Source organism: Burkholderia sp. BCC0419 (assembly GCF_902830285.1).
Lineage (GTDB): Bacteria > Pseudomonadota > Gammaproteobacteria > Burkholderiales > Burkholderiaceae > Burkholderia.
Map to the genome: position 1 here is coordinate 1,309,809 of NZ_CADESR010000001.1, position 225,162 is coordinate 1,534,970.

At 67.3% G+C, this 225,162-nt stretch carries 211 protein-coding genes, 3 tRNA genes and 4 pseudogenes (2 of these 218 running past the window's edge); 124 read left to right on the plus strand and 94 right to left on the minus strand.

Going from position 1 to position 225,162, the window contains the following annotated elements; all coding sequences use genetic code 11:
* A protein-coding gene (locus tag HWW87_RS05805) for an ATP-binding cassette domain-containing protein (RefSeq protein ID WP_175819579.1) crosses the window boundary here: on the minus strand, positions 1-992 show its 5' portion. It extends 940 nt beyond the left edge of the window; the window shows 992 of its 1,932 coding nt (coding positions 1-992); its start codon is at positions 990-992; its stop codon lies off the left edge, out of view.
* A 136-nt stretch (positions 993-1,128) separates the two neighbouring features.
* Here HWW87_RS05805 and HWW87_RS05810 point away from each other — a divergent pair, with 136 nt between their 5' ends.
* Positions 1,129-1,608 (plus strand): glutathione peroxidase, encoded by a 480-nt coding sequence (locus HWW87_RS05810; RefSeq protein ID WP_011549528.1) that lies wholly within the window; start codon positions 1,129-1,131, stop codon positions 1,606-1,608.
* Between the two features lie 63 nt (positions 1,609-1,671).
* On the opposite strand, the gene cls is transcribed toward HWW87_RS05810, so the two are convergent.
* From cls to dapC, 6 genes are all read right to left on the minus strand, one after another.
* Complete coding sequence (gene cls / locus HWW87_RS05815; RefSeq protein WP_175819580.1) at positions 1,672-3,111, minus strand: cardiolipin synthase; 1,440 nt, start codon at positions 3,109-3,111, stop codon at positions 1,672-1,674.
* A 132-nt stretch (positions 3,112-3,243) separates the two neighbouring features.
* Positions 3,244-4,152, minus strand: a complete 909-nt coding sequence (gene prmB, locus HWW87_RS05820) for a 50S ribosomal protein L3 N(5)-glutamine methyltransferase (protein WP_059780841.1) — start codon at positions 4,150-4,152, stop codon at positions 3,244-3,246.
* Between the two features lie 11 nt (positions 4,153-4,163).
* The gene (dapE, locus tag HWW87_RS05825) at positions 4,164-5,303 is read right to left on the minus strand and encodes a succinyl-diaminopimelate desuccinylase (RefSeq protein ID WP_175819581.1); all 1,140 of its coding nucleotides are present in this window, start codon (positions 5,301-5,303) and stop codon (positions 4,164-4,166) included.
* 90 nt (positions 5,304-5,393) lie between these two features.
* Entirely contained in the window at positions 5,394-5,762 is a 369-nt protein-coding gene (locus tag HWW87_RS05830) for an ArsC family reductase (protein WP_175819582.1), read from the minus strand.
* Positions 5,762-6,589 (minus strand): 2,3,4,5-tetrahydropyridine-2,6-dicarboxylate N-succinyltransferase, encoded by an 828-nt coding sequence (dapD, locus tag HWW87_RS05835; RefSeq protein ID WP_006478479.1) that lies wholly within the window; start codon positions 6,587-6,589, stop codon positions 5,762-5,764. The genes HWW87_RS05830 and dapD overlap by 1 nt, the downstream gene beginning before the upstream one ends.
* Positions 6,590-6,634: 45 nt before the next feature.
* Entirely contained in the window at positions 6,635-7,867 is a 1,233-nt protein-coding gene (dapC, locus tag HWW87_RS05840) for a succinyldiaminopimelate transaminase (protein ID WP_175819583.1), read from the minus strand.
* Between the two features lie 157 nt (positions 7,868-8,024).
* Between dapC and HWW87_RS05845 the strand changes: the two genes are divergently transcribed.
* The 5 genes from HWW87_RS05845 (at position 8,025) to def (ending at position 16,762) form a co-directional block, all read left to right on the plus strand.
* Positions 8,025-8,966, plus strand: coding sequence for a DMT family transporter (locus tag HWW87_RS05845; protein ID WP_175819584.1), 942 nt, complete (start codon positions 8,025-8,027; stop codon positions 8,964-8,966).
* Positions 8,967-9,105: 139 nt separating this feature from the next.
* Positions 9,106-12,618 carry a chromosome segregation protein SMC gene (gene smc, locus HWW87_RS05850; RefSeq protein ID WP_175819585.1) on the plus strand — a complete coding sequence of 1,171 codons (3,513 nt, stop codon included), beginning with the start codon at positions 9,106-9,108 and terminating at the stop codon, positions 12,616-12,618.
* A gap of 85 nt (positions 12,619-12,703) precedes the next feature.
* Complete coding sequence (locus HWW87_RS05855) at positions 12,704-13,990, plus strand: cell division protein ZipA C-terminal FtsZ-binding domain-containing protein (protein ID WP_175819586.1); 1,287 nt, start codon at positions 12,704-12,706, stop codon at positions 13,988-13,990.
* Positions 13,991-14,156: 166 nt separating this feature from the next.
* A complete protein-coding gene (gene ligA / locus HWW87_RS05860) occupies positions 14,157-16,232 on the plus strand; it encodes an NAD-dependent DNA ligase LigA (RefSeq protein ID WP_175819587.1) in 2,076 nt (691 codons plus the stop codon).
* A complete protein-coding gene (gene def, locus HWW87_RS05865; protein ID WP_175819588.1) occupies positions 16,229-16,762 on the plus strand; it encodes a peptide deformylase in 534 nt (177 codons plus the stop codon). Before ligA ends, def begins: the two co-directional genes overlap by 4 nt.
* Positions 16,763-16,841: 79 nt before the next feature.
* Here def and HWW87_RS05870 read toward each other — a convergent pair whose 3' ends face one another.
* The 3 genes from HWW87_RS05870 to map are packed head-to-tail and all read right to left on the minus strand — an operon-like array spanning position 16,842 to position 22,312.
* Positions 16,842-18,860, minus strand: coding sequence for a pseudouridine synthase (locus tag HWW87_RS05870; protein WP_175819589.1), 2,019 nt, complete (start codon positions 18,858-18,860; stop codon positions 16,842-16,844).
* A gap of 16 nt (positions 18,861-18,876) precedes the next feature.
* Positions 18,877-21,453, minus strand: a complete 2,577-nt coding sequence (locus HWW87_RS05875) for a [protein-PII] uridylyltransferase (RefSeq protein ID WP_175819590.1) — start codon at positions 21,451-21,453, stop codon at positions 18,877-18,879.
* Positions 21,454-21,496: 43 nt separating this feature from the next.
* Positions 21,497-22,312 carry a type I methionyl aminopeptidase gene (map, locus tag HWW87_RS05880; RefSeq protein ID WP_046545985.1) on the minus strand — a complete coding sequence of 272 codons (816 nt, stop codon included), beginning with the start codon at positions 22,310-22,312 and terminating at the stop codon, positions 21,497-21,499.
* A gap of 378 nt (positions 22,313-22,690) precedes the next feature.
* On the opposite strand from map, the gene rpsB reads away from it, so the two are divergent.
* The 16 genes from rpsB (at position 22,691) to HWW87_RS05960 (ending at position 38,313) form a co-directional block, all read left to right on the plus strand.
* Positions 22,691-23,431 carry a 30S ribosomal protein S2 gene (gene rpsB, locus HWW87_RS05885; RefSeq protein ID WP_006758564.1) on the plus strand — a complete coding sequence of 247 codons (741 nt, stop codon included), beginning with the start codon at positions 22,691-22,693 and terminating at the stop codon, positions 23,429-23,431.
* Between the two features lie 162 nt (positions 23,432-23,593).
* Positions 23,594-24,475: a translation elongation factor Ts gene (gene tsf / locus HWW87_RS05890; protein ID WP_175819591.1), complete on the plus strand. Its 882-nt coding sequence runs from the start codon at positions 23,594-23,596 to the stop codon at positions 24,473-24,475.
* Between the two features lie 156 nt (positions 24,476-24,631).
* Positions 24,632-25,345: a UMP kinase gene (gene pyrH / locus HWW87_RS05895; protein WP_006402648.1), complete on the plus strand. Its 714-nt coding sequence runs from the start codon at positions 24,632-24,634 to the stop codon at positions 25,343-25,345.
* 91 nt (positions 25,346-25,436) lie between these two features.
* A complete protein-coding gene (gene frr / locus HWW87_RS05900; protein WP_047901007.1) occupies positions 25,437-25,997 on the plus strand; it encodes a ribosome recycling factor in 561 nt (186 codons plus the stop codon).
* Between the two features lie 49 nt (positions 25,998-26,046).
* Positions 26,047-26,829 carry a polyprenyl diphosphate synthase gene (gene uppS, locus HWW87_RS05905; RefSeq protein WP_006478494.1) on the plus strand — a complete coding sequence of 261 codons (783 nt, stop codon included), beginning with the start codon at positions 26,047-26,049 and terminating at the stop codon, positions 26,827-26,829.
* Positions 26,823-27,644: a phosphatidate cytidylyltransferase gene (locus HWW87_RS05910; RefSeq protein ID WP_174431408.1), complete on the plus strand. Its 822-nt coding sequence runs from the start codon at positions 26,823-26,825 to the stop codon at positions 27,642-27,644. Before uppS ends, HWW87_RS05910 begins: the two co-directional genes overlap by 7 nt.
* Positions 27,645-27,659: 15 nt before the next feature.
* On the plus strand, positions 27,660-28,856 hold the full coding sequence (locus HWW87_RS05915; RefSeq protein WP_175819592.1) for a 1-deoxy-D-xylulose-5-phosphate reductoisomerase: 1,197 nt from the start codon (positions 27,660-27,662) through the stop codon (positions 28,854-28,856).
* 11 nt (positions 28,857-28,867) lie between these two features.
* Complete coding sequence (rseP, locus tag HWW87_RS05920; protein ID WP_175819593.1) at positions 28,868-30,238, plus strand: RIP metalloprotease RseP; 1,371 nt, start codon at positions 28,868-28,870, stop codon at positions 30,236-30,238.
* Between the two features lie 61 nt (positions 30,239-30,299).
* Positions 30,300-32,609: an outer membrane protein assembly factor BamA gene (bamA, locus tag HWW87_RS05925; protein WP_174431411.1), complete on the plus strand. Its 2,310-nt coding sequence runs from the start codon at positions 30,300-30,302 to the stop codon at positions 32,607-32,609.
* A 64-nt stretch (positions 32,610-32,673) separates the two neighbouring features.
* On the plus strand, positions 32,674-33,171 hold the full coding sequence (locus HWW87_RS05930) for an OmpH family outer membrane protein (protein WP_048248617.1): 498 nt from the start codon (positions 32,674-32,676) through the stop codon (positions 33,169-33,171).
* Positions 33,172-33,187: 16 nt separating this feature from the next.
* The gene (lpxD, locus tag HWW87_RS05935; RefSeq protein WP_175819594.1) at positions 33,188-34,267 is read left to right on the plus strand and encodes a UDP-3-O-(3-hydroxymyristoyl)glucosamine N-acyltransferase; all 1,080 of its coding nucleotides are present in this window, start codon (positions 33,188-33,190) and stop codon (positions 34,265-34,267) included.
* Positions 34,268-34,396: 129 nt separating this feature from the next.
* A complete protein-coding gene (fabZ, locus tag HWW87_RS05940; protein ID WP_174390161.1) occupies positions 34,397-34,864 on the plus strand; it encodes a 3-hydroxyacyl-ACP dehydratase FabZ in 468 nt (155 codons plus the stop codon).
* A gap of 67 nt (positions 34,865-34,931) precedes the next feature.
* On the plus strand, positions 34,932-35,720 hold the full coding sequence (gene lpxA, locus HWW87_RS05945; protein ID WP_175819595.1) for an acyl-ACP--UDP-N-acetylglucosamine O-acyltransferase: 789 nt from the start codon (positions 34,932-34,934) through the stop codon (positions 35,718-35,720).
* A 3-nt stretch (positions 35,721-35,723) separates the two neighbouring features.
* Positions 35,724-36,893 carry a lipid-A-disaccharide synthase gene (gene lpxB, locus HWW87_RS05950; protein ID WP_175819596.1) on the plus strand — a complete coding sequence of 390 codons (1,170 nt, stop codon included), beginning with the start codon at positions 35,724-35,726 and terminating at the stop codon, positions 36,891-36,893.
* Entirely contained in the window at positions 36,890-37,534 is a 645-nt protein-coding gene (gene rnhB, locus HWW87_RS05955; RefSeq protein WP_175819597.1) for a ribonuclease HII, read from the plus strand. Before lpxB ends, rnhB begins: the two co-directional genes overlap by 4 nt.
* A complete protein-coding gene (locus HWW87_RS05960) occupies positions 37,531-38,313 on the plus strand; it encodes an RNA methyltransferase (protein WP_175819598.1) in 783 nt (260 codons plus the stop codon). Before rnhB ends, HWW87_RS05960 begins: the two co-directional genes overlap by 4 nt.
* Before the next feature lie 100 nt (positions 38,314-38,413).
* Here HWW87_RS05960 and HWW87_RS05965 read toward each other — a convergent pair whose 3' ends face one another.
* Positions 38,414-39,229: a pyruvate, water dikinase regulatory protein gene (locus HWW87_RS05965; RefSeq protein WP_034207652.1), complete on the minus strand. Its 816-nt coding sequence runs from the start codon at positions 39,227-39,229 to the stop codon at positions 38,414-38,416.
* Between the two features lie 376 nt (positions 39,230-39,605).
* Between HWW87_RS05965 and ppsA the strand changes: the two genes are divergently transcribed.
* The 3 genes from ppsA (at position 39,606) to HWW87_RS05980 (ending at position 43,639) form a co-directional block, all read left to right on the plus strand.
* On the plus strand, positions 39,606-42,008 hold the full coding sequence (gene ppsA / locus HWW87_RS05970) for a phosphoenolpyruvate synthase (RefSeq protein ID WP_175819599.1): 2,403 nt from the start codon (positions 39,606-39,608) through the stop codon (positions 42,006-42,008).
* A 228-nt stretch (positions 42,009-42,236) separates the two neighbouring features.
* Complete coding sequence (locus HWW87_RS05975) at positions 42,237-42,671, plus strand: NfeD family protein (RefSeq protein ID WP_174431418.1); 435 nt, start codon at positions 42,237-42,239, stop codon at positions 42,669-42,671.
* A gap of 32 nt (positions 42,672-42,703) precedes the next feature.
* The gene (locus HWW87_RS05980) at positions 42,704-43,639 is read left to right on the plus strand and encodes an SPFH domain-containing protein (RefSeq protein ID WP_175819600.1); all 936 of its coding nucleotides are present in this window, start codon (positions 42,704-42,706) and stop codon (positions 43,637-43,639) included.
* A 155-nt stretch (positions 43,640-43,794) separates the two neighbouring features.
* On the opposite strand, the gene smpB is transcribed toward HWW87_RS05980, so the two are convergent.
* Complete coding sequence (gene smpB / locus HWW87_RS05985) at positions 43,795-44,241, minus strand: SsrA-binding protein SmpB (protein ID WP_027784754.1); 447 nt, start codon at positions 44,239-44,241, stop codon at positions 43,795-43,797.
* 99 nt (positions 44,242-44,340) lie between these two features.
* Between smpB and HWW87_RS05990 the strand changes: the two genes are divergently transcribed.
* Entirely contained in the window at positions 44,341-44,778 is a 438-nt protein-coding gene (locus HWW87_RS05990) for a type II toxin-antitoxin system RatA family toxin (RefSeq protein WP_021159121.1), read from the plus strand.
* A gap of 4 nt (positions 44,779-44,782) precedes the next feature.
* Entirely contained in the window at positions 44,783-45,106 is a 324-nt protein-coding gene (locus HWW87_RS05995) for an RnfH family protein (RefSeq protein WP_174431420.1), read from the plus strand.
* Between the two features lie 42 nt (positions 45,107-45,148).
* On the opposite strand, the gene HWW87_RS06000 is transcribed toward HWW87_RS05995, so the two are convergent.
* The 3 genes from HWW87_RS06000 to HWW87_RS06010 all read right to left on the minus strand — a co-directional run bounded on the left by HWW87_RS06000 (position 45,149) and on the right by HWW87_RS06010 (position 48,184).
* On the minus strand, positions 45,149-46,123 hold the full coding sequence (locus HWW87_RS06000) for a DMT family transporter (protein WP_175819601.1): 975 nt from the start codon (positions 46,121-46,123) through the stop codon (positions 45,149-45,151).
* Positions 46,124-46,245: 122 nt separating this feature from the next.
* Positions 46,246-46,932 (minus strand): glutamine cyclotransferase, encoded by a 687-nt coding sequence (locus HWW87_RS06005; RefSeq protein ID WP_175819602.1) that lies wholly within the window; start codon positions 46,930-46,932, stop codon positions 46,246-46,248.
* 31 nt (positions 46,933-46,963) lie between these two features.
* A complete protein-coding gene (locus HWW87_RS06010; protein ID WP_175819603.1) occupies positions 46,964-48,184 on the minus strand; it encodes a helix-turn-helix domain-containing protein in 1,221 nt (406 codons plus the stop codon).
* Between the two features lie 114 nt (positions 48,185-48,298).
* Here HWW87_RS06010 and HWW87_RS06015 point away from each other — a divergent pair, with 114 nt between their 5' ends.
* From HWW87_RS06015 to guaA, 5 genes are all read left to right on the plus strand, one after another.
* The gene (locus HWW87_RS06015; RefSeq protein ID WP_175819604.1) at positions 48,299-49,063 is read left to right on the plus strand and encodes a DUF899 domain-containing protein; all 765 of its coding nucleotides are present in this window, start codon (positions 48,299-48,301) and stop codon (positions 49,061-49,063) included.
* A 28-nt stretch (positions 49,064-49,091) separates the two neighbouring features.
* Positions 49,092-49,895, plus strand: a complete 804-nt coding sequence (locus HWW87_RS06020) for a DUF2182 domain-containing protein (protein WP_175819605.1) — start codon at positions 49,092-49,094, stop codon at positions 49,893-49,895.
* Positions 49,896-50,176: 281 nt separating this feature from the next.
* The gene (gene guaB / locus HWW87_RS06025) at positions 50,177-51,637 is read left to right on the plus strand and encodes an IMP dehydrogenase (protein ID WP_174431426.1); all 1,461 of its coding nucleotides are present in this window, start codon (positions 50,177-50,179) and stop codon (positions 51,635-51,637) included.
* Positions 51,638-51,643: 6 nt separating this feature from the next.
* Positions 51,644-52,243, plus strand: a complete 600-nt coding sequence (locus HWW87_RS06030) for a hypothetical protein (RefSeq protein WP_174431427.1) — start codon at positions 51,644-51,646, stop codon at positions 52,241-52,243.
* Positions 52,244-52,350: 107 nt separating this feature from the next.
* Positions 52,351-53,970 carry a glutamine-hydrolyzing GMP synthase gene (gene guaA, locus HWW87_RS06035; protein WP_175819606.1) on the plus strand — a complete coding sequence of 540 codons (1,620 nt, stop codon included), beginning with the start codon at positions 52,351-52,353 and terminating at the stop codon, positions 53,968-53,970.
* 344 nt (positions 53,971-54,314) lie between these two features.
* On the opposite strand, the gene HWW87_RS06040 is transcribed toward guaA, so the two are convergent.
* The 4 genes from HWW87_RS06040 to HWW87_RS06055 all read right to left on the minus strand — a co-directional run bounded on the left by HWW87_RS06040 (position 54,315) and on the right by HWW87_RS06055 (position 57,034).
* Complete coding sequence (locus HWW87_RS06040) at positions 54,315-54,890, minus strand: DinB family protein (RefSeq protein WP_175819607.1); 576 nt, start codon at positions 54,888-54,890, stop codon at positions 54,315-54,317.
* A gap of 174 nt (positions 54,891-55,064) precedes the next feature.
* Positions 55,065-55,910 carry a PhzF family phenazine biosynthesis protein gene (locus HWW87_RS06045; RefSeq protein ID WP_175819608.1) on the minus strand — a complete coding sequence of 282 codons (846 nt, stop codon included), beginning with the start codon at positions 55,908-55,910 and terminating at the stop codon, positions 55,065-55,067.
* Positions 55,911-55,964: 54 nt separating this feature from the next.
* On the minus strand, positions 55,965-56,594 hold the full coding sequence (locus tag HWW87_RS06050) for a LysE family translocator (protein ID WP_175819609.1): 630 nt from the start codon (positions 56,592-56,594) through the stop codon (positions 55,965-55,967).
* A 35-nt stretch (positions 56,595-56,629) separates the two neighbouring features.
* Entirely contained in the window at positions 56,630-57,034 is a 405-nt protein-coding gene (locus tag HWW87_RS06055) for a VOC family protein (protein ID WP_175819610.1), read from the minus strand.
* A gap of 108 nt (positions 57,035-57,142) precedes the next feature.
* Between HWW87_RS06055 and HWW87_RS06060 the strand changes: the two genes are divergently transcribed.
* Positions 57,143-58,489 (plus strand): PLP-dependent aminotransferase family protein, encoded by a 1,347-nt coding sequence (locus HWW87_RS06060; RefSeq protein WP_175819611.1) that lies wholly within the window; start codon positions 57,143-57,145, stop codon positions 58,487-58,489.
* A 196-nt stretch (positions 58,490-58,685) separates the two neighbouring features.
* Here the strand turns inward: HWW87_RS06060 and HWW87_RS06065 are convergent, their stop codons facing one another.
* Entirely contained in the window at positions 58,686-59,303 is a 618-nt protein-coding gene (locus HWW87_RS06065; protein WP_175819612.1) for a 3'-5' exonuclease, read from the minus strand.
* A gap of 154 nt (positions 59,304-59,457) precedes the next feature.
* Here HWW87_RS06065 and HWW87_RS06070 point away from each other — a divergent pair, with 154 nt between their 5' ends.
* Complete coding sequence (locus tag HWW87_RS06070; RefSeq protein WP_175819613.1) at positions 59,458-60,048, plus strand: 2'-5' RNA ligase family protein; 591 nt, start codon at positions 59,458-59,460, stop codon at positions 60,046-60,048.
* 82 nt (positions 60,049-60,130) lie between these two features.
* On the opposite strand, the gene HWW87_RS06075 is transcribed toward HWW87_RS06070, so the two are convergent.
* The 9 genes and pseudogenes from HWW87_RS06075 to HWW87_RS06115 all read right to left on the minus strand — a co-directional run bounded on the left by HWW87_RS06075 (position 60,131) and on the right by HWW87_RS06115 (position 66,606).
* On the minus strand, positions 60,131-60,580 hold the full coding sequence (locus HWW87_RS06075; RefSeq protein ID WP_175819614.1) for an acetyltransferase: 450 nt from the start codon (positions 60,578-60,580) through the stop codon (positions 60,131-60,133).
* Between the two features lie 91 nt (positions 60,581-60,671).
* Positions 60,672-61,147, minus strand: a pseudogene (locus tag HWW87_RS06080) (NUDIX hydrolase).
* Between the two features lie 49 nt (positions 61,148-61,196).
* Positions 61,197-62,081, minus strand: coding sequence for an NAD(P)-dependent oxidoreductase (locus HWW87_RS06085; protein WP_175819615.1), 885 nt, complete (start codon positions 62,079-62,081; stop codon positions 61,197-61,199).
* A 113-nt stretch (positions 62,082-62,194) separates the two neighbouring features.
* Positions 62,195-62,473 (minus strand): gamma-butyrobetaine hydroxylase-like domain-containing protein, encoded by a 279-nt coding sequence (locus HWW87_RS06090; RefSeq protein ID WP_174389317.1) that lies wholly within the window; start codon positions 62,471-62,473, stop codon positions 62,195-62,197.
* The gene (locus tag HWW87_RS06095) at positions 62,470-63,465 is read right to left on the minus strand and encodes a HEAT repeat domain-containing protein (RefSeq protein ID WP_175819616.1); all 996 of its coding nucleotides are present in this window, start codon (positions 63,463-63,465) and stop codon (positions 62,470-62,472) included. The genes HWW87_RS06090 and HWW87_RS06095 overlap by 4 nt, the downstream gene beginning before the upstream one ends.
* Positions 63,466-63,503: 38 nt before the next feature.
* A pseudogene (locus HWW87_RS06100) lies at positions 63,504-63,800 on the minus strand (hypothetical protein); the annotation flags it as partial.
* Positions 63,801-63,842: 42 nt separating this feature from the next.
* Entirely contained in the window at positions 63,843-64,088 is a 246-nt protein-coding gene (locus tag HWW87_RS06105) for a ferredoxin family protein (protein ID WP_174431441.1), read from the minus strand.
* Between the two features lie 11 nt (positions 64,089-64,099).
* Positions 64,100-65,839: a fumarate reductase/succinate dehydrogenase flavoprotein subunit gene (locus tag HWW87_RS06110; RefSeq protein ID WP_175819617.1), complete on the minus strand. Its 1,740-nt coding sequence runs from the start codon at positions 65,837-65,839 to the stop codon at positions 64,100-64,102.
* A complete protein-coding gene (locus HWW87_RS06115; RefSeq protein WP_126362084.1) occupies positions 65,836-66,606 on the minus strand; it encodes a GntR family transcriptional regulator in 771 nt (256 codons plus the stop codon). Before HWW87_RS06115 ends, HWW87_RS06110 begins: the two co-directional genes overlap by 4 nt.
* 315 nt (positions 66,607-66,921) lie before the next feature.
* On the opposite strand from HWW87_RS06115, the gene HWW87_RS06120 reads away from it, so the two are divergent.
* The 11 genes from HWW87_RS06120 to HWW87_RS06170 all read left to right on the plus strand — a co-directional run bounded on the left by HWW87_RS06120 (position 66,922) and on the right by HWW87_RS06170 (position 77,139).
* Complete coding sequence (locus HWW87_RS06120; RefSeq protein WP_175820680.1) at positions 66,922-68,145, plus strand: MFS transporter; 1,224 nt, start codon at positions 66,922-66,924, stop codon at positions 68,143-68,145.
* Positions 68,146-68,424: 279 nt separating this feature from the next.
* Positions 68,425-68,826, plus strand: coding sequence for a DnaJ family domain-containing protein (locus HWW87_RS06125; RefSeq protein WP_027784729.1), 402 nt, complete (start codon positions 68,425-68,427; stop codon positions 68,824-68,826).
* Positions 68,823-69,419, plus strand: a complete 597-nt coding sequence (gene tadA, locus HWW87_RS06130; protein ID WP_175819618.1) for a tRNA adenosine(34) deaminase TadA — start codon at positions 68,823-68,825, stop codon at positions 69,417-69,419. The genes HWW87_RS06125 and tadA overlap by 4 nt, the downstream gene beginning before the upstream one ends.
* 101 nt (positions 69,420-69,520) lie before the next feature.
* Complete coding sequence (gene ldcA, locus HWW87_RS06135; RefSeq protein WP_175819619.1) at positions 69,521-70,459, plus strand: muramoyltetrapeptide carboxypeptidase; 939 nt, start codon at positions 69,521-69,523, stop codon at positions 70,457-70,459.
* A 308-nt stretch (positions 70,460-70,767) separates the two neighbouring features.
* Positions 70,768-71,472, plus strand: coding sequence for a GntR family transcriptional regulator (locus tag HWW87_RS06140; RefSeq protein ID WP_175819620.1), 705 nt, complete (start codon positions 70,768-70,770; stop codon positions 71,470-71,472).
* Between the two features lie 149 nt (positions 71,473-71,621).
* A complete protein-coding gene (locus HWW87_RS06145) occupies positions 71,622-73,106 on the plus strand; it encodes an NCS1 family nucleobase:cation symporter-1 (protein WP_175819621.1) in 1,485 nt (494 codons plus the stop codon).
* Between the two features lie 10 nt (positions 73,107-73,116).
* Complete coding sequence (locus HWW87_RS06150) at positions 73,117-73,908, plus strand: aspartate/glutamate racemase family protein (protein ID WP_175819622.1); 792 nt, start codon at positions 73,117-73,119, stop codon at positions 73,906-73,908.
* Between the two features lie 161 nt (positions 73,909-74,069).
* Entirely contained in the window at positions 74,070-75,023 is a 954-nt protein-coding gene (gene puuE, locus HWW87_RS06155; RefSeq protein ID WP_175819623.1) for an allantoinase PuuE, read from the plus strand.
* Complete coding sequence (gene uraD, locus HWW87_RS06160; RefSeq protein WP_174389327.1) at positions 75,020-75,541, plus strand: 2-oxo-4-hydroxy-4-carboxy-5-ureidoimidazoline decarboxylase; 522 nt, start codon at positions 75,020-75,022, stop codon at positions 75,539-75,541. Before puuE ends, uraD begins: the two co-directional genes overlap by 4 nt.
* Positions 75,542-75,616: 75 nt before the next feature.
* Positions 75,617-76,630: an allantoicase gene (gene alc, locus HWW87_RS06165; RefSeq protein ID WP_175819624.1), complete on the plus strand. Its 1,014-nt coding sequence runs from the start codon at positions 75,617-75,619 to the stop codon at positions 76,628-76,630.
* Positions 76,627-77,139: an ureidoglycolate lyase gene (locus HWW87_RS06170; protein ID WP_175819625.1), complete on the plus strand. Its 513-nt coding sequence runs from the start codon at positions 76,627-76,629 to the stop codon at positions 77,137-77,139. Before alc ends, HWW87_RS06170 begins: the two co-directional genes overlap by 4 nt.
* 76 nt (positions 77,140-77,215) lie before the next feature.
* Here HWW87_RS06170 and HWW87_RS06175 read toward each other — a convergent pair whose 3' ends face one another.
* Positions 77,216-78,181 carry a LysR family transcriptional regulator gene (locus HWW87_RS06175; protein WP_175819626.1) on the minus strand — a complete coding sequence of 322 codons (966 nt, stop codon included), beginning with the start codon at positions 78,179-78,181 and terminating at the stop codon, positions 77,216-77,218.
* Positions 78,182-78,332: 151 nt separating this feature from the next.
* Between HWW87_RS06175 and HWW87_RS06180 the strand changes: the two genes are divergently transcribed.
* The 3 genes from HWW87_RS06180 to HWW87_RS06190 all read left to right on the plus strand — a co-directional run bounded on the left by HWW87_RS06180 (position 78,333) and on the right by HWW87_RS06190 (position 79,426).
* Positions 78,333-78,737: a RidA family protein gene (locus tag HWW87_RS06180; RefSeq protein ID WP_175819627.1), complete on the plus strand. Its 405-nt coding sequence runs from the start codon at positions 78,333-78,335 to the stop codon at positions 78,735-78,737.
* A gap of 77 nt (positions 78,738-78,814) precedes the next feature.
* Positions 78,815-78,955, plus strand: a complete 141-nt coding sequence (locus tag HWW87_RS06185; RefSeq protein WP_244107143.1) for a hypothetical protein — start codon at positions 78,815-78,817, stop codon at positions 78,953-78,955.
* Positions 78,956-79,015: 60 nt separating this feature from the next.
* Positions 79,016-79,426, plus strand: coding sequence for an ACT domain-containing protein (locus HWW87_RS06190; protein WP_175819628.1), 411 nt, complete (start codon positions 79,016-79,018; stop codon positions 79,424-79,426).
* 118 nt (positions 79,427-79,544) lie between these two features.
* On the opposite strand, the gene HWW87_RS06195 is transcribed toward HWW87_RS06190, so the two are convergent.
* Together HWW87_RS06195 and uraH are read right to left on the minus strand one after the other, a co-directional pair.
* Positions 79,545-80,738: a urate hydroxylase PuuD gene (locus tag HWW87_RS06195; RefSeq protein WP_174431454.1), complete on the minus strand. Its 1,194-nt coding sequence runs from the start codon at positions 80,736-80,738 to the stop codon at positions 79,545-79,547.
* 53 nt (positions 80,739-80,791) lie between these two features.
* Entirely contained in the window at positions 80,792-81,145 is a 354-nt protein-coding gene (gene uraH, locus HWW87_RS06200; RefSeq protein ID WP_011549584.1) for a hydroxyisourate hydrolase, read from the minus strand.
* Positions 81,146-81,653: 508 nt separating this feature from the next.
* On the opposite strand from uraH, the gene HWW87_RS06205 reads away from it, so the two are divergent.
* Positions 81,654-83,066 (plus strand): 8-oxoguanine deaminase, encoded by a 1,413-nt coding sequence (locus tag HWW87_RS06205; RefSeq protein ID WP_175819629.1) that lies wholly within the window; start codon positions 81,654-81,656, stop codon positions 83,064-83,066.
* 87 nt (positions 83,067-83,153) lie between these two features.
* On the opposite strand, the gene HWW87_RS06210 is transcribed toward HWW87_RS06205, so the two are convergent.
* Together HWW87_RS06210 and HWW87_RS06215 are read right to left on the minus strand one after the other, a co-directional pair.
* On the minus strand, positions 83,154-84,083 hold the full coding sequence (locus HWW87_RS06210) for a LysR substrate-binding domain-containing protein (protein WP_006478550.1): 930 nt from the start codon (positions 84,081-84,083) through the stop codon (positions 83,154-83,156).
* Positions 84,084-84,306: 223 nt separating this feature from the next.
* The gene (locus HWW87_RS06215; protein WP_174389336.1) at positions 84,307-84,516 is read right to left on the minus strand and encodes a dodecin; all 210 of its coding nucleotides are present in this window, start codon (positions 84,514-84,516) and stop codon (positions 84,307-84,309) included.
* 146 nt (positions 84,517-84,662) lie between these two features.
* Here HWW87_RS06215 and HWW87_RS06220 point away from each other — a divergent pair, with 146 nt between their 5' ends.
* The gene (locus tag HWW87_RS06220) at positions 84,663-85,556 is read left to right on the plus strand and encodes an NAD(P)-dependent oxidoreductase (protein WP_175819630.1); all 894 of its coding nucleotides are present in this window, start codon (positions 84,663-84,665) and stop codon (positions 85,554-85,556) included.
* Between the two features lie 66 nt (positions 85,557-85,622).
* On the opposite strand, the gene HWW87_RS06225 is transcribed toward HWW87_RS06220, so the two are convergent.
* The 4 genes from HWW87_RS06225 to HWW87_RS06240 form a co-directional block, all read right to left on the minus strand.
* Positions 85,623-86,069: a hypothetical protein gene (locus HWW87_RS06225; RefSeq protein ID WP_006488003.1), complete on the minus strand. Its 447-nt coding sequence runs from the start codon at positions 86,067-86,069 to the stop codon at positions 85,623-85,625.
* Positions 86,070-86,402: 333 nt separating this feature from the next.
* The gene (gene mscL / locus HWW87_RS06230; protein ID WP_175819631.1) at positions 86,403-86,834 is read right to left on the minus strand and encodes a large conductance mechanosensitive channel protein MscL; all 432 of its coding nucleotides are present in this window, start codon (positions 86,832-86,834) and stop codon (positions 86,403-86,405) included.
* Between the two features lie 237 nt (positions 86,835-87,071).
* Positions 87,072-88,250 (minus strand): tetratricopeptide repeat protein, encoded by a 1,179-nt coding sequence (locus HWW87_RS06235; RefSeq protein WP_175819632.1) that lies wholly within the window; start codon positions 88,248-88,250, stop codon positions 87,072-87,074.
* A gap of 89 nt (positions 88,251-88,339) precedes the next feature.
* Positions 88,340-89,020, minus strand: a complete 681-nt coding sequence (locus HWW87_RS06240) for a PspA/IM30 family protein (RefSeq protein ID WP_175819633.1) — start codon at positions 89,018-89,020, stop codon at positions 88,340-88,342.
* Between the two features lie 443 nt (positions 89,021-89,463).
* Between HWW87_RS06240 and HWW87_RS06245 the strand changes: the two genes are divergently transcribed.
* Positions 89,464-91,986, plus strand: a complete 2,523-nt coding sequence (locus HWW87_RS06245; RefSeq protein WP_175819634.1) for a penicillin-binding protein 1A — start codon at positions 89,464-89,466, stop codon at positions 91,984-91,986.
* An 83-nt stretch (positions 91,987-92,069) separates the two neighbouring features.
* Here HWW87_RS06245 and HWW87_RS06250 read toward each other — a convergent pair whose 3' ends face one another.
* From HWW87_RS06250 to mfd, 4 genes are all read right to left on the minus strand, one after another.
* On the minus strand, positions 92,070-92,504 hold the full coding sequence (locus tag HWW87_RS06250; protein WP_175819635.1) for a DUF3574 domain-containing protein: 435 nt from the start codon (positions 92,502-92,504) through the stop codon (positions 92,070-92,072).
* Between the two features lie 454 nt (positions 92,505-92,958).
* Positions 92,959-93,978, minus strand: a complete 1,020-nt coding sequence (locus tag HWW87_RS06255) for a threonine/serine dehydratase (protein WP_174431462.1) — start codon at positions 93,976-93,978, stop codon at positions 92,959-92,961.
* A gap of 60 nt (positions 93,979-94,038) precedes the next feature.
* A complete protein-coding gene (gene argE, locus HWW87_RS06260) occupies positions 94,039-95,259 on the minus strand; it encodes an acetylornithine deacetylase (protein ID WP_175819636.1) in 1,221 nt (406 codons plus the stop codon).
* 104 nt (positions 95,260-95,363) lie between these two features.
* Entirely contained in the window at positions 95,364-98,921 is a 3,558-nt protein-coding gene (gene mfd / locus HWW87_RS06265) for a transcription-repair coupling factor (RefSeq protein WP_175819637.1), read from the minus strand.
* A gap of 20 nt (positions 98,922-98,941) precedes the next feature.
* On the opposite strand from mfd, the gene ispD reads away from it, so the two are divergent.
* Positions 98,942-99,652 (plus strand): 2-C-methyl-D-erythritol 4-phosphate cytidylyltransferase, encoded by a 711-nt coding sequence (gene ispD, locus HWW87_RS06270; RefSeq protein ID WP_174431465.1) that lies wholly within the window; start codon positions 98,942-98,944, stop codon positions 99,650-99,652.
* A 29-nt stretch (positions 99,653-99,681) separates the two neighbouring features.
* A complete protein-coding gene (gene ispF, locus HWW87_RS06275; RefSeq protein WP_175819638.1) occupies positions 99,682-100,167 on the plus strand; it encodes a 2-C-methyl-D-erythritol 2,4-cyclodiphosphate synthase in 486 nt (161 codons plus the stop codon).
* 123 nt (positions 100,168-100,290) lie between these two features.
* On the opposite strand, the gene HWW87_RS06280 is transcribed toward ispF, so the two are convergent.
* From HWW87_RS06280 to ompR, 4 genes are all read right to left on the minus strand, one after another.
* Positions 100,291-100,818 (minus strand): carboxymuconolactone decarboxylase family protein, encoded by a 528-nt coding sequence (locus tag HWW87_RS06280; RefSeq protein ID WP_050013297.1) that lies wholly within the window; start codon positions 100,816-100,818, stop codon positions 100,291-100,293.
* A 75-nt stretch (positions 100,819-100,893) separates the two neighbouring features.
* On the minus strand, positions 100,894-101,442 hold the full coding sequence (locus HWW87_RS06285) for a peroxiredoxin (protein ID WP_006478563.1): 549 nt from the start codon (positions 101,440-101,442) through the stop codon (positions 100,894-100,896).
* A gap of 189 nt (positions 101,443-101,631) precedes the next feature.
* Positions 101,632-102,993: an ATP-binding protein gene (locus HWW87_RS06290; protein ID WP_174390394.1), complete on the minus strand. Its 1,362-nt coding sequence runs from the start codon at positions 102,991-102,993 to the stop codon at positions 101,632-101,634.
* A gap of 41 nt (positions 102,994-103,034) precedes the next feature.
* Positions 103,035-103,760, minus strand: a complete 726-nt coding sequence (ompR, locus tag HWW87_RS06295) for a two-component system response regulator OmpR (protein ID WP_004199523.1) — start codon at positions 103,758-103,760, stop codon at positions 103,035-103,037.
* A gap of 267 nt (positions 103,761-104,027) precedes the next feature.
* Between ompR and HWW87_RS06300 the strand changes: the two genes are divergently transcribed.
* The 3 genes from HWW87_RS06300 (at position 104,028) to HWW87_RS06310 (ending at position 107,231) form a co-directional block, all read left to right on the plus strand.
* Positions 104,028-104,306, plus strand: a complete 279-nt coding sequence (locus HWW87_RS06300; RefSeq protein WP_174390393.1) for a hypothetical protein — start codon at positions 104,028-104,030, stop codon at positions 104,304-104,306.
* Positions 104,307-104,440: 134 nt separating this feature from the next.
* On the plus strand, positions 104,441-105,943 hold the full coding sequence (locus HWW87_RS06305; RefSeq protein WP_175819639.1) for a DUF1800 domain-containing protein: 1,503 nt from the start codon (positions 104,441-104,443) through the stop codon (positions 105,941-105,943).
* Positions 105,944-106,010: 67 nt separating this feature from the next.
* Positions 106,011-107,231 carry a DUF1501 domain-containing protein gene (locus HWW87_RS06310; RefSeq protein WP_175819640.1) on the plus strand — a complete coding sequence of 407 codons (1,221 nt, stop codon included), beginning with the start codon at positions 106,011-106,013 and terminating at the stop codon, positions 107,229-107,231.
* Between the two features lie 10 nt (positions 107,232-107,241).
* On the opposite strand, the gene hpnD is transcribed toward HWW87_RS06310, so the two are convergent.
* Entirely contained in the window at positions 107,242-108,075 is an 834-nt protein-coding gene (hpnD, locus tag HWW87_RS06315; protein ID WP_175819641.1) for a presqualene diphosphate synthase HpnD, read from the minus strand.
* Positions 108,076-108,309: 234 nt separating this feature from the next.
* On the opposite strand from hpnD, the gene HWW87_RS06320 reads away from it, so the two are divergent.
* Both HWW87_RS06320 and HWW87_RS06325 read left to right on the plus strand, forming a co-directional pair.
* Positions 108,310-108,396, plus strand: a tRNA-Leu gene (locus HWW87_RS06320).
* 184 nt (positions 108,397-108,580) lie between these two features.
* Positions 108,581-108,877, plus strand: a complete 297-nt coding sequence (locus tag HWW87_RS06325) for a hypothetical protein (protein ID WP_175819642.1) — start codon at positions 108,581-108,583, stop codon at positions 108,875-108,877.
* Between the two features lie 104 nt (positions 108,878-108,981).
* Here HWW87_RS06325 and HWW87_RS06330 read toward each other — a convergent pair whose 3' ends face one another.
* From HWW87_RS06330 to HWW87_RS06345, 4 genes are all read right to left on the minus strand, one after another.
* The gene (locus HWW87_RS06330; protein WP_050013292.1) at positions 108,982-109,212 is read right to left on the minus strand and encodes a hypothetical protein; all 231 of its coding nucleotides are present in this window, start codon (positions 109,210-109,212) and stop codon (positions 108,982-108,984) included.
* Positions 109,213-109,323: 111 nt separating this feature from the next.
* Complete coding sequence (locus HWW87_RS06335) at positions 109,324-110,433, minus strand: class II histone deacetylase (protein WP_175819643.1); 1,110 nt, start codon at positions 110,431-110,433, stop codon at positions 109,324-109,326.
* Between the two features lie 14 nt (positions 110,434-110,447).
* Positions 110,448-111,650 (minus strand): MFS transporter, encoded by a 1,203-nt coding sequence (locus HWW87_RS06340; protein WP_175819644.1) that lies wholly within the window; start codon positions 111,648-111,650, stop codon positions 110,448-110,450.
* Between the two features lie 21 nt (positions 111,651-111,671).
* Complete coding sequence (locus HWW87_RS06345; RefSeq protein ID WP_175819645.1) at positions 111,672-112,718, minus strand: porin; 1,047 nt, start codon at positions 112,716-112,718, stop codon at positions 111,672-111,674.
* A gap of 302 nt (positions 112,719-113,020) precedes the next feature.
* Between HWW87_RS06345 and HWW87_RS06350 the strand changes: the two genes are divergently transcribed.
* Both HWW87_RS06350 and HWW87_RS06355 read left to right on the plus strand, forming a co-directional pair.
* Positions 113,021-114,166, plus strand: coding sequence for a helix-turn-helix transcriptional regulator (locus tag HWW87_RS06350; RefSeq protein WP_175819646.1), 1,146 nt, complete (start codon positions 113,021-113,023; stop codon positions 114,164-114,166).
* 105 nt (positions 114,167-114,271) lie between these two features.
* Positions 114,272-115,270 carry a 2-dehydropantoate 2-reductase gene (locus HWW87_RS06355; RefSeq protein ID WP_175819647.1) on the plus strand — a complete coding sequence of 333 codons (999 nt, stop codon included), beginning with the start codon at positions 114,272-114,274 and terminating at the stop codon, positions 115,268-115,270.
* 206 nt (positions 115,271-115,476) lie between these two features.
* Here the strand turns inward: HWW87_RS06355 and HWW87_RS06360 are convergent, their stop codons facing one another.
* Complete coding sequence (locus HWW87_RS06360) at positions 115,477-115,926, minus strand: MarR family transcriptional regulator (protein WP_174434688.1); 450 nt, start codon at positions 115,924-115,926, stop codon at positions 115,477-115,479.
* Between the two features lie 62 nt (positions 115,927-115,988).
* Positions 115,989-117,134 (minus strand): glycerate kinase, encoded by a 1,146-nt coding sequence (locus HWW87_RS06365; RefSeq protein WP_175819648.1) that lies wholly within the window; start codon positions 117,132-117,134, stop codon positions 115,989-115,991.
* Positions 117,135-117,539: 405 nt separating this feature from the next.
* On the opposite strand from HWW87_RS06365, the gene tig reads away from it, so the two are divergent.
* From tig to HWW87_RS06400, 7 genes are all read left to right on the plus strand, one after another.
* Positions 117,540-118,886, plus strand: coding sequence for a trigger factor (gene tig, locus HWW87_RS06370; protein WP_174434690.1), 1,347 nt, complete (start codon positions 117,540-117,542; stop codon positions 118,884-118,886).
* A gap of 140 nt (positions 118,887-119,026) precedes the next feature.
* Entirely contained in the window at positions 119,027-119,680 is a 654-nt protein-coding gene (gene clpP / locus HWW87_RS06375; protein WP_006496351.1) for an ATP-dependent Clp endopeptidase proteolytic subunit ClpP, read from the plus strand.
* Positions 119,681-119,844: 164 nt separating this feature from the next.
* Positions 119,845-121,116, plus strand: a complete 1,272-nt coding sequence (clpX, locus tag HWW87_RS06380; RefSeq protein ID WP_031399287.1) for an ATP-dependent Clp protease ATP-binding subunit ClpX — start codon at positions 119,845-119,847, stop codon at positions 121,114-121,116.
* Positions 121,117-121,314: 198 nt separating this feature from the next.
* On the plus strand, positions 121,315-123,738 hold the full coding sequence (lon, locus tag HWW87_RS06385; protein ID WP_006489349.1) for an endopeptidase La: 2,424 nt from the start codon (positions 121,315-121,317) through the stop codon (positions 123,736-123,738).
* A 213-nt stretch (positions 123,739-123,951) separates the two neighbouring features.
* Positions 123,952-124,027 (plus strand) — tRNA-Val (locus HWW87_RS06390).
* A gap of 23 nt (positions 124,028-124,050) precedes the next feature.
* Positions 124,051-124,127 (plus strand) — tRNA-Asp (locus HWW87_RS06395).
* 319 nt (positions 124,128-124,446) lie between these two features.
* Positions 124,447-126,384, plus strand: a complete 1,938-nt coding sequence (locus tag HWW87_RS06400) for a SurA N-terminal domain-containing protein (protein WP_175819649.1) — start codon at positions 124,447-124,449, stop codon at positions 126,382-126,384.
* Positions 126,385-126,455: 71 nt separating this feature from the next.
* Here the strand turns inward: HWW87_RS06400 and HWW87_RS06405 are convergent, their stop codons facing one another.
* Positions 126,456-127,124 carry an arylesterase gene (locus HWW87_RS06405; protein WP_175819650.1) on the minus strand — a complete coding sequence of 223 codons (669 nt, stop codon included), beginning with the start codon at positions 127,122-127,124 and terminating at the stop codon, positions 126,456-126,458.
* Here HWW87_RS06405 and HWW87_RS06410 point away from each other — a divergent pair.
* Positions 127,123-127,836 (plus strand): ABC transporter ATP-binding protein, encoded by a 714-nt coding sequence (locus tag HWW87_RS06410; RefSeq protein ID WP_174388798.1) that lies wholly within the window; start codon positions 127,123-127,125, stop codon positions 127,834-127,836. The genes HWW87_RS06405 and HWW87_RS06410 overlap by 2 nt on opposite strands.
* A gap of 68 nt (positions 127,837-127,904) precedes the next feature.
* Here HWW87_RS06410 and pgi read toward each other — a convergent pair whose 3' ends face one another.
* From pgi to HWW87_RS06425, 3 genes are all read right to left on the minus strand, one after another.
* The gene (gene pgi / locus HWW87_RS06415) at positions 127,905-129,527 is read right to left on the minus strand and encodes a glucose-6-phosphate isomerase (protein WP_175819651.1); all 1,623 of its coding nucleotides are present in this window, start codon (positions 129,525-129,527) and stop codon (positions 127,905-127,907) included.
* 111 nt (positions 129,528-129,638) lie between these two features.
* Positions 129,639-131,183 carry an NAD(P)H-hydrate dehydratase gene (locus HWW87_RS06420; RefSeq protein ID WP_175819652.1) on the minus strand — a complete coding sequence of 515 codons (1,545 nt, stop codon included), beginning with the start codon at positions 131,181-131,183 and terminating at the stop codon, positions 129,639-129,641.
* A gap of 52 nt (positions 131,184-131,235) precedes the next feature.
* Entirely contained in the window at positions 131,236-132,537 is a 1,302-nt protein-coding gene (locus tag HWW87_RS06425) for an FAD-dependent oxidoreductase (protein ID WP_175819653.1), read from the minus strand.
* Between the two features lie 329 nt (positions 132,538-132,866).
* On the opposite strand from HWW87_RS06425, the gene purL reads away from it, so the two are divergent.
* Both purL and HWW87_RS06435 read left to right on the plus strand, forming a co-directional pair.
* Positions 132,867-136,931 (plus strand): phosphoribosylformylglycinamidine synthase, encoded by a 4,065-nt coding sequence (purL, locus tag HWW87_RS06430; protein WP_175819654.1) that lies wholly within the window; start codon positions 132,867-132,869, stop codon positions 136,929-136,931.
* Between the two features lie 5 nt (positions 136,932-136,936).
* Positions 136,937-137,482, plus strand: coding sequence for an N-acetyltransferase (locus HWW87_RS06435; RefSeq protein ID WP_175820681.1), 546 nt, complete (start codon positions 136,937-136,939; stop codon positions 137,480-137,482).
* A gap of 170 nt (positions 137,483-137,652) precedes the next feature.
* Here the strand turns inward: HWW87_RS06435 and HWW87_RS06440 are convergent, their stop codons facing one another.
* From HWW87_RS06440 to HWW87_RS06460, 5 genes are all read right to left on the minus strand, one after another.
* Positions 137,653-138,435 (minus strand): peptidylprolyl isomerase, encoded by a 783-nt coding sequence (locus HWW87_RS06440; RefSeq protein ID WP_059832565.1) that lies wholly within the window; start codon positions 138,433-138,435, stop codon positions 137,653-137,655.
* A gap of 18 nt (positions 138,436-138,453) precedes the next feature.
* Positions 138,454-138,762, minus strand: a complete 309-nt coding sequence (locus HWW87_RS06445; protein ID WP_174388159.1) for a BolA family protein — start codon at positions 138,760-138,762, stop codon at positions 138,454-138,456.
* Between the two features lies 1 nt (position 138,763).
* The gene (locus HWW87_RS06450) at positions 138,764-139,294 is read right to left on the minus strand and encodes a septation protein A (RefSeq protein WP_006483893.1); all 531 of its coding nucleotides are present in this window, start codon (positions 139,292-139,294) and stop codon (positions 138,764-138,766) included.
* A 129-nt stretch (positions 139,295-139,423) separates the two neighbouring features.
* Entirely contained in the window at positions 139,424-139,855 is a 432-nt protein-coding gene (gene msrB, locus HWW87_RS06455) for a peptide-methionine (R)-S-oxide reductase MsrB (RefSeq protein ID WP_027784676.1), read from the minus strand.
* Positions 139,856-139,899: 44 nt separating this feature from the next.
* Positions 139,900-141,468 (minus strand): protein adenylyltransferase SelO, encoded by a 1,569-nt coding sequence (locus HWW87_RS06460; protein WP_175819655.1) that lies wholly within the window; start codon positions 141,466-141,468, stop codon positions 139,900-139,902.
* Positions 141,469-141,646: 178 nt separating this feature from the next.
* Between HWW87_RS06460 and HWW87_RS06465 the strand changes: the two genes are divergently transcribed.
* The 5 genes from HWW87_RS06465 (at position 141,647) to HWW87_RS06485 (ending at position 149,157) form a co-directional block, all read left to right on the plus strand.
* The gene (locus tag HWW87_RS06465; protein WP_175819656.1) at positions 141,647-143,290 is read left to right on the plus strand and encodes a 3-(methylthio)propionyl-CoA ligase; all 1,644 of its coding nucleotides are present in this window, start codon (positions 141,647-141,649) and stop codon (positions 143,288-143,290) included.
* A gap of 212 nt (positions 143,291-143,502) precedes the next feature.
* A complete protein-coding gene (locus HWW87_RS06470; protein WP_175819657.1) occupies positions 143,503-145,587 on the plus strand; it encodes a 3-hydroxyacyl-CoA dehydrogenase NAD-binding domain-containing protein in 2,085 nt (694 codons plus the stop codon).
* Positions 145,588-145,631: 44 nt separating this feature from the next.
* Positions 145,632-146,264 carry a bifunctional nicotinamidase/pyrazinamidase gene (gene pncA, locus HWW87_RS06475; RefSeq protein ID WP_046545910.1) on the plus strand — a complete coding sequence of 211 codons (633 nt, stop codon included), beginning with the start codon at positions 145,632-145,634 and terminating at the stop codon, positions 146,262-146,264.
* A 50-nt stretch (positions 146,265-146,314) separates the two neighbouring features.
* Positions 146,315-147,493, plus strand: a complete 1,179-nt coding sequence (locus HWW87_RS06480; RefSeq protein ID WP_175819658.1) for an acetyl-CoA C-acyltransferase — start codon at positions 146,315-146,317, stop codon at positions 147,491-147,493.
* Positions 147,494-147,756: 263 nt separating this feature from the next.
* Positions 147,757-149,157: a sensor domain-containing diguanylate cyclase gene (locus HWW87_RS06485; RefSeq protein ID WP_174388153.1), complete on the plus strand. Its 1,401-nt coding sequence runs from the start codon at positions 147,757-147,759 to the stop codon at positions 149,155-149,157.
* A 96-nt stretch (positions 149,158-149,253) separates the two neighbouring features.
* Here HWW87_RS06485 and HWW87_RS06490 read toward each other — a convergent pair whose 3' ends face one another.
* Positions 149,254-151,395: a hypothetical protein gene (locus tag HWW87_RS06490; protein WP_175819659.1), complete on the minus strand. Its 2,142-nt coding sequence runs from the start codon at positions 151,393-151,395 to the stop codon at positions 149,254-149,256.
* 631 nt (positions 151,396-152,026) lie between these two features.
* On the opposite strand from HWW87_RS06490, the pseudogene HWW87_RS06495 reads away from it, so the two are divergent.
* Positions 152,027-152,420 (plus strand): annotated as a pseudogene (locus HWW87_RS06495) (IS3 family transposase); the annotation flags it as partial.
* Between the two features lie 161 nt (positions 152,421-152,581).
* Positions 152,582-154,060: a sensor domain-containing diguanylate cyclase gene (locus HWW87_RS06500; protein ID WP_175819660.1), complete on the plus strand. Its 1,479-nt coding sequence runs from the start codon at positions 152,582-152,584 to the stop codon at positions 154,058-154,060.
* On the opposite strand, the gene HWW87_RS37525 is transcribed toward HWW87_RS06500, so the two are convergent.
* Positions 153,981-154,325, minus strand: a complete 345-nt coding sequence (locus HWW87_RS37525) for an Arm DNA-binding domain-containing protein (protein ID WP_347879288.1) — start codon at positions 154,323-154,325, stop codon at positions 153,981-153,983. The two genes, HWW87_RS06500 and HWW87_RS37525, sit on opposite strands and share 80 nt — an antisense overlap.
* Before the next feature lie 225 nt (positions 154,326-154,550).
* On the opposite strand from HWW87_RS37525, the gene HWW87_RS06505 reads away from it, so the two are divergent.
* From HWW87_RS06505 to arsH, 4 genes are all read left to right on the plus strand, one after another.
* The gene (locus tag HWW87_RS06505) at positions 154,551-154,886 is read left to right on the plus strand and encodes a metalloregulator ArsR/SmtB family transcription factor (protein ID WP_175820682.1); all 336 of its coding nucleotides are present in this window, start codon (positions 154,551-154,553) and stop codon (positions 154,884-154,886) included.
* 22 nt (positions 154,887-154,908) lie between these two features.
* Positions 154,909-155,403, plus strand: coding sequence for an arsenate reductase ArsC (locus tag HWW87_RS06510; protein WP_175819661.1), 495 nt, complete (start codon positions 154,909-154,911; stop codon positions 155,401-155,403).
* A gap of 63 nt (positions 155,404-155,466) precedes the next feature.
* Positions 155,467-156,540: an ACR3 family arsenite efflux transporter gene (arsB, locus tag HWW87_RS06515; protein WP_175819662.1), complete on the plus strand. Its 1,074-nt coding sequence runs from the start codon at positions 155,467-155,469 to the stop codon at positions 156,538-156,540.
* A gap of 20 nt (positions 156,541-156,560) precedes the next feature.
* Positions 156,561-157,283 (plus strand): arsenical resistance protein ArsH, encoded by a 723-nt coding sequence (arsH, locus tag HWW87_RS06520; RefSeq protein WP_279608014.1) that lies wholly within the window; start codon positions 156,561-156,563, stop codon positions 157,281-157,283.
* A 194-nt stretch (positions 157,284-157,477) separates the two neighbouring features.
* Here arsH and HWW87_RS37085 read toward each other — a convergent pair whose 3' ends face one another.
* Both HWW87_RS37085 and HWW87_RS06525 read right to left on the minus strand, forming a co-directional pair.
* Positions 157,478-157,693 carry a hypothetical protein gene (locus HWW87_RS37085; protein WP_244107196.1) on the minus strand — a complete coding sequence of 72 codons (216 nt, stop codon included), beginning with the start codon at positions 157,691-157,693 and terminating at the stop codon, positions 157,478-157,480.
* A gap of 211 nt (positions 157,694-157,904) precedes the next feature.
* On the minus strand, positions 157,905-158,222 hold the full coding sequence (locus tag HWW87_RS06525) for a hypothetical protein (protein ID WP_175819663.1): 318 nt from the start codon (positions 158,220-158,222) through the stop codon (positions 157,905-157,907).
* A gap of 876 nt (positions 158,223-159,098) precedes the next feature.
* Between HWW87_RS06525 and HWW87_RS06530 the strand changes: the two genes are divergently transcribed.
* Both HWW87_RS06530 and HWW87_RS06535 read left to right on the plus strand, forming a co-directional pair.
* On the plus strand, positions 159,099-159,386 hold the full coding sequence (locus HWW87_RS06530) for a hypothetical protein (RefSeq protein ID WP_174388148.1): 288 nt from the start codon (positions 159,099-159,101) through the stop codon (positions 159,384-159,386).
* Positions 159,387-159,680: 294 nt separating this feature from the next.
* Positions 159,681-159,938, plus strand: a complete 258-nt coding sequence (locus HWW87_RS06535; protein WP_174388147.1) for a hypothetical protein — start codon at positions 159,681-159,683, stop codon at positions 159,936-159,938.
* Between the two features lie 12 nt (positions 159,939-159,950).
* On the opposite strand, the gene HWW87_RS37530 is transcribed toward HWW87_RS06535, so the two are convergent.
* On the minus strand, positions 159,951-160,373 hold the full coding sequence (locus HWW87_RS37530) for an Arm DNA-binding domain-containing protein (protein ID WP_347879277.1): 423 nt from the start codon (positions 160,371-160,373) through the stop codon (positions 159,951-159,953).
* Between the two features lie 17 nt (positions 160,374-160,390).
* Between HWW87_RS37530 and HWW87_RS06540 the strand changes: the two genes are divergently transcribed.
* From HWW87_RS06540 to HWW87_RS06555, 4 genes are all read left to right on the plus strand, one after another.
* Positions 160,391-160,705 carry a Dabb family protein gene (locus tag HWW87_RS06540; protein ID WP_006483902.1) on the plus strand — a complete coding sequence of 105 codons (315 nt, stop codon included), beginning with the start codon at positions 160,391-160,393 and terminating at the stop codon, positions 160,703-160,705.
* A complete protein-coding gene (locus HWW87_RS06545; protein ID WP_006483907.1) occupies positions 160,702-161,181 on the plus strand; it encodes a PaaI family thioesterase in 480 nt (159 codons plus the stop codon). Before HWW87_RS06540 ends, HWW87_RS06545 begins: the two co-directional genes overlap by 4 nt.
* A gap of 157 nt (positions 161,182-161,338) precedes the next feature.
* Positions 161,339-162,298 (plus strand): alpha/beta hydrolase, encoded by a 960-nt coding sequence (locus HWW87_RS06550; protein ID WP_175820684.1) that lies wholly within the window; start codon positions 161,339-161,341, stop codon positions 162,296-162,298.
* 41 nt (positions 162,299-162,339) lie between these two features.
* Complete coding sequence (locus tag HWW87_RS06555; RefSeq protein WP_174431641.1) at positions 162,340-162,786, plus strand: GNAT family N-acetyltransferase; 447 nt, start codon at positions 162,340-162,342, stop codon at positions 162,784-162,786.
* Positions 162,787-162,802: 16 nt separating this feature from the next.
* Here HWW87_RS06555 and HWW87_RS06560 read toward each other — a convergent pair whose 3' ends face one another.
* Positions 162,803-163,648: an NRDE family protein gene (locus HWW87_RS06560; protein WP_175819664.1), complete on the minus strand. Its 846-nt coding sequence runs from the start codon at positions 163,646-163,648 to the stop codon at positions 162,803-162,805.
* A gap of 76 nt (positions 163,649-163,724) precedes the next feature.
* Positions 163,725-164,759 carry a folate-binding protein YgfZ gene (locus tag HWW87_RS06565; RefSeq protein WP_175819665.1) on the minus strand — a complete coding sequence of 345 codons (1,035 nt, stop codon included), beginning with the start codon at positions 164,757-164,759 and terminating at the stop codon, positions 163,725-163,727.
* Positions 164,760-164,836: 77 nt separating this feature from the next.
* Here HWW87_RS06565 and mltG point away from each other — a divergent pair, with 77 nt between their 5' ends.
* The 9 genes from mltG to HWW87_RS06610 all read left to right on the plus strand — a co-directional run bounded on the left by mltG (position 164,837) and on the right by HWW87_RS06610 (position 173,513).
* Positions 164,837-165,856 carry an endolytic transglycosylase MltG gene (gene mltG, locus HWW87_RS06570; protein WP_175819666.1) on the plus strand — a complete coding sequence of 340 codons (1,020 nt, stop codon included), beginning with the start codon at positions 164,837-164,839 and terminating at the stop codon, positions 165,854-165,856.
* On the plus strand, positions 165,856-166,476 hold the full coding sequence (gene tmk, locus HWW87_RS06575; protein ID WP_027784654.1) for a dTMP kinase: 621 nt from the start codon (positions 165,856-165,858) through the stop codon (positions 166,474-166,476). Before mltG ends, tmk begins: the two co-directional genes overlap by 1 nt.
* 19 nt (positions 166,477-166,495) lie before the next feature.
* Complete coding sequence (locus HWW87_RS06580) at positions 166,496-167,524, plus strand: DNA polymerase III subunit delta' (protein ID WP_175819667.1); 1,029 nt, start codon at positions 166,496-166,498, stop codon at positions 167,522-167,524.
* A 141-nt stretch (positions 167,525-167,665) separates the two neighbouring features.
* Complete coding sequence (locus tag HWW87_RS06585; RefSeq protein WP_175819668.1) at positions 167,666-168,445, plus strand: TatD family hydrolase; 780 nt, start codon at positions 167,666-167,668, stop codon at positions 168,443-168,445.
* A gap of 43 nt (positions 168,446-168,488) precedes the next feature.
* On the plus strand, positions 168,489-169,199 hold the full coding sequence (locus HWW87_RS06590; RefSeq protein WP_175819669.1) for an ankyrin repeat domain-containing protein: 711 nt from the start codon (positions 168,489-168,491) through the stop codon (positions 169,197-169,199).
* Positions 169,200-169,317: 118 nt separating this feature from the next.
* Positions 169,318-169,674 (plus strand): Rap1a/Tai family immunity protein, encoded by a 357-nt coding sequence (locus tag HWW87_RS06595; RefSeq protein ID WP_006485939.1) that lies wholly within the window; start codon positions 169,318-169,320, stop codon positions 169,672-169,674.
* A gap of 89 nt (positions 169,675-169,763) precedes the next feature.
* Positions 169,764-170,936: a mechanosensitive ion channel domain-containing protein gene (locus tag HWW87_RS06600; protein WP_175819670.1), complete on the plus strand. Its 1,173-nt coding sequence runs from the start codon at positions 169,764-169,766 to the stop codon at positions 170,934-170,936.
* A gap of 50 nt (positions 170,937-170,986) precedes the next feature.
* On the plus strand, positions 170,987-172,162 hold the full coding sequence (locus HWW87_RS06605) for an AAA family ATPase (RefSeq protein ID WP_175819671.1): 1,176 nt from the start codon (positions 170,987-170,989) through the stop codon (positions 172,160-172,162).
* Between the two features lie 286 nt (positions 172,163-172,448).
* Complete coding sequence (locus tag HWW87_RS06610; protein WP_175819672.1) at positions 172,449-173,513, plus strand: glycosyltransferase family 4 protein; 1,065 nt, start codon at positions 172,449-172,451, stop codon at positions 173,511-173,513.
* A 121-nt stretch (positions 173,514-173,634) separates the two neighbouring features.
* On the opposite strand, the gene HWW87_RS06615 is transcribed toward HWW87_RS06610, so the two are convergent.
* From HWW87_RS06615 to HWW87_RS06625, 3 genes are all read right to left on the minus strand, one after another.
* Entirely contained in the window at positions 173,635-174,222 is a 588-nt protein-coding gene (locus tag HWW87_RS06615) for a YSC84-related protein (protein ID WP_006478613.1), read from the minus strand.
* A gap of 249 nt (positions 174,223-174,471) precedes the next feature.
* Complete coding sequence (locus tag HWW87_RS06620) at positions 174,472-174,921, minus strand: hypothetical protein (RefSeq protein WP_174431652.1); 450 nt, start codon at positions 174,919-174,921, stop codon at positions 174,472-174,474.
* Between the two features lie 256 nt (positions 174,922-175,177).
* Positions 175,178-175,468: a PsiF family protein gene (locus tag HWW87_RS06625; RefSeq protein WP_174388134.1), complete on the minus strand. Its 291-nt coding sequence runs from the start codon at positions 175,466-175,468 to the stop codon at positions 175,178-175,180.
* Between the two features lie 272 nt (positions 175,469-175,740).
* Here HWW87_RS06625 and HWW87_RS06630 point away from each other — a divergent pair, with 272 nt between their 5' ends.
* The gene (locus HWW87_RS06630) at positions 175,741-176,763 is read left to right on the plus strand and encodes an asparaginase (protein WP_175819673.1); all 1,023 of its coding nucleotides are present in this window, start codon (positions 175,741-175,743) and stop codon (positions 176,761-176,763) included.
* An 89-nt stretch (positions 176,764-176,852) separates the two neighbouring features.
* Here HWW87_RS06630 and lysM read toward each other — a convergent pair whose 3' ends face one another.
* The 5 genes from lysM to gcl all read right to left on the minus strand — a co-directional run bounded on the left by lysM (position 176,853) and on the right by gcl (position 181,347).
* On the minus strand, positions 176,853-177,323 hold the full coding sequence (gene lysM / locus HWW87_RS06635) for a peptidoglycan-binding protein LysM (RefSeq protein WP_174431654.1): 471 nt from the start codon (positions 177,321-177,323) through the stop codon (positions 176,853-176,855).
* 11 nt (positions 177,324-177,334) lie between these two features.
* Entirely contained in the window at positions 177,335-177,460 is a 126-nt protein-coding gene (locus HWW87_RS37405; RefSeq protein WP_279608004.1) for a hypothetical protein, read from the minus strand.
* Between the two features lie 323 nt (positions 177,461-177,783).
* Positions 177,784-178,677 (minus strand): 2-hydroxy-3-oxopropionate reductase, encoded by an 894-nt coding sequence (locus HWW87_RS06640; RefSeq protein ID WP_027813618.1) that lies wholly within the window; start codon positions 178,675-178,677, stop codon positions 177,784-177,786.
* Between the two features lie 41 nt (positions 178,678-178,718).
* On the minus strand, positions 178,719-179,528 hold the full coding sequence (gene hyi / locus HWW87_RS06645; protein WP_175819674.1) for a hydroxypyruvate isomerase: 810 nt from the start codon (positions 179,526-179,528) through the stop codon (positions 178,719-178,721).
* A 43-nt stretch (positions 179,529-179,571) separates the two neighbouring features.
* Positions 179,572-181,347 carry a glyoxylate carboligase gene (gene gcl / locus HWW87_RS06650; RefSeq protein WP_175819675.1) on the minus strand — a complete coding sequence of 592 codons (1,776 nt, stop codon included), beginning with the start codon at positions 181,345-181,347 and terminating at the stop codon, positions 179,572-179,574.
* Positions 181,348-181,518: 171 nt separating this feature from the next.
* On the opposite strand from gcl, the gene HWW87_RS06655 reads away from it, so the two are divergent.
* The 10 genes from HWW87_RS06655 (at position 181,519) to HWW87_RS06700 (ending at position 189,137) form a co-directional block, all read left to right on the plus strand.
* Positions 181,519-182,430: a LysR family transcriptional regulator gene (locus tag HWW87_RS06655; RefSeq protein WP_175819676.1), complete on the plus strand. Its 912-nt coding sequence runs from the start codon at positions 181,519-181,521 to the stop codon at positions 182,428-182,430.
* A 166-nt stretch (positions 182,431-182,596) separates the two neighbouring features.
* Entirely contained in the window at positions 182,597-183,238 is a 642-nt protein-coding gene (locus tag HWW87_RS06660) for an RNA polymerase sigma factor (protein WP_175819677.1), read from the plus strand.
* Positions 183,228-184,124, plus strand: coding sequence for a zf-HC2 domain-containing protein (locus tag HWW87_RS06665; protein ID WP_175819678.1), 897 nt, complete (start codon positions 183,228-183,230; stop codon positions 184,122-184,124). The genes HWW87_RS06660 and HWW87_RS06665 overlap by 11 nt, the downstream gene beginning before the upstream one ends.
* Positions 184,125-184,353: 229 nt before the next feature.
* On the plus strand, positions 184,354-184,728 hold the full coding sequence (rpsF, locus tag HWW87_RS06670) for a 30S ribosomal protein S6 (protein ID WP_006402295.1): 375 nt from the start codon (positions 184,354-184,356) through the stop codon (positions 184,726-184,728).
* Between the two features lie 40 nt (positions 184,729-184,768).
* Entirely contained in the window at positions 184,769-185,068 is a 300-nt protein-coding gene (gene priB, locus HWW87_RS06675) for a primosomal replication protein N (protein WP_174431661.1), read from the plus strand.
* Positions 185,069-185,072: 4 nt separating this feature from the next.
* Positions 185,073-185,348 (plus strand): 30S ribosomal protein S18, encoded by a 276-nt coding sequence (rpsR, locus tag HWW87_RS06680; protein ID WP_096503057.1) that lies wholly within the window; start codon positions 185,073-185,075, stop codon positions 185,346-185,348.
* Between the two features lie 27 nt (positions 185,349-185,375).
* A complete protein-coding gene (rplI, locus tag HWW87_RS06685) occupies positions 185,376-185,828 on the plus strand; it encodes a 50S ribosomal protein L9 (protein WP_174431662.1) in 453 nt (150 codons plus the stop codon).
* A 140-nt stretch (positions 185,829-185,968) separates the two neighbouring features.
* Complete coding sequence (locus tag HWW87_RS06690; protein WP_174388122.1) at positions 185,969-187,351, plus strand: replicative DNA helicase; 1,383 nt, start codon at positions 185,969-185,971, stop codon at positions 187,349-187,351.
* 138 nt (positions 187,352-187,489) lie between these two features.
* Positions 187,490-188,116, plus strand: coding sequence for a DUF47 domain-containing protein (locus HWW87_RS06695; RefSeq protein ID WP_174388121.1), 627 nt, complete (start codon positions 187,490-187,492; stop codon positions 188,114-188,116).
* A gap of 10 nt (positions 188,117-188,126) precedes the next feature.
* Positions 188,127-189,137, plus strand: a complete 1,011-nt coding sequence (locus HWW87_RS06700; RefSeq protein ID WP_034207486.1) for an inorganic phosphate transporter — start codon at positions 188,127-188,129, stop codon at positions 189,135-189,137.
* Positions 189,138-189,274: 137 nt separating this feature from the next.
* Here HWW87_RS06700 and HWW87_RS06705 read toward each other — a convergent pair whose 3' ends face one another.
* A complete protein-coding gene (locus HWW87_RS06705) occupies positions 189,275-190,366 on the minus strand; it encodes a C40 family peptidase (protein WP_175819679.1) in 1,092 nt (363 codons plus the stop codon).
* Between the two features lie 236 nt (positions 190,367-190,602).
* On the minus strand, positions 190,603-192,405 hold the full coding sequence (locus HWW87_RS06710) for a PhoH family protein (protein ID WP_174431666.1): 1,803 nt from the start codon (positions 192,403-192,405) through the stop codon (positions 190,603-190,605).
* Here HWW87_RS06710 and HWW87_RS37535 point away from each other — a divergent pair.
* Positions 192,301-192,527: pseudogene (locus HWW87_RS37535) on the plus strand (hypothetical protein); the annotation flags it as partial. The gene HWW87_RS06710 and the pseudogene HWW87_RS37535 overlap by 105 nt on opposite strands.
* 213 nt (positions 192,528-192,740) lie before the next feature.
* Here HWW87_RS37535 and HWW87_RS06715 read toward each other — a convergent pair.
* From HWW87_RS06715 to HWW87_RS06755, 9 genes are all read right to left on the minus strand, one after another.
* Entirely contained in the window at positions 192,741-193,202 is a 462-nt protein-coding gene (locus HWW87_RS06715) for a peroxiredoxin (RefSeq protein WP_174388118.1), read from the minus strand.
* Positions 193,203-193,300: 98 nt separating this feature from the next.
* The gene (locus tag HWW87_RS06720; protein WP_175819680.1) at positions 193,301-194,197 is read right to left on the minus strand and encodes a polysaccharide deacetylase family protein; all 897 of its coding nucleotides are present in this window, start codon (positions 194,195-194,197) and stop codon (positions 193,301-193,303) included.
* Positions 194,198-194,210: 13 nt separating this feature from the next.
* A complete protein-coding gene (locus tag HWW87_RS06725) occupies positions 194,211-195,266 on the minus strand; it encodes a bifunctional UDP-4-keto-pentose/UDP-xylose synthase (RefSeq protein ID WP_011352307.1) in 1,056 nt (351 codons plus the stop codon).
* Positions 195,263-196,210 (minus strand): formyltransferase, encoded by a 948-nt coding sequence (locus HWW87_RS06730; RefSeq protein WP_175819681.1) that lies wholly within the window; start codon positions 196,208-196,210, stop codon positions 195,263-195,265. Before HWW87_RS06730 ends, HWW87_RS06725 begins: the two co-directional genes overlap by 4 nt.
* The gene (locus HWW87_RS06735; RefSeq protein ID WP_175819682.1) at positions 196,207-197,259 is read right to left on the minus strand and encodes a glycosyltransferase; all 1,053 of its coding nucleotides are present in this window, start codon (positions 197,257-197,259) and stop codon (positions 196,207-196,209) included. The genes HWW87_RS06730 and HWW87_RS06735 overlap by 4 nt, the downstream gene beginning before the upstream one ends.
* 6 nt (positions 197,260-197,265) lie before the next feature.
* Positions 197,266-198,417, minus strand: a complete 1,152-nt coding sequence (locus HWW87_RS06740) for a DegT/DnrJ/EryC1/StrS aminotransferase family protein (RefSeq protein ID WP_175819683.1) — start codon at positions 198,415-198,417, stop codon at positions 197,266-197,268.
* Between the two features lie 130 nt (positions 198,418-198,547).
* Positions 198,548-198,919, minus strand: coding sequence for an EamA family transporter (locus HWW87_RS06745; protein ID WP_027784623.1), 372 nt, complete (start codon positions 198,917-198,919; stop codon positions 198,548-198,550).
* Positions 198,920-198,932: 13 nt separating this feature from the next.
* A complete protein-coding gene (locus HWW87_RS06750) occupies positions 198,933-200,609 on the minus strand; it encodes a glycosyltransferase family 39 protein (protein WP_175819684.1) in 1,677 nt (558 codons plus the stop codon).
* A gap of 123 nt (positions 200,610-200,732) precedes the next feature.
* Positions 200,733-201,107: an Mth938-like domain-containing protein gene (locus HWW87_RS06755; RefSeq protein ID WP_012328660.1), complete on the minus strand. Its 375-nt coding sequence runs from the start codon at positions 201,105-201,107 to the stop codon at positions 200,733-200,735.
* Positions 201,108-201,423: 316 nt separating this feature from the next.
* Here HWW87_RS06755 and HWW87_RS06760 point away from each other — a divergent pair, with 316 nt between their 5' ends.
* From HWW87_RS06760 to HWW87_RS06785, 6 genes are all read left to right on the plus strand, one after another.
* Entirely contained in the window at positions 201,424-202,662 is a 1,239-nt protein-coding gene (locus HWW87_RS06760) for a pyridoxal phosphate-dependent aminotransferase (RefSeq protein ID WP_059233980.1), read from the plus strand.
* Positions 202,663-202,715: 53 nt separating this feature from the next.
* Positions 202,716-204,044 (plus strand): homoserine dehydrogenase, encoded by a 1,329-nt coding sequence (locus tag HWW87_RS06765; protein WP_174388110.1) that lies wholly within the window; start codon positions 202,716-202,718, stop codon positions 204,042-204,044.
* Positions 204,045-204,056: 12 nt separating this feature from the next.
* Positions 204,057-205,508 (plus strand): threonine synthase, encoded by a 1,452-nt coding sequence (thrC, locus tag HWW87_RS06770; protein ID WP_175819685.1) that lies wholly within the window; start codon positions 204,057-204,059, stop codon positions 205,506-205,508.
* 281 nt (positions 205,509-205,789) lie between these two features.
* A complete protein-coding gene (glp, locus tag HWW87_RS06775; protein ID WP_175819686.1) occupies positions 205,790-207,037 on the plus strand; it encodes a gephyrin-like molybdotransferase Glp in 1,248 nt (415 codons plus the stop codon).
* A 19-nt stretch (positions 207,038-207,056) separates the two neighbouring features.
* Positions 207,057-207,314 carry a molybdopterin converting factor subunit 1 gene (gene moaD, locus HWW87_RS06780; protein WP_006478642.1) on the plus strand — a complete coding sequence of 86 codons (258 nt, stop codon included), beginning with the start codon at positions 207,057-207,059 and terminating at the stop codon, positions 207,312-207,314.
* A gap of 10 nt (positions 207,315-207,324) precedes the next feature.
* The gene (locus HWW87_RS06785) at positions 207,325-207,801 is read left to right on the plus strand and encodes a molybdenum cofactor biosynthesis protein MoaE (RefSeq protein ID WP_174388107.1); all 477 of its coding nucleotides are present in this window, start codon (positions 207,325-207,327) and stop codon (positions 207,799-207,801) included.
* A gap of 62 nt (positions 207,802-207,863) precedes the next feature.
* Here the strand turns inward: HWW87_RS06785 and HWW87_RS06790 are convergent, their stop codons facing one another.
* Positions 207,864-208,424 (minus strand): group III truncated hemoglobin, encoded by a 561-nt coding sequence (locus HWW87_RS06790; RefSeq protein WP_175819687.1) that lies wholly within the window; start codon positions 208,422-208,424, stop codon positions 207,864-207,866.
* Between the two features lie 242 nt (positions 208,425-208,666).
* On the opposite strand from HWW87_RS06790, the gene HWW87_RS06795 reads away from it, so the two are divergent.
* Both HWW87_RS06795 and clpB read left to right on the plus strand, forming a co-directional pair.
* A complete protein-coding gene (locus tag HWW87_RS06795; protein ID WP_174388105.1) occupies positions 208,667-209,185 on the plus strand; it encodes an Rrf2 family transcriptional regulator in 519 nt (172 codons plus the stop codon).
* A 157-nt stretch (positions 209,186-209,342) separates the two neighbouring features.
* On the plus strand, positions 209,343-211,940 hold the full coding sequence (clpB, locus tag HWW87_RS06800) for an ATP-dependent chaperone ClpB (RefSeq protein ID WP_175819688.1): 2,598 nt from the start codon (positions 209,343-209,345) through the stop codon (positions 211,938-211,940).
* 127 nt (positions 211,941-212,067) lie between these two features.
* Here the strand turns inward: clpB and HWW87_RS06805 are convergent, their stop codons facing one another.
* Positions 212,068-212,499, minus strand: a complete 432-nt coding sequence (locus HWW87_RS06805; protein WP_175819689.1) for a YidB family protein — start codon at positions 212,497-212,499, stop codon at positions 212,068-212,070.
* A gap of 88 nt (positions 212,500-212,587) precedes the next feature.
* Complete coding sequence (locus tag HWW87_RS06810; RefSeq protein ID WP_175819690.1) at positions 212,588-213,199, minus strand: helix-hairpin-helix domain-containing protein; 612 nt, start codon at positions 213,197-213,199, stop codon at positions 212,588-212,590.
* Positions 213,200-213,484: 285 nt separating this feature from the next.
* Between HWW87_RS06810 and HWW87_RS06815 the strand changes: the two genes are divergently transcribed.
* Positions 213,485-213,946: a MerR family transcriptional regulator gene (locus HWW87_RS06815; RefSeq protein WP_175819691.1), complete on the plus strand. Its 462-nt coding sequence runs from the start codon at positions 213,485-213,487 to the stop codon at positions 213,944-213,946.
* Positions 213,930-214,364 carry a carboxymuconolactone decarboxylase family protein gene (locus tag HWW87_RS06820; protein WP_175819692.1) on the plus strand — a complete coding sequence of 145 codons (435 nt, stop codon included), beginning with the start codon at positions 213,930-213,932 and terminating at the stop codon, positions 214,362-214,364. Before HWW87_RS06815 ends, HWW87_RS06820 begins: the two co-directional genes overlap by 17 nt.
* 19 nt (positions 214,365-214,383) lie before the next feature.
* On the opposite strand, the gene HWW87_RS06825 is transcribed toward HWW87_RS06820, so the two are convergent.
* A complete protein-coding gene (locus HWW87_RS06825; RefSeq protein ID WP_175819693.1) occupies positions 214,384-216,303 on the minus strand; it encodes a sigma-54-dependent Fis family transcriptional regulator in 1,920 nt (639 codons plus the stop codon).
* 535 nt (positions 216,304-216,838) lie between these two features.
* Here HWW87_RS06825 and HWW87_RS06830 point away from each other — a divergent pair.
* The 6 genes from HWW87_RS06830 (at position 216,839) to lipA (ending at position 222,941) form a co-directional block, all read left to right on the plus strand.
* Positions 216,839-217,897, plus strand: coding sequence for an NAD(+)/NADH kinase (locus tag HWW87_RS06830; protein WP_175819694.1), 1,059 nt, complete (start codon positions 216,839-216,841; stop codon positions 217,895-217,897).
* 59 nt (positions 217,898-217,956) lie between these two features.
* Positions 217,957-218,733, plus strand: a complete 777-nt coding sequence (locus HWW87_RS06835; RefSeq protein WP_175819695.1) for an SDR family NAD(P)-dependent oxidoreductase — start codon at positions 217,957-217,959, stop codon at positions 218,731-218,733.
* A gap of 77 nt (positions 218,734-218,810) precedes the next feature.
* Complete coding sequence (locus HWW87_RS06840) at positions 218,811-219,794, plus strand: thiamine pyrophosphate-dependent dehydrogenase E1 component subunit alpha (protein WP_175819696.1); 984 nt, start codon at positions 218,811-218,813, stop codon at positions 219,792-219,794.
* Positions 219,795-219,848: 54 nt separating this feature from the next.
* Positions 219,849-220,853, plus strand: coding sequence for an alpha-ketoacid dehydrogenase subunit beta (locus tag HWW87_RS06845; RefSeq protein ID WP_175819697.1), 1,005 nt, complete (start codon positions 219,849-219,851; stop codon positions 220,851-220,853).
* Between the two features lie 4 nt (positions 220,854-220,857).
* Positions 220,858-221,973 (plus strand): acetoin dehydrogenase dihydrolipoyllysine-residue acetyltransferase subunit, encoded by a 1,116-nt coding sequence (locus HWW87_RS06850; protein ID WP_175819698.1) that lies wholly within the window; start codon positions 220,858-220,860, stop codon positions 221,971-221,973.
* A 2-nt stretch (positions 221,974-221,975) separates the two neighbouring features.
* Positions 221,976-222,941, plus strand: a complete 966-nt coding sequence (gene lipA / locus HWW87_RS06855; protein WP_175819699.1) for a lipoyl synthase — start codon at positions 221,976-221,978, stop codon at positions 222,939-222,941.
* An 11-nt stretch (positions 222,942-222,952) separates the two neighbouring features.
* Here lipA and HWW87_RS06860 read toward each other — a convergent pair whose 3' ends face one another.
* Together HWW87_RS06860 and HWW87_RS06865 are read right to left on the minus strand one after the other, a co-directional pair.
* Entirely contained in the window at positions 222,953-224,320 is a 1,368-nt protein-coding gene (locus HWW87_RS06860; protein ID WP_175819700.1) for an MATE family efflux transporter, read from the minus strand.
* A 2-nt stretch (positions 224,321-224,322) separates the two neighbouring features.
* On the minus strand, positions 224,323-225,162 hold the final stretch of the coding sequence (locus tag HWW87_RS06865; protein ID WP_175819701.1) for a glycosyltransferase family 39 protein. 993 nt of this gene lie beyond the right edge of the window; 840 of the gene's 1,833 nt are visible here — the last part of the coding sequence; its start codon lies off the right edge, out of view — the gene reads right to left on this strand; the stop codon is at positions 224,323-224,325.

A 225,162-nucleotide genomic window follows, 5' to 3' on the forward strand; every position in this document is an offset into this window, starting at 1 on the left:
GGGATCTCCGCTCCGTCGTCGGCGTGGTAGCCGCAGCGGACGTCTTCCATCACCATCATCGGGTTCGGCGCGGCATCGGGCGTGCGGAATTCGAACGTGAACGGCGACGCGATGTGCGCGGGCGCGATCAGCTCCATCTTCTCGAGCGCCTTCATCCGGCTTTGCGCCTGCTTGGCCTTGGTCGCCTTGGCCTTGAAGCGGTCGACGAAGCTCTGCAGGTGCTCGATCGTCTTCTGCTGCTTTTCGTACGCGTTTTGCTGCAGCGCCAGTTGCTGCGCGCGCAGCACTTCGAACTGCGAGTAGTTGCCGCCGTAGCGCTTCACCTGGCGGTTTTCCAGATGCAGCGTGACGTTGCAGATCGAATCGAGGAATTCGCGGTCGTGCGAGATCACGACGAGCGTGCCGGGGTAGCGGTGCAGCCAGTCCTCGAGCCAGACGATCGCATCGAGGTCGAGGTGGTTCGTCGGTTCGTCGAGCAGCAGCAGGTCGGAGCGGCACATCAGCGCCTGCGCGAGGTTCAGGCGCATGCGCCAGCCGCCGGAGAAGCTCGCGACGGATTCGCGCGTTTGCGCGAGCGTGAAGCCGAGGCCGAGCAGCAGCGCTTCGGCGCGGGCCGGCGCGGTGTAGCCGTCGGCATCGGCGAACGCCGCGTGCGCGTCGGCTTCGGCGGCGCCGTCATGCGCGGCCGAAGCGGCGGCGATGCGGGCCTCGATCTCGCGCAGCGCGGCGTCGCCGTCGAGCGTGTAGTCGAGCGCCGAGCGGTCGACCGCCGGCGTTTCCTGCGACACGTGGGCGATCCGCCACGACGGCGGCATCGAGAAATCGCCTCCGTCGGAATGCAGCTCGCCGCGCAGGACGGAAAACAGCGTCGACTTGCCGGCGCCGTTCGCGCCGATCAGGCCGGCTTTCTCGCCGGGATTGAGCACGAACGAGGTCGACTCGAACAGCGGCTTGGTGCCGCGCGCAAGGCTGAACTGATTGAAACGGATCACGGCGGAAATGACTGGCCAAAACCGCTATTCTAGACTGCGCGCCGCTCGCGCCGGGCATCGGCCGTTCGGCGGGTGCCGCAACGGCGCAATTTCGCCTAGACTCCACGTCGATCCGGTTTCGTAAAAGGAGTGCCCGATGTCCACCCTGTATTCGTTCAGCGCAGAGACGCTCGCCGGTGCGCCGGTATCGCTCGATGCGTATCGCGGCAAGGTGCTGCTGATCGTCAATACCGCGAGCGAGTGTGGTTTCACGCCGCAGTACGCGGGTCTGCAGAAGCTGTACGACCAGTACGCGGCGCGCGGCTTCTTCGTGCTCGGCTTCCCGTGCAACCAGTTCGGCAAGCAGGAGCCGGGCGATGCCGCGCAGATCGGTGCGTTCTGCGAGCGCAACTACGGCGTCACGTTCCCGATGTTCGCGAAGATCGACGTGAAGGGCGACCATGCGCATCCGCTGTATCGCTACCTGACCGACGAGGCGCCCGGCATTCTCGGCCTCAAGGCGATCAAGTGGAATTTCACGAAATTCCTGATCGACCGCGAAGGGCGCATCGTCAAGCGCTACGCGCCGTCCACCAAGCCCGACGAAATCGCCGCGGACATCGACAAGCTGCTGTGACGGCGCAGCGCGGCGTGCGCCGTGCCGGTGCGGATCGCGCGGGCGCGGCGGTCGTCAGCGCCGTTACAGGATCGGCGCGAACAGCCGCGCGACGTGCATCGCGATGCGCCGCCAGGCGGGCGACTGCCGGTATTCGTCCGCATCCACCTCGTACGCCTGCGCGAAGTCGGCGTCGAGCATCGTCTCGACCTCGTCGGCGAACGCCGGGTCGACGGTCAGCACCATGACCTCGAAATTGAGGCGGAACGAGCGGTTGTCGAGATTCGCGCTGCCGATCGCCGCCGCGACGCGGTCGATCAGCACGACCTTCTGGTGCAGGAAGCCCGGCCGGTAGCGGAACACCTTCACGCCCGCATCGACGAGGTCGCGCGCGTAAAGCTTCGACGCCTCGAACACGACGTAGTGGTCGCGCCGGCTCGGGATCAGGATGCGCACGTCGACGCCGCGCATCACGGCGAGCTTCAGCGCGCAGAGCACGGCTTCGTCGGGAACCAGGTACGGCGTGGTGATCCAGACCCGCTCGCGGGCGGCATTGATCGACTCGACGAAGAACAGCGAGCCGGTTTCCTGCTTGTCCGCCGGCCCCATCGGCACCGCGAGGCAATGCATGCCGTCGCCGGGCTGCGCGGGCGGCGGCAGCGCGATGGGCGGCAGCTTCTGCGTCGCCCAGTGCCAGTCTTCGGCGAATACGTACTGGATGCTCGCCACCACGGGGCCGCGTATCTCGATGTGGGTATCGCGCCATGGCGACAGGCGCGACTTCGCGCCGAGATATTCGACGCCGACGTTGTGGCCGCCGACGAACGCGCGATTGCCGTCGACGACGACGATCTTGCGATGGTTGCGGAAGTTCAGCTGGAAGCGGTTGACGAATTTCCGGTTGGTCGCGAACGGACGGACTTCGACGCCGCCCCGGCGCAGCGTGTCGACGTAGCTGTGCGGCAGGTCGAAGCTGCCGATGCTGTCGTACAGCAGGCAGCAGCGCACGCCGGCCGCCGCGCGCGCGAGCAGCGAGTCGCGCAGCATCCGGCCGAGCGCATCGTCGCGCACGATGAAGAACTGGACGAGCACGTAGTCGCGCGCGGCGTCGATCGCCGACAGGATGGCCGAGAACGTCGCGTCGCCGTTCACGAGCGTGCGCACCGAATTGCCGCCGAGGAACGGCATGCCGCCGAGCCGCGTGAGCGCGAGCACGGCGGCCTGGCCCAGCGCGTCGGCGGCCGGCCCGTCGGTCGCGTCGGTGGTGCGCCACGGCGAACGCGGTGTGTGCGTGCGCAACATTTCCAGTTCGTGGCGCCGGGCGTCGACGTAGCCGGAGAATTTGCTGCGGCCGAGGAACAGGTACGGAACGAGCGTCAGGTACGGCATGGCCGTGAGCGAGACGGCCCACGCGATCGCGCCTTGCGACGTGCGCGTGTTCATGATTGCGTGGCACGCCGCGAGGATCCCGAGCACGTGGATGGTCAGGATCAGGGTGCCGAGATGTAGCCAGTCGAGGGTCATGGGCGCGTAAAGGACTCCCGAGCGGACTCCCCGAGGGATTCCGGCGGTCGTGCGGCCGGGCGGCCGCCTACGCGCATCTTACCCAACCGTGCGGCGCAATGGTGCGCCGCACGGCGGGCGGGCCGGAACCGCTCAGGCCTTGCGCGGCAGGTCCGACGCCTGGATCAGGAACACGGCGTCGTCGCCCGCGCTGGTCGGCAGCCACGTGAGCTCGAGGCCGCCGAACGCCGCTTCGACGTGCTCGCGCTCGTTGCCGATCTCGACGACGAGCACGCCGTCGTCATGCAGCCAGCGGTGCGCTTCGGCGACGATGCGTCGCACGATGTCCATCCCGTCGTCGCCGCCGGCGAGCGCCATTTCCGGCTCGTGCCGGTATTCGGGCGGCAGCGCGGCCATCGACGCGGCGTTCACGTACGGTGGGTTCGTCAGGATCACGTCGTAGCGTGAGTCGGGATCGGTGCGGAATGCGGGCAGCGGCGCGTAGAGGTCGCCGCGGTGCAGCCCGATGCGGTCTTCGAGGCCGTAGTCGCGCACGTTGATTTCCGCGACCTCGAGCGCCTTGTCCGACAGGTCGACCGCGTCGATCTCGGCGTTCGGGAACGCGCTCGCCGCGAGGATCGCGAGGCAGCCGGAGCCGGTGCACAGTTCGAGCACCGCGCCGACCTGCTCGGGATCGGCGACATACGGCTGCAGCCCGTCGTCGAGCAGTTCGCCGATGAACGAGCGCGGCACGATCACGCGTTCGTCGACGTAGAAGCGGTGGCCGTGCATCCACGCTTCATGCGTGAGGTAGGCGGCCGGCACGCGGTCGGTCGCGCGTCGTTCGATCACCGCCAGCACGGCCGCGATTTCGTCGGGCAAGAGGCGCGCGTCGAGGAACGGCTCGAGCGTGTCGAGCGGCAGGTCGAGCGTATGCAGCACGAGGTAGGCCGCTTCGTCGTACGCGTTGTCGGAACCGTGGCCGAACGCGAGCTTCGCTTTCGAGAAGCGCGTGACCGCGTAGCGCAGCAGGTCGCGGATGGTGGCAAAAGGTGTCGTCATGCGAGGCTCCGTCAGGCAATCAGTTGTTCGAGCACGCGTCGGTACACGTTCTTCAGCGGGTCGACGAAGCGCACCTCGATGTGCTCGTCGATCTTGTGGATGCTGCCGTTCGGCGGGCCGAACTCGATCACCTGCGGGCAGATGCGCGCGATGAAGCGTCCGTCCGACGTGCCGCCCGTCGTCGACAGCTCGGTCGTGATGCCGGTCTCGGCGCGGATTGCGTTTTCCAGCGCGCCCGACAGGTCGCCGCGCGGCGTGAGGAACGGCAGGCCGCTCACCGACCATTTCAGCGTGTATTCGAGGCCGTGCTTGTCGAGGATCGCGTGCACGCGGGCCTGCAGGCCTTCGACCGTGCTCGCGGTCGAGAAGCGGAAGTTGAACAGCAGGTCGGCGTGGCCGGGGATCACGTTGGTCGCGCCGGTGCCGGCGTGCAGGTTCGACACCTGCCAGGTGGTCGGCGGGAAGTATTCGTTGCCTTCGTCCCACTGTTCGGTCGCGAGCTCGGCGAGCGCCGGCGCGAGCAGGTGGATCGGGTTCTTCGCGAGGTGCGGATACGCAATGTGGCCCTGCACGCCCTTGACGACGAGCTCGCCGGACATCGATCCGCGGCGGCCGTTCTTGACGACGTCGCCGAGCTCGGCGCTCGACGTCGGCTCGCCGACGATGCAGTAGTCGAGCCGCTCGCCGCGTTCCTGCAGCAGTTCGACGACCTTCACGGTGCCGTCGGTGGCCGGGCCTTCCTCGTCGCTCGTGATCAGGAACGCGATCGCGCCGCGGTGGCCGGGATGGGCCGCGACGAATTCCTCGGACGCGACGACGAACGCCGCGAGCGACGTCTTCATGTCGGCCGCGCCGCGGCCGTACAGCTTGTCGTCGCGATGGGCGGGGATGAACGGCGGCGAGGTCCACTGCTCGAGCGGGCCGGTCGGCACGACATCGGTGTGGCCCGCGAACGCGAGCAGCTTGCCGTCGCGGCCGTCGGTGCCGCGCTTGACGGCCCACAGGTTGGTCACGCCATGCGAAGCGATGGTCTCGCATTCGAAGCCGAGCGCGGCGAGGCGCTCGGTCATGATCTGCTGGCAGTGCTGGTCGTCGGGCGTCACGGACGCGCGTGCGATCAGTTGTTCGGTAAGGGCTAGGGTGGCGGACATGGTTCGGACCACTTTCGATAAAAAATGCCGGCGCGGTGGCCGGCAGCGACAGGGCGTCGGGCTACGCCCGCAGGCGCAGCGCGGGCGGCCCTATGCGGCAAACAGTGCCGCGTATTGATCGGCCACGAAGCCGAGCGATTTCACGCGGCCGTTGACGACGAGCACGGGGCGCTTGATGACCGACGGCTTGTGGATCATCAGCGCGACCGCGCCGGTCTTCGTTTCGGCGGCCGCCTTCATCGCGTCGTCCAGGCCGCGCCACGTGGTGCCGCGCTTGTTCACGAGCGCGTCGAGCGACACGTCCTTCAGCCAGTCTTCGACCAGCGGCGCGCTGACGCCGAGCTTCTTGAAATCGTGGAACTCGAATTCGACGCCGTGCTCGTCGAGCCACACGCGGGCCTTCTTCACGGTGTCGCAGTTCGGAATGCCGTAGACGACCACGGTGTGCGGCTTCGCCATCAGTCGCCTCGCAGCAGCTCGTTCAGGCCGACCTTCGCACGCGTCTTCGCGTCGACCTTCTTCACGATCACCGCGCAGTACAGGCTGTGCGAGCCGTCCTTCGACGGCAGGTTGCCGGCGACGACGACCGAGCCGGCCGGGATGCGGCCGTAGCTGACTTCGCCCGTCTCGCGGTCGTAGATCTTCGTGCTCTGGCCGAGGTACACGCCCATCGAGATCACCGAGTTCTCCTCGACGATCACGCCTTCGACGACTTCCGAGCGCGCGCCGATGAAGCAGTTGTCTTCGATGATGACCGGGTTCGCCTGCAGCGGCTCGAGCACGCCGCCGATGCCGACGCCGCCCGACAGGTGCACGTTCTTGCCGATCTGCGCGCACGAACCGACCGTCGCCCACGTGTCGACCATCGTGCCTTCGTCGACGTACGCGCCGATGTTGGTGTACGACGGCATCAGCACGACGTTCTTCGCGATGAACGAGCCGCGGCGCGCGATGGCCGGCGGCACGACGCGGAAGCCGCCCGCGGCGAAGTCTTCGGCCGTGTAGTTCGCGAACTTCGACGGTACCTTGTCGTAGAACTGCGAGTAGCCGCCGGCCGGCATCGGTGCGTTGTCCTCCAGGCGGAACGACAGCAGCACGGCCTTCTTCAGCCACTGGTGCACGGTCCAGTTGCCGTCGATTTTCTCGGCGACGCGCAGTGCACCTTTGTCGAGCTGCTCGATCGCGTGAGCGACGGCCTCGCGGACGTCGGCGGGCGCGGCCTTCGGCGACAGCTCGGCGCGGTTTTCCCAGGCGGTATCGATGATTTGCTGAAGTTGTTGCGACATGTTCGTTTTCGCAGGAGATGAATGGAATTGATCGGGATGGACGTCTTACCGTGCGAGAGCGCGGCAGAAATCGACGATGCGTTGCGCGCCCTCGACGCATTCGGGGGTGCCCGCGACGAGCGCGATCCGGATGAAATCGCGGCCCGGATTCGTGCCGTGCGCGTCGCGCGCCAGATACGAGCCGGGCAGAACGGTCACATTATAGTCGGCGTACAGGCGGCGGGCGAACTCGGTGTCCGACAGGCCGGTGCGCGCGACGTTGGCCCACAGGTAGAACGCGGCGTCGGGCAGCTTCACGTCGATCACATCGGCGAGCATCGGCGTGACCGTATTGAACTTCTGCAGGTACAGCGCGCGGTTCTCGCGCACGTGCGCCTCGTCGTTCCACGCAGCGATGCTCGCGTGCTGCCAGACCGGCGACAGCGCGGCGCCGTGGTACGTACGGTACAGCAGGAATTTCTTCAGCAGCGCGGCGTCGCCGGCGACGAAGCCCGAGCGCATGCCCGGCACGTTCGAGCGCTTCGACAGGCTCGACAGCATCACGAGGCGCTCGAAGCCGCGGCCGAGGCGGTGCGCGGCCTCGAGGCCGCCGAGCGGCGGCGCCGCTTCGTCGAAATAGATTTCCGAATAGCATTCGTCGGACGCGATCACGAAACCGTGGCGGTCCGACAGCGCGAACAGCTCGCGCCAGTCGTCGAGCGTCAGCACGGCGCCCGTCGGATTGCCGGGCGAGCATACGTACAGCAGCTGCGTGCGCGCCCACACGTCATCGGGCACGGCCGCGTAGTCGCACGCGAAGTTGCGCGCCGGGTCGCTGTTCGCGAAATAGGGTTCGGCACCGGCCAGCAGCGCCGCGCCTTCGTAAATTTGATAGAAAGGATTCGGACAGAGTACGATCGCCTTCTTGCCGTCCGCGCGCGGGCGCGCGTCGATCACGGTCTGCGCGAGCGAGAACAGCGCCTCGCGCGAGCCCGACACCGGCAGCACCTGCGTGGCCGGATCGATCGCCGGCAGCCCGTAGCGGTGCTCGAGCCAGTGCGCGATCGACGTGCGCAGCGCGTCCGAGCCGGCGGTGGCCGGGTACGACGCGAGGCCGTCGAGCGCGGCCACGACGGCGTCGCGGATCAGCGCCGGCGTCGCGTGTTTGGGCTCGCCGATGCCGAAGCTGATCGGTTTGAGGTCGCCGGAAGGCGTCACGTCCTTGAACAGGGCGCGCAGCTTTTCGAAGGGATAGGGCTGGAGCGAGTCGAGTCGAGGGTTCACGGGCGAAGCGGCCATCGCGGCCGGTTGGAGCGAAAGAAGCGGCGGGCGCGCCGCGCGGCTGCGAACGGGCGCCGGGGCGCGCGGCTCGCAACGGACGATTATAGCGTGACGGAATGCGGTCACGGCCTGCCGGAACGGCGGCCGGGCCGGTCGAATAAAGGGTATCGAACAAATGCACAACGCGGTACGCGGCAGCCTGCCGACGCTGGCCATCCTGATCGGCGCGTCGGTATGGGGCCTGATCTGGTATCCGCTGCGGATCCTCGCGTCGCTCGGCGTGACGGGCACACTGGCGAGCGCGCTGACGAGCCTCGTCGCGTTCCTGTTTGTGATCGTCGCGCGGCACCGCACGATCGCGACGCTGCGCTGGCACTGGGTGCTGCCGGGCATCGCGGTGACGGCCGGCGTGACGAACCTCGGGTTCGTGTGGGGCACGATCCACGGCGAGGTGCTGCGCGTGATGCTGCTGTTCTACCTGACGCCGGCCTGGACCGCGATCTACGCGCACTTCCTGCTGCGCGAACGGCTGACCTGGGCCGGCGCGGGGCTGGCTGCGCTGTCGATCGGCGGCGCGATGCTGATGCTGTGGTCGCCGACGCTCGGCTTGCCGCTGCCGGCCAACCCGGCCGAATGGGCCGGCCTCGCGGCCGGGCTGAGCTTCGCGATGAGCAACGTGCTGGTGATCAAGGCGAGCCGCGAGCTGCCCGACATGCGTGCGGAGATGCGCACCGCGACGCTGTTCGGCGGCGCGGCCGTGTTCGGCGCGATCGCATCGCTGTTCGAAGGGCTGCCGAGTGCGCCGGCGAGCGGCCAGCTGGGCGTGGCCGCGCTGATCGTCGCGGCGATCGGCGTGACGATGGCGTCGAACAACCTGCTCGTCCAGTACGGTCTCGCGCGCGTGCCGGCGAACCGCGCGTCGATCATCATGCTGTTCGAGATCGTGATCACCGCGCTGTCCGCGTGGGTATTCGCGAACGAGCTGCCGAGCGCGCTCGAGTGGGCGGGCGGCGCGTGCATCGTGCTGGCGACGCTGCTGTCGAGCCGGGTCCATCGTGCCGCGCCGGCACCGGACAAACCCGGCGACGGTCGGGACGGCGCACGCGCGATGGTATGATGGAAGCCGTTTGCGGGGCCCAACGCTGGATGCGCGCGGCCCCGTTTTTGAATTCCGGGGCGCGTGGCGCGCAGGGGCTCTCCGGCCCCGCGCCGGGCGGCCCCGTCCGTTTCACACCTTCTTCACATCCGATACCGCCGTGCGTCTGAGCTCGATCAAACTCGCTGGCTTCAAATCCTTCGTCGATCCCACGCATTTCCAGGTTCCGGGCCAGCTTGTCGGCGTGGTCGGCCCGAACGGATGCGGCAAGTCCAACATCATCGATGCCGTGCGCTGGGTGCTCGGCGAGTCGCGCGCGTCCGAGCTGCGCGGCGAATCGATGCAGGACGTGATCTTCAACGGTTCGACCGCCCGCAAGCCCGGCAGCCGGGCCAGCGTCGAACTGATCTTCGACAACTCCGACGGCCGCGCGGCCGGGCAGTGGGGCCAGTACGGCGAGATCGCCGTCAAGCGCGTGCTGACGCGCGACGGCACGTCGAGCTACTACATCAACAACCTGCCGGCGCGCCGCCGCGACATCCAGGACATCTTCCTCGGCACGGGCCTCGGGCCGCGTGCGTACGCGATCATCGGGCAGGGCATGATCGCGCGGATCATCGAGGCGAAGCCGGAAGAGCTGCGCGTGTTCCTCGAGGAAGCCGCCGGCGTGTCGAAGTACAAGGAACGCCGCCGCGAAACCGAGAACCGCCTGCACGACACGCGCGAGAACCTGACGCGGGTCGAGGACATCGTGCGCGAACTCGGCGCGAACCTCGAGAAGCTCGAGGCGCAGGCGGTGGTCGCGACCAAGTACAAGGAACTCGTCGCCGACGGCGAGGAGAAGCAGCGCCTGCTGTGGCTGCTGCGCAAGAACGAGGCCGCCGGCGAGCAGCAGAAGCAGCAGCGCGCGATCGAACAGGCGCAGATCGACCTCGAGGCGCAGACGGCGAAGCTGCGCGAAGTCGAGGCGCAGCTCGAGACGCTGCGCGTCGCGCACTACTCGGCGAGCGACGCGATGCAGGGCGCGCAGGGTTCGCTCTACGAGGCGAATGCCGAGGTGAGCCGCCTCGAAGCCGAGATCAAGTTCATCGTCGAATCGCGCAATCGCGTGCAGGCGCAGATCGCCGCGCTGAACGCGCAGCGCGAGCAGTGGCGCGCGCAGGCCGAGAAGTCGCAGGACGAGCTCGAGGAAGCCGAAGAGGCGCGCGCGATGGCCGACGAGAAGGCCGCGCTCGCCGAAGACAACGCGGCCGCGAAGCACGATGCGCTGCCGGCGCTCGAAGCGAAGTGGCGCGACGCACAGGCGCAGCTCAACGACGAGCGCGCGCGGATCGCGCAGACCGAGCAGTCGCTGAAGCTCGAAGCCGCACACCAGCGCAACGCCGACCAGCAGCTCCAGCAGCTTCAGCAGCGCCACGAGCGCCTGAAGAGCGAAGCGGGCGGGCTCGACGCGCCGGACGAGACGCAGCTCGAAGAGCTGCGCATGCAGCTGGCCGAGCAGGAAGAGATCCTCGCCGAAGCGCAGGCGCGTCTGGCCGACGCGCAGGAAACGGTGCCGCGTCTCGACGGCGAACGCCGCGCCGCGCAGGAGCGCGTGCAGGCCGAAGCCGCGCAGATCCACCAGCTGGAGGCGCGCCTCGCCGCGCTGAAGCAGCTGCAGGAAAACGTGCAGACCGAAGGCAAGGTGCAGCCGTGGCTCGACAAGCACGAGCTCGGCGCGCTGCCGCGTCTGTGGAAGAAGCTGCATGTCGAGGCCGGCTGGGAAGCGGCGCTCGAGGCCGTGCTGCGCGAGCGTCTCGCCGCGCTCGAAGTATCGAATCTCGACTGGGTGAAGGCATTCGCGACCGATGCGCCGCCCGCGAAGCTCGCGTTTTACGCGCCGCCCGCGGCCGGTGAGCCGCCCGCCGCGGTGGCCGGGCGGCGTCCGGTGCTGTCGCTCGTGCGCATCGACGACGCGGGCATCCGCGCGGTGCTGAACGACTGGCTCGGCAACGTGTATGTCGCCGACGACGTCGCACAGGCGCTCGCGACGCGCGCGCAGCTGCCGGCAGGCGGTGCGTTCGTCGTCAAGGCCGGCCATATCGTCACGCGCGTCGGCGTGCAGCTGTACGCGGCCGATTCGGAGCAGGCCGGGATGCTGGCCCGCCAGCAGGAAATCGAAAACCTGGCGCGCCAGGTGCGTGCGCAGGCGCTGCTCGCCGACGAGGCGCGCACGGCTGCCGTGCGTGCGGAAGCCGCGCACACGCAGGCCACGCAGGCGCTCGGCGACCTGCGCGCGCAGGCCGAACGTGCGACGCAGCGCGTGCATGCGCTGCAGATGGACGTGCTGAAGCTCGCGCAGGCGCATGAACGCTATACGCAGCGCAGCACGCAGATCCGCGAGGAACTCGAGGAAATCGGTGCGCAGATCGAAGAGCAGCGTGCATTGCGCGCGGAGTCGGAAGCGAATTTCGAGCGCTTCGACGGCGAGCTCGCGGAACTGCAGGCGCGCTTCGAGGACAACCAGCTCGCGTTCGAGTCGCTCGACGAATCGCTGACGCAGGCGCGTCAGGAAGCGCGCGACCTCGAGCGCGGCGCGAACGACGCGCGCTTCGCCGCACGCAACGCGGTGACCCGGATCGACGAACTCAAGCGCACGATCCAGGTGGCGCACGAGCAGAGCGAGCGCGTCGCCGCGTCGCTGGAAGACGCGCGGGCCGAACTCGAGACGATCAATGAGCAGACCGCGCATACGGGCCTGCAGGACGCGCTCGAGATTCGCGCGGTGAAGGAAGAAGCGCTGCAGGCCGCGCGGATCGAACTCGACGACCTGACCGCGAAGCTGCGTGCGTCGGACGAGCAGCGGCTCGTCGCCGAGCGTTCGCTGCAGCCGCTGCGCGACCGCATCACCGAACTGCAGTTGAAGGAGCAGGCCGCGCGCCTGTCCGTCGAGCAGTTCGCCGAGCAGCTCGCAACGGCCGAGGTCGACGAGGTCGCGCTGGCCGCGAAGCTGACGCCGGACCTGAAGCCGTCGTACCTGCAGGGCGAAGTCACGCGCCTGAACAACGCGATCAACGCGCTCGGCCCGGTGAACATGGCCGCGCTCGACGAGCTGAAGGCCGCGAGCGAGCGCAAGGTGTTCCTCGACGCGCAATCGGCCGACCTGATCGACGCGATCACGACGCTCGAGGACGCGATCCACAAGATCGACCAGGAAACCCGCACGCTGCTGCAGGGCACCTTCGACGAGGTCAACCGTCACTTCAGCGACCTGTTCCCGCGCCTGTTCGGCGGCGGCCAGGCGAAGCTGATCATGACGGGCGACGAGATTCTCGATGCCGGCGTGCAGGTGATGGCGCAGCCGCCGGGCAAGAAGAACGCGACGATTCACCTGCTGTCGGGCGGCGAGAAGGCGCTGACCGCGACCGCGCTGGTGTTCGCGATGTTCCAGCTGAACCCGGCGCCATTCTGTCTGCTCGACGAGGTCGACGCGCCGCTGGACGACGCGAACACCGAGCGTTTCGCGAATCTCGTGCGCGCGATGTCCGACAAGACGCAGTTCCTGTTCATCTCGCACAACAAGATCGCGATGGAAATGGCGCAGCAACTGATCGGCGTGACGATGCAGGAGCAGGGCGTGTCGCGGATCGTGGCGGTGGACATGGAAACCGCCGCGGGTTTTGCCCAGAATTGACGTTTGACGAAACCGGATCGCGTTCGCGCGGCGCATGGGCGCCCGTTCGCGGTCCCGACGAAAAAGAATTGCTGATGGAGCGTGCATGGACGAGTTGACACTCGGTTTGATCGGCGCGGGCGCCGTCGTGGTGGGCGGCGTCGTGGTCTACAACGCATGGCAGGGCGCGAAGGTGCGGCGCAGGATGCCGCGCCCGATGCCGGAGGAAGCGGCCGAGGCGATGAACCGCCCCGAGCGCGACGAAGAGTTGCCGTTCATCGAACCGGTGCGTCAGCCGGTGCGCCGCGAACCCGCGGCACCGGTCGCGGCGACGGCGGCAGCGGCCGAAGCCGCGCGCGTCGAGCCGACGTTCGGCGCAGCCGTGGGCGGCGCGGCGCCGGCCGATACGCCGGCCGACCTGCAGGCCGAGGCGACGGGCGTCGACGCGTCGTCCGAATCGACCGAATCGGCTGCCGGCGAAGAAGCCGTGCCCGCCGCCACGCATGAAGCGGCGGCCGAACCGGCCGAGCCGACCGAACCGGTGATGCCGGCCGCGACGACGGTCTCGTCGGCGCCGCCCGCGATCGTCGACCGCCGGATCGACTGCATCGTGCCGATCCGCCTCACCGGGCCGCTGCCGGGCGACAAGATCCTGCCGGTCGCGCAGCGGCTGCGCCGCGCGGGCAGCAAGCCCGTGCACATCGAAGGCAAGCCGGAAGGCGGCCAATGGGAGCTGCTGCAGAACGGCGTGCGCTACGAAGAGCTGCGCGCGGCCGCACAGCTCGCGAACCGCAGCGGCGCGCTGAACGAGCTCGAATTCTCCGAATTCGTGACGGGCGTCCAGCAGTTCGCCGACGCGATCGACGGCGCGCCGGAATTCCCGGACATGATGGAAACGGTCGCGATGGCACGCGAGCTCGACGCGTTTGCCGCGCAGTGCGACGCGCAACTGTCGATCAACGTGATGTCGGACGGCGCGCCGTGGTCCGCGAACTACGTGCAGGCGGTCGCGTCCCAGGACGGGCTGCTGCTGTCGCGCGACGGCACGCGCTTCGTGAAGCTCGACGCGAAGCAGAACCCGGTGTTCATGCTGCAGTTCGGCGATACGAACTTCCTGCGCGACGACCTGACGTACAAGGGCGGCAACATGATCACGCTGGTGCTCGACGTGCCGGTGGCCGAAGAGGACATCCTGCCGTTCCGGCTGATGTGCGATTACGCGAAGTCGCTGTCCGAGCGGATCGGCGCGCGCGTCGTCGACGATTCGCGCCGGCCGCTGCCGGAATCGACGCTGGTCGCGATCGACCAGCAACTGATGAAGCTGTACGCGAAGCTCGAGGAAGCCGGCATCCCGGCCGGTTCGCCGGTCACGCGCCGCCTGTTCAGCCAGTAACGCGATGGCGCGGACGGCGGTCTTCGGCGCCGTCGTTCGTCGCTGCGGCGCGCACCGTTTCGTGTGCGCTGCAGCACGTCATCCGGCCCGCATTGCGTGCCCCGCCGCGGCGTCAAACTGAGATAATCGGGCATCCGATTTTTTTCAGAACGAATCTGCCGCCAGCATGGCCCGAACCCAAGCCGAACCGCCAGCCAGCCAGCCCGACGCACGCGCCGCGTGGCTGCGCGACCAACTCGAGCGGGCGAACTACGCCTATTACGTGCTCGACCAGCCGGATCTGCCCGACGCCGAATACGACCGGCTGTTCCGTGAGCTGCAGCAGCTCGAAGCCGACCATCCCGAACTCGTGACGCCCGATTCGCCGACGCAGCGCGTCGGCGGCGAAGCGGCCGGCGGCTTCACGCCGGTCGTCCACGATGCGCCGATGCTGTCGCTGAACAACGGCTTCGCCGACGAGGACATCGTTGCGTTCGACAAGCGCGTCGCCGACGCGCTGGCCAAGACGACCGATCTCGCCGGCTCGGTGACGGACCCGGTCGAATACGCGTGCGAACTGAAGTTCGACGGCCTCGCGATTTCGCTGCGCTACGAGCAGGGCGTGTTCGTGCAGGCATCGACCCGCGGCGACGGGACGACGGGCGAGGACGTGACCGAGAACGTGCGCACGATCCGCTCGATTCCGCTGAAGCTGAAGGGCAAGCACGTGCCGGCCGTGCTCGACGTGCGCGGCGAGGTGCTGATGTTCAAGCGCGATTTCGCACGCCTGAACGAACGCCAGCGCGCGGCCGAGCAGCGCGAATTCGCGAACCCGCGCAACGCGGCGGCCGGCAGCCTGCGCCAGCTCGACTCGAAGATCACCGCGCAGCGGCCGCTGTCGTTCTTCGCGTACGGGATCGGCGTGCTCGACGGGATGCCGATGCCCGACACGCACAGCGCGCTGCTCGACTGGTACGAGGCGTTCGGCCTGCCCGTGAACCGCGAGCGCGCGGTCGTGCACGGCGCCGAAGGCCTGCTCGACTTCTTCCGCAAGGTCGGCGAGAAGCGCGAGTCGCTGCCGTACGACATCGACGGCGTCGTCTACAAGGTCAACCGGCGCGACGAACAGGAGCGGCTCGGCTTCGTGTCGCGCGCGCCGCGCTTCGCGCTCGCGCACAAGTTTCCCGCGCAGGAAGCGCTGACGAAGCTCGTCGCGATCGACGTGCAGGTCGGCCGTACCGGCGCGATCACGCCGGTCGCGCGTCTCGAGCCCGTGTTCGTCGGCGGGGCGACCGTGACCAATGCGACGTTGCACAACGAGGACGAAGTGCGCCGCAAGGACATCCGGATCGGCGACACCGTGATCGTGCGCCGCGCGGGCGACGTGATTCCGGAAGTCGTCGGCGCGCTGCTCGACCGGCGCCCGGCGGACGCGGCCGAATTCGTGATGCCGACCGAATGCCCGGTGTGCGGCTCGAAGATCGAGCGCCTGCCGGACGAGGCGATTGCGCGCTGCACGGGCGGGCTGTTCTGCCCGGCGCAGCGCAAGCAGGCGCTGTGGCATTTCGCGCAGCGCCGCGCGCTCGATATCGACGGCCTCGGCGAGAAGATCATCGACCAGCTCGTCGAGCTGAATCTGGTCCGCACGCCGGCCGACCTGTTCAATCTCGGCTTCGCGACGCTGGCCGAACTCGACCGGTTCGCCGAGAAGTCCGCGCAGAATCTGCTCGATTCGCTCGAGAAGGCGAAGCATACGACGCTCGCGCGCTTCATCTACGGGCTCGGCATCCGTCATGTCGGCGAATCGACCGCGAAGGATCTCGCGAAGCATTTCGGCTCGCTGACGCCGATCATGGACGCGTCGATCGAGGAGCTGCTCGAAGTCAACGACGTCGGCCCGATCGTCGCCGAGTCGCTCCACCAGTTCTTCGCGGAGGAGCACAATCGGACCGTGATCGAGCAGTTGCGCGCGCCGGGCAAGGTCACGTGGCAGGAAGGGCCGCCCGCGCCTAAGGCGCCGCAGGGCGTGCTCGCCGGCAAGACGGTCGTGCTGACGGGCACGCTGCCGACTCTCACGCGCGATGCGGCGAAGGAGATGCTCGAAGCGGCGGGCGCCAAAGTGGCCGGTTCGGTATCGAAGAAGACGGATTACGTGGTCGCGGGCGCCGACGCCGGCAGCAAGCTCGCGAAGGCCGAGGAACTCGGCATCCCCGTGCTGGACGAAGACGGTCTGCACCAACTCCTGGAGGGCAATACGCCATGATTCGCGAGATCCTGAAGATGGGCGATCCGCGCCTGCTCGAAATCGCCCAACCGGTCGAGCGGTTCGATACGGCCGAGCTGCACGAGATCGTCGCGGACATGTTCGAGACGATGCACCACGCGAACGGCGCCGGGCTCGCCGCGCCGCAGATCGGCGTCGGGCTGCAGATCATCATCTTCGGCTTCGGCAACAACAACCGCTACCCGGATGCGCCGCCGGTGCCGGAGACCGTGCTGATCAACCCGAAGATCGAGTACCTGCCGCCGGACATGGAAGAGGGCTGGGAAGGCTGCCTGTCGGTGCCGGGCATGCGCGGCGTCGTCAGCCGCTACGCGAAGGTGCGCTACAGCGGCTTCGACCAGTTCGGCGAGAAGATCGATCGCGTCGCCGAGGGGTTCCATGCGCGCGTGGTCCAGCACGAATACGATCACCTGATCGGCAAGCTGTATCCGATGCGGATCACCGACTTCACGCGCTTCGGCTTCACCGAGGTGTTGTTCCCGGGGCTCGATCCGGCCGACGACGACTGATCGGCCGCTTTCCCGCAGAAACGAAAAAGCCCGCGCAAGCGGGCTTCTTCAAGGCGGGGCGCACGTTGCGTGCCCGAGGTCAGAACGTCTCGTCGGCGGACAGGTAGCGCCATTGGCCCTGCGGCAGCGCGCCGAGCATTACGCGGCCCATCCGCACGCGCTTCAGGCCGATCACCTCGAGGCCGACCAGTTCGCACATGCGGCGGATCTGGCGCTTCTTGCCTTCGCGCAGCACGAACCGCAGCTGCTCGCCGTTCTGCCAGCTCACCAGCGCGGGCTTCAGCGCGACGCCGTCGAGCTCGAGGCCGTGGCGCAGCTTCGCGAGCGATTCCGCCGGGAAGTGCTGGTCGATGTCGATCAGTTGTTCGCCGAAGCGCACGCGCACCAGGTATTCCTTGTCGATGTCCGACTGCTCGCCGATCAGCTGCTTCGCGATCACGCCGTTCTGCGTCAGCACGAGCAGGCCGGTGGAGTCGATGTCGAGACGGCCGGCCGGTGCGAGCGCATGCAGGTGCTGCGGCGAGAAGCGCACCGGCGAATGATCGCCGCTCCAGCGGTTCGCGCGCGTGATCAGCACGGCCGCCGGCTCGTAGCCGTCTTCCGCCTGGCCCGACACGTAGCCGACCGGCTTGTGCAGCAGGATCGTCACTTGCGCGGCCTGCGCGGCGCTCGCGCGTTCGTCGATCTCGATCTTCTGGTCGGCGCGCACCTTGGTGCCGAGCGTGTCGATGCGTTCGCCGTCGACGAGCACCCAGCCCTTTTCGATCCATTCGTCGGCTTCGCGGCGCGAGCACATGCCGAGTTCGGACATCCGCTTCGACAGGCGCATCAGACCCGTTTCGTCGCCGTAGTCGACGTCGGCCGCCGCGCGCTTGACGGGTTGCGCGGTCTTCACCGCGCCGAACGAACGGCGCTCGTCGTCGCGCGCGGGGCGGGCCGGGCGATCGCCGAAGCTGCGCTTCGCGCCTTCGCCGGCTGCCTTGTCGCGATAGGACGGACGCTTGCTGTCTTCACCGCCGGCTGCGCGGCGCGGACGCGTATCGTCGTCGCTGCGGCGCGGCGGGCGATCGGACGACGTGCGGCGGTCGCCGAAGCTGCGCTTTGCGCCTTCGCCGGCTGCCTTGTCGCGATAAGGTGCGCGTGCGCCGCCTTCGGCGCCTGCGCGGCGCGGACGTGCATCGTCATCGCGGCGCGGCGGTCGATCGGACGACGTGCGGCGCTCGCCGAAGCTGCGCTTCTCGCCTTCGCCGCCAGCCTTGTCGCGATAGGGCGCGCGTGGGCCGCCTTCGGCACTCGCACGGCGCGGACGTGCATCGTCATCGCGGCGGGGCGGGCGGTCCGACGACGTGCGGCGCTCGCCATAGCTGCGCTTCTCGCCTTCACCGGCCGCCTTGTCGCGATAGGGCGTGCGTGCGCCGCCTTCGGCGCCTGCGCGGCGCGGGCGTGCATCGTCATCGCTGCGGCGAGCGGGCCGATCCGACGGCGTGCGGCGCTCGCCATAGCTGCGCTTCGCGCCTTCGCCGGCTGCGTTGTCGCGATAGGACGGACGCTTGCTGTCGTCACCACCTGCTGCACGACGCGGCCGTGCATCGTCATCGTTGCGGCGCGGCGGCCGATCCGACGGCGTGCGACGGTCGCCGAAACTGCGCTTCGCGCCTTCGCCGGCTGCGTTGTCACGATAGGACGGACGCTTGCCTTCGTCGGCACCGGCGCGACGCGGCCGTGCATCGTCATCGCTACGGCGCGGCGGGCGATCCGATGACGTGCGTCGGTCGCCGAAACCGCGCTTCGCACCTTCGCCGGCCGCGTTGTCGCGATAAGGGGCGCGCGGGCCGCGTTCGGCACCGCCGTCACGCGGCGCACGCTTGGCCGGTGCGCGGTCCGCACCCGGGCGCTCGGCGCCGGCGGCACCGCGCGGCTTGAACGAGCGCTCGCCGGTGGCGGCTGCCGGAGACGCCTTCTTCGGGCGGGCCGGCTTGTCACCGGCGGGCGGCGCAGCGGGGCGCACCGCCTTGCGGGCGACGAGGCTGCCGGAGCGGACAGGGGCGCGGGTCGGCGACGCCGGCTTCGGATTCTTGACGGTTAATTTGGTGCGCATAAACGCTGGGATTCATTCAGACTGCGATCGCGCGCAGCAATTCGGTTTCGAGCTGGATCTGCAGGCGGTTGTCGGACAGGCCGACGCCCGCGAGCAGGAAGATGTCCTCGACGCGCTCGCCGAGCGTATTGATCCGCGCCGCATGGACGCCGATCCGATGTTCGGCGAGTACGCGCGCGATCGAATAGAGAAGGCCCGGCCGGTCGTTGGCCGACACGGACAGGATGTAGTACTGGCCGCGCTCGTCGGCCCGCAGGTCGACGCGCGGCGTGATCGGAAACGTCCGGGACAGCCTCGACAGGCGGCCCTTCGACGGCTCCGGCAGCGGTGCGGTTTCAGCGAGCCGCGTCGCGAGCTGCTGCTCGACGAGATTCGCGATGTCGCGGTAGCGGACGTCTCGTTCGGTCTGCGTGACGATGAAGTTGTCGAGTGCATAGCCGTGCCGCGTCGTGCTGACGCGCGCATCGAGCACCGACAGCCCGTTGCGGTCGAAATACGCGCAGATGCCCGCGAACAGGTCGGGGCGGTCCTTCACGTACACGAGCACCTGCAGCGCGTCGCCGATCGGCGACGGCCGCGCGCGGACGATCGCGGTTTCGGCGTTCACGTGCCGGTACAGCACGCGCGTCTGCCACGCGATGTCGGCCGCGTCGTGACGCAGGAAGAAGCCGACGTCGAGCTGATCCCACAATGCACGGTGCGCATCGTCGGGCACGGTTTCCAGGCGCAGCAGCGCGAGCGCCTGCTCCTGCCGCGACTTCAGCTCCGAATGCGCGTCGGGGTTCGCGCCGCCGAGCACCGCGAGCGTGATGCGGTAGAGATCCTCGAGCAGCTTGCCCTTCCACGTGTTCCACACCTTCGGGCTCGTGCCGCGGATATCGGCGACGGTCAGCAGGTACAGCGCGGTGAGATACCGTTCGTTGCCGACGACCTCGGCGAAGCGCTTGATGACTTCAGGGTCGCTCGTGTCCTGTTTCTGCGCGACCTGGCTCATCGTCAGGTGATGCTGGACGAGCCACACGATCAGCGCGGCGTCGTCGCCGGCGATGCCGTGCTCGCGGCAGAAGCGCCGCGCGTCGGCCATCCCGAGCGTCGAGTGATCGCCGCCGCGGCCCTTCGCGATGTCGTGGAACAGCGCCGCGACATACAGCACCCACGGACGCTCGAAGTTGCCGATCAGCTGGCTGCAGAACGGATATTCGTGCGCATGCTCGGCCACCGCGAAGCGGCGGATGTTGCGCAGCACCATCAGGATGTGCTGATCGACCGTGTACACGTGGTACAGGTCGTGCTGCATCTGCCCGACGATGCGGCGGAAATTCAGCAGGTAGCGGCCGAGCACGCTCGTCTGGTTCATCAGCCGGAACGCGTGCGTGATCCCTTCGGGCTGCTGCAGGATCCGCATGAACGTGTCGCGGTTCTGCGGATCGCGGCGCCACGCGTTGTTCATGATTTCGCGCGAGTTGTACAGCGCACGCAGCGTGCGGGCGGACAGGCCCTTCACGCCGCGTGTCGTCTCGTACAGCAGGAACGCTTCGAGGATCGCGTCGGGATGGCGCTCGAACACGCCGTCGTCGACGATCTCGAGCATCCCCTGTTTCTCGACGAAGCGATCGGCCGACAGCACGCGGGTGATGCCGCTCGTCGCGGGGAACAGCTGCGCCTCGATGTTCTGGATCAGGATCGTCGCGAGCTGCGTGACGGCTTTCGCGGCCCAGTAGTAGCGGCGCATCAGCTGCTCGCTCGCGCGCTTGGCCTGGGTCGGCTGGTAGCCGAAGCTCTCCGCGGCCTGCGTCTGCAGGTCGAACACGAGCATGTCCTGACGGCGCCCGGCGATCACGTGCAGCCGCGCGCGCAGCGTCTTCAGGAAGCCTTCGTTGCGGCGCAGCTCGCGCGCTTCGCGGTCGGTGATGAGGCCGCGCGTGTCCAGTTCGCGCCAGCTGCTGCCGAAGCCGGCCGCGCGCGCGATCCACAGGATCGTCTGCAGGTCGCGCAGCCCGCCGGGGCTTTCCTTCACGTTCGGTTCGAGGCTGTACGGCGTGTCCTGGAACTTCGCGTGGCGCTGGCGCATCTCGAGCACCTTCGCGGTGAAGAACGCGCGTGCGTCGAGCGCTTCGTGATAGCGCACGGTGAAGCGTTCGAACAGCGCGGTGCTGCCGACGATGCGGCGCGCTTCCAGCAGCGAGGTCTGCACCGTGACGTCCTGCGACGCCTCCTCGATGCACTGCGCGACCGTACGCACGCTGCTGCCGATCTCGAGGCCGAGATCCCACGCCATCCCGATGAAGCGCTCGATGCGCGCGTCGAGCGCCGGGTCGTGCGCATCGGGCAGCAGCACGAGGATGTCGACGTCGGAGTAGGGCGCGAGCTCGCCGCGCCCGTAGCCGCCGACGGCGACGAGCGCGAGCGTCGCGGGCAGCCCGCAGTCGTCCCACACGCGCTTCAATGCGTCGTCGGTGAGTTTCGACAGCGCGTGCATCAGCGACGCGACGTTCGCCGCGCGGCGAAAGCGCTCGAGCATCTCCGTCTTGGCGGCCTTGAATTCGGCGCGCCGCGACAGCGCTTCGGGCGAGGGGGCAGCGTGAGCGCTCATGGGCGGCCGTTCAGGTGCGAAAGTGGGGCGGGCGCGACGGCGCTCAGACGGCGGCGGCCGGTTGCGCGAACACGGGGCGCGCCGGCGTGCCGGCCGACACGGTCAGCACGTCGTAGCCGGTTTCGGTGACGAGCACCGTGTGTTCCCACTGCGCGGACAGGCTGCGGTCGCGCGTCTTGACCGTCCACTGGTCGGGCATCGTGCGGATGTCGCGCTTGCCGGCGTTGATCATCGGCTCGATCGTGAAGATCATCCCGGCCTTCAGCTCGATGCCGGTGCCCGGGCGGCCGTAGTGGACGACCTGCGGATCCTCGTGGAATACCGTGCCGATGCCGTGGCCGCAGTATTCGCGCACGACGCTGTAGCCCTGTGCTTCCGCGTGCTTCTGGATCGCGTAGCCGATGTCGCCGAGGTGCGCGCCGGGCTTGACCTGGTCGATGCCGAGCCACATGCATTCGTAGGTGGTCTGCACGAGGCGCTTCGCGAGGATCGACCCCTCGCCGACGATGAACATCCGGCTGGTGTCGCCGAAATAGCCGTTCTTGATCACGGTGATGTCGATGTTCAGCGCGTCGCCGTTCTTGATCACCTTCTCGCCGGGAATGCCGTGGCAGATCACGTCGTTGACCGAAATGCAGGTGGCCTTCGGGTACGGCGGATAGCCGGGCGGCTGGTAGTTCAGCGGCGCGGGGATCGTGCCTTGCTCGTTGAGCATGAACTCGTGGCAGAGCCGGTCGAGTTCGGCGGTCGTGACGCCCGCGACGACGTGCGGCGTGATGAAGTCGAGCACTTCGCTCGCGAGACGGCAGGCGACGCGCATCTCCGCGATATCGTGTTCGTTTTTGAGCGTAATAGCCATCGAGGTATGCCTGGAATGCGGTGAATTGACGGATTATCGCACCTTATGGCGGGCCTCGCAGCCCCTGCGGGCCGCGCGGATGCGGGTTTTCGCGGATTGTCCGGCCCGCTGCCGCGCGGCACGCGAAAGTGCCGCGCGACTTGAGAGCGGACAAATCTGCGTGCTATACTCTTTGGCTAAGTCGATATCCAAATGCCGAATTTTCCCCATCTTGGGGCGGCGTCACGGTGAAAGGCTTACGGCACGGGCATTTTGCACGTGCCGACTCGCAAGCCGGCGCAACCAAGGGTGCCGGCCGCGCGGAATTCGCTCCCTTCGGGCGGGTTCGCGCGGCGGTACGGCAGCCGGCTTAAGACCCAACCCTCGTGGAGAATTTACATGGCAGTTACGATGCGCCAAATGCTGGAAGCGGGTGTCCACTTCGGTCACCAGACGCGCTTCTGGAACCCGAAGATGGCTCCGTTCATTTTCGGTCACCGCAACAAGATTCACATCATCAACCTCGAAAAGACGCTGCCGATGTTCACGGACGCACAGAAGTACGTGCGCCAGCTGGCAGCGAACCGCGGCACGATCCTGTTCGTCGGCACGAAGCGCCAGTCGCGTGACACGATCGCCCAGGAAGCGCAACGTGCGGGCATGCCGTACGTCAACGCGCGCTGGCTCGGCGGCATGATGACCAACTTCAAGACGCTGAAGGTATCGATCAAGCGCCTGAAGGACATGGAAGCGGCCGTCGAATCGGGCGAAACCGAGAAGATGAGCAAGAAGGAAGCGCTGCTGTTCGAACGTGAAATCGCCAAGCTGCAGAAGTCGATCGGCGGCGTGAAGGACATGGGCGGCATTCCGGACGCGATCTTCGTCATCGACGTCGGCTACCACAAGATCGCCGTCACGGAAGCGAACAAGCTGGGCGTGCCGGTCATCGCCGTGGTCGACACGAACCACTCGCCGGAAGGTGTGGACTACGTGATCCCGGGTAACGACGACTCGAGCAAGGCAGTCGCGCTGTACGCCGAAGGCGTGGCCGACGCGATCCTCGAAGGCCGTGCGAACGCGGTCAACGAAGTGGTCCAGGCGGCGCGCGGCGACGACGAGTACGTCGAGGAAAACGCGTAACTGGCCCCGAGCCGGCGCAAAAAGGGGGCTCTCAACAGGCCCCCTTTTTTTAAGCTTGTGCGCCGGACCTGATCGCGCCGAATCGGCGCGGGTCCGGAAACGAATTTCGGCCGTTCGCGTCCAAGCGGGCGGCGTTGTGAATACAGACTCAAGGAGCGAATGATGGCGGCAATTACCGCAAGCATGGTGGCAGAACTGCGCGCAAAGACCGACGCACCGATGATGGAGTGCAAGAAGGCGCTGACGGAAGCCGACGGCGATCTGGCCAAGGCTGAAGAGCTGCTGCGCGTCAAGCTCGGCAACAAGGCGAGCAAGGCCGCATCGCGCGTGACGGCGGAAGGCGTCGTCGCCTCGTTCGTCGGCGGCAACGCAGGCGCGCTGGTCGAGCTGAACTGCGAAACCGACTTCGTCGCGAAGAACGACGACTTCCTCGCGTTCTCGAAGACGGTGGCAGAACTCGTCGCGACGCAGAACCCGGCCGACGTGGCTGCGCTGTCGGCGCTGCCGCTCGACGGCAAGACGGTCGACGCAGTGCGTCTGGAACTGATCGGCAAGATCGGCGAGAACGTGTCGATCCGCCGTTTCGTCCGTTTCGAAACCGCGAACAAGATCGCAACGTACCTGCACGGCGCGCGTATCGGCGTGATCGTCGAGTACACGGGCGCGGAAGAGCAGGTCGGCAAGGACGTCGCGATGCACATCGCCGCGATGAAGCCGGTCGCGCTGTCGTCGGCCGACGTGCCGGCGGAACTGATCGATACGGAACGCCGCGTGGCCGAGCAGAAGGCTGCCGAATCGGGCAAGCCGGCCGAAATCGTCGCGAAGATGGTCGACGGCAGCGTCCAGAAGTACCTGAAGGAAGTGTCGCTGCTGAACCAGACGTTCGTGAAGAACGACAAGCAGACGATCGAGCAGATGCTGAAGGCAGCGAATGCCGCAGTGCAGAAGTTCGCGCTGTTCGTCGTCGGCGAAGGCATCGAGAAGCGCCAGGACGACTTCGCCGCCGAAGTGGCCGCGCAAGTCGCAGCAGCCAAGCAGCAGTAAGCAGTCAGGCAGTATCCGCGGCGGGCGTCCGCTCCGCCGCGGCCGGCGGCGTCGCCGGCCGGCCGGGAACCCCGGTCCGGTCGTCGGCGCTTGCCCGAATCAGTATTTCGCCCCTACAGTTCGTGGTTGTCATCCTCTCGTCGCTCGGAAGCCCCTATGTCCAATGCCTATAAACGCGTCCTCCTCAAACTCTCCGGCGAAGCGCTGATGGGCGACGATGCCTTCGGCATCAATCGCGCGACGATCGAACGGATGGTGGCCGATATCGCGGAAGTCGTGCGTCTCGGTACGCAGCTCGCGGTCGTGATCGGTGGCGGTAATATTTTCCGCGGTGTCGCGGGCGGCGCGGCCGGCATGGACCGCGCGACGGCCGACTACATGGGGATGCTGGCGACGATGATGAACGCGCTGGCGCTGCAGGACGCGATGCGCCACGCCGGCATCGAGGCGCGCGTGCAGTCCGCGCTGCGCATGGACCAGGTCGTCGAGCCGTACATCCGGCCCCGCGCGATCCGTCAGCTCGAGGAAGGCCGCGTCGTGATCTTCGCGGCCGGCACCGGCAACCCGTTCTTCACGACGGATACCGCCGCCGCGCTGCGCGGCTCGGAAGTGGGCGCCGAAGTGGTGCTGAAGGCGACCAAGGTCGATGGCGTATATTCTGCCGATCCGAAGAAGGATCCGTCGGCCACGCGCTACACGACGATCAGCTTCGACGAGGCGATCAGCCGCAACCTGCAGGTGATGGACGCGACGGCGTTTGCGCTGTGCCGCGACCAGAAGCTGCCGATTCGCGTGTTTTCGATCAACAAGCCGGGCGCGCTCAAGCGCATCGTGCTGGGCGAGGACGAAGGTACGCTCGTCCACGTGTAAACTCCCGCGGATGCGGGTCATCGGCCCTGGTGCGCGTGGCGCGCCGGGCAGGGCCCGCGTTTTTTGAAGGTTTGAAGGTTCGGAGGTTGAAATGAGTGTCGCTGATACCAAGAAGGGCGTCGAGCAGAAGATGCAACGCTCGATCGATGCATTCAAGAGCGATCTGGCGAAGATCCGTACGGGCCGTGCGCACACCGGCATGCTCGATCACGTGCAGGTCGACTACTACGGGTCGATGGTGCCGATCTCGCAGGTTGCCAACATGACGCTCGTCGACGCACGCACGATCGGTGTGCAGCCGTGGGAAAAGCCGATGGTCGCGAAGGTCGAGAAGGCCATTCGCGAAGCCGATCTGGGCCTGAATCCGGCAACGTCCGGCGACCTGATCCGCGTGCCGATGCCCGCGCTGACCGAAGAGCGCCGCCGCGAGCTGACCAAGGTCGTGAAGAGCGAAGGCGAAACGGCCAAGGTCGCGATCCGCAACCTGCGCCGCGACGCGAACGAAGCGCTGAAGAAGCTCGTGAAGGACAAGGAAATCTCGGAAGACGACGAGCGCCGTGCGAGCGACGACGTGCAGAAGCTGACCGACAAGCACGTTGCCGAAATCGACAAGCTCGTGCAGACCAAGGAAGCCGAGATCATGACGGTCTGACGACCGTCCTCGCGCGCCGCCTTCTTCCCGCATTACTGTCTCAACGGCCATGACCTATACCAGCTCTACCGTTCGCGTGCCTGACGTCGGTGTCGTGCCGCGTCACATCGCGATCATCATGGACGGCAACGGCCGTTGGGCGACCGAACGCCGCTTGCCGCGCGTCGCGGGGCATACCCGCGGCGTCGATGCCGTGCGGGCGGTGGTCGAAGGCTGCGCGCGCGCCGGCGTCGAATACCTGACGCTGTTCGCGTTCAGTTCGGAAAACTGGCGCCGGCCGAACGACGAAGTGTCGTTCCTGATGCGGCTGTTCATCACCGCGCTCGAGCGCGAAGTGGGCAAGCTGCATGCGAACGGGATCCGCCTGCGTGTCGTCGGCGATCTCGACCGTTTCGAACCGCGCATCCGCGAACTGATTCGCCGCGCCGAAACCAAGACGGCGCGCAATACCCGTCTGACGCTCACCATCGCAGCCAACTACGGCGGCCGGTGGGACATCCTGCAGGCGACGAAGAAGCTCGTCGAGCAGGCCGTGCGCGAAGGCCGCGAGGTCGAAGTGACCGAGGACGCGTTCGCGCCGCACCTGGCGATGGCCTACGCGCCGGAGCCCGATCTCTTCATCCGCACCGGCGGCGAGCAGCGCGTCAGCAACTTCCTGCTGTGGCAGCTCGCGTACGCCGAATTCTATTTCACCGACAAGTACTGGCCGGATTTCGACGGCGCGGCACTGGCCGACGCGATGGCGTCGTATACCGAGCGCGAGCGCCGTTTCGGGCGCACGAGTGCGCAGCTCGAACCGCAATCGCAGAACGCCGACTCCCTTTCATGCTGAAAACCCGTGTGATCACGGCGATCGTGATGCTGGCAGTGCTGCTGCCGGTGACGCTGTTCGCGCCGCTCAACGGGTTCGGCGCGCTGATCGGCGTCGTGCTCGTGTTCGCCGCGTGGGAGTGGGCGCGCCTGCTGAAGCTCGGCGGCGCCGGCTCGGTCGTCTATGCGGTCGTCGCGGCGCTCGCGCTCGCGGCCACCGCGCCGCTCGGCGTCGATGCGGCTTCGTCCCGTCCCCTTTTCATGGCGGCCGGCGTGTTCTGGCTGCTGGTCGGCCCGTTCGCGCTGCGGCGCAAGCCCGACCTCGCGGGCGGCGTCTGGCGGCCGTTCCTGCTGGTCGCCGGCCTCGTCGTGTTCGCCGCCTGCTGGCACGCGCTCGTTGCAGCCCGCGCGCAGGGCGTGCCGTTCGTGCTGTCGCTGCTTCTGGTCGTCTGGCTGGCCGATATCGGCGCATACTTCGCGGGCAAGGCCTTCGGAAAGCGTAAACTGGCCATCACGATCAGCCCCGGCAAGAGCTGGGAAGGCGCGATCGGCGGCTGGTTCGCGGTGATGGTCGTCGCCGGTGTCGCGATGGCCGTGCACGCATTCGAACCGACCCTGTTTTCTGCGTTCGCCGCGCGCTACGGGATGGCCGGCGCGTGGGCCGCGCTGACGCTGCTGGTCGCGTACAGCGTGATCGGCGACCTGTTCGAGTCGCTGCTGAAGCGGCAGGCGGGCGTGAAGGATTCGAGCGGACTGCTGCCGGGCCATGGCGGCGTGCTCGATCGTGTCGACGCGCTGCTGCCGGTGCTGCCGCTCGCGATGCTGCTGCTTGGTTAACCCCTTATTTCTGTTATGCAAAAACGTCTGACATTGCTCGGTTCCACGGGCTCGATCGGAGACAGCACGCTCGATGTGGTCGCGCGCCATCCCGAGCGCTTCTCGGTCTACGCGCTGACCGCCCACCGCAACGGCGACAAGCTCGTCGAGCAGTGTCTGCGCTTCGCGCCTGAAGTGGCGGTGGTCGGCGATGCCGCGACGGCCGCGCACGTCGACGCGAAACTGCGCGCGGCGGGCAGCAGGACGGTCGTGCTGCACGGGCCGCAGGCGCTCGTCGACGTGTCGAAGAGCGACGGCTGCGACACGGTGGTCGCGGCGATCGTCGGCGCGGCCGGCCTCGCGCCGAGCCTGGCGGCCGCCCGCGCCGGCAAGCGGATCCTGCTCGCGAACAAGGAAGCGCTCGTGATGTCGGGCGCGATCTTCATGGACGCCGTGCGCGACCATGGCGCGATCCTGCTGCCGGTCGACAGCGAACACAACGCGATCTTCCAGTGCATGCCGCGCGACGCGGCCGAGCACGGCGGGATCTCGAAGATCATCCTGACCGCGTCGGGCGGCCCGTTCCGCACGCGCGAGCCGGCCACGCTCGTCGACGTGACGCCGGACGAGGCGTGCAAGCACCCGAACTGGGTGATGGGCCGCAAGATCTCGGTCGATTCCGCGACGATGATGAACAAGGGCCTCGAGGTGATCGAGGCGCACTGGATCTTCGGGCTGCCGGGCGACCGGATCGACGTGCTGATCCATCCGCAGAGCGTGATCCATTCGCTCGTGTCGTACCGCGACGGTTCGGTGCTCGCGCAGCTCGGCAACCCCGACATGCGCACGCCGATCGCACACGCGCTCGCGTTTCCCGAGCGCGTCGACGCGGGCGTCGATCAGCTCGACCTCGCGCAGATCGCCCAGCTGTCGTTCGAGAAGCCCGATTACGCGCGCTTCCCGTGCCTCGCGCTTGCGCTGAAGGCGCTCGAGGAAGGCGGCATCGCGAGCGCCGCATTGAACGCGGCGAACGAAGTGGCGGTCGAAGCATTTCTCGAGCGCCGGATCGGCTTCATGGCGATCGCGGCGACGGTCGACGCAGTGCTCAACGCGCTGCCGAACCGCGCGCCCGACGGGCTCGACGACGTCCTCGCGGCGGATGCCGAGGCTCGCCGCCTCGCCGCCGCGATCATTGCAAAAGCGCCTGCGCCACGCGTGGAGCGTACGGTCTGAATGGGGTGCTCATGAACGTGCTGGTCGAACTGGTCGCGTTTGCGGTGGCGATCGGGGTACTGGTCGTCGTGCATGAGTACGGACATTATCGTGTCGCGCGCTGGTGCGGCGTGAAGGTGTTGCGTTTCTCGATCGGCTTCGGCCAGCCCGTTGCGCGCTGGGTCAGCCGCAGGACCGGCACCGAGTGGACGCTGTCCGCACTGCCGCTCGGCGGCTACGTGAAGATGCTCGACGAGCGCGATCCGGGCCCCGGCATCCCGCCCGAGGAGCTCGGCCACGCATTCAACCGGCAGTCGGTCTACAAGCGCATCGCGATCGTCGCGGCCGGGCCGATTGCGAACTTCCTGCTGGCAATCGCGCTGTTCTCCATCGTATTCGCCACCGGCGTGACCGAGCCGACCGCGATCGTCGCGCCGCCGGCCGCCGGCACGGCGGCGGCCCGCGCGGGCTTCGACGGCAGCGAGACGGTCGTGTCGATCCGCAACGCGCAGGGCGGCGAGTCCGAGCCGGTGCGATCGTGGTCGGACCTGCGCTGGAAGCTGCTGTCGGCCGCGTTCGACCATCGCGAGGTCGTGCTCGGCGCGCGCGACGGCAATGCGACGTTCGATTTCCGCGTCGACCTGCGCAACGTGCCCGACAGCCAGCTCGACGACGACTTCATGGCCCATCTGGGCTTCGAGGCCGGCGGCGGCACGTTGTCGGTCGCGTCGGTGCAGCCGGGCAGCGCGGCGGAGCGGGCCGGCCTGAAGGCCGGCGACAAGCTGGTCGCGCTCGGCGGCAAGCCGATCGGCGGCGCGGCGCGCTTCATCGATACGGTGAAGCACCATGCAGGCCAGCCGCTCGAGCTGCAGATCGAGCGCGACGGCGCCGCGCGGACGGTGTCGATCGTGCCGCAGACGCAGCGCGACGACGAATCCGGGCAGCAGGTCGGCCGCATCGGCGCGGCACTGTCGATGCACGCGCCGTCGGTGGACGTGCGCTACGGGCCGATCGACAGCCTGCGGCTCGGCGCGCACCGCACGTGGGACATTTCCGTGTATTCGCTGAAGATGTTCGGCCGGATGATCACGGGCAACGCGTCGCTGAAGAACCTGTCCGGACCGGTGACGATCGCCGACTACGCAGGCAAGAGCGCGCGGCTCGGTCCGTCGGCGTTCCTGTCGTTCCTCGCCCTTGTCAGCATTAGCCTTGGCGTCCTGAACTTGTTGCCGATTCCCGTTTTGGACGGGGGGCATCTGTTATATTATGCGGTTGAAGCCGCGACCGGGAAAGCCGTCTCGGAGCGCTGGCAGCTGATTCTGCAAAGAGCCGGGTTGATCTGCATCGTCGCGTTGTCGGCGATCGCGCTGTTCAACGATCTGGCTCGGTTAATCCATTTCTGAAGCGTCAGGCGGCGGCCGCTGGCCAGCCGCCCGATTTGATGCAGCTAAATATTGGGGATGCATGTTGTTCAAACCTCATCGCTTTGTACCTAAGACAGTTGCGGCGGCCGCGCTCGCCGCGCACGGCCTCGCGGCGCATGCAGCGGCACCGTTCGTGGTGCAAGACATCAAGATCGAGGGGCTGCAGCGCGTCGAAGCGGGTTCGGTGTTCGCCTATCTGCCGATCAAGCAGGGCGATACCTTCACGGACGACAAGGCATCCGAAGCAATCCGCGCGTTGTACGCGACGGGCTTTTTCAACGACGTGCGCATCGCCACGCAGGGCAACGTCGTGATCGTGCAGGTGCAGGAGCGTCCGGCCATCGCGTCGATCGACTTCACCGGCACGAAGGAATTCGACAAGGACAACCTGACGAAGGCGCTGCGCGCGGTCGGCTTGGCCGATGGCCGCTACTACGACAAGGCGCTCGTCGACAAGGCGGAGCAGGAGCTCAAGCGCCAGTACCTGACGCGCGGCTTCTATGCGGCCGAGGTCAAGACGACGATCACGCCGGTCGACGCGAACCGCGTGTCGATCCTGTTCGCGGTCGCCGAAGGCCCGAGCGCGAAGATCCGCCAGATCAACTTCATCGGCAACAAGGCGTTCAGCACCAGCACGCTGCGCGACGAGATGCAGCTGTCGACGCCGAACTGGTTCTCCTGGTACACGAAGAACGACCTGTACTCGAAGGAAAAGCTCACGGGCGACCTCGAGGCCGTGCGCTCGTACTACCTGAACCGCGGCTACCTCGAGTTCAACATCGAGTCGACCCAGGTGTCGATCTCGCCGGACAAGAAGGACATGTACCTGACGGTCACGCTGCACGAAGGCGAGCCGTACACGGTGTCGGGCATCAAGCTGTCGGGCAACCTGCTCGATCGCGAGGCCGAACTCAACAAGCTGATCAAGATCAAGCCGGGCGACCGCTTCTCCGCCGAAAAGCTGCAGCAGACCACCAAGTCGATCGTCGACAAGCTCGGTGAATACGGCTACGCATTCGCGACCGTCAACGCGCAGCCGGACATCGACCAGGCGAACCACAAGGTCAACCTGAACCTCGTCGTCGACCCGAGCCGCCGCGTGTACGTGCGCCGCATCAACGTGGTCGGCAACACGCGCACGCGCGACGAAGTGGTGCGCCGCGAAATGCGCCAGCTCGAAAGCTCGTGGTTCGACTCGAACCGCCTCGCGCTGTCGAAGGACCGCGTGAACCGCCTCGGCTACTTCACCAACGTCGACGTGACGACGTTGCCGGTCGAAGGCACGAACGACCAGGTCGACGTGAACGTGAAGGTCGACGAAAAGCCGACCGGCGCGATCACGCTGGGCGCCGGCTTCTCGTCGACGGACAAGGTCGTGCTGTCGGCCGGCGTGTCGCAGGACAACGTGTTCGGTTCGGGCACGAGCCTGTCGGTGAACGTCAACACCGCGAAGAGCTACCGCACGCTGACCGTCACGCAGGTCGACCCGTACTTCACGGTCGACGGCATCAAGCGGATCACGGACGTCTTCTACCGCACGTACCAGCCGCTCTACTATTCGACGAACTCGAGCTTCCGGATCATCAGCGCGGGCGGCAACCTGAAGTTCGGCATTCCGTTCTCGGAAGTCGACACCGTGTACTTCGGCGCGGGCTTCGAGCAGAACCGCCTCGACGTCGATTCGAACACGCCGCAGAGCTACCAGGATTACGTGAACGAGTTCGGCCGCGTGTCGAACACGGTGCCGCTGACGGTCGCATGGTCGCGCGACGCGCGCGACAGCGCGCTGATCCCGAGCCGCGGCTACTTCACGCAGGCGAACATGGAGTACGGCGTGCCGGTCGGCAAGATCCAGTACTACAAGGCCGACCTGCAGGCGCAATACTACTATTCGTTCTCGCGCGGCTTCATCCTGGGCCTGAACCTGCAGGGCGGCTACGGTAACGGTATCGGCAACCCGTACCCGATCTTCAAGAACTACTACGCGGGCGGTATCGGCTCCGTGCGTGGCTACGAGCCGAGCTCGCTGGGCCCGCGCGACACGAAGACGAACGATCCGATCGGCGGTTCGAAGATGCTGGTCGGCAACATCGAGCTGACGTTCCCGCTGCCGGGCACGGGTTACGACCGCACGCTGCGTGTGTTCACGTTCCTCGACGGCGGTAACGTGTGGGGCAATGCGCCGGGCGGCACGAGTACGGGCTCCAACGGCCTGCGCTACGGCTACGGTGTGGGTCTCGCGTGGATCTCGCCGATCGGCCCGCTGAAGCTGAGCCTCGGCTTCCCGCTGCAGAAGCATGAAGGCGACCAGTACCAGAAATTCCAGTTCCAGATCGGGACGGCGTTCTGACCGAACGCATGACAACAGCAACGAGAGGGTAATTTTGCTAACCGGTAAGTTTTCGAAACGAGTGATGTGCGCGCTGACCGTTGCGCTGGCCCTGGGCGCGGCGACGGTGCACGCACAGGACGTCGCCCGCATCGCGGCGGTCAATTCGGATCGGATCCTGCGCGAGTCGGCGCCCGCGAAGGCGGCGCAGACGAAGCTCGAAGCCGAGTTCGCGAAGCGTGACAAGGATCTGCAGGACCTGGCGGCACGGCTGAAGTCGATGTCCGATTCGCTCGACAAGAACGGCACGTCGCTGTCGGCGGCCGATCGCGCGCAGAAGCAGCGCGATCTCGCGCAGCTCGACACCGATTTCCAGCGCAAGCAGCGCGAGTTCCGCGAAGACCTGAACCAGCGCCGCAACGAAGAGCTGGCGGCCGTGCTGGAAAGGGCGAACAAGGTCATCAAGCAGATCGCCGAGCAGCAGAATTACGACCTGATCGTGCAGGAAGCCGTGTACGTCAGCCCGCGCATCGACATCACCGACAAGGTGCTCAAGGCGCTCGCGTCCGGCTCGACGAACTGAACGGAGCAGACGACGAATGGCATTGACGCTCGAGGAACTCGTAAAGCGGTTCGGCGGCGAGATCGCCGGCGATGCACAGTGCACGGTCAGCGGCCTCGCGCCGCTCGACCAGGCAGGCCCTCAGCAACTCGCGTTTCTCGCGAACCCGAAGTACCTGTCGCAGGTCGAGACGACCCGCGCCGGCGCGGTGCTGATCGCGCCGAAGGATCTCGAAAAGCTGGGTGCGGCTGCCCATGGTCGCAACTTCATCGTGACGCCGAATCCGTACGCGTACTTCGCGCGCGTCGCGCAGATGTTCATCGATCTCGCCACGCCGCCGCGCGCGGCCGGCGTGCATCCAAGCGCGACGATCGATCCGGCCGCGCAGGTCGCCGCGACCGCGGTGATCGGCCCGCACGTGACGGTCGAGGCCGGCGCGGTGATCGAAGACGGCGTGCAGCTCGACGCGAACGTATTCGTCGGCCGCGGCACGACGATCGGCGCCGGCTCGCATTTCTATCCGAACGCATCGGTGTACCACGGCTGCAAGATCGGCCCGCGCGCGATCGTCCATTCGGGCGCCGTGATCGGCTCCGACGGCTTCGGCTTCGCACCGGATTTCGTCGGCGACGGCGACGCGCGCACCGGCAGCTGGGTCAAGATCCCGCAGGTCGGCGGCGTGACGATCGGCCCGGACGTCGAAATCGGCGCGAACACGACGATCGATCGCGGCGCGATGGCGGACACCGTCATCGAGGAATGCGTGAAGATCGACAACCAGGTCCAGATCGGTCACAACTGCCGGATCGGCGCATACACGGTGATCGCCGGCAGCGCCGGCATCGCAGGCAGCACGACGATCGGCCGCCACTGCATGATCGGCGGCGCGGCCGGGATCGCCGGCCACGTGACGCTCGGCGACTATGTCATCATCACCGCGAAGTCGGGCGTATCGAAGTCGCTGCCGAAGGCCGGCATCTATACCAGCGCGTTCCCGGCCGTCGACCACGGCGAATGGAACAAGAGCGCCGCGCTCGTGCGCAATCTCGACAAGCTGCGCGAGCGCATCAAGGCGCTCGAAGCCGCGCTCGCCGCCCAGGGCGGCACCGACGCCTGAGCGCGTCATGCGAGACCACCAACCGGGCACGGCCAGCGCAACCGGCCCGGTTTGCCAGACAGGGCCGCGCGGCGGCCCGCTTCAGCCTTTGCATCACCACCGCGCAGCCTCTGCGTGAGACGAACCATCATGAGCACTGAAAAAATCAATCTCGACATCCACAAGATCCTCACGCTGCTGCCGCATCGCTACCCGATTCTGCTCGTCGATCGCGTGCTCGAACTCGAGCCGCACAAGGGGATCAAAGCGCTGAAGAACGTGTCGATCAACGAGCCGTTCTTCCAGGGGCATTTCCCGAAGCGGCCGGTGATGCCGGGCGTGCTGATCCTCGAGGCGCTTGCTCAGGCGGCCGCGCTGCTGACGTTCTCGGAAGAGCAGCCGAAGGATCCGGAAAACACGCTGTACTACTTCGTCGGTATCGACGGCGCGCGCTTCAAGCGCGTGGTCGAACCGGGCGACCAGCTGATCCTGAACGTGACGTTCGAACGCTACATCCGCGGCATCTGGAAGTTCAAGGCGGTGGCGGAAGTGGACGGCAAGGTGGCGGCGGAAGCCGAACTGATGTGCACGGTCAAGACGACCGACGCGGCGCCCTGAGCGACGCGGCACGCATGGGTAACGTAACGCGAGCAACGCGACACATCATATCGAGAGGCAACGGCGCATGACCAGGATTCATCCTACCGCGATCGTCGAGCCGGGTGCGCAGATCGACGAATCGGTCGAGATCGGCCCGTACGCGATCGTCGGCCCGCACGTCACGATCGGCGCGCGCACGACGATCGGCTCGCACAGCGTGATCGAAGGTCACACGACGCTCGGCGAGGACAACCGCATCGGCCATTACGCGTCGGTCGGCGGCCGTCCGCAGGACATGAAGTACAAGGACGAGCCGACCCGGCTCGTGATCGGCAACCGCAACACGATCCGCGAATTCACGACGATCCACACGGGCACCGTGCAGGACGTCGGCGTGACGACGCTCGGCGACGACAACTGGATCATGGCCTACGTGCACATCGGCCATGACTGCACCGTCGGCAGCCACGTGATCCTGTCGAGCAACGCGCAGATGGCCGGCCACGTCGAGATCGGCGACTGGGCGATCGTCGGCGGCATGTCGGGCGTGCACCAGTTCGTGCGCATCGGCGCGCATTCGATGCTGGGCGGCGCGTCGGCGCTCGTGCAGGACATTCCGCCGTTCGTGATCGCGGCCGGCAACAAGGCCGAGCCGCACGGCATCAACGTCGAAGGCCTGCGCCGGCGCGGCTTCTCGGCCGACGCGATCTCGGCGCTGCGCAGCGCGTACCGCCTGCTGTACAAGAACGGCCTGTCGCTCGAGGAAGCGAAGGTGCAACTGCGCGAGCTCGCGCAAGCGGGCGGCGACGGCGATGCACCAGTGACGGCGCTCGTCGAGTTCATCGACGCGTCGCAACGCAGCATCATCCGCTAAGCGATGGCGCTCCCGACCAATCAGCTGCGGCTCGCGATGGTGGCCGGCGAGCCGTCGGGCGACCTGCTCGCGGCGTCGCTGCTCGGCGGGCTGCGCGAGCGTCTGCCCGAATCGGCCCAGTATTACGGGATCGGCGGGCAGCGCATGATCGCGCAGGGCTTCGACTCGCACTGGCAGATGGACAAGCTGACCGTGCGCGGCTATGTCGAGGCGCTGGGTCAGATTCCCGAGATCCTGCGGATTCGCGGCGAACTGAAGCGCCAGTTGCTCGCCGAGCGGCCGGACGCGTTCATCGGCGTCGACGCGCCCGATTTCAACTTCAACGTCGAACAGGCCGCGCGCGACGCGGGCATCCCGTCGATCCACTTCGTGTGCCCGTCGATCTGGGCGTGGCGCGGCGGCCGGATCAAGAAGATCGCGAAGTCCGTCGATCACATGCTGTGCCTGTTCCCGTTCGAACCGGCGATTCTCGACAAGGCCGGCGTCGCATCGACCTACGTCGGCCACCCGCTGGCCGATGAAATTCCGCTCGAGCCCGACACGCACGGCGCGCGCATCGCGCTGGGTCTGCCGGCTGACGGCCCCGTGATCGCGGTGCTGCCGGGCAGCCGGCGCTCGGAGATCGCGCTGATCGGCCCGACGTTCTTCGCGGCGATGGCGCTGATGCAGCAGCGCGAGCCCGGCGTGCGGTTCGTGATGCCGGCCGCGACGCCCGCGCTGCGCGAACTGCTGCGGCCGCTCGTCGACGCGCACCCGCAACTCGCATTGACGATCACCGACGGCCGCTCGCAGGTCGCGATGACGGCCGCCGACGCGATCCTCGTGAAGAGCGGCACCGTCACGCTGGAAGCCGCGCTGCTGAAGAAGCCGATGGTGATCTCGTACAAGGTGCCCTGGCTGACCGGGCAGATCATGCGTCGGCAGGGCTACCTGCCGTATGTCGGCTTGCCGAACATCCTGGCGGGGCGTTTCGTCGTGCCCGAGCTGCTGCAGCATTTCGCGACGCCCGAGGCGCTCGCCGATGCGACGCTCACGCAGCTGCGCGACGACGCGAACCGCCGCACGCTGACCGAAGTGTTTGCCGAAATGCATCTCTCGCTGCGGCAGAACACGGCCGCGAAGGCGGCCGAGGCCGTCGTGCGCGTGCTCGAACAACGCAAGGGGCGCGCATGACCGCAGTCCGTGTCCCACGCCGCCGTGCGTCGAGCGACGGGCAGGGCGGTTTCGATTTCAGCCGCCCGGACGAGATCGTCTGCGGCGTCGACGAAGCCGGCCGCGGCCCGCTCGCGGGGCCGGTCGTGGCTGCCGCGGTGATCCTCGATCCGGCGCAGCCGATCGACGGGCTCGACGATTCGAAAGTGCTGTCCGCGAAGAAGCGCGACATGCTGTACGACCTGATCGTCGCGCGTTCGCACGCGTACTGCGTCGCGTCGGCGAGCGTCGACGAGATCGATACGCTGAACATCCTGCACGCGACGATGCTTGCGATGAAGCGGGCCGTCGAAGGTCTGTCGGTGCTGCCGACGCTCGCGCAGATCGACGGCAACCGTTGCCCGACGCTGACCGTGCGTGCCGAAGCGATCGTCAGCGGCGACGCGCTCGTGCCGAGCATCTCGGCCGCCTCGATCCTCGCGAAGGTCACGCGCGACCGGATGCTGGTCGACCTGCACGAACGCTTCCCGGTGTACGGCTTCAACGTGCATGCGGGCTACGGCACCGCGAAACATCTTGCCGCATTGCGCGAGCACGGCCCGTGCGAAGCGCATCGGCGCTCGTTCGCGCCGGTTCGCGCGGCGCTTGATCTGATTCGATGAAAAGCATTACTTCCCGCGACAACCCGCTGTACAAGCGCCTGAAGGCGCTCGCGGGTTCGACGCCCCATCAGCGCCGCAGCGGCCAGGCGCTGCTCGAAGGTTTCCATCTCGCGAGCGCGTATCTCGACACGGGTGCGACACCCGAGCTGTGCGTCACGACCGAAGGTGCGCTCGGCCACGCCGAGGCGCAGGCGATCGTCGCGCGCATCGACGCGCAGCGGATCGTCACGCTGCCGGACGCGCTGTTCGGGCAGTTGTCGAACGTCGTCAACGGCGTCGGCTTCCTGCTGCTGGTCGACCGGCCGGCGCAGTCGCTGCCCGGGCGCGTGACGCATACGTCGGTCGTGCTCGACGGCGTGCAGGATGCCGGCAATGTCGGTTCGATCCTGCGCAGCGCGGCGGCGGCCGGCGTGCGTCACGTGTTCTGCGCGCCGGGCACCGCCTATGCGTGGTCGTCGAAGGTGCTGCGCTCGGGCATGGGCGCGCATTTCCTGTTGTCGATCCATGAGGACGTCGAAGCGGCGGCGCTTGCCGAGCGCCTCGACGTACCGGTCGCGCTGACCGACTCGCACGGCGCGCAGGCGGTCTACGACTGCGACCTGTCGGGGCCCGTTGCATGGGTGTTCGGCAACGAAGGCGCCGGCGTGTCGGCATTCTGGCGCGACGCGGCCACGCATCGCGTGACGATTCCGCAGCCGGGCGGGATGGAGTCGCTGAACGTTGCGGCTGCGGCGGCAGTATGCCTGTTCGAGCAGGTGCGGCAGCAACGGCCTGCGTGATGCCGCACGCGTTGCATTTGCCGTAAAACGAAACAAGGCCGCGTTTGACGCGGCCTTGTTGTTTTCGGCGGCGGCCGGACGGCCGCCAGCGCTCCCGCGCTCAGTACGACTGCCGGTCGAGGCGGATTTCCTGCAGGATCGTCGTCGCGATTTCCTCGATCGACTTGTGCGTCGACGACAGCCACTTGATTCCTTCGCGGCGCATCATCGCCTCGGCCTCGTTGATCTCGTAGCGGCAATTCTCGGGCGCCGCGTACTTGCTGCCCGGCCGGCGCTCGTTGCGGATCTCCGACAGGCGCTGCGGGTCGATCGACAGCCCGAACAGCTTGTCGCTGTACGGCGACAGCGCCGACGGCAGCTTGCCGCGTTCGAAATCCTCCGGAATCAGCGGATAGTTGGCCGCCTTCACGCCGTACTGCATCGCGAGATACAGGCTCGTCGGCGTCTTGCCGCTGCGCGACACGCCGACGAGGATCACGTCGGCCTCCGACAGGTTGCGGTTCGACTGGCCGTCGTCGTGCGCGAGCGAGAAGTTGATCGCCTCGATCCGCGTCTTGTATTCCTCGGTGTCCGCGTTCTGGTGGCCGCGGCCCATCGCGTGGCTCGACTTGAGCTCCAGTTCCTGCTCGAGCGGTTCGACGAAGCGCTGGAACATGTCGAGCACGAGCGCGTTCGAGCGTTTGACGATGTCGTTCGACTCGCTGTCGACGAGCGTCGTGAACACGATCGCGCGGCGACCATCATGCACGGCGGCTTCGTTGATCTTCTCGACGGTCGCATAGGCCTTGTCGAGCGAGTCGACGAACGGCACGCGCACGAGGCGGAATTTCTGGTCGAACTGGGAGAGGATCGAGTGCGCGAAGGTTTCGGCAGTGATCCCGGTGCCGTCGGAGACGATGAATACGGTAGGCAGCATGAATCTGGACGTCGAGCGTGAAGGGCAGTTGCGCGGGCGGCTGGAGGTGCGCCTCCAGACCCAGTGACAAGGTCGCGCCACATCCGGCAGCCGGCACGGTAGAATAGCGGCAACCTGTTGGATAAGCAATTGCGGGGGCAGGGCGCGGACGGCGCCCCGTGGCTGGGCCGCGCGATTCCATAATTCCCGGCAAGTCTGGCGATTTGTCTGCAAATATCGCCCTTCTGCCGGGATTTTTGCAAATCGGGTCGGAAGATTTCCGCCGCTGCGAGTGTTTATCTAACAGGTTGCGCAAGACGCGCCGCGCCTTTTTGCAGGCGCCCGCGTCCGAGCCCACTTGCGCGATCGAGCATTTTTTTCACACTTAGGGGCTTGTATGACTAACGCAGCAAACGTCGCAAAGGACCAGGCGTATGTAATTCCGTTCGAGCAGTTGCGGATGACCGATGTGGAGATCGTGGGCGGCAAGAATGCGTCGCTCGGCGAGATGATCAGCCAGCTTTCCGAAGCAGGCGTTCGCGTACCCACCGGTTTCGCCACGACCGCGCTCGCATTCCGCGATTTCCTCAAGCACAACGACCTCACCGATCGCATCGCCAAGCGTCTCGAGTCGCTCGACATCGACGACGTGAAGGCGCTCGCCGAAGCCGGTGCCGAAATCCGCAAGTGGATCGTCGACGCACCGATGCAGGCGCGCCTCGAGCAGGAAATCCGCGCGCAGTTCGAAGTGCTGAAGAACGGCTCGCCGGCTGAGCTGTCGTTCGCCGTGCGCTCGTCCGCGACCGCGGAAGACCTGCCTGACGCATCGTTCGCCGGCCAGCAGGAGTCGTATCTGAACGTCGTCGGCATTGACGACGTGCTCGACCGCATGAAGCACGTGTTCGCGTCGCTGTACAACGACCGCGCGATCTCGTACCGCGTGCACAAGGGCTTCACGCACGCCGAAGTCGCGCTGTCGGCCGGTGTGCAGCGCATGGTCCGCTCGGACGTCGGCGCCGCCGGCGTGATGTTCACGATCGATACCGAATCGGGCTTCAAGGACGCGGTGTTCATCACGTCGAGCTACGGCCTGGGCGAAACCGTCGTGCAGGGCGCGGTGAACCCGGACGAGTTCTACGTGTTCAAGACGACGCTCGCGCAGGACAAGTACCCGATCATCCGCCGCTCGATCGGCTCGAAGCTGATCAAGATGGAATTCACGCAGCCGGGCGAGCCGGGCCGCGTGAAGACGGTCGACGTGCCGCACGAGCAGCGCAACCGCTACTCGATCACGGATGAAGATGTGATCGAGCTGGCGAAGTACGCGGTCATCATCGAGAAGCACTACCAGCGTCCGATGGACATCGAGTGGGGCAAGGACGGCCGCGACGGCAAGATCTTCATCCTGCAGGCACGTCCGGAAACGGTGAAGAGCCAGGCGAGCGGCAAGGCCGAGCAGCGCTTCAAGCTGAAGGGCCAGTCGCAGGTGCTGGCGACGGGCCGTGCGATCGGCCAGAAGATCGGCGCGGGCCCCGTGCGCGTGATCCAGGATCCGTCGGAAATGGAACGCGTGCAGCCGGGCGACGTGCTGGTGGCCGACATGACCGACCCGAACTGGGAACCGGTGATGAAGCGCGCGGCGGCGATCGTCACGAACCGCGGCGGCCGTACCTGCCACGCGGCGATCATCGCGCGTGAGCTCGGCGTGCCGGCAGTCGTCGGCTGCGGCGATGCGACCGACATCCTGAAGGACGGCGCGCTCGTCACCGTGTCGTGCGCGGAAGGCGACGAAGGCAAGATCTACGACGGCCTGCTCGAGACGGAAGTCACGGAAGTGCAGCGCGGCGAACTGCCGGAAATCCCGGTCAAGATCATGATGAACGTCGGCAACCCGCAGCTCGCGTTCGACTTCTCGCAACTGCCGAACGGTGGTGTCGGCCTCGCGCGTCTCGAGTTCATCATCAACAACAACATCGGCGTCCACCCGAAGGCGATTCTCGAGTACCCGAACATCGACCAGGACCTGAAGAAGGCGGTCGAGAGCGTGGCGCGCGGCCACGCGTCGCCGCGTCAGTTCTACGTCGACAAGCTGACGGAAGGCGTTGCGACGATCGCCGCGGCGTTCTACCCGAAGCCCGTGATCGTGCGTCTGTCCGACTTCAAGTCGAACGAGTACAAGAAGCTGATCGGCGGTTCGCGTTACGAGCCGGACGAGGAAAACCCGATGCTGGGCTTCCGCGGCGCGTCGCGCTATATCGCCGACGACTTCGCGCAGGCGTTCGAGATGGAATGCCGTGCACTGAAGCGCGTGCGTGACGAGATGGGCCTGACCAACGTCGAGATCATGGTGCCGTTCGTGCGGACCGTGAAGCAGGCGGCGCGCGTCGTCGGCCTGCTCGAGAAGTTCGGCCTGAAGCGCGGCGAAAACGGCCTGCGCCTCGTGATGATGTGTGAAGTCCCGACCAACGCGATCCTCGCCGAAGAGTTCCTGGAACACTTCGACGGTTTCTCGATCGGCTCGAACGACCTCACGCAGCTCACGCTCGGCCTCGACCGCGATTCGGGCATGGAACTGCTGGCTGTCGACTTCGACGAGCGCGACCCGGCCGTCAAGTTCCTGCTGAAGCGTGCGATCGATACCTGCCTCAGGATGGGCAAGTACGTCGGCATCTGCGGCCAGGGCCCGTCCGATCATCCGGACTTCGCGCAATGGCTGACCGACGAAGGCATCGTGTCGATCTCGCTGAACCCCGACACGATCATCGATACGTGGCAGGCGCTCGCCGCCAACCGCAAGTAACGATCCGTCGCGCAACTTCGGCGAAAGGGCGGTCCGCCGCGCTTTCGTTGAAGGCAAAATGCAAGGTTCGTGCTATAAACACCCCGGTAAGCACCGGGGTGTTTTTTTTCGTCGGTACTCGCCGGGCAGTTCGAATGGTTCCGACCGCCCCGGGAGCGCCGACCGCTTCGCACAGCTGCGAGCGCAGCGAATATAGTGAGCATCGGGGACGTTTTTCTGGAGACCATAATGATGTCGGGGCATCTGTTCTGGTGGGTCGGGGTGGGCGTGCTGGTCGTCGCCGAGTTGCTGACGGGCACGTTCTATCTGCTGATGATCGCGCTCGGCTTTCTCGCAGGCGGGTTGTTGCAACTGGCCGGTTTCGCGCCGCACGTGCAGTTCGGCGCGGCGGCCGCGGTCGCGATCGTCGCGATGATCGTGCTGCGTCGCTCGGGGCTCGGCCGCAAGCAGAAGCGCGACACGTCGACGAATCCCGACGTCAATCTCGATATCGGCTCGACCGTCACGGTCGACGCGTGGCGTGACGGCCGCGCGCGCGTGCAGTATCGCGGCGCCGACTGGGACGTCGAGCTCGCGCACGGCGAGCGCGACGATGCGCACGTGTACCAGGTGAGCGCCGTGCGCGGCAATCGCCTCGTGGTCGTGGCGAAACCCGCGGGCTGACCGTCCGCTGATACAACAAGGAGGAAATATTCATGGATTCGCTGATCATCTGGGTTGTCCTGCTCGTCATCGCGATCGTGATCGTGTCGAAGACGGTGAAGATCGTGCCGCAGCAGCATGCATGGGTGCTCGAGCGCTTCGGGCGCTACCACGCGACGCTGTCGCCCGGTCTCAATATCGTGCTGCCGTTCGTCGATCGCATCGCGTACCGGCACGTGCTGAAGGAAATTCCGCTCGACGTGCCGAGCCAGGTCTGTATCACGCGCGACAACACGCAGTTGCAGGTCGATGGCGTGCTGTATTTCCAGGTGATGGATCCGATGAAGGCGTCGTACGGGTCGAGCAACTTCGTGCTCGCGATCACGCAGCTGTCGCAGACGATGCTGCGCTCGGTGATCGGCAAGCTCGAGCTCGACAAAACCTTCGAGGAGCGCGATTTCATCAACCACAGCATCGTGTCGGCGCTCGACGACGCCGCGGCGAACTGGGGCGTGAAGGTGCTGCGCTACGAGATCAAGGACCTGACGCCGCCGAAGGAGATCCTGCACGCAATGCAGGCGCAGATCACCGCGGAGCGCGAAAAGCGTGCGCTGATTGCCGCGTCCGAAGGCCGCAAGCAGGAGCAGATCAACCTCGCGTCGGGTGCGCGCGAAGCCGCGATCCAGAAGTCCGAAGGCGAGCGGCAGGCCGCGATCAACCAGGCGCAGGGCGAAGCCGCCGCGATCCTGGCGGTGGCCGAGGCGAACGCGCAGGCGATCCAGAAGATCGCGAACGCGATCCAGTCGCAAGGCGGGATGGATGCGGTGAACCTGAAGGTCGCCGAGCAGTATGTCGGCGCGTTCTCGAATCTCGCGAAGCAGGGCAACACGCTGATCGTGCCGTCGAACCTGTCGGATCTCGGCACCGCGATCTCGTCGGCACTGACGATCGTCAAGAGCGCGGGGGCGGCGTCCGGCGCGAAGGGCTGAGCCCGACGATCGAGGCGCGCGCGGCTGCCGCGTGCGCATCGTCGTGCGGCGAATCGTCGCGCAGCCGGGTGACCCGCCGGCGCGATTCAGGGAGTCCAAAGCAACACGGCCCGCTTCGAGCGGGCCGTGTCGTTTGTGATGAACGCTGTGAGCGGTCAGGTGCCGGCGCGCATGATGCGGGCCTTCTCGCGTTCCCAGTCGCGTTTCTTCTCGGTTTCGCGCTTGTCGTGCAGCTTCTTGCCCTTCGCGAGCGCGATGTCGCATTTCACGCGACCGCCCTTGTAGTGGAAGTTCAGCGGCACGAGCGTGTAGCCGCGCTGCTCGACCTTGCCGATCAGTTTCTTGATTTCCTCGCGGTGCAGCAGCAGCTTGCGCGTGCGAACCGGGTCGGGCTGGATGTGCGTCGAGGCTTCGGGCAGCGGGCTGATATGGGTCCCGATCAGAAAGATCTCGGCGTTCTTCACCACGACGTAGCCTTCCTTGATCTGGCCGCGTCCGGCGCGCAGCGCCTTGACTTCCCAGCCCTCCAGCACGAGCCCCGCCTCGTAGCGTTCCTCGATGTGATAATCGAAGTGCGCTTTCCTGTTGTCGATGATGCTCATGAAAGGATCGGGCCAACTCGTTTAAAATCACGATTTTAGCAAAGCGGGGCGAGAATCGCCCGGCTTGGCGCTCCTACTTTAAGCGATGCCGCGCGATTTATGGCAGATGTCCAGAAAACCGTATTGATCCGTCACTCGGCGGAACAGATGTTCGACCTCGTCACCGACGTGGCCGACTACCCCAATTTCCTGCCCTGGTGCGGCGGTGTCGAGGTTCGCCGTCAGGACGAGAGCGGAATGGAAGCGCGCATCGACATCAACTTCAAGGGCATCAAGCAGCATTTCGCGACGCGCAACACGCAGCAGCGCCCGACGCGGATCGACATGGAGTTCACCGACGGTCCGTTCAAGAAATTCACGGGCTCGTGGCGTTTCACGGCGCTGCGTGCCGATGCATGCAAGATCGAATTCGCGCTGCACTACGAGTTTTCGAGCATCCTGCTCGAGAAGATCATCGGGCCGGTGTTCAGCCACATCGCGAACACGTTCGTCGATTCGTTCGTGAAGCGCGCGGACCAGCGCTACGGAAAGGGGTGACGCGATGCTGTCGATCGAAGTCTGCTACGCACTGCCGGACCGCCAGACGCTGATTCCGCTGTCGCTGCCCGAAGGCGCGACCGTGCGCTCCGCAATCGACGCGAGCGGCGTGCTCGCGCTGCACCCGGAGATCGATCTCGCGCAGGCGAAGACGGGCGTCTACGGCAAGCTCGCGTCGCTCGATGCGCCGCTCGTCGATCACGACCGCGTCGAGATCTACCGTCCGCTGATCGTCGATCCGAAGCTCGCGCGCCAGCGGCGCGTCGACAAATCCCGCCGCGACGGCTCGATCGAGGGCCGCAAGTGGATGCACAAGGACGCGCGCTGACGCGTTGTTCGCTCGGATTGGTCTGATCAAACGCCGCGGCGCTCAATGGGCCGCGGCGTTTGCGTTTGCCGACGCGCTGCCTGCGCTGCCCGGCGTATCGCCGTGCCGTCGCACCGAGCCGTATACGCCGGCGAGCAGCAGCACGAGCGCGGCGATCTCGAGTGCGTGCGGCATCCGCTGGTCGTACACGAACGCGTACAGCATCGCGAACACGGTTTCGAACACGATCAGCTGACCCGACAGCGTGAGCGGCAGCCGCTTCGACGCGGCGTTCCACAGCCCGTTGCCGAGCCACGACGCGCCGATCGCGAGCACGAGGTTCAGCAGCCAGAACAACTGCCAGCGCGATGCCGGGACGGCCGCCTGCACCATGCCGGCCGGCAGCGCGAGGATCGCCAGCCAGCAGAGCCCGCCGAGCAGGCCCGTCACGACACCCCACAGCACCGACCATTCGTTGCCGCCGAAGCGATGGTGGCGCTGCAGGTAGCGCGCGTTCGCCACCGCATACCAGGTCCAGCTCGCGAGCGCGCCCGCCGCGCAGGCGATGCCCGCGAGCTTCTGGGCGAGCGTCGTGGCGTGCGCGGCTTCGGACGTAAACAGGTCGACGTTGATGCAGACGATGCCCGCGATCACCAGCGCGAGCGGGGCGGCGAGCCGCCGCAGCGGCACGGCGCCGTGGTCGCCGAGGCCCGCGAGCGTGACGGTCACCGGCAGCACGCCGACGATCAGCGAACTGGGCGCTATGCCGATCAGGTGCACGGCGCCGGACAGCAGCATGTAATACGCGACGTTGCCGATGACGGCGAGCTTCGTCAGTGCGACGAGATCCTCGCGGGTCAGCCGTGCGAGCAGCGAGCGGGCGGCGGGCAACGCGGCCGCGAGCGATACGAGGCCGTACATCGTGTAGCGGCCGGCGCTCAGCAGCAGCGGCGAGAAATCGGTCAGCAGCCGCGGAACGAGAAACACCATGCCCCACAGGGCGCCTGCCAGGACACCGTACACCACGCCGCGCTGCATCGACCGCTCCGAACACATGACTGAGGTGCGCGCATCTTAGCGATGCCGTCGCGGCGGCGTCTTGTTCATTCCTGCACTCGGGGCATGGCTCGGCGCGTCGAGCGGCTGCGACGGGCGGCGAATCAGTCCTCTGCCGGATCGGGTATCGCCGCCGTGCCGTCGGTGGCGGCACGCGCGCGCGCCGGGCGGCGCACGGTCCGCAGCTTGCCGCTGTTGCCGCCGCCGCAGTAGAAGCGGTCGTGACCGTCGGATTCGAGCCCCGAGACGCCGACGCCGGCCGGCATGTCGATCTGCTCGAGCACCTGGCCCGTGCGCGGATCGATGCGCCGCAGGTCGCTCTGGTCGGCTTCCCACGTGCCGTGCCACAGCTCGCCGTCGACCCACGTCACGCCGGTGACGAAGCGGTTCGATTCGATCGTGCGCAGCACGGCGCCCGATTGCGGATCCACCTGATGAATCTTGCGTTCGCGGTACTGGCCGACCCACAGCGTGCCTTCCGCCCACGCGAGCCCCGAATCGGCGCCGCCGCCGGGCGCCGGGATCGTCGCGAGCACGCGGCCCGATTCGGGGTCGATCTTCTCGATGCGGTCCTCGACGATCTGGAACAGGTGGCGGCCGTCGAACGCGGTGCCCGCGTGTGCGGCGACGTCGAGCGAACGGACGATCGTGCCGCGCTCGGGGTCGAGCGCATTGAGCTTGTCGCCGGACGCGTACCACACGTGCTGTCCGTCGAACGTGACGCCGTGCACGCCGTCGACGCCCGGAAACGGGCCGTACTCGCGAAGGATGTCTGCAGGGGAGCGTTTCATGTTCGTCACCTCGTCGTTCGGTGAGGCCATCCTAATCGCCCGGCAGCGCAACCGGGAGTAACAAGGTCGTCGCGAATCCGGGCAGCGGCGGCGTCATCCAGCGGCGCGCGCGTCCGCGGCCGAGCGCCTGCACCTTGCCGGTTGCCGCGAGCGCATCGAGCGCGCGCTGCACGGTGCGCTGGCTGGCGCCAAGTGCGAGCGCCAGCGCGGAGCTCGACCACGCTTCGCCGTCGGCGAGGAGCGCGAGCACGGCTGCGTGGCGATCGTCGACCGGGCGCGCGAGGACGACGGTTTCGCGCACGCCGAGCGGTTCGAGCGCGAAGCCGCGCGGCGTCGCGACGACGTTCGCGAGCGGGCGCAGCACCGCGCGCAGCCGGCCGATCTCGACGCGCAGCCGCGCGCGATGCGATTCGTCGGCCTGTTTCGTGCGGAACGCGGCGGCGACGAGCGCGTTTCTCGACACGTCGGCCGGCCACGCCTCGCCGAGCGCACGGGCGAGCACGAACAGCACCGGACGCCGCGCGAGCGACACGGTCGTGCGCGCATCGCGCACCGTGTGGCGGCACGCGTCGACGACGAGCGCATTCGACTCGAACAGCGTCTCGACTTCGTCGAGCGGCACGAGCCGCGACGTGCCGCGTGCGATGAGCCGCGCGGCCGGTGCGTCGAGCACGCGCGCCGCGGTGTCGACCTCGGCCGTCAGCGCGGCGATGCCGGCGGCGCGGGCGGCTGCCTGCGCCCGGGCAAGCGCCGCACGGGCCGCGTGCGTGCGGATGCGGCGCATCGCGATGCCGGCCGCGATCAATTCATGGGCGGCGCGCGACGCGGGCGGCAGCGGCGCGGGATCGAGATGCGCGAGCAGCCGCTCGGCCTCGTCGAGCTGGCCGATCAGCAGCAAGCGGTGCACGCCGAGATAGCGGGCATGCGCGGCGTTCGCGCGGTCGCCGTGCGCGACGAGCGTCGCGCAGGCCGCATCGAGCGCACGCGTCGGCCAGTGCAGGTCGCGCGACGCGAGCGCGATCTCGGCTTCGGCGACGACGCAGCGCGCCCGCGCAACCGCTTCCTTCGCGCCGAATGCACGGGCGGCGCCGCGCACGAGCGCCCGTGCGCGTTCGAAATCGCCGAGCTGCGCGAGCGCGATCCCGCGCAGCGCGAGCGCCGGCGCATCGTCGCGCAGCGCGACGCGGTTCAGCGCACCGAGCGCGTCACCGGCCGCGAGCGCGCGCGCGGCCGCCGTGATCAGTGAATCCATCCGAATCCCGACACACTTGTCACTCCCTTCGGTCCGATGCCCGGCACTAATCTAGCACCACGCACACGGCCCCGTACGCCGTGCCCGGATACCCATCGGAAGGAGGAACCCGCAATGACGACCCATCTCACCGGAACCCGCGACGAATGGCTGGCCGAACGCCGCGCGCTGCTCGACGCGGAAAAGGCGCTGACGCGGCAAAGCGACGAACTCGCGCGGCGGCGCCAGGCGCTGCCGTGGGTGCGCATCGACAAGACCTACCGGTTCGATACCGAGGAAGGGCAGGCGACGCTCGACGACCTGTTTCGCGGCCGGTCGCAGTTGCTCGTCTATCACTTCATGTTCGGTCCCGACTACAAGGCGGGCTGCCCGTCGTGCTCGGCGCTCGCCGACGGCTTCGACGGCTTTGCCGTGCACCTGGCGAACCACGACGTGACGCTCGCGGCCGTGTCGCGCGCGCCGCTCGCGAAACTGCTCGCGTACCGGCAGCGGATGGGGTGGACGTTCCCGTGGGCGTCGTCGGTCGGCAGCGATTTCAATTTCGACTTCAACGTGTCGTTCACCGAAACGCAGCAGCGCGCGGGCGACGTCGAATACAACTATGCGCGGGCCGGCCATGCGATGGACATGGATCCGCCGCCGGCGCCCGTCGTGCAGTTCGCGGCCACGTGCGGCACCGACGCGGCCACGTATTCGCTCGACCGGCCGGGGATGAGCGCGTTCGTGCGCGAGGACGGCGCCGTCTATCACACGTATTCGACCTACGCGCGCGGCCTCGACGGGTTGTGGGGGATGTACCAGTGGCTCGATCGCGCGCCACGCGGTCGCAACGAGGCCGGCCCGTGGTGGCGCCGTCACGACGAGTACGCGCGCGGCTGAGCGGGCCGGCGACGGGCGGGAGCGCGCGATGACACGGCCGACAACCGGCGAGACGGCCGCCGATCCGCGCGCATTCGGCGCGGTGGCTGTGGCCGTGTTCGCGGTCGCCGCGATGGCGACGCTGGCGCAGCACGCGTCGATGGCCGCGATGGGCGGCGACCCGATGCCCGGCGATTGGATGGCCTCGGCCGTATGGCTGCGGCCGTGCGGCCAGGGTGTCGCGCGCGCATTCGCGGCGTTCGCCGGAATGTGGGGCGCGATGACGGTGACGATGATGCTGCCCGTGCTCGCGCCGCAGCTCTGGCATTACTGGCAGCGCATCGGTCCGCAGACGGCGCGGTCGGCATGGCTCATCGTCGTCGCAGGGGCGGGATATTTCTCGGTCTGGATGGCGCTCGGGGCGCTCGTGTTTCCGGCCGGTGCCGCACTGACGACGGCCGCCGCCCGGCTGCCGTCGCTCGCCCGTGCGCTGCCGTTCGCGGCCGGCGCCGTCGTGCTGGCCGCGGGCGCGTTGCAATTCTCTAGATGGAAGGTGCGCCGGCTGGCGTGCTGCCGGCACACGGCGGCACACGCGCACCGGCCGCGGCCGGCGGTCGTCACGGCATGGCGGTACGGCGTGCACGCGGCCATCCGGTGCGGCGCGTGTTGCGGGAACCTGATGGCGGTCGCGCTGGCGGCCGGCATGATGGATCTGCGCGTGATGGCCGCCGTCGCGGTGGCGATCGCCGCCGAACGCGTGGCGCGGGCCGGCGGACGCGTCGCGCGGATCGTCGGTTGCGGGGTGATGGCGGGCGGCATGGTGATGATCGCCCGAGCGGCCGGGCTGGCGTGAGGCGGGGCAGGCAAGCCGCTTCGGCGGCGTGGCGCCGGACTGTACGCGGCCGCCGCCGTCGCGGCCGTGTGGCCCCGCCGCGACACGGGCACGTGCCGCCCGGCCGCCGGTTGCGCGAATGGCTCGATGCGGCGGTGAAACGAAAAGCGATCGAAAACGAACCGAACGACGATCCGAACGATTCGGCCCCCGAACCGCCGAAACCGGCTAAGCCGTTGTTCGTGTTGTGAAAATTCGCGGCGCTTCGCGTATAATTCGCTTTTGCGCCCATAGGATTTGCCATGCGTCTGATCCAAAAAGCACTCACTTTCGATGACGTGCTCCTCGTTCCCGCCTTCTCCGACGTTCTCCCGCGCGACACCAGCCTCAAGACCAAGCTGACCCGCAACATCTCCCTGAACATGCCGCTCGTGTCCGCCGCGATGGACACGGTCACCGAAGGTCGCCTCGCGATCGCGATGGCGCAGCAGGGCGGCGTCGGTATCGTCCACAAGAACCTCACGCCGGCCGAACAGGCCCGCGAAGTCGCGAAGGTCAAGCGTTTCGAGTCGGGCGTCGTCCGCGACCCGATCACGGTGCCGCCGCAAATGAAGGTGCGCGACGTGATCGCGCTGTCGCGCCAGCATGGCATCTCGGGCTTCCCGGTCGTCGAAGGCCCGCAGCTCGTCGGCATCGTCACGAACCGCGACCTGCGTTTCGAAACGCGCCTCGACGAGCCGGTCAAGTCGATCATGACGCCGCGCGAGCGCCTCGTCACGGTCAAGGAAGGCACGCCGCTCGCCGAAGCGAAGGCGCTGATGCACAGCCACCGCCTCGAGCGCGTGCTGGTCGTCAACGACGCGTTCGAGCTGCGCGGCCTGATGACCGTCAAGGACATCACGAAGCAGACCGAGCACCCGGACGCGTGCAAGGACGAACACGGCAAGCTGCGCGCAGGCGCGGCGGTCGGCGTCGGTGCGGACAACGAAGAGCGCGTCGAGCTGCTGGTGCAGGCCGGCGTCGACGTGATCGTCGTCGATACTGCGCACGGTCACAGCAAGGGCGTGCTCGAGCGTGTGCGCTGGGTCAAGCAGAACTTCCCGCACGTCGAGGTGATCGGCGGCAACATCGCGACGGCTGCCGCCGCGAAGGCGCTGGTCGAATACGGCGCGGACGCGGTCAAGGTCGGTATCGGCCCGGGCTCGATCTGCACGACGCGGATCGTCGCGGGTGTCGGCGTGCCGCAGATCAGCGCGATCGCGAACGTGTCGGAAGCGCTGAAGGGCACCGGCGTGCCGTGCATCGCCGACGGCGGCGTGCGCTTCTCGGGCGACGTGTCGAAGGCCCTCGCGGCCGGCGCGAACGCGGTGATGATGGGCAGCATGCTCGCGGGCACCGAAGAGGCGCCGGGCGACGTGTTCCTGTACCAGGGCCGCCAGTACAAGTCGTACCGCGGCATGGGTTCGGTCGGTGCGATGAAGGACGGCGCGGCAGACCGTTACTTCCAGGACAACTCGGCGAACATCGACAAGCTCGTGCCGGAAGGCATCGAAGGCCGCGTCGCATACAAGGGGTCGGTCAACGCGATCCTGTTCCAGCTGGTCGGCGGCGTGCGCGCCAGCATGGGCTACTGCGGCTGCAAGACGATCGACGAGCTGCACGAGAAGGCCGAATTCGTCCAGATCACCGCGGCGGGCATGCGCGAGTCGCACGTGCACGACGTGCAGATCACGAAGGAAGCACCGAACTATCACGTGGACTGAGCGCCGATGAAACCGCTGCTGCGAGCCGTGCTGATCGTCGATGCCGTGCTGCTGCTGGCGTTCGGCGTGCTGTTCGTGCTGACGCCCTGGCAGGCGCTGTTCAACGCGCTGCAACTGGCGAACATCCAGCCGGCGATGCTCGGTCAGGCGTTCGGCATTGCGCTGCTCGGGCTCGCGTGGCTCGCGTGCCATGCGGCGCTCAACGGCGACCTCACGGCGCCCGTCGCACGGGCGGTCGGCCATGTGTACTGGCTGACCGGCGTGCTGACGATCGTGTGGTCGATCGGCACCGGCAGCGGGCCCGCGCTCGCGGCCGCCGGCCGGGTGCTGTCGGCGCTGGCCGGGGTCGCGCTGATCGTGCTGGGCCTCGGTGGCGTGCGGCTCGCATCGGCCGTGCGCCGGCGCGAGAAAGCGCAGGCGCTCGAGGGCCGGGACGCGAAGCGTCCGGTCGAACCGGCGCCGGCCTCCGCAGCGCAGCCGCGGGTCGAGCCGGTCGTCAGCCGTCCGGTGGCGCCTTCGGCGCCGGCCGCGGCGGCCCCATCGGCCGCATCCGACCGCGCGTCAGGCAGCGTCGCGTTCGACGCGCGCCCGCCGTCGCAGGATTGACCGGCGATGCGTCGCGCGTGCCGCCTGCCGCCCGACGCCGCTGTCCATGCTTTTGACGCAGCGCTTCGTGCGCTGCTTTTCTTATTCTCTTCATCCCGTCCGCAGCCATGCACGACAAAATCCTGATTCTCGACTTCGGTTCGCAAGTCACCCAACTGATTGCACGGCGCGTGCGTGAAGCGCACGTCTACTGCGAAATCCATCCGAACGATGTGTCCGACGACTTCGTCCGCGAGTTCGCGCCGAAGGCGGTGATCCTGTCGGGCAGCCACGCGAGCACGTACGAAGACCATCAGCTGCGCGCGCCGCAGGCCGTGTGGGATCTCGGCGTGCCGGTGCTCGGCATCTGCTACGGCATGCAGACGATGGCCGTGCAGCTCGGCGGCAAGGTCGAGTGGAGCGACCATCGCGAATTCGGCTACGCGGAAATGCGTGCGCACGGCCATACGCGCCTGCTCGACGGCATCGAGGATTTCACGACGGCCGAAGGCCACGGGATGCTGAAGGTCTGGATGAGCCACGGCGACAAGGTGGCCGAGCTGCCGCCGGGCTTCGCGCTGATGGCGTCGACGCCGAGCTGCCCGATCGCCGGCATGGCCGACGAGGCGCGCGGCTACTACGCGGTGCAGTTCCATCCGGAAGTCACGCACACGGTGAAGGGCCGTCAGATCATCGAACGCTTCGTGCTGCAGATCGCCGGCGCGAAGCCCGACTGGATCATGAAGAACCACATCGAGGAAGCCGTCGCGAAGATCCGCGAGCAGGTCGGTGACGAGGAAGTGATTCTCGGCCTGTCGGGCGGCGTCGATTCGAGCGTCGCGGCCGCGCTGATCCATCGCGCGATCGGCGATCAGTTGACCTGCGTGTTCGTCGATCACGGCCTGCTGCGCCTGAACGAAGGCAAGATGGTGCTCGACATGTTCGAGGGCCGCCTGCATGCGAAGGTCGTGCACGTCGACGCGTCCGACCAGTTCCTCGGCCATCTGGCCGGCGTGACCGATCCGGAAGCGAAGCGCAAGATCATCGGCCGCGAGTTCGTCGAGGTGTTCCAGGCTGAAGCGAAGAACCTGTCGAAGGCGAAATGGCTCGCGCAGGGCACGATCTACCCGGACGTGGTCGAATCGGGCGGCACGAAGACGAAGAAGGCGACGACGATCAAGAGCCACCACAACGTCGGCGGCCTGCCAGAAACGCTCGGCCTGAAGCTGCTCGAGCCGCTGCGCGACCTGTTCAAGGACGAAGTGCGCGAGCTGGGCGTCGCGCTCGGCCTGCCGCCGGAGATGGTGTACCGCCATCCGTTCCCGGGCCCGGGCCTCGGCGTGCGGATTCTCGGCGAAGTGAAGCGCGAATATGCGGAGCTGCTGCGTCGCGCGGACGCGATCTTCATCGAGGAACTGCGCAATACGACCGCGACCGCGCAGGATGCGGCGGCCGGCCTGTGCGGCGAGGCCGATGTCGGCAAGAGCTGGTACGACCTGACGAGCCAGGCGTTCGCGGTGTTCCTGCCGGTCAAGTCGGTCGGCGTGATGGGCGATGGCCGCACGTACGACTATGTGACGTCACTGCGCGCGGTGCAGACCACCGACTTCATGACCGCACACTGGGCGCATCTGCCGTACGCGCTGCTCGGCCGCGCGTCGAACCGGATCATCAACGAAGTGCGCGGGATCAACCGGGTCGTGTACGACATCTCGGGGAAGCCGCCGGCGACGATCGAGTGGGAGTGATCCCGCGTCCGGCATAGACCGGCACCAAAAGAGCATTAAAGTCCCTCTAAGCCCGCGTAAATGCGGGCTTTTTTGCGTTTTCAGCCTAGCGCCTCAGCAGATCGTCAGTAATGGCCAGACCGTCGATGCCGGGGGCTGGGCGCGGTTGACGCACGACGTGCGCCGGCAGTTGCGACAGGACCGGAGGCGGCTTCGATGCAATGCGCCCGGCACCAGCCAGGAAGTGGCCAGCCGACATGGCCTGTCGCTACGCGGCGTGAGCACCGCCCGACGGTCTCTGCAGTCGCGGCCGGCACAGGTACGAGACAGGTGGCGGGCGTGCGCCAGGTCGGCCGAACAGGCGCTCACCGAGCGCCGCGATAGTGATCCCTGATGAATACCGGAAGATCATTTGACGGTGGCGCAAAAGGCACCTGATACATCATGTCGCCGACAAAACCGCGGTGGTAGGTGGCGTGATTGACGACATGCAGCACGATTTGCTCGCGGGTCATGACGCCTTCTCCTCCCCCCACAAACTCGAAATGAACGGCTTGCGCGAGATCCTCGTCCGACCAGGTGTCGACAAGATCGATGTACCAGCGGTCCATTTCCTGAACCGCTTTCCAAAGATCGGAAACGGCAGGTGTATGGTCGGTGTTGCGCGAGGTGTAGGTGTGTTTCTTTCCTTGCAGATGATGTCTGAAAATGTCGTCAACTACATAGGCATGGTTCAACGTATGCACCATGTTTCCGAACCGCGTCGGTCGCTGTCGAAGGGCTTCGCCGGCCGGCAGGTCCATCACGCTCTTGAACGTCAGTCCATTCGCCCAGCACTTGTAGCGCACCAGCATTTTCAAGGTGTCTGATGCCACGGCGGGCAGTGTGGTGCGAGCGGTGGTTCCGGATGGCGCCATCGGGTTCTGCGGGAGGGCAGACATGCTGAAACTCCTTGCGTGTTTTCGAATGTCAGAACGATGCTCGGGTTGATCCGGTGTTGTCGCGCCACACCGGCAAGCAGTCTTGCGAGCACGCTGTTCAGCGTATGGCGCGACCCGGACGGGCGTTATGTGCGCCCGCCCGAACATCAAGTTGCCGCTCTCTCGTTTGCCTGTTCAAAGGCCGCGGAGCCGGCCTTCGACATGGGTGCGCGTCCTGCCGCCGACCCAGATCTGGCCAGCCTCATCGCGGGTCAAATGAATGCGGCCATGGCGGCCGACGCGTGTCCCCTGGGCGGCGACGTAGTCGTCCTCAACCGCACCTGTCGCGAACAGCCACTGCGCCATTGAAGCATTGAGGCTTCCAGTGACCGGGTCTTCGACGATAGCGCCCAGATGGTTGCTGAAGAAGGCGCGCACCTCGAAGGCGGCATCGCCGCCTGCTGCATGAGGGCCAATCACACCGACATCGATCCGGCCGGGCCAATTGCGGAGCGGATCGACGGCAAGCACTGTCTCCGCCGATGCCAGCCTGATGCCCAGCCATCCGGGGCCATTGTCGATCCAGGCGGCATCAACGATATCGGCGGATTCGATCCCCAGCAGGCGCCGAGCCTGCTCCACTGCATCCTGTGTCGGCGCGCCGGAGCGGATCAGCGGCGGGGCGGCGAAGGAAAGCCGCTCGTGATCGCGTCGAATCGGCACCAGCCCGGCTCCGCATTCCTGGACGATTTCCGCTGCGCGCTTCGGCACGCGGCCCGTCGAGAGCCACGCATGACAACTGCCGAGCGTCGGGTGCCCGGCAAAGGGCATTTCCCTGTCCAGCGTGAAGATCCTGACCCGGTAGTCGGCCTCAGGATGCGTGGGTGGCAAGAGAAAAGCGGTCTCGGACAGGTTGAGCCACCGCGTCAGCCGCTGCATGTCATCCGTTGCCAACGCATCGGCACCGATGACGACCGCCAGAGGGTTGCCCGAAAGCGGCCCGGCGCCGAAGACATCGACCATATGGATCGCAAAGCTCATGACATCGCTCTTTCAATTCAGATCAGTTCGTGATGGCGTCGACAAGCCGGGATATCAACGTTGCCAGGCAAGCAGTTCGACTCCCGCAACGGCAAACACCGCGGATAGCGTCCCTTCAATCCAGCGCCGGAGTCTGGCATACAGGGCGATCATCGGAGCGGTCGAGAAGAGGACCGCATAACCACCGAACACGATGACGCCGAGGAACGCGCAACCGCCGATGATCGCCGGCAAGATACCGCCGGGGGCGTTCTCCCGAAGCCCAAGGGACATGATTGCCATCCAGGCCAGAACCGCCTTCGGGTTTCCGATATGCATCAGAATGCCCTGGCGGTAGAGCCACCGATAGCGAGGTGTCGAGCGTCCCGGTTCCGTCTTCGCGAAGTCGGAGCCCGGTTTCAGTGCCGACCTGCCCGTGCGGAACGCCAGATAGAGCAGATAGACACCACCGACCATCTTGATGACGATAAGCGCATCGGCATAGGCCGTCAGCACGGCGGAAATGCCGGTCGCCGCCAGGATCGCCCAGAAGAGTGAGCCCGTGATGACGCCGGCCGCCAGAACGAGGGCCGGGAGACGGCCGTCACGCATCGCCGTTCCCATGATCGCCATGTTGCTCGGCCCGGGACTGGCGGTCGCGATGAGATAGGTGCCGTAGGCGAGTGCGATCTGACTGGCGATCATTCGATTTTCTCCAGAGCGGCGGGGCGTCTCCAGCGTTAGCGCTGGAGGTCTCCGCGATGAACGATATGGACCTTGTTGCCGTCAGGATCGCGTAGATAGGCGCCGAAGTAGCCGTCACCGTAGTGAGGGCGTAACCCGGGTGCGCCGTCGTCCGTCCCGCCGTGCTCGAGACCATTCGCGTAGGCCGTGTTCACGGCTTCTTGCGAGGGGGCCAGAAAAGCGACCATGCTGCCGTTGCCGATGGTCGCCGGCGCGCCATCGTAGGGGAGGTAGACATAGAAGCGCGGCAGCGGCGTTTGACCGTTTACCCAGCAAAGCGCTGCGGGCCCGCCATCGGACATGACGATGCGACGCTTCAGTCCGAGCGGAACGAGCACCGCGTCATAGAAACGGCCTGCCCGCCCAAGATCACGCGCCCCAACAGTTACATGGCTGAACATTTGACCCTCCACGCGCCCGTCGTGGCGATCGGGCGCTTCCAGAAATGCATGTTACCCTTGTTGTTTATATAAATAGTGTCACGTGACACTAATATCTAGGCGGCGAACATGCTCCTGCAATCCCCCTGGTCGCCACGGCTGGCCGACATCGAGGCGAATACGGCCGAGCGGCTGGTCCTCGCCCTGGCCGACGACATCATCGAGGGGCGGCTGACGGGAGGCGACCGTCTGCCCGCTCATCGCGATCTCGCGTTGAAACTGGGAATCGGCCTTGGCACGGTGACGAAAGCCTATGCCGCGCTTGAACGGCGAGGCCTGACGCGCAGCATCAAGGGTCGGGGAACCTTCGTGGCGATCCGCCAGGCGCACCATGATCGTCAGATCGACCTTTCGTCCAATGTGCCGCCGGCCATGCTCGACGCGCGCCTGCTGGCGCGCACATTGACGGGGATCGCACGCAAGATCGATGCGGACCATCTCAATCTCTATGCCCCGCCCGCTGGACATATGGAGCACCGACGTGTGCTGGCCCGCTGGCTCGAAACGCAGGGCCTGATGGTGGAGCCGTCGCATCTGGTGCTGACGAGCGGCGCCCGCCAGGCGCTGTCATTGGCCTTCGAGCTTGCCTGCGGCTCGCAAGGGCTGCTTCTGACCGAGCGGATTACCTATCCCGGCGCGATCGCGCTGGCTCGGCGCAACGGATATCGGCTGCAAGGCGTCGCGACCGACGCGCAAGGGATGGTTCCGGCGGCACTGGCGGACGCACTCGACGGCACCGCATCGACCGGCAACAAGGCGGTCTATCTCACGCCGACGCTGCACAACCCGACCACCGCGACGATGGGCATGGAACGAAGGCAGGCCATCGCGGATATTTGCCGCCGGGCGGGCGCGTGGATCATCGAGGACGGCGTCTATGCGTCGGCAGAGCCGGCTTTGCCACCGCTTGCGGCGTTGGCGCCCGAGATCGCCTTTCATGTGAACGGGTTGTCCAAATCGCTTGGCCCCGGTTTGCAGATCGGCGTGCTCGCGCTGCCGGCCGGACTCGACGACGCAGCGGAAGACACACTGCGAGACCTGCCCATGGCTCCGTCGCCGCTCGCTTGCGCGGTGGTCGAGGAATGGTTGGCCACCGACGTCATCTCCTCGATCCAGCGGGATCTGCATCATGAGGCGCGGCGTCGATCCAATCTGGCCGTCGCTCTCCTCGGCGCGAGCGAACTGGTCTCGCATCCTGGCGCCTACAACGCGTGGCTGCCGATGGAGCGTGACGCTGCCAATCATTTCGCATCCGTTGCTGCGGCGATGCGTATCAAGTTGACTCCTCCGGAATCCATGATGGTGAACCCGGAAGATCGGGCGAGCGGGATTCGACTTTGCCTCGGCGGCTCGTCGTTCGACGATCTGACAGAAGCGCTGACGCTTCTGGCAGGGCTGCTGAAGCAGCGCGCTTGACGCTACCGGGCGGGCACCGTACCTATCCAGCGGTAGCGCGCCGCATGCAGGCGCTGGCCCCCGCAGCGCCAGGCAGGATCCGGCTTGTATCGATATCGGCAGCCCAGGCTACCTTGCCGGGATGGCGGCCGCCAGCGGCAAGCGCGCTGCGAACATCCCCCCGCATCATCTGGAGCGGTTCCCGTGCCGTCGCCGCTCACGCGTGCGGGCGCACGAGCGAACGCAAGTACATCGGCACCTTGGCCTTGGTCGTTGCCTGGACACGTGACATCAGCGCGTGATCGATGCGATCCAGCCCGTAAGTCCGCGAAATGTCCTGCTGCAAGCGGCACCACAGATGACCGGCCATCTCGGCATCGACCATTGCCCGGTGCGCGCGGCCCGATTGCGGCAACCGCAGCATCTCGGCCAGGCTCGACAGGCGGTGACTCCGGGCATCCGGGTAGATGCGCCTCGCCACCAGCATCGTGCACGCAAAGGAATGATCGGCCGACATGTCGAGCAGCCCGAGTTCAGACTGCCAGAAGCGCTTGTCGAAGCCGGCGTTGTGGGCCACGACCGCATGCTTGCCGACGAACGCCGCCGCTTCTTTCATGACTTCGGACGCCGGCGGCGCAGCAGCGATCATGTCGTTCGTGATGCCGGTGAGCGCGACGACATCGGACGGGATGCGTCGGCCTGCATTCATCAAGCTCTGGAAACGGTCGACGACTTGCCCGTCGCGCAGCAGGATGACGGCAATTTCGGTCGCGCGGTCGCCCAGATTCGGCGACAGCCCGGTTGTTTCGAAGTCCAGTACCGCGACGGTTTGCATGGTTGAATTCGGGTACGTCATCAGAGGGTGTCGAGTTTGGCCGAGAGGGTAGCATCTTCGGGCGCGCGAACGGCGGGTTCATCGCGCGGCGAGCGGGCCGGCTGCCGATTGACGATAATGAAAATCTCGCTCCAGGCCTGTCGGACATGCTGCCGTGACTCAACTGACGCTACCCGGATTCGATGCGCCGCCGCCGGTCCCTCTGCACCGCTTCTTTTTCGCCGTGATGCCGGATCCGGCCGCGGCGGGGCGCATTGCCGGCATGGCCAAAAGCATGCGGCTGGAGAAGGACAGCCTGGTGGGCACCGAGCGTCTGCACATCACGCTGGGCTCTCTAGGCGACTTCGCTTATGTGCCGGACGCTACGCTTGCGCTGGCCCGTGCGGTCGCGGACCGCGTGGATGTGCCGTCTTTCTCCGTGAGGTTCGACAAGATCATCAGCTTCAACGGGCGGCCCGGTCATCAGCCGCTGGTGCTGATGGGGCGGGCCGGTCTGGAAGACTTGATCGACTTTCGACGGCAGTTGCGACGTGCGCTCAAACAAGAGGCGGGGCTGAGCATTCTTCCCGCGAGTTTCACCCCGCACGTGACGCTGCTGTATGGCGCACAGAGGCCCGATGAGTATCGGATCGAGCCGATTACCTGGACCGTGTTCGACTTCGTCCTGGTCGATAGCTGGCTCCGCAAGTCGCACTACGACGTGTTGGGGCGCTGGCCGCTGACGACCGGCAGCCCCTCGGGATGATTGTGATGCCGCAAGTGTGGTGTCGTTTTCAGCGCATCCGGAGCGGGCCGATGCAGTGTCCCGTTCTCGCCCGAACTCCGGCTCAGTCCCGATCGCCCTGCCGATAACAAAGATGAATCAGCGGATAAGGCCGACCTTGTCCATCCCGTGCCGATCGCCCGCAGCGCTCGAATCCGAGTCGTTCATAGAATCCCGCCGCCGCCTGGTTCTGTTCGTTGACGTCGGTCGACAGGTCGGGATGGCGCTTGAGCGCTTCCTCGACCAGCCGCCGCCCGACCCCCGCACCATGGTGGGCGGGATCGACGAACAGCGCTTCCATGTGGCTGCCGTCGAGCAGCATGAAGCCGATCGGACGATCGCTCTCGTCGACGGCCAGATCGAGCGGTGCGCCCGGCAGAAACGCGACGACCTCGGATTCGATCGAACGACGATCGTCGTCGCTCAGGAAGTGATGCGTGGCATCGACGGCATTGCGCCAGATATCCAGTACGCGTGTGGCGTCAGCCTCGGTGGATTGTCGAATTCTGATCATGGTTTGATGTGTGGTGATCCGGCGCTCGGCAGGTAGCCGGCTCCGTGACGGAGCGAACGCATCGCGGTGATGCGCAAGCGACAGCGAAGTGTCAGGCGCTTGGCGGACGCGCGTTGCCCAGCGCCGCCGCCCGCTCGATCGCCCGTCGCGCGACGTCGCGCCCGCCCGCGCTCATCGGCAAATCGTCGCGGTCGAGCATCGTCGATGCCGAACCAGCGCGCGTCGAGCGCGTCGGCGGCGGCGGTCGGCATGCCGCGCAACCATCTGCACAGCACCGCGACCATGACGAAATGCTGGCGCACGGCGCCGTGCGCATCGTAATCGAACGCGTCCAGCGCGGTAAAGGCGTCGAGCGCCTCCACGTCGACCCGTCGTTTCTTCCGCGATCTCGCGCACGACCGCATCCGCGAGCGGTTCGTCCGGCTCGATCTTGCCGCCGGGGAAGCCCCAGCAGCCTGCATCGGGCGGATTCGCGCGGCGCACGAGCAGCGCGTCGCGCTCGCGCAGCACGATGCCGATCACGGCGGGAACGGGGCGCAACGGTGCAGCGTGGCCGGGTGCGGACATGGTTGTGCCTACCCGCCGGTGGGAACGAATACGTGGGCGTGCACGCGGCTCATCGCGCGTCCCCGGTACGCTGTTCGATCGCACGAATCACGGCGACCATGTCGGCCGCGCCATGTCCGGCCTGCTCGGTTTCGGCGTAAAGCGCGTGGCAGATGTCGAGCAGCGGCGACGCGATGCCGATGCCGCGCGCGGATTCGGCGACGAGGCGCGCGTTCTTCAGCACGTCGGTGATCGCGGCCTGCACCGAGAAATCTGCCGCGACGAGCTTGCCGAGCTTCACGCGCGACACGTCGCTCGCCATCGGGCCGGCATTCAGCACGTCGGCGAAGCGCGCGAGGTCGATACCGTGACGTTGCGCGAAGTGCGTGGCTTCGGCGAGACCGGTGACCATCGTGATCAGGAACAGGTTGACGGCGAGCTTCATCGTCAGCGCCGACGGCACGTCGCCGCACACGAAGCTGTCGCGGCACAGCGGCTTCACGAGCGCGCGGACGGCATCGACGTCGTCCGGCGCGCCGGCCAGCATCACGACGAGCTGACAGGCTTCGGCCGGCTTGCGCGAGCCCGATACGGGCGCCTCGACGTAGCGGCCGGACGCGGCGGCGATGTCATCGGCGAGCGCGCGCGAGTAGTCGGGCGCATTCGTGCCCATGTTGACGATCGTGTGTCCGCCGACGCGGGCGGCAAAAGCGGGCGAGCCGCGCGCGAGGGCGGCATCGATCGCCGCGTCGTTCGCGAGCATCAGGATCACGGTGCGGCAGGGCACGAACACGTCGTCGATGTCCTCGGCCACGCGTGCGCCGGCGTCGCGCAGCGCGTCGTCGCTGCCGTGCGAACGGCTCCACACGACGAGCGGCGTGCCGGCCCGCGCGAGATTGAGCGCCATCGGCGTGCCCATCACGCCGAGGCCGACGAATCCGACTGCGGTTTGCATGGTGCGGCTCCAACGGTAGGTGGCGACGATCGTGGGCGTCAGTATCGCAGCGTTTTCGCACGCCTGCCATCTGGCATCTGGCCCGCGCGACCGCGGAAGCCGCGTCGTCGCCGCTACACGAGGTCCGCCAGGTACGGCCACGGATAAATGCCGCGTGCATGGCCGTCGCCGAACAGGAAGCGCACCCCGTAGCCGAGCGCTTCCACGCCGTCGAGCTTCAGGGCCGGCCGCACGTCGATGCGGCCGCCGTCGAGCCGAATCTTTCGGCATTCCGCACACGGGCAATCGCAGCGCAACCGCGCATAGTCGATGCGTTGCGTCGCGCCGTCGGGCCAGTGCAGCGTCAGTACGCGTGCCGGGTGATCGAGTGCGATTTCGGTCGGCGCGATCATCGCGACGCCTCGTCGATCTGTCCGATCGCGATCCGCACGGCCTTGCGTACTTCGGGGTCGCGATCGTCGAGCGCGTCGTGCAGCGCGGGCAGCGTCGCCCGGTCGCGCAATTCGCCGAGCGCGAGCGCGGCTTCCTTGCGCAGATTGCTGATCGCATGCGAGAGCAGCGCGACGACGGCCGATGCCGCGGCCGCATCGCGCAATTGCCCGAGTGCGCGTACGGCGCGCACGCGCACTTGCCAGTAATCGTCGTCGAGCGCGGCGACGAGCGGGTCGCGCGCAACGGTGACGCGCAGCTTGCCGAGCGTGGCCGCTGCTTCCTCGCGAACCTGCCATTCGGCGTCACGCAGCGCCGCGAGCAACGCGGTGACGACGGCCGTATCGCCGGCAGATGCAAATCCAATTGCACCGACCGCGGCGCGCCGCACGTCGGCATCGGCGTCCGTGGTCGCGACGCGCGCGAGCGGCGGCAGCGCGCGGCCGTCCTTGAGCCAGCCGAGGACGACGACCGCCTCCGCGCGTACGGCAGCGGCGCTCGCATCGAGTGCGCGCAGCGCGGGTGTGAACGCGTCGGGGTCGCGCAACTCGCGCAAGCCGCGCAGCACGGCGCCGCGTACGAACGGCTCGGGCCGGTCGGCCCACCGGCACAGCACGGCGCCCGATGCGGCATCCTTCAGTTCGGACAGGCTCTGCGCGGCAGTTGCGCGCACGCCATCGTCCGGATCGAGCAGCGCGTGGCACAGCGCGTCGACGACATCGGGCTGTTCCCATGCGTCGAGCACGCGCGCGGCCTCGCTGCGCACGTCGGCCGACGGGTCGTCCCGTAGCGTCGCGACGAACGACGGCACGAGTTCGGGCGCTTCGAGATCGGCGAGTTCGAGCAACGCGATGCGGCGCACCGATGCATCGGCTGCGGCGAGGCGCGCGACGAGCGCGGCATGATCGGCGGCCGGCACGCCGGGCAGCGGGAACGCGGAGGAAGAAGTGGTCATGGAAAAAGTCGGTGCGGTGAATGGGCAGGTACGCGCGCTCAGGCGGCGGCGCGCAACAGCGCGAGACAGCGGCGCTTGATGTCGACGAACGCGGGCTCGGTCGTGCTGTCGTCGGTGCGGGGCCGCCCGAGCGGCACGCGGATGTCGGCGACGATGCGCGCGGGCCGCGGCGACAGCATCAGGATGCGGTCGCCGAGAAACAGCGCTTCGTCGATATCGTGCGTGACGAACAGCACGGTCGTGCTGATGCGCGACCAGATGTCGAGCAGCAGCGTCTTCATCATCTTCAGGCCGAACGCGACGTTGTCGATCACGCGCTTCCACGGAAACAGCGTGAGTCCGGTTGCGGGGGAGCGGTGCACGGCTGGCGCGCCGTGTCAGCGCAGCAGGTAAGGGATCTCGACCTTGACCGCCCCGGTCGGGCAATCGCGTTCGCACGGCATGCAGTACCAGCATTCGTCGAACTGCATATAGGCCTTGCCCTTGGTGACGTCGATCGCGAGCAGGTCGAGCGGGCACACGTCGACGCACACGGTGCAGCCCTTGTCGGCGATGCACAGCGACTCGTCGATCGTCACGGGCGCGCTGCTGCGCTGGAAGATGTCGTGCGGGGTATGGGGCATGGCAAGGTTCCTCAAAGGGCGGCCGCGAGCGCGGCCGGTTCGCGGATGCGCAACTGCGCGTAGGCGCCGCGTTCGTCGTCGGCAAGCGGCACGACGTACGGTTCGACCGGCCGCTTCTCGCTGCGCATCGCGCCCGCGGCATCCTTGCGCAGCCACGTGTGGCAGAACCATTCGGCGTCGTTGCGATGCGGAAAATCGACGCGATGGTGGTACAGGCCCCAGCGGCTCTCGGTGCGGAACAGCGACGCGCGCGCGGCCATTTCCGCGCAGTCGCGGATCGCGCGCACTTCGGCCGCGCGCATCAGTTCGTGCGGGTTATCGGCCTTTATTTCTTCGATATCCTCAGTAATTCCGTCAAAACGTTGCAGCCCGATTTCCATCTTGCGCGTCACCTTCGGCGGTTGCAGGTAGTCGTTCACCATGCGGCGCAGCTTGTACTCGACCTGTGCCGGCGCGAGGCCGCGCTCGCGCAGCAACGGCGCAAGCACGCGCGAGCGCTCGGCATCGACCTGCTGGTCGTCCACCGGCACGTGGTCGCGGCCGGCCGCGTAGTCGGCCGCGTTTTGCCCGGCGAACCAGCCGTACGTGAATGCGCCGAGCATGTAGTTGTGCGGGACGGCCGCCATGTCGCCGGCTGCGTACAGTCCCGGCACGGTCGTCTCCGCGCGCGCATTCACGTACACGCCCGATGCGCTGTGCCCGCTGCAGAAGCCGATCTCGGAAATGTGCATCTCGACCATCTGGCTGCGGTAGTCGGTGCCGCGCCCCGCATGGAAGCGGCCGCGGCTCGGCCGTTCGTTCGTGTGCAGGATCTGCTCGATGGTCCGGATCGTTTCTTCCGCGAGATGGTCGAGCTTCAGGAACACGGGGCCGTTGCCGCTCTGCAGTTCCTGGTAGAACTCCCACATCATCTGGCCGCTCCAGTAGTCGCATTCGATGAAGCGTTCACCCTTGCCGTTCGCGGTGAAGCCGCCGAGCGGGCCCGTCACGTATGCGCAGGCCGGGCCGTTGTAGTCCTTGATCAGTGGATTGATCTGGAAGCATTCGAGGTTCGCGAGCGCGGCGCCCGCGTGATAGGCCATCGCGTAGCCGTCGCCCGCGTTGGTCGGGTTCTCGTACGTGCCCATCAGGTAGCCCGATGCCGGCAGCCCGAGGCGGCCGGCCGCGCCGCAGCAGAGGATCACGGCCTTTGAGCGGATCACGTGGAAGTCGGCGGTGCGGCAGTCGAAGCCGAGCACGCCGCTCGCGCGACCCTGCGCGTCGGTCAGCACGCGCGTCGCGACGATCCGGTTGGTGATCGCAATGCGTGCGCGCTTCAGTTGCCGGTACAGTACCTTCTTGATGTCGTGTCCTTCCGGCATCGGCAGCACGTACGAGCCCATGTGATGGACCTTCTTCACCGCGTAATCGCCGGTGCCGTCCTTCTCGAACTTCACGCCCCAGCGGTCGAGCTGCTCGATCGTCGCGAAGCTGTGCGTCGCGTACGCGTACACGGCCTCTTGATCGACGATCCCGTCGTTGGCGATCGTGATCTCGCGCGTGTACTGCTCGGGTGTCGCATGACCGGGAATCACCGCGTTGTTCAGGCCGTCCATTCCCATCGAGATCGCGCCGCTGCGTTTCACGTTGGCCTTCTCGAGCAGCAGCACGCGCAGCGACGGATCGCGCTCCTTCGCCTTGATGGCCGCCATCGGGCCGGCCGTGCCGCCGCCGACCACGACGATGTCGTATTCGTGCACATGGGTATTCATCGCGGGTTCCTTGCAGGTTTGCGCGCCTTCTGCCGGTCGACGCGCAACCGGTACTGGAAGGCGTCGCCGCGGAAGTAGAGATATTCGTAGTCGATCGGCGCACCCGAAGCGTCGTGCGTGAGGCGCTCGATGCGCAGCACGGGGCTGCTTTCCTCGACGTGCAGCGCGTCGACGATTTCGTCGTCGGCGAGGATCGCGTCGATCGACACGTCGGCATGGCCGAGCGGGATGCCGCAGTCGTTCTCCAGGATCAGGAAGATGTCGCGGGTCGCGAGATCGGCGCCGGCGAGGCGCTTGCCGAGCGCTTCGGGCACCCAGGTCTGTTCGAGCGACACGGGTTCGCGGTTCAGCAGCCGCACGCGATGGATCTCGACGAGCGGCGCGCCTTCGGGCACGTTCAGCTTCGTCGCGAGATGGCGATCGGCCTTCACGGTGCGCAGGCTGCGCAACTGGTTGACGATCTCGTAGCCCATCGACGACATCGCCTCGGCGAACCCCTGCAGCGACGTCACGTTCTGGAACGCCTTCGGCTTCGACACGAATGTGCCCTTGCCGTGCAGCTTGAACAGCAGGCCTTCCTTCTGCAGGTCGCCGAGCGCCTGGCGCACCGTGATGCGGCTGACGTCGAACATCGCGCAGAGCTCGTGCTCGGACGGCATCCGGCTGTGCGGCGCATAGGTGCCGTCGAGAATGCGCGCGCGCAGCGTGTCCTTGATCTGCACGTAGAGCGGGGCCGCGGACAGCGGCACGACGTTGGATGGGGTCATCGGTCAACTTGTTATGACAAGATGGGGCGAGTGTAGCCAGCGCAAGTGCGCGCCCCAACCAACCATTTCTGCTTTCGAATTTCCCGTTGCGGAAAAGCGGGGCGGCAGGTGGCGGGGCGACCGGGTGATCCGCCCTTGCGAGCCGCGCGGAATTGCCGACAATAAAAAATCCACGGCCCATGCGCCGCGCATGTCGATTTCCCGATGGGTCGCCCGTCGTATCGATATCGACCGGGCAGTGCGCCGCGCCATGCGGCCGGCACCCGGTTGCCGCGAATGGCGCAACGAGCGAGGAGATGCCCCATGACACGCCACATGCCGGATTCCCGATACCGCTGGGTGATCGTCGCCGCGGGCGGCCTGATGGGCTGCGTCGCGATCGGCGCGATGTTTTCGTTACCGGTGTTCCTGCGGGCCATCGCGCACGATACGGGCTGGTCGATGACCGGCATTTCCGCCGCGATGACGCTCGGCTTCATCGCGATGGCGTTTGCGAGCATGGCGTGGGGCAGCCTGTCGGACCGCGTCGGCACGCGGCCGGTCGTCATCGCGGGCGCCGTGCTGCTGTCGGCGAGCCTGGCGCTGGCGAGCCGCGCGCCGTCGCTGCTCATGTTCCAGTTGACCTTCGGCCTGGCCGTCGGCAGCGCGACGGCCGCGATATTCGCGCCGATGATGGCGTGCGTGACCGGCTGGTTCGACACGCACCGCAGCCTCGCGGTATCGCTCGTGTCGGCCGGCATGGGGATGGCGCCGATGACGATGGCGCCGCTGGCCGCATGGCTCGTGTCGGTGCGCGACTGGCGCACGTCGATGCTGCTGATTGCCGCGCTGGCGGCCGTCGTGATGATTCCGGTGTCGCTGCTGGTGCGGCGGGCGCCGGCGCTCGACGCTGCACCCGCGCACGCGACGCCTGCGCCCGCGTCCGTTGGCGCGCCCGCCGCGATGTCGGTCGCGGATGCGCTGCGCTCGCCGCAGTTCATGGTGCTGCTGCTGACCAACTTCTTCTGCTGCGCGACGCATTCGGGCCCGATCTTCCATACGGTCAGCTACGCGGTGACCTGCGGGATTCCGCTGATCGTCGCGGTGTCGATCTACAGCGTCGAAGGGCTCGCGGGCATGGGCGGCCGGATCGCGTTCGGGATCCTCGGCGACCGCCTCGGCGCGAAGCGCATGCTGGTCGCCGGGCTGCTCGCGCAGGCGCTCGGCGCGCTCGGCTACTACTTCGTGCGCACGCTCGACGGCTTCTACGCGGTCGCGACGCTGTTCGGCTTCATCTATGCGGGCGTGATGCCGCTGTATTCGGTGCTCGCGCGCGAGAATTTCCCGCTGCGGATGATGGGCACCGTGATCGGCGGCTGCGCGATGGCCGGCAGCCTCGGGATGGCCGCGGGCCCGGTCGCCGGGGGCCTGATCGTCGATGCATTCGGCAGCTACGGCTGGCTGTACCTCGGCTCGTTCGCGATCGGGATCGGCGCGTTCCTGATCGCGACGATGTTTCGCCCGTTCGCGAAAGCGCGATCGGAAACGATGGCTGCGTAATGGGGGAACGGAGGCGGGGCGCGTCGCATTTTCGCTGGATCGGCAGGGTCGCCGCATCGTCGTGGATAAAAAAATTGGGTCCGGACATCGCCTCCGTCCGGAAGCGTCCAAACGGCGCTCAGCCTGCTGCGGCGCAGCAGAGCGGCAAGTGACGGCGATCGGCGCGCATGCGCGGCGATTCGGCCCCTAAAAATGCAATATCGAGCATATATTCGAAGGGCCTGTCATACCGGCGTCACCCTGCTAGAATTCGGCCTGCCGCATTGTTCCGATTGACTGATGAGACTGCTTGACGCCCTGGTCGAACAACGTATTGCCGCCGCCGCCGCGCGGGGAGAGTTCGACGATTTGCCGGGTACCGGCGCGCCGCAGGCGCTGGATGACGACCTGCTCGTGCCCGAGGAGGTGCGGGTGGCCAACCGTATCCTGAAGAACGCGGGCTTCGTGCCGCCGGCCGTCGAGCAACTGCGCGCGCTGCGCAACCTGCACGACGAAGTGCAGGCGGTCAGCGACCGTGCCGCGCGCTGCCGGCTGCAGGCGAAGATCCTCGCGCTCGACATGGCGCTCGAATCGCTGCGCGGCGGCCCGATGGTGATGCCGCGCGACTACTGCCGGCGCATCGCGGAACGCCTGTGCGAGCGCGGGCTCGACGACGCGCCCGCCGAAGCGGGGACGATGTGACGTCCGACGCGCTGCACGACGCAGCCCGCTCGGCAGCCGCCCCGGCCGCTGACCCCGCCGCCGATTCTCCCGTTCACGACACCGCGCCCGTATCGGCGCGCGACCTGCATTTCATGCGTCTTGCGCAGGCCGCCGCCGAAGAGGCGCGCGCGGCCGGCGAAGTGCCGGTCGGCGCGGTGCTCGTGCGCGGCGACGAAGTGATCGCACGCGGCTTCAACCATCCGATCGGCGGGCACGACCCGTCCGCGCATGCCGAAATGGCCGCGCTGCGCATGGCCGCGCAGCAGCTGCAGAATTACCGGATGCCCGGCTGCGAACTGTACGTGACGCTCGAGCCGTGCCTGATGTGCGCAGGCGCGATCATGCATGCGCGCATCGCGCGGGTCGTCTATGGCGCCGCCGACCCGAAGACGGGCGCGTGCGGCAGCGTGATCGACGCATTCGCGAATCCGCAGCTCAACCACCACACCGAAGTGACCGGCGGCGTGCTCGCCGACGAATGCGGCGCCGCGCTGAAGTCGTTCTTCGCCGAGCGCCGTCGCGCGTTGCGCGAAGCGCGGCTCGCCCGCGACGCCGAATCCGGCGCGTCATAGGCGCTCCCGCCGCGCCCGGCGTTCCGGGCGTGCACGGTTTTCGTGAACCGGACACGGTTCGGACCCTCTAAGCAGGTTTGACGACCCCGACACCTTTCGCCATGTCCTTCCAGCCCGCCGCGTCCTACACCATCCGCCTGCTGGCGCCGTCCGGCTATCCGCACGACCCCGACGCGATCAACCGCGCGCTCGAGCGCCTCAGCACCGCGCAGCAGCGCATCGAGAACATCGAGGCGACGCAGCGGCGCTTCCAGCGTTTCGGCGGCACCGACGGCGAGCGGGCAGGTGACCTGAACCGCCTGGCCGATCCCGAGCGGCCGTTGCCGGACATCGGGCTCGCAGTGCGCGGCGGCTACGGCGCCGCGCGCATCCTGCACGGGCTCGACTATCGCGGGCTCGAACGCCGGCTGCGCGACCAGCCGGTCGCGCTCGTCGGTCACAGCGACTTCACGGCGATCCAGCTGGCGCTGTACGCGAAGGCGCGCATCAAGACGTTCGGCGGCCCGATGCTGTCGGCGGATTTCGGCGCGGAAACGCCGAGCGACTTCACGATGCAGCATTTCTGGCAGACGCTGACGCAGCCGAGCACGACGATCGTCGCCGACGCACCGCAGGTGCAGACGGTGAACGTGACGGGCACGCTGTGGGGCGGCAACCTCGCGATCCTCACGTCGCTGGTCGGCACGCCGTACATGCCCGACATCGAGGGCGGCATCCTGTTCATCGAGGACGTCAACGAGCAGCCGTTCCGGATCGAGCGGATGATCTATCAACTGCACCTGTCGGGGCTGCTCGCGCGCCAGCAGGCGCTCGTGCTCGGCCAGTTCACCGGCGCGCGGCCGTTCGAGTACGACAACGGCTACGACATGCAGGCGATGATCGACCAGGTGCGCGCGGTGGTCGGGATTCCAGTCGTCACGGGGCTCCAGTTCGGCCATGTGCCCGACCTGCTGACGCTGCCGTTCGGTGCGCACGCGCAACTGGTTGCGAATGCGCACGGGTTCCGGCTCACGCTGTCGGACTATCCGCATCTCGGCTGATGCCGGCGCGATCGATCGAAAGGCGGGTTTCCCCGCCTTTTTCTTTAGGTAAATGCGCAACTAACGGTCCATATTTTTCGTCGACGCCCACGCGATCTTCGTCTGGTTTTGCACCATTTTTGTCAACAAAATAGCCGGGAGGGTATACGACGAGAAGGGCCTCTGTCTTGCTTGTCAGGCTTGTCGTGCATGGATTTTGTGCGCGCTGCACCGAATGGGGACACGCCATCGCACGCCGGTTGTGCGGAATCCCGCAAAAGAATTGTTGACAATCTTTATGTCCATCCTAGGATGAGGACCATCACGCGATGCAGATCATGAACGAGCCCGATTCCCATCCATCCGGTGCAGCCGGTCCCGAAGCGATCGCCGAGCGGATCCGCACCGCGATCCTCGAACATCGGCTCGCGCCCGGCGCGAAGCTGACGGAGGCGCAGCTCTGCGACGTATTCGGCGTGAAGCGCGGGACGATCCGCCAGGCGCTCGCGCAGCTCGCGACCGACAAGCTGGTCGAGCTCGAGCCGAACCGCGGCGCGTTCGTCGCGAGCCCGACGCTGCAGGACGTGCACGAAGTGTTCGAGATGCGCCGGATCATCGAGCTTGCCGTGGTCGAACGGCTCGCGACCGGCCCCGGCGCCAGGCGGCTGAAGGGCGTCGCGGCGCTGATCGACAAGGAGCGCAAGGCGTTCGAGCGACACGACTTCGCGGCGTGGATCCGGCTGTCGGGCGAATTCCATACGGCGCTCGCGACGCTGATGGGCAATGCGACGCTCAGCGAGTGCCTCGAAGGGCTCGTCGCACGCTCGACGCTGATGTCGGCGCTGTACGAATCGCACGGGCGCAGCCCGTGCTCGTGCGACGACCACGACGAGATCCTCGCCGCACTGGAGGCGGGCGATCCGAGGCAGGCGGTGACGCTGATGGCGCGCCACCTGCAGCATGTCGAACTGAAGATGCTGGACCGGCCCGCGCCAGGGCAGGTCGATTTGCGCGAAGTGTTCGGCGGCGCCTGAGCGGCGACGCGAACCCGGCCGCGCGCCACACGACGAGCGCAATGCAGGCCTGCGGTGTTTGCCGCGGGCCGCTGGTCCGACTCCGGGCGACGATCCGGAGCGATATCGATGACGGTGGAGCGGCCACCCGGCCGCGTCAAGGAGAAGTCATGGCTCAGTTCAGTGTGGCGCACGACAGCGCCTATCCGGCGGAAGAAGGCGGCGAGGGCGGTGGTCCGGCACTGCCGGATGGTTATAGTGAACGTCTGTACAACGAAGATTTGGCACCCCTTAAAAATCAGACATGGGGCGCGTACAACATCTTCGCGTTCTGGATGTCGGACGTGCACAGCGTCGGCGGCTACGTGTTCGCGGGCAGCCTGTTCGCGCTCGGGCTGACGAGCTGGCAGGTGCTGATCGCGCTGATCGTCGGCATCGGCCTCGTGAACGGGCTGTGCAACCTGATCGCGCGGCCGAGCCAGCAGATCGGCGTGCCGTATCCGGTCGCGTGCCGCGCGACGTTCGGCGTGCTCGGCGCGAACGTGCCGGCCGTGATCCGCGGGCTGATCGCGATCGCGTGGTACGGCATCCAGACTTATCTCGCGTCGAGCGCGCTCGTGATCGTCGTGCTGAAATTCTTCCCGCAATGGCTGCCGTATGCGGACGTCCATCGCTACGGCTTCCTCGGGCTGTCGGCGGTCGGCTGGGCCGGCTTCATGCTGCTGTGGGTGCTGCAGGCGTTGGTGTTCTGGAACGGGATGGAGACGATCAAGAAGTTCATCGACTTCGCGGGCCCGGCCGTCTACGTCGTGATGTTCATCCTCGCCGGCTACATGGTGTGGCGCGCGGGCTGGCGCAACATCGGCATCAACCTCGGCGGCGTCAAGTATCACGGTGCGGAAGTGATTCCGGTGATGATCACGGCCGTATCGCTCGTCGTGTCGTACTTCTCCGGGCCGATGCTCAACTTCGGCGATTTCTCGCGCTACTGCCGCTCGTTCGGCGACGTGAAGCGCGGCAATTTCTGGGGGCTGCCGGTCAACTTCCTCGCGTTCTCGCTCGTCACGGTGATCACCACCGCCGCGACGCTGCCGGTGTTCGGCGAGCTGATCACCGACCCGGTCGCGACGGTCGGCCGCATCGACCATCCGACCGCGGTGATCCTCGGCGCGCTGACGTTCACGATCGCGACGATCGGCATCAACATCGTCGCGAACTTCGTGTCGCCCGCGTTCGACTTCTCGAACGTCGCGCCGCGCCTGATCAGCTGGCGCGCGGGCGGGATGCTCGCGGCCGTCGCGTCGATCTTCATCACGCCGTGGAACCTGTTCAACAACCCGGCCGTGATCCACTACACGCTCGACGTGCTCGGTGCGTTCATCGGTCCGCTGTACGGCGTGCTGATCGCCGACTTCTACCTCGTCAAGCGCGGCCGCCTCGTGCGCGACGACCTGTACACGATGTCGGAAAGCGGCGCCTACTGGTATACGGGCGGCGTGAACCGCCGCGCGCTGGCCGCGCTGCTGCCGGCCGCGGTGATCGCGGTCGTCTGCGTGATGGTGCCGGGCTGGCAGGACGTCGCGAATTTCTCGTGGTTCATCGGCGCGGGGCTCGGCTTCGTGTTCTACCGGCTGCTCGCGAGCGCGAAGGCGTAAGGAGCGTGCGATGAAGATCCGACTGATCAATCCGAATACGACGCAGCGGATGACCGACGCGATGGGCCGCTGCGCGCGCGAGGTCGCGGCCGCCGGCACGGAGGTCGTGGCCGTGAGCCCGCCGATGGGGCCGCCGTCGATCGAAGGGTATTACGACGAGGCGTTCGCGACGCCGGGCCTCCTCGCCGAGGTCGCGCGGGGCGAGCGCGACGGCTGCGACGCATACGTGATCGCGTGTTTCGGCGATCCGGGCCTGTATGCGGCGCGCGAGCTTGCGCGCGGGCCGGTGATCGGCATCGCCGAGGCCGCGATGCACGCCGCGAGCGTGCTCGCGCCGGGCTTCTCGGTCGTCACGACGCTCGCGCGCACCTGCGGGATGGCGTGGCACCTCGCGGAGCGCTACGGGATGAAGCGGTTCTGCCGCAACGTGCGCGCGACCGACGTCGCGGTGCTCGAACTCGACCGGCCCGGCTCGGCCGCGCGCCGGATCATCGTCGACGAATGCCGGCGCGCGCTCGACGAAGACGGCGCCGACGCGATCGTGCTCGGCTGCGCGGGGATGGCCGAATTCGCGCACGAGATCGAGCAGCAGATCGGCGCGCCGGTGGTCGAGGGCGTCACGGCGGCCGTCAAGTGGGCCGAGGCGCTCGTCGCGCTGCGCCTCGCGACTGCGAGGCGCGGCGACTACGCGCGGCCGCTGCCGAAGCGCTACGACGGCGCGTTCGCCCGCTTCAGCCCGCCGGACGGGGATGCAGCGGAACCGGGCCCGAATTTGCCGCAACCGCACATACACACCGTCTGACACGCACTATCTGCGCCGCTGTATGGGCGCGTATGAACGTTTTCGCTACACTGGGCCGTCATCGCATCGGCTCGTGCGGCCGGCCTCCGGCACCCGCGCGGTCGATGCGAACCCATTACTTCAGCCCGCTCGTTGAGCCGGCTTTCGTTGCACTTCGAACCATGCCACTCGATCCCAACTATCCTCGCGACCTGATCGGCTACGGCCGCCATCCCGTTCAGGCGAACTGGCCGGGGCGCGCCCGCGTCGCCGTGCAATTCGTGCTGAACTACGAGGAGGGCGGCGAGAACTGCGTGCTGCACGGCGATCCGGGCTCCGAGCAGTTCCTGTCCGAAATCGTCGGCGCGGCCGCGTATCCGGACCGCCACATGAGCATGGAGTCGATCTACGAATACGGGTCGCGGGCCGGCGTGTGGCGCATCCTGCGCGAATTCGAGAAGCGCGGGATGCCGCTGACGGTGTTCGGCGTCGGCATGGCGATCGAGCGTCATCCGGAGCTCGCGCGTGCCTTCGTCGAGCTCGGCCACGAGATCGCGTGCCACGGCTGGCGCTGGATCCACTACCAGAGCATGACGCCGGAACTCGAAGCCGAGCACATGCGCCTCGGGATGGAAGCGATCGAGCGTGTGACGGGCGAGCGCCCGCTCGGCTGGTATACCGGCCGCGACAGCCCAAACACGCACCGCCTGGTCGCCGAATACGGCGGCTTCCTGTACGACTCCGACAACTACGGCGACGACCTGCCGTTCTGGATGGACGTCGAAGTGTCGGGCGGCCGCAAGTCGCCGCAACTGATCGTGCCGTACACGCTCGACACGAACGACATGCGTTTCGCGACGCCGCAGGGCTTCAACACCGGTGATCACTTCTTCGACTACCTGCGCGATGCATTCGACGTGCTGTACGCGGAGGGCGACGAGGCGCCGAAGATGCTGTCGATCGGCATGCACTGCCGGCTGCTCGGCCGGCCGGGCCGGTTCCGCGGGCTGCAGCGGTTCCTCGATCACATCGAGCAGCACGATCGCGTATGGGTGACGCGCCGTGTCGATATCGCGCGTCACTGGCGTGAGCATCATCCGTATCAGCCCAATCATCGAAACGAAGGGAAAGCATGAAGGCGATGCGCTACACGTTGGAACAACTGAACACGATGGCGCCGAGCGCATTCGTCGCGGCGCTGTCGGGGATTTTCGAACATTCGCCGTGGGTGGCCGAAGTCGCCGCGGGCGAGCGGCCGTTCGCGAGCATCGACGCGCTGCACCAGACGATGTCGGATGCGGTGGAAACCGGCGGCGAAGCGCGCCAGCTCGCGCTGATCAACGCCCACCCGGAGCTGGCCGGCAAGGCCGCCGTGCGCGGCGAGCTGACGGCCGAGTCGACCCGCGAGCAAAGCGGCGCGGGCCTCGACCAGTGCACACAGGAAGAATTCGACAAGCTGCTGACGCTGAACCGCACGTATCGCGAGAAGTTCGGCTTCCCGTTCATCCTCGCGGTGCGCGGCTACGACCGCCACGGCATCATCGCGAACTTCGAGTCGCGCGTGAATCATTCGCGCGACGAGGAGCTGCGCGCGAGCCTCGACCAGATCTACCGGATCGCGCGCTTTCGGCTCGACGACCTGATCGACGCCTGACACCGCCGCCTGACACCGCAATACGGCCAGCTGCGTCGCAGCGGCCCGATCGCCTCACTGAAACAAGGAAACATCATGGCTGTTCCGCTTCTCGATCCGAACGCACCCGATTTCACGCGGCGCTACGTGAATCTTGCCGACCCGCGTCTCGGTGCGCAGGCGCTCGAGGCCAGCGACGATTTCTTCGCGCCGAAGGACCGGATGCTGAACCCCGAGCCGGCCGTCTTCATCCCCGGCAAGTACGACGACCACGGCAAGTGGATGGACGGCTGGGAAACGCGCCGCAAGCGCACGACCGGCTACGACTGGTGCATCGTCAAGCTCGCGCGCCCGGGCGTGATCAAGGGCTTCGACATCGACACGAGCCACTTCACCGGCAACTTCCCGCCGGCCGCGTCGATCGAGGCCGCGTTCGTGGCCGACGGCGCGCCGACGCAGGCGACCGAGTGGGTCGAGATCGTGCCGTCGACGACGCTGCAGGGCAACAGCCATCACTACGTCGAAGCGAGCGACACGCGGGCGTTCACGCACCTGCGCGTGAACATCTACCCGGACGGCGGCATCGCGCGCCTGCGCGTGTACGGCCAGCCGCAGCTCGACTGGGCCGGCGCGAGCGCGACCGAGCAGTTCGACCTCGCGGCGATGGAAAACGGCGGTTACGTCGTGGCGGCGAACAATCAGCACTTCGGCGTCGCGTCGAACCTGCTGCTGCCGGGCCGCGGCGTGAACATGGGCGACGGCTGGGAAACCCGCCGCCGCCGCGAACCGGGCAACGACTGGGCGATCATCGCGCTCGCGCAGCCGGGCGTGATCCGCAAGATCGAAGTCGATACCGCGTTCTTCAAGGGCAACTACCCGGATCGCTGCTCGATCCAGGCCGCCTATGTGTCGGGCGGCACCGACAGCTCGCTGATCACGCAGTCGATGTTCTGGCCGGTGCTGCTCGGCGAACAGAAGCTGCAGATGGACAAGCAGCACTACTTCGAGCAAGGCATCGCGTCGCTCGGCCCCGTCACGCACGTGCGGCTGAACATCATTCCGGACGGCGGCGTGTCGCGCCTGCGTCTGTGGGGGACGCTCGACAAATGAAGACGCTTGCCATCGAACCGCTGACCAAGGAAGCGTTTGCGCCGTTCGGCGACGTGATCGAAACGGAAGGGGCGAAGCAGATCCCGATCAACCTCGGCACGACGATCCGCTTTCACGATCTCGCGAAAGTCGACGTGACCGATGAGGGCGGCCGCACGCTCGTCAACCTGTTCCGCGGCCAGCCGCGCACGCTGCCGTTCGAAGTGAAGATGCTGGAGCGGCATCCGCTCGGCAGCCAGGCGTTCGTGCCGCTGAACGACCAGCCGTATCTCGTCGTCGTCGCGCCCGCGGGCGATCTCGATCCGGCGAAGATCCGCGCATTCGTGACGAGCGGCTGGCAGGGCGTCAACTATGCGAAGGGCGTGTGGCATCACCCGCTGATCGCGCTCGGCGGCGTGAGCGACTTCATCGTCGTCGATCGCGGCGGCGACGGGCTGAACCTGAACGAGCAGGATCTGCCGGAGTCGCTGTGGCTCACCGAGGATGCACTGGATGCGCTGACGGCCTGAGTCAGGCTGATCGTCTGTCTGTCGAAACCCGCGCAATCCGCGCGGGTTTTTTTATGTGCGGTTGTTTTCTCGCGAATCAGGTCGACGCGGCCTTGCTCCTGTCGCGCGAACCGTTGCCGCCGCGCCGCCGGTTCGTAACCGGCGCATGCTGCGCCATCAGCTCGGCGACCCAGTCGACGAACACGCGCAGCTTCGCGCTGACGTGCCGGTTCGGCGGGAAGGCGACATACATCGGCATCGGTTCGAGTTGCCATTGATCGAACAGCGGCACCAGCTCGCCATTCGCGCGATACGCGGCGGCCATGTAATCGGGCAACCACAGGATGCCGAGCCCCGCGAGGCCGGCTTCGAGGTACGCATTGCCGTCGTCGACCGCGAGCACGTAGCGCCCGCGCACGTGGACCTGTTCGCCGTCGCCTGCCATCGCAAACGGCAGCGCCTTGCCGGTGCGCGCCCACAGAAAGCCGACCACCCGGTGATGCGTGTCTTCGAGTTCGCCCGGATGCGACGGCGTGCCGGCGCGCGCGAGATAGGCGGGTGACGCGTACACGCCGAGCCGCAGGTCGCCGATGTGGCGCGCGACCAGCGAGCGGTCGGTCGGCTCGCCGCCGCGCACGACGCAATCGACGTTCTCGCCGATCACGTCGACCACGCGATCGCTCACGCCCATGTCGAGCTGGATGTCCGGATAGCGCGCATGGAACGCGGGCAGTGCGGGGATCAGGATCAGGCGCGCGAACGGGCTCGGCACGTCCACGCGCAGCCGCCCGCGCGGCGACGCCGACGCCGCGGACAGGCTCGTTTCGGCATCGTCCATGTCGGCCAGCAGCCGCACGACGCGCTCGTAGTACGCGGCGCCGTCGGCGGTGACGACGACCTTGCGGGTCGTGCGATTGAACAGCTTCACGCGCAGCCGTGCTTCGAGCTGCTGCACCAGTTGCGTGACGGTGGTGCGGCTCATGTGCAGCGTGTCGGCTGCCTTCGTGAAGCTGCCGGCTTCCACCACGCGGGCGAACGCCTGCATTGCGTCGAATCGATCCATCGGGTCCAGGCTCCGCGTCGGTCGCAGATTGTTTGGCGTGACCAAACAGTGTTGGACAGGGTTGCCGGTTTATCCGCCGCGCAACGGTCCTTAAAGTGCCTTCATCGTTGATGCATGGGCATGCCGCCCCACAGACCGATGGAGGTGTCGAATGGCAAAGCGTAGCGTAGTTTTTCCGCCGGGTCGCCAGGCGCTGTATGACCGCAACCGTTATTCGCCGGCGTTGCGCTCGAACGGCTTCCTGTTCGTGTCCGGGCAGGTCGGCAGCCGCGAGGACGGCTCGCCCGAGCCGGAACTGGGCGCGCAGGTCCGCCGCGCGTTCGACAACCTGAATGCGGTGCTGCGCGCGGCCGGCTGCACGTTCGACGACGTCGTCGACGTGACGGTGTTTCTCGTCGATCCCGAAAAGACGTTCGAGCGGGTCTGGGAGATCGTGCCCGAATACTGGGGCGATGCCCCGCATCCGACGCTGACCGCCGTCGGCGTGACCTGGCTGTACGGCTTCCAGTTCGAGATCAAGATGATCGCGCGGTTGCCGGAGACGGCCGGCGCGTAGCGGGGCGCCCGCCGGTGCGCATCACGGCGCGACGGGCGGTTCATGTTCATACGCGCGATCTCGCCGACGGGCGACTCGTGCGGCTGTTCGACGTGAGTGTCGAGGTGGCGCCCGCGCTTGCGTATCACGTCGTATATCCGCAGCATACGCAGCACGATCCGCGCATCGTCGCGTTGCGCGGCTGGCTCGCGGACGAAGTCGCGATGGTGCGCGCGTAGTGCGTGCTATCGTGCCCGCATCGCCACCCTACGACGTCCGGTTCCGGGCGTGTTCCTCCGATGAGCCAGCCTGAAAACGACCTCGCGGTCCTGCTGCGCACGATGCAGCCCGAACTGCATCCGGGCGCGTTCGCATTCATAGCGCTGCCGAACGACGCAGACGTATCGTTATCCGAAGTGATCGCGACGTTCCGCGAAGCGGAAGGGCTGACGGTCGTGGTCGACGAGGAAACGGCCGCGCGTCGCGGCTGGCCCGTGCTGTTCCGTGCCGCGTGGATCACGCTGACCGTGCATTCCGACCTCGCGGCCGTCGGCCTCACGGCGGCGTTCGCGCGGGCGCTCGGCGCGGCGGGCATCAGCTGCAACGTGATGGCCGCCGCGTACCACGATCACATCTTCGTGCCGTTCGACGACGGCCCGCGCGCGCTCGATGCGCTCGCCACGCTTCAGCGCGGTGCGATGCGCGGGTAGGGGGTAACGGCTGGCGGACGGTGCAGTCGGGACAGGCAAAAAAACGGGCCCGTCACCGGGCCCGCGAACGGAGAGGATTGCGCCGGCAGTCAGTGGCCGACCGCGGGCGCACGGCGGCTTACTTGACCGCGCCGCCCTCGAACCACGCGGCGAGCTTCGTCCGCTCGTCGTCGGTCATGTGCGTGACGTTGCCGATCGGCATCGCCTTCAGGCGCACGGCCTGGTCGTAGATACGCTGTGCGTTCTTCGACACTTCGTCCGGCGTGTCGAACATCACGCCCGCGGGGGCGCTGCCCATCAGCGTCGGCTTCGACGAGTGGCACTCGACACAGCGCTGCTGCAGGATCGGCATGATGTCGTTGATCACGATCTTCGGCGCATTCGCGGCCTGCGCTTCCGGCGCGACCGGCTTCGGCATCGTCCACACCAGCGCGCCCGACAGCAGCGCGACGCCGCCGATCGGCAGGTACCACAGCTGCTTGCCGCGGTGACGCATCACGAAGAACTGGCGAATCAGCGCGCCGGCCAGCATGATCAGCACGAGCACGACCCAGTTGAACTTGTTCGTGTACGTCATCGCATAGTGGTTCGACAGCATCGCGAACACGACCGGCAGCGTGAAGTACGTGTTGTGCACCGAACGCTGCTTGCCGCGCTTGCCGTAGATCGGGTTCGGTTCCTCGCCCTTGAGCATCTTGTCGACCATCTTGCGCTGGCCCGGGATGATCACGAAGAACACGTTCGCCGACATGATCGTCGCGAGCATCGCGCCGACGATCAGGTAGGCGGCACGGCCCGAGAAGATGTGGCATGCGAGGTACGCGGCGACCACGACGTAGAGGCCGACGCAGATGCCGAGCACGCGGTCGTTGGTGCCGAGGATGCGGCACAGCGAGTCGTAGACGATCCAGCCGGCGGCGAGGAAGCCGAGTGCGGAGGCGACGGCGACGACCGGGCCCATGTCGAGCACGTTCTTGTCGATCAGGTACGTGTTCGGTGCGAGCAGGTACAGCACGAAGAACAGCGTGAAGCCCGACAGCCACGTCGTGTACGACGGCCACTTCGACCAGTGCAGGTCATCGGGCATTTCCGGCGGAGCAACGGTGTACTTCTGCATGTTGTAGAAACCGCCGCCGTGGACGTGCCACAGCTCGCCGAACACACCGCGCTTGCGCTGGTTCGGGTCGGTCGGTGGTTTCAGGCTGTTGTCGAGCGCGACGAAATAGAACGACTCGCCGATCCACGCAATGGCGACGATGACGTGCAGCCATCGCAGCGCGAGGTTCAGCCAGTCGGTGATGAAGCCTTCCATGAAACTCCTCCAGACTCAGATCGTTTGTCTTGATGCAGGCGCTGATTCGTCTGTCAGCTGCCGCGATAGGTGCTGTACGACCACGGCGACACGAGCAGCGGCACGTGGTAGTGCGAGCCGGTGTCGGCGATGCCGAAGCGCAGGACGACGCGGTCGACGAAGCGGGGTTCGGGCACCTTCACGCCGAGCGCCGCGAAGTAGTCGCCGGCATGGAACACGAGTTCGTATTCGCCGGCGGCGAGCGCCGCGCCTTCGAGCAGCGGTTCGTCGCAGCGGCCGTCGCTATTGGTCAGCACGGTCTTGATCGCGCGGCGCGATTCGCCGTCCAGCGCGTAGAGGTCCACCTTGATGGCCGCGCCGGGGCGACCGTGCGCCGTATCGAGTACGTGGGTAGTGAGCTTTCCCATTCGTTGTGTCCTTGTGTGAATGCGAGGTTCGGCGGCGACTCGATCCATGACTGTGCGGCGGATCGAGGCTCCACGTCACGTGGCTACATACCCGTCGGCGAGAGTGAAGCGAGCGCCGTGCAGGCATTGTAAAAAGGTTCCCCGCGCAAATACGGGCGCGATATCGAAGATAATGCGCCGCGCATGAGCGGCTGTCGACGGCCCGCCGGATACGGCTTCGCGCGCCGATTTCGGGTGCCCGGCGGGGCGTCGGGCGGCGTACCATACCGAATCCCTGAAGGGCGGTATTCCGGATCGCGCATTGTGCGCGGCGCGCGCTTGGGCGATCCTCCCGCCGTGCGCGTCGGCCCGTGGCCGGCGCGTACCCCGAAGACGGCGAGCACGCCGGGTAACCGGGCCAGGGCGTTCGAACGGACGCAGGCACCGGCGCGTGCCGCGATTCAGCGTTCGAACGGCTGTGTGACCGCCTCCAGGACAGCCCCTGGAGGTAGACCGACGCGGAGAACGCATGAATCTCGAGCAGCACGCTGGCGCACGCGCGCCGAACCCCTCTTCATCCCGCCCGACGACCCTGCTGGTCAAGCACGCCGACGTGCTCGTGACCATGGACGACACGCGCCGCGAACTGCGCGACGCGGGGCTCTACATCGAAGACAACCGGATCGTCGCGGTCGGCCCGACCGCCGAGCTGCCCGACACGGCCGACGAAGTGCTCGACCTGCGCGGCCACCTCGTGATCCCGGGGCTCGTGAACACGCACCACCACATGTACCAGAGCCTCACGCGCGCGGTGCCGGCCGCGCAGAACGCCGAACTGTTCGGCTGGCTCACGAACCTGTACCGGATCTGGGCGCACCTGACGCCCGAGATGATCGAGGTGTCGACGCTCACCGCGATGGCCGAGCTGCTGCAGTCGGGCTGCACGACCTCGAGCGACCATCTGTACATCTACCCGAACGGCAGCCGGCTCGACGACAGCATCGCCGCCGCGCAGCGGATCGGCATGCGCTTTCATGCGAGCCGCGGCGCGATGAGCGTCGGCCAGCGCGACGGCGGGCTGCCGCCCGATTCGGTCGTCGAGCGCGAACCCGACATCCTGCGCGACGCGCAGCGCCTGATCGAGACCTATCACGACGAAGGGCGCTACGCGATGCTGCGCGTGGTGGTCGCGCCGTGCTCGCCGTTCTCGGTGAGCCGCGAGCTGATGCGCGACGCGGCCGTGCTCGCGCGCGAATACGGCGTGTCGCTGCACACGCACCTCGCGGAGAACGTCAACGACATCGCGTACAGCCGCGAGAAGTTCGGGATGACGCCCGCCGAATATGCGGAAGATCTCGGCTGGGTCGGCCACGACGTGTGGCATGCGCACTGCGTGCAGCTTGACGATGCGGGCATCGGCCTGTTCGCGCGTACCGGCACGGGCGTCGCGCACTGTCCGTGTTCGAACATGCGGCTCGCGTCCGGCATCGCGCCGGTGAAGAAGATGCGGCTCGCGGGCGTGCCGGTCGGCCTCGGTGTCGACGGTTCCGCGTCGAACGACGGCGCGCAGATGGTGGCGGAGGTGCGCCAGGCGCTGCTGCTGCAGCGGGTCGGTTTTGGACCCGACGCGATGACCGCGCGCGAAGCGCTCGAGATCGCGACGCTCGGCGGCGCGAAGGTGCTGAACCGCGACGACATCGGCGCGTTGAAGCCCGGCATGGCCGCGGATTTCGCCGCGTTCGACCTGCGTCAGCCGCTGTTCGCGGGCGCGCTGCACGATCCGGTCGCGGCGCTCGTGTTCTGCGCGCCGTCGCAGACGGCGTACACGGTGGTGAACGGGAAGGTGGTGGTGCGGGAAGGGCGGCTCGCGACGCTCGATCTGCCGCCCGTGATCGAGCGTCACAACGCGCTTGCGCACGCACTCGTCGACGCATCGCGCTGAAGCCGTGCTGAAGCCGTGCGGCCGCCGCGTGGCCGGCCGTCGCTGCGCCGCGCCGTGACGGCGCGGGCGGCGTAGGCGGTTATGCCGTTACGCCTCGATCAGCGTGCGGGTGGCTTCGGCGACGAGGCTGCGCAGCCAGCGCACTTCATCGGAGTAATGGCAGCGCTCGTGCCACAGCTGGTAGTACTGCATCGGCGGGAAATCGAGCGGTGCCGGCACGACCGACAGCGGCAGGAACTTCGCGTAGTGATCGGCGAACAGCCGCGTGGTCGTGAAGATCAGGTCCGACTTCACGAGCACGTAAGGCGCGAGGTTGAAGTACGGCAGCGTGACGACCACGTGGCGCTTGAGCCGTTCGCGCGCGAGATGCACGTCGATCGCGCCGCGCTGGCCGACCGAGTACGGCGTCGGCGCGAGATGCGGCGCGTTCAGGTACTGGTCGAGCGTGAGCCCGCCGCGCTTCGCGAACGGGTGCGTGTTGCTCATCAGGCAGACGATTTCGTCGACGAACAGGTTCGACAGGTGCAGCTGCTCGGGCGGCTCGGGCCAGTTGCCGACGACGATGTCGAGCTTGCCGTCTTCCAGCGCGAGTTCGTAGTCGAACGCGGGGCCGAGCGAGTGGAACTCGAGCGTCGCGTTCGGCGCGGCCAGGCGAAAGCGTTCGACGACGGTCGGCACGAACAGCACGTTCAGGTAGTCGGGGCAGCCGATCCGGTAGCAGCGGATCGACGTGGCCGGGTCGAAGTTGTGCTGCTGGAACTTGATGCGCTCGATTTCACGCAGCGCGTTCTGCACCGGTTCGAGCAGGCGCAGCCCGTATTCGGTCGGCACCATGCCGGATTTGCCGCGCACCAGCAGCGGATCGCCGGTGATGTCGCGCAGGCGCCGCAGCGCGGCGCTGATCGCCGGTTGCGACTGGTTCAGTTTGACGGCCGCGCGCGTGACGCTGCGCTCCATCAACAAGGTGTGCAAGACGCGCAAGAGGTACGTGTCGATCGCCTCGCGTTGCTGACTCATGTTATCTCCGGTTTATATGGCTGGGCTGATCGAGGGGTCGGTCGGGTATATCGTTTTTAATATGAACGAAAATCAGCGTCAAGCGATGGATACCCGCAGGCAGCCGCCGGCCGGGCTGCGACAAGGGGCCCGAACGGGGCGAAATGCAGGCGGGCGCGACGCCCCGCGGATGCGCATTGCACGCATCCGGTAGTGGGGCGGCGCGCGTGACGCGCGCGGCGCGTCAGTCGTCGATGCGCATGCCGACCTTCAGCGTGACCTGCCAGTGCACGACCTGGTCGCCTTCGATGTGGCCGCGCGTTTCGGTCACCTGGAACCAGTGCAGATTGCGCAGCGTCTTGCCGGCTTTCGAGATCGCGTTGCGGATCGCGTCGTCGCTCGATTGCCGCGACGAACCGGTCAATTCGATCATCTTGTACACGTGGTCGCTCATGATGCGCTCCCTGGGACGTTCGTATGGTGGGCCGGTGCAAGGCGCGGTCCCGCTACGGTTCCACAACGGTGCCGTGCGTGCCCGGCTTCTTGAGTGATAGGTATGATGGGCGGCAAGTGCAACCCATATCGGAGACGAGGAACATCGTGGAAGTCGGATTTTGCGGACCGGGATTGATGGGCGCGCCGATGATTCGGCATTTGCTGGCGGCCGGGCATCGCGTCAGCGTGTGGAATCGCTCGCGCGCCAAGGCCGACGCGCTGGTGAAGGACGGCGCGCAGGTGGTCGGCACGCCGCGCGAGCTGGCCGGGCGCGTCGATACGGTATGCGTGTGCGTGCTCGACGGTCGTGCGGTCGGTGATGTCGTGTTCGGTGAACACGGGCTGCTTTCCGGTGACGCGAGCGCGCGCCGCCTGCAGCGCATCGTCGATCATTCGAGCATTCCGCCGGCCGCCACGCGCGACTACGCGGCGCGCGCGGCCGCACTCGGGGTCGGCTGGGTCGATGCGCCGGTGTCCGGCGGCGTGCCGGGCGCGCAGGCCGGCACGCTCGCGGTGATGGCCGGCGGCCGCGCGGCCGATCTCGATGCGGTGCGTTCGCTGATCGATACGTATGCGTCGCGCATCACGCACATGGGCGACGCGGGCGCAGGCCAGACGGCGAAGCTGTGCAACCAGGCGATCGTGACCGCGACGGTCACCGCGATCGCCGAGGCGGTGGGCCTCGCACAGGCGAGCGGTATCGACGCCGCGCGTCTGGCCGAGGCGCTGGCCGGCGGCTGGGCCGATTCGGTGCTGCTGCAGACCTTCGTGCCGCGCATGACGTCGGGCGGTCATCCCCCGATCGGCGCGCTCAGTACGTTCCAGAAGGATGTCGATGCAATCGCCGACGCCGCGCGCGACACGGGCGCGGTGATGCCGGTGTCGGCCACCGTGCAGCAGGTGCTGAGGCTCGGCGCCGCGCAGGGGCTCGCCGGCGCCGATTTCGCCGCGTTCATCGACATCGTGCGGCCGAACAACGGCCGTCGGCAGGCATCGTGACGGGCAAGCGGGACGCGTGAATGGCAGATGGGCCGCCCGGAGGCGGCCCATCGAATGACTGGCGGATCAGCCGAGCGAGCGGGGTGTCGTGTCGCCCGCGTTCTGGCGGCCGAGGCCGCCGCGCAGGCTCGCTTTCGTGCCTGCACCAAACTCGGGCAGGATGCGCGCACGCGCACGGCTTGCGAACACGAGGAAGCCGAAGCCGTTCGCTTCGTACCAGTATCCGCCGTTCTCGAGGCCGTCGAGCGGCTGCTCGAGCGCGTTGGCGATCGACTCGATGCAGCGCTTGCGCAGCTCGGCAATGGCCGGATAGGGCGGCTGCGCGCCGCGCACGCTGCACAGGAGCACGTCGAGGCCGGGCAGCACGTGCGCATAGAGGACGGGTTCGTCCTGCGCGCGGGCGCGGGCAATCTTGGTGTCGAGCTGGGCAAACGGTTTCGAGTGGCGCAAGACCGCGAGGAACGACTCCTGGCCATCCTGCGGCGCACGCCGACGTTTTTTCGGGAAGGACATAAACACTCGCCTCAAAAACAATTGCAAGAAATGCGGCACTTTCATGCGACCCACTCCCGGCTATGTACGCCGCATGTCGATCCTTTATAGCACACGAAAATGCTGCATTCGTGCAGTACGACGATCAATGTCTCCCGTCGACCTGCTCGCCATGATCGACACAGCCAGCGTCTTGGCGCCCGTACTGTCGTTTAGTCTCCATCATAGACCTGCTTTTCCCGCGCGTGCATTCGCTCGTCACAAAAAAATGAGATGAGCCGCATGCGGCGGTGCATCGCGGGCGCAATAAAAAGGCCCGCACGGGGCGGGCCTGGCTGGCGGAGCGTGTAGCGATCAGCGCTGCTTGAGCGAATCGCGGATCTCGCGCAGCAGCACGGTGTCTTCCGGCGTCGCGGCCGGCGCGGCTTCGTCCGGCTTGCGCAGCTTGTTGATGAATTTCACCATCAGGAAAATGATGAACGCAAGGATCACGAAATTGATCGCCACGGTGATGAACGAGCCGTAGCCGAATGCGGCGACCCCCGCGGCCTGCAGGTCCTTGAACGAATCGGGATTACCCTTGAACGACGAGGGGATGGTGCCGAGCAGAACGAACTTGTTCGAGAAATCCAGACCGCCGGTCAGCACGCCGATGACCGGCATGATGAGGTCCTTCACGACCGAGTCGACGATCTTCGAGAACGCGCCGCCGATGATCACGCCGACGGCGAGATCCATCACGTTGCCCTTGACGGCGAACTCCTTGAATTCCTTGATGATGCTCATGAGCGGCTTTCTCCTGGTTGGGGCGAGGGGAGGCGTGCCGCGACGCGCAGGATTGCTTTGCGTCGGATGACGGTCGGTGGCACGCCGATGGCCGCATGATAGCGAACGTGCCCCATTGCCGGTAGCCCATCTTGAAATGATTGACAAATCCGCGCGTCGGCGCGGCCGGTCATGCAGCTGGGCCTGGCGTGCGTGGCCGGGTGTCGACACGCAGGTCGACGCCCGGTGCGCGGGTGCTCAGGTGTTGTCGTCGGTCCAGCCGTCGTCGTTGCTGCCGAGGTCCATCCCGCCGCCGCCGCTGCCGTCGCTCCAGTTCGAATCGTCGCCGCGGCCGAGATCGACGTCCGGGTCGGCTTCCTGCCGGCGGTGCTCGCCGTCGACGATCACGTCGCGTTCGACCACGCGCTCGCGGCCGCCGGACATCGCTTCGCCGAGCAGCACGCCGGTCAGCAGCCCGCCCATCCCGCCGCCGAAACCGCCGCCTTGCTGGATCACGACGGGCGGCTGCTGTTGCGGATAGGGTTGTTGCGGCGGGTAGGGCTGTTGCTGATACGGCTGGCCCTGGGCGCCCGTCATGCGATCGGCTTCCTGCGCGTACACGGAGCCGCTGCCGTTCGCCGGCGCCGCGGGCTGCGCGGCCGGGTCGGGGCGGCCTTCGACGCGCGCCTTCACGCTGGCGTGACGCTGTTCGAGTTCATCGACGCGATACGGCGGCACCGGATTCTTGCCGTTCGACAGCGTCTCGACGAGCGTGCGCGCGTCGTTCTCGATCGCCTCGAGTTCGCCGGTCAGCGCCGCGGCGCCGGGCGCCGTCGACAGTTTCGCATCGAGTTTCAGCGGCCGGATGTCGTTCAGCACGTCGGTCGCGCGCTTGAGCTGCGTGCGGCGTTCGTCGTCGGCGCGGCTGTTGTCGGCCGTGCGCGCGCGCCGCAGCGTCCAGCGCAGCACCAGCGCGATCACGGCGACGATCAGCCCGAGGCCGATCCACATACTGGTAGACGGGCCGTGCTTTTCGGCCGGCGCGACGGCGGGGGCGAGCCCCGGCTGCAGCGTGCCGGCCTGCGTGGCCGACGGCGTGTTGCCGCTCACGCGCGCGGCGTCGGCGCGAATGCGCGACTCCGTCTGCGCGAAGCGCGACGCGTCGGTGAACTTCAGTTGCGGATCGAGCGATTTCGCGCGCTGCAGTTGCGCGAGCGCGTCGGACGCGCGGCCTTCGCGGTCCAGCACCTGCGCATACAGGTAGCGCGCATGCGCGTTGTTCGGATGGGCGTCGATGACTTGCGACAACTGCGTGTCGGCTTGCTGCCAGTTGCGCTGCGCGATCGATTGCTCGACCTGCTGCAGCGACGGGACCGCAAACGCGGCGGACGACAGCAACATCAGCGACAGGCCGAGTGCGGCGAGGGATTTCTTCATGGTCGAACCGGGCGCAGGCGCCCGTCTCCTGACGATCGGTTCGCGCCGCGCCCCCGGGCCGGGGCGCGGCGCGGTTGCCCGCGTGGCGGTTACTGCGCGGGCGTATCGAGCTGCTTCTTCAGCGCGGCGAGGCGATCTTCCACCGACGGGCCCTTGTTCAGCGCGGCGAGCTTGTCGTCGAGCGCCTTGCCGCTCGCCGTGTCGGCCGAATTGATGCGCGCGTCCGAGCGGGCGTTCTGCAGCGCGACCTTGTCCTCGAGCTTCTGGAAATCCTCGGACAGGTTCTTGCCGCCGATGCCGCCCAGCGCGCTGGCGGCCACGTCCTTCGCCTGCGCGATTTCCTGCTTGGCCTGCAGGATGTTCGAGCGCGCATTCAGGTCGTTGCGGCGCTGGCGCATGTCGGCGATCTGCCCCTTCAGCTTCTCGACCGACGGCTCGAGCGTCGTCAGCTCGGCCGCGAGCGCATCGCGCTCGGCTTCCGCGTTCGACTGGGCCGCGAGCGCCTCGCGGGCGAGCGCTTCGTCGCCGCCTTGCAGCGCGCGCTTCGCGCCGTCCTCGTACTTCTTCACCTTGTCGTCGGCCGCATCGCGCTTGCTGCGTTGGGTCGCGACCTGTGCCTCGATCTCGATCAGCGAATTCTCGGCACGGCCGATGCTGTCGTCGAGCTCCCGCACGATCTGCCGTGCGTCGCGCGACGGATCCTGTACCGAATCGGCCGCATCGTTCAGCAGGCCTTTGATCGTGCGCGAAATAGAGTCGAAAAGCGACATGAAATCCTCCGTGGTTGAAAGGCGCCGCGTGACCGCGGCAGTGCCCGCTGCGAGCCGGTTCCGACCCGCGTGAGCCGGCGGATATTACACCACCGGTTCACTTAAATACGGCTTAAACGCGCGAGTTCAAGCGCCTCGCGCATCAGGACGCCCAACCTTTCGTGGCTGAAAGAAATTCGCCTGTGTGTGCCGTATTGCGTGTCCATCATAGGCCGAGGATGCCGACAATACGTGCCGGAAATCACGGCATTGCGGGAATTTTTACAAAAAATCGCGAAGGCCCCCGGTCGATTTCATTAAAATGCGCTGTCACGTCGCGGGAACGGATCGCCGCGCGGCGGGGTCTGTCGACGTGACAGCCGCATCTCGATGCACCCACTCTGATTCATCCGCTTGCATTTCCGCATGCGTCCGAGGGCGCCACGTACGCCCGCCATTCCGACATGCCAATTATCAAACGACTGCCTTCTTCTTCCGACAGGAACGAACCCCACTACACGCTGCGCCGTTCGCCGTCCGGAGCCTATTACCCCGATGACGACGATCACGACGACGGCCGCCGCGCGCAGCAGCGCAGCGGCGGTGGCGGAGGGCGCCGCCGCACGTTCGGCTCGCGCGTCGCGCTGTGGTTCGTCGGCCTGTTCGCGACGCTGGCGGTCGTCGGCGCGCTGATCGTCGGCTACGCGCTGGTCGTGATGGCGCCGCAACTGCCGTCGCTCGATGCGCTGACCAACTACCAGCCGAAGGTGCCGCTGCGCGTGTTCACCGCCGATCACGTGCTGATCGGCGAGTTCGGCGAGGAGCGCCGCAGCCTCGTGCGCTTCCAGGACATTCCCGACGTGATGAAGAAGGCCGTGCTCGCGATCGAGGACTACCGCTTCTACGAGCACGGCGGCGTCGATTTCCTCGGCATCCTGCGCGCGGGCGTGGCCGACCTGATGCACGGCGGCGCGCGCCAGGGCGCGAGCACGATCACGATGCAGGTCGCGCGCAACTTCTTCCTGTCGAGCGAGAAGACCTACACGCGCAAGATCTACGAAATGCTGCTCGCGTACAAGATCGAGAAGGCCCTGACGAAGGACCAGATCCTCGAGCTGTACATGAACCAGATCTATCTGGGCCAGCGTTCGTACGGCTTCGCGGCCGCGGCGCGCGTGTACTTCGGCAAGGACCTGAAGGACATCACGCTCGCGGAAGCGGCGATGCTCGCGGGGCTGCCGAAGGCGCCGTCCGCGTACAACCCGGTCGTCAATCCGAAGCGCGCGAAGGTGCGTCAGGAATACATCCTGAAGCGCATGCTCGACATCGGCTACATCACGCAGCCGCAGTACGACGAAGCGATCAAGGAAGAGATTCACGTGCGCACGCCGGGCAACCAGTACGCGGTGCATGGCGAGTACGTCGCCGAGATGGTGCGGCAGATGATGTACCAGCAATACAAGGACGAAACCTATACGCGCGGGCTGACCGTCACGACGACGATCAACTCGGCCGACCAGGAGGCCGCGTACCAGGCCGTGCGTCGCGGCATTCTCGACTACGAGCGCCGTCACGGCTATCGCGGCCCCGAGGCATCGATCAATCTGCCGGCGGCCGGCGACGAACGCGACGAGGCGATCGACGACGCGCTCGCCGATCACCCGGACAACGGCGACCTGCAGTCGGCGGTCGTGCTGTCGGCATCGCCGAACGCGGTCGAGGTGCAGTTCGTCGGCGGGGCGACCACGACGATCGGCCCGGCCGGGCTGCGTTTCGTGTCGGCCGCGCTGGGGGCCCGCGCGAACAACACGCTGCGCATCAAGCCGGGCTCGGTCGTGCGCGTGCTGAAGGACGGCAAGACGGGCTGGCAGGTCGTGCAGCTGCCGCAGGTCGAAGGCGCGCTCGTCGCGATCGCGCCGCAGGACGGCGCGATCCGCTCGCTCGTCGGCGGCTTCGATTTCAACAAGAGCAAGTTCAACCACGTGACGCAGGCATGGCGGCAGCCGGGCTCGTCGTTCAAGCCGTTCATCTACTCGGCGTCGCTCGACAAGGGGCTCGGGCCGGCGACGATGATCAACGACGCGCCGCTGTACTTCCCGCCGAGCGTGCCGGGCGGCACCGCATGGGAGCCGAAGGACGACGACCAGCCGGACGGCCCGATGACGATGCGCACCGGCCTGCAGCGTTCGAAGAACCTGGTGTCGATCCGGATCCTCGCGTCGATCGGCACGCAGTATGCGCAGCAGTACGTGACGCAGCGCTTCGGCTTCGATCCGGCGAAGACGCCGCCTTACCTGCCGATGGCGCTCGGCGCGGGCCTCGTGACGCCGCTGCAGCTCGCGACCGGCTACGCGGTGTTCGCGAACGGCGGCTACAAGGTCGATCCGTACCTGATCGCCGAAGTCGACGACGCGCGCGGCCAGCCGCTGCAGAAGTCGCAGCCGGTGGTCGCGGGCGGCACGGCGCCGCGCACGATCGAAGGCCGCAACGCGTACGTGATGAACAGCCTGCTGCATTCGGTCGCGACGGCCGGCACGGGCGCGGGCACCAACGCGCTGGGCCGCAACGACCTGCAGGGCAAGACGGGTACCACGAACGACGCGAAGGACGGCTGGTTCGCCGGCTATCAGCAGTCGCTCGTCGCGGTCGCGTGGATGGGCTTCGACCAGCCGAAGAGCCTCGGCAGCCGCGAATTCGGCGCGCAGCTCGCGTTGCCGATCTGGGTGAACTACATGCGCACCGCGCTGAACGGCGTGCCCGAACAGCAGATGCCGATGCCGGACGGCCTGACCTCGATCGACGGCGAGCTGTACTACGCCGATCGCACGCCGGGCAACGGCTTCGTCGCGAACGTCGACATCAACCCGGCCGAGAACGCGATCAGCGCGAACGACGCACTCGGTTCGGCCGGCGCGGCAGGGCTGGCGCCGCCGCCCGTCACGCCGCAGGAGAAGCAGCAGATCATGGACATGTTCGAGAACAAGTAAGCGGTACGCTGTTCTTCATTCATGCGACGGGCGCCTTCGGGCGCCCGTTTTTTTGCGCGCGGCCGGCAGCGGACGACCGTGAATCAGAACGACGCGCAGGCCGGCACCACGATCATGCCGACCGATTGCTGGTGAAATCGCTGGACGTACGCTTGCCGGATCGCGGCGAGGCGTGCGCGCGTGTCGGACGTATCGTCGGCGATGATACGGATCACGAAGCTGTCTTCGCGCGTGACGCCGCCGGTCGTGCGGTCGCGCCACTGGCCATGCGTGTCCCAGTAGGTGAGGCCGTCGGGGAAGCGCGGCGTGACCGTGTCGGCGAGGAATGCCGCGCGTTCGGCATCGGTGACGGGGCCGCGCCCGGCGATGTCGCGCCCGAACAGCAGGTCGGCCTGCAGCATGCGGCTTTCGCCCGGTTGCGTGCAGGACGCAGGTTGCGCGCTGGAAATGGACGAGGGTGGTGCCGCGCAACCGGCGAGCAGCGCGAGCGCCGCCGCGCATGCGGCCAGCCGTCGCATCTGCCCATTTCGTGACGATCGACCTTCGCGCGCGCAAAACGCTGCGCACTCAACCACTTGCGTGCGTGTCCGGCGGGTTATCAACAGGGCTGTCAACATAATCTGGGGATAACCCTAGGGTCTGTTTACATATGGAACGCGCATGCGTTGCCACGAGAACGGCCGCTCGCGAGGCGCGCGACGCCGCGAATACTGGACGTATTCGCAAGGAGCGCAACGCGGCGAGCGGCCGTTCTCGTGGCAACCCCAAATTTAAAAAACATGTCACGGGAATGCCCGAAATCGCCCGTATGGCGGCGTCGCTCGTCGCTTGTTTGGCGCGGCCAAACGGCGCTCCTCACTTCTTGCCCTACGCCCCGAAGGAAGTCCCCTTGGGGGACGGGCGATTTCGGGCATTCGCATGTGCGTTCCATATGTAAACAGACCCTAGGGTCTGCGCACGCGCGCTGCGCGATCAGTGCTGCAGTTGCGCGTGCGCGAGATGCATGCCGAGCGTGGCGGGATCGGTATTCGTGCCCGACAGCAGCACGCCGACGCGCTTGCCCTGCAGCGTTTCGCGCAGCGGGCCGAGCAGCGCGGCGAGCGCGGCCGCGCAGGCCGGCTCGACCGACAGTTTCAGGTGCGAGAACAGGAACAGCATCGCGGCGCGCAGCGCGTCGTCGGAGACGGTGACGATGCGGTCGAGGTGACGCCGGCACAGCTGGTAGCTGTATTCCTCGGTATGCGGCGCCATCAGCGAATCGGCGATGGTCTGCATCGCGCTCATCTTGATCGTGTGATTGGCCGCGAAGCTGCGGCTCATCGCGTCGGCGCCTTCCGGCTCGACGCCGTACACGTGCACGCGCGGGTTCGCGAGCCGCAGCGCGGTCGCCATGCCGGCCGCGAGCCCGCCGCCGCCGATCGGCACGATCACCGCGTCGAGGTCCGGCGTCTGCGTCGCCCATTCGTAGCCGAGCGTCGCGGTGCCGAGGATCGTGTGATAGCCGTTGAACGGATGAATGAAGAAGCGGCCTTCCTCGGCCTCGATGCGCCGCACGAGATCGAACGCCTGCGACGCGCTGCCCGCCAGCACGACTTCCGCGCGGTACTGCTTGCACTGTGCGATGCGGGTCGGGCTCGCGGTATGGAACATCACGACCTTCGCGCTGCTGCCGAGCCGCATCGCCGCATACGCGACGGCCGCCGCATGATTGCCGGCCGACACGCAGGTGACGCCGGCGTTCTTGCGGCCTTCGTCGAGCGCGAGCAGGTGCGTGAACGCGCCGCGCGCCTTGAAGCTGCCGCTCGCCTGCAGCAGCTCGAACTTGAAGTTGACGTGCGTGCCTTCGAGGGAGGGCAGGTCGGCGCGCTCGAATACGGGCGTGCGCGCGACCCACGGTGACAACGCGAAATGCTGCGCGGCGATTTCGTCGAGCGTCGGAATCGGCTCGCCGTCGATCGTCGTATGGGCAGTGCCCTGTTGTTCAGTCGACATGACGTGGCGGGTGGCGGAGTGGGCCGGCCCGCACACGCGGGCCGGCGTGGCGGGAGGCAGTCAGTGTGCGTCGACCGACATGCTGCGGATGAACTTGCGCAGGAACTGCTCGCAGCCGGCGAGCTGCGCGAGCTCGACATATTCGTTCGGCTTGTGCGCCTGCTCGATGTTGCCGGGCCCGCACACGACGCTCGGGATGCCCGCGCGTTCGAACAGGCCGGCCTCGGTGCCGTACGCGACCTTGCGCTTGTCCTGGTCGGCCGTCAGCGCGCGCACGAGCTGCGTGATCGCGGCCTGTTCGGTCGCGTCGAGGCCGGGCGCCGCGGCGATCTTCGAGAACTCGATCGCGGCGTTCGGATGTTCGCGCAGCATCTGCGGCAGCAGCGTTTCCTGCGCATACGCTTCGATGCGCGTGAAGATCTGCTCGGGATCGAGCGTCGGCAGGTTGCGGAACTCGAAGTCGAAGCGGCACTCGGCCGGCACCGTGTTGATCGCGTTGCCGCCCTGGATCGTGCTCGTCTGCGCGGTGGTGAACGGCACGTCGTACAGTTCGTCGAACGGGCCTTCGGCGCGAAAGCGCTCGGCGATGTCGCGGATGTGGCAGATGAGGCGCGCCGCATACTCGATCGCGTTGAGCCCCTTCGGCGTCAGCGACGAATGCGCCGCGTGGCCGCGCACGCAGCAGCGGTACGCGTTGATGCCCTTGTGCGCGATGATCGGCCGCATGCTGGTCGGCTCGCCGACGATGCAGCCGGACGGCTGCACGCCGCGCTTCACGAGATCGGCGATCATCAGCGGCGCGCCCGCGCAGCCGATTTCCTCGTCGTAGGACAGCGCGAAATGGATCGGCTTCGCGAGCTTCGTCGCCTGCATCTCGGGCAGCAGCGCGAGCGCCGCGCCGATGAAGCCCTTCATGTCGCAGGTGCCGCGGCCGTACAGGCGGCCGTCGCGGATTTCCGGCGCGAACGGGTTGCTGTCCCATTGCTGGCCGTCGACCGGCACGACGTCGGTGTGGCCCGACAGCACGATGCCGCCGTTCGTCGAACCGTCGTGCGCGGGCACGGTGGCAAACAGGTTCGCCCAGCCTTCGCGCGGATCGTGCGTGATCGTCGACGCGATGCCCTTCGCGGCGAGCGCGTCGCGCACCGTTTCGATCAGGCCGAGGTTCGGCACGCGGCTCGTCGTGTCCATCGACACGAGTTGCTTGACCCAAGGCAGGCTGACGAGCGATGCGTCGCCTTCGGGTGCGGCGGACGGCGCCGTCGCGTCGAGAGTGGACATGGCAAAACTCCGTCTGATGAATGGGAAATCATACTCAAAAACGCGCCGGCCCGCCTTCGTCGGGCGCGATGCGGTGCAGCAACGTCGCGCCCGTCAGGATCGCATCAACGGGCCGCGACGGCTGCTCCCTGTTTCGGGGCGAGCGCGCGCAGCGTTTCCTTGATCGTCGACACGCGGATCGCGAGGTCGGGCGAGCGCGTCTCGATGCGCAGCTTGTCCTGGCCCGCGAGCTTGATGTGACGATGCTTCTGCACCATCTCGATGATCCGCATCGGGTCGATCGGCGGGTTCGGCTCGAACTGCAGCCCGATCGCGACCTCGCTCGCATCGATCTTCACGATGCCGAGCGGCTTCGCGGCGATCCGCAGCCGGTGCGTCTCGACGAGCGCGTGCGCTTGCGGCGGCAGCTTGCCGAAGCGGTCGATCAGTTCCTCCTGGATGCCGTCGATCGCGTCGCCGTGCTCGCAGTTCGCGAGCCGCTTGTACAGCGACAGCCGCTCCTGCACGTCCGCGCAGTAGTCGGCCGGCAGGATCGCGGGCGCATGCAGGTTGATTTCGGTCGTCGCGGCGAGCGGGGCGGTGAGGTCGGGCTCCTTGCCGTTCTTCAGCGCCTTCACCGCGTCGTTCAGCATGTCCGTATAGAGCTGGAAGCCGATCTCGTGGATTTCGCCCGACTGCTTGTCGCCGAGCACTTCGCCGGTGCCGCGGATCTCGAGGTCGTGCATCGCGAGATAGAAGCCCGAACCGAGTTCCTCCATCTGCTGGATCGCTTCCAGCCGGCGCTGCGCCTGCTTGGTCAGCGACTGCGGATCGTGGACCAGCAGGTACGCATAGGCCTGGTGGTGCGAGCGGCCGACGCGGCCGCGCAACTGGTGAAGCTGCGCGAGGCCGAACTTGTCCGCGCGGTGCATGATGATCGTGTTCGCGCTCGGCACGTCGATGCCGGTCTCGATGATGGTCGTGCACAGCAGCACGTTCGCGCGCTGCGCGACGAAATCGCGCATCACGCGTTCGAGCTCGCGTTCGTGCATCTGGCCGTGCGCGATCACGATGCGCGCCTCGGGCACGAGCGCCTCGAGCATCGCCTTGCGGTTCTCGATCGTCTCGACCTCGTTGTGCAGGAAGTACACCTGGCCGCCGCGTTTCAGCTCGCGCAGCATCGCCTCGCGGATCACGCTTTCTTCCTCGCGGCGCACGAAGGTCTTGATCGCGAGCCGCTTCTGCGGCGCGGTCGCGATCACCGAGAAGTCACGCAGCCCCTCGAGCGCCATCCCGAGCGTGCGCGGGATCGGCGTCGCGGTCAGCGTCAGCACGTCGACTTCCGCGCGCAGCGCCTTCAGCGCTTCCTTCTGGCGCACGCCGAAGCGGTGTTCCTCGTCGATGATCACGAGGCCGAGGCGCTTGAACTGCACGTCCGACGACAGCAGCTTGTGCGTGCCGATCACGATGTCGACGCTGCCTTCGTTGATCTGCGCGATCGCCGCGTTCACTTCCTTGGTGGTCTTGAAGCGCGACAGCTCGACGATCCGCACCGGCCAGTCCGCGAAGCGGTCGGCGAAGGTCTGCGTGTGCTGCTCGGCGAGCAGCGTGGTCGGCGACAGCAGCGCGACCTGCTTGCCGCCCAGCACCGCGATGAACGCGGCGCGCAGCGCGACCTCGGTCTTGCCGAAGCCGACGTCGCCGCACACGAGGCGATCCATCGGCTTGCCGCTCGTCATGTCGCCGATCACGGCCGCGATCGCCGCGGCCTGGTCGGGGGTTTCCTCGAAGCCGAAGCTTTCCGCGAATTTCACGTAGTCGCGCGGATCGAGCGAGAACGCATGGCCTTCTCGGGCCGCGCGGCGCGCGTACAGGTTCAGCAGCTCGGCGGCCGTATCGCGGATCTGCTGCGCGGCCTTGCGCTTCGCGCGCTCCCACTGGCCGGAGCCGAGCGCGTGCAGCGGCGCGCTGTCGGGATCGGCGCCGCTGTAGCGCGAGATCACGTGCAGTTGCGCGACGGGCACGTAGAGCTTGCTGTCGCCCGCGTATTCGAGATGCAGGAATTCGGTCTCGCCTTCGCCGAGATCCATCGACACGAGGCCCATGTAGCGGCCGATGCCGTGCTGCGCGTGGACGACCGGGTCGCCGACCTTCAGCTCCGACAGGTCGCGCACCATCGCGTCGACGTTGCTCGCCTGCTCCTGCCGGCGGCGGCCCGCGCGGCGGCCGAGCGCGCCGTACAGCTCGGTCTCGGTGACGATCGCATAGCCTTCGCCCGGCACCGCGAAGCCGTTCGCGAGCGGCGCGACGCCGAGCGCGAAGCGTTCGTCGCTCGCGAGCCAGCCCGCGAAGTGGTCGTTCGACGCGGGGCGCAGGTGGTGTTCGGCCAGCAGTTGCAGGATCGTCTCGCGGCGGCCGGCCGATTCGACCGTCAGCAGCACGCGCTTGCCCGACGATTCGACGAACGTGCGCAGCGATTTGAGCGGATCGTCCGAATGGCGGTCGACCGTGAGTTCGGGCAGGGCGGTCGCCCAGCCGCCGGCCGGCTGCGCGGGCAGCACGACGCGCGCGAACGGCTTCGCGAACGCGAAGAAATCCTCGTCGGACAGGAACAGCCGCTGCGGCTCGAGGATCGGCCGCTCGCGATCGTGCGACAGGAACGCGTGACGCTGCTTCGTATCGGCCGTGAAGCGGCGGATCGACGCTTCGAGATCGCCGGTGAACACGAGATGCGCGTCCTGCGGCAGATAGTGGAACAGCGTGGCCGTCTCGTCGAAGAACAGCGGCAGGTAATACTCGATGCCGGCCGACGGCACGCCGTTGCCGATGTCCTTGTAGATCGGCGCACGGCTCGGGTCGCCTTCGAAGGTTTCGCGCCAGCGGCTGCGGAAGGCCGTGCGCGCGGCTTCGTCGAACGGGAATTCGCGGCCGGGCAGCAGACGCACGTCGCGCACCGGGTAGAGGCTGCGCTGCGTGTCGGGATCGAATGCGCGGATCGAATCGACTTGGTCGTCGAACAGGTCGATCCGGTACGGCAGCGGCGAGCCCATCGGGTACAGGTCGATCAGCGAGCCGCGCACGCAGTATTCGCCGGGCCGCACGACCTGGCTCACGTGCTCGTAGCCGGCCAGCGTGAGCTGCGCCTTCAGCTTCGCCTCGTCGAGCCGCTCGCCCTGCGCGAACGCGAACGTGTACGCGGCCATGAACGACGCCGGCGGCATCCGGTACAGCGCGGTGGTGGCGGGCACGAGCAGGATGTCGCAGCGCCCCTCGCCGAGGTCGTGCAGCGTCGCCAGGCGCTCGGACACGAGGTCCTGGTGCGGCGAGAACGTGTCGTACGGCAGCGTTTCCCAGTCCGGCAGCAGGCGCACGCGCGCATCGGGCGAGAAGTAGCGGAGTTCCTGCGACAGCCGCTGCGCGTCGACCGCGTTCGCGCAGATCACCGCAAGGAGCGGGACCGCGTCGCGGTTGTCGGCGAGATAGCGGGCGATGGCAAGCGCGTCGGCGGAGCCGTGCGCGCCGTCGAAGGCGAAACGCTGGCCCGGTTTGACGCGGGCGACGGGCGAGGCGAACGGGGTGGAAGCGTTGTCTGGCATAGGGACGGCAGGGGTGGCGGGCACGGCGCGGCGCGGCGCGCCGGTCGAGACGAAAGACCTATTATAAAATCCGCTTCTCGATTTCATCTTTCCGGCGTTTCCCCTTGGTGACTCCCCGACTTTTTGCCCTGATTCCTTGCGCCGGCACGGGCAGCCGTTCCGGCTCGGCCGTGCCGAAGCAATACCGCACGCTGGCCGGCCGCGCGCTGCTGCATTACTCGCTCGCCGCGTTCGACGCGTGCAGCGAATTCGCGCAGACGCTCGTCGTGCTCGCGCCCGACGATTCCCATTTCGACGCACGCCGCTTCGCGGGCCTGCGCTTCGCGGTGCGCCGCTGCGGCGGCGGCTCGCGGCAGGCGTCGGTGCTGAACGGGCTGCTGGAACTGGCCGAATTCGGCGCGACCGACCACGACTGGGTGCTCGTGCACGACGCCGCGCGCCCCGGCATCACGCCGGAGTTGATCCGCACACTGGTCGCGACGCTGAAGGACGACCCGGTCGGCGGCATCGTCGCGCTGCCGGTGGCCGATACGCTCAAGCGCGTGCCGGCCGGCGGCGACGCGATCGCGCGTACCGAGTCGCGCGACGCGCTGTGGCAGGCGCAGACCCCGCAGATGTTCCGCATCGGCATGCTGCGCGACGCGATCCTGCGCGCGCAGCGCGAAGGGCACGACCTGACCGACGAAGCGAGCGCGATCGAATGGGCCGGCCACACGCCGCGCGTCGTGCAGGGCAGCCTGCGCAACTTCAAGGTCACGTACCCGGAAGATTTCGCGCTCGCGGAAGCGATTCTCGCGCGCCCCGCGAACGCTTCCTGACTTTCACCTCATCTCAAACCGGATTACGCATGGACTTCAGAATCGGACAAGGCTACGACGTGCACCAGCTCGTCGAAGGGCGCCCCCTCATCATCGGCGGCGTGACGATTCCGTACGAGCGCGGCCTGCTCGGCCACTCGGACGCGGACGTGCTGCTGCACGCGATCACCGACGCGCTGTTCGGCGCGGCGGCGCTCGGCGACATCGGCCGCCATTTCTCCGACGCGGACGCGGCGTTCAAGGGCGCGGACAGCCGCGTGCTGCTGCGCGAGTGCGTCGCCCGCGTGAAGGCGGCCGGCTTCGCGATCCAGAACGTCGACAGCACCGTGATCGCGCAGGCACCGAAGCTCGAGCCGCATATCGACGGGATGCGCGCGAACATCGCGGCGGATCTCGGGCTGCCGCTCGAGCGCGTGAACGTGAAGGCGAAGACCAACGAGAAGCTCGGCTATCTCGGCCGCGGCGAGGGCATCGAGGCACAGGCCGCCGCGCTGCTGGTGAAGCAGGGCGGCTGACGTCCGGCCGTGGCGGCGCGCGGTTCGCGCCGCACGCCGCGTCGCCAGAATGAAAAATGCCACGCGAATGCGTGGCATTTTCGTTTGCAGCCGGCGCCGCTCACGGCCGCGCGGCCGGATCGCTCATTCGCCTTCGGCGGCGATCACCTGCGCGGCGGCGTTGATCACCGACGCGATGCGGCCGACGTCGCGCAGCTGCGTCGTCGTCATCCCTTGCTCGTTCTTCAGCAGCGCGTAGTGCGACTTCACGCAGAAGTGGCACTTGCCGACGATCGACGCGGCGAGCGCGTACATCTCGAACTTGCGCTTGTCGACGCCACCGTGCGTCGCATACGCGCCCATCCGCAATTCGGCGCGCTGCGTCTTCAGGTCGGCGTCGTCGGCCATCTCGACATACGGATACCAGGTGTTGTTCATCCCCATCAGCGCGGCCGCGGTCAGCACGGCGTTCGTCTCTTCGGGCGACAGCACGCCGGCTTCGCGGATCGTCTTCACGAGCACGGTGCTCTTCGCCGCGATCGCCGCGGCCAGCGCCACGCCGACCGCATCGGTGCCTTCGAGCGACGAGCGCGAGATCGTGCCGTCCAGGTTCAGGCGGATGTCCTTCGCGTAGTCGGGGATACGCGCCTTAATCGAGTCGATGAATTCCATTGATATCTCCTATGGGTTGGCCGTTAAAAAAGCCCGCCGGCAGACGTGCGCCGCGGGCTTCGTGCATCGATGCGCTTACAGCGTTGCGCCGCCGACTGCACGGTTGCACGGGCACAGTTCGTCCGTTTGCAGGCCGTCCAGAATGCGCAGGACTTCTTCCGGGCTGCGGCCGACGTTCAGGTTGTTCACCGAAACGTGCTGGATCGTGTTGTCCGGATCGACGATGAACGTTGCACGCAGGGCCACGCCGGCTTCCTTGTCGCGCACGCCGAGCTGGTCGATCAGCTCGCCCTTGACGTCGCCGAACGAGTAGTGGTTCAGCTTGTCCAGATCCTTGTGCTCACGGCGCCATGCGAGCTTCACGAATTCGTTGTCCGAGCTGCCGCCGAGCAGGACCGCGTCGCGCTCTTCGAACTGCTTCGTCAGCTTCGCGAACTCGACGATTTCCGTCGGGCACACGAACGTGAAATCCTTCGGATAGAAGTAGATGATCTTCCACTTGCCCGGGAACGACGCTTCGGTGACGGTCTCGAACGCCGACTGGCCGTTTTCCTCGTGATTGTTGAAGCCCGGCTTCGCGGCTACGACGGTGAATGCTTCGAGTTTATCGCCCACGGTTTTCATGCGGATACTCCTGTGTGAGTTGGGAAGAAGACTGAGTCAAGCTACCTCGGTGCTGCAACGGTGATGTGACAGCATGCGGAACACTGTAACACTATTAACGGGGCGCTTCAATAGATTTTGACTAACGACCCTCATAGCTTTTGTCAACCGGGTCGATAGTGTGGCGCGCAAGATGCGTGCGCGCGCGTGTCACGCGGTCGCACGCGCCTTGCCGGCGCCAGGGAATTCGAGCGTGACTTCGAGGCCGGCTTCCGGGTCGCGGTTGCGCAGGCGCAGCGCACCGCGATAGCGGCCGACGAGCCGCAGCACGATCGCCATCCCGAGGCCCGTGCCGTCCGCCTTGGTGCGCGCGGTGTCGACGCGGTAGAACGGCCGCATCACGAGCGGCAGTTGATCCTCGGGGATGCCGGGGCCTTCGTCGCTCACCGACAGCTCGACGCGCGCATGCGACACGCGCGTCTCGAGCGTGATGCGCGAGATGCCGTCCTGCGTGCTCTGGCCGTACTTGCGCGCGTTCTCGACGAGGTTGCCGATCACGCGCCGCATGTCGGTCTCGTCGGCTTCGATGATCGCGCTCGGCGCGAGCCGCGTGCGGATCTCGACGCCGTCCTCGCCCGACACGCGCGCGGCGACGTCCTGTGCGACCGACGACAGGTCGACGGGCTCGGGCTTGCGCTGCGACGGGCGCGCGTAGTCGATGAAGGCCGCGATGATGCGGTCCATCTGTTCGATGTCGTCGACCATCGCGTCCTTGGTCGCCTGGTCGGACGGGCTCATCTCGGTTTCGAGCCGCAGCCGCGCGAGCGGCGTGCGCAGGTCGTGCGAGATGCCGGCGAGCATCAGCGCGCGATCGGCCTCGAGCTGTTCGAGGTCGCGCACCATCTGGTTGAAGCTGCGATTGGTGTCGGCCGCGACGCCCATCCCGCGCTCGGGCAGCGGCTCGGGCGCCTGGCCCGAACCGACCTGGCGCGCGGCGAGCGCGAGCCGCGAGAACGGCCGGTTCACGAGGCTCGTGATGAACGCGGAGCCGAACAGCGACAGCGCGAGCGCGAACAGCCCCCAGCCGGCCCACTGCAGGCCCGTGACGTTGTCGAGCTGGTCGCGGTCGAGCGCGACCCAGTAATCGTCGTCGTCGATCTTGAAGCTGATCCACACGCCGGGAATGTCGTTGACCGACTGCGCGATCACGGTATCGTCGCCGAGGCGGCTGCGGATATCGTGTTCGATCAGGCGGTTCAGCGATTCGTCGGGCTGCAGCTTGAACTTGTCGGTTTTCTCGCGCGGGTACACGCGCACGCCCTCGTTGCTTTCCAGATCCTGCAGCAGCGCGCGCCGCAAGTCGGGATCGGAATAGAGCAGGGCGGTGCGCGTGAGCTTCACGACCGCGACGAGCTGGAGCGCGACGCGCTGCGCACGCGGCTCGCGCTCGATCACGCGAAAGCTCTGGAACCACGCGGCGAGACTGACCGAGATCAGCAGCGCGATCAGCAGGAAGGTGCGCCAGAACAGCCCGCCGAACGCGAGCTGCAGAAGGCGCCGGTCGATACGCATGGGACGGGCCGTGGGCGGGGCGAAACCGGGAATGAAAAAGCTCAGGCGGCGCCGTCGGGAATGAACACGTAGCCGAGGCCCCAGACGGTCTGGATGAAGCGCGGGCTGCCCGGATCCGGTTCGATCAGCTTGCGCAGGCGCGAGATCTGCACGTCGAGGCTGCGGTCGAACACTTCGTATTCGCGGCCGCGTGCGAGCTCCATCAGCTTTTCACGCGACAGCGGCTGGCGCGGGTGGCGCGCGAACACTTTCAGCACCGAGAATTCGCCGGTGGTCAGCGGAATTTCCTGGCCGGACTTCGTCAGCGTGCGCGTGGCGAGGTTCAGCGAGAATTCGCCGAACTCGAACACCTCGGTGGTTTCCGACGGTGCGCCCGGCAGTTCGGCCGGCGCCTGGCGGCGCAGCACCGCATGAATGCGCGCGACCAGTTCGCGCGGGTTGAACGGCTTCGGCAGGTAATCGTCGGCGCCCATCTCGAGGCCGACGATGCGATCGACGTCTTCGCCCTTCGCGGTGAGCATGATGATCGGCGTGCGGTCGTTGCTGCCGCGCAGCCGGCGGCAGATCGACAGGCCGTCTTCGCCGGGCAGCATCAGGTCGAGCACGAGCAGGTCGAAACGCTCGCGGACCCAGAGCTTGTTCATCGCCGTCGCGTTTTCCGCGACATAGACGTTGAAACCCTGTTCGCCGAGATAGCGGCGCAGCAGGTCGCGCAGGCGAGGGTCGTCGTCGACGACGAGAATCTTGGAGGGGTTTTTCGTTTCCATGATCGGCATCTTATCGCGAATGGGAATTGGCGCACGGCCGCGTATTTTCGTGCGTTACAGTCGGTTACAAAATTTACCCGTAGTGTCGCGCGGAGTAAAGGCAGTCTATAGAGACTCCTTTACTCGAAGCCGAAATTCGGTAGATACTCCCCTGCACTCAATCTTTCATCTTTGCACACCCGAATTCCGCAGGGTTTTTCAAGTACCAGAGGTAGCCGGTTGCCGCGTGACGAAGGGAACAAATCGACCAAAGAAGCGAGGACGGTCATGCGATCTGCCCGGATTGCACTGATGCTGACGATCGCGCTTGCCGGTCCGTATGCGTCGAACTTCGCGTATGCGCAGCGCCCCGAGCAGGGCGCATCGTCGCGCAAGCTGCCGCGCGGCAAAGCGCCGCAACCCGATCGCGCCGCCGAGATGACGGTCCGTTCCGCCGTGCCTCCCGATCTCGAACAGCGCCGCCGCGACGGGCACATGACGCCCGAAGAGCGCCACCTGCTGCGCCAGCACATCGAAGACGCCGTTCGCGAGTTGTACAAGCGCTGAAGCGTGCCGTCGTTCGCCCTGCACGGAAATCCCCGCGCGGAAAGAATTCGTAGCACTTTTTCCGTCAACTTTCGGCTGCCGAATGCCGTTGTACGGGCATCCGCACCGCCGGTGCGTTCCGGGAGTCCCTGACGATGAAAGCGAACGCTGCCGCACCGGCGCCGTCGCCTGCCATGCAGTCGCCGCTCGATGCCGACGACGCGCTGTTTTTCCTCAGTCGCACCGGTTTTTCTCCCGCGCCCGCCGAGGTCGCGCGCATCGTCGGCATGACGCGCGCGCAGGTCGTGGCCGATACGCTCGGCAGCGCGCGCCGCGAACCCGTCACGACATGGCCCGACTGGCTCGCCGAGCTGCCGCCGACGCGCGCGCAGCGCCAGGCGCTGACGCCCGACATGCGGCGCGACGAGCAGCGCGAGCGCAATCGCCGCTACGATGCGTTGCGTGCGGCCTGGGTCAACGAGATGGTCGCGACGCCGTCGCCGCTCACCGAGCGCATGACGCTGTTCTGGCACGGGCATTTCACGTCCGGACAGGACAAGGTGCCTTACCCGCAGACGATGGCCGCGCAGAACGCGCTGTTTCGCCGCGAGGCGCTCGGCAACTTCGGCACGCTGCTGCACGCGGTCGCGAAGGATCCGGCGATGCTGCAGTATCTCGACGGCGCGAGCAATCGCAAGGGCCGTCCGAACGAGAATTTCGCACGCGAGGTGATGGAGCTGTTCACGCTCGGCGAAGGGCATTACACGCAATCCGACGTGACCGAGGCCGCGCGCGCGATGACGGGCTGGACGGTCGATCCCGACACGCTGCGCTTCGCGGTGCGGCCCGAGTGGCACGATACCGGCGACAAGACGATCCTCGGCGAAACCGGGCCGTTCGACGGCGACGGCTTTCTCGACATCCTGCTGAAGCGGCCGGGCACCGCGCGCTTCATCGCCGGCAAGCTGTGGCGCGAGTTCGTGTCCGATACGCCGGAGCCCGGCGCGCTCGACGCAGTGGCCGAACGGTTTCGCGCGAGCGGCTACGACATTCGCGCGGCGCTCGCCGCGCTGTGGTCGACCGACGCGTTCTGGGATCCGCGCAATCGCGGCGTGCTGGTCAAGTCGCCGGCGGAATTCGTGGTCGGCTCGGTGCGGCTGTTCGACGTGGCGTACGGCGATCCGCAGATGCTCGCGGACACCGTGCGCACGCTCGGGCAGAACCTGTTCTATCCGCCGAATGTGAAGGGCTGGCCGGGCGGCGCGCTGTGGATCAACAGCACCACGCTGCTGTCGCGCAAGCAGTTCGTCGAGCAGCTGTTCCGCGCGACCGAGACGGCCGGCATGCGCCCGCCGGCCCGTGCGATCGCGCCGCCGCCGAACGCGCATGCGCGCGCGATGCCGGTGGCCGACGCGGCGTCCGGCACCGGCCTGCGCGGCACGCCCGCGAAGCCGGCGCGCGGCGGCCTGCGTTTCGACCTCGAGCGCTGGCTCGCCCAGTATCGGGCGCGGCCGCAGGCGATCGCGGGATTGTCGACCGAGCTGCAGTTGCAGCACGCGGTGCTGCAACTCTCGCCGGTCGCGGCGATCGACACGGATTCGACCGGCAGCACGTATCTCGAGGCGCTGCTGATGGATCCGGCCTATCAACTGAAATGATGCAAACGACGACGAAGCGGGCGGCCGCCGCGGCAAAGGCGCCGGGCGGCGAACCAAAGGATGTGCGATGAACCGACGTGATTTTCTGACGCTGACGGGCGCTGCGGCGGCGGCCGGCGTGTCGATGTGGCAGGCGCCCGCGATGGCGGCTGCCGCGCCGCAGGCCGGGCGAAAGCCGGCGGCCGGGTATGCGAACGTGCTGATCCTCGTCGAGCTGAAGGGCGGCAACGACGGCCTCAACACGGTGGTGCCGTACGCGGACCCGCTGTACTACTCGTTACGGCGCAGCATCGGCATCAAGCGCGAGCAGGTGCTGCAACTCGACGCGCAGACGGGGCTGCACCCGTCGCTCGCGCCGCTGATGCCGTTGTGGCACGACGGGCAGGTCGCGGTCGTGCAAGGCGTCGGCTATCCGCAGCCGAACCTGTCGCATTTCCGTTCGATCGAGATCTGGGATACCGCGTCGCGTTCGGATCAGTACCTGCACGAAGGCTGGCTCACACGCACGTTCGCGCAGGCGCCCGTGCCGCCCGGTTTCGCGGCGGACGGCGTCGTGCTCGGCAGCGCCGAGATGGGGCCGCTGTCGAACGGCGCGCGCGCGATCGCACTCGTCAATCCCGCGCAGTTCATCCGTGCGGCCCGGCTCGCCGAGCCGTCGTCGCTGCGCGAGCAGAACCCGGCGCTCGCGCACATCATCGACGTCGAGAACGACATCGTGAAGGCGGCCGACCGGCTGCGCCCGCGCGGCGGGATGCGGGAATTCAGGACGGCCTTTCCGGCCGGTGCGTTCGGCACGTCGGTCAAGACCGCGATGCAGGTGCTGGCCGCGTGCGAAGCGTCCGGGCCCGGCGCGCAGGACGGTGTCGCGGTGCTGCGCCTGACGCTCAACGGCTTCGACACGCACCAGAACCAGCCGGGGCAGCACGCCGCGCTGCTCAAGCAGTTCGCGGAAGGGATGAGCGCGATGCGCGCGGCGTTGATCGAACTCGGGCGCTGGAACGAGACGCTCGTGATGACGTATGCGGAATTCGGGCGGCGCGTGCGCGAGAACCAGAGCAACGGCACCGATCACGGCACGGCCGCGCCGCATTTCGTGATGGGCGGCCGCGTGGCGGGCGGGCTGTACGGTGCGCCGCCGGCGCTCGGGCGGCTCGACGGCAACGGCAACCTGCCGGTCGCGGTCGATTTCCGCCAGCTTTACGCGACCGTGCTTGGGTCCTGGTGGGGGCTCGACGCGACGCGCGTGCTGCAGCAGCGTTTCGACACGCTGCCGCTGCTGAAGGCGTGATGCGCGCCGCTTAGCGGCGGCGAACGGCGCGCCATGCGGTCCACAGCTTGCGGATCGGCGTCAGCGCGATGCGCTGGTGCAGCACCTGGTAGCCGTCGCGCGTGATTTCGTCGAGCAGCGCGCCGGCCAGCGCGATCTGCGCGCGCAGCGTGCGCTGCGCGCGGCGTTCGGCGGCGGGAATCGCCGCATCGGCCGCCGCGAGCGCCTCGCGCGCACGGGCCGTCTGGAATTGCAGTAATTCGGTGAAGGCGGGGCTGTAGCGGCGGTTCAGCAGATCGGCGGCGGTCACGTTGTAGCGCTGCAGTTCGTCGATCGGCAGATAGATGCGGCCGTGGCGCGCGTCGTTGCCGAGCTCCTGCACGAATTGCGCGAGCATCAGCGCGCGGCCGACGTCCGCGGCCCACGGCTGCGGGGCGGCCGGGTTCGCCGAACTGGCGCGCGCGACCAGCGACGCGAAGGTGCCGCCGACCTGCGCGATATAGCGCTGCAGATTCGCGAAGTCGAGGTAGCGCGCCTGTTCGAGGTCCATCCCGTAACCGTTGACGAGCGTGCGCAGCGCATCGGCCTCGGCGGCGATCGCCGGGTGATGCTGCGCGAGCGCCTTCGTGACGGGGTGCGACGGCTGCCCGTCGGCGAGTGCCGCGAGTTCCTTGTGCCACCACGCGAGCTTCGTGTGTCCGATGGTCGGATCGCTGGTTTCCTTGACGGTTTCCTCGAGTTCGCGGCGCAGCGCGAACAGCGCGGTCAGGCGCGGCTGCGTGACGAGCGGCGCCTGGCGCAGCGCGTAGTAGACGCTGGAGCCTGCGGGGGCGGCCTTTTGCTGACAGTAGTCGTCGAAGTTCACGGGCTGAATCGGGTGGGGCGGGTTCGGGGGACGCGCGGCGGCGCGCTGCCGAAACGTCGAGCGCGGCATTCTAGCACCGCGGCACGACGGGCGCCGGCGGGGCGAGACAAGGCCGCCCGGATCGGGTAGAATCTCGCGCTCGCCTGATCGGGCGTGCCGGTTTTCGGGCCGGCGTGAAGTCCCGGGCGCGTGGAGCACGCATCTTGCGTCCGCGCGGTCAGGCGACGGAAATGCGCGTGAGTGGCGAAATTGGTAGACGCACCAGGTTTAGGTCCTGACGCCCGCAAGGGTGTGCCGGTTCGAGTCCGGCCTCACGCACCAGAAGTCGAACGCGCCCCCGTCAGGGGCCGTTCGCGAAAAAGCGCTGCCGGTCGGCTGACCGCAGCGCTTTTTTGTTGACGCCGGTTTCCTCGCCCGGCATCCGGACCTCGCCCGACAAACCGGCCGCGTGTAATATCGTGCTCACTTTTCATACCAGCAGCACGACGACACCGAGGGGCCGCCGATGAAATACACCGTACGCATCCCGATTTCCGTTCTGGCGCTGATGCTGGCCGCACCGGCCTTCGCCAATACGCCTGCCGACAATATCGCCTGGAGTGCCAAGCCTGTGAAGACGGTCGCGTCGTCGTCGGCATGCACCGCGTACTCGGGGCGCGCGATGTCGGGCAACGGCCAGCCGCTGTCGACCGAGGGTGTGCTGAAAACGCTCGGCACGTTGGCGGCCGGCGCCGCGCTGGGTGCCGTGGCCGGCGGATATCAGGGCGCAGCCCCCAATCCGTGCCCGCGTCCCGGCCTGTGACTCGCTTGCAAGCGGATCGCGGAGCGCACCGCTTCAGTTGAAACAAGCGCGATACGAAGCGCCGCGCGTCGCCCGACCGCGGCGCTTCGTCGTTTCCGGCGCGCCTATTCCCAGAAGCTGCGAATCGCGACGGCCACGATCACCGGCACCGAGAACACCAGCGGAATCGCGAAATACTGCGCTTCGCGATCGACGATCCAGCTATAGATCACCCACGCCGCGCCGATCGCGAACGTGATGAGGCCGACCGTCACGGCGGCGATGTTCAGGGCCAGCTTCGACGGCTGGCGGCGCGTTTTGGCGTTGTCGTTGTTATCGCGCGGGGACGATTTCATCGGAAGAGTGCGGCCTCGGGCCGGAACAGGGGTAAAGACACAGGAAACCCCATCCGCATCGATCGCGCAAGGGCCGGCGCATGCCGGCCCGGTATCGTTCGTCAGCGCGCGTTACAACCCGAACGACACGGCCAGTTCGTCGAGCAGTGCGCGCTGGAACGCGACGAACCGCTCGCCCGGCTGCTGTGCGATCGCCAGGTCGAGCATCGGATCGGCGACCTCGGTGCGCAGGCCGGCCAGTTCCTCGACGATCGCGAGCCCGCAGAACGGCACGTACGCCTCCGAATAGCCGCCTTCGTGAACGATCACCAACCGCCCGCCGCAATGGCGTTGCGCGGCTTCCTTTACCGCGCGGGTCATGAACCGGTAGCTGTCGGTATGCAGCTGCATGCGCGCGAGCGGATCGACCGCGCTCGCGTCGAGGCCGCTCGCGATGACGATCAGCTCGGGCCGGAAACGCGCCAGCGCCGGCAGCACGATCCGCTCGAACGCATACCGGTATGCATCGTCGCCGCTGCCCGCGAGCAGCGGCACGTTCAGGTTCGCGCCGACGCCCGCGCCTTCGCCGCGATCGTCCGCGCCGCTGTAGCCGGGCGGGAAGCAGCGGTCCTGGTGCAGCGAGATCGTCAGCGTATCCGGATCGTCGTAGTAGATCGACTGCGTGCCGTTGCCGTGATGCACGTCCCAGTCGATCACCGCGACGCGCTCGATGCCGTGTTTCGCGCGCGCGGCCTCGGTCGCGATCGGGATGTTCGCGAGCAGGCAGAAGCCCATCGGGCGGTCGCGCAGGCAGTGATGGCCGGGCGGCCGCGACAGCGAGAACGCATTCGCCGCGCGCTCGCCGACGACCGCATCGACCGCCGCGATCGCGAGGCCGGCCGACAGCGCGGCGATCTCGTAGCTGCCCTTGCCGAATGGCGCGAGATCGCCGAGGTCGCCGCCGTTCGCGTCGCTCAGCGCGCGGAACGCGTCGAGATAGTGCGGCGGATGAATGCGCAGCAGGTCGGCCGTCGTCGCGGGCTCGGCGCCGCGCAGGTCGAGCTGCGTGGCGAGGCCCGACGCCTGCACGAGCGACAGGAAGCGGCGCTTCGAATCGGGCGATTCCGCGTAGCCGGCGCTCGACGGCGGCTGGACCCAGCCGCCGACCGGGAAGAACAGCGCGTGCGTGCCGCCGGTGTGCCAGAAAGTGCGTTCGTCGGTGAAGAAGGCAGTGCGATTCATGGATGCGTGACCTGTCACGGTTGGGATGAAACGGAAGAACGGCGATCGATGTGGCGCAGCGCGGCGAACGACACGATCGCGCCGGCCGTCGCGGCTGCGAACAGCGCGCGCATCGTGCCGCCGGTGTCGAGCATCAGGCCGGCCAGCAGCGGGCCGGCGGCGAGCCCCGCGCCGATCACGAAGTTCAGCGTCGCGACGAGGCGGCCCGACGTGTCGATCTGCGCGACCGTGGCGAGAATGAACGGCAGCACGAAGGTCCACGCGAACTTGAACGCGAAGATCGCCGCGCTGTAGCCGCCGGTGTGACGCATCGCGGCGAGCGCGACGAGCGACGCCGCGAGCAGCGCGTAGCCGGCCGCCAGCATCGCGCGCCGCGCGAGCCGGCCGCCCGCGCACGACGCGAGCGCCGCGCCGGCGATCCCCATCACGCTCGCGATCGCGAGCACGTTGCCGGTCGACTGCGGATCGAGCCCGGCCTCGGCCGCCGCGCGGCTCGCGAACGTCCACACGCTGCCGATCGCGAGATAGAACGTCAGCACCGCGCCGATGGCGAGCACGACGAAGCGTCGCGGCGGCGGCGGCGCGTCGCCGCGGGCCGTGTGCGCGGATGCCGTCCGCGTGCCGAGCGACGACGGAAAGCCGCGCGACAGCGGCGCCGCGAGCAACGCGAGCACGGCGAGCGCGACGTACAGCGCGCGCAGCCCGAACGCGGCGAACACGTGCGGCAGCACGAACAGGCCGACCGCGCCCGCGATCAGCTGGCCGACGACCCACAGGCCGTACACGCGGTCGCTGTTCCTGCTCGTCGCCGCGCTCGTCATGCAGAGCACCATCAGCGAGCCGCCGCCAAGAGCGGTGACGGCGCGCAGCGCGAGCAGCGCGGCGAAGCCCGGCATCCACAGCGCGGTCAGCAGGTTGCCCGCGCCGAACAGCGCGATGGCGAACGCCGCGACGCGGCGCGCGTCGACCCGACCGAGCCACAGGTACGACGGCACGGTCGCGAGGCTGAACGCGCCGAGTTCGACGAAGAAGTACGTGCCGATCTGCGACGCGGACAAGCCGAGCTGCGTGGCGAGCTGACCGGCGACGGCGGGCGCCACAAGGAGCAACAGCGGCGTGATGGCCGCGAACACGACGAGCGCGACGAGCGTCGAGCGCGCGAACGTCGACGCGCGGCCGTCGGGCGAGAGGGCGGCATCCGGGGACAGGGTTTTCATGGCGGGATCTCGTTGAGGGAGTCAGAACAGGTGGTACATGCCGACCATCGCGCCGAACTGCGACGCGCCAGCGAGTGGCGTCGGGTCGTATTCGTAGACGGTCTGTGAACTCTGGCCGCCGTTTCGCGCATAGCCGACGTTCACGTAGGCAACGGTGCGTTTGGACAGCGCGTACGTGGTGCTCGCGATGAACAGCGTCGGGTGGCCGATCGCCGGCGTGCGCGAATCGGTGTGGTAGACGCCCGCGTTCAGGCCGATCCCGTTCGACGTCAGGTAGCGCGCACCGCCCCAGACGATCGTGCGGGCCGCGTCGAGGTCGCCGGTCAGGCGTTCGACGCCTGCATGGACGGTGAGCGGCAGCGTGGCGAATGCATAACGCGCGGCGAGCGTGCCGAGTTCGCGACGCCGCGCGGACGCATCGGCCGCCGCCGATACGTCGCCGTGCGCCTGATGCAGCACCGCGCTCACCGACAGGCCGTTGCTCGTGTACTGGCCGCCGAGCTCGAGCACACGGCCGGCGCGCGTATTGCCGGCGACGCCGGCGGTCGCGGCGAGCGCCTCGACGTCGAAGCCGGCGAAGGTCGGCGACTGGTATTTGACCGAGTGATCGATGAAGTTCGCGTTCATCGGCACGAGCACGCCCTGGCCGCTGTACGACCCGTACCAGAGCGGGTCGTAGAACAGCGTCTTGTCGAACAGCACGCTGAACTGGCGGCCGAGCGTGACGGTACCGGCCGGCCCCGCGATGCCTACGTATGCGCCGCGGAAGAACGCGTAGCCGGGCACGGTCGCGGTGCCGTCGTTGAGGTTCAAGCCCTGTTCGAGCTTGAACAGCGCCCGCCAGCCGCCGCCGAGATTCTCGTGGCCCTTGATCCCGATCTGCGAAGGCAGGATGCCGTAGTTCTGCAACCGCACGGCCGAGTGGCGCCCGTCGGCGTGCGTCAGGTATTGCACGCCGGCGTCGAGCGCGCCGTACAGCGTGAGGGCGGACTGCGCCTGCGCGGCGGCGCCGCACGCGGCAAGCGTCGCGGCGGCCGCGGCCGTGCGGATGAAGCGGGGTGTCGTCACGTGGGGCTCTCCATACCGTCCTGCATCGGTGTGTCGTGGGTGTTGTCGCGACGCAGTGTCCGCAGCGGGAAAACCGTCGAACAGTCGTCCAGATGAACGGTGCGGAAAACCCGCGGTGCGCGGCGTGAACGCCGCGCGATGCCGCCGCGCGCCGTGCTGCGCAGCAGCAACGCGCGGTGCACCGTTCAAATGGATGGGGCTGGCGAGCGTTCCGGCGCCGTGGGCCGCCAAAAAAGCCGCTCGCTATAATCGGCCGGTGTCGTTGCGCGCATCAGCAGCCCGACCGGACAGGAGAGCGGAAAGTGAGGATCACGACGGATATCGGGCAGGATCTCGACGCGCTGCGCGACGTGCCGGCCGCCATCGCGCTCGACGAATTCGCGTGGCCGCCGCTGCCGTCCCGGCGCGCCGATTTCGATGGCGTCACGCGTGGCGACGCGGCGCAGCGCGAACTCGGGCTGATGCTGCTCGACCTGTACGCGGTGGCCGCGCAATCCGCCATCGGCGAATTCGAATACCGGTTCTTTTCGCTGCTGCAGGCGCTCGTTCCGTTCGATGCTGCGTGGACGGGCGTCGCGACCCATGTGCCGACCGGCCCGGTGATGCACAACAGCTTCTTGTACCGGTTGCCGCATGCGTTCTTCACCGACTGGAAGCGCGTGCGCGATTGCGATCCGCTCGCGCACCGCACGCTGCACGGCGCGCACGGCCGCGCGGTGCGGCTGACGGTCGTCGAGCCGGGGCTCGATGCGCGGTTTCGCGACTGGTGCGTGAAGTACGGGCTCGCGCAACTGATGTGCGTGTGTACGCTCGATCGCCGCTTCGGCCTGACGACGTTCATGTCGATCTATCGCCAGGGCCTGAACCGGCCGTTCAGCGACGGCGACGCGCGGCGTTTCGAGGAAGTGATTCCGCATCTGGCCGCCGCGCTGACGATCAATCGGGCCGCGCAGCTCACGCGCGAGCGCGCCGACACGGTCGCGCCGGCGGCGCGTGCGCTGTGCGACAACTTCGGTGTGCTGCACCATGCCGATCACGGTTTCGACGACGTGCTGCGCACCGAATGGCCGGCCTGGGCCGGCGCACGCGTGCCGGAGCCGCTCGTCGCGCACCTGCGGCGCCAGTCGGGCCAGCCGTTCGTCGGCGACGCGCTGCGCATCCAGTGCGTGCCCGTCGCGGGGCTGTTCCAGATCGAGGCGCGGCCGCGCTCGCTGCTCGACCGGCTGAGCCCGCGCGAGCTCGCGGCGATCCGCTATTACGGCGCCGGGCGTTCGCACAAGGAGGTCGCGCAGCAGATGGCGATCTCGCCGACGACCGTGCGTCACTACCTGCGCTGCGCGTACCGCAAGCTCGGCATGCACGACAAGAGCCAGATCGCCGGCGTGCTCGGCGCGACGGGCGGCGCGACCGATGACGACGCGTTGGAAGCCGGCGGCATGCCGCGCTGACGCGCACGAACCCGTGCCGCACGGCGTGCGCTGCGTTGCCGGAATGGTTGTGCCCGCAACCATTGAGCGTTATGCTCGTCAGCTCCCAGGAGACGGAATTCCATCATGAACGACACGAATTCAGGGTCGGTGCGTGCGGCGGTGGTCGGGGTCGGCGCGATCGGCGGATTGCTCGCGGCCGCGTTGTCGAGAGCCGGCATGACCGTGAGCGCATATGCGCGCGGCGCGACGCTCGATGCACTGAATGCGCACGGCGTGCGCGTGATCGACGAGGCCGGCGCAACCGTGTCGGTGCCGGTGCGCGCAAGCGACGATGCGGCCGCGCTCGGCGTGCAGGACTACGTGGTGATCGCGCTGAAGGCGCAGGCGCTGCCGGCGCTCGCCGCGCGCATTGCGCCGCTGGTCGGGCCGGATACGGTGATCGTCGCGGCGATGAACGGGCTGCCGTGGTGGTTCACGCACGGGCTCGAAGGGGCGATCGACGGCGTGCCGCTCGATGCGGTCGATCCGGCCGGCGCGGTGTCGGCCGCGTTGCCGCCCGCGCAGGCGATCGGCTGCGTCGTGCACCTGTCGTCGAGTACCGACGCGCCGGGCGTCGTGCGGCGCGGGCGCGGCAACCGGCTGATCGTCGGCGCGCCCGATCCGCGGCTCGACGTGGCCGCGGCACGGTTCGCCGCGGCGCTCGCGGCCGGCGGTTTCGACGTCGAGTCGACGCCCGCGATCCGGACCGAGATCTGGACGAAGCTGTGGGGCAACATGAACATGAACCCGCTGAGCGCGTTGACCGGGTCGACGGCCGAGCAGTTGCTCGACGATCCGTTCACGCAGGATCTCGCGTTGCGGATGATGGAGGAGGCGGCAGCGATCGGCGCGAAGCTCGGGTTGTCCACCGGGATGAGCGGCCCCGAGCGGATCGCGGTCACGCGCAAGCTCGGCGCATTCAAGACGTCGATGCTGCAGGATTTCGAGGCGGGGCGCTCGCTCGAGATCGGGCCGATTCTCGGCGTGTTTCCGGAACTCGGCCGCAAGCTTGGCGTGCCGACGCCATACTGCGACGCGGTGCTCGGATTGTTGCGTCAGCGCGCGACGAACAGCGGGTTGTAGTGCGCCCGAGGCCGCTGAATTCGCAGCCGTCGGCAACACGACCACGCGACACGCGCTTCGCGCGATGCCGCCACATGATGCAAAACGGGCCGCCCGGATCGCGCGTGACGCGACCCGGGCGGCCTGTCTGTCTGATTCATCGGATCAATACTGCCGGCAGCGCTCGGCCATCCGGCGAACTGGCGACGCCGGAGCCGACGCGCGGCTCAGTCGTCGCGGTCGACTGCGTGCGCAACGACCTTGTCGAGCAGCCGCTCGAACGTCTGGCGTTCGCTGTCGGACAGGCACGCGAGCAAGCCGTCGTTCCACTTGCGCACGATCGGCATGATCTTGCGATGCAGCGCGCGGCCGTCGGTGGTCAGCGCGATCAGCACGATCCGGCCGTCTTCCTCGCTCGCGCTGCGCTCGAGCAGCCCCTGGCGCAGCAGCGCTTCGGCCGCGCGGCTTGCCTGGCTCTTGTCGAGATTGGTGTGGCGCGCGAGATCCATGATCGAGAACGGGCCGAACGCGCCGACGGCGGCGATTACGCGCGCCTCGGGCAGCGAGATGTCGAGCTTGTGCCGGTACACCTCGCCGATCCCGCGGTCGGAGCGCTTCGTGAGCGCATGGAGGCGATAGGTCAGAAACTGATCGAGCCCGGCTTGACGGCCTTTCATGTCGAATCCTGAAGAAAAAGGGCGGGCCCGATTGTTCCTGTATCGCGCGCTCGGGTCAACGGTCAGTGTGCACCGTACTTCAGGCGTGTCAACTGTTCTGCCTCGTTCGCGAGCAGGTTGGCCGCGTCGCGGATCGCGACGTCGAGCGTGATCGGCCCGGGAGCGGGCGAAAAGCAGCCGGAGAAATGCTCGGACAGGCGCGGCAGCGCGGCCGGGTCGACCGCGCCCGACAGCAGCGATGCGGGTACGCCGGCGGCCTGCGCGTGCCGGCACGCGATGAACGGTGCCTTGCCGTGCAGCGTCTGCACGTCGGAGCGGCCTTCGCCGGTGATCAGCCAGTCGGCGCCGGCCAGGGCGGCGTCGAGCCCGACCTGACGCGCCACCACTTCGGCGCCGGCCTCGAACCGTGCGCCCAACATGTGCAGCGCGAAACCGAGGCCGCCCGCGGCGCCCGCGCCCGGCAGATCGCGGCCGCGGCGGTCGAGCGCGGCTTCGAGCAGGTCGGCGAAGCGGGCGAGGGCCGCATCAAGGGTCGCAACCTGTGCGGCCGCCACGCCCTTTTGCGGACCGAACACGGCGGTGGCGCCATGCGCGCCCGTCAGCGGGTTGTCGACGTCGGACATGCCGACGAATTCCGTTTCGTTCAGGCGCGGATCGAGCCCCGACGCGTCGATGCGCGCGATGTCGGCGAGCCGCGACGGCACCGGCTCGACCGGCTGGCCGCCCGCGTCGAAGCACTGCAGGCCGAGGCCCGCGAGCAGCCCGGCGCCCGCGTCGTTGGTGCTGCTGCCGCCGAGCGCGACGAAGAAGCGGCGCACGCCGTCGTCGAGCAGCGTGCGGATCGCCTCGCCCATCCCGCGCGTGCTGCGCGCGTCGACCGGCACGCTCATGCCGACCGGGTCGGTAATGCCGACGACCTCGGCCGTCTCGACGATCGCGGTGCGCGCATCGATCACGCCGACCGCCGCGTCGCGTGCCGCCAGCGACGCGCCGGCCACCCGCAGCGTGCGCCGCGTGCCGCCGCCCGCCAGCATCGCGTCGAGCGTGCCTTCGCCGCCGTCGGCCATCGGGCAGCAGCGCACCACGGCGTCGGGCCGGGCGCGGCGAACGCCGGTGGCGATCGCGTCCGCGACCTGCTCGGCGGAAAGCGAGCCTTTGAACGAATCGGGCGCGATGACGACGACAGGCGCGGACGGGTGGTGCGGCATGGTGTCTCCGGAGGGCTTTATTGGTGTGAAGAATGAACGGTGGTGCCACGACGGTGGCTCACACGCTATCGGAGCTTACAGGATGGCAGGCCCGGGGTGGATACGCCGTTCGGCATAGCGGCGATCCGCGTGCATGAGCGTGCAACGGGCCGTCGACAGGGTGCGGACACACGCGTGTCGCGCTGATCTGGCGGTACGAGGAAAATTGTTTGCTAGAATAGTCGATTCTTCCGGCCAAAGCCGTGCTCCGAGCCGCTTGCGCTAGCCATCCGGCGCGTGCAGGGATGGCGTGGCGCTCCGGCGCGGCGTGTGAGTGCGACGCACCCATGTGATGCACCTCACGCTGCAGGCAGGCACGGCAAGGAAAACCCGATTCGCTCGAATAATTTTAGGACGATTGAAGCCATGGCTAACGTTGTTGAGAACCTCGGCAAGCTTGAACGCCGCGTGACGATTTCTTTGCCGAAAGACACCGTGCAGAAGGAAATCGACGCCCGCATCCAGAAACTCGCGAAGACCGTGCGCATGCCGGGTTTCCGCCCGGGCAAGGTGCCGGTGAAGATGGTCGCCCAGCAATACGCGGGTCAGGTCGAAGCCGAAGTGCTGAGCGACAAGATCGGCCAGGAATTCTTCACGGTCAGCCGCGCGGAAAACCTGCGCGTCGCCGGCCAGCCGAGCTTCGAGCCGAAGCAGGAACAGGCTGAAGACGCATACGCGTTCGACGCGACGTTCGAGGTCTACCCGGAAGTGAAGATCGGCGATCTGGCGACGGCTGAAGTCGAGCGCTCGACGACGTCGATCGGCGACGCCGAAATCGACCGTACGCTGGACATCCTGCGCAAGCAGCGCGTGCACTTCCACGCACGCGGCGAAGCCGGCGAGCACGGCGACGGCGGCGCGGACACCGCAGCGAAGAACGGCGACCGCGTGACGGTCGACTTCGTCGGCAAGATCGACGATGTCGCGTTCCAGGGCGGCACGGCCGAAGATTTCCCGTTCGTGCTCGGCGAAGGCCGCATGCTGCCGGAATTCGAAACGGCAGCGCTGGGCCTGAAGGTCGGCGAACAGCGTACGTTCGACCTCAAGTTCCCGGACGACTACCACGGTGCAGACGTCGCCGGCAAAACGGCGCAGTTCACGGTCACGATGAAGAAGATCGAGTGGCCGCACCTGCCGGAAATCGACGCTGAATTCGCGAAGTCGCTCGGTATCGAAGACGGCGACCTCACGAAGATGCGCGCCGAGATCAAGGAAAACCTCGAGCGCGAAGCGAAGCGTCGCACGCAGTCGATCGTCAAGAACCAGGTGATGGACGCGCTGCTGAAGATTTCCGAACTCGACGTGCCGAAGGCGCTGATCGAGCAGGATCAGCAACGTCTCGTCGAAATGGCTCGCCAGGACCTGGCGCAGCGCGGCGTGCCGAACGCGAAGGACGCACCGATCCCGGCCGAGATGTTCGCCGACCAGGCGGAGCGCCGCGTGAAGCTGGGCCTCGTGCTGGCCGAGCTGGTGAAGTCGAACGGCCTCGAAGCGAAGCCGGAACAGATCCGCGCGGAAGTCGACGAGTTCGCGAAGAGCTACGAAGACCCGAAGGAAGTGGTCCGCTGGTATTATTCCAACCAGCAGCGCCTCGCCGAGATGGAAGCGTTCGTCGTTGAAAGCAACGTCGTCGACTTCGTGCTGGGCAAGGCAAAGGTGACGGACAAGGAAGTGAGCTTCGAGGCACTCGCGAGCGCATCGGCGCAAGCGTAAGTGTCGCTCTAGCGGCGTGCCGGCTGTCGGAGCGACGGCCCGCACGCCGTTTTTACGTCAAGCGCACGGTTGCCATTAATATGGCGATTGAGCGGGCGGCTTCCTTCCGTTCAATTTTCCATTCGAACAAGGTTCATTGAATGATCACTCGCGCTGAATTGCTGGACATGCTTGCTTCGAACGCGCCGCAGGGTTTCGAGGCGCAAGCGCTGGGGCTGGTGCCGATCGTCGTCGAAACGAGCGGCCGCGGCGAGCGTTCGTACGATATCTATTCGCGTCTCCTGAAGGAGCGCCTGGTGTTCATGGTCGGCGAAGTGAACGACCAGACCGCCAACCTCGTGGTCGCGCAATTGCTGTTCCTCGAGAGCGAGAATCCCGACAAGGACATCAGCCTCTACATCAACAGCCCGGGCGGCTCGGTGTCGGCCGGGATGGCGATCTACGACACGATGCAGTTCATCAAGCCGGACGTGTCGACCCTGTGCATGGGCCTCGCGGCCAGCATGGGCGCGTTCCTGCTCGCGTCGGGTGCGAAGGGCAAGCGCTTTGCGCTGCCGAATTCGCGCGTGATGATTCACCAGCCGCTCGGCGGCGCGCGCGGCCAGGCATCCGACATTGAGATCCAGGCACGCGAGATCCTCTACCTGAAGGAACGGTTGAACAACCTGCTCGCGCAGCACACGGGCCAGGACGTCGAGCGCATCGCGCGCGACACCGACCGTGATAACTTCATGTCGAGCGAGGACGCGAAGGCGTACGGGCTGATCGATCAGGTGCTGTTGAAGCGCCCGTGAGCTTAAACGGGGTGCCGCCCCGATTCGCGCGGCGCCCCCAAACGTCCCGAGTGCCCCTGAGCATCTGCGGCAAGCGCATCCAGCCGGCTCCGGTCGCGCCCTAGGCGCGGCGTTCGGAGCAATCGGCGTATCATGTCATTTACCTGTCCGGAGGCTCTACATTCATGGCGGACAAAAAAGGTTCGAACAGCGAGAAGCTGTTGTATTGCTCGTTTTGCGGGAAAAGCCAGCATGAGGTGAAAAAACTCATCGCGGGCCCGTCGGTGTTCATCTGCGATGAATGTATCGACCTCTGCAACGAAATCATTCGCGACGAGGCGGCTGCCGCCGGCGTCGAGGCCACCCTGTCCCGGTCGGATCTGCCGAGCCCGCAGGAAATTCGCGACATCCTCGATCAGTACGTGATCGGCCAGGAGCGCGCGAAGAAAATCCTCGCGGTGGCCGTGTACAACCACTATAAGCGCCTGAAGCATCTCGACAAGAAGGACGACGTCGAGCTGTCGAAGAGCAACATCCTGCTGATCGGCCCGACGGGCTCCGGCAAGACGCTGCTCGCGCAGACGCTCGCGCGGTTGCTCAACGTGCCGTTCGTGATCGCCGATGCGACGACGCTGACCGAAGCCGGCTACGTCGGCGAGGACGTCGAGAACATCATCCAGAAGCTGTTGCAGAACTGCAACTACGAGGTCGACAAGGCCCAGCGCGGGATCGTCTACATCGACGAAATCGACAAGATCAGCCGCAAGTCGGACAACCCGTCGATCACGCGCGACGTGTCGGGCGAGGGCGTCCAGCAGGCGCTGCTGAAGCTCGTCGAGGGCACGATGGCGTCGGTGCCCCCGCAGGGCGGCCGCAAGCACCCGAACCAGGATTTCATCCAGGTCGACACGACCAACATCCTGTTCATCTGCGGCGGCGCGTTCGACGGTCTCGAAAAGGTGATCACCGATCGTACCGAGAAGACCGGCATCGGCTTCGGCGCGACGGTCAAGAGCAAGCAGGAACGCGACGCGGGCGAAGTGCTGCGCGAAACGGAACCGGAAGACCTGATCAAATTCGGTCTGATCCCCGAATTGATCGGCCGCCTGCCGGTGGTCGCGACGCTCGGCAAGCTCGACGAAGCCGCGCTGATGAAGATCCTGGTCGAGCCGAAGAATGCGCTCGTCAAGCAGTATCACAAGCTGTTCGCGATGGAGCGCGTCGAGCTGGAAATCCGGCCGGGCGCGTTGCAGGCAGTCGCCCGCAAGGCGATCCGCCGCAAGACCGGCGCGCGCGGTTTGCGTTCGATCATCGAACAGGCGTTGCTCGACGTGATGTACGAGCTGCCGACGATGAAAGGGGTCAGCAAGGTCATCATCGACGAGAACGTCATCGATGGGGACGGCAAGCCCTTGCTGATCTACGAGGACACGCCGAAGGTGGCGGGTTCGAACTGACCGGCTTGCCGACGATGTTCATCGAAAAAGGCCGTTCATGAGTCCGTGGGCGGCTTTTTTTCGTTTATCTTGTGGGTAACTCTGACTCGACACGCGGTGGTTACTTTCTTACCGAATATTTCCCGCACTTGAAGGCTTGCAATTCGTTGTGGCGGCCTCAATTACCGAACAATTGATTCCACTCATGGGGAAATGAAAATGTCAGGCACCCAACTTCTCCCGCCGGAACGCATCACGCTCCCGCTGCTGCCGCTGCGGGACGTCGTCGTTTTCCCGCACATGGTGATTCCGCTCTTCGTGGGCCGGCCGAAATCGATCAAGGCCCTCGAAGCAGCGATGGAAGGCGGCAAGCACATCATGCTCGTCGCCCAGAAAACCGCGGCCAAGGACGAACCGACCGAAAAGGACATGTACGAGGTCGGTTGTATCGCCAACATCCTGCAGATGCTGAAGCTGCCGGACGGCACCGTGAAGGTGCTCGTCGAGGGCCTGCAGCGCGCGAAGGCGTTGTCGATCGAAGAACAGGAGACGCAGTTCTCCTGCGAAGTGATGCCGCTCGAGCCCGATCACGCCGACAGCGCCGAAACGGAAGCGCTGCGCCGCGCGATCGTGTCGCAGTTCGACCAGTACGTGAAGCTGAACAAGAAGATCCCGCCGGAGATCCTCACGTCGCTGTCGGGCATCGACGAAGCGGGCCGTCTCGCCGACATGATCGCCGAGCGCCTGCCGCTGAAGCTCGACCAGAAGCAGCACATCCTCGAGATGTTCCCGGTCATCGAGCGCCTCGAGCACCTGCTCGCGCAGCTCGAAGCCGAGATCGACATCCTGCAGGTCGAAAAGCGCATCCGCGGGCGCGTGAAGCGCCAGATGGAAAAGAGCCAGCGCGAGTACTACCTGAACGAACAGGTCAAGGCGATCCAGAAGGAACTGGGCGAAGGCGAGGAAGGGGCGGATCTCGAGGAGCTCGAGAAGCGCATCAACGCCGCGCGCATGCCGAAGGAAGCCAAGAAGAAGGCCGACGCCGAGCTGAAGAAGCTGAAGCTGATGTCGCCGATGTCGGCGGAAGCCACCGTCGTGCGCAACTACATCGACACGCTGATCGGCCTGCCGTGGCGCAAGAAGAGCAAGGTCAACAACGACCTGTCGAACGCCGAGCAGGTGCTCGACGAGGATCACTTCGGCCTCGAGAAGGTCAAGGAACGGATCCTCGAGTATCTCGCGGTGCAACAGCGCGTGGACAAGGTCAAGGCGCCGATCCTGTGCCTCGTCGGGCCTCCGGGCGTCGGCAAGACCTCGCTCGGCCAGTCGATCGCCCGTGCGACGAACCGCAAGTTCGTCCGGATGGCGCTCGGCGGCGTGCGTGACGAAGCCGAGATCCGCGGCCACCGCCGTACGTACATCGGTTCGATGCCGGGCAAGATCCTGCAAAGCCTCGCGAAGGTCGGCGTGCGCAATCCGCTCTTCCTGCTCGACGAAGTCGACAAGATGGGCATGGATTTCCGCGGCGATCCGTCGTCGGCGCTGCTCGAAGTGCTCGATCCGGAACAGAACCACACGTTCGCCGACCACTACATCGAAGTCGACTTCGACCTGTCGGACGTGATGTTCGTCGCGACGTCGAACTCGCTGAACATCCCGCCGCCGTTGCTCGACCGGATGGAAGTGATCCGTCTGTCGGGCTACACGGAAGACGAGAAGGTCAGCATTGCCCAGCGTTACCTGCTGCCGAAGCAGAAGAAGAACAACGGGCTGAAGGAAGGCGAGATCGACGTCACCGAGCAGGCGATCCGCGACATCATCCGCTACTACACGCGCGAAGCCGGTGTGCGTTCGCTCGAGCGCGAAGTGTCGAAGATCTGCCGCAAGGTCGTGAAGATGCTGCTGCTGAAGAAGGCATCGGGCGCGATCAAGGTCGATGGCGAGAACCTCGACACGTTCCTCGGCGTGCGCAAGTACGACTTCGGCCTCGCGGCGAAGGAAAACCAGGTCGGTCAGGTGACGGGCCTCGCGTGGACGGAAGTCGGCGGCGACCTGCTGACGATCGAAGCCGCGGTGATGCCGGGCAAGGGCAACGTGATCCGTACGGGTTCGCTCGGCGACGTGATGAAGGAGTCGGTCGAGGCTGCGCGTTCGGTCGTGCGTTCGCGTTCGCGTCGTCTCGGTATCAAGGACGAAGCGTTCGAGAAGCAGGACATCCACATCCACGTGCCGGAAGGCGCGACGCCGAAGGACGGTCCGTCCGCCGGCGGTGCGATGACGACCGCGCTGGTGTCGGTGCTGACGGGTATTCCCGTGCGGGCCGACGTCGCGATGACGGGCGAAATCACGTTGCGTGGCGAAGTGCTGCCGATCGGCGGGCTGAAGGAAAAGTTGCTGGCGGCTCACCGCGGCGGCATCAAGCTCGTGCTGATTCCGGAAGAGAACGTGAAGGATCTCGCGGACATTCCGGACAACGTGAAGAACGCGATCGAGATCGTGCCGGTCCGCTGGATCGACAAGGTGCTGGAGCTCGCGCTCGAGCGTTCGCCGACTCCGCTGCCGCCGGAAGAAGAAGCGAAGGCAGCGGCGCCGGTCGGCGAGGCGGCGAAGGATGCCGGCTCGACGGAAGTGGTCAAGCACTGAGGCCCTGCTGAGCACCGTCGTTGCTGACGGTCGTTCACGAAACCCGCGGCGGTGTCCGCGGGTTTATTTATGCGCCTCGGAATTGTGCGAGCCCGCCGTGCGTTAAAAAAATTCATGCGCAGGCTTGGCAAAATGATCGGGGATGAATTAAACTTGCGGGCTCGCTGATTGTTGATGCGGAAACGCAGATCGCAGTCAGAACGAATCGGAAACGGGTGCTTAGCTCAGCTGGTAGAGCGGCGCCCTTACAAGGCGTAGGTCGGGGGTTCGAACCCCTCAGCACCCACCAGTTTCCCGATTCAGCCAGACCAAGGAGCGGTAGTTCAGTCGGTTAGAATACCGGCCTGTCACGCCGGGGGTCGCGGGTTCGAGTCCCGTCCGCTCCGCCAGAAATGAAAAAGCCCGCCTCGTGCGGGCTTTTTCATTTGTATTGTCGGTTGCGCCCGCGGGCGGGCGCGTGACTGCGGAGTGGAGGAAGCCGCCTGCGCGGCTTCCGGCGGGATTCGAAGGGCTGCGCTTGCAAGCGCAGCCGCGGCCTGCGGGAGGTAGGCGAGTCCCGTCCGCTCCGCCAGAAAATGAAGAAGCCCGCCTTGCGCGGGCTTTTTCATTTGTATTTCCGGCTGCGCCTGCCCGCGGCACGTCTGCTTTTTTCCCGTCCCACCCCGTATGTTGTAATATCGGTCGTTTTGTCCAATTTTCCCGTCACGCATGCTCGATTTCTTCCGTAATCACCAGCGCCTGATGATGGCGCTCCTGCTCCTGATCGTATTGCCGGGGCTGGGTTTCGTCGGGATCCAAGGCTTCCGCGGCTTCTTCGACGACAGTGCGAACGTCGCGGCAGTCAACGGGCACAAGATCACGCGGGTCGAATTCGACGGCGCGTTCCGCCAGCAGATCGACCAGGCGCGCCAGGCGCTCGGCGGCCAGTTCGACATCAAGATGTTCGACACGCCCGAGCATCGCAAGCAGGTGCTCGACGGCCTGATCCAGCAACGCGTGCTGGCCGACGAGACGCAACGCCTGCACCTGACCGCGTCCGACAACGCCGTGCGCGACGCGCTGATGAGCGACCCGATGATCGCGTCGCTGAAGAAGCCCGACGGTACGATCGACGTCGAACGCTACGCGCAACTGCTGTCGTTCCAGGGGATGACGCCCGAGCAGTACCAGGAGCGCGTGCGTTACAGCCTCTCGCTGCAGCAGATTCCGGCGAGCATCGTGTCGAGCGCGTTCACGCCGAAGAGCCTCGCGCAACGCCTGTCCGAACTCGCCGCGCAGCAGCGTGAAGTGCAGGCGCTCGTGCTGAAGACGAGCGATTTCGCAGCGAAGGTCCAGCCGACCGACGCGCAGCTCACCGCGTACTACGACGCACACAAGCAGGGCTTCGCGACGCCGGAAACCGCGACGATCCAGTATCTCGTCTATTCGCCGGCCGCAGCGGCCGCGAGCGCGCAGCCGACCGAAGCGGACATCAAGAAATTCTACGACGACAACCCGACGCACTTCCGTAGCGAAGCACAGGTGCGCGTGAGCCACATCTTCATCGCCGCGCCGGGCAGCGCCAGCGCGGCCGACAAGGCAGCCGCAAAGGCGAAGGCCGAGCAACTGCTCGCCGACGTGAAGGCGCATCCGGACCAGTTCGCGCAGATCGCGCAGAAGAGCTCGCAGGACGCGCCGTCGGCAGCGAAGGGCGGCGACCTCGGCTTCATCACGCGCGGTTCGACCGCGGGCGGCAAGGCGTTCGACGATGCGGCGTTCTCGCTCAAGCAGGGCGACGTGAGCGGGATCGTGCAGTCGGATCTCGGTTTCCACATCCTGAAGGCGACCGAAGTGAAGCCGGCGGTCGTCAAGCCGTTCGCGGAAGTGAAGGACCAGATCGCGGTCGACCTGAAGCAGCAGTACGCATCGAAGGCGTTCACGGACAACGCGGAAGGCTTCACGTCGACCGTCTATGAAAAGGCGAAGACGCTGCAGCCGGCCGCGGACAAGTACAAGCTGACGATCCAGACGGCCACCGTCACGCCGACGCCGAATCCGCAGTTGCCGCCGACGAGCCCGTTGAACAATCCGAAGTTCCTGGCCGCCGTGTTCGCGAATGACGCGGTGAAGAACCAGAACAACACGCAGGCGATCGACGTCGGCAACAACACGCTGATCTCGGCGCGCGTGACCGAGCACAAGCCGGCTGCCGTGCCCGCGCTCGACACGATCAAGGACGTCGTGCGCCAGAAGGTCATCGCCGAGCAGGCCGCGGAACTCGCGAAGAAGGACGGTGCGGCGAAGCTGGCCGGGCTGCAGAAGTCGAAGTCGACCGACGGGTTCGCGGCCGCGCAGAAGGTGTCGCGCACCCAGTCGCAGGGCCTGACGCCGGCTGCGCTGAGCGCCGTCTACAAGGTCGATGCGAAGACGCTGCCGGCCTATGTCGGTGTCGATCTCGGCGCGGACGGCTATGCGATCTACCGTGTGAACGCGGTGATCCCGGGTTCGGCGGTCGATCCGCAGCAACTGGCGGCCGCGCAGCAGCAGATGGCGCAGGTCGACGCGCAGAGCGAAGGCGAAGCGTATCTCGCCGCGCTGCGCGATCGCTCGAAGGTGAAGCTGTACGGCAGCACGACGGCCAGCCAGCAGCAGGACGGCGACAACTGAACATCGTTTCGCCCGCAACCATCAAAAAGCCCCGCTTGAAGCGGGGCTTTTTGTTTTCCGGTGTACGGCGGTCAGCCGCGTGGCTTGCCGAGCAACGGCTTCAGTGCCAGCCACACATTGTCGAGCAGGACGCCCTGGGCCTGCTGCGCGGGATGCATCTGGTCGGCCTGGAACATCTCGGGCTTGTTCTCGATGCCGGCCAGCAGGAACGGCACGAGCGGCACGCCGAGGTCTTTCGACAGCCGCGTATAGACCGCGTGGAACTTCTGCGTGTAGTCGGGGCCGTAATTGGGTGGCACGTACATGCCGACCAGCACGACCTTTGCCTGCGCACGCCGCGCGCTCGCGATGATGTCGCGCAGGTTCTGCTCGGTCGTCGCGAGCGGCACGCCGCGCAGCGCATCGTTCGAACCGAGCTCGACGACGACGATCGACGGCTTGAGCCGCTGCAGCACCGCGGGCAGCCGCGCGCGGCCGCCGCTCGTGGTGTCGCCGCTGACGCTGGCGTTCGCGACGCTATAATCGATTCGCTCTGTCGTGAGTCGTTGCCGCAGCAGCGACACCCAGCCGGTGTCGCGCGGCAATCCGTATTCGGCCGACAGGCTGTCGCCGAGCACGACGATCACGGGCGGGCTCGATGCCGGCGCCGTCGCGGCGCGTGCGGGCACGGTGACGGCCAGCAGGGTGCCCAGCAGCGCGGCGGCCGCCGCGCGTCTTTTCCAGCGGAATGTCGTGTCCATGTTCAAGATTACCGATCCGATCATCGAAGTCCATGACGTGTGCAAGCGGGTTGCCGATGCAACGGGCGAGCTGACGATTCTCGACGGCATCACGCTCGCCGTGCAGCCGGGCAGCAGCCTCGCGATCGTCGGCGCGTCCGGGTCGGGCAAATCGACGCTGCTCGGCCTGCTTGCGGGGTTGGACAGCGCGACGAGCGGCACGGTTCGCCTGCTCGGCCGCGCGCTCGACCAGCTCGACGAGGACGAACGCGCGGCACTGCGCAACGGCGCGGTCGGATTCGTGTTCCAATCGTTCCAGCTGATGCCGCATCTGACGGCGCTCGAGAACGTGATGCTGCCGCTCGAACTGCAGGGCGGCATCAGTGCGCGCGATGCGGCCGACCGCGCCCGGGCGCTGCTCGTGCAGGTCGGCCTCGGCGAACGCACCGCGCATTATCCGAAGCTGCTGTCGGGCGGCGAACAGCAGCGCGTCGCACTCGCACGCGCGTTCGTCACGCGCCCGGCGATCCTGTTCGCCGACGAGCCGACCGGCAGCCTCGACGCGGCAACCGGCCACGCGGTCATCGACCTGATGTTCGAACTGAACCGCACGCATGGCGCGACGCTCGTGCTCGTTACGCACGATGCCGAACTCGCGCGCCGCTGCGCAACGACGGTCACCATCGACGCCGGGCGCATCGTCGCGCCGCAAGCGGCTTCGCGCAACGCGTGAATATTCGTGCCGGCCGCGCAGGGTGGATCGCGCGGCCGGCACGGGCATGACGCCGTCGCGTCAGTGCTTCAACGCTTGAGCGCCGCGCGGGCGCGCTCGATCAGCGCCGTGGTCGACGAGTCGTGCTTCGCCGGGTCGACCGATTCGGCCGACAGGTCGGCTTCGACGACCTTGCCGAGAATCTTGCCGAGCTCGACGCCCCACTGGTCGAACGGATTGATGTCCCATACCGTCGCCTGCACGAGCACCTTGTGCTCGTAAAGCGCGATCAGCGCGCCGAGCGTGCGCGGCGTCAGCGCATCGACGAGCAGCGTCGTGGTCGGCCGGTTGCCGGGGAACGTCAGGTGCGGCGCGAGCGCTTCCTTGCCGGGCCCGGCGACCTGGCGCGCTTCTTCGAGCGTGCGGCCGAGCATCAGCGCCTCGCTCTGCGCGAAGCAGTTCGCGAGCAGCTTCGGGTGATGGCTCGCGAGCGGATGCTCGGGCGTCAGCACCGCGATGAAGTCGATCGGCACGATCGTCGGCCCCTGGTGCAGCATCTGGAAGAACGCATGCTGGCCGTTGGTGCCCGGCTCGCCCCACGTGACGGCCGACGTCGGGTAGTCGACGAAGGCGCCGTCCAGGCGCGCGGATTTGCCGTTGCTCTCCATTTCGAGCTGCTGCAGGTACGACGGCAGGTAGTGCAGCGCTTCCGAATACGGCGCGACGAGATAGCTCTGCGAACCGAAGAAATTCCGGTACCAGATGCCGATCAGGCCGAGCAGCACCGGCAGGTTGCGCTCGAGCGGCGCTTCGCGGAAGTGGCGGTCCATGTCGTTCGCGCCGGCCAGCAGCTCGTCGAACTGTTCCGGGCCGACCGCGATCATGATCGACAGGCCGACCGCCGACCACAGCGAATAGCGGCCGCCGACCCAATCCCACATTTCGAACACGTTCTCTGCGGCGATGCCGAACTTCACGACTTCGGCCGGGTTCGCCGACACGCCGACGAAGTGCTTCGCGAGCGCGTCCTCGGGGCAGCCGCGCGCGACGAACCAGTCGCGCAGCGAGCGTGCGTTCGTCATCGTCTCGAGCGTCGTGAAGGTCTTCGACACGATGATCGCGAGCGTTTCCTCGGGGTCGACCTGTTCGAGCACGCGCGCGAGATCGGCGCCGTCGACGTTCGACACGAAGTGGGTCGAGATCTCGGGCGTCGCGACGTGGTGCAGCGCATGCACGACCATCTTCGGCCCGAGATCGGAGCCGCCGATGCCGATGTTGATCACGTGGCGGATGCGCTTGCCCGTATAGCCCGTCCACGTGCCACTGCGCACGGCGCGCGCGAACGTCGCCATCTTCGCGCGCTCGGCGCTCACCTGCGCGTGGAACGGCGCCTGCGGGTCGGTCGCGCGCAGCGCGGTGTGCAGCGCGGCGCGGCCTTCGGTCGGGTTGACGATCTCACCCGCGAACATCGCGTCGCGGCGCGCTTCGACGCCCGCGTCGCGCGCGAGCTGCACGAGCAGGCGCAGCGTTTCGTCGTCGATGCGGTTCTTCGAGAAATCGGCCGCGAGACCGCCGCCCGGAATCGTGAAGCGTTCGGCGCGGGTCGGCGCGCGGTCGTTTTCCGGCGCGAACCAGTCGCGCAGCCGCGCGTGGCGGATCTGTTCGAAGTGGGATTGAAGGGCAGTCCAGGCGGGGAGCGATTTCAGCGTCATGGCGGTTCGAGTGAAGCGTGAATCGGGAGGAATGCCGCGCCGGCTCATCGGGATCGGAAAGCCGGCGGACGAGAAGGCCCGCCGTGCGGCGGGGCAGTCAGTATAGCGGCGTTACGTGTCGGCGCGCGGCGACGGATAAAAAAGGCGATTGATCAGCGTGCGCGCCATTGGCGCGAGCTCGCCCGCGGTGAGCCCGGCCGGGCCGGTGCCGTTCGCGGTCAGCGTGTCGGCCGCGAGGCCGTGCAGATAGACGCCGGCCAGCGCGGCTTCGTACGGCGCGACCCGCTGCGCGAGCAGCGCGCCGATCAGGCCGCCGAGCACGTCGCCGGTGCCGCCGGTGGCGAGCGCCGCGTTGCCGGTCGGGTTGATCGCCACCCGCCCGTCGGGCGCTGCAATCACCGTGCCCGAGCCTTTCAGCACGACGATGCTCGCGTAACGTGCGGCGAGCGCCTGCGCGGCCGCGACGCGATCGCGCTGCACGGCTGCCGTGTCGCCGCCGACCAGGCGTGCGGCTTCGAGCGGATGCGGCGTCAGCACGCACGGATTGCCGCGCGCGCCGCGCGTGGCGACGGCGGCCGCGAGATCCGCGTGCGTCGCGACGAGGTTCAGCGCGTCGGCATCGAGCAGCGTCGCGATGTCGTGCGCGAGCACGTCGCGCACGAGCGTTGCCGCGGCTTCGCGTGTGCCGAGCCCGCAACCGGCCGCGATCGCGGTCATCGCGCCGAGATCGAGGGTGTCGGCCGGATGCAGCATCAGTTCGGGGAACGGCGGGTCGTACGGCGGCGCGCCCGCGCCCAGGAAGCCGACGTGCACCTTGCCGGCGCCCGCGAACAGCGCGGCGCGGGCGGCAAGGATCGGCGCGCCGCACATGCCCGTGTCGCCGCCGAGCACCGCGAGGCTGCCATACGTGCCCTTGTGGGACGCGAAGGCGCGCGCGGGCAGCGCCGCGGCGAACCGCGCGGGCGCGTTCAGCACGATGGCCGGCGCGGCGGGCGGCGCGACGTCGAGCGACGCGACGTGGATTGCGCCGGCGAGATCGCGGCCGTCGCCCGTGTAGAGGCCGGGCTTCGCGCCGATGAAGGTGAGCGTGTGGGTGGCCGCGACGGCGACGCCCGCGCCGACGATCCGGCCCGTGTCGCTGTCGAGCCCGCTCGGCACGTCGAGCGCGAGCACGCGGCCGCCGCTGCGCGCATGGGCGGCGATGCGTGCGGCCTGCTCGGCGAACGTGCCGTCGAGCGCGCGGCCGAGACCGATGCCGAACAGCCCGTCGACGACCCACGCATAGCCTTCCAGCGACGCGGGCGGGGTGGCCGACAGCGGCACGCCCGCCGTGCGCGCGAGACCGAGCGCCCATTGCGCGTCGTCCGGCTTGACCGGCACCGGCATCCACGCATGCGTCGCGACGCCGAGCTGCTGGAGCTGCGCGGCGGCCACCAGCGCGTCGCCGCCGTTGTTGCCGGGGCCCACCGCGAACCAGACCGGGCGATCGTCGCCGGCGACGCGCTCGGACAGCCAGCGCGCGGCGGCGGCGCCCGCGCGGCCCATCAGCGTGTGCGGCGGCAGCGCGGCGGTTGCGTCGGCTTCGGCCGCGCGCAGGTCGGCGACGCGCAGCAGCGCGATCGGGTCGGAATCGGGAAGCGGGCGGGTAACGGTCATCGCGGGATCGTGGCGGCTGGCAAGGATGCCGCCACGGGTCGGCCCGCGGCGGTCAGGTCGTGAAGCGGCCGGCGCTCAGCGCGGCGAGCGTGTCGGCGGGCCAGTGCTGGACGTTGCCGCCCAGATAGTCGGTCACCACTTTAGCAGACCCGCACGCGAGGCCCCAGCCGGCCGGGCCATGGCCGAAATTGACGAACACGCGCGGATGCGGGGTCGGACCCACGACGGGCAGGCCGTCCGGCGACAGCAGTTGCATGCCTCGCCACGACAGCGCGGCCGAGATCTTTGCAGCACCGGGCACCCAGTCATGGACGGCCTGGCCGAGCAGCGCGAGCGCGGCCTCGGACAACGGTTCGGCGAGCGGCTTCGCGGTGTCGGCGAGACTTTGCAGCACGGCGGCGCCACCGACGCGCAGCCGCTGGTGGGTGCGCGTGATCGAGATCCGCTTGATCGAATCGATGACGCAAAGGTGCGGCGAGTGTTCTTCGTATGCGACGGGGGCGGTGAGCGTGTGGACGCGCACCGGGTGCAGCGGCAGGCGCCAGCCGAGCCGTTCGAGCAGCGCAATGCTGCCGGCGCCGGCGGCGACCACGATCGCGTCGGCGGAAATCACGTCGACCTCGCGCGCCTTCGCCGCGCTCCGGTTGCCCGGCGGCACGAGCTCGACCGCGGCCCGGCCGTTGTCGACGCGGATCGCGGCGACGTCCGCGCCGAAACGGAACTGCACGCCGTGCTCGTCGAGCGTCTGCTTGACCAGTTTCGCGAACAGCGGGCAGTTGCCGGTGCGCTCGGTTTCGAGCAGCACGCCGCCGGCAAAGCCGGGCTCGGCCGGCACCGACGGTTCGAGCGCCGCGCATTCGTCGGCGGTGAGCGTGCGGTACGGCTGGTCGAGCGTGCGCAGCAGGTCGAGCGCGGGTTGCAGCGCGTCCCAGTCGCGCGGCTCGCGCACGACGTGCAGGATGCCGGGTTTCTGTTCGAATTCGAGCTCGAGGCGCGCCTCGATATCGGCGAGCGTGTCGCGCGACACGTCGATCAGCGGGCGCAGCCGCGCGTACTGCGCGGCGAACGCGTCGGGCTCGCGCAGCGTGCCGAGCTGCTTGACGAAGTGGCGCACGCCGCCGTTGAAGCCCGGCTTGTAGACGATGCCGCTGTCGCGCGGCTGGCGCTGGCGCATGAAGGTCGGGCCGAACCAGACGTCGAGCGGGCTCGGCAGCAGCGCGCCGCCGTCGCCGTAGGTCGCGCCTTGCGCGACGGTCGCGTGGCGTTCGACCACGCACACGCGATGGCCGGCCGCGCGCAGCTGGTAGGCGGTGGCGACGCCGCTGATTCCGCCGCCGATGACGATGACATCCATTGGATTGCTTCGATGACCGACGGCGCGCACGCCGCCCGGTGAGAATTCGCTGAGGGCCCGGGCCCGGTGAACCCGGAATGATAGCGCCAAAAGTGCGCGAACCGGCGCCGGCCGAGCATGGGCCGTGCGGTCGCGCCACGGTGGCCGGCGCGCGGGCCCGCGCAGGCCGGCCCGGCGGGCGGCCGTGCGCGCCGCGCGCCCGGGCACCGGTGCGGTGCATGTGGACTACCGATCGGCCGGTCTTGGGCGGCCGACTTCCGGGTATAATTACGGCCTTCCTTTCGCCCCACGTCGCCACCTCGCGCGACTCATCGACGTCAGTCCAGCCCATGGCTCACTTCTCGTGTTTTCCCGGCGCTTCGGCCCTCTCCGATTTCCGTCAAACCCGTCTGCTCGACACGCTCAGGCAAATCGACGCCAACATCGTCGCGGTGCGCGGCCAGTTCCTGCACTTCGTCAATGCGGCCGAGCCGCTGTCGGCCGACGACAGCGCGCGCATCGATGCGCTGATGCACTACGGCGCGCCGTTCCAGCCGGCGGGCGAGAAGGGCGCGACTGAGACCTTCGTCGTGCTGCCGCGCTTCGGCACGGTCTCGCCGTGGGCGAGCAAGGCGACCGACATCGCGCAGCACTGCGGCCTCACGCAGGTGCGCCGCATCGAGCGCGGCGTCGAATTCACGGTCACGCTGAAGTCGGGCCTGCTCGGCGGCAAGAAGGCGCTGTCGGACGACGCGCGCGCGGCCGTCGCTGCCGCGCTGCATGACCGGATGACCGAAAGCGTGATCGCGGCGCGCGACGACGCGAAGCACCTGTTCGACGAACTGCCGGCCAAGCCGCTCGCGAGCGTCGACATATTGGGTGTGGGCCGCGGCGCGCTGGAGCGCGCGAACGTCGAGCTGGGCCTCGCGCTCGCCGACGACGAGATCGACTACCTGGTCGACGCGTTCCGCAAGCTCGAACGCAACCCGACCGACGTCGAGCTGATGATGTTCGCGCAGGCGAACAGCGAACACTGCCGCCACAAGATCTTCAACGCGCAGTGGACGATCGACGGCGAGGCGCAGGACATGTCGCTGTTCGCGATGATCCGCAACACCGAGAAGCTGAACCCGCAAGGCACGATCGTCGCGTATTCGGACAACTCGTCGATCATGGTCGGCGCCGAAGCCGAGCGCTGGTTCCCGCGCAAGGCTGGCGCGGCCGGCGAGCCGGGCGAACGCTACGGCCGCCACACCGAGCTCACGCACACGCTGATGAAGGTCGAGACGCACAACCACCCGACGGCGATCTCGCCGTTCCCGGGGGCGGCGACCGGTGCAGGCGGCGAGATCCGCGACGAAGGCGCGACGGGCCGCGGCGCGCGTCCGAAGGCCGGCCTCACGGGCTTCACCGTGTCGAACCTCGACCTGCCGGACGCCCGCCAGTCGTGGGAAAACGCGCGCGACGCGGCGCAGCCGGTGGCCGAGCGCAACCCGAACGAAGCGCACGGCCCGTACGGCCGACCGGACCGCATCGCGTCGCCGCTGCAGATCATGATCGACGGCCCGCTCGGCGGCGCCGCGTTCAACAACGAATTCGGCCGCCCGAACCTCGGCGGCTACTTCCGTGTGTACGAGCAGAACGTCGGCGGCACGGTGCACGGCTATCACAAGCCGATCATGATCGCGGGCGGCCTCGGCAACATCGCGGATCAGCACACGCACAAGCACGACGTGCCGGCGGGCTCGCTGCTGATCCAGATCGGCGGCCCCGGCATGCGAATCGGCATGGGCGGCGGCGCGGCGAGCTCGATGGCGACCGGCGCGAACACGGCCGAGCTCGACTTCGACTCCGTGCAGCGCGGCAACCCTGAAATCGAGCGCCGCGCGCAGGAAGTGATCAACGGCTGCTGGCAGCTCGGCGCGGAAAACCCGATCCTGAGCATCCACGACGTCGGTGCGGGCGGCCTGTCGAACGCGTTCCCCGAAATCGTCGACGGCGCGGGCAAGGGCGCGCGCTTCGAACTGCGCAAGGTCGCGCTCGAGGAATCGGGCCTGTCGCCGCGCGAAATCTGGTCGAACGAGGCGCAGGAGCGTTACGTGCTGGCGATCGCGCCGGCCGACCTGCCGCGCTTCGAGGCGATCTGCGCGCGCGAGCGCTGTCCGTTCGCGGTGGTCGGTGTCGCGACCGACGAACGCCAGCTGAAGCTCGTCGACGACGAAGCGACGGGTGCCGACGAATACCCGGTCGACATGCCGATGGAAGTGCTGCTCGGCAAGCCGCCGCGCATGCACCGCGACGTCGTGCGCGTGAGCACCGAGCGTGCGCCGGTCGACGTGACGGGCATCGCGCTGTCGGCAGTCGCGCTCGACGTGCTGAAGCACCCGACGGTCGGCAGCAAGTCGTTCCTGATCACGATCGGCGACCGTTCGGTCGGCGGTACGTCGGTGCGCGACCAGATGGTCGGCCCGTGGCAGGTGCCGGTGGCCGACTGCGCGATCACCGCGCTCGACTACGCGGGCTTCAAGGGCGAGGCGATGACGATGGCCGAGCGTACGCCGCTCGCGGTGATCGACGCGCCGGCATCGGGCCGCATGGCCGTCGGCGAAGCAATCACGAACATCGCGAGCGCGCCGATCGCGTCGCTCGACAAGCTGAAGCTGTCGGCGAACTGGATGGCCGCGTGCGGCACGGCCGGCGAGGACGCCGCGCTGTTCGACACGGTCAAGGCGATCGGCATGGAGCTGTGCCCGGCGCTCGGGATCGGCATCCCGGTCGGCAAGGACTCGCTGTCGATGAAGACGAAGTGGGACGAGCAGGGCGTCGCGAAGGAAGTCGTGTCGCCCGTCTCGCTGATCATCTCCGCATTCGCGCCGGTCGAGGACGTGCGCCGCCATCTCACGCCGCAACTGCGCCGCGTGGCGGACACGGGCGACAGCGTGCTGATCGCGATCGATCTCGGCCGCGGCAAGAACCGGATGGGCGGCAGCATCTTCGCGCAGGTCACGCAGCAGGTCGGCAATGCGACGCCGGACGTCGACGACGCGGAAGACCTGAAGCGCTTCTTCAACGCGATCCAGTCGCTCAATGCGCAAGACAAGCTGCTCGCGTACCACGACCGCTCGGACGGCGGCCTGTGGGCGACCGTGTGCGAAATGGCGTTCGCGGGCCATGCGGGCGTATCGCTGAACGTCGACATGCTGACGCTCGACCCGAACCACGAATCCGACTACGGCGACGCGAAGGACTGGGCGAAGCAGACGAGCGGCCGTCGCGACGACCGCACGCTGCGCGCGCTGTTCTCCGAAGAGCTCGGCGCCGTCGTGCAGGTGCGCGCGTCCGACCGCGACGCGGTGCTCGGCGCGCTGCGCGAGTTCGGCCTGTCGACGTGCTCGCACGTGATCGGCACGGTCAACGATCGCGACGTGATCGAGGTGTACCGCGACGCGAAGAAGATCTGCGACGCGCCGCGCACCGAACTCCATCGCGCATGGAGCGAAGTGAGCTGGCGCATCGCGCGCCTGCGCGACAACCCCGCCTGCGCGGATGCCGAATACGACGCGCTGCTCGACGCCGCCGATCCGGGCCTCTCGCCGGTGCTGACGTTCGATCCGGCCGACGACATCGCCGCGCCGTTCATCGCGACGGGCGCACGGCCGCGCGTCGCGATCCTGCGCGAACAGGGCGTGAACTCGCATCTGGAAACCGCGTATGCGTTCGACCGCGCAGGCTTCGACGCGCACGACGTGCACATGAGCGACCTGCTCGCGGGCCGCGCGACGCTGGCCGATTTCGCGGGCGCGGTCGCGTGCGGCGGCTTCTCGTACGGCGACGTGCTGGGCGCGGGCGAAGGCTGGGCGAAGACGATCCGTTTCAACGCGAACCTCGCCGACATGTTCTCGGCCTTCTTCGCGCGCCCCGATACGTTCGCACTCGGTATCTGCAACGGCTGCCAGATGCTGTCGAGCATCGCGTCGATGATCCCGGGCGCGGAAGCCTGGCCGAAGTTCACGCGCAACAAGTCCGAGCAGTTCGAGGCGCGCTTCTCGTTCGTCGAAGTGGAGAAGTCGCCGTCGATCTTCTTCGCGGGCATGGAAGGCTCGCGGATTCCGGTCGCGGTCGCGCACGGCGAAGGCTATGCGGACTTCTCGCAGCAGGGCGACATCGATCGCGTCGCGGTCGCGATGCGTTACGTCGACCACCGCGGCGAAGCCACCGAGCGCTATCCGTTCAACCCGAACGGCTCGCCGGCCGGCATCACGTCGGTCACGACGGCCGACGGCCGCTTCTCGGTGCTGATGCCGCACATGGAGCGCGTGCATCGTACGGTCGCGATGAGCTGGCACCCGGAAGGCTGGGGTGAGGCGAGCCCGTGGATGCGGGTGTTCCGCAACGCACGCCGCTGGATCGGCTGATCCGGATGATGTTCGACCCGAACGCGCCGGTCGAGGTCGTCACGCTGCGTGATGAACGTGCGAGCGAGGCCGATGCGATCGGCCGTGTGATCCGTGCGGCGTTTGCGGGCGAGCCGCAGGGCGGGGCGTTCGAGCAGCGTATCGTCGAGACGCTGCGCGCGGACGGTGCGCTGAGCGTATCGCTCGTCGCGGAGCGCGACGGGCGTATCGTCGGGCACGTCGCGTTCTCGCCGGTCGCGATCGGCGGCGAGCCGGCCGGCAGCCAGCCGTGGTACGGGCTCGCGCCGCTCGCGGTGCGGCCCGATTGCCAGCGGCAAAGCATCGGCGCGGGGCTCGTGCGCACGGGGCTCGACGCGTTGCGGCGGCTCGGCGCGCACGGCTGCGTGGTGCTCGGCGAGCCGGCGTATTACGCGCGTTTCGGGTTCGAGCCGCACGGCGACATCGTGTTTCCGGGCGCGCCGCCCGAGTATTTCCTCGCGCTGCCGTTCGACGAATCGGCCCCGCCGCCGTCGGGCGAAGCGCGTTATCACGACGTGTTTTATCCCGCGTAGCGAACGCTGCGAGCGGGCAATGCCTGGCACGGGAAAAGCCGCTCTTCGGAGCGGTTTTTTATTGCGCGTCGGCTGAACGCCATCGCGTCGCGACACACCTGTTCGTGCGCGCCAAAAGAAAAAGCCGCTCCGAAGAGCGGCTTTCGATGCGCGTGCGACGCGCGCCGGCGTTACTGGATCTTGGCCTGCTGGCGCAGACCTTCCTCGAACGCCTGCAGCTTCTGCTGCACGAGCTGCTGCGCGATCTGCGCCTTCACCTGGTCGAACGGCGGCGGGGCGATGTCGCGGATGTCGTCGACGCGGATGATGTGCCAGCCGAACTGCGTCTTCACCGGCGTGTCGGTCATCTGGCCTTTCTGCAGCTTCTGCGCGGCCGCCGCGAATTCCGGCACGTACGCCTTCGGATCGGACCAGTCGAGATCGCCGCCGTTCTTGCCCGAACCCGGATCCTTCGAGTATTGCTTCGCGAGATCCTCGAACTTCGCGCCGCCCTTGATCTTCGCGATCAGGTCCTTCGCCTGCTGCTCGTTGTCGACGAGGATGTGGTGCAGGTGATACTCGCGGTTGCCGCCCACGCCCTTGACGAGTTCGTCGTAGCGCGCCTTCACTTCTGCGTCGGTCGGCTGGTTCTTCTTCAGGAAGCTCTCGATCATCGAGCGCAGCACGACGGTCTGCTGCGCGACGGCGACTTGCGCCTTCACGTCCGGACGATTCGGGATGCCTTCGCGGATCGCTTCCTGCATCAGGATTTCGCGGTTCACCAGTTCCTGGCGCACGGCCTGTTGCAGTTGCGGGCCGTCGGTCTGGCCTTGCTGGACGAGCTGCGCGACCATCGCGTCGGCGCGCGACTTCGGAATCGGCGTGCCGTTGACGACGGCGATGTTCTGGGCAAATGCAGGTGCCGCTGCAAAAGCAGCCGCCGCGACCCACAGGCGGGGGGATTTCAGGATCATCGGGAATTCCTAATGAGACTAGATTGAAGATTCGTTGAATTCTTCGGGCGTGTAAGCCACGATCGCGAGCGCGTGAATGCCGCGCTGCATCGCATCAGCGAGCGCATCATACACCAGCCGATGCCGCGCGACGCGCGGCTTGCCCGCGAACGCGGACGATACGATCGTGACCGTGAAATGACCGCCGGCAGCCGCGCCGGCATGGCCTGCGTGCTGCGCGCTGTCGTCGCGCACGGTGAGCGACTGCGGTGCGAGCGACGCGGTCAGGCGCGCTTCGATCAGCGCGATGCGTTCGTCGGGGGAGGCGTGGAGAAAGGTGTCGCTCATGTCACTCGTCCTTCAGGTACTTGGTGAGCCACAGGCTCTGCAGGATGATGAATACGACCATCGCGCCCGTCGTACCGAACAGCTTGAAGTTCACCCATTGCGATTCGGTGAAGTTGTGCACCACGTACAGGTTCGCGACGCCGAGCACCGCGAAGAACAGCGCCCACGCGAGGTTCAGCTTGTCCCACACGGGGGACGGCAGCGTGAGCTGCTTGCCCATCATCTTCTCGATCAGGTTCTTGCTGAACGCATAACGCGCGGCGAGCAACCCGATCGCAAACAGCCAGTACAGCACAGTCGGTTTCCATTGAATGAATTTCTCGTCATGCAGGACGAGGGTGGCGCCACCGAACACGACGATCACGCCGAGGCTGACCCACAGCATCGTGTCGACCTTCCGGTGCCGGAAGGCGACCCATGCGACCTGGGCCAGCGTCGCGACGATCGCGACGGCAGTGGCGGTAAAGATGCCCCAGACCTTGAAGGCGACAAAAAACAGGATGATCGGAAACAGATCGAACAGGAATTTCATGGCGCTCGCAGCTGCGTGACGGGCCGCTGGCGCGGCCTGTCATCGTTGTAGGGACCCGCCAGGCATCGCCGTCGCGGATCGGGGCGGCCAGCCTGGGGCTGGCTGCCTCGGCGATCCGCCCGGCGCCGCTCATTCGTTTTCGGGTCGGGACTCGAAGTTTAACGCAGCCGAATTGATGCAGTACCGCAAACCGGTCTGGTCGCGCGGGCCGTCCTCGAAGACGTGGCCCAGATGCGCGCCGCAGTGATTGCAGCGCACCTCGACGCGCACCATCCCGTGCGAGTAGTCGACCTTCTCGTCGATCACCTCGCCGTCGAGCGGCTTGAAGTAGCTGGGCCAGCCGCAGCCCGAGTGGAACTTGGCGCCGGATTCGAACAGCGGCGTGCTGCAGACGACGCACTTGTAGATGCCGGCATCCTCGGTGTCGGTGTATTCGCCGGTGAACGCGCGCTCGGTCGCCGCGTGCTGCGTGACCTCGTACTGCATCGGCGTGAGCCGGCGGCGCAGTTCGGCGTCGTCCTTCTGGTACGGGAAGGTTTTATCGTCGGAATCGTGTGACATGGGGGTTCTCCTGATCGGTCGGTCGAGATGCGCGGGTTGCGGGCTCAGGACGAGCAGCTCACTTCGAGCGAGCCGGCCCAGTCGGGCGGCAACGCCGCGTACGCTTCATGCTCCGGTTGTTCGTCGAACGGGCGGCGCAGGATCTGCGCGAGCCGCTCCACTTCCGAAAAATCCTTTTCCTTCGCGCGCCGGATCGCGACTTCGGCCAGATGGTTGCGAAGCACGTATTTGGGGTTCGCGCGGTTCATTGCAACCGCGCGAGCCGCGTCGTCGCGCGTTTCCTCGGACAGCCGCGCGCGGTAGAGGTTCGCCCATGCGTCGAACGCTTCGCGGTCGATGAACAGGTCGCGCACGGGCGCGTCGCGGCTCGCGTCGTGCTTCGAGAGCTGCGCGAGCCGGCGGAACGTCAGCGTGAAATCCGCGTGGCTCGCATGCATCGTCTCGAGCAGCTTGTTCGCGAGGTCGGCGTCGTGCTCGCGTTCGAGCTCGAGGCCGAGCTTCGCGCGCATCGCGCGTTCGAGCGCGGGACCGAAGCGTTCGGGGAATTTCGCGAGCACGGCCTGCGCGTCGTCCACCGCGCGCTCGGCGCGCGCATCGTCGTCGGCGATGCCGTGCTGCAGCCCGATCAGCGGCAGCAGCGCCTGCGCGAGGCAATAGCAGTTCCAGTGCGCGATGCGCGGCTGCATCCGGTACGCGTAGCGGCCGCCGGTATCGGAATGGTTGCAGATGTGGTTCGCGTCGAATGCGTCGACGAAGCCGAACGGACCGTAGTCGATCGTCACGCCGAGGATCGACATGTTGTCGGTGTTCATCACGCCGTGGCAGAAGCCGACGGCCTGCCACTGCGCGACGAGGTCGGCCGTGCGCAGCGTCGCGGCTTCGAGCAGCGCGAGGTACGGATCGGCCGCGTCGCGGCAGGCCGGATAGAAGCGGTCGATCACGTGATCGGCAAGCTGGCGCAGCAGGTCCGGGCGATCGTTCGAGAAGAAGTGCTCGAAGTGGCCGAAGCGCACGAAGCTCTCCGACACGCGCGTGACGACGGCCGCCGTCTCGATCTCCTCGCGCACCACCGGCTGATCGGAGCCGATCACCGTCAGCGCGCGCGTGGTCGGGATGCCCAGGTGATGCATCGCTTCCGAGCACAGGAATTCGCGAATCGACGAGCGCAGCACCGCGCGGCCGTCGCCCATCCGCGAGTACGGCGTGCGGCCGCCGCCCTTGAGCTGCAGTTCGTAGCGCCGGCCGTCGGTGCCGGGCAATTCGCCGATCGTCAGCGCGCGGCCGTCGCCGAGCTGGCCGGCCCACACGCCGAACTGATGGCCGGAATAGACCGACGCGTACGGCATCGCGTGCGCGGGCCAGTCGCGCGTCGGGTTGCCGGCGAACAGCTCGGCGAAGCCGGGCTGCGCGGCGATCTCGGGCGGCAGGTCGAGCAGTTGCGCGACTTCGTCGGAACAGCCGACCACGTACGGCGCGGCAAGCGGCGCGGCCGGCAGCCGCGTATGAAACGCGTCGCCGAGCGTGACGAACGCGCGTTCGGCGGGCGCGCCGAGCGTCGCGGCGAGGTCGGGCAGGGTGTCAGCCGCATCGGCTGCGCTTCGGGAAAACGACATGTTGAGCGCCTCTGGGTAAGCCGATATTGTAAGGCGGCGCCGCGCCGCCCGCATGGCGGCCCGCGCACCGCGCGCCACGCCCGTCCGGGGCCGCCGACAGGCGCGCAGCGGGACTGCTTCCGTCCGGAAACAGCCCCCAGGCTGGTCACCGATTCGCATCCTCAGGGAGAACAAGACGATGGGTAAGCCGTTGCTGGGCCAGATGATGGATGTGCCGCTGCTGGTGTCGTCGCTGATTTCGCATGCCGCGCGGCACGCCGGCGACACGGAGATCGTGTCGAAGCGCGTGGAAGGCGACCTGCATCGCTATACGTACCGCGATTGCGAGCGCCGCGCGAAGCAACTGGCGCAGGCGCTCGCACGGCTCGGCGTCGAAACCGGCGAGCGCGTCGGCACGCTGGCGTGGAACGGCTACCGGCATCTGGAGGCGTATTACGGGATCGGCGGGATGGGCGCCGTGTGCCACACGATCAACCCGCGCCTGTTTCCCGAACAGATCGCGTACATCGTCAATCACGCGGAAGACCGCTACGTCCTGTTCGACATCAATTTCGCGCCGCTGGTCGACGCGATCGCGCCGCAATGCCCGCACGTGAAGGGCTGGATCGCGCTGACGGACGCCGCGCACCTGCCGTCCGGCGCCACGCCATTCCTCTGCTACGAAACGCTCGTCGAAGCCGAGGACGGCCGCTATGACTGGCCGCGCCTCGACGAGCAGCAGGCGTCGGGGCTCTGCTACACGTCCGGCACGACCGGCAACCCGAAGGGCGTGCTGTATTCGAATCGTTCGACCGTGCTGCACGCGTACGGCGCCGCGCTGCCCGACGCGATGAACCTGTCCGCGATGGACGCCGTGCTGCCCGTCGTGCCGATGTTCCACGTCAACGCATGGGGCCTGCCGTACGCGGTGCCGCTGACGGGCGGCAAGCTGGTGCTGCCCGGCAAGGATCTCGACGGGAAATCGCTGTACGAGCTGATGGAGGCCGAGCGCGTGACGTTCTCCGCGGGCGTGCCGACCGTGTGGCTCGGCCTGCTGAACTACATGCGCGAAGCCGGTGTGCGTTTCTCCACGCTGAACCGCACGGTGATCGGCGGCTCCGCGTGCCCGCCCGCGATGCTGCGCACGTTCGAGGACGAATACGGCGTGCGCGTGATCCATGCGTGGGGGATGACCGAACTGTCGCCGCTCGGCACGCTCGCGAAGCTCAACTGGGCGCAGTCGCAGCGGCCGCTCGACGCGCAGCGCCGGCTGCTCGAGAAGCAGGGGCGCGTGATCTGCGGCGTCGACATGCGCATCGTCGGCGACGATGGCCATGAGTTGCCGTGGGACGGCGTCGCGTTCGGCGAACTGCAGGTGCGTGGGCCATGGGTGATCGATCACTACTTTCGCGGCGACGCGTCGCCGCTGTCGGACGGCTGGTTTCCGACCGGCGACGTCGCGACGATCGACCCCGACGGCTTCCTGCAGATCACCGACCGCAGCAAGGACGTGATCAAGTCGGGCGGCGAGTGGATCAGCTCGATCGACATCGAGAACGTCGCGATCGCGCATCCTGGGGTGGCCGAAGCCGCCTGCATCGCCTGCGCGCACCCGAAATGGACCGAGCGGCCGCTGCTCGTCGTGGTGCCGCGCGAAGGCGCGAACCTGAGCCGCGACACGCTGCTCGCGTTCTACGAGGGCAAGGTCGCGAAATGGTGGATTCCCGACGACGTCGTGTTCGTCGAATCGCTGCCGCATACCGCGACCGGCAAGCTGCAGAAGCTGAAATTGCGCGAGACGTTCCGCGACTACGTATTGCCGACGGCGGTGTGCGAGCCGTAACCGCAGCGCCCGGGCTGGCGACGGCCTGCGAACCGGTCGCCCGATGCCGGTCGCCCATGCCGGTCACCCGGTCCCCGGATCGGGAACGAAATTCAAATTGAACGACCGTGCTTTTTCGTTGTATGCTGCCTGCGTTCATCCGGACATGCGGCCGTTCGACCGCGCACAATGAAGCGCAGCCAATCCGGCGCGCGATGCATGGAGGCAGGCAGATGGCAGTGGATTACTCGACTCGCGACGGCGTGGCCGTCATCACGCTCAACAATCCGCCCGTCAACGGGCTCGGCCTGTCGACCCGCCAGGGCGTCATGGACGCGCTCGATCGCGCCGCGCAGGATCCGTCGGTCACGGCCATCGTGCTGACCGGCGCGGGCCGCGCGTTCTCGGGCGGCGCCGACATCACCGAATTCAATACGCCGAAGGCGCTGCAGGAGCCGACGCTGCACACCGTGATCCGCGCGGTGGAGGCGAGCGCGAAGCCGGTCGTCGCGGCGCTGCACAGCGTCGTGATGGGCGGCGGCCTCGAGCTCGCGCTCGGCGCGCATTACCGCGTCGCGGCGCCCGGCGCGCAGGTCGCGCTGCCCGAGGTGAAGCTCGGCCTCTTGCCGGGCGCGGGCGGCACGCAGCGCCTGCCGCGCGCGGTCGGGCTCGAAACCGCGCTGAACATGATCGTGTCGGGCGCGCCGGTGCCGTCGGAGCAGCTCGCGAAGAGCGGGCTGTTCGACGAAATGGCCGACGGCGACCTGCTCGACGCGGCCGTCGCGTTCGCACGCAAGGTCGGCGCGCAGAAGGGGCCGCATCCGCGCGTGCGCGATCGCAAGATCGTCCACGAGAACGCGGCGGGCTTCATCCAGTTCGCGCGCAATTCCGCACGGGCCGCCGCGCCGAATTTCCCCGCGCCGCACAAGTGCATCGACGCGATCGAGGCCGGCGTGCTGAACGGTTTCGACCAGGGCAGCATTGCCGAGCGCGAAGGTTTCGTCGCGTTGATGATGACGCCGGAAAGCCGCGCGCTGCGCCATGCGTTCTTCGGCGAGCGGGCGGCGAGCAAGATTCCCGACGTGCCGGCCGATACGCCGCTGCGCGAGATCCGCCGGGTCGGCGTGATCGGCGCAGGCACGATGGGCGGCGGGATCGCGATGAACTTCATCAACGCGGGGCTGCCCGTCACGCTGCTCGAGACGAAGCAGGACGCGCTCGAGCGCGGTATCGCGACGATCCGCAAGAACTACGACGCGCAGGTGAAGAAGGGCAAGCTCACGCAGGAGAAGCTCGACGCGCGCATGGCGCTGATCGCGCCGACGCTGTCCTACGATGACCTGAAGGACGCCGACCTGATCGTCGAAGCCGTGTTCGAGGAGCTCGGCGTGAAGGAGCAGGTATTCCGCAAGCTCGACGAAGTCGCGAAGCCGGGCGCGATCCTCGCGTCGAACACGTCGACGCTCGACGTCGACAAGATCGCGGCGTTCACGAAGCGTCCGCAGGACGTGGTCGGCATGCACTTCTTCAGCCCGGCGAACGTGATGAAGCTGCTCGAGGTCGTGCGCGGCGCGCAGACCGCGAAGGACGTGCTCGCGACCGTGATGGCGGTGGCCAAGAAGATCCGCAAGACGGCGGTCGTGTCGGGCGTGTGCGACGGCTTCATCGGCAACCGGATGATCGAGCAGTACATCCGCCAGGCGCTGTTCATGCTCGAGGAAGGCGCGCTGCCCGCGCAGGTCGATCGCGCGATCGAGAAGTTCGGCTTCGCGATGGGGCCGTTCCGGATGAGCGACCTCGCCGGCAACGACATCGGCTGGGCGATCCGCAAGCGGCGCTACGTCGAGCAGCCCGACCTGCAGTATTCGAAGATCGCCGACCGCCTGTGCGAACAGGGCCGCTTCGGCCAGAAGACGGGCGCCGGCTGGTACGACTACGTGCCGGGCGATCGCAAGGCGAAGCCGTCGTCGCTCGTCGACGAGATGGTCGTCGCGTATTCGAAGGAGCGCGGCGTCGAGCGGCGCAAGATCGGCGACGACGAGATCGTCGAGCGGCTGGTGTTCGCGCTCGTCAACGAAGGCGCGAAGATTCTCGAGGAGAAGATCGCGTCGAAGGCGTCCGACATCGACATGGTCTACCTGACCGGCTATGGCTTCCCGCTGTGGCGCGGCGGCCCGATGCTGTACGCGGACGCGGTCGGCCTCTACAACGTCGAGCGCGCGATTCGCCGCTATGCGGCCGCGCCGAACGGCGACGCCTGGCAGCTCGCGCCGTCGATCGCGGAACTGGCGAAGGCTGGCCGCGGGTTCAACGGCTGACGACGCCGCATCGCGGCGCGGCCGATCCTGTCTGGAGACACGCAATGAAACGCACCGACGACGTCCTGCTCGTGATCGACGTGCAATACGACTTCATGCCGGGCGGCGCGCTCGCGGTGCCCGACGGCGATGCGGTCGTGCCGGTGATCAACGCGCTCGCGCAACGCTTCGACCAGGTCGTGCTCACGCAGGACTGGCACCCGCGCGAGCACGTATCGTTCGCGGCGAACCACCCGGGCCGCGAGCCGTTCTCGACGCTCGCGCTGCCGTACGGCGAGCAGGTGCTGTGGCCCGTGCACTGCGTGCAGGACACCGACGGCGCGGCGCTGCATCGCGACCTCGACATCCCGCACGCGCGGCTGGTGATCCGCAAGGGCGGCGACGCGCAGGTCGACAGCTATTCCGCGTTCGTCGAAGCCGACCGCACGACGCGCACGGGGCTCGCGGGCTATCTGCGCGAACTCGGCGCGAAGCGTGTGTGGTGCTGCGGGCTCGCGACCGACTACTGCGTCGCGTGGTCGGCGCTCGATGCGCGCGCGGCCGGTTTCGAAGCCGCGGTGATCAACGATGCGTGCCGTGCGATCGACCTGAACGGGTCGCTCGCGCACGCATGGCAGCAGATGCAGGCAGCGGGCGTCGCGCATGTGACGTCCGCGGGCGCGCGCCCGGCGGCGTAGCGCATTCCCCATCCGATTCAGGACATGAAGCAGGACCGAAGGAGACTCGCATGACCGAAGCCGTAATCGTATCGACCGCACGCACGCCGCTGGCGAAATCCTGGCGCGGTGCCTTCAACATGACGCACGGCGCGACGCTCGGCGGCCACGTGGTCGCGGCCGCGCTCGAACGCGCGAAGCTCGACCCGGCGCGCGTCGAGGACGTGATCATGGGCTGCGCGAACCCCGAAGGCGCGACGGGCGCGAACATCGCGCGGCAGATCGCGCTGCGCGCGGGCTTGCCGGTAAGCGTGCCGGGGATGACGGTGAACCGTTTCTGTTCGTCGGGGCTGCAGACCATCGCGCTGGCCGCGCAGCGGATCATCGCGGGCGAAGGCGAGGTCTACGTGGCCGGCGGCGTCGAATCGATCTCGTGCGTGCAGAACGAGATGAACCGGCACATGGTCCAGGAAGGCTGGCTCGTCCAGCACAAGCCCGAGATCTACTGGAACATGCTGCAGACCGCCGAGAACGTCGCGAAGCGCTACGGCATCTCGAAGGAGCGGCAGGACGCGTACGGCGTGCAGTCGCAACTGCGCGCCGCGGCCGCGCAGGAAGCCGGGCGTTTCCGCGACGAGATCGTGCCGATCACCGTGCTCGCGGGCATCGCCGACAAGGCGACGGGCCGCCTGTTCACGCAGGAAGTGACGGTATCGGCCGACGAAGGCATCCGCCCCGACACGACGCTCGAAGGCGTGTCGAAGATCCGTTCGGCCGTGCCGGGCGGCGTGATCACCGCGGGCAATGCGAGCCAGTTCTCGGACGGCGCGTCGGCGTGCGTCGTGATGAGCGCCGAGGCCGCGCGGCGCGACGGGCTGCAGCCGCTGGGCGTGTTCCGCGGCTTCGCGGTGGCCGGCTGCGAGCCGGACGAAATGGGCATCGGCCCGGTGTTCGCGGTGCCCAAGCTGCTGAAGCAGGCCGGGCTGAAAGTCGACGACATCGGCCTGTGGGAGCTGAACGAGGCGTTCGCGGTGCAGGTGCTGTACTGCCGCGACACGCTCGGGATTCCCGGGGACCGCCTGAACGTGAACGGCGGCGCGATCGCGGTCGGTCATCCGTACGGCGTATCGGGCGCGCGCCTGACCGGCCATGCGCTGATCGAAGGCAAGCGGCGCGGCGTGAAGTACGTGGTCGTCACGATGTGCATCGGCGGCGGGCAGGGCGCGGCCGGCCTGTTCGAAATCCTCTGATCTTTGACCGGCGGCCGCCGCGGCGGCGCTTCGGCGCCACCGCTGCGCCGCCGCAGCGAATCGGCGCGGCCGACACGCCATTCGAAACAATCGGGAAGCAAACGGCATATACCCGGCAATGCCGTTTCCCCTGACTTGTCAAACGAATTACCCCTCCTATACTTGCTCTGACATTTGCCTTTCGGCATGATGGGCCGGATCGTGTGTCGCGCGATCCGTGCCGCGAAGATTCGAACCAACGCAGCAGACCGACCGGGGATCGAATGAGTACGACCTATGCAGCCGGGGAACCGCCGCGCGTCGTCAGCGCGGCCGCGAGGCTCTACGCGAAATGCCTGCTGGTCGGATTCGCGTTGCTGCCTGCGTATCTGATTGCCTATCTGTGGTTCTTCAGCGACCGGAGCGTCGTGTTCGAGAACCACGCCTTCCATGAAATCGCGATCGCGGCGGCGACGCTCGAAGGCGCGTTCGTCACCTACGTGACGTGGGTGTGCTACCGGTCGTCCGGCGAGCCGCTGCTGCGCTGGCTGACGCTCGGCTTTCTCGGCTTCGCGATGATCTATTCGCTGCACGGTGCATTCACCGGGATGGCGCACCACAATATCTGGCTGTTCCTGCTGTATGGGCCCGCGTCGCGGTTCGTGATGTCGGCGCTGCTGCTTACGGGCCTGCTGTCGTATTCGCGTCCGCCCGACCGGATCGACAAGCGCACGAGCGTGCGGACGTGGCTGCCGTGGATCGTGTTCTTCCTGATCGTCAACGTGGCCGTCGCGTACGTCGCGTATTCGCCGGTCGCCGGCGCGCCGGGCACGCGGCTGTCGATGGAGGGCGGCGCGCTGGTGTTCTCGCTGCTGAACGTGTGCCTGCTGCTCGCGCGGCGGATCCGCTCGCCGCTGATGGTGATCTACGGCGTGTCGATCATGGCGTTCGCGCTGTCGTCGCTCGCGTTCATCCTCGGCAAGCCGTGGAATCACATGTGGTGGCTCGCGCATGCGATCTTCGCGGGCGGCTTCTTCCTGCTCAGTTACGGCGTCGTGCAGGCGCTGCAGACGACGCGCTCGTTCTCGGCGATCTACAGCCAGGAAGACCTGATGAGCCGGTTGTCGGAATCGATGGCGCGCGCCGAAAGCGCGCTGCAGGAACTGCGGCGCACGAACCAGAAGCTCGAGTACATGGCCGCGACCGACCCGATGACGGGCGCGTCGAACCGCCGGCAGTTCATCGCGCAGGTCGAGCGCGAGATCGTGCGGGCCGAGCGCGAGGGCACGCCGTTCTGCCTGCTCGCGCTCGATCTCGACAATTTCAAGAACATCAACGATGCCTACGGGCACCAGATCGGCGACGAGGTGCTGCGCGGCGTCGTGCGCCAGTGCCTCGAGGCAATCCGGCCGGCGGGCGCGCTCGCGCGGGTCGGCGGCGAGGAGTTCATGGCGCTCTTGCCGGAGATGCCGCTCGAGGGCGCGCGGATGACGGCCGAGCGCGTGCGTTCGTCGATCGCGAGTGCGCCGTTCGGGCTCGACTTCAAGCGCGTGCAGGTGACGGTCAGTGTCGGCGTCGCGCAATACGGCGTCGACGGCAGCACGGTCGATGCGCTGCTGCGGATGGTCGACGAGCGGCTGTACCAGGCGAAGCGGGAAGGGCGCAACCGCGTGGTGTCGCGGTAATCCGCATTCCACCGACGCCCCGGCGGCGGGCGCGCCACCGGGGCTTTGCAGGCCAGTGCCAGTGCCGGTGCCGGTCGGCACGCGGCCGGTGACACGCTAGCGCGACGCCACCGCCGTCGCCTGCTTCGGTTGCCCGTCCTGCATCGGCTGCGACGCCTGCCACCAGTACTTGCCCGCGCGCTGCTGCGGATCGCGGATCGCGAGATACGTCGTACTCCAGAGCTGAGCCGCGTTGGCTTCGGTCGCATCGGCGCTCCGCGTGCCGAATGCGTCGGTCTGGTACTTGCCGTTCACGTAGGACCACGTCCACATTTCCGACGTACGCATGTCGCGCCCGTTCGAGATCACCTGCCAGATCGTCTGGCGCGCCTGCGTGAGCAGCGTGCGTGTCGTGGCCGACAGGTCCTGGCGCGCAAGCTGGCGATCGAGCCCGGCTACCCACATCGCCTGCTGCCACGACCAGATCACCGTGCCGTGATATGCGGAGCTCGTGAACTTCGGCCACAGCGACGCGTTCGCATACGCGGGGTTCGCGATCAGCATCCCGACATCGGTCACGAGCCCGGTCGGGAACGGCCGCGTGACGTCGGCGACGATCCGCTGAAGCTGATCGTCCGGTGGCGTGCCGAACAGCAGCGCGAAGCCGCCGTCGGAATTCATCACCGGAATCGGGTTGCCCTGCTGGTCGAGCGACAGCGCGTAGAAGGCCAGCGGTGCGTTGGGCGCGGCGCCGGCCGGCACGCCGGCGGACGGCGCATAGGTCGACACGTCGGTGGCCGCCTGAGCGGCCGGCACGCTGACCTGGAACAGCGGCGGCGCCTGCGTTTCCCAGGTGGCCGCCTGGTTCGCCGTGTTGGCGAGCGTCGCGCGCTGCCCGGCATCGAGGTACGGATCGAGCAGGCCGCGGGCGAGGAACGCGTTCGCCGCGCGCAGTGCGGCCGGCACGAGCACCGCGTTCACGTCGTACGGGTAGACGCCGCCGCCGAGGCCGTCGGTGCTGTCGCGCCAGTTGCCGACGATTTCGCCGGGCCGCAGGTGGATCAGGTTCGCGACCGACGGCTGCTGCGCGAACGGCTGCGCGGTCGTCGCGACGTGCAGCAGATTGACGACGAGGCGGCTGCCGTTGGTCTGCCCGTCGCTGCCGCGCTGCGCCAGATACGCAGCCGCGCGGGCCTGGCCGCGCGGATCGTCGACCAGCCACGCGGCCGCGATCGGCGCGAGCAGGTAGTCGCTGTCGATCATCTTGTAGTCGTAGGTCGGTGTCGCATCGTTCGGCCGCCCGTTCTTCTGGTTGTCGACCAGCGCGAATTCGCCGATGCCTTCCTCGTGCGCGACCTTGCCGTCGGCCGACAGGCGGCTCAGCACCGACGACAGGCCGGCCTCGATCGCCGCGGGTTCGAGCACGGGCATCAGCATCCGGACCGAGATCAGCGTGTCGCGGCCGAAGTAGGTGTCGTACTGCCACGAGCCGGCCAGCAGCTTGTCGTTGAAGCTCAGGAATTCGAGCACGTTCTGGCTGACCGGGTCGGGATTCACGGACGGGGCGAACAGGTCGGCGTGCGTGATCGGCGACAGCGGCGTCTCGCCCGATAGCGCATCGATGTGCAGCTTCAGCGTGTGCGAGCCCGCCGGCGCGCTCAGCACGAGCTTGCCGCCCGCTGCCGGCGCGATGCTGCCGCCGTCGCGCAGCGTGATGCGCAGCGCATAGCCGGGCGCGCCGTCGAGCCGGTCGCGTTGCCATTGCGCGGCGCTGCCCTGGACCGTCGGCGCGGTGAGGATCTGCTGCGGAATCGTCGCGCCGCCGTTGAAGTCGCGCAGGAAGCGCACGTTGCTGAGCACGCCCTGGCGGATCGTCAGCGTACCGGTGTCGACCGACACGTCGGCGCCGATGCCGTACAGCGGGCGGCCGTGTGCGTCCGGGGCCGACAGCGCGGACGGCGGCGTGTCGAGGCTCCAGTTCACCGGCTGCGCGGTGTCGTCGAACCACAGCCCGGTGCCGCTGTTGCCGGCGGGGAACACCACGAGCAGGCGCGGCTTCGTCGACGAGCGCACCAGCAGGTGCGCGGCGACCTTGTCCTGCCGGTAGAACGCGTTGATCTGGCCGCCGGTGTCCATGCGGAACGACAACGCGGCGGTGTTCGACGGCGGGCTGTTCGATTTGACGTCGTCGTCGTTGCAGGCCGACAGCAGACCGGCGCAGACGAGCCCGAGACACAGCGACTTCGCAAGGCGATGCATGTTGATGTCCCTCCTGATGACTGGCGATTTTTATCTGGATGTTCTAATCGGCGGATCTTGGGTCCGTTTGATCCCGGTTTGCATTCATTCTGGCGAATGACGGGAATTAATCGGGGTGTTGCGATTCTTCGAAAGGAAAATGGGTTGGCAAATAACCGAATGGCCGATCAATGCCGAATGCTGAAAACAGCAGGGGTGACGCGCCGATGCCCCGCGGGAAAGGCGATGCGAAAGGCCTTCGCGCAGGCGAGTGACGAATCCGGGGCAGCGAAGAAAACGATACGTAAGCCGTCGTAGGCGATTCTAAATTTACGGGAAAGTCGAAGTCAATAATGTTTTTTGTTTTCGAATATTGAATTGCAAAACCGGTCGCAATTATTACCCGTCGCGCCGGTAAAATGTGCGATTTAATGGATTCGGATTAATGCACTCCGGATATCCGGTGGCGAAGCGATCGGCAATGGCGTATCGCGCCGGCGATTGATGCCGGACAGGAAACGAATCGCCGCATTGTGTCGACCAGGGTCGTGACAGGCCGGCATGCGCCGCAACAGCGCGCGCGAAGCTCAGCAATCCGCGTTCCTGCGCATGCCCGCACTACGAGGCATCGTCGCCTGATCTCGAACGACCCAGGACGAAGTGCGGCGCGCTGTCGCCTTCGGAGCTTCGCCGGCTGAAGCAGCTTGAGGAAGAGAACGCGAAGCTCGAGCGGCTCGTGGTCGATCTGTCGCTGGACGAGGCCATGCTGCAGGATGTGCGTTCAAAAGTTCCGAGGCATTCCCGGTGCCGTGAACGGGTCACGGACCAGCGTATCCGCGCAAGCCAGCGGCAGAGCTGCGCGTCGTTGCAGATGTCCCACACGGTCTACCGTTACGAGTCGGTCGCGCGGAATCAAAGCGCGCTGGAGATGCGCATCGAGGCAATCACGGAAGGGGGGGCATTACGGCGCGCCCCGCGTGTACGGGATGCTTCGCCGGGAAGGCGGGCGAGACAACCGTAAACGCGTCGAACGCGTGTATCGGGAGGCAAAAGCCCGCTACGAGCGGGCAACTTTTCGCGCTGGATATTTATAATCGCGCACGACGGAGCTTTTCCGTTCGCGCTGGGCGCGAATATCGGCCCAACTGATTTAGTATGAGCAATCTGCGCTCGACGGGAGAGGCGTTCATTCGCCGTGAGGAGACCCATGCATCCCCGTAAGACTGCCCCTTACGTCATCGTGGCAATTGCTTCCGTGATCGCATGCGCTCTCATGGCACTCTGCGTGCTGCAACTCTTGCAGAGCCGCGACGACGCGATGGAGCGTGCAAGGGAAACTTCACGCAACCTCGGACTTGTCGCCGAGCGCGACATCGAACGCAATATCGAGTTGTACGACCTGTCTTTGCAAGCGGTCATCCATGGGTTGCAGCGCCGCGATGTGATGGACGCTTCGCCCAGTCTGCGCCGTGCGGTGCTGTTCGATCACGCCATGACCGCACAATTTCTCGGTTCGATGCTCGTGATGGATGCGGGCGGCAATATCATTCTGGATTCGGGCTACGACGAGCCGCGCAAGGGCAATTTCGCCGATCGCCGATACTTCACGGTCCACCGCGATAATCCGAACGTCGGACTCTATATCAGTGACCCGTTCGTATCCCGTTTGCGTGGAGGCATGCTCAGTATCGCGCTCACGCGGCGGATTTCGAACCCCGATGGATCGTTTGGCGGCATTGCCGTTATCGCGGTCAATCTTGAATATTTCCATCAACTCTTCGCCGGGCTCTCGCTTGGCAAACATGGCTCGATTTCGCTGATCGGCGAAGACGGCAAGATGGTGATGCGTCAGCCGTACGATGTGCATACTATCGGCCGCGACCTCAGCAAAGCCGCAACGTTCCGGCGGTTTCAGACCGCGCGAGAGGGCTCCTTCTCTGAAACCTCATCGATCGACGGCGTGCGCCGCCTGTACTACTTCAAGCATTTGCCGAAACTGCCACTGATCATCATGGTGGCAGAGGCCGAGCAGGACATTTACGCTGCATGGCGGCAACGTGCGATCACGATCGGCGGACTGGTCGCGACGTTCGGGGTGGCGTTTATCGCGCTGTCCCTTCTGCTCGGTTCGCAGCTGCGGCGCCGTATGCGGGCCGAGTCGGAACTCGTGCTGCTCGCTCGGACGGACGGTCTCACCGGCCTGAGCAATCGCCGCAGCTTTGGCGAGGTACTGGACCAGGAGTGGCGTCGCGCACGACGTGCGCATTCCGTTTTCTCGCTGCTGTTCGTGGATGTGGACCGGTTCAAGGCTTACAACGACACATACGGTCATCAGGCCGGGGACGATGCGTTGGCGGCTGTCGCGCGGTGCATCGGCGAGAATATTCGCCGGCCGGCCGATACGGCGGCGCGTTATGGCGGAGAGGAGTTCGTCGTGCTGCTCCCTGACACGCCACAGACCGGAGCGGCGCAGATTGCCGAGCGGATCCGTGCGGCAATCGATGCGTTGGCCCTTGAGCACGCTGGCAGCGAATACGGACGTGTCACTGCGAGCATTGGCCTGGCGTGCTGGATGCCGGATCAGGAAGGGCAGCCTGATGCCGTAATCAAGGCGGCTGATGAGGCGCTGTACTACGCGAAGGCGACCGGTCGGAACAAGGTCGCCGCCCTACAGCCGGCGGATTGACGGAGATCGCTGCATTGCGCCTCCCGTCAGACTCACGCCAGCGGTGACCGAAGCGGTTTGCGCGCGGATTCGCAAGCGTCTTGCAGACCGACCGTGGGTATGCGCCGACCGCGAATACGTTCTCCTTTGGGGCCCTTCTGTATCGGTATCGCCAGAGCGTCGAACCTGGCGGACGCACCTCAAGATACGGTCCATTGCCGTCGGCAAGTTTGGCAGGCTTGTTGGCTGCCTTCGCTTGTCGGATCTTGATGTCGGTAAGTGGCACGGTGAAAAAAGCGGGTATCGTCCCTGAAGATTTCAAACGATGCCTGCTTTTTTCGACTGGGCGCGATTTCGAGCGAACGAGAGCGAACGGCGGGCGGGCGTAAGATGCCCGACTGGTAAGGGCCTCTGATACCCCCTTTTTTTGCAGGCTGGCAGCGAACCTAATGCCACTCAAAATTCGGGCGCAGAGCTATACGGTGTTCCATATTTCGACTATTATCGAAATATGGAAACGAACCAAACCATCGCTGCGCTTGCAGCGCTCGCGCATGAGTCCCGGCTCGCCGTGTTTCGCGCGCTCGTCCAGGCCGGGCCGGAAGGCATGTCCGCCGGGCAGATTGCCACGTTGCTGGACGTGCCGCCGTCGTCATTGTCCTTCCATTTGAAGGAGCTGGCGTATGCGCAGCTCGTGACGAGCCGGCAAGCAGGCCGCTTCGTGTTCTATTGCGCAAATTTCGCGACGATGAACGGTTTGCTGGCGTACCTCACCGAGAACTGCTGCGGCGGTCATCCCTGTTCGCCGGTGTCGGCGTGCTCGACGCCCGGTAGCTGCCGATCCTGACGCGCATTCGCGTGCATCGCCAATGACCACGAACGTACTGATTCTCTGCACCCACAACGCTGCCCGCAGCGTGCTGGCAGAGGGCATGCTCAATTTATGGGCCGCGACGCTCGGCAAGGACGTCCGGGCGTACAGCGCCGGCAGTGCGCCGAGCGGTCGCCTGAACCCGTTCGCGCTGGAGGCGTTGACAAACGCCGGCGCCGACGTCGACGGATACCGCAGCAAAAGCTGGGACGAATTCGTCGGCGACGGGGCGCCTGAGATGCGTGTCGTCATCACGGTGTGTGATCGCGCGGCAGCCGAAACGTGCCCGTACTGGCCCGGCAGCCCCGTCAAGGTCCATTGGGGTTACGCCGATCCGTCGAATGCGGTCGGTGGTGACGAAGGCAAGCGACTTGCCTTCGACCTTACGCGTCAAGCGATCGGCTATCGCATGTTGCAGTTGCTGGCGTTGCCGCTCGAGCGCATGAGCAATGCCGAGCTTCAGGACGCGTTGACCGATATCTCGCGAAACTGACGCCCGTACGACGGCCCGCCGGCGTGAGCGGCGGGCGACGCCTTCGAGACCGGACCCCGTCCAATGACCCCGTACAACGCCGCCCCGCCGAGCAAGGCCGCTGCCAAGCCGGCCATCAATTTCTTCGAACGCTACCTCACTCTCTGGGTCGCGCTGTGCATCGTCGCGGGGATCGCGCTCGGCCGGCTGCTGCCCGGTTTGTTCCAGCAGATCGGCCGGATGGAATACGCGCAGGTCAATCTGCCCGTCGGGCTGCTGATCTGGGTGATGGTCATCCCGATGCTCGTCAAGGTCGACTTCGCCGCGTTGCACGAGGTACGTCGACACGTGAAAGGCATCGGCGTCACGCTCGTCGTGAACTGGCTCGTCAAGCCGTTCTCGATGGCCTTCCTGGGCTGGCTGTTCATTCGCCACCTGTTCGCACCGATGTTGCCGACGGACCAGCTCGATAGCTACATCGCGGGCCTGATTCTGCTGGCCGCGGCGCCGTGTACGGCGATGGTGTTCGTGTGGAGTCGGCTCACGGGTGGCGATCCGCTGTTCACGTTGTCGCAGGTCGCGCTGAACGACAGCATCATGGTGATCGCGTTCGCACCGCTGGTCGGGCTGCTGCTCTGCATGTCGGCGATCACTGTGCCGTGGGCGACGCTGCTCACGTCGGTCGTGCTGTACATCGTCATTCCGGTGATCCTTGCGCAGGTGTGGCGCACGCGCCTGCTCGCCAAGGGCATGGCCGCATTCGATGCCGCGATGGTGACGATCGCGCCTTGGTCGATCGCCGCGCTCCTCGCGACGCTCGTACTCCTGTTCGCATTTCAAGGCGAGGCGATTCTCGCGCAGCCGCTGGTGATCGCGCTGCTCGCGGTACCGATCCTGATTCAGGTGTTCTTCAATTCGGCACTGGCCTACTGGCTCAACCGCGCGGTCGGCGAGAAGCACGGCGTTGCCTGTCCGTCGGCGCTCATCGGTGCATCCAATTTCTTCGAGCTGGCCGTCGCAGCGGCGATCAGCCTGTTCGGATTTCACTCAGGCGCCGCGCTGGCGACCGTCGTCGGCGTGCTGATCGAGGTGCCGGTGATGTTGCTGGTCGTGCGTGTCGTCAACCGGTCGAAGGGCTGGTACGAGTGCCGGGCCTGAGCACACCGGGGAATCTGCACATGACTGACGATATGAACGATTTACCGCAACTCGACACCGAACTGTTCCGCGTGCCGGATGCAGCCCAATTGCGGCCGGCAACGCCGTCGACCCATCCTCCCCGGATTCTGCTGCTCTACGGCTCGCTCCGCGAGCGCTCGTTCAGCCGCTTGCTGGTCGAGGAAGCGGCGCGCTTGCTCACGGCGATGGGCGCCGAAGCCCGCGTGTTCAATCCGAGCGGACTGCCTCTACCCGATGACGCGCCCGACCGTCATCCCAAGGTTGTCGAGCTTCGCGAACGCGTGATGTGGTCGGAAGGGATGGTGTGGTGCTCGCCGGAGCGGCACGGCGCGATGACGGGCATCATGAAGTCGCAGGTCGACTGGATCCCGCTGTCGGTTGGCGCCGTGCGGCCGACGCAGGGCAAGACGCTCGCGGTGATGCAGGTCAGCGGCGGTTCGCAGTCGTTCAACGCGGTGAACCAGATGCGTGTGCTCGGACGCTGGATGCGCATGCTGACCATCCCGAACCAGTCGTCGGTGGCGAAGGCTTTCATGGAGTTCGACGAAGCGGGGCGGATGAAGCCATCCGCTTATTTCGATCGCGTCGTGGACGTGATGGAAGAATTGGTCAAATTTACGTTGCTGACGAGAGACATCGGCCCGTACCTGGTCGATCGGTACAGCGAGCGGAAGGAGAGCGCCGAAGCGCTTTCACGGCGTGTGAACCAGCGAAGCATCTAGCATCTGACCGAAGGAACGAAGATGGCGATCCGTTGCGCCGCTGTCGGCGACTTGCCGTCGATCGAAGCATTGCTGTGCCGCACGCTTCAGGGATCTGCTGGCAACCGCACCTGATGTGCGGTCTCGATCCCTCTGTCCGGCCGCCAGCCGTCCTGCACAACAACGTAGTGAGGGACGGAGTATCGAGACGGCGGTCAACCAAACTGTGACGTCAGCCATCCCTCCGCCCATTTCGTTGCGTACGCAACTGCATCGTCACGACGCTCGAAGGCCGCCAAATTGCCGCTGGTGTGGACTTCTCGCTCCGCTCCGTCAACGAGTGTCGTGGTAATCCTCACGTGTGCGACGTACTGCCGATCGGCCCTGCGTGGTGTCGGATCGATCCGGAATCGTGTCGAATTGAAGCGCACTTTCTCCTCCAGACGTGGTCGTCGTCGAGAATCGCTGTCGACCCATTCGAGCCGATCATCGAACCCATCACCTCGGCGGCTTGCTGCTGTTGCCCGCATGCTCGTCCCAGTGCGAGAGGGGCGCTATCCGACCTGTTCTCGAAGGTATCCGCGACGGCGGCCACCCGTCATCGTCAAGTCGCGGGCATGACACGCGGGCGCGGGCAACGCCCTATCGCCTGGGGTGCTTCATTTCCTCGGCTTCCACGACCGCGAGGCGTTCTTCGCTTGCGGAATCGGATTCCATGGCTTCGTCGATCGATGCCAACGCATACTCGCACGCGAGCTTCGTTTCCTCGACGTCAGGATCGGGCGCCTCGTCGTCGCTGGGCGGCGGGGACAGCATGTCTCCCAGCATCATTGCCAGTTCCGGGGTGTCCCATGGTTCCCCCCTTTGTTCCTTCTTCTTGATGTAATGCCGGATTTCAGCGTCTTGCTCTGGCGAGAGTGGAAGGTGCCGAAACGTGTTGCGTGGATTGGCGTCGATCATGATGTTGCTCCGAAGTTTGAATCCGACTCGCTCGAACGGCCTCCCGGATTACGCGTGCACAGGAAAAGGGTGCGAAACAAGGTGCCTATTTGCGGCGGCGCGAATCCTGGATTCGTCCGAGACGCCCCAAAAGCTCGTCCACCTGGAGTTCGAGGATCCTGTTTCGCTCGGATTGCGTGCGAAGTTTGTTGAGCCTGACTCGCCAATACGCCGGATCGCTGACAGACGATCTGTTGATGAAGGCATGTCGGGCCTGCTCAAGCAGTCCGATCGCTCGCCTGATATGGACCAATTCGCGTTCCGCATCGCAGTACCCGCTCATGTTTGCCGCCTTTTGATTACGTTTTGCCTCTTGACGCGCTGCCCCGCGAGAACACTCGAGTTCACGGCGCAGAAGCCGATTGCGAGCAGGGGCACTGCCGCACGACGGGTGTGGTAGGAGGCGGGAAGATTGTGCGCAAACAGGGGCGGCACAAAAACTGGGGAGAGGGGTGAGCCGTCAATCTGCACATGGGGCTCGGATGAAACCATCATACGCGCATCGCCGATGACGCAACGGTTTTATTTCGGCTGCGACGCGACGTACTCGTATCCGATGTCGTCGTTCGTGATCGCCTATTTCTAAAGACTACGAACAAACAGGGCGAGCCGTTCGGGGGGCGAGCGCAGGGGAACGAGCCACCGCCGGTCCGGGCGGTGCGGGTGCCGGATTCGCCGGCCGATATCCGTCGTCACGTGCGGGCAGCGATCCGCTTGCAGACCGGGTGATCGCGATACGCGCGAGAGCGCCTTCGGCAATGCAGGGCGGAGAAATCCGCGTCGCCCTGCGTTGCCTGTTCCCCTGTATAGTGGGCTTCCCCCTGTGGAGTGACCAACATGCCGGCATACCCGTTTCTTCTCTACAAGGGGTACGAACTTCATCCTCTTGTCTTCTCCCGCACGTTCATTCGCTTCGACAGACATTCCCGTTACGCCGAAGGGTATGACATCGCGGTGCGAATCTGTCGTCCGGCCTCGATGGCAAGCGCTCCGGCAAGCCGCGTTTTTCGGCTGAACCAGCCCCATACATTCTCCGATTTTGGCGTGGCGAGGCGTGCTGCCCGGCAGCAGGGAAAGGACATCGTCGACGGAAAGGTGAGCGGAGCTTCAGTCGTCGACATGTGAAAGCGTTGCGGGCGTACGCGGGCAATTGTCCGGCGCTGCTGCTGCCGGCCTGTTTCACCATCGTTTTTTTTCGGAAGAATCGATCCGCGGTGGAAAGCGGCGGACCGCACCTCGGCGTGAAGTGACGAGCCCGGCGCAGGGCTTCTTCCAGACCGGTCCCGGCCGTGCGTATCAACGTCGATGTGCTTGCGTATTGCTCGCGGGCCGCGATGCGGGCTGCGCACGGGTTCGCAGTGGCTGAAGCGAACCCCGCGCTGGTTACCGGCTGCCCTCTGACTCTCAACGGAGCGTCTCATGTATCGGATGATCGTGTACCGTGGATTCGAGATCCATGTCGAACTCAGTCAGGCCGCAGTGGATCTCTACGACGTCACGTTTCAGATCAAGGGCGCCGACAATCTTCGTATCGTGGGTGAGCGCGGAGGCAAGATTTCGCTGCACAACGGCCCCTATACCCGCCGGTGGGCGTATCTCATCGCTGAAGCCGCCGGGCGCGCGGCAATCGACGTGCTCCTTGGCGTGATCGCCGTCGACGGTCACCCCCTCGCTTGACGGAGGGGGCGTCTACCGTTGCGCGGTAATATCGTCGTTTTCAGGTTGTCGGCCGGTTCCGAATGGCGCGAGACGGATGCGGGATCTGCATCGGCCCGCCGTCCTGGAGATCAACGGCGGATATTCGTCGATCGCGAATAAATTCTCCTTCCCGGCAATCCTGTATCGGTAGCGCCAGAGCTTGGCGCCTGATGGACGAACCCCAAGATACGATCCATTGGCGCCGGTAAGTTTGGTAGGCTTGTCGCCTGTGTTTACTCGTCGGATCTTGACGTCGGCAAGTGGCACGACGAGACGCGGGCGCCGCCCTTGAAGATGGTAGGCGATACCCGTTTTTTCTCGGCCGAGCGCGATTTCGAGCGAATGCGAGCGAACGGTGGAAGGGCGGAAAGCGCCCGACTGGCAACGGTTGCAGGCGAAGCGCCGAACCAACACGAACAGGAGCGAACGAAGTGATCAGACATATAGTCATGTGGAAGTTGAAGGAATCGGCGGAAGGCGCGACACGTGCGCAGAACGCGCTGAAGCTGAAGGAGAAGCTCGAAGGCTGCCGTGATCTCGTGCCGGGCACCCTGCAGATCGACGTCGGCGTGGCGACGCCGGGCCTCGACGCGACCGCCGACATCGTGCTCGTCTCCGATTTCGCCGACAAGGCCGCGCTCGACGCGTACCAGGTGCATCCGGTTCACCAGGAAGTGAAGAAGTTCGTCGTCGCGGTGGCCGAATCGCGCGAATGCGTCGACTACATCGTCGACAACGCACGATGAGCGACGCGGCAACTCCGACGGAAGGCCCGTCGATCGAAAGCCCGTTCGTCGATCTGCTCGGCGTGCAGCTCGTGTCCGCGAAGGATGGCGCGAGCGAGATCGTGCTGCCGCTCGAGGAGCGCCACATGAACACGTGGAGCATCGCGCACGGCGGCGTCACGATGACGCTCGCCGATATCGCGCTCGCGATGGCGGCGCGCAGCCTGACCGACGACGGCGTCGGCGTCGTCACGGTCGAGATGAAGGTGAACTTCATGCAGCCGGGCCGCGGCGAGTTGCGCGCTTACGGGCGCGTGATGCACCGCTCGACGACGATGGCCTACTGTGAAGGCGAAGTGCGCGACAGCGACGGCAATTTCGTCGCGAAGGCGCTCGGTACGTTCAAGTACATGCGGCGGCTCGCGGTCGGCCGCGACATCAAGCGGCAACGCTCGCGCACGGCACCGGACGCCCAGCCCGGCCCGAGCGACGCGTAAGCGCCTGCACGCACGGCCCTGTCTCTTCGATGAGGCAGGGCCGTTTGTTTTTGGAGGACGGGATGCCGGCACACTGCGCGCCGCGCCTGTCCGACCCCCGCGTGGCATCATGTCACGCTTGTCCGTTCACGGCGCCGCGCCGGCGCCGTCCACACCGATGCCGCTGAATCCGAAGATCGCCCAGGTGCTCGACATGATCGAGCGCGCGAAACGTCCGTCGTATCACCACCAGACGCCGCAGCAGGCGCGCGCCGCGTACGAGAAAAGCGCGCCGATCCTCGACGTCGCGCCGGCGCCGATGCATTCGGTGGAGGAGTGCGTCGTGCCGACGCGCGACGGCCGCACGATCGGTGCGCGACTGTATCTGCCGGTCGCGCCGAGCCTGGCGGAGCCGCTGCCCGCGCTCGTGTACTACCACGGCGGCGGCTTCACGGTCGGCAGCGTCGACACGCACGATGCGCTGTGCCGGATGTTCGCGCACGATGCGCAATGCGCGGTGCTGTCGGTCGGTTACCGGCTCGCGCCCGAACACAGGTTTCCGACCGCGGTGAACGACGCGGACGACGCGTTGCAGTGGCTGCATCGCGAGGCCGCCGCGTTCGGCATCGACGCCGCGCGGCTGGCGGTCGGCGGCGACAGTGCGGGCGGGACGCTCGCGACGGTCTGCGCGGTGCTCGCGCGCGACGCCGGCATTCGCGTTGCGCTGCAACTGCTGATCTACCCGGGCGTGACGGGTTACCAGGACACCGAATCGCACGCGCGGCACGCCAACGGCTACCTGCTGACGCAGGACACGATCCAGTGGTTCTTCACGCAATACGTGCGCGATCGGGCAGATCGCGACGACTGGCGTTTCGCGCCGCTCGACGGCACGCGCGATGCGCCGTCGTTCGCGGGTGTCGCGCCGGCATGGATCGCGACGGCCGAATTCGATCCGCTGAGCGACGAGGGCGCCGCGTACGCGGACAAGTTGCGCGCGGCCGGCAACGCGGTCACGCTGGTCCGTTATCCGGGGATGATCCACGAATTCTTCAAGATGGGCGGCTACGTGCCGGAGGTGCGGGCCGCGCATGCCGATGCGGTCGCGGCGCTGAAGGCTGCATTCGACGAGGTTTGACGGCGAGCGCCCGACGGCGCGCATGCCGCAGGAGAGCTGCGATGACGAATGGCGCGGGCGGGGTGGAAACGGGCGACTGGACGGTACTGGGCGGCGACGCTGCGCGGATCCGCGACGCGGTGTTCGTGCGCGAGCAGCAGATTCCGCCGGAATGGGAACTCGACGACGACGATCCGCTGTCGCTGCATGCGGTCGCGTACCGGATCGACGCAGCGACCGGGCTGCGCCGCGCGGTCGCGACGGGCCGGCTGCTGCCGTCCGGCACGATCGGCCGCGTCGCGGTGCTGGCCGACATGCGCGGGCAGGGTGTCGGGTCGGCCGTGCTGAATGCGCTGCTGGACGCCGCGCGGCGCCGCGGCGAAGCCGTCGTGCGGCTGTACGCGCAGGATTCGGCGGTGTCGTTCTATCTGCGGCACGGCTTCGCGGCGGTCGGCGAACCGTTCGTCGAAGCCGGCGTGCCGCACGTCGAGATGGCGCGCGCGCCGTAGCGCGCAACGCGTGCGTTCAGCGCGGCCGCGCTGCGTCGATATCGAACGTGAACGCGCGCTCGAACGCGCCCGGACGGACGGTCCGGTGCGAGCCGTCGTCGTCGCTGCGCTCCTTGACCTCGACCGTCAGCCGCACGCCTTCCTTCATCGTGACGCGCAGCGCGGTGGTGCCGCGCGTGCCGTATTCGGGCGTTTCGATGAACGCGGCCGACAGCGCACGCTCGCGCTCGATCGGAATGCCCGTGTGCGGCAGTGCGTCGTCGTCCGCGACGTGCGGGTCGCGCATCAGCGCGATCAGTTCGTCGAGCGACGGGGTCGGATTGTCGGTGAGCAGCGTGCCCAGCTCCGCGCGCTTGCGCACCACTTTCGGCCAGGGCGTGTCGAGCCGCGCATTCGACAGCGCATGCACGCCCGGCGCGATCGCGACGGGCGCGGCGACACGGCTTTCGCCCTCGGGCGCGCGGTTGCAGAACCACGCGAGTTCGCGCCGGTGCCAGTCGCCGACGAGCAGGTTGAAGCCGTTGTACACGGCCGCATGCTCGGCAAGCTGCGTGAGGTAGTCGAGCGGCGCGACGGACGTGCCGCCGAGAAAGTCGGATACCAGCTTGCCGCGGGTCGGCGCGCCCGCGCGGATGTCGAATGGCGCGCGGTAGTTGGTCAGCGCGGCGAAGCGGCCGTCGCGCGATACGCCGAGCCACGTGCCGCCCGCTTCGAGATCGCGGCCGGCCAGTACGCCCGGCACGTCCTCCCACCACGAGAGCGGCGCGCTGGTCCGGCGAAAGAACTCGTCGCGATTGGCGGCGAGGGTAAAGACGGGACCGGCGGCGGCATCGGGCTGCCAGTCGAAGGCAATCAGACACATCGGGCGAATCTCTCGCAGGAAACATCGGGCGCCGGCTGCGACTCGCGAGCCGGCGCCCGAACGGGTTGTCAGTGCATCACGCTTCGGTCGGCCACGCGTACGGCAGCGCGTCGAATGCGAGCGCCGGGCCGTCGGCCGAACCGACGTGCACCGTGCCGCCGTCGAGCGCGGCGAGCTTGATCTCGACGAGCGCGTCGACGCCGCCCGCCGGCGCGGCCGCCGCGTTGACGATCATCCCGCACGGCTGGCCCGGGTCGTCGCTGTGGAACAGCTCGACGCCGGCATGCACGGTATCGGTCTCGCCGGCGACGTGCGCGAGCGCGGTGCGGCGCTTGATCGTGCCGCGGTACTGGCTGCGCGCCACCACTTCCTGGCCCGGGTAGCACCCTTTCCTGAAGTTAACGGCACCGATCACGTCGAAGTTGACCATCTGCGGCACGAACTGTTCGACGGCCGGCTGCGTGATGCGCGGCTCGCCCGCGCGAACGTCGAGCCAGTCCCACACGGCGGGCGACACGACCGGCAGCGTGCCGGCCAGCGCGGCGAGGCGCGCATCGACTTCGGCGCGCGGGCCGATCCACAGATAGCGCTTGCGGCCGGCCGCATCGGGCACGCGGATCAGCGCACCGGCCGGGCCGTCGACCTTCACGTGCACGCCGTCGGGCAGCGCATCGAAGATGCCCGACAGCGCCTCGCGCACGTCGCCGACGAAGCCGGCCACCGCGAGCGTGTCGCTCGCGTCCGTCAGCTTCGCCTTCGCGCGCAGCACGAACATCGACAGCCGCTTCTGCACGGCCGGCTGCACGTCCTTCGACACGAGCAGGCGCACGCCGTGGCCGGCGCGCCACGTGAGGAACGACGCGAGCAGGCGGCCCTTCGCCGAGCAGTACCCGGACAGCCGCGCGCTGCCGGCATCGAGATGCTCGATGTCGTTGGTGAGCTGGCTGTGCAGGAACGTCGCGGCGTCGTCGCCGGCCACGTCGATCACGCCGAACTGCGGCAGCGGCATGCAGGCGCCCGGCGCTTCGAAATCGGCGGCGGACGGGCGGGGGAAAACGGGGAGCGAGGCAGATGAGGCCTGGGCAGCCGGTGAAGCGAACGGTGTGCTCATGGAATGAGGGAACAGTCAACCCTGACTTTGACGGAGGCGAGCAAGTATTATATGGGTCTTACCTGAGTCACGTTTCCATGTCCCTACTGAAGAAATGCGCCGCGACGATCGTGGCGCTGGCCGTCGTTGTGGCCGCTGCCGGCGCGGGCGGCGGGTATTACTGGGCGACCCGGCCGCTGTTGCTGGGCTCGGCATCGCTCGACGTCACGATCAAGCCGCGCAGCAGCGTGAAGAGCGTCGCGTTGCAGCTCAAGCGCGGCGGCGTGCCGGTCGAGCCGCTCGCGTTCGTCGCGATGACGCGCGTGCTCGGGCTGTCGAGCCGGCTCAAATCGGGCAACTACGAATTCAAGACCGGCATCACGCCTTACGACGTGCTGCAGAAGATCGCGCGCGGCGACGTGAACGAGTACGTCGCGACGGTCATCGAGGGCTGGACCTTCAAGCGGATGCGCGCGGAACTCGACGCGAACCCGGATCTGGCGCACGCGACGGCCGGCATGAGCGACGCCGAGCTGCTGCGCGTGATCGGTGCGTCGGACAGTGCCGTGCAGCGCGGCAGCGGCGAGGGGCTGTTCTTCCCCGATACCTACCTGTTCGACAAGGGCACGAGCGACCTGAACATCTACCGGCGCGCCTACCGCCTGATGCAGACGCGCATCGACGAGGCATGGGCCGCGCGCACGCCGGGGCTGCCGTACAAGACGCCTTACGAAATGCTGACGATCGCGTCGATCGTCGAGAAGGAAACCGGCCACGCGGCCGACCGCGCGTTCGTCGCGGCCGTGTTCGCGAACCGGTTGCGCATCGGCATGCCGCTGCAGACCGATCCGTCGGTGATCTACGGGCTCGGCGACGCGTACGACGGCCGTCTGCGCAAGCGCGACCTGCAGGCCGACACTCCTTACAATACCTACACCCGACGCGGGCTGCCGCCCACGCCGATCGCGTTGCCGGGTGTCGCTGCGCTGCAGGCGGCGATCAATCCGGCCCCGACGAGCGCGCTCTATTTCGTCGCGAAGGGCGACGGCACGAGCGTGTTCTCGGACACGCTCGGCGACCACAACAAGGCCGTGGACAAGTACATACGAGGTCAATAATGGCGAGCGGTAAATTCATCACGTTCGAAGGCATCGACGGGGCGGGGAAGACCACCCACCTGTCATGGTTCTGCGAACGCCTCCAGGGCCGGCTGGCCGCGGCCGGCCGGCAGGTCGTCGTCACCCGCGAGCCGGGCGGCACGCAGCTCGGCGAGAAACTGCGCGAGATCCTGCTGAACCAGCCGATGGATCTCGAGACGGAAGCGCTGCTGATGTTCGCCGCGCGGCGCGAGCACCTCGCGCTCGTGATCGAGCCGGCGCTCGCGCGCGGCGACTGGGTCGTGTCGGATCGCTTCACCGACGCGACGTTCGCGTACCAGGGCGGCGGCCGCGGGCTGCCGCGCGACAAGCTCGAGACGCTCGAGCGCTGGGTGCAGGGCGGTTTCCAGCCCGACCTCACGGTGCTGTTCGACGTCGCGCCGCAGGTCGCGAGCGAGCGCCGCGGCGCCGCGCGCATGCCCGACAAGTTCGAAAGCGAGTCCGACGCGTTCTTCACCCGCACGCGCGCCGAATACCTGCGGCGCGCGGAAGAGGCGCCGCATCGCTTCGCGATCGTCGACGCGACGCGCTCGATTCCGGAGATCCGCCAGCAGCTCGAGCGCGTGCTCGCCGCGCTGTAACCCGCAAGGAACGCACCCCATGATCTATCCGTGGCAAACCGACGACTGGAACCGCCTGCAGCAACTGCGCACGCAATGGCCGCATGCGCTGCTGCTGCACGGTCAGGCCGGGATCGGCAAGCTGCAGTTCGCGCAGCATCTCGCGCAGGGCTTCCTGTGCGAATCGCCGCAGCCGAACGGCGAGCCGTGCGGCGCCTGCGCGGCCTGCAACTGGTTCTCGCAGGGCAACCATCCGGACTACCGGATCGTGCTGCCCGAGGTGCTGGCGGGCGAGGCGCCGGGCGCGGCGGACGACGCGAAGCCGGCCGACGCGGACGAAGGCGGCAAGAAGACGCGGGTGCCGAGCAAGGAAATCAAGATCGAGCAGGTGCGCGCGCTGCTCGACTTCTGCGGGGTGGGTTCGCACCGCGGCGGCGCGCGCGTCGTCGTGCTGTATCCGGCCGAGGCGCTCAATGTCGCCGCGTCGAACGCGCTGCTGAAAACGCTGGAGGAGCCGCCGGCCGGCGTCGTGTTCCTGCTCGTGTCGGCGCGCATCGACCGCCTGTTGCCGACGATCATCAGCCGCTGCCGCCAGTGGCCGATGACCGTGCCGGCGCCGGAGGCGGCCGCCGCGTGGCTCGCGGCGCAGGGCGTCGACCACGCAAGCGCGCTGCTCGCCGAAGCCGGCGGCGCGCCGCTCGCCGCGCTGGCGCTCGCGAGCGACGAGAACCGCCCGCTGCGCGACTACACGCTCGGGCAACTGGCCGCCGGTGGGGCTTGCGATCCGTTCGCATGCGGCGAGACGCTGCAGAAGCTGCCGGTGCCGCTGGTGCTCGGCTGGCTGCAGCGCTGGCTGTACGATCTGCTCGCACAGCGGATGGCCGGTGCGCCGCGCTACTTCCCGATGCACGCGGCGGCCCTTGCGCGCTGCGCGGAAGCGGTCGACGCGAACGCATTCGCGCGCTTCATGAAAGCCGTGACGCGGCAGCGGACGGTCGAGAACCATCCGCTCAACGCGCGGCTCGTATTCGAGGAATTGTTTCTCGGATATCGGGAAATGTTTGCTTGATCCGGCATTGTTTCCGATGGGTTACGAAACGATGAACGGATCACGCGGGGGCGCGACCGGGGCTGGCCGGCCCGCCCACGCTGCCCGGTGCCGCATGCCGGCGGGCGCATGAGCGTCCGTCTCACGTATTCAGGAAACACGATGTTCGTCGACTCTCACTGCCACATCAATTTCAAGGGCCTGGCCGACCGCCTGCCGGCCGTTCTCGAGAACATGCGCGAGCACGACGTCACGCACGCGCTGTGCGTGTCGGTCGATTTCGAGACGCTGCCCGACGTGCTCGCGATCGCCGAAGCGCACGACAACGTGTACGCATCGGTCGGCGTGCATCCCGATCACGAGGACATGCACGAGCCGACGCTCGCGGAGCTCGTCGAGCTGGCCGCGCACCCGAAGGTCGTCGCGATCGGCGAAACCGGCCTCGACTACTACCGTCTCGAAGGCCGCTCGATCGCCGACATGGAATGGCAGCGCGAACGCTTTCGCACGCACATCCGCGCGGCGACCGCGACGATGAAGCCGCTGATCATCCACACGCGTTCGTCGTCGGAGGACACGCTGCGGATCATGGCCGAGGAGCGCGCGGACGTGCCGGGCGGCGTGATGCACTGCTTCACCGAGCCGTGGGCCGTCGCCGAGCAGGCGCTCGCGCAGAACTTCCATATCTCGCTGTCGGGCATCGTCACGTTCAAGAACGCGACCGACGTGCAGGACGTCGCGCGGCGCGTGCCGCTCGACCGGCTGCTGATCGAAACCGACTCGCCGTACCTCGCGCCGGTGCCGTATCGCGGCAAGCCGAATGAACCTGCGTACGTCAGCCATGTCGGACGCTTTATCGCATCCGAGCGCGGGATCGCCGTCGAGGCGCTCGCCGATGCGACGACGCAGAATTTTTTCCGGCTGTTCAAGATCGCCCGCTAACGACGTGCGCGCAGCCGACAACCCAGGGAAGGAGCCCACAACAATGACGAAGCCGACCAATCATCTGCCCAAACGCGCACTCGTTGCGGCCGCATTCGTCGCGAGCGGGCTGTTCGCCGCCGCCGGCGCGCAGGCCGAGTCGCTCGACGCGATCGTCAAGGCCGTCAAGTTCGACGACATCGCCGATATCGGCAAGCAGCTCAAGAGCGGCAAGCTCGATCCGAACACGCTCGCGCCGAACGGCGACCCGATCCTCGTGATCGCCGCACGCGAGAAGTCCGACAAGGTCGCGGCGGCGATCGCCACGACGCCGAACGTCGATCTCGAGAAGGAAGACAAGGCCGGCGAAAACGCGCTGATGCTCGCCTCGCTGAACGGCGACCTCGACCTCGTCAAGCTGCTGATCGACAAGGGCGCGGAAGTCAGCAAGAAGGGCTGGGCGCCGCTGCACTACGCGGCGACCAACGGTCAGGACGCGGTCGTCAAGGTGCTGCTCGACCACGACGCGTACATCGACACCGCATCGCCGAACGGCACGACGCCGCTGATGATGGCCGCGCGCGGCAACCATGCGTCGACGGTCACGCTGCTGCTCGACCAGGGCGCCGATCCGCAAGTGAAGAACCAGCTCGGCATCACCGCGCTCGAGTTCGCGAAGCACTACAACGCGCCGGACGCGATCGGGATCCTGAGCAAGCGGACGACGCGTATCGGTGCGGCGACGCCGGCAGATGCTCAAAAGAGTGCAAAATAACGGCTTTTGGTGCGGCGGCGCCTGTCCGTCCGGCCGGCTTCCGGCCGGCGTGGGGCATCCGGCGCCGCACCGGCCAACGCAGCAGGCGGTCTCCGGCCGCATTGACATAAGGAACACCATGTTGCGCGCAATGTTTTGTGCCGCGGCGTTTGCCGTGCCGTTGTCGGCGGCGGCTTTCACGGGCGCGGATCTCGACCGGCTGTGCGCGAAGACGGACGTCAAGTCGCGGGCGTCGTGCGCGGCCTATATCGAAGGCGCCGCCGATGGCGTCTACAACACGATCGATGCGATCGGCGGCACCACGGGGCCGCGCGTCGGTCAGTACTTCTGCCTGCCGCCCGACATCCGGGCGCAACAGATGACGGACGCGGTGCGCAAGTACATCGCGGAAAATCCGAAGCTGGCCGACTACAACGCGAGCACCGCGGTGTCGCTCGGCCTCGGCAAGGCGTTTCCCTGCAGGAGCGGCAACTGATCTGACGCCGTGTCCGGGTGCGTGCGTGGCCCGGACGTCGCCGACGCATCCAGGACGAAGCCTGTGCGCTTCATCACTCGAGGGCGCCGATGATTTCAATCGAGGAACTGCAGCGCATCGCCGATGCGCCGTTGCATTCGTGGCTCGGCACGCTGGGCGTGTCGGTCATCGTCATACTGGTCGTCGCGGTCGTGCACCGCCTCGGCGCACGCATCGTCAAGCGCGTCGCGCAGCCGTATCCGCTGATGAGCGCGATCCTGCGCTACGTCGACAAGCCGTCGCTCGTCGTGCTGGCGCTGCTGGCGCTCGAATTCCTGTGGGTTCAGGCGGACGACGGCATGTCGTTCGTGCGCGGCATGCGCACCGCGGCCGCGGTCGGCTCCATCGTGTCGCTCACGTGGCTGCTGGTGCGGCTCGCGGCCGGCGTCGGCGACGCGATCATCCAGGCCCATCCGATCGATACGGCCGACAATCTCCAGGCGCGGCGCATCCATACGCAGGCCAAGGTGCTCGTGCGGACCGTGATGGTGCTGATCGTGATCATCGGCGCCGGCGCCGCGCTGATGACGTTCCCGAACGTGCGACAGATCGGCGCGAGCCTGCTGGCATCGGCCGGTGTGGCAGGGCTGGTCGCCGGTATCGCCGCGCGGCCGGTGCTCGGCAACCTGATTGCCGGGTTGCAGATCGCGCTCACGCAGCCGATCCGGCTCGACGACGTGGTCGTGATCCAGGGCGAGTGGGGGCGCATCGAGGAAATCACCGGCTCGTTCGTGTCGGTGCGGCTGTGGGACCAGCGGCGTCTCGTCGTGCCGCTGCAGTGGATCATCGAGAATCCGTTCACGAACTGGACGCGCAGCAGCGCGGAAATCATCGGCAGCGTTTACCTGTCGGTCGATTACCGCACGCCGCTCGCGCCGCTGCGCGAGGAACTCGCACGGCTCGTCCACGCCGCGCCGGAATGGGACGGCCGCGTGCAGGTGCTGCAGGTGACCGACGCGACGGAGCGCACGATGCAACTGCGTGCGCTCGTCAGCGCGGCCGATTCGTCGTCGTGCTGGGATCTGCGCTGCCGCGTGCGCGAAGGGCTGATCGCCTATCTGCAGAACCGCTATCCGCAATGCCTGCCGCGCAGCCGGATGGAATTGTATCCGCACGAATCCGCGCCCCACGCGCCGAATCCCGAACGGCCGCACGCGCGGTCGCCCGCCGCCAGCACGGCGGCCAACACCGCAGCCGACCCGCAGGCCGTCGACGGCCGCTGAACGCGGCCCGGCGCCTGCCTGCCATTCCCCGTCGCCCATTCCCCATTCCCATGACCGCGCTGAAGACGCTCGCCATCGCCAATTACCGCTCGCTGCGCGAGCTGATCGTGCCGCTCGCGGCGCTCAACGTCGTCACGGGGCCGAACGGCAGCGGCAAGTCGAGCGTGTACCGCGCGCTGCGGCTGCTCGCCGATACCGCGCAGGGGCGCGTGATCCCGTCGCTTGCGCGCGAGGGCGGCTTGCCGTCGACGCTGTGGGCCGGCCCCGAGCGCTTCTCGCGCGCGATGCTGGCCGGCGAGGAGCCGGTGACGGGCACGGTGCGCAAGGGCCCGGTGAGCCTGAAGCTCGGCTTTGCGTGCGACGATTTCGGCTATTCGATCGATCTCGGCCTGCCGCTGCCGAGCCGCTCGCAGTTCGCGCTCGATCCGGTGGTCAAGCGCGAATGCATCTGGGGCGGCGCGTTGCTGCGCCCGTCCACGCTGCTGGTCGACCGGCAGGGCGCGCAGATCCGCGCGCGCACCGCATCGGGCGACTGGCAGACGATTCCGCAGCCGGTCGCGAGCTTCGACAGCATGATGACCGAGTTCGCCGATCCGACCGGCGCGCCCGAGATGATCGCGGTGCGCGAACGGATCCGCTCGTGGCGCTTCTACGACCATTTCCGGACCGATGCGCAGGCGTCGGCGCGCCAGTCGCACATCGGCACCCATACGCCGGTGCTCGCGGACGACGGGGCCGACCTGGCCGCCGCGCTGCAGACGATCCGCGAAATCGGCGACGCGGCGGCGCTCGACGCGGCGATCGACGACGCGTTTCCCGGCGCGTCGGTCGAGATCGACAATCCGGGCGGCCGCGGCCGCTTCGACGTGCTGATGCGCCAGCCGGGGCTGCTGCGGCCGCTGGCGGCGGCCGAGCTGTCCGACGGCACGCTGCGCTACCTGCTGCTCGCGGCCGCGCTGCTGACGCCGCGGCCGCCGGCGCTGATGGTGCTGAACGAACCGGAGACGAGCCTGCATCCCGATTTGCTGCCGGCGCTCGGCCGCCTGATCGCGCAGGCCGCCCGGCGTTCGCAGGTGCTGGTCGTGTCGCACGCGGCGCGGCTCATCGCGACGCTCGAGCGCGAGGCCGGCTGCGAATCGCTGGTGCTCGACAAGCAGCTCGGCGCGACCGCGCTCGTCGACGCCGATTCGCGCGACCTGCCGGCCTGGAAGTGGCCGTCGCGTTGACAGGCCCGATGGCGCGCTTGGGGCCGCGATCGGCGGCCGGCGCCGCCGGATCGGCCCGGCCGGGCCCGATGCGAGGCGGTCGGGTCCGCTCAGCCGAATGTATCCGGTCTGTAACAACCCCCAAAAAATGAAAGACCGGCGGTTCCGCTCATCGGGATCGCGAATAATAATGAGATATCCGGCTGGCGCCACGCCGGCCGGCGCTGCATGGACGCGGGGCGGGCGCGCGCAAGCGCGGGCCGCCGCCGGCCGTACCGCAACGGACAGGACACAGGAGACGTGGACCATGAGAATTGCCCAGATCGCCCCGCTGACCGAATCCGTGCCGCCGAAGCTGTACGGCGGCACGGAGCGCGTCGTGTCCTACATCACCGAGGCGCTCGTCGAGCTCGGCCACGATGTGACGCTGTTCGCGAGCGGCGATTCGACGACGCGGGCGAAGCTCGAGCCCGTGTGGCCGCGCGCGCTGCGGCTCGATACGTCGATCCGCGACCGGGTCGCGCCGCACATGCTGCTGATGGAAACGGTCGCGCGCCGCGCGAAGGATTTCGACGTGCTCCATTTCCACATGGACTACTACTCGTTCTCGGTCTTCAACCGGCAGGAAACGCCTTACGTGACGACGCTGCACGGCCGGCTCGACCTGCCCGAGCAGCAACCGGTGTTCGACACGTTCAACACGGCGCCGGTGATCTCGATTTCCAATGCGCAGCGCCAGCCGTTGCCGCAGGCGAAATGGCTGACGACCGTCTATCACGGGCTGCCCGATACGCTGTACATGCCGCAGCCCGTCCAGCCGCGCTATCTCGCGTTCCTCGGCCGCATCTCGCCGGAAAAACGCGTCGACACCGCGATCCGCATTGCCCGCCAGTGCGGGCTGCCGATCCGGATCGCCGCGAAGATCGACGCGGCCGACCAGGAATACTTCGACTGCGAGATCAAGCCGCTCTTCGCGCTGCCGCACGTCGAATACATCGGCGAGATCGCCGATCACGAGAAGGCCGAATTCCTGTCGGGCGCGCATGCGCTGCTGTTTCCGATCGACTGGCCGGAGCCGTTCGGGCTGGTGATGATCGAGGCGATGTCGTGCGGCACGCCGGTGATCGCGTTCAACCGCGGCGCGGTGCCCGAAGTGGTGGACGAGGGCGTGTCGGGTTTCATCGTCGAGGACGAAATCAGCGCGGTGGCCGCCGTAAACCGGCTGCACCTGCTGCCGCGTGCGCGCGTGCGGCAGCGCTTCGAGGAACGCTTCACGTCGCGCCGGATGGCGCAGGAGTACGTGGACGTGTACCAGTCGGTGATCCGCGCGCAGAAGCGCTCGCGCTTCAAGGTGATCGACTCGACGACCTGAACGGCCTGACCCACCTGACCGCCTTGGCGCACGGCGCCGGCGGATAAAAAAACGGCGATGCCCGCAAGGACATCGCCGTTTGCGCATGACCCGCGCGCAGCGCGCGGGCAGTGCGTCAACGTCAGATCTTGAGCTTCGTGACCTTCGTGCCGTTGATCGACACGTCGCCCATCAGGCCGGCGTTGGTCAGCACGACGACCTGGATCGGTGCGGTGGCCGTGTTGGAGTCGACCGCGCCGTTCGCGCCCATCTTCACGAGTGCGACCGATGCGCCGGCGCCGGCTGCCCAGCCGTCCGAGCCGCGGAATTCGTCGAGCGCCTGCTGCGTCATGAACAGGAACACGATCGCCTTCGACTGCGCGCCGGCCTGCAGGCCGACCGACAGCGACGACGTGTTGTAGTAGCCGACCGTGCTGCCGCCGACGCGCAGCGCGCCGTTGCCGGACTGGCCGCCGACGATGAAGCCGGCCTGGAGCACTTCCGGGAAGACCAGCACGCCGCGCGATTTCGCGACGAGCTCGCGTGAACCCTTGACCGTGGAGTACATGCGCGACAGCGTGGCGTCGACGCTCGCGTCGATCGACTGGCGCTTGGACGCGTTGGTCGCGGCGTTGTCCGGCTTGTCCGGGGTGGTGGTGCAACCGGTGAGCGCGAGGCTACCGACGATGAGTGCGGCGGCGGCTTTCAGGACAAGATTCCGTTTTTGCATCGTTGTTCTCCATCGGATGATGTTCGGAGTGAGTCTCGCTCAAGGAGCGGATCACGTCGGCAGTTATATCACAGCGGATTACGGCCTCTTTTCGTTGCCGCGTGAAAAAGCGTCAAATCGCGCGGGGGTGTCGCGGCGCGCCAACGGACGAAGCGGCGCCGACGCGCGACGCGCGCCCCGCGCGTGGTCTGCGAGCGGAGAATGCGGCGGTCGGGCAGAGGGCGGCGGCGCCTGGGGCGCGCGCCAGGGTCAGTGCGTGACGGGCGGAACGGGCGGTTTGATCGGCGGGCGGCGCAGCGCGCGGCGGATCAGCGCGATCACGACGCCGCACGCGAACAGGAACGCGGCCGGGACGACCCAGTAGCCGACGAACGCATGCCACAGATAGCCGGCGAGCGTATTGCGGCGCACCACGTATTCGTCGCGAGCCGCCTGCTGGCGCGGCGCGTTGGCGGCGAGCACATCGGCCGGGCAGCCGGCCGCGCGCGCTTCGTCAGGATCCCCGTGGCACTTCGCGGTGGCGCCGGCGGCCTGCTGCGCGTCGGTGAGCTGCCAGGTGGTCAGCGCGAGCTGCAGGTCCGCCTTGTTGTAGGCCATTTCCTCGCGGATCTCGCGCACGGCGATGATCGCGACGGGCACCGCCCAGAACACGATCACGATCAGCCAGCGGCGGAACCAGCGGTGTTGTCTCCATGCCATCCAAGCCTCCGTTTGACGCGCGTGCGCGTCCGTCTCGAGGGCGGCCCGATGGCGCTTCTTGGTCTTGGGTGGGCCGCGTTGCAGCCATCATAGAAGAAAACGCGGCGAATTGCCGCACCATATGGCGGCGCCGGGCCGGCAGGCGGAAAAACGGGGCGGGAAAGACTGGCATGCGCGCGTCGATGCGCGTGCAACGAAAACAAAAATGCCGCGCCCGCCGAAGCGGGGCGCGGCATTCAGACGGGAGCGCCGAAACTCAGGCGGCCGGCTGGCTGCTCAGGCAGCTCTTCATGAACGTCTTGCGATCGTCGCCCTTCTTGCCGGTGGCCTGCGTGTTGCACGCCTTCATCTTTTCCTGCTGCGTCATCGCCTTCGCGGGCTTCGTCGACAGGCAGTCCTTCATGAACGCCTTGCGTTCATCGCCCGTCTTGCCGGCTGCCTGGGTGTTACAGGCCTTCATCTTGTCCTGCTGGCTGTTGGCCGCGAAAGCGGGGGAAGCCAGCATGCCGCCGAGCAGCACTGCGGCTACGAGCGATTGGATTTTCATTTCGACACTCCCATGGGGTGAATTGCGTTTTATATCGACGCCGTCACGAAGCACGACGCAACGGGAACAGGGCCGCATCGCACCGCGCGCTCCGATTATGGCAAATCAATGTGAAAACACCAGAACGGCATTTCTATAACGCGGCGGCCGGCATGGCCGTTGACGGCGTGCGCGCGCCGGCGATCGGGACAAACCATGACACGGGGCGTTTGCGCCCCGTTGAACGCGCGTGACCTGACGGATGCCGGCCGCGAGCCATTACAATCGCGGCCATGAATACTCAGAATCCCGCATCCCCTCCGTCGGCGACGCCTCTGCCGCGCATCGCCGTACTCGCCACCGGCGGCACGATCGCCGGCGCCGCGCCCGACGCAGCCAGCACGGCCGGCTACCAGGCCGGCGCGCTCGGCGTCAATTTCCTGGTCGACGCCGTGCCGGCGCTCGCGTCGGTCGCCCGTATCGACGCGGAGCAGGTCGCCAGCATCGACAGCAAGGATCTCGCGCTGCCGCTGTGGAACACGCTCGCCGCGCGGATCGACGTGCTGATGGCCGACCCGGCCATCGATGGCATCGTGATCACCCACGGCACCGATACGCTCGAGGAAACCGCGTATGCGCTGCATCTGGTCGTCCGGGGCGACAAGCCGGTCGTGCTGACGGCCGCGATGCGGCCGGCCACCGCGCTGTCGTCCGACGGCCCGCTGAACCTGCTGAACGCGGTGACGGTGGCCGCGCATCCGGCCGCGCGCGGGCAGGGCGTGCTGGTCGCGTTCAACAACCGGATCCACGGCGCGCGCGATGTCGTGAAGACGAGCACCTATGCGGTCGACGCGTTCCAGTCGCCGGAGCTCGGCGCGCTCGGCTGGGTGCAGGACGGCCGCGTCGAATTCGCGCGGCGCGTCACGCGCACGCGCGACACGCAACTGGCGATCGCCGCGATCTGGCCGCCGGTCGAAGTCGTCGCGAGCTATGCGGGCGTGACACGCACGGCCGTCGATGCGCTCGTCGCGGCCGGCGTGCGCGGGCTCGTCGTCGCGGGCACCGGCAACGGGTCGATCCATGCGACGCTGCAGGCGGCGCTCGCCGATGCGGTGAAAGCGGGCGTGACGGTGGTCCGTGCGTCGCGCGTCGGTTCGGGGCACGTGATGCGCAACGGCGCCGCGAGCGACGATGCGCTCGGTTTCGTGAGCGGGGGCTCGCTGCACCCGTTCAAGGCGCGCGTGCTGCTGATGCTCGCGCTCGCGAACGGCATTCAGGATCGAGATGCACTGCAGCGCGCGTTCGATACGCTGTGACGGATGGCCGCCGCTCGGGCGGCGCGTAGCGCGCATAAAAAATGGCAGGCCAGTGGCCTGCCATTTTTGCGTCAGTGCTGCGCGAACGCTCAGGACTGCGGCGGAATCACCAGCTTCTGGCCCGGATAAATACGGTCCGGGCTCGACAGCATCGGCTTGTTCGCCTCGAAGATCGCCGGGTACTTGTTCGCGTCGCCATACACTTCCTTGGCGATCGCCGACAGCGTGTCGCCCGGCTTCACATCGTGGTACTGGACTTCCGGATCGTCCGGCTGCAGATCGTCGTCGTTGACGCCTGCGACGCCTTGCACGTTGCCGGCCGCGACCTTGACCTTCGCCTTCGTGTCGAGATCGGCAACGCTGCCCGACAGCGTGACGGTGCGCGATGCGCCGTCGAACGAGACGGTCAGGTTCGACGTGTCGAGACCTTGCGAGTTGATGTAGTTCTTGATCGCATCGGCCGCGGTCTGGTTCGCGGCATTCGGATCTTCCGCCGCTTGCGCGTCGGCGTGACCCAGCAGTTTTTCACCCGCCTCTTTGATAAACGAAAGAAGACCCATCGCTGTACTCCCTAGGTGGTTGAAAAAGAAAACGCGCCGTGAAGTGGTGAAAAAAACACCGCGCTGGACACGGTCACCGGAGTGAGCGCAAGCGCGGCGGATTTCTCGAAAGGCGTGGCGAAAGTGTAGGCGTTCATCGCGACGATTGCATGAAAAATCGCACGCTCGAACGTAAAGAAATGTAATACGCGAAATCCGACAGGCGGACACCCGACGACGACGTCTGACCGACCAAGGCTTCCCCGGCGCCGCCGGGTGCCGCTGCGGACCCCACCACGCCGCTCTCAGCCCAGAGCGGCGTTTTTCGCCCCGTCCCGCATGCGTTTCAGCGATGCCGGGCGGGGCGCCCCACCGTGATGCGCGCAGGTTCGCGCATCGATGCGACCGGCCGCGGCCGAGTCGCGTGTATGCGTCGCGCGCCTCCGCCATCGCAGCGAAAACGCGCGTTGTGACATCCGCGTTACGCGGCCGGCGTCTGGCCGATCTCGAAGTTCGACATGATCTCGAGCGCGCGCACGAGTGCCGAGTGATCCCATGCCTTGCCGCCGTGCGATGCGCACACGCTGAACAGCTGTTGCGCGCTCGCGGTGTGGGGCAGCGCGAGGCCGAGCTTGCGTGCGCCGTCGAGCGCGAGGTTCAGGTCCTTCTGGTGCAGCTCGATGCGGAAGCCCGGATCGAACGTGCGCTTGGTCATCCGCGCACCGTGCACTTCGAGGATGCGCGACGCGGCGAAGCCGCCCATCAGCGCCTGGCGCACGCGCTCCGGATCGGCGCCCGAGCGGGCGGCGAACAGCAGCGCTTCTCCGACCGCCTCGATGTTCAGCGCGACGATGATCTGGTTCGCGACCTTGCAGGTCTGGCCCGCGCCGTTGTCGCCGACGAGCGTGATGTTCTTGCCCATCTTCTCGAACAGCGGCTTCGCGCGCTCGAACGCCTTTTCCGGGCCGCCGACCATGATCGTCAGCGTCGCTTCGCGTGCGCCGACTTCGCCGCCGGACACCGGCGCGTCGAGGTAGTCGCAGCCGAGTGCATTGATCTGCTTTGCGAATGCTTGCGTGTCGAGCGGCGAGATCGAGCTCATGTCGATCACGAGCTTGCCGGCGGTCAGGCCCTTCGCGACGCCGTCGTCGGCGAACAGCACGTTCCGCACGTCGGGCGTGTCCGGCACCATCGAGATGATGATGTCGGCGTGCTGCGCGACTTCGGTCGAGTTCGCGACGACCTTCGCGCTCGCGCGCAGGTCGTCCGGGACCGGGAACGCACCGTTGACGACGAGCTGGTGGTCGCCCTTGAGCAGGTTGCGCGCCATGTGCGCGCCCATGATGCCGAGGCCGATGAAACCGATGGTTGCCATGTGAAAGTCTCCTATAGGGCTGAAAACGGGAAGGGCGCGACTCAGGCGGCGCGACGCGCCGAGCCCGGTGCGCAGCCGGCCACGCCGTGCAGCCAGCCGAGGCCTTCCGTCGTGGTGGTGCGGGGCTTGTATTCGCAGCCGACGTAGCCGGCATAGCCGAGCCGGTCGAGCAGTGCGAACAGGAATGCGTAGTTGATCTCGCCGGTGCCCGGCTCGTTGCGGCCCGGGTTGTCCGCGAGCTGGACGTGGCCGATCGATGCGAGGTTGCGTTCGATCGTCGCGGCCAGTTCGCCTTCCATGCGCTGCATGTGATAGATGTCGTACTGCAGGAACAGGTTGTCCGAGCCGACCGCGCGGATCACGTCGAGCCCTTCGGACGAGCGGTTCAGCGCGAAGCCCGGGATGTCGAAGCTGTTGCACGGCTCGACCAGCAGGCGGATGCCTTCGCGCTTGAGCGCATCGGCGGCGAAGCGCAGGTTGTCGACGATCGTCACGAACGTCTTGTCGCGCGCCGTGCTCGCCGACGGGATGCCGACGAGGCAGTTCAGCTGCGGCACCTTCAGCGCCTTCGCGTACTCGATCGCACGGCCGACCCCTTCCTGGAATTCGCCGACGCGATCGGGCAGGCACGCGATGCCGCGCTCGCCCTGATCCCAGTTGCCGGCGGGCAGGTTGTGCAGCACGAGGCGCAGGCGGTGCGTCTCGAGCCGTTCGGCGAGTTCCTCTTTCGCGTACGGATACGGGAACAGGAACTCGACGGCGTCGAAGCCCGCGTCCGCGGCCGCCTTGAAGCGGTCGAGGAACGGCACTTCGTTGAACAGCATGGTCAGGTTTGCAGCAAACTTCGGCATGAGCTAAGCCTCTTCGGTCGGTCAGTCAAAAAAGTCGTGCGGTTCAGTCGAGCATCGAGATCGCGGTCGGGGCGTGCTCGGCCTTTTCGGCGAGGTCCTCGAATTCGTTGATCGCGTCGATTTCGGTGCCCATCGAGATGTTCGTCACGCGCTCGAGGATCACTTCGACGACCACCGGCACGCTGAACTCTTCCGCGAGCGTTTGCGCCTGACGCAGCGCCGGCTCGATCTCTTCCGGCTTGAACACGCGCAGCGCCTTGCAGCCGAGGCCTTCCGCGACGGCCACGTGGTCGACGCCATAACCGTTCAGTTCCGGTGCGTTGACGTTGTCGAACGCGAGCTGCACGCAGTAGTCCATGTCGAACGCGCGCTGCGCCTGGCGGATCAGCCCAAGGTACGAGTTGTTCACGACGACGTGCACGTACGGCAGCTTGAATTGCGCGCCGGCGGCCAGCTCCTCGATCATGAACTGGAAGTCGTAGTCGCCGGACAGTGCGACGATCGGGCGGCTCGGATCGGCCGCACGCACGCCGAGCGCGGCGGGAATCGTCCAGCCGAGCGGGCCGGCCTGGCCGCAGTTGATCCAGTTGCGCGCCTTGAACACGTGCAGGAACTGCGCGGCGGCGATCTGCGACAGGCCGATCGTGCTGACGTAGCAGGTATCGCGGCCGAACACCTTGTTCATCTCTTCGTACACGCGCTGCGGCTTGACCGGCACGTTGTCGAAGTGGGTCTTGCGCTGCAGCGTGCGCTTGCGTTCCTGGCATTCCGAGGCCCACGCGCTGCGGTCCTTCAGCTTGCCGGCGGCCTTCCATTCCCGTGCAACCGCCACGAACAGCGCGAGGGCGGCCTTCGCGTCGGACACGATGCCGAGATCCGGGCCGAACACGCGGCCGATCTGCGTCGGCTCGATGTCGACGTGCACGAACTTGCGGCCCTTCGTATAGACCTCGACGCTGCCCGTGTGGCGGTTCGCCCAGCGGTTGCCGATGCCGAGCACGAAGTCGGACGCGAGCATCGTCGCGTTGCCGTAGCGGTGCGACGTCTGCAGGCCGACCATGCCGGCCATCAGCGGGTGGTCGTCGGCAATCGCGCCCCACGACATCAGCGTCGGGATCACCGGCACGCCGACCGTTTCGGCGAACTGCACGAGCAGGTCTTCGGCCGCCGCGTTGAGCACGCCGCCGCCCGACACGATCAGCGGCTTGTCCGCGTCGTTGAGCATCGCGAGCGCCTTCTCGATCTGCGCGCGGGTGGCCGCGGGCTTGTAGACGGGCAGCGGTTCATACGTGTCGATGTCGAATTCGATTTCGGCGAGCTGCACGTCGATCGGCAGGTCGACCAGCACCGGGCCCGGACGGCCCGAGCGCATCAGGTGGAACGCCTGCTGGAACACGCGCGGCACGAGCGCCGGTTCGCGCACGGTGACGGCCCACTTGGTGACCGGCTTGGCGATCGACTCGATGTCGACGGCCTGGAAGTCTTCCTTGTACAGGCGGGCACGCGGCGCCTGGCCCGTGATCGCGAGGATCGGAATCGAGTCGGCGGATGCGGAGTAGAGGCCGGTGATCATGTCGGTGCCGGCGGGGCCCGACGTGCCGATGCACACGCCGATGTTGCCCGGCGCCGCACGCGTGAAGCCTTCGGCCATGTGCGACGCGCCTTCGACGTGGCGCGCCAGCACGTGGCTGATGCCGCCCGACTTGCGCATGGCCGAGTAGAACGGGTTGATCGCGGCGCCCGGCACGCCGAACGCGGTCTGGATGCCTTCCTTCTCGAGCACGAGTACGGCTGCGTCGACGGCTCTCATCTTGGCCATGAATGTCTCCTTGGATGGTGGAATCTTGCGAATCGGTCTGTTGAGGACACTTTAGGGATGCAGGAAAGGTTTGATAAGATCCGCCGAAGTCGCTTATTTCGAAACTAAAAGTATGGAATGACGGCCGGACGGGGCTTCCCGCCGGTGTCGGAGCCGGGACGGAGACAGGAGATGGATCGTTTCAAGCAGATCGAGACGTTCGTGCGGGTGGCCGATGCCGGCAGCCTCGCGGCGGCGGCACTCGAGGAGGGCGTGTCGCCGGTGGTGCTCGGGCGGCGCATCGACGCGCTCGAGAAGCGCCTCGGCGTGAAGCTGATGTACCGCTCGACGCGGCGGCTGGTGGTCAGCGAGGAGGGCGCCGCATTCCTCGAGCGCTGCCGCGGGCTGCTCACCGAATGGGATCAGGCCGAGAACGAGCTGGCCGCCGGGCGGCGCGCGGTGAGCGGACACCTGATCGTGTCGGCGCCGGCCGCGTTCGGCCGCAAGCACGTCGCGCCGCACGCGCCGGGCTTCCTGGCCGACAAGCCGGAGATGCAGCTGTCGTTCAACCTGACCGACCGTGTCGTCGATCTCGTACGCGAGGGCTACGACCTGTCGATCCGGATCGGCGGCGCGGTCGACCCGAACTTCGTCGCGGTGAAGCTCGCGTCGAACCGGCGCGTCGTGTGCGGCACGCCTGAGTATTTCCGCAAGCACGGCCGGCCGAAGTCGCTCGACGACCTGTTGAAGCACAACTGCCTGGCCTTCAACCTGCAGGGCGGGCAGAACCGCGGCTGGTATTTCCAGCGTCACGGCAAGATCGCGACGATGCGCGTGACCGGCAATCTCGACTGCAACGACGGCGAGCTGCTGCACCGCTGGGTGGCCGAAGGGCTCGGGCTCGGCTGGCGCTCGACGTGGGAAATCGCCGCGCAGCTCGAAACGGGCGAACTGGAGACCGTGCTCGACGAATACGCGCTGCCCGACTACGACATCCTCGCGGTCTACCCGCAGCAGCGCTACGTGCCGGCGCGCGTGCGCTATTTCATCGACTACCTGCGCGCCGCGTACGCGCGTCCCGGCTACTGGAGCACCACGCCCTAACCGGCTGGCCGCCCGGCCGTCCGGCGATTTTTACGCTTCATGCGCGCGGCGCGGGAATAAACTCGACGCAGCAGCGGTAAGGTCATCGAGCGCGCACGTTGCCGGTCTGTCCGGGCGCCGTGCGCGGAACGGGCGCGGCGTCGGCCGCCGGGACCAGGGAGGCCATGTGGGGCAAGCCGGACAGGCGGTCGATGAACGGGCGGCGAACGATGCGGTCGCGCGCGGCGAGCGATTTCGCGCGCTCGTGCTACCGCATCTCGACGCCGCGTACAACCTCGCGCGCTGGCTGAGCGGCAGCGCCGGCGATGCGGACGACGTCGTCCAGGACGCGTGCATGCGCGCGCTGCGCTTCGTCGATTCGTGTCGCGGCGACAACGCGCGGCCCTGGCTGCTGACGATCGTGCGCCACACCTGGTACACCGAGTGGCGGCGGCGCACGCATGCGCACGAGGTCGCGCTGCCCGACACGCTCGACGACACCGACGTACCCGACGACTGGCAGCCGGCGACGGAGGATCCGCTCGCGCACCTGCTGCGCGGCGAGAACGTGCGGCTCGTGAATGCGGCGCTCGCGAAGTTGCCGCCCGAATACCGCGAGGTGCTCGTGCTGCGCGAGATGGAGGACCTGAGCTACCGCGAGATCGCGGCGATCGCGGACGTGCCGGTCGGCACGGTGATGTCGCGGCTCGCGCGCGGGCGGCGCAAGCTCGCCGCGCTGCTGGGCGACGCGCCGGCGTCGGCGACCGAAGGCCGGCCGGGCCGTGCGCCGGCGGGCGGAACCGCATCGGAGGCTATCGATGGACTGTAACGAAGCGCGAGCGTTGCTGGACGCGGACGTCGACCGCGAGCTGTCGGCGCCCGATGCGTTGCGGGTCCAGCAGCATGTCGAAGGGTGCGATGCGTGCCGTCGCGAGCGTGCGCGGATCGTCACGCTGGTGCAGGCGGTGCGGCAGGCCGATTATCACCGCGCGCCGGACGCGCTGCGGGCGAGCATCCTCGCGCGCCTGCCGGCAGCGGCCGACGCACGTGCCGATGAGTCGTCGCGGACCGAGCCGCGGCCCGAGCCCCAGTCACCGCCGCCGCGGCGGCCGCGCGGGCGCGACTGGTTCTCCTGGCTGACCGGGCGTGGCGGGGCGGCACGACCGGTGCCGGCCGGCACCGGGCCGCGCGTGGCCGCATTGCCGGGCCTCGGCTGGGGTGTCGCGTTGCTGATGGCGCTCGCGGCGGCGGGCGGAATGGCCTGGTCCGCCCGCCATGCCGACACCGACCGAACGGTCGACGAGCTCGTCGCGAGCCACGTGCGGGCCGACCTGTCGGCGCGCGACATCGACGTGATCTCGACCGACCAGCACACGGTCAAGCCGTGGTTCAACGGCCGGCTCGACTATGCGCCGCCGGTCGAGGATCTCGCCAGGAACGGCTTCGCGCTGGTCGGTGGCCGGCTCGACTACGTCGGGCGTCGCCGCGTCGCGGTGCTCGTCTACCGCCACCGGCAGCACGTGGTCGACGTCTACGTGCAGCCGGCCGGCGAACGGCCGGCGGCCCCGTACACGACCGTGTCGCAGGGCTATGCGCTCGACCGCTGGAACGCGGCCGGGATGACGTGGTGGGCCGTGACGGACGCCGAGCCGTCGGCGCTCGCGGCGTTCCGGACGGCGCTCGACGCGCGGCTTGCGGGCACGCACGGCGAATGACCGTGGCGGCGGGGCCGGCGCGTTGGTGTTCCGACCCCGGCGTCAGAAGGCCCGAACGGTGGCCGGTTGCCCCGGCATACCTGTTCAAGTCTTTGAAAACACGGCCGAATCCGTTTGCAAATCGTCGATTGGCCTTGCATGCGCCCCGTAACCGGGTTAGAATCTTCGGCTTCTCACTTGCCACACCGGTTCAGACGCCCGGGTGGCTTTAATCCACAAGGAGTGTGTAATGCGTCATTACGAAATCGTATTCATCGTGCACCCGGATCAGAGCGAGCAAGTGCCCGCGATGATCGAGCGTTACAAGACCACGATCACGTCGCACGGCGGCCAGATCCACCGTGTCGAAGACTGGGGCCGTCGCCAGCTGGCCTACATGATCGAGAAACTCGCGAAGGCTCACTACGTCTGCATGAACATCGAGTGCGACCAGACGACGCTCGACGAACTCGAACACGCGTTCAAGTTCAACGACGCCGTGCTGCGCCACCTCATCGTCAAGATGAAGAAGGCCGAAACCGGCCCGTCGCCGATGATGAAGGAAGTTCAGCGCGAAGAAGCCAAGAAGGCGGCTGCAGCTCAGCCGACCGAAGCGCAGGCTTAAGTTCGTCACTCATTAAGCCATCAAGGAGCGCGTCACTCCCGTGAACAGGTTGCAATTGAAGGCAAGCGTCGTCGAACGCGCACCGGTGCGATATACGCCGGCGGGTGTTCCGATCGCCAGCGCCACGTTGCATCACCGCACGGAAGTCGTCGAAGCAGGCATTCCCCGTCAGGTCGACATGACGATCGACGCGGTGGCGGCCGGTGAGGCGAGCGGCAAGCTGGAAAGTCGTGAAATGGGCGTCGAGACGCTGTTCACGGGCTTCCTGGCCAAGAAAAGCCGCAACGCGAGAACCTTGGTGTTTCACATCACTGCATTGCAGGACATTGGAAAGGACTGAAATCATGGCCCGCCCGACTGGTAAGAAATTCGACAAGCGTCGTCAGCAACAAAACCCGCTCTTCAAGCGCAAGAAGTTCTGCCGTTTCACGGCCGCAGGCGTCGAGCAGATCGACTACAAGGACACGGATACGCTGAAGGACTTCATCGGCGAAAACGGCAAGATCACGCCGGCTCGCCTGACGGGTACGAAGTCGCACTATCAGCGTCAGCTGGATACGGCAATCAAGCGTGCGCGTTTCCTCGCGCTGCTGCCGTACACCGATCAGCACAAGGCGTAATCAGGCGACGCAATAAGGAGAATTCGAATGCAAATCATTCTGTTGGAAAAAGTCGCCAATCTGGGCAACCTCGGCGACATCGTCAAGGTCAAGGACGGTTACGCTCGCAACTTCCTGATCCCGAACCGCAAGGCTCGCCGTGCAACGAAGGAAGCGATCGCCGAATTCGAAGTGCGCCGCGCTGAACTCGAAAAGATCGCCGCTGAAAAGCTGGCAGCATCGCAGGCAGTCGGCGAGAAGCTGAACGGCCAGACGTTCGAAGTCACGCAGAAGTCGGGCGTCGACGGCCGTCTGTTCGGCTCGGTCACGAACGGCGACGTCGCGGAACTGCTGAAGAAGGCAGGCTACGAAGTCGAGAAGCTGCAAGTGCGCATGCCGGAAGGCCCGCTGAAGATGATCGGCGAGCACAACGTCCAGGTCGCGCTGCACACGGACGTCGTCGTCGACGTCACGATCAACGTGATCGGCGACCACGCGTAAGCGTATGCAAGCTTTCCGGGCGGCTTCCGCCGTCCGGACAAGGGCAGGCGCCCGGGCAACCGGGGCCTGCCTTTTTTATTGCCCGCTCGCCGGCAAGCGGTGGTAGCGCTGCCGCCATCTATTCGCGATAATCCCAACCCATGAACGCGCCGCAAGATCCCCAAATCGAATCGCTGAAAGTCCCGCCGCATTCGGTCGAAGCCGAACAGTCGGTGCTCGGCGGCCTGTTGCTCGACAACGCGGCATGGGACCGGATTGCCGACTTCCTGTCGCAGGGCGACTTCTACCGCTACGACCACCGGATCATCTACGAGCACATCGGCCGCCTGATCGCGTCGACGCGCCCGGCCGACGTCGTGACCGTGTACGAAGCGATGGTCACGTCCGGCAAGGCCGACGACGTCGGCGGGCTCGCCTACCTGAACGCCCTCGCGCAGAACACGCCGAGCGCGGCGAACATCCGCCGCTACGCGGAAATCGTGCGCGATCGCGCGGTGCTGCGCCGGCTGGTGTCGGTCGCCGACGAGATCTCGGCCGACGCATTCAACCCGCAGGGCAAGGAAGTCCGCCAGCTGCTCGACGAAGCCGAATCGAAGGTGTTCTCGATCGCCGAAGAGGGCGCGCGCGGCAACCAGGGCTTCCTCGAGATCGGCCCGCTGCTCACGCAGGTGGTCGAGCGCATCGACACGCTGTATCACACCGCGAACCCGAGCGACGTCACCGGCACGCCGACGGGCTTCATCGACCTCGACCGGATGACGTCCGGGATGCACGGTGGCGAGCTGATCATCGTGGCTGGAAGACCGTCGATGGGTAAAACGGCCTTCTCGATGAACATCGGCGAATACGTCGCGGTCGAGTACGGGCTGCCCGTCGCGGTGTTCTCGATGGAAATGCCGGGCACCCAGCTCGTGATGCGTATGCTCGGCTCGATCGGCCGGCTCGACCAGCACCGGATGCGTACCGGCCGCCTGACGGACGAGGACTGGCCGAAACTGACACACGCGGTGCAGAAGATGAGCGAGGCGCAGCTCTTCATCGACGAAACGGGCGGCCTGAACCCGATGGAATTGCGCTCGCGCGCGCGGCGTCTGGCGCGCCAGTGCGGCAAGCTCGGCCTGATCATCGTCGACTACCTGCAGCTGATGTCGGGCTCGTCGCAGGGCGAAAACCGTGCGACCGAAATCTCGGAAATCTCGCGATCGCTGAAGAGCCTCGCGAAGGAACTCGACGTGCCGGTAATCGCGCTGTCGCAGCTGAACCGCGGCCTCGAACAGCGTCCGAACAAGCGTCCGGTGATGTCCGATTTGCGCGAATCGGGCGCAATCGAGCAGGACGCGGACGTGATCCTGTTCATTTATCGCGACGAAGTCTACAACCCGGACAGCCCAGACAAGGGCACGGCCGAAATCATCATCGGCAAGCAGCGTAACGGTCCGATCGGTCCCGTTCGCCTCACGTTCATTGGGCAATACACGAAGTTCGACAATTTTGCCGGAGCGCAGACCTTCTACGGCGAGTAACGCCGGTTGTAAAGTCCTAAATCGCCAAACGTTGTATCCAATCCCGGCGCGCGCATGTGCGCGCGTCGCGGCGCGACCGAAAACGGTACAATGTCGCCCGTTTTCGTGACAGTAGTTTGACAATCTCTCAGGAATCCCATGTTCGGTCGATTCATGCCCACCGAGGGCAAGTTCTTTGAACTCTTCAACGCGCACGCGAAGCACATCGTTTCCGGTGGCCGCGAGCTCGAACTGCTGATCGACAATCTCGCCGACGCCGAGATTCACAAGCAAAACGTGCAAATCGCCGAGAAGGCCGCCGACAAGCTCACGCACGAGGCGATCGATCTGCTGCACAAGACCTTCATCACGCCGCTTGATCGCGACGAGATCCACAAGCTGATCACGACGATGGACGACATCCTCGACCTGATGGAAGACGTCGCGACGGCCGTGTCGCTGTACGACGTGCGGTCCGTCACGTCCGAGGCGAGCCAGCTCGCGCACATCGTCACGCAGTCGGCGCAACACGTGCAGCAGGCCGTCGGCTTGCTGTCCGACATGAAGCAGTCGGCACAGATCCTCAAGCAATGCGAGGAAATCGACCGCTGGGAGTCCGAGGCCGACCGCGTACTGCGCGCGGCGATGTCGAAGCTGTTCCGCGAGGAAGACGACGTGAAGACGCTCATCAAGCTGAAGGCGATCTACGAGCTGCTCGAGGAGATCACCGACAAGTGCGAGGACGTCGCGAACATCATCGAAGGCATCGTGCTGGAAAACGCCTGAGCGGACCACGATGCATTCGATACAACTCGCCCTATGGATGGTCGCGACGCTGGTACTCGTCGCGCTCGTATTCGACTTCATGAACGGCTTTCACGACGCGGCGAACTCGATCGCCACCGTCGTGTCGACCGGGGTGCTGAAGCCCCAGCAGGCCGTGGTGTTCGCGGCCGCGTTCAACGTGATCGCGTACTTCATTTTCCACCTGAAAGTCGCGCAGACCGTCGGTAAAGGCACGATCGATCCCGAGATCGTCGACCATTACGTCGTGTTCGGCGCGCTGGTCGGTGCGATCGGCTGGAACGTGATCACGTGGTACTACGGGATTCCGTCCAGCTCGTCGCACGCGCTGATCGGCGGCCTCGTCGGCGCCGCGCTCGCGAAGTCCGGCTGGAGCGCGCTGAACATCGACGGGCTGCTGAAGACGATCGCGTTCATCTTCATTTCGCCGCTGCTCGGTTTCATCCTCGGTTCGCTGTTCATGCTCGGCGTGTCGTGGCTGTATTTCCGTACCGCGCCCAGCAAGGTCGACCGGCGCTTCCGCCGGCTGCAACTGCTGTCGGCCGGCCTGTACAGCCTGGGTCACGGCGGCAACGACGCCCAGAAGACGATCGGTATCATCTGGATGCTGCTGATCGCGAGCGGCTACGCGTCGGCGACCGCCGATGCGCCGCCGGCCTGGGTGATCGGCGCGTGCTACCTGTCGATGGGCCTCGGCACGCTGTTCGGCGGCTGGCGCATCGTGCGCACGATGGGCCAGAAGATCACGAAGCTCAAGCCGGTCGGTGGTTTCTGCGCGGAAAGCGGTGGCGCGATCACGCTGTTCATCGCGTCGTTCCTCGGCATTCCCGTGTCGACCACGCACACGATTACCGGTGCGATCGTCGGTGTCGGCGCGACGCAGAAGCTGTCGGCTGTGCGCTGGGGCGTGGCCGGCAACATCGTGTGGGCGTGGGTGCTGACGCTGCCGGCGGCCGCGCTGTTCGCGGCCGGCGGGTGGTGGCTCGGACGCCAGATCTTCTGAGCGCCGACGCTGCCGGATCGACATGAAATGCGCCGCAAGCCGAAAGGCTGCGGCGCATTTTCTTTTGGGGGCGCGGAAGGGGGGGCGGCGGCGAGGTGGATGCCGCCAACGTCATGACGGTCGGGGTTCGAAACCGGTCAGTAACTGCCGTTCGCGAACCGCGCGATCGGATCGTCTGCCGTACTGGTGCGCGGGCTGACGGGCGCGGATTGCGTCGATGCACGCAACACCTGCACGGGCGCGGGCTCGATACTGCGTGCGGGCGTCGACGCGGTGGCGGCCGGCGGTTCGGCATCGAAGGCGGCGGCCTGGGCGGCCGTCAGCGCGGTCGTCGGAATCTGCGTGCCGACTTCCGCCGGCGCGGCCGGTGCTGCATTGGCCGTCGTCGCGGCCATGGCGTCAGCCACGGATGTCGCCTGCTGCTGGGCCGCCTGCATTTGCGGTGGCGGCGGTTCGTACGGATCGGCGGCCGGTGCTGCCGGTGCAACTGCGGCGGCCGTCACGACCGGCGTGGTCAGGGTGGCCGGAGCCGGCGCCTGCGTCGCTCTCGCTTGCGACGGCGCATACGCGGGCTGCCGCGGCGCGGCGGCGGCCGTCACGACCACCGGAGCGGCCGCGACCGCCGGCGGATTGCGCGGCTCGTCGCGCTTGGCCTCGTAGGTCGGCGCATCGAACGGCGTCGGGGCCGAGCGCGGCGGCGCGACGCGGCGAATGCCGTCGAATCGCTTGGCCCAGTACGGGTTCGTCAGGTAGTCGAGCCGGACGGTGCCGCCCGTCGACGGCGCGTTGACGAAGCGCAGCTTGCCGACATAGATGCCGACGTGCGAATGCGGCCGCCCGGTCGTATTGAAGAAGATCAGGTCGCCCGGCGCGATCTCGTCGGGTTCGACCGACACGCCGCGGCCGCTCATGTCGGCGGTCGTGCGCGGCAGGTTCACGTCGGCCGCGCGGCCGATCACGTAGCGCACGAGCCCGCTGCAGTCGAAGCCGCTCGTCGGCGTGTTGCCGCCCCAGCGATACGGGACACCGACGAGGCTCATCGCCTGGATCGAGATTTCTTCCTGACCGACGCTGTGGTCGACGAATTTCGGGAAATTGGCGGGCGCCGGGAAGGCACGCGGCGTCGTGATCTTCATGCCCGAAGCGGAACGCGATGCCGACTGCGGCGGCACGCTGGAGCAGGCCGCAAGCAGGGAGACGACGGCGACGGGAACCCAGATTCGAAGCATGGCAAGGCGGGCGAGCGCGGCGCGCTCGCGAATCGTATGACAACAGATAGACCCGATGGTAGACGCTCCGGCGGGGCTTAAGCAACCATTCTTGAGAATTTACTTGAAGTTTCGCGCGTAAACTGCGTTGTTGCGTGACGAAGCGTTACTTTTGTCTTCGACCCCAAATAAAAACGGCGCTCCGGAAATGGAGCGCCGCGTGGCGTCGAAAGCCGGCCGATCGGCTGGCTGGCGCGTTACAGGATGTCCGACGCGTAGTCGGCGAGCCGCGAGCGTTCGCCGCGCGCGAGGGTCACGTGGCCGCTGTGGCCCCAGCCCTTGAAGCGGTCGACGACGTAGGTCAGGCCCGAGCTGCCTTCGGTCAGGTAGGGTGTGTCGATCTGCGCGATGTTGCCGAGGCACACGATCTTCGTGCCGGGGCCCGCGCGCGTGACGAGCGTCTTCATCTGCTTCGGCGTCAGGTTCTGCGCCTCGTCGATGATCAGGTACTTGTCGACGAACGTGCGACCGCGCATGAAGTTCATGCTCTTCACCTTCAGGCGCGAACGGATCAGCTCCTGCGTCGCGGCACGACCCCATTCGCCGGCAGCGTCGTCGGTCTTCTGCAGCACTTCGAGGTTGTCGTCGAATGCGCCCATCCACGGCTGCATCTTCTCTTCCTCGGTACCGGGCAGGAAACCGATGTCCTCGCCGACGGGCACGGTCGCGCGCGTCACGATGATCTCGTTGTAGCGCTTGTCGTCGAGCACCTGCGCGAGGCCGGCCGCGAGCGCGACGAGCGTCTTGCCGGTGCCGGCCTGGCCGAGCAGCGTGACGAAGTCGATCTCGGGGTTCATCAGCAGGTTCAGCGCGAAGTTCTGCTCGCGGTTGCGCGCGGTGATGCCCCACACGTTGTTCTTGTGGTGGCTGTAGTCGCGCAGCGTCTGCAGCAGCGCCGTCTTGCCGTTCAGTTCGCGGACGATCGCGTGGAACGTCGGCTCGCCGTTCTGCGGCTCCAGATAGACGAACTCGTTGACGAGCATCGACGCGACGAGCGGGCCGGTCACGCGGTAGTACGTGGTGCCCGTCTTCGTGTCCTGCCAGCTCTCCATGCCCTTCGCGTGCCTGGTCCAGAAGTCCTGCGGCAGTTCGCGCACGCCGTTGTACAGGAGGTCCGAATCCTCGAGCACCTGGTCGTTGAAGTAGTCTTCCGCGGGCAGGCCGAGCGCGTGCGCCTTGATCCGCATGTTGATGTCTTTCGACACCAGCACGACCTGGCGATCGGGGCGGTCGCGCTGCAGCGCGCGCACGACGCCGAGGATCTGGTTGTCGGCCTTGCCTTCGGGCAGGCCTTCGATCGGCGCGATGTCGGCGAGCTTCGTCTGGAAGTACAGGCGGCCGAGCGCGTCGCGGCTGCCGAGGCGCGACAGCGGAATGCCGGCCGAGATCGGGCCGCCGTCGGCGACGAGCGCGTCGAGCGTGCGGCTGACCTGGCGTGCATTGCGCGCGACTTCGGACATCCCCTTCTTGTGGTTGTCGAGTTCCTCGAGCGTCATCATCGGCAGATAGACGTCGTGTTCCTCGAAGCGGAAGAGGCTGCTCGGGTCGTGCATCAGCACGTTGGTATCGAGCACGAACAGTTTCTGCAGTTCGGCTTCGGCGGGCTTGCGGCCGCGCGACTTCGTCGCGGCGCCGGCGCCGCGCGCGGGCGTGGCGGCCGGTTTGTCGGCGGCCGGCTTGTCGTTGCGCGCGACGACCGGCGCCGCGGGTTCGGCGGGCGCCTGCAGCGGCTGCAGCAGTGCGGCCGTCTGCCTGGTCTTGCGGCCGCGTGCGGGTGCGCTCGCGGCCTCGGGCGCCGAAGACGCGACGGCGCGCAGCGGCGCGGCCGTGTTCGCGGCTTCGATCATCGGTTGGGCCACGCTGGCCGGACCATAGTCACCGGCTGTGGATGCGTCCCCTTCGGCGGATTTCTTCGCGGCTTTCGCGGGCCGCGCTTTCGCCTTGTATTCGTCGGGCGGCAGCAGGCTGCCGAGCTTGCTGGGGGGAGTAGGCAAAGGCATGGTGTCCCTCGGGAGGAATCGTGTCGCATGAAGTGCGCCGCTGATCGCATCCTGCGTGACGTAGACGCATGCAGTTTGCGCGCGGTGGCGCACAGGATTTTCGTCTAGCCGGTTCGCCTAAGTGTCGATCAGCTCCTCGATACGGTAAGGGCCGGACCGGGGAGGGCCGGCGCGCGATCCATAAAAAAAGCCGCTGCCCCGTCGACAGGGACATGCGGCTCGGCTGATGCCGTCGTGATGCGCGTCAGGTGCCGGGAAGCATTGCAACGGGCACCGGCGCAGCTACGAGAAATATGGGGCGAACTGGCATTCATTGCGGCCCAATATAACGCGCCTCAAAGCGCTTGTACAGCCTTTAGCACGTCGTCCACGTGACCCGGTACCTTGATGCCGCGCCATGCCTGGCGGAGCACGCCGTCGGCGTCGATCAGGAACGTCGAGCGCTCGATTCCGCGCACTTCCTTGCCATACATTTTCTTCATCTTGATGACATCGAACACCGCACACAGCGCTTCGTCGGCATCGGAGATCAGCGGGAACGGCAGTTCGAGCTTGGCCTTGAAATTGTCATGCGAGCGCAGGCTGTCGCGCGACACGCCGATGACTTCCGCACCGGCTTTCTTGAACTTCGGATAGAGATCGCGGAACTGCAGCCCTTCGGTCGTGCAGCCCGGCGTGTTGTCCTTCGGATAGAAGTACAGCACGAGCTTCTTGCCCTTCAGATCGGACAGCGAAATGTCGCCGCCCGTGGCCGGTGCGGTGAAATCGGGAACTTGACGGTCAACTTCGACAGACACGTGTTTCTCCTGTTGTTATGGAAGGGCGCCGCTGCGGCGGCGCGGTTCGGCGGGGCGTCGCGGCAGCGCGCTGCGGCGACGCCGGCTCGCGCGCGAACTCAGTCGGGCTGGACGATCAGTTCACCGGAGCGGCCGGGGATTTCGCCCCACGTGACAGGGTACGATGGCAGCGAGTCGCGGTCCAGCGTCGCGTGGTAGTCGCCCATCGTCGCAAACGTGTGGCCTTGCGCCCGCCAGCCGGCGAGCAGTTGCTCGAATACGGGCGCGAGCTTCTGGCCTTCCAGTTCCGCATGCAGCGTGAACACCTGGTCGTGCGGATTGGTTTCGGTGAACTTGAGGAGGTGCGCGGCGACGTTGTGCGTGTCGACGCCGTCGATGCCGAGCACTTCGTCGAGCGTCGGCAGCGTGGTCGGCATCTGCACGTGCGACAGCGTGCGGCCGCCGACGACGGGCAGGTACGGCGAGTGGCCGCGACCGTCGGATGCGTAGCGCATCCCCCATGCGTCGATCTGCTCGAACGCGGCGTCGTTCATCTGCCAGCCGGCCGCGCCGTGCGTGACGGGCGGCGTGCCGAAGATCTCGATGAAGCGCGCGTGACTCTTCTGCATTTCACGCGCGGTCCAGTCGCGATCGCGTACGCGCACGTTGTCCTGCCAGTACACGTGATCCCACGTGTGGATCCCGCATTCGAAGCCGGCCTCGTGAATCGCGCGCATGTCGGCGATCGCACGGCGGCCGATGTCGGGGCCCGGCAGCAGCACGCCGTACATCAGCTGCTTCACGCCGTAGTGTTCGACCACCGACGTGCGCGACACCTTCTTCAGGAAGCCCGGGCGGAACACGCGCCGCAGCGCCCAGCCCGTGTGATCGAGCCCGAGGCTGAAGAGGAAGGTCGCGCGCGCATTGAAGCGGTCGAAGATGCGCGCGAGGTTCGGCACGCCTTCGCGCGTGCCGCGCAGCGTGTCGACGTCGATCTTGAGGACGATACGAGCCAAGCGAGCGTCCCGGTCAGCCTTGCTGTTCGACGAGCGCGCGCGCGTCGGCGACGTGGCCGCGATACGCTTCGAAGATGTTGCGCAGCGCGTCGTCGAACGTCGCCTGCGGCGCCCAGCCGAGCTCCTGCATCGTGTTGTCGATCTTCGGCACGCGGTTCTGCACGTCCTGGTAGCCGTTGCCGTAGTAGGCGCCGGACGTCGTTTCGACGAGCTTCACCTGCTTGGCCGAATCGGCGTACTCGGGGAATTCCGCGGCCAGTTCGAGCATCTTGTGCGCGAGCTCGCGAACCGAGAAGTTGTTCTTCGGATTGCCGATGTTGTAGATCTTGCCCGACGCGACGCCGTCCTTGTTGTCGATGATCTTCATCAGCGCGCTGATGCCGTCGCCGATGTCGGTGAACGCGCGCTTCTGCGAGCCACCGTCGACGAGGCTGATGTTCTCGCCGCGCACGATGTGGCCGAGGAACTGCGTGACCACGCGCGAGCTGCCTTCCTTCGGCGTGTAGATCGAGTCGAGGCCCGGGCCGATCCAGTTGAACGGACGGAACAGCGTGAAGTTCAGGCCTTCCATCCCGTAGCCCCAGATCACGCGGTCCATCAGCTGCTTCGAGCACGCGTAGATCCAGCGCGGCTTGTTGATCGGGCCGTAGGTGAGCGCCGACGCGTCCGGGTCGAACTGCTCGTCCGAGCACATGCCGTAGACCTCGGAGGTCGACGGGAACACGAGGTGCTTGCCGTACTTGACGGCCGAACGCACGATCGGCAGGTTCGCCTCGAAGTCGAGTTCGAACACGCGCAGCGGCTGCTGGACGTAGGTGGCCGGCGTGGCGATCGCGACGAGCGGCAGGATCACGTCGCACTTCTTCACGTGATACTCGACCCACTCCTTGTTGATCGTGATGTCGCCTTCGAAGAAATGCATCCGCTCGTGGTTGACGAGGTCGCCCAGCCGGTCGGTCTGCATGTCCATGCCGAACACTTCCCAATCGGTGGTTTCAAGAATGCGCTTCGACAGGTGATGGCCGATGAAGCCGTTCACACCCAGGATCAGGACTTTTTTTGCTTTCATGAATGACGGGAAGAATGAATGAACTGCGCGAATTCCGCGGGCGTCACGACGGTTTCGCTGCCGTCGCGCTGCTGCCACAGCTCGAGAATGGATAGGGCGCGGCTGTCGCCGCAGACGCCGAATAGCGCATTATCGCTTACGTGCAGGCCGGGCGGCAAATCTGCTGCGGCGGCCGCTGCCGCGCTGCCGGGCGCCGCGAGGCGCGCGCGGGCGATCACGAAGCGCGCGCCGCCGATGTCCGTGAATGCGCCCGGATACGGGGGCGCGACCGCGCGCACCAGGTTGTAGACCTGCGCGGCCGGCTTCGACCAGTCGACGCGGCCGTCCTCGGGCTTGCGCCCGCCGTAGTAGCTGCCGGTCGCGAGATCGTTCGGCAGGTGCGGCGCCTCGCCCGCGAGCAGCGCGGGCAGCACGCGCCACAGCGTCTGCTCGGCGGCCACCGTGACCTTGTCGAACACCTGCGCGGCCGTGTCGTCCGGCAGGATCGGCACCGCGGTCTGGGCGATGATCGCGCCCGCGTCGGGCTTGGCGGCCATCTCGTGCAGCGTCGCGCCGGTCTCGGTCTCGCCGTTCAGCACGGCCCAGTTGGTCGGTACCCGACCCCGGTATTTCGGCAGCAGCGAGCCATGCATGTTGTACGCGCCGCGCGGCGCGATCGCGAGCAGGTCCACCGGCAGCATGTGCCGGTAGTAGAACGAGAAGATGAAATCGGGCTGCGCGTCGGACACCGCGCGGCGCAGTGCCGGATCGACGGGATCGGCCGGCGTGACGACCGGAATGCCGTGTTCGGCCGCGACGGACGCGACGCTGCCGAACCAGATGTTCTCGTTCGGATTGTCCTCGTGCGTGACGACCAGCGCGACGTCGACGCCGCGCGCGAGCAGCACCTGCAGGCATCGCACGCCGACGTTGTGATACGCGAAGACGACCGCGCGCGGCTTCATTGCACGGCTCCTGGGCGGTGCGCGGCGGCCGGCACCGGCGGCACGCCGTCGTGCTGCTCGAGCACGGCCTGGATCAGGTAGCGCGGCCGCGCGCGCACCTGCTGGTAGATGCGGCCGACGTATTCGCCGAGCAGGCCGAGCGCGAAGATGATCACGCCGAGCAGGAAGAACGTGATCGCGAACAGCGTGAACACGCCTTGCACTTCCGCGCCGACGATGAAGCGGCGCACGAGCAGCAGCAGGAACAGCGCGGCGGAGCCGAGCGACAGGATCACGCCGATGAATGACAGCCACTGCAGCGGCACGACCGAGAAGCCCGTCACGAGGTCGAAGTTCAGCCGGATCAGGCTGTACAGCGAATACTTCGATTCGCCCGCGAAGCGTTCCTCGTGCGCGACCTCGATCTCGGTCGGGTTCTGCGCGAACGTATAGGCGAGCGCGGGGATGAACGTGTTGACTTCGCCGCACACGTTGATCGTGTCGATGATGCGGCGGCTGTATGCGCGCAGCATGCAGCCCTGGTCGGTCATCTTGATACGCGTGATGCGCTCGCGCAGCCGGTTCATCATCTGCGACGCCTTGCGCCGCCACAGGCTGTCCTGGCGCTGCTTGCGGATCGAGCCGACGTAGTCGTAGCCCTCGCGCATCTTCGTGATCAGCTTGCCGATTTCCTCCGGCGGGTTCTGCAGGTCGGCGTCGAGCGTGATGACGATCTCGCCGCGCGACTGCGCGAAGCCGGCGAGGATCGCCATGTGCTGGCCGTAGTTGCCGTTGAGCAGCACCACGCGCGTCGTGTCGGGCCGTACGTGGAACTGATCGGCGAGCATCGCGGCCGAGCGGTCGCGGCTGCCGTCGTTGATCAGGATCACTTCGTACGACGTGTCGAGTGCGTCGAGCGCCGGATACAGCCGCGCGAACAGCGCGGCGAGGCCGTCTTCCTCGTTGTACACGGGGATGATGACCGATACTTCGGGCCGGCCGGCGTCCAGGTGCGCGGCGCCCGGATGCCCGGCGCCGGGATGCCCGACGCGTGCTTCAAGGTGACTCATGTACGCTTATTTTCCGTATTGTTCGCAAATCTGATTGACGGCGTCGACCACGCGACGCACGTCGCCTTCCGTCATCTGCGTAAACAGCGGCAGCGTGACGGTCGACGCGCCGTACCGTTCGGCGTGGGGGAACATGCCCTCCTTGAAACCGCGCGCACGGTACAGCGTGAAAAGATGGATCGCCGGGTAGTGGATGCCGGTGCCGATGCCGCGTTCCTTCATCTGCGCCATGAATTCGGCGCGCGTGATCGTCAGCCGCTCGAGCGGCAGCGTGACCAGGAACATGTGCCAGTTGCCGTTCTCGAATTCGGCGACCGGCAGGCCGACGCCGAGCTTCACGGCCGCGCCGCCGTCGAACGCGGCGAAATACGCGCGGGCGAGTGCGCGGCGCTGCGCGGTGAAGCGCTCGATGTGCGGCAGCTGGCCGAGGCCGACGCGCGCGGCGACGTCGGTCAGGTTGTACTTGCCGCCGAGCACGTCGCAGTCCATCCCGTCGAAGCCGGTGCGGGTGATGCCCTGCAGCCGGTACTTCTGCGCGAGTACGGCTTCGTCCTCGTTGTTCAGCACGAGCGCGCCGCCTTCGATCGTCGTCAGGTTCTTGTTCGCGTGGAAGCTGAACGACACGATGTCGCCGATCGCACCGATGCGCTTGCCGTGCCACGTCGAGCCGAACGCCTGCGCGGCATCCTCGATCACGCGCAGGTTATGCGCGCGGGCGATCGCGTACAGGCGGTCCATGTCGACCGGCAGGCCGGACAGGAACACGGGGATGATCGCCTTCGTGCGCGGCGTGATCGCCTGCTCGAGCTTGTCGAGGTCGATGTTGCGCGTGACGGGATCGATGTCCGCGAACACGGGCGTCGCGCCCGTTTCGATGATCACGTTGCTGGTCGAGACCCACGACGCCGGCGTCGTGATCACCTCGTCGCCGGGGCCGACGCCCGCGATGCGCAGGCCGATCTCGAGCGTGCAGGTGCCCGAGTTGAATGCGCGGACCGGACGGCCGCCGCAGTACTCGGACAGCGCGGCTTCGAATTTCTGGCACTGCGGGCCGGTGGTGATCCAGCCCGAGCGCAGCACGTCGACGACGCCCTGGATAGTTTCCTCATCGATCTCGGGGCGGGTGAACGGCAGAAACGGAGCGGTAGTCTGGCTCATGAACGCGTTGGGCCTGTAATGGCGTGTAATAAAAGGGTCGGGCGATCCGTCCGAAACCGGCATTAAACACCGGTTGGCGGATTCGTACCGTGATTTTTTGTAGGCGGACGCTTAACGCCGCGGGCCGCGCTCAGCTGCGCGCGAGCACGAGCACGCCGATCAGGATGATGCCGATGCCGACCAGCCGCTGGACCGACAGCACCTCGCCGAACAGGTACCACGCCGCGAACGCGTTGACGACGTAGCCGAGCGACAGCATCGGGTACGCGATCGACACGTCGACCCGCGACAGCCCGACGATCCACACGACGACGCTCAGCACGTAGCAGCCGAGGCCGCCGATGATCGGCAGCTGGGTCGCGATCTTGAACCCGACCGGGATGATGTTCGCACGGCTGAATTCGAAGTGTCCAACGGCGTTGACGCCGGCTTTCAGCAGAAGTTGCGCACAGGCGTTGAGCATCACGCCGGTGATGATGCAGACGAACGAAACGGGATTCATGCGGGGGACGTCCTTACGATTGCGGTTTCTCGACGATCACGCGGCGGTTGTCGCGCGCGATCACGCGCATCGGCACGCCTTCCTTGACCAGCGTGTCGTACTGGCCGGGCCCCATGATCGCGAGCGCATGGGTGTCCTGGTTCCAGCGCGTGATCCATTCGCCGACGGTCGGGATCCACTTGTTCGGCTCGACCGAGATCCCGAACGCGAGCTCGTCCTGGCGCTGCACCATGATCGTCGTGTGGCCCATGTAGAACGGGAACGTGTGATCGAGCATTTCGACCGAGTAGAACGGCGTATCGGGCGGCAGCTTCGCCAGTTCGGCGCGCACGGCCGGCGCGAGCAGCGCGCCCGAGCTGTAGCGGCCGAACTCGTCGTGCCCGCTGCCGCCGATCGTGCCGAACGCGAGCCACGCGGCGCCGAATGCGGCGAGCGCGGCGGCCACCCCCGCGCGGCGGTTCAGCCACGCGGCCGTGAGCGTCAGCGCGGCCGCGACCGCGAGACCGGCGTACAGCCACATCTGGAACGCGCGGTACAGCGCGTTCGGCGTGCGTGCGTCGCCCTGGTACGCGAGGAAGATGATCCCGAACGCCGCGGCGACGAAGAACACGAGGTAGCCGAGCAGGTGGCGGCGGAAGCGGTCGGCCGTCATCAGCGGCAGGTACGCGCCGATGATCAGCGCGAGCGCCGGCGCGACCGGCAGCACGTACGAGATCAGCTTCGAATGCGACGCGCTGAAGAACAGGAAGATGAACGCGCTCCAGATCAGCAGCACGAGCATCGGCGCGAAGCCGTTCGGCTGGCGCGGCATGCGCAGCGCATGGCGGATGCTCTGCCACGCGACCGACAGCCACGGCAGGAAGCCGACCAGCAGCACGGGCACGAAGTAGTACAGCGGGCCCGGGCGGTTCTGTTCCGGGGTCAGGTACCGGCGGAACTGCTGGACGACGAAGAAGAAGTTGAAGAACTCGGGGTTGCGCTGCTGAACGAGCACGAACCACGGCGTGACGATCGCGAAGAAGATCACGAGGCCGCTGACCAGGTACAGCCGCTTCCACAGCGCCCAGTCGCGCGCGATCAGCGTATACAGCACCAGCACGGCGCCGGGCAGGATCAGGCCGACGAGGCCCTTCGACAGCACGGCGAACGCCATCGCGGCCCAGCACGCCCACATCCAGCCGCGCACCGCGGCCGGGCGCAGCCCGGGCCGCTGCGCGAGCAGCAGCGAGCAGAGCGACAGCGCCATCCAGAACGCGAGGCCCATGTCGAGCGCGTTGAAGTGGCCCATCAGGTTCCAGTACGGCGAGCTGGCGAGCACGACGGCCGCGAGGAAGCCCGACAGCGGGTTGAACAGGCGCGCGCCGGTGTAGCCGACGAGCAGCACGCCGGCGAAGCTCGCCACCGCGGTATAGAGGCGCGCCTGCCATTCGCCGATGCCGAACCACGCGAACGTCAGCGCGTTCAGCCAGGTCTGCAGCGGCGGCTTCTCGAAGTACTTGTAGCCGTTGTAGCGCGGCGTGATCCAGTCGCCGGTGACGAACATCTCGCGCGCCATTTCCGCATAGCGGCCTTCGTCGCTCGGGATCAGGTGGCGCAGCCCGAGCGGCGCGAACCAGACGATCGCGAGCGCGACGAGCAGGAGGACGAGCGTGATGCGATTGAGCGGTAGCCTCGACGGCGTATCGTTCATGGGTTTTCAGCCTGTTTGGTTGTTGTGACGGGCCGCCGGCTGGGTGCGCCGGGGGCGGGCGGCCTGGCCGGGCGATCCGGGGATCGACCCGCTGCGCCGGCCCGAGTTTTACCGCATCGGGGATTAACGTTCAATTAAGAGCGCGGCGGCGACTTTGCGGCCCTCGGCCATCAGGATGTTGTAGGTGCGGCAGGCGGCCTGGAAATCCATCGTCTCGACGCCGATCCGCTTCGCGGTGAGCGCCGCGACGAGCCGCGGGTGCGGAAAGCGCAGCCGCGCGCCGCTGCCGAAGATCACGAGTTCGGGCGTCGGGTCGAGCAGCATCGCGAAATGCTCGGGCGCGAGCGCGTCGAACGACGACACGGGCCAAGCCTGGACCGGCGCGCCGGGCAGCACGATGACGCTCGTTTCATGGCGTTCGAGATTGACGTCGACATAATCGGGGCCGTAGCCGGTGACGGTGTTGAGCGCGCCGCTCGTGTCCTGGTGCAGTTTCAAATCGGTATTCCGCGGTTCCGTAGGGGAATGGGTTGCAGGGCCGTACGGGCCCGGCTGGGCCGGTTTCGCGCCCTCGGACACGCGCGGACGCCCGACGGCGCGGGCCCGGCGCGGCTATGGTGCATTGCGAAAGTCGGCCAAAATCCGCTAAATTATAACTTTTTGGTCGCCTGCGGGCGCCACTTGCGTCGTGCGCCGCCACAAGCCGCGTCCGACCGCCGCTTTTTCCCAGTCTAGACAGCGCGCACAGACCGGCCGCTTTCCAGTTTTGATCCCGTCCCCCCGGCCGCAAGGCCAACCCAGGAACCGTGTCGTCGTGAAACCGATTCAGAAGTCGAACAAGCTGCTCAACGTCTGCTACGACATCCGTGGCCCGGTGCTCGAGCACGCGAAGCGCCTCGAGGAAGAAGGCCACCGCATCATCAAGCTGAACATCGGCAACCTCGCGCCGTTCGGGTTCGACGCGCCGGACGAGATCATCCAGGACATGATCCGCAATCTGCCTGCATCGTCCGGCTATTCGGATTCGAAGGGCGTGTTCTCGGCGCGCAAGGCCGTGATGCACTACACGCAGGAAAAGGGCGTCGTCGGCGTCGGCCTCGACGACATATACATCGGCAACGGCGCGTCCGAGCTGATCGTGATGGCGACCCAGGCGCTGCTGAACGACGGCGACGAAGTGCTGCTGCCCGCGCCCGACTACCCGCTGTGGACGGCGGCCGTGAGCCTGTCGGGCGGTACGCCCGTGCACTACGTGTGCGACGAGCAGAACGCGTGGATGCCCGATCTCGACGACATCCGCAGCAAGATCACGCCGAACACGAAGGCGATCGTCGTGATCAACCCGAACAATCCGACCGGCGCGCTTTATTCCGACGAATTGCTGCTCGAGCTGCTCGAGATCGCGCGCCAGCACGGGCTGATCGTGTTCGCCGACGAGGTCTACGACAAGATCGTCTACGACGGCCTCGAGCACACGGCGATGGGTGCGCTGTCGGAGGACGTGATTACCGTCACGTTCAACAGCCTGTCGAAGAGCTATCGCTCGTGCGGCTATCGCGCGGGCTGGATGGCCGTGTCGGGCCTCGGCGGCGACAACCGCCGGCGCGCGAAGGATTACCTCGAAGGGCTCGGCATCCTGTCGTCGATGCGCCTGTGCGCGAACGTGCCCGGCCAGTTCGCGATCCAGACGGCGCTCGGCGGCTACCAGAGCATCAACGAGCTGATCGTGCCGAGCGGGCGCCTGTACAAGCAGCGCGAACTCGCGTATGACATGCTGACGTCGATCCCGGGCGTGACCTGCGTGAAACCGCAGGCCGCGCTGTACATGTTTCCGCGCCTCGACCCGAAGCTCTACCCGATCCAGAACGACCAGCAGTTCATTCTCGACCTGTTGCTCGAGGAACGCGTGCTGCTCGTACAGGGCACGGGTTTCAACTGGGCGACGCCGGACCACTTCCGCGTGGTCTTCCTGCCGAACCTCGACGACCTGACCGATTCGATCAACCGGATCGCACGCTTCCTCGACGGCTACCGCAAGCGCCATTCGGTCTGAGCGGGCAGGGCCACACGGCACTCACTACTTCTTACTCATCGATCACACGCAGCATGGAACCGATCAAAGTTGGCCTGTTGGGCTTCGGCACCGTCGGTAGCGGCACCTTCACGGTGTTGCACCGCAACCAGGAAGAAATCAAACGACGCGCGGGGCGCGGCATCGAGGTCGCGCGCATTGCCGTGCGCAACCCGGCCAAGGCGCAGGCTGCGCTCGGCGCGCACGCCGGCACCGTGCAGATCACCGACGATTTCAACGCAGTCGTCGACGATCCGTCGATCGCGATCATCGCCGAGATGATCGGCGGCACGGGCATCGCGCGCGAGCTCGTGCTGCGCGCGATCGCGAACGGCAAGCACGTCGTGACGGCGAACAAGGCGCTGCTCGCGGTGCACGGCACCGAGATCTTCGAAGCCGCGCGCGAGCAAGGCGTGATGGTCGCGTTCGAGGCAGCCGTTGCCGGCGGCATCCCGATCATCAAGGCGCTGCGCGAAGGCCTGACCGCGAACCGCATCCAGTACATCGCCGGCATCATCAACGGCACGACGAACTACATCCTGTCGGAAATGCGCGACCGCGGGCTCGACTTCGCGACCGCGCTGAAGGCCGCGCAGGAACTCGGCTACGCGGAAGCCGATCCGACCTTCGACATCGAAGGCGTCGACGCCGCGCACAAGGCGACCATCATGAGCGCGATCGCGTTCGGCGTGCCGGTGCAGTTCGACCGCGCGTACGTCGAAGGCATCAGCAAGCTCGACGCGACCGACATCCGCTACGCGGAAGAGCTCGGTTACCGGATCAAGCTGCTCGGCATCGCGCGCCGCGCCGCAAACGGCATCGAGCTGCGCGTGCACCCGACGCTGATCCCGGAAAAGCGCCTGCTCGCGAACGTCGAGGGCGCGATGAACGCGGTCGTCGTGCACGGCGATGCGGTCGGCACGACGCTGTACTACGGCAAGGGCGCGGGCGCGGAGCCGACCGCGTCGGCCGTCGTCGCGGATCTCGTCGACGTCACGCGCCTGCATACGGCCGACCCCGAGCATCGCGTGCCGCACCTCGCGTTCCAGCCGGACAGCCTGTCCAACACGCCGATTTTGCCGATCGAGGAAGTGACGAGCGGCTACTACCTGCGCCTGCGCGTCGCCGACCAGACCGGCGTGCTGGCCGCCATCACGCGGATCCTCGCCGAATCGGGCATCTCGATCGACGCGCTGCTGCAGAAGGAATCGGAGCAGATCGACGGCGCGAACGGCGAGACCGACATCATCCTGATCACGCACGAGACGGTCGAGAAGAACGTCAATGCGGCGATCGCGCAGATCGAGAGCCTGGCGACGGTGGTCTCGAAGGTAACGAAGCTGCGCATGGAAGCGCTGAACTGAGCTGAGGACGACATGAACTACATCTCCACGCGCGGCGCCGGCATCGGCGAGCGCCATACGTTCTCCGACATCCTGCTCGGCGGTCTCGCGAAGGACGGCGGGCTTTACCTGCCGGCCGAGTATCCGAAGGTGTCCGCCGCCGAACTCGTGCGCTGGCGCACGCTGTCGTACGCGGATCTCGCGTTCGAGATCCTGTCGAAGTTCTGCGACGACGTGCCGGCCGACGACCTGCGCGCGATCACGCGCCGCACGTACACGGCTGCCGTGTACAGCAACACGCGCCATGGCGAGAACGCGTCCGACATCACGCCGCTGAAGACGCTCGGCACCGAGCACGGCACGGCGCTGTCGCTGCTCGAACTGTCGAACGGCCCGACGCTCGCGTTCAAGGACATGGCGATGCAGTTGCTCGGCAACCTGTTCGAGTACACGCTCGCGAAGCACGGCGAAGCGCTGAACATCCTCGGCGCGACGTCGGGCGACACGGGCAGCGCAGCCGAATACGCGATGCGCGGCAAGGCCGGCGTGCGCGTGTTCATGCTGTCGCCGCACAAGAAGATGAGCGCGTTCCAGACGGCGCAGATGTTCAGCCTGCAGGATCCGAACATCTTCAACCTCGCGGTCGAAGGCGTGTTCGACGATTGCCAGGACATCGTGAAGGCCGTGTCGAACGATCACGCGTTCAAGGCGCAGCAGAAGATCGGCACGGTCAACTCGATCAACTGGGCGCGCGTCGTCGCGCAGGTCGTGTACTACTTCAAGGGCTACTTCGCGGCGACACAGTCCAACGACGAGCGCGTGTCGTTCACGGTGCCGTCGGGCAACTTCGGCAACGTCTGCGCGGGCCACATCGCGCGGATGATGGGGCTGCCGATCGCGAAGCTGGTGGTCGCGACCAATGAGAACGACGTGCTCGACGAGTTCTTCCGCACCGGCGCGTATCGCGTGCGCAGCGCCGAGCACACCTATCACACGAGCAGCCCGAGCATGGACATCTCGAAGGCATCGAACTTCGAGCGCTTCGTGTTCGACCTGCTCGGCCGCGATCCGGCCCGCGTGATGCAACTGTTCCGCGACGTCGAGGAGAAGGGCGGCTTCGATCTCGCGGCGAGCGGCGATTTCGCGCGCGTCGCCGAATTCGGTTTCGTGTCGGGCCGCAGCAGCCACACCGACCGCATCGCGACGATCCGCGACGTGTTCTCGCGTTACGACACGATGATCGATACGCATACGGCCGACGGCGTGAAGGTCGCGCGCGAGCATCTGGAGGCCGGCGTGCCGATGGTCGTGCTCGAGACGGCACAGCCGATCAAGTTCGGCGAGACGATCCGCGAAGCGCTCGATCGCGAGGCCGAGCGGCCGGCCGCGTTCGACGGGCTCGAGGCGCTGCCGCAGCGTTTCGAGGTCGTGAAGGCCGACGCACAGCAGGTGAAGGACTTCATCGCCGCGCATACGGGCGCATGACGCAGCACCGGGCCGCGGGTTGCAAGCCCGGCGGCGCAGGACGGCCGGAATGCCGATTCGTCGCACGGATCGGGGTTCCGGCCGTTTTGTTTGGCGGCGGCACGGCGGGCGCGGAGCCGGCCGGGCGCATGCATGCCGTCCGATGCCGCGCGGAACGCGAAACAAGTGTCAGTGCCGCGCGTGCGCGCCGATCACAGTTCTCGCATGTCGGCCATATCGCGCGTCCGCGCGACGGCGTCGCTACAATGATGTATTGAATCCAACGATCCCCGATTCCATCGATGTCGAACCCGAATCCCGCGGCGCCGCGCGCGCCGATGCTGTCGACCGCCGAAGCGCTCGCCGCGCTGCTCGATGCCGCGAAGCCGCTGCCCGGTGCCGAAACCGTCGCCACGCTCGACGCGCTCGGCCGCGTGCTGGCGGCCGACGTGAGCTCGCCGCTCGATGTGCCGCCGATGCATACGAGCGCGATGGACGGGTATGCGGTGCGTGTCGCCGACCTGCTGCACGGCGATCGGCGCTTGCCGGTGTCGCAGCGCATTCCGGCCGGGCATCCGGCCGCGCCGCTCGCGGCCGGCACGGCTGCGCGGATCTTCACCGGCGCGACGGTGCCGCCCGGCGCCGACGCCGTCGTAATGCAGGAGCAGGCATCGGCCGACGGCGACGCGGTCGAGATCCTGCACACGCCGAAGGCCGGTGAATGGATCACCGCGCAGGGCGCGGATATCCGTCAGGGTGCGGTGATCCTGCCGGCCGGCACGCGGCTCACGCCGCAGGCGCTGGGTCTCGCCGCATCGGTCGGTTGCGCGCAGTTGTCGGTCGCGCGGCGGATTCGCGTCGCGGTGTTCTTCACCGGCGACGAACTGACGATGCCGGGCGAGCCGCTGAAGCCCGGCGCGATCTACAACTCGAACCGCTTCACGCTGCGCGGGCTGCTCGAGCGGCTCGGCTGCCACGTGACCGACTACGGGATCGTGCCCGACTCGCTGGCCGCGACGCGCGACACGCTGCGCGAGGCGGCCCGCGATCACGACGTGATCCTGACGAGCGGCGGCGTATCGGTCGGCGACGAGGATCACGTGAAGCCGGCGGTCGAGGCCGAAGGGCGGCTCGCGCTGTGGCAGATCGCGATGAAGCCCGGCAAGCCGCTTGCGTACGGCGCGGTGCGCCGCGGCGACGAGCGCGCCGACGCGCATTTCATCGGGCTGCCCGGCAACCCCGTCTCGAGCTTCGTCACGTTCCTGCTGTTCGTGCGGCCGTTCCTGCTGCGCCTGTCCGGCGTGCGCGACGTCGCGCCGCGCGCGTTGTCGCTGCGTGCCGATTTTTCGCAGAGCAAGGGCGACCGGCGCAACGAATTCCTGCGTGCGCGCGTCAATGCGGCCGGCGGCCTCGACCTGTTCCCGAACCAGAGCTCGGCCGTGCTCACGTCGACGGTCTGGGGCGACGGCCTGATCGACAATCCGCCGCAGCACGCGATCAGCGCAGGCGAGACCGTGCGTTTCATTCCGTTTTCCGAATTGCTGTCGTAACGCGACGGCTTCCCGAACCATGAAGATTCAGCTGAAATTTTTTGCAAGCGTGCGTGAAGCACTGGGCGTGGCCGACGAAGAAGCCAACGTGCCGGACAGCGTGACGACCGTCGGCGACGTGCGCGCGTGGCTGCGCGTGCGCGGCGGCGCGTGGGCCGACACGCTCGCCGAAGGGCGTGCGTTGCGGATGGCCTGCAACCACGAGATGACCGACCCCGACACGCGGCTCACCGAAGGCTGCGAGGTCGCGTTTTTCCCGCCGGTGACGGGCGGTTGAGGGGACGGCGATGGCAACGGTACGAGTCCAGACCGACGATTTCGATCTGAATGCCGAAGTGGCGGCATTGCGTGCGCGCAACCCGAAGATCGGTGCGGTCGCGTGCTTCGTCGGCACGGTGCGCGACCTGAACGAAGGCGATGCGGTCGCCGCGATGGAACTCGAGCACTATCCGGGAATGACCGAGAAGGCGCTCGAGAAGATCGCGGCCGAGGCCGGCCGGCGCTGGCCGGGCATCGACGTCGCGATCGTGCATCGCGTCGGCAGGCTGCTGCCGCTCGACCAGATCGTGATGGTCGCGACGGTCGCGTCGCACCGCGGCGACGCGTTCGCGTCGTGCGAGTTCGTGATGGACTATCTGAAGACCGAAGCGCCGTTCTGGAAGAAGGAAACGACGCCGGACGGCGAGCGCTGGGTCGATGCGCGCAGTACCGACGACGCCGCGCTCGCGCGCTGGGGCGTCGAGTCGGGCAACACGCCGCGCTGAGCGCGGCGCGCGGACGATGCGGCGATGTGCCGCATGCGCGCCGTCGTCGCGCGTGACGGGCGTTACGCGTCCGGGTCGACGCTGCGCCCGATGATCTTGGTCGGAAACGGCTCGCCGCGGGCGCGCGACGGCAACGCGTGCGGATCGTCGCCCGCGTCGCGGCGGCGCGGCGCGATCGCGTCGAGCAACGCCTGCTGCTCGGGCGGAATCCGGTAGTCCCAACCGAACCGGCTCAACTGCAGGCTCTGCGCGATCCGCAGTGCGGGCTCCATGAAACGGATCGCCGCGGGCGGCGCGTAGCGCGCCTCGACGGTCTTCAGGAACAGCGACAGCCAGCGGCTGAAATGGGCCGGCTCGATCCCGTCGAGCGGCTGGTGCGCCTGCTGCACGTTGCCGCGATAGCCCTTGGTGCCGAGCACGAGGCTCGACCAGAACGTCACCATCTTCGGCAGATGATCGTCCCAGCGGCCGGCCAGCTTCGCGTCGAACACGGGCCCGAGCAGCGGATCGGCGCGCACGCGGTCGTAGAACGCGTAGACGAGATCGCGGATGTTGTCTTCGGTCGGCTCGGCGTCGCGGGGGCGGGCCGGTGCGAGTTCGGGTGAGGCGGGCAGGGCAGTCATGACAAAAAGGGGCCGGTGGATCGGGGCGGCGGCGCGGGCGACGCGCAGGACGCCGGCCGGATTTTGACGCAAAATAGCGTCCTGTAACCCCTGGAAAACGTGTAAATATCACGCATCTTATTGTGCGCACGCGATCCCGGCAACCTGGGGCTGTGCCACGGCACCCTCCATCGGCCCTGCACGCATCGCGATCCGCCCGGCTCACGTCATCGGGGCACGATCGATCTTTTCCGTATTCGCTCATGAGACTCACCGACTACACCGACTATTCGTTGCGCGTGATGCTGTACCTGGCCGTGCGCGGCGAGGGGCTGGCGACGATCCAGGAGATCTCGGACGCCTACGGCATCTCGAAGAACCATCTGATGAAAGTCGTCCAGCAGCTCGGCGAGCTGGGCTGGGTCGACACCGTTCGCGGCCGCAACGGCGGGTTGCGGCTGTTTGCCGATTCGCTGCAACTGACGGTCGGCCAGGTCGTGCGGGCGACCGAAAACGACTTCGCGCTGGTCGGCTGCTTTTCGCCCGACGGCGGCGAGTCGCGCGGCTGCGTGATCGAGCCGCAGTGCCGGCTGAAGGGCGTGCTGGCGGCCGCGCGCGATGCGTTCTTCGCGGAACTCGATCGTCACACGCTCGGCGAACTGGCCGAGCCCGCCTCGCCGCTCGCGGCGCTGCTCGGCATCCGTCCGGTCGCGCTCGTGCGGGCCGCGCCGGTGCCGGACGACGCGCCGGCCGCCGCCGAGCCGTCGTCCAAGGCCCACTGACACGCAGGCGCTGCGCACCGCACGCCCATCCCAGCACGCCGCCGGACCGTTCTCAGGCGATCCGGCAATTTTTGCGCTGAATCAACCCGAATTTCGCTTGAAAGCCGCATAACCATCCTCATCTTGGTGTTAATCGAAAATTGGAGGTCTCGACTAAATGAGAATCGACAAGCTCACCACCAAGTTCCAGGAAGCACTCGCGGACGCGCAAAGCCTTGCGGCAGGCCGCGACAATCAATACATCGAACCCGTTCACGTACTCGCGGCGCTGGTCGCGCAGCAGGACGGTTCGGCCCGCTCGCTGATGTCGCGCGCGGGCGTTCACGTGCAGGCGCTGCAAGGCGCGCTGAACGAAGCCATTTCGCGCCTGCCGCAAGTGACGGGCACGGGCGGCGACATCCAGATCGGCCGTGAGTTGGCCGGGCTGCTGAACCAGGCCGACAAGGAAGCGCAGAAGCTCAACGACACGTTCATCGCGAGCGAGATGTTCCTGCTCGCCGTGTCCGACGACAAGGGCGACGCCGGCAAGCTCGCGCGTCAGCACGGCCTCACGCGCAAGGCGCTCGAAGCCGCGATCGCCGCGGTGCGCGGCGGCTCGCAGGTGCACAGCCAGGATGCGGAAAGCCAGCGTGAAGCGCTGAAGAAATACACGGTCGACCTGACCGAGCGCGCCCGCGCGGGCAAGCTCGATCCGGTGATCGGCCGCGACGACGAAATCCGCCGCTCGATCCAGATCCTGCAGCGCCGCACCAAGAACAACCCGGTGCTGATCGGCGAGCCGGGCGTCGGCAAGACCGCGATCGTCGAAGGGCTCGCGCAGCGGATCGTCAACGGCGAAGTGCCCGAGACGCTGAAGGGCAAGCGCGTGCTGTCGCTCGACATGGCCGCGCTGCTCGCCGGTGCGAAGTATCGCGGCGAGTTCGAGGAACGCCTGAAGGCCGTGCTCAACGACATCGCGAAGGACGAAGGCCGGACGATCGTCTTCATCGACGAGATCCACACGATGGTCGGCGCGGGCAAGGCCGAAGGCGCGATGGATGCGGGCAACATGCTGAAGCCGGCGCTGTCGCGCGGCGAGCTGCACTGCATCGGTGCGACCACGCTCGACGAATACCGCAAGTACATCGAGAAGGATGCCGCGCTCGAACGCCGCTTCCAGAAGGTGCTCGTCGACGAGCCGAGCGTCGAGGCGACGATCGCGATCCTGCGCGGGCTGCAGGAGAAGTACGAACTGCACCACGGTGTCGACATCACCGATCCGGCGATCGTCGCCGCGGCCGAGCTGTCGCATCGCTACATCACCGACCGCTTCCTGCCCGACAAGGCCATCGACCTGATCGACGAAGCCGCTTCGAAGATCAAGATGGAAATCGATTCGAAGCCCGAAGAGATGGACAAGCTCGACCGTCGACTGATCCAGCTGAAGATCGAGCGCGAAGCCGTGAAGAAGGAGCAGGACGAAGCGTCGCAGAAGCGCCTGCAGCTGATCGAGGAAGAGATCGAACGCCTCGGCCGCGAGTATTCGGATCTCGAAGAGATCTGGACCGCCGAGAAGGCGGCGGTGCAGGGCAGCGCGCAGCTCAAGGAAGAGATCGAGAAGGTGCGGGCGGACATTGCGCGGCTGCAGCGTGAAGGCAAGCTGGAGAAGGTCGCCGAGCTGCAGTACGGCAAGCTGCCGCAGCTCGAGGCACAGCTGAAGCAGGTCACGCAGGCGGAAGAGCAGGAGCAGCACAACCCGACGCGCCCGCGCCTGCTGCGCACGCAGGTCGGCGCCGAGGAAATCGCGGAAGTCGTGTCGCGTTCGACGGGCATTCCCGTGTCGCGGATGATGCAGGGCGAACGCGAGAAGCTGCTGCACATCGAGGAAAAGCTGCACGAGCGCGTGGTCGGCCAGGACGAGGCGATCAGCGCGGTGGCCGACGCGATCCGTCGTTCGCGCGCGGGTCTCGCCGATCCGAACCGTCCGTACGGCTCGTTCCTGTTCCTCGGCCCGACGGGTGTCGGCAAGACGGAGCTGTGCAAGGCGCTGGCGTCGTTCCTGTTCGACTCGGAAGAGCACCTGATCCGCATCGACATGAGCGAGTTCATGGAGAAGCACAGCGTCGCGCGGCTGATCGGCGCGCCGCCGGGCTATGTCGGCTACGAGGAAGGCGGCTACCTGACGGAAGCCGTGCGCCGCAAGCCGTACAGCGTGATCCTGCTCGACGAGATCGAGAAGGCGCATCCGGACGTGTTCAACGTGCTGCTGCAGGTGCTCGACGACGGTCGCATGACCGACGGGCAGGGGCGTACGGTCGACTTCAAGAACACGGTGATCGTGATGACGTCGAACCTCGGCTCGCAGGTGATCCAGGCGATGACGGGTGCGCCGCAGGACGAGATCAAGGACGCGGTGTGGCTCGAGGTGAAGCAGCATTTCCGCCCCGAGTTCCTGAACCGGATCGACGACGTCGTCGTGTTCCATGCGCTCGACCGCAGCAACATCGAGTCGATCGCGAAGATCCAGCTCGCGCGCCTGCACGACCGGCTCGCGAAGCTCGACATGGCGCTCGACGTGTCGCCGGCGGCGCTCGAACAGATCGCGAAGGTCGGCTACGATCCGGTGTTCGGCGCGCGGCCGCTGAAGCGCGCGATCCAGCAGGAGATCGAGAACCCGGTCGCGAAGCTGATCCTCGCCGGCCGCTTCGGTCCGAAGGACGTGATTCCGGTCGACGTCAACGACGGCACGTTCGTGTTCGACCGCGTCGTGCACTGAGCGCCGTTGATCGACGCATGCCTGGTTCGCGCCCGGTTCACGCCGGGCGCGCAAAAACAAACACCCCGCCTCGGCGGGGTGTTTGCTTATGGAGCGGCCGAACGGGCCGTCCGGTCGCGGCGGGCGCTCAGGCCTGCTTGTTGCCGCCGAACATGCCGGCGAGCTGCGTGAGCGTGCCGAGCACGTTCGACGTATCGATCTGACCGCCGGCCGGCACTTCGCCGTTCGGCGTCGCGCCGTTGACGACGTGCGGCAGCACCTGCGCGAGGATCGACGAGGCCTGCGACGGATCGATGCCGACCTTGCTCGCGAGCGAGCCGACGATGTCCGAGCCGAGCACGTTCTGCAGCGTGTCCGGCGAGATCGGCTGGTTTTCGCCGGTGCCGACCCACGAACCGATCACCTCGCCGGCGCCGCCGGCCTTGAACTTCTCGATCAGCCCGTTCAGGCCGCCCGGCTGGTTGTTGATGAATTCGAGCGCGGTGGTGATCAGCGCGCTTTGCGAGTTGCCGCCGGCCTGGCCGCCGATCAGACCGCCAACGATGTCGAGGAGACCCATGGTTCTTCACCTTCACTGAAAAGGGCGCCGTGACGACGGCGCCCGTTGAACGAATGCCGCGCGCACGCCGTCGCGCGCGCGGCGCACATCAGGCGCCCGACGCCGCGGCGGCGGAGGCTGCCTTGTCCTTCTTGCTCTTCTTCTTCGAACCCTTCGTCGCCTTCGTGGACGACGCGGCCGCCGGTGCGCTCGCACCCGCGTCGGCGGATGCCGCGGCAGCCGCTGCCGCCTTTTCCTTCTTCGATGCGCGCTTGGTCTTGGCCGGCTTGGCGGCCGCTTCCGGTGCGCTCGCCGCCGGCGCGGGCGCCGCGGTCGTCGTGCCGGCCGTCGCGGCCGTGGACGTCGATGCGGTGCCTGCCGACGTCGTGGTCGACGGGGTCGCCGACGTCGTCGCGGCCGGCTTCGACAGCTTCACGCCCTTCGGCGGCGTCGACGCGCCGCCGATCGTCAGGCCGTTTTCCTCGAGATGCCCGACCGACTTGGTACCGAGGCCCTTCACGCGGTTCGCGAGATCGTCGGCGTCCTTGAACGGGCCGTTCTTGGTGCGTTCGTCGATGATCGCCTTCGACTTCACGGGCCCGAGACCCTTCACGGATTCGAGCGCGGCCTGGTCAGCCGTGTTGACTTCGACGGCCGCGGCAAGGCCGGCGGCGAGCGACAGCGATAGCGCGACGAACAGCATCAGCAGCTTTTTCAGCATGGCAAAGGCTCCCTGGTTCTGACGGATGAATGACCGTTGTAACGGACGACGGGGCGCGAGGTGGCCGGGCGTCGCCGTTAAGCATAGGACAAATGCGTGCCCTTTTTGAGACAGGCTGACCGAATCTTGCTGAAGGCTTGCGGTGCTGTAAAGGCCGAAACCGGCGCCGGGCGCCGATTTTGACCATTCTTTACGGTGTTGCCGGGTATCGCGGGGAAACGCGACGCTGGCCGTTCGACAACGCTTGACTTAGAGTGAACTCTAACTCCTAACCTTGTTCCTGCCATGTCGAAAACCGTATCCCAACCCACCGCCGCCGGTCCGCTGACGATCGGGCAAGTCGCCGAACGGACGGGCGTGTCGACGCATACGTTGCGGTATTACGAGCAGGCCGGCCTGCTGCGCGCGATTTCGCGCACGGCGGCCGGGCACCGGCTCTATGCGCCGGCCGACCTTGACTGGCTGGCCTTCGTGATGCGCCTGAAGGCGACCGGCATGCCGATCGCGCAGATGCAGGCGTTCGCGGTGCTGCGCGAGCAGGGCGAGTCGACGTTCGGCGCGCGGCGCGACTTGCTGGTCGCGCATCGCGACGCGGTGCGCGCGCATATCGCGGAGCTGCAGGCGAGCCTCGATGCGATCGGCGACAAGATCGCGTACTACGAGGCGCAGGAACGGGAAACGGAACGACGGGCGAATCCTTCTCACTCTTTATCGGCACAGGACGGACACGATGGAACGACTCGTTGAAGATCGCTACACGCGCGGCTGGAACAAACTGAAGGAAATCGACGGCGAAGCGGGCGAACGCGTGATCGCGGCGCTGGCGCCGATCGCGCCGGACTTCGGGCGGCTCTTGGTCGAGTTCAGCTTCGGCGATATTTACAGCCGGCCGCAGCTCGACCTGAAGGCGCGCGAAATCGCGACGATCGCCGCGCTGGCCGCGCTCGGCAACGCGCAGCCGCAACTGAAGGTGCATATCGAGGGCGCGCTGAACGTCGGCTGCACGCGCGACGAGATCGTCGAGGTATTCATGCAGATGGCCGTGTATGCGGGGATGCCGGCCGCGCTCAACGCGCTGTTCGCCGCGCACGAAGTGTTCACGCGGCGCGACGAAGCGGCCGGCGTGGCGGACAACGCGAACGAAGCGGCCGGGCAGCCCGCATGACGAAGCGTGCGCCTGCGCGTCACGCGCGGTGCGGCGCGACGATCCGGTACTTCGCGATGCGCCGGTACAGCGTCGCGCGCGACATGCCGAGCGCGCTGGCGGCCGCGTCGGGCCGCCAGCGATGCGCGGTGAGCGCGGCGACGATGCGGCCGCGTTCGTCGTCGGGCAGCGCGCCCGCCGGGGCGCCGCCGAGTTGCGCGGCGAGGTCGGCCGGCAGGTCGCGCCGCGTCACGCGCGCGGCGTCGCACACCGCGCACGCATAGCGCAGCACGTTGCGCAGTTGCCGCACGTTGCCCGGCCATGGGTACGCGGCGAGCTGTTCGGCGAGCGTCGCGTCGAGCGTGAGCACGTGGCCGGTCGCCTGCGCTTCCTCGGCGAACACCGCGGCGATCACGTCGCGCACGTCCGCGCGTTCGCGCAGCGGCGGCAGGTCGAACGTCGCGCCGCTCAACCGGTAGTACAGATCTTCGCGGAACGTACCGTCGGCCACCATCCGCGCGAGATCGCGGTGGGTCGCGCAGATCACGTCGAGATCGACGCGCACGGGCGTATCGCTGCCGAGCGGCACGACTTCGCCGTCGGCGAGTACGCGCAGCAGGCGCGTCTGCAGCGCGAGCGGCATGTCGCCGATTTCATCGAGAAACAGCGTGCCGCCGTCGGCGAGCGCGATCTTGCCGCGCGCGCCGTGCTTGCGTGCGCCGGTGAACGCGCCGGCCGCATAACCGAACAGTTCGCTCTCGATCAGCGCTTCCGGCAGCGCGCCGCAGTTGACGGCGACGAATGGCCGCGTGCGCCGCGCGCCGGCGTCGTGGATCGCGCGGGCGAACACTTCCTTGCCCGCGCCGGTTTCGCCGAGCACGAGGATCGGCAGCCGCTTGCTCGCGACGCGCAGTGCGAGTTCGGCCTGTTGCGCGATGCGCGGGTCGCTGCTGTTCAGGAACGGCGTCAGCGCGCCGACGTGACGCGGCGCGGCGGTGCCCGGGCGGCGCGATGCGGCGCCGGGTTCGCGGCCGGCGCGCCGTAGCGGCGCACGCAGCCGCGCGTAGAGCGGGGCGCCGGTCGCGCGCAGCCGCAGCGCGACGATCGCATCGAGCCGCGCGGCGTCGCGCAGCGGCATCTCGGTCGCATCGAAGATCTCGTCGATATGGCGCGGCTCGCGCAGCGCCGGCAGCGCGTCGCGCGCGTGCCGGTTCGCGGCGACGATGTTGCCGCATTCGTCGAACGCGATCAGCCACTCCGGCTGCGCCTCGACGTAGTGACGGTTCGGATGTCCGAACAATATCCAGTGCTGCGCGGTGCTGTGCACGAAGTAGCCGTCCTCGATCAGTGCCGCGCTTTGCCGCACGAGCTGGTAGACGAGGCGCTGGCTGTCGCGGCCGTCCGGCGAATGCACGGCCGACGCATCGAGCACGCCGATCAGTTCGCCGCCCGGCGAGAAGATCGGCGCCGCGCTGCACGTGAGCGTCGTGAATGCCGCGCGAAAGTGATCGGTCTTGTGCACGGTGATCGGCGCGAGATCGGTCAGCACGCTCGCGACGCCGCAGGTGCCTTCCTCGCTTTCCGACCAGCACGAGCCGATGTGCAGCCCCGCATGACGGAAGTCGTTGCGGCGCTCGCGGTCGATCCGGTAGTCGATCGTCACGCCGTGCGCGTCGGTCAGCATCACGCAGTAGTCGGCCACGCGAATCATGTCGTGCAGCCGCGTCAGGCACTGGCCCGACGCACGCAGGAAGGCTTCTTCCTTGTCGCGCACTTCGCGCAGTTCCGCCGCGGTCAGCACGCGCGGGCCGATCGACGAAGCGGGGTCGAGACGGTAGCGTTCCAGCGACCGTTGCCACGACGACACGAGGCGCGTGGAATCGGCCGGCGCGGGCAGGCGTCCGGCGAGCGCGCCGAGTACACGGTCGGCGTGCTGGGCCTGGGGGACGGCATAGGGCATGGTCGGCTCCGGTTCCGGACGGCGGGGATGTCGCTGTTCTTGTAGCACATCCGGTCCGGCGGATCACATTGCATCGCAGCACGCGGCGCGCGTGAGACGGTCGTCTCACCGGTATCGCAGCGTGTCTCGCGCAGTTGAGACGGCCGCACGCGTGGCGTGCGGCCGTCGTCCGGCGGGGCGTTACATGCGCGGCGCCGCGCGAACGCAGGGTTTGCGGGCAGAACGCCGCGCATGCGCAGACGCCGCGACGATCGCGTCGTCGTATCGACGACGTGAGACGTCCCACTGAATTCAACGCGCGCCGCATCGTCACGGCCGCGCATCCCGAGCACGCGCATGCCCGCCGCACCAGTGCGGACGCGGGTTTCGCGGCCATCGTACGCACGATGGCACGCCGCTTGCAGAGATGATGGGCAAGCCGGCGCGATCGCGTCGGCGACGACGATCCGCCGCCCGTCGATGGCAGCGGACGAAACAGGCGGGGCCGACGCGCATGCCAATGCGCCGGCCCCGCCGACTGGATGGAGACAAACCCGTGACGACGCCCGTTACCGTCGGCGTGATCGCGAACCCCGCATCGGGGCGCGACATCCGCCGCCTCACGACGCATGCATCCGTGTTTCCGACCGCGGAGAAGGCGAACATGATCGTGCGCCTCCTGGCCGGCCTCGGCGCGATGGGCGTCGAGCGCGTGCTGACGCTGCGTGACCGCACGGGTATCGCGACGCTGCTGCTGCGCGCGATCGACACGCATCGTGCGGTCGCGCCGCACGAGCGCTGGCCCGAGGTCGAATTCGTCGACCTGCCGATCACCGATACCGTCGCCGACACGCAGGCTGGCGCCGCGTACCTGCACCGGATGGAGGTGTCGCTGATCGTCGTGCTCGGCGGCGACGGCACCCATCGCGCGGTGGCCGCGCATTGCGGCGCGACGCCGCTCGTCGCGCTGTCCACCGGCACCAACAACGCGTTTCCCGAACATCGCGAGGCGACCGTCGCCGGCGTCGCCGCAGGGCTCGCTGCGACCGGCGCCGTGCCGGCCGAGGTCGCGTTCGTGCGCAACAAGCGGCTCGTCGTGCGCTGCGTCGCGGGCGCGCAGCCGGGGCGCGAGGAGATCGCGCTCGTCGACGTGTGCGCCGCGCGGCAGCGCTTCATCGGCGCGCGCGCGATCTCCGGCTCCGACGACATCGACGCGCTCTACCTGACGTTCGCGGAACCGGACGGCATCGGCCTGTCCGCGCTCGGCGGCGCATGGGCGCCGCTCGAACGCAGCGCGCCGCACGGGCTCGCGATGCGCTTCGCGGAAGCCGGCAAGTCGGCCGGCACGCCGCTCGTCGCGCCGATCGCGCCGGGGCGCGTCGACCGCGTCGTGATGCGCAGTTGCGAGCGGCTCGAACCGGGCACGTGGCACGCGATTCCATTCGAGCGCGGCACGCTCGCGTTCGACGGCGAGCGCGAGATCGAGGTCGCGCGCGGCGATCGCTACGAGATTGCGCTCGACTGGCGCGGGCCGTTGACGGTCGACGTCGGCCGCACGCTGCGCTACGCATCGTCGCGGCAACTGCTGCGCGATGCCGGTGCGTGGCACGACTGATATATCGGTTTTACGAACGACGTTTCGCCATCCATAACGATCATCAAGGAGACATCGCCATGACAGCCCCACTCGAAGGACAGGTCGCCATCGTCACGGGCGGCGCGCGCGGCATCGGGCGCGGCATCGCGCTGACGCTCGCCGGCGCCGGTGCCGACATCCTGCTGGCCGACCTGCTCGACGACGCGCTCGACGCCACCGCACGCGAGGTGCGCGCGCTCGGTCGCCGAGCGGCGATCGCGAAGGTCGACGTCACGCAGGCCGCGCAGGTCGACGCGATGGTCGCGCAGGCGCTCGCCGACCTCGGCGGTCTCGACATCCTCGTGAACTGCGCGGGCGTGATCAGCATTCATCCGGTCGCCGAACTGAACGAGCGCGACTGGGATTTCGTGATGGACGTGAACGCGAAGGGCACGTTCCTCGGCTGCCGGGCGGCACTGGCTCACCTGAAGGCACAGGGGCGCGGCCGGATCATCAACGTCGCGTCGATCGCGGGCAAGGAAGGCTTTCCGAATCTCGCGCATTACAGCGCATCGAAATTCGCGGTCGTCGGCTTCACCAACGCGCTGGCGAAGGAGCTTGCGCGCGACGGCGTGACAGTCAACGCGATCTGCCCCGGCATCGTCCGTACCGACATGTGGGACCGGCTGTCCGACGAATGGAAGACCGACGGCGAATCGGTCGAGGAATCGTGGCAGCGGCACCAGTTGACGCTGATTCCGCAGGGCCGCGCGCAGACGCCGGAAGACATGGGCCGGCTCGCGCTGTTCTTCGCGACGATGGACAACGTGACGGGCCAGGCCGTGAACGTCGACGGCGGCTTCACGTTCCACTGACGGCCACAGGCCGTGCAATCCGCCGCCGCGGTATGGCCGGGGCGGCATTCGCAGTCAGACCTACCCAGGAGACATACATGACCGCTTCGACACAGCTCAGCAGGGACACGCTGCTGGACGCCTATCGGCTGATGCGCACGATCCGCGAATTCGAGGAACGCCTGCACGTCGAATTCGCGACCGGCGAGATACCGGGCTTCGTTCACCTGTATGCGGGCGAGGAGGCGTCCGCTGTCGGCACGATGCTGCACCTCGGCCTCGACGACTACGTGGCCACCACCCACCGCGGCCACGGCCACTGCATCGCGAAGGGCGTCGACGTGCACGGGATGATGGCCGAGATCTACGGCAAGAAGACGGGCGTCTGCCACGGCAAGGGCGGCTCGATGCACATCGCCGACCTGTCGATGGGGATGCTCGGCGCGAACGGGATCGTCGGCGCGGGCGGCCCGCTCGTGTGCGGCGCGGCGCTTGCGGCCAAGCACAAGAAGACGGGCGGCGTCGGCGTGTGCTTCTTCGGCGACGGCGCGTCGAACCAGGGCGTGATCTTCGAATCGATGAACCTCGCGTCGGTGTGGCGGCTGCCCGCGATCTTCGTCGCCGAAAACAACGGCTATGCGGAAGCGACGTCGTCGAGCTGGTCGGTCGCGACCGACAACATCGCCGATCGGGCGAACGGGTTCGGGATGCCGGGCGTGATCGTCGACGGCTTCGACTTCTTCGCGGTGCACGAGGCGCTCGGCGAGGCCGTCGAACGTGCGCGCAACGGCGGCGGCCCGACGCTCGTCGAGGTGAAGTTGACGCGCTATTTCGGCCACTTCGAGGGCGATGCGCAAACCTACCGTGCGCCGGGCGAAGTGCAGAAGCTGCGCGACGAGAAGGACTGCCTGAAGCATTTCGAAACCCGCGTCGTGCGCGCCGAAGCGCTGACCACCGACGACCTGCGCGCGGTCGACGCCCAGGTGAAGGCGCTGATCGACGACGCGGTCGCGCAGGCGAAGGCGGCGCCGCTGCCGGATGCCGCCGACCTGCTGGCCGACGTCTACGTGTCGTATCCGTGAGCGCGGCCTGACCCAGCAGCCGGCACGGCGAACCGAACATTCCAGGAGACAGACATGGCAAGGAAGATCACTTATTCGCAGGCGATCAACGAGGCGCTCGCGCAGGAAATGGCGCGCGACGACAGCGTGATCGTGATGGGCGAGGACAACGCGGGCGGCGCGGGCGCGCCGGGCGAGGACGACGCATGGGGCGGCGTGCTCGGCGTGACGAAGGGGCTGTTCCACAAGTTTCCGGGCCGCGTGCTCGATACGCCGCTGTCGGAGGGCGGCTACATCGGCGCGGCGGTCGGCGCGGCCGCGTGCGGGATGCGGCCCGTCGCGGAACTGATGTTCATCGATTTCATGGGCGTGTGTTTCGACCAGATCTTCAACCAGGCGGCGAAATTCCGCTACATGTTCGGCGGCAAGGCCGTCACGCCGGTCGTGATCCGCGCGATGTACGGCGCGGGCCTGCGCGCGGCCGCGCAGCACTCGCAGATGCTCACGTCGCTGTTCACGCACATCCCGGGGCTGAAGGTCGTGTGCCCGTCGACGCCGTACGACGCGAAGGGGCTCTTGATCCAGGCGATCCGCGACAACGATCCCGTGATCTTCCTCGAACACAAGCTGCTCTATACGCGTGAGGGCGACGTACCGGAGGAATCCTACGCAATTCCGTTCGGCGAGGCGAACGTGATGCGCGACGGTGACGACGCGACGATCGTCACGTACGGCCGGATGGTGCATCTCGCGATGGACGCGGCCGCGAAGCTCGCGAAGGACGGCATCCAGTGCGACGTGATCGACCTGCGCACGACGTCGCCGCTCGACGAGGAAACGATCCTCGAAAGTGCGGCGCGCACCGGGCGCGTGGTGGTCGTCGACGAAGCGAACCCGCGCTGCTCGATCGCGACCGACATCGCCGCGCTCGTCGCGCAGCGCGCATTCCATTCGTTGAAGGCGCCGATCGAACTGGTCACCGCGCCGCATACGCCCGCGCCGTTCGCCGGCGTGCTGGAAGACCTGTATATCCCGTCCGCCGATGCGATCGCGCAGGCGGTACTCAAGACGAGGAGCTGACACGATGTCGATTCACATGATCACGATGCCCAAGTGGGGGCTGTCGATGGAGCAGGGGCAGGTCAACGGCTGGCTGAAGGCGATCGGCGAACGCGTGGCGAAGGGCGACGAGGTGCTCGACGTCGAGACCGACAAGATCTCGTCGGGCGTCGAATGCGCATTCGACGGCACGCTGCGCCGGCAGGTCGCGCAGGAGGGCGAGACGCTGCCCGTCGGCGCGCTGCTCGGCGTCGTCGCGGCCGCCGATGCGAGCGACGCCGACATCGATGCGGCGATCGCCGACTTTCAGCGCGATTTCGTGCCGAGCGCGGCTTCCGACGAGGCGGCCGGCCCGCAGCCCGAGAAGGCGCAGATCGGCGGCCGTACGATTCGCTTCCTGAAGCTGGGCGAGGGGTTGGGCACGCCGGCCGTGCTGATCCACGGCTTCGGCGGCGACCTGAACAACTGGCTGTTCAATCACGCGGATCTCGCCGCACACCGGCCGGTGTGGGCGCTCGATCTGCCCGGCCATGGCGAATCGGGCAAGGCGGTCGACACCGGCAGCCTCGACGAACTGGCCGACGCGGTGCTCGCGCTGCTCGATGCGCAGCACATCGAGCGCGCGCACCTGATCGGCCATTCGATGGGCGGCGCGGTCGCGATGACGGCGGCCGAGCGCGCGCCGCAACGCGTCGCATCGCTCACGCTGATCGCGAGCGCGGGGCTCGGCGCCGACATCAACCGCGCGTACATCGACGGCTTCGTCGCCGGCAACAGCCGCAACACGCTGAAGCCGCACCTCGGCGCGCTGTTCGCGGACGACGCGCTGGTCACGCGGCAGCTCGTCGAGGATCTCGTCAAGTACAAGCGGCTCGAAGGTGTGCCGGCCGCGCTGGAGAAGATCGCGCATGCCGTGTTCGACGGCGCGACCCAGCGCCGCGTGTTCCGTGAGCGCATCGCGTTGCTCGCGCCGCGCACGCTCGTGATCTGGGGCGAGCGCGACCAGGTGATTCCCGCGCAGCATGCGCAGGGCTTGCCGGACGGCGTGCGTGCCGAGGTGATCGCCGGCAGCGGGCACATGGTGCAGATGGAGGCGGCCGCCGACGTGAACCGCCTGATCGTCGCGTTCCTCGGAGACTGACGATGGCCGCCGCGCTCGAACGATCCAGCCTCACGGCGCTCGGCCAGCCCGGCGCGCGAAGTCGCGACAAGCTCGCGCGCATTCCGGTGCGCGTCGAGCCCGCGGCCGGCGCGGCGCTGCCGAAGCCGCCGTGGCTGCGCGCGCGGCCGATGATGAGCGCGGCGGTGGCCGACATGGCCGCCGTGCTGCGCGAGCATCGGCTGCATTCCGTCTGCGAGGAGGCGATGTGTCCGAACATCGGCGAATGCTTCGCGCAGCGCACCGCGACCTTCATGATCATGGGCGGGCTGTGTACGCGGCGGTGCCCGTTCTGCGATGTCGCGCACGGCCGTCCCGAGCCGCTCGATCCCGACGAGCCCGCGCGGCTGGCCGACGCGGCGGCGGCGCTCGGGTTGCGCTACGTCGTGATCACGTCGGTCGACCGCGACGACCTGCGCGACGGCGGCGCTGCGCATTTCGCCGCGTGCATCGCGGCGGTGCGCGCGAGCGTGCCGGGCATCGGCGTCGAGGTGCTGACGCCGGACTTCCGAGGCCGCGCGGCACGTGCGCTCGACGCGCTGTCGTCGGCGTGGCCCGACGTGTTCAACCACAACATCGAGACGGTGCCGTCGCTGTACCGGGCGGCGCGGCCGGGCGCCGACTATCGCGGCTCGCTCGAACTGCTCGCGCAGGCGAAGGCCGCGCGGCCGACGCTCGTGACGAAATCGGGATTGATGCTCGGGCTCGGCGAGCGCGACGACGAGGTGCGCGACACGCTGCACGACCTGCGCGCGCACGAGGTCGACGTGCTGACGCTCGGCCAGTATCTCGCGCCGTCAGCGCACCATTTGCCGGTGCGGCGCTACGTGAGCCCGGATGCGTTCGCCGCATGGCGCGACGAGGCGCTCGCGCTCGGTTTCAGGGAAGTCGTCGCCGGCCCGCTCGTGCGGTCGTCGTATCACGCGGCCGACGTGCTGGAGGACGCGTAGCGCGCCGCGCGTCAGGCCGCGGCCGCGGCCGCGGCGGTGGCGTGCGCGCGGCTGATGTGACGCAGGTACAGCACGAGCCCGGCGCCCGCCAGCATCAGGCTGACCGTGTTCGCGAACCAGAAGCCGCGCGCGCCGGTCAGCCACGTGGGTGCGATGCCGCCGACGTCGAAGCCGAGCAGGTAGCCGCCGCTGAGTCCGACGCCCCACAGCGCGACCGCATAGATCACGGTCGGCACGATCGCCACCTTGTACGCGCGCAGCACGAACGCCGACGTGACCTGCAGCGCATCGAACACGTGGTAGCACGCGACGATCGCGACGAGCGGCATCGCGGCCGCGGCGACGGCCGGGTTCGGCGTATAGCCGCCGATGATCAGCGGGCGCAGCGCGAACACGAGCACGCCGTAGGCGGCCGCAATGCCGCACGCGAACATCACGCTGTGCCGGCCGAGCAGCCGGGCTTCCTCGGCGCGTCCGGCGCCGAGCGCGCGCGCGACCAGCGTCGACGCCGCCACGCCGATCGACAGCGGCGTCATGTACAGCACCGCGCCGATGTTGCCGGCGATCTGGTGGCCGGCGAGCGTCGTCGTGCCGAACTGCGCGATGAACAGCGCCATGCACGTGTACGACGTGACCTCGATCAGGTACGACAGACCCATCGGCACGCCGAGCTTCAGGATCGCCTTCTGGCGCGCCCACACGGGCCAGCAGAAGCGCGAGAAGATCGCCAGCGGCGCGAACACGTCGAGCCTCGCGAGCAGCGTGTAGCCGATCAGCGCGAGCGCCCAGTTGATCAGCGTGCTGGCGAGCCCGCAGCCGGGGCCGCCGAGCGGCGGGACGCCGAAGCCGCCGAAGATGAACCACACGTTCAGCGGAAACTTGAGCAGCAGCGCGCCGATCTGCAGGATCATCGCGAGCCGCGGCTTGCCGGCCGCGTTGGTCAGCGCATTGTAGATACGGAATACGAGGCTGGCGGGCAGCCCGTACGACAGGATGCGCAGGTAGTCGACGGTCCGGTCGTGCAGCGCGGCGGGTGCGTGCGCGACGCGCAGCAGCGGTTCGGGAAAATGCAGCAGCAGGAAGCCGGGAATCGCGAGCAGCAGCGCGAGCCACAGCGCCTGGCGCACTTCCTCGCCGATCTCGGCATAGCGCCGCGCGCCGTACAGTTGCCCGGTGATCGGCTGCAGCGCGGACAGGATGCCGGTCAGGCCGATATAGATCGATACGTAGATCGACGAGCCGAGCCCGAGAGCGGCGAGATCGACGGCCGAGTAGCGGCCGACCATCGCGGTGTCGATCACGCCGAACGCGATGATCGCGAGCTGGCCGACCAGCACCGGCCACGCGAGACCGACGATCCGGCGGATGTCGCCGAACATCGTCAATCGGCCGCCCGGCGGCGCGGCGGACGCCGCTTGACGGGCGTCTTCGGCCGTTCGATGCGCTCGTACAGGCGGAAGCGCTCGTCGCGGTCGGCGACGCGGCGGCCTTCCCAGACGAGACGCCACACGTATTGCGACATCGCGCTCGGCTCGCCGAAGTCGGCGCGGTCCTGGCGCAGGATCACGTCGCAGTCGCCGGAGAAATCGAAGTGCATGTTGCCGAAGTACGCGAAGGTCGCGATCTGCGCGTCGCCGAGCCGCACCGGCGAAATGCACTCGTAGTCGGACGGCAGGTGCACGGCGATCTGTAGCGCGACATCGCGATAGGTGCGGCCGTAGTTGACGATCGGCAGCCACAGCGTCATCAGCAGCACCCACATCAGCGTGGTGCCCGCGCTCGACAGCACGACGCTGCGCCACAGCACCTTCGGCTGCCGCGAGACGCGCCAGCGCACGAGGAAGCACCAGCACACGGTGACGATCACCGCGCAGATGAACGACAGGATCTTGAAATGCGGCTCGTAGCCGGGCACGAGGCGCGCGAGGTTGCGCGCGAGCGGATGCGGGAAGCCGGTGAGCGATGCGAGCCACACCAGCCACACGAAGGTGCCGAGGATCGTGAAGCTCAGCACCGCGAACCAGTCGATCGCATTGATCGCACCGCGCTTGAGGGTCGGCAGCGCGAACGTCGCGAGCACCGCGAGCGGCGGCAGCAGCAGCATGTACATGCGGTTCGACTGCTGGCTTTGCAGGATCACGAGCGCGACGAGCGGCACGGCGACCGACAGCGGAATCGCGATGTGCGCACGGCGGCGCATGCCGGCCCAGCTCCACCACGC

Excerpts from the sequence above, each read along its gene's own strand:
- HWW87_RS05810 (WP_011549528.1), top strand. The coding sequence starts at position 1,129 with ATGTCCACCCTGTATTCGTTCAGCGCAGAGACGCTCGCCGGTGCGCCG.
- cls (WP_175819580.1), bottom strand. The coding sequence starts at position 3,111 with ATGACCCTCGACTGGCTACATCTCGGCACCCTGATCCTGACCATCCAC.
- prmB (WP_059780841.1), bottom strand. The coding sequence starts at position 4,152 with ATGACGACACCTTTTGCCACCATCCGCGACCTGCTGCGCTACGCGGTC.
- dapE (WP_175819581.1), bottom strand. The coding sequence starts at position 5,303 with ATGTCCGCCACCCTAGCCCTTACCGAACAACTGATCGCACGCGCGTCC.
- HWW87_RS05830 (WP_175819582.1), bottom strand. The coding sequence starts at position 5,762 with ATGGCGAAGCCGCACACCGTGGTCGTCTACGGCATTCCGAACTGCGAC.
- dapD (WP_006478479.1), bottom strand. The coding sequence starts at position 6,589 with ATGTCGCAACAACTTCAGCAAATCATCGATACCGCCTGGGAAAACCGC.
- dapC (WP_175819583.1), bottom strand. The coding sequence starts at position 7,867 with ATGGCCGCTTCGCCCGTGAACCCTCGACTCGACTCGCTCCAGCCCTAT.
- HWW87_RS05845 (WP_175819584.1), top strand. The coding sequence starts at position 8,025 with ATGCACAACGCGGTACGCGGCAGCCTGCCGACGCTGGCCATCCTGATC.
- HWW87_RS05855 (WP_175819586.1), top strand. The coding sequence starts at position 12,704 with ATGGACGAGTTGACACTCGGTTTGATCGGCGCGGGCGCCGTCGTGGTG.
- ligA (WP_175819587.1), top strand. The coding sequence starts at position 14,157 with ATGGCCCGAACCCAAGCCGAACCGCCAGCCAGCCAGCCCGACGCACGC.
- def (WP_175819588.1), top strand. The coding sequence starts at position 16,229 with ATGATTCGCGAGATCCTGAAGATGGGCGATCCGCGCCTGCTCGAAATC.
- HWW87_RS05870 (WP_175819589.1), bottom strand. The coding sequence starts at position 18,860 with ATGCGCACCAAATTAACCGTCAAGAATCCGAAGCCGGCGTCGCCGACC.
- HWW87_RS05875 (WP_175819590.1), bottom strand. The coding sequence starts at position 21,453 with ATGAGCGCTCACGCTGCCCCCTCGCCCGAAGCGCTGTCGCGGCGCGCC.
- map (WP_046545985.1), bottom strand. The coding sequence starts at position 22,312 with ATGGCTATTACGCTCAAAAACGAACACGATATCGCGGAGATGCGCGTC.
- rpsB (WP_006758564.1), top strand. The coding sequence starts at position 22,691 with ATGGCAGTTACGATGCGCCAAATGCTGGAAGCGGGTGTCCACTTCGGT.
- tsf (WP_175819591.1), top strand. The coding sequence starts at position 23,594 with ATGGCGGCAATTACCGCAAGCATGGTGGCAGAACTGCGCGCAAAGACC.
- pyrH (WP_006402648.1), top strand. The coding sequence starts at position 24,632 with ATGTCCAATGCCTATAAACGCGTCCTCCTCAAACTCTCCGGCGAAGCG.
- frr (WP_047901007.1), top strand. The coding sequence starts at position 25,437 with ATGAGTGTCGCTGATACCAAGAAGGGCGTCGAGCAGAAGATGCAACGC.
- uppS (WP_006478494.1), top strand. The coding sequence starts at position 26,047 with ATGACCTATACCAGCTCTACCGTTCGCGTGCCTGACGTCGGTGTCGTG.
- HWW87_RS05910 (WP_174431408.1), top strand. The coding sequence starts at position 26,823 with ATGCTGAAAACCCGTGTGATCACGGCGATCGTGATGCTGGCAGTGCTG.
- HWW87_RS05915 (WP_175819592.1), top strand. The coding sequence starts at position 27,660 with ATGCAAAAACGTCTGACATTGCTCGGTTCCACGGGCTCGATCGGAGAC.
- rseP (WP_175819593.1), top strand. The coding sequence starts at position 28,868 with ATGAACGTGCTGGTCGAACTGGTCGCGTTTGCGGTGGCGATCGGGGTA.
- bamA (WP_174431411.1), top strand. The coding sequence starts at position 30,300 with ATGTTGTTCAAACCTCATCGCTTTGTACCTAAGACAGTTGCGGCGGCC.
- HWW87_RS05930 (WP_048248617.1), top strand. The coding sequence starts at position 32,674 with ATGTGCGCGCTGACCGTTGCGCTGGCCCTGGGCGCGGCGACGGTGCAC.
- lpxD (WP_175819594.1), top strand. The coding sequence starts at position 33,188 with ATGGCATTGACGCTCGAGGAACTCGTAAAGCGGTTCGGCGGCGAGATC.
- fabZ (WP_174390161.1), top strand. The coding sequence starts at position 34,397 with ATGAGCACTGAAAAAATCAATCTCGACATCCACAAGATCCTCACGCTG.
- lpxA (WP_175819595.1), top strand. The coding sequence starts at position 34,932 with ATGACCAGGATTCATCCTACCGCGATCGTCGAGCCGGGTGCGCAGATC.
- lpxB (WP_175819596.1), top strand. The coding sequence starts at position 35,724 with ATGGCGCTCCCGACCAATCAGCTGCGGCTCGCGATGGTGGCCGGCGAG.
- rnhB (WP_175819597.1), top strand. The coding sequence starts at position 36,890 with ATGACCGCAGTCCGTGTCCCACGCCGCCGTGCGTCGAGCGACGGGCAG.
- HWW87_RS05960 (WP_175819598.1), top strand. The coding sequence starts at position 37,531 with ATGAAAAGCATTACTTCCCGCGACAACCCGCTGTACAAGCGCCTGAAG.
- HWW87_RS05965 (WP_034207652.1), bottom strand. The coding sequence starts at position 39,229 with ATGCTGCCTACCGTATTCATCGTCTCCGACGGCACCGGGATCACTGCC.
- ppsA (WP_175819599.1), top strand. The coding sequence starts at position 39,606 with ATGACTAACGCAGCAAACGTCGCAAAGGACCAGGCGTATGTAATTCCG.
- HWW87_RS05975 (WP_174431418.1), top strand. The coding sequence starts at position 42,237 with ATGATGTCGGGGCATCTGTTCTGGTGGGTCGGGGTGGGCGTGCTGGTC.
- HWW87_RS05980 (WP_175819600.1), top strand. The coding sequence starts at position 42,704 with ATGGATTCGCTGATCATCTGGGTTGTCCTGCTCGTCATCGCGATCGTG.
- smpB (WP_027784754.1), bottom strand. The coding sequence starts at position 44,241 with ATGAGCATCATCGACAACAGGAAAGCGCACTTCGATTATCACATCGAG.
- HWW87_RS05990 (WP_021159121.1), top strand. The coding sequence starts at position 44,341 with ATGGCAGATGTCCAGAAAACCGTATTGATCCGTCACTCGGCGGAACAG.
- HWW87_RS05995 (WP_174431420.1), top strand. The coding sequence starts at position 44,783 with ATGCTGTCGATCGAAGTCTGCTACGCACTGCCGGACCGCCAGACGCTG.
- HWW87_RS06000 (WP_175819601.1), bottom strand. The coding sequence starts at position 46,123 with ATGCAGCGCGGCGTGGTGTACGGTGTCCTGGCAGGCGCCCTGTGGGGC.
- HWW87_RS06005 (WP_175819602.1), bottom strand. The coding sequence starts at position 46,932 with ATGAAACGCTCCCCTGCAGACATCCTTCGCGAGTACGGCCCGTTTCCG.
- HWW87_RS06010 (WP_175819603.1), bottom strand. The coding sequence starts at position 48,184 with ATGGATTCACTGATCACGGCGGCCGCGCGCGCGCTCGCGGCCGGTGAC.
- HWW87_RS06015 (WP_175819604.1), top strand. The coding sequence starts at position 48,299 with ATGACGACCCATCTCACCGGAACCCGCGACGAATGGCTGGCCGAACGC.
- HWW87_RS06020 (WP_175819605.1), top strand. The coding sequence starts at position 49,092 with ATGACACGGCCGACAACCGGCGAGACGGCCGCCGATCCGCGCGCATTC.
- guaB (WP_174431426.1), top strand. The coding sequence starts at position 50,177 with ATGCGTCTGATCCAAAAAGCACTCACTTTCGATGACGTGCTCCTCGTT.
- HWW87_RS06030 (WP_174431427.1), top strand. The coding sequence starts at position 51,644 with ATGAAACCGCTGCTGCGAGCCGTGCTGATCGTCGATGCCGTGCTGCTG.
- guaA (WP_175819606.1), top strand. The coding sequence starts at position 52,351 with ATGCACGACAAAATCCTGATTCTCGACTTCGGTTCGCAAGTCACCCAA.
- HWW87_RS06040 (WP_175819607.1), bottom strand. The coding sequence starts at position 54,890 with ATGTCTGCCCTCCCGCAGAACCCGATGGCGCCATCCGGAACCACCGCT.
- HWW87_RS06045 (WP_175819608.1), bottom strand. The coding sequence starts at position 55,910 with ATGAGCTTTGCGATCCATATGGTCGATGTCTTCGGCGCCGGGCCGCTT.
- HWW87_RS06050 (WP_175819609.1), bottom strand. The coding sequence starts at position 56,594 with ATGATCGCCAGTCAGATCGCACTCGCCTACGGCACCTATCTCATCGCG.
- HWW87_RS06055 (WP_175819610.1), bottom strand. The coding sequence starts at position 57,034 with ATGTTCAGCCATGTAACTGTTGGGGCGCGTGATCTTGGGCGGGCAGGC.
- HWW87_RS06060 (WP_175819611.1), top strand. The coding sequence starts at position 57,143 with ATGCTCCTGCAATCCCCCTGGTCGCCACGGCTGGCCGACATCGAGGCG.
- HWW87_RS06065 (WP_175819612.1), bottom strand. The coding sequence starts at position 59,303 with ATGCAAACCGTCGCGGTACTGGACTTCGAAACAACCGGGCTGTCGCCG.
- HWW87_RS06075 (WP_175819614.1), bottom strand. The coding sequence starts at position 60,580 with ATGATCAGAATTCGACAATCCACCGAGGCTGACGCCACACGCGTACTG.
- HWW87_RS06085 (WP_175819615.1), bottom strand. The coding sequence starts at position 62,081 with ATGCAAACCGCAGTCGGATTCGTCGGCCTCGGCGTGATGGGCACGCCG.
- HWW87_RS06090 (WP_174389317.1), bottom strand. The coding sequence starts at position 62,473 with ATGATCGCGCCGACCGAAATCGCACTCGATCACCCGGCACGCGTACTG.
- HWW87_RS06095 (WP_175819616.1), bottom strand. The coding sequence starts at position 63,465 with ATGACCACTTCTTCCTCCGCGTTCCCGCTGCCCGGCGTGCCGGCCGCC.
- HWW87_RS06105 (WP_174431441.1), bottom strand. The coding sequence starts at position 64,088 with ATGCCCCATACCCCGCACGACATCTTCCAGCGCAGCAGCGCGCCCGTG.
- HWW87_RS06110 (WP_175819617.1), bottom strand. The coding sequence starts at position 65,839 with ATGAATACCCATGTGCACGAATACGACATCGTCGTGGTCGGCGGCGGC.
- HWW87_RS06115 (WP_126362084.1), bottom strand. The coding sequence starts at position 66,606 with ATGACCCCATCCAACGTCGTGCCGCTGTCCGCGGCCCCGCTCTACGTG.
- HWW87_RS06120 (WP_175820680.1), top strand. The coding sequence starts at position 66,922 with ATGCCGGATTCCCGATACCGCTGGGTGATCGTCGCCGCGGGCGGCCTG.
- HWW87_RS06125 (WP_027784729.1), top strand. The coding sequence starts at position 68,425 with ATGAGACTGCTTGACGCCCTGGTCGAACAACGTATTGCCGCCGCCGCC.
- ldcA (WP_175819619.1), top strand. The coding sequence starts at position 69,521 with ATGTCCTTCCAGCCCGCCGCGTCCTACACCATCCGCCTGCTGGCGCCG.
- HWW87_RS06140 (WP_175819620.1), top strand. The coding sequence starts at position 70,768 with ATGCAGATCATGAACGAGCCCGATTCCCATCCATCCGGTGCAGCCGGT.
- HWW87_RS06145 (WP_175819621.1), top strand. The coding sequence starts at position 71,622 with ATGGCTCAGTTCAGTGTGGCGCACGACAGCGCCTATCCGGCGGAAGAA.
- HWW87_RS06150 (WP_175819622.1), top strand. The coding sequence starts at position 73,117 with ATGAAGATCCGACTGATCAATCCGAATACGACGCAGCGGATGACCGAC.
- puuE (WP_175819623.1), top strand. The coding sequence starts at position 74,070 with ATGCCACTCGATCCCAACTATCCTCGCGACCTGATCGGCTACGGCCGC.
- uraD (WP_174389327.1), top strand. The coding sequence starts at position 75,020 with ATGAAGGCGATGCGCTACACGTTGGAACAACTGAACACGATGGCGCCG.
- alc (WP_175819624.1), top strand. The coding sequence starts at position 75,617 with ATGGCTGTTCCGCTTCTCGATCCGAACGCACCCGATTTCACGCGGCGC.
- HWW87_RS06170 (WP_175819625.1), top strand. The coding sequence starts at position 76,627 with ATGAAGACGCTTGCCATCGAACCGCTGACCAAGGAAGCGTTTGCGCCG.
- HWW87_RS06175 (WP_175819626.1), bottom strand. The coding sequence starts at position 78,181 with ATGGATCGATTCGACGCAATGCAGGCGTTCGCCCGCGTGGTGGAAGCC.
- HWW87_RS06180 (WP_175819627.1), top strand. The coding sequence starts at position 78,333 with ATGGCAAAGCGTAGCGTAGTTTTTCCGCCGGGTCGCCAGGCGCTGTAT.
- HWW87_RS06190 (WP_175819628.1), top strand. The coding sequence starts at position 79,016 with ATGAGCCAGCCTGAAAACGACCTCGCGGTCCTGCTGCGCACGATGCAG.
- HWW87_RS06195 (WP_174431454.1), bottom strand. The coding sequence starts at position 80,738 with ATGGAAGGCTTCATCACCGACTGGCTGAACCTCGCGCTGCGATGGCTG.
- uraH (WP_011549584.1), bottom strand. The coding sequence starts at position 81,145 with ATGGGAAAGCTCACTACCCACGTACTCGATACGGCGCACGGTCGCCCC.
- HWW87_RS06205 (WP_175819629.1), top strand. The coding sequence starts at position 81,654 with ATGAATCTCGAGCAGCACGCTGGCGCACGCGCGCCGAACCCCTCTTCA.
- HWW87_RS06210 (WP_006478550.1), bottom strand. The coding sequence starts at position 84,083 with ATGAGTCAGCAACGCGAGGCGATCGACACGTACCTCTTGCGCGTCTTG.
- HWW87_RS06215 (WP_174389336.1), bottom strand. The coding sequence starts at position 84,516 with ATGAGCGACCACGTGTACAAGATGATCGAATTGACCGGTTCGTCGCGG.
- HWW87_RS06225 (WP_006488003.1), bottom strand. The coding sequence starts at position 86,069 with ATGTCCTTCCCGAAAAAACGTCGGCGTGCGCCGCAGGATGGCCAGGAG.
- mscL (WP_175819631.1), bottom strand. The coding sequence starts at position 86,834 with ATGAGCATCATCAAGGAATTCAAGGAGTTCGCCGTCAAGGGCAACGTG.
- HWW87_RS06235 (WP_175819632.1), bottom strand. The coding sequence starts at position 88,250 with ATGAAGAAATCCCTCGCCGCACTCGGCCTGTCGCTGATGTTGCTGTCG.
- HWW87_RS06240 (WP_175819633.1), bottom strand. The coding sequence starts at position 89,020 with ATGTCGCTTTTCGACTCTATTTCGCGCACGATCAAAGGCCTGCTGAAC.
- HWW87_RS06245 (WP_175819634.1), top strand. The coding sequence starts at position 89,464 with ATGCCAATTATCAAACGACTGCCTTCTTCTTCCGACAGGAACGAACCC.
- HWW87_RS06250 (WP_175819635.1), bottom strand. The coding sequence starts at position 92,504 with ATGCGACGGCTGGCCGCATGCGCGGCGGCGCTCGCGCTGCTCGCCGGT.
- HWW87_RS06255 (WP_174431462.1), bottom strand. The coding sequence starts at position 93,978 with ATGTCGACTGAACAACAGGGCACTGCCCATACGACGATCGACGGCGAG.
- argE (WP_175819636.1), bottom strand. The coding sequence starts at position 95,259 with ATGTCCACTCTCGACGCGACGGCGCCGTCCGCCGCACCCGAAGGCGAC.
- mfd (WP_175819637.1), bottom strand. The coding sequence starts at position 98,921 with ATGAAATCGAGAAGCGGATTTTATAATAGGTCTTTCGTCTCGACCGGC.
- ispF (WP_175819638.1), top strand. The coding sequence starts at position 99,682 with ATGGACTTCAGAATCGGACAAGGCTACGACGTGCACCAGCTCGTCGAA.
- HWW87_RS06280 (WP_050013297.1), bottom strand. The coding sequence starts at position 100,818 with ATGGAATTCATCGACTCGATTAAGGCGCGTATCCCCGACTACGCGAAG.
- HWW87_RS06285 (WP_006478563.1), bottom strand. The coding sequence starts at position 101,442 with ATGAAAACCGTGGGCGATAAACTCGAAGCATTCACCGTCGTAGCCGCG.
- HWW87_RS06290 (WP_174390394.1), bottom strand. The coding sequence starts at position 102,993 with ATGCGTATCGACCGGCGCCTTCTGCAGCTCGCGTTCGGCGGGCTGTTC.
- ompR (WP_004199523.1), bottom strand. The coding sequence starts at position 103,760 with ATGGAAACGAAAAACCCCTCCAAGATTCTCGTCGTCGACGACGACCCT.
- HWW87_RS06300 (WP_174390393.1), top strand. The coding sequence starts at position 104,028 with ATGCGATCTGCCCGGATTGCACTGATGCTGACGATCGCGCTTGCCGGT.
- HWW87_RS06305 (WP_175819639.1), top strand. The coding sequence starts at position 104,441 with ATGAAAGCGAACGCTGCCGCACCGGCGCCGTCGCCTGCCATGCAGTCG.
- HWW87_RS06310 (WP_175819640.1), top strand. The coding sequence starts at position 106,011 with ATGAACCGACGTGATTTTCTGACGCTGACGGGCGCTGCGGCGGCGGCC.
- HWW87_RS06325 (WP_175819642.1), top strand. The coding sequence starts at position 108,581 with ATGAAATACACCGTACGCATCCCGATTTCCGTTCTGGCGCTGATGCTG.
- HWW87_RS06330 (WP_050013292.1), bottom strand. The coding sequence starts at position 109,212 with ATGAAATCGTCCCCGCGCGATAACAACGACAACGCCAAAACGCGCCGC.
- HWW87_RS06335 (WP_175819643.1), bottom strand. The coding sequence starts at position 110,433 with ATGAATCGCACTGCCTTCTTCACCGACGAACGCACTTTCTGGCACACC.
- HWW87_RS06340 (WP_175819644.1), bottom strand. The coding sequence starts at position 111,650 with ATGAAAACCCTGTCCCCGGATGCCGCCCTCTCGCCCGACGGCCGCGCG.
- HWW87_RS06355 (WP_175819647.1), top strand. The coding sequence starts at position 114,272 with ATGAACGACACGAATTCAGGGTCGGTGCGTGCGGCGGTGGTCGGGGTC.
- HWW87_RS06360 (WP_174434688.1), bottom strand. The coding sequence starts at position 115,926 with ATGAAAGGCCGTCAAGCCGGGCTCGATCAGTTTCTGACCTATCGCCTC.
- HWW87_RS06365 (WP_175819648.1), bottom strand. The coding sequence starts at position 117,134 with ATGCCGCACCACCCGTCCGCGCCTGTCGTCGTCATCGCGCCCGATTCG.
- tig (WP_174434690.1), top strand. The coding sequence starts at position 117,540 with ATGGCTAACGTTGTTGAGAACCTCGGCAAGCTTGAACGCCGCGTGACG.
- clpP (WP_006496351.1), top strand. The coding sequence starts at position 119,027 with ATGATCACTCGCGCTGAATTGCTGGACATGCTTGCTTCGAACGCGCCG.
- clpX (WP_031399287.1), top strand. The coding sequence starts at position 119,845 with ATGGCGGACAAAAAAGGTTCGAACAGCGAGAAGCTGTTGTATTGCTCG.
- lon (WP_006489349.1), top strand. The coding sequence starts at position 121,315 with ATGTCAGGCACCCAACTTCTCCCGCCGGAACGCATCACGCTCCCGCTG.
- HWW87_RS06400 (WP_175819649.1), top strand. The coding sequence starts at position 124,447 with ATGCTCGATTTCTTCCGTAATCACCAGCGCCTGATGATGGCGCTCCTG.
- HWW87_RS06410 (WP_174388798.1), top strand. The coding sequence starts at position 127,123 with ATGTTCAAGATTACCGATCCGATCATCGAAGTCCATGACGTGTGCAAG.
- HWW87_RS06405 (WP_175819650.1), bottom strand. The coding sequence starts at position 127,124 with ATGGACACGACATTCCGCTGGAAAAGACGCGCGGCGGCCGCCGCGCTG.
- pgi (WP_175819651.1), bottom strand. The coding sequence starts at position 129,527 with ATGACGCTGAAATCGCTCCCCGCCTGGACTGCCCTTCAATCCCACTTC.
- HWW87_RS06420 (WP_175819652.1), bottom strand. The coding sequence starts at position 131,183 with ATGACCGTTACCCGCCCGCTTCCCGATTCCGACCCGATCGCGCTGCTG.
- HWW87_RS06425 (WP_175819653.1), bottom strand. The coding sequence starts at position 132,537 with ATGGATGTCATCGTCATCGGCGGCGGAATCAGCGGCGTCGCCACCGCC.
- purL (WP_175819654.1), top strand. The coding sequence starts at position 132,867 with ATGGCTCACTTCTCGTGTTTTCCCGGCGCTTCGGCCCTCTCCGATTTC.
- HWW87_RS06435 (WP_175820681.1), top strand. The coding sequence starts at position 136,937 with ATGATGTTCGACCCGAACGCGCCGGTCGAGGTCGTCACGCTGCGTGAT.
- HWW87_RS06440 (WP_059832565.1), bottom strand. The coding sequence starts at position 138,435 with ATGATCCTGAAATCCCCCCGCCTGTGGGTCGCGGCGGCTGCTTTTGCA.
- HWW87_RS06445 (WP_174388159.1), bottom strand. The coding sequence starts at position 138,762 with ATGAGCGACACCTTTCTCCACGCCTCCCCCGACGAACGCATCGCGCTG.
- HWW87_RS06450 (WP_006483893.1), bottom strand. The coding sequence starts at position 139,294 with ATGAAATTCCTGTTCGATCTGTTTCCGATCATCCTGTTTTTTGTCGCC.
- msrB (WP_027784676.1), bottom strand. The coding sequence starts at position 139,855 with ATGTCACACGATTCCGACGATAAAACCTTCCCGTACCAGAAGGACGAC.
- HWW87_RS06460 (WP_175819655.1), bottom strand. The coding sequence starts at position 141,468 with ATGTCGTTTTCCCGAAGCGCAGCCGATGCGGCTGACACCCTGCCCGAC.
- HWW87_RS06465 (WP_175819656.1), top strand. The coding sequence starts at position 141,647 with ATGGGTAAGCCGTTGCTGGGCCAGATGATGGATGTGCCGCTGCTGGTG.
- HWW87_RS06470 (WP_175819657.1), top strand. The coding sequence starts at position 143,503 with ATGGCAGTGGATTACTCGACTCGCGACGGCGTGGCCGTCATCACGCTC.
- pncA (WP_046545910.1), top strand. The coding sequence starts at position 145,632 with ATGAAACGCACCGACGACGTCCTGCTCGTGATCGACGTGCAATACGAC.
- HWW87_RS06480 (WP_175819658.1), top strand. The coding sequence starts at position 146,315 with ATGACCGAAGCCGTAATCGTATCGACCGCACGCACGCCGCTGGCGAAA.
- HWW87_RS06485 (WP_174388153.1), top strand. The coding sequence starts at position 147,757 with ATGAGTACGACCTATGCAGCCGGGGAACCGCCGCGCGTCGTCAGCGCG.
- HWW87_RS06490 (WP_175819659.1), bottom strand. The coding sequence starts at position 151,395 with ATGCATCGCCTTGCGAAGTCGCTGTGTCTCGGGCTCGTCTGCGCCGGT.
- HWW87_RS06500 (WP_175819660.1), top strand. The coding sequence starts at position 152,582 with ATGCATCCCCGTAAGACTGCCCCTTACGTCATCGTGGCAATTGCTTCC.
- HWW87_RS06505 (WP_175820682.1), top strand. The coding sequence starts at position 154,551 with ATGGAAACGAACCAAACCATCGCTGCGCTTGCAGCGCTCGCGCATGAG.
- HWW87_RS06510 (WP_175819661.1), top strand. The coding sequence starts at position 154,909 with ATGACCACGAACGTACTGATTCTCTGCACCCACAACGCTGCCCGCAGC.
- arsB (WP_175819662.1), top strand. The coding sequence starts at position 155,467 with ATGACCCCGTACAACGCCGCCCCGCCGAGCAAGGCCGCTGCCAAGCCG.
- arsH (WP_279608014.1), top strand. The coding sequence starts at position 156,561 with ATGACTGACGATATGAACGATTTACCGCAACTCGACACCGAACTGTTC.
- HWW87_RS06525 (WP_175819663.1), bottom strand. The coding sequence starts at position 158,222 with ATGATCGACGCCAATCCACGCAACACGTTTCGGCACCTTCCACTCTCG.
- HWW87_RS06530 (WP_174388148.1), top strand. The coding sequence starts at position 159,099 with ATGCCGGCATACCCGTTTCTTCTCTACAAGGGGTACGAACTTCATCCT.
- HWW87_RS06535 (WP_174388147.1), top strand. The coding sequence starts at position 159,681 with ATGTATCGGATGATCGTGTACCGTGGATTCGAGATCCATGTCGAACTC.
- HWW87_RS06545 (WP_006483907.1), top strand. The coding sequence starts at position 160,702 with ATGAGCGACGCGGCAACTCCGACGGAAGGCCCGTCGATCGAAAGCCCG.
- HWW87_RS06550 (WP_175820684.1), top strand. The coding sequence starts at position 161,339 with ATGCCGCTGAATCCGAAGATCGCCCAGGTGCTCGACATGATCGAGCGC.
- HWW87_RS06555 (WP_174431641.1), top strand. The coding sequence starts at position 162,340 with ATGACGAATGGCGCGGGCGGGGTGGAAACGGGCGACTGGACGGTACTG.
- HWW87_RS06560 (WP_175819664.1), bottom strand. The coding sequence starts at position 163,648 with ATGTGTCTGATTGCCTTCGACTGGCAGCCCGATGCCGCCGCCGGTCCC.
- HWW87_RS06565 (WP_175819665.1), bottom strand. The coding sequence starts at position 164,759 with ATGAGCACACCGTTCGCTTCACCGGCTGCCCAGGCCTCATCTGCCTCG.
- mltG (WP_175819666.1), top strand. The coding sequence starts at position 164,837 with ATGTCCCTACTGAAGAAATGCGCCGCGACGATCGTGGCGCTGGCCGTC.
- tmk (WP_027784654.1), top strand. The coding sequence starts at position 165,856 with ATGGCGAGCGGTAAATTCATCACGTTCGAAGGCATCGACGGGGCGGGG.
- HWW87_RS06580 (WP_175819667.1), top strand. The coding sequence starts at position 166,496 with ATGATCTATCCGTGGCAAACCGACGACTGGAACCGCCTGCAGCAACTG.
- HWW87_RS06585 (WP_175819668.1), top strand. The coding sequence starts at position 167,666 with ATGTTCGTCGACTCTCACTGCCACATCAATTTCAAGGGCCTGGCCGAC.
- HWW87_RS06590 (WP_175819669.1), top strand. The coding sequence starts at position 168,489 with ATGACGAAGCCGACCAATCATCTGCCCAAACGCGCACTCGTTGCGGCC.
- HWW87_RS06595 (WP_006485939.1), top strand. The coding sequence starts at position 169,318 with ATGTTGCGCGCAATGTTTTGTGCCGCGGCGTTTGCCGTGCCGTTGTCG.
- HWW87_RS06600 (WP_175819670.1), top strand. The coding sequence starts at position 169,764 with ATGATTTCAATCGAGGAACTGCAGCGCATCGCCGATGCGCCGTTGCAT.
- HWW87_RS06605 (WP_175819671.1), top strand. The coding sequence starts at position 170,987 with ATGACCGCGCTGAAGACGCTCGCCATCGCCAATTACCGCTCGCTGCGC.
- HWW87_RS06610 (WP_175819672.1), top strand. The coding sequence starts at position 172,449 with ATGAGAATTGCCCAGATCGCCCCGCTGACCGAATCCGTGCCGCCGAAG.
- HWW87_RS06615 (WP_006478613.1), bottom strand. The coding sequence starts at position 174,222 with ATGCAAAAACGGAATCTTGTCCTGAAAGCCGCCGCCGCACTCATCGTC.
- HWW87_RS06620 (WP_174431652.1), bottom strand. The coding sequence starts at position 174,921 with ATGGCATGGAGACAACACCGCTGGTTCCGCCGCTGGCTGATCGTGATC.
- HWW87_RS06625 (WP_174388134.1), bottom strand. The coding sequence starts at position 175,468 with ATGAAAATCCAATCGCTCGTAGCCGCAGTGCTGCTCGGCGGCATGCTG.
- HWW87_RS06630 (WP_175819673.1), top strand. The coding sequence starts at position 175,741 with ATGAATACTCAGAATCCCGCATCCCCTCCGTCGGCGACGCCTCTGCCG.
- lysM (WP_174431654.1), bottom strand. The coding sequence starts at position 177,323 with ATGGGTCTTCTTTCGTTTATCAAAGAGGCGGGTGAAAAACTGCTGGGT.
- HWW87_RS37405 (WP_279608004.1), bottom strand. The coding sequence starts at position 177,460 with ATGAACGCCTACACTTTCGCCACGCCTTTCGAGAAATCCGCCGCGCTT.
- HWW87_RS06640 (WP_027813618.1), bottom strand. The coding sequence starts at position 178,677 with ATGGCAACCATCGGTTTCATCGGCCTCGGCATCATGGGCGCGCACATG.
- hyi (WP_175819674.1), bottom strand. The coding sequence starts at position 179,528 with ATGCCGAAGTTTGCTGCAAACCTGACCATGCTGTTCAACGAAGTGCCG.
- gcl (WP_175819675.1), bottom strand. The coding sequence starts at position 181,347 with ATGGCCAAGATGAGAGCCGTCGACGCAGCCGTACTCGTGCTCGAGAAG.
- HWW87_RS06655 (WP_175819676.1), top strand. The coding sequence starts at position 181,519 with ATGGATCGTTTCAAGCAGATCGAGACGTTCGTGCGGGTGGCCGATGCC.
- HWW87_RS06665 (WP_175819678.1), top strand. The coding sequence starts at position 183,228 with ATGGACTGTAACGAAGCGCGAGCGTTGCTGGACGCGGACGTCGACCGC.
- rpsF (WP_006402295.1), top strand. The coding sequence starts at position 184,354 with ATGCGTCATTACGAAATCGTATTCATCGTGCACCCGGATCAGAGCGAG.
- rpsR (WP_096503057.1), top strand. The coding sequence starts at position 185,073 with ATGGCCCGCCCGACTGGTAAGAAATTCGACAAGCGTCGTCAGCAACAA.
- rplI (WP_174431662.1), top strand. The coding sequence starts at position 185,376 with ATGCAAATCATTCTGTTGGAAAAAGTCGCCAATCTGGGCAACCTCGGC.
- HWW87_RS06690 (WP_174388122.1), top strand. The coding sequence starts at position 185,969 with ATGAACGCGCCGCAAGATCCCCAAATCGAATCGCTGAAAGTCCCGCCG.
- HWW87_RS06695 (WP_174388121.1), top strand. The coding sequence starts at position 187,490 with ATGTTCGGTCGATTCATGCCCACCGAGGGCAAGTTCTTTGAACTCTTC.
- HWW87_RS06700 (WP_034207486.1), top strand. The coding sequence starts at position 188,127 with ATGCATTCGATACAACTCGCCCTATGGATGGTCGCGACGCTGGTACTC.
- HWW87_RS06705 (WP_175819679.1), bottom strand. The coding sequence starts at position 190,366 with ATGCTTCGAATCTGGGTTCCCGTCGCCGTCGTCTCCCTGCTTGCGGCC.
- HWW87_RS06710 (WP_174431666.1), bottom strand. The coding sequence starts at position 192,405 with ATGCCTTTGCCTACTCCCCCCAGCAAGCTCGGCAGCCTGCTGCCGCCC.
- HWW87_RS06725 (WP_011352307.1), bottom strand. The coding sequence starts at position 195,266 with ATGAAAGCAAAAAAAGTCCTGATCCTGGGTGTGAACGGCTTCATCGGC.
- HWW87_RS06730 (WP_175819681.1), bottom strand. The coding sequence starts at position 196,210 with ATGAAGCCGCGCGCGGTCGTCTTCGCGTATCACAACGTCGGCGTGCGA.
- HWW87_RS06735 (WP_175819682.1), bottom strand. The coding sequence starts at position 197,259 with ATGAGTCACCTTGAAGCACGCGTCGGGCATCCCGGCGCCGGGCATCCG.
- HWW87_RS06740 (WP_175819683.1), bottom strand. The coding sequence starts at position 198,417 with ATGAGCCAGACTACCGCTCCGTTTCTGCCGTTCACCCGCCCCGAGATC.
- HWW87_RS06745 (WP_027784623.1), bottom strand. The coding sequence starts at position 198,919 with ATGAATCCCGTTTCGTTCGTCTGCATCATCACCGGCGTGATGCTCAAC.
- HWW87_RS06750 (WP_175819684.1), bottom strand. The coding sequence starts at position 200,609 with ATGAACGATACGCCGTCGAGGCTACCGCTCAATCGCATCACGCTCGTC.
- HWW87_RS06765 (WP_174388110.1), top strand. The coding sequence starts at position 202,716 with ATGGAACCGATCAAAGTTGGCCTGTTGGGCTTCGGCACCGTCGGTAGC.
- thrC (WP_175819685.1), top strand. The coding sequence starts at position 204,057 with ATGAACTACATCTCCACGCGCGGCGCCGGCATCGGCGAGCGCCATACG.
- glp (WP_175819686.1), top strand. The coding sequence starts at position 205,790 with ATGTCGAACCCGAATCCCGCGGCGCCGCGCGCGCCGATGCTGTCGACC.
- moaD (WP_006478642.1), top strand. The coding sequence starts at position 207,057 with ATGAAGATTCAGCTGAAATTTTTTGCAAGCGTGCGTGAAGCACTGGGC.
- HWW87_RS06785 (WP_174388107.1), top strand. The coding sequence starts at position 207,325 with ATGGCAACGGTACGAGTCCAGACCGACGATTTCGATCTGAATGCCGAA.
- HWW87_RS06790 (WP_175819687.1), bottom strand. The coding sequence starts at position 208,424 with ATGACTGCCCTGCCCGCCTCACCCGAACTCGCACCGGCCCGCCCCCGC.
- HWW87_RS06795 (WP_174388105.1), top strand. The coding sequence starts at position 208,667 with ATGAGACTCACCGACTACACCGACTATTCGTTGCGCGTGATGCTGTAC.
- clpB (WP_175819688.1), top strand. The coding sequence starts at position 209,343 with ATGAGAATCGACAAGCTCACCACCAAGTTCCAGGAAGCACTCGCGGAC.
- HWW87_RS06805 (WP_175819689.1), bottom strand. The coding sequence starts at position 212,499 with ATGGGTCTCCTCGACATCGTTGGCGGTCTGATCGGCGGCCAGGCCGGC.
- HWW87_RS06810 (WP_175819690.1), bottom strand. The coding sequence starts at position 213,199 with ATGCTGAAAAAGCTGCTGATGCTGTTCGTCGCGCTATCGCTGTCGCTC.
- HWW87_RS06815 (WP_175819691.1), top strand. The coding sequence starts at position 213,485 with ATGTCGAAAACCGTATCCCAACCCACCGCCGCCGGTCCGCTGACGATC.
- HWW87_RS06820 (WP_175819692.1), top strand. The coding sequence starts at position 213,930 with ATGGAACGACTCGTTGAAGATCGCTACACGCGCGGCTGGAACAAACTG.
- HWW87_RS06825 (WP_175819693.1), bottom strand. The coding sequence starts at position 216,303 with ATGCCCTATGCCGTCCCCCAGGCCCAGCACGCCGACCGTGTACTCGGC.
- HWW87_RS06835 (WP_175819695.1), top strand. The coding sequence starts at position 217,957 with ATGACAGCCCCACTCGAAGGACAGGTCGCCATCGTCACGGGCGGCGCG.
- HWW87_RS06840 (WP_175819696.1), top strand. The coding sequence starts at position 218,811 with ATGACCGCTTCGACACAGCTCAGCAGGGACACGCTGCTGGACGCCTAT.
- HWW87_RS06845 (WP_175819697.1), top strand. The coding sequence starts at position 219,849 with ATGGCAAGGAAGATCACTTATTCGCAGGCGATCAACGAGGCGCTCGCG.
- HWW87_RS06850 (WP_175819698.1), top strand. The coding sequence starts at position 220,858 with ATGTCGATTCACATGATCACGATGCCCAAGTGGGGGCTGTCGATGGAG.
- lipA (WP_175819699.1), top strand. The coding sequence starts at position 221,976 with ATGGCCGCCGCGCTCGAACGATCCAGCCTCACGGCGCTCGGCCAGCCC.
- HWW87_RS06860 (WP_175819700.1), bottom strand. The coding sequence starts at position 224,320 with ATGTTCGGCGACATCCGCCGGATCGTCGGTCTCGCGTGGCCGGTGCTG.